Annotated in this window: 159 protein-coding genes and 1 rRNA gene; 136 read left to right on the top strand and 24 right to left on the bottom strand. The window is 42.0% G+C overall.

Translation table 11 applies throughout. From position 1 onward, the window contains the following. The first annotated feature begins 524 nt into the window (after nucleotides 1-524). Complete coding sequence (locus BMW61_RS06610; RefSeq protein ID WP_091820494.1) at nucleotides 525-1874, top strand: NCS2 family permease; 1350 nt, start codon at nucleotides 525-527, stop codon at nucleotides 1872-1874. A 107-nt stretch (nucleotides 1875-1981) separates the two neighbouring features. On the opposite strand, the gene BMW61_RS06605 is transcribed toward BMW61_RS06610, so the two are convergent. Beyond that, nucleotides 1982-2791: a hypothetical protein gene (locus BMW61_RS06605; RefSeq protein WP_091820481.1), complete on the bottom strand. Its 810-nt coding sequence runs from the start codon at nucleotides 2789-2791 to the stop codon at nucleotides 1982-1984. A 253-nt stretch (nucleotides 2792-3044) separates the two neighbouring features. Between BMW61_RS06605 and BMW61_RS06600 the strand changes: the two genes are divergently transcribed. From BMW61_RS06600 to BMW61_RS06550, 11 genes are all read left to right on the top strand, one after another. Further along, a complete protein-coding gene (locus BMW61_RS06600; RefSeq protein ID WP_091820479.1) occupies nucleotides 3045-3599 on the top strand; it encodes a TetR/AcrR family transcriptional regulator in 555 nt (184 codons plus the stop codon). Between the two features lie 21 nt (nucleotides 3600-3620). Beyond that, nucleotides 3621-4904, top strand: coding sequence for a BaiN/RdsA family NAD(P)/FAD-dependent oxidoreductase (locus BMW61_RS06595; protein WP_091820477.1), 1284 nt, complete (start codon nucleotides 3621-3623; stop codon nucleotides 4902-4904). 1 nt (nucleotide 4905) lies between these two features. Beyond that, nucleotides 4906-5568, top strand: coding sequence for a (d)CMP kinase (cmk, locus tag BMW61_RS06590; protein ID WP_091820475.1), 663 nt, complete (start codon nucleotides 4906-4908; stop codon nucleotides 5566-5568). A 13-nt stretch (nucleotides 5569-5581) separates the two neighbouring features. Beyond that, nucleotides 5582-6436 carry a 4-hydroxy-3-methylbut-2-enyl diphosphate reductase gene (ispH, locus tag BMW61_RS06585; protein ID WP_091820473.1) on the top strand — a complete coding sequence of 285 codons (855 nt, stop codon included), beginning with the start codon at nucleotides 5582-5584 and terminating at the stop codon, nucleotides 6434-6436. Then, nucleotides 6417-7550, top strand: coding sequence for a 30S ribosomal protein S1 (gene rpsA, locus BMW61_RS06580; RefSeq protein WP_022761606.1), 1134 nt, complete (start codon nucleotides 6417-6419; stop codon nucleotides 7548-7550). Before ispH ends, rpsA begins: the two co-directional genes overlap by 20 nt. Before the next feature lie 299 nt (nucleotides 7551-7849). Further along, the gene (locus BMW61_RS06575) at nucleotides 7850-8950 is read left to right on the top strand and encodes a hypothetical protein (RefSeq protein WP_091820472.1); all 1101 of its coding nucleotides are present in this window, start codon (nucleotides 7850-7852) and stop codon (nucleotides 8948-8950) included. Between the two features lie 144 nt (nucleotides 8951-9094). Next, a complete protein-coding gene (locus BMW61_RS06570) occupies nucleotides 9095-9586 on the top strand; it encodes a LytTR family DNA-binding domain-containing protein (RefSeq protein WP_091820470.1) in 492 nt (163 codons plus the stop codon). Beyond that, nucleotides 9579-10022, top strand: a complete 444-nt coding sequence (locus BMW61_RS06565; RefSeq protein ID WP_022761409.1) for a DUF3021 domain-containing protein — start codon at nucleotides 9579-9581, stop codon at nucleotides 10020-10022. Before BMW61_RS06570 ends, BMW61_RS06565 begins: the two co-directional genes overlap by 8 nt. A gap of 129 nt (nucleotides 10023-10151) precedes the next feature. Then, on the top strand, nucleotides 10152-10931 hold the full coding sequence (locus tag BMW61_RS06560) for a CheR family methyltransferase (RefSeq protein ID WP_022761410.1): 780 nt from the start codon (nucleotides 10152-10154) through the stop codon (nucleotides 10929-10931). Between the two features lie 14 nt (nucleotides 10932-10945). Then, nucleotides 10946-11917: a phage tail tip lysozyme gene (locus BMW61_RS06555; protein ID WP_091820464.1), complete on the top strand. Its 972-nt coding sequence runs from the start codon at nucleotides 10946-10948 to the stop codon at nucleotides 11915-11917. Nucleotides 11918-11946: 29 nt separating this feature from the next. Continuing rightward, a complete protein-coding gene (locus BMW61_RS06550) occupies nucleotides 11947-12426 on the top strand; it encodes a hypothetical protein (RefSeq protein ID WP_091820461.1) in 480 nt (159 codons plus the stop codon). A 48-nt stretch (nucleotides 12427-12474) separates the two neighbouring features. Here the strand turns inward: BMW61_RS06550 and BMW61_RS06545 are convergent, their stop codons facing one another. Beyond that, on the bottom strand, nucleotides 12475-12735 hold the full coding sequence (locus tag BMW61_RS06545) for a hypothetical protein (protein WP_022761413.1): 261 nt from the start codon (nucleotides 12733-12735) through the stop codon (nucleotides 12475-12477). 302 nt (nucleotides 12736-13037) lie between these two features. Here BMW61_RS06545 and BMW61_RS06540 point away from each other — a divergent pair, with 302 nt between their 5' ends. From BMW61_RS06540 to BMW61_RS06485, 12 genes are all read left to right on the top strand, one after another. Continuing rightward, nucleotides 13038-13496: a CAP domain-containing protein gene (locus tag BMW61_RS06540; RefSeq protein ID WP_049946072.1), complete on the top strand. Its 459-nt coding sequence runs from the start codon at nucleotides 13038-13040 to the stop codon at nucleotides 13494-13496. Between the two features lie 131 nt (nucleotides 13497-13627). Then, nucleotides 13628-15322 carry an extracellular solute-binding protein gene (locus BMW61_RS06535; RefSeq protein ID WP_091820457.1) on the top strand — a complete coding sequence of 565 codons (1695 nt, stop codon included), beginning with the start codon at nucleotides 13628-13630 and terminating at the stop codon, nucleotides 15320-15322. A 165-nt stretch (nucleotides 15323-15487) separates the two neighbouring features. After that, nucleotides 15488-16630 (top strand): glucose-1-phosphate adenylyltransferase, encoded by a 1143-nt coding sequence (locus BMW61_RS06530; RefSeq protein ID WP_022761416.1) that lies wholly within the window; start codon nucleotides 15488-15490, stop codon nucleotides 16628-16630. Further along, nucleotides 16630-17748, top strand: a complete 1119-nt coding sequence (gene glgD, locus BMW61_RS06525) for a glucose-1-phosphate adenylyltransferase subunit GlgD (RefSeq protein ID WP_091820456.1) — start codon at nucleotides 16630-16632, stop codon at nucleotides 17746-17748. Before BMW61_RS06530 ends, glgD begins: the two co-directional genes overlap by 1 nt. A 144-nt stretch (nucleotides 17749-17892) precedes the next feature. Then, nucleotides 17893-19314, top strand: a complete 1422-nt coding sequence (locus tag BMW61_RS06520; RefSeq protein ID WP_091820453.1) for an amidophosphoribosyltransferase — start codon at nucleotides 17893-17895, stop codon at nucleotides 19312-19314. Between the two features lie 215 nt (nucleotides 19315-19529). Beyond that, nucleotides 19530-19808 carry an HU family DNA-binding protein gene (locus BMW61_RS06515; RefSeq protein WP_022761419.1) on the top strand — a complete coding sequence of 93 codons (279 nt, stop codon included), beginning with the start codon at nucleotides 19530-19532 and terminating at the stop codon, nucleotides 19806-19808. Nucleotides 19809-19953: 145 nt separating this feature from the next. Continuing rightward, on the top strand, nucleotides 19954-21522 hold the full coding sequence (locus BMW61_RS06510) for a helicase HerA-like domain-containing protein (RefSeq protein WP_091820451.1): 1569 nt from the start codon (nucleotides 19954-19956) through the stop codon (nucleotides 21520-21522). Between the two features lie 15 nt (nucleotides 21523-21537). Continuing rightward, on the top strand, nucleotides 21538-23466 hold the full coding sequence (locus BMW61_RS06505) for a hypothetical protein (RefSeq protein ID WP_091820450.1): 1929 nt from the start codon (nucleotides 21538-21540) through the stop codon (nucleotides 23464-23466). Nucleotides 23467-23468: 2 nt separating this feature from the next. Beyond that, nucleotides 23469-24530, top strand: coding sequence for a glycosyltransferase family 2 protein (locus BMW61_RS06500; RefSeq protein WP_026497789.1), 1062 nt, complete (start codon nucleotides 23469-23471; stop codon nucleotides 24528-24530). Between the two features lie 30 nt (nucleotides 24531-24560). Beyond that, nucleotides 24561-25100, top strand: coding sequence for a hypothetical protein (locus BMW61_RS06495; protein WP_022761423.1), 540 nt, complete (start codon nucleotides 24561-24563; stop codon nucleotides 25098-25100). Nucleotides 25101-25240: 140 nt separating this feature from the next. After that, nucleotides 25241-26725: a methyl-accepting chemotaxis protein gene (locus BMW61_RS06490; RefSeq protein WP_091820448.1), complete on the top strand. Its 1485-nt coding sequence runs from the start codon at nucleotides 25241-25243 to the stop codon at nucleotides 26723-26725. Between the two features lie 14 nt (nucleotides 26726-26739). Further along, nucleotides 26740-26991, top strand: coding sequence for a hypothetical protein (locus BMW61_RS06485; protein ID WP_022761425.1), 252 nt, complete (start codon nucleotides 26740-26742; stop codon nucleotides 26989-26991). Between the two features lie 30 nt (nucleotides 26992-27021). Here the strand turns inward: BMW61_RS06485 and BMW61_RS06480 are convergent, their stop codons facing one another. Continuing rightward, on the bottom strand, nucleotides 27022-28062 hold the full coding sequence (locus BMW61_RS06480) for a CPBP family intramembrane glutamic endopeptidase (RefSeq protein ID WP_175475116.1): 1041 nt from the start codon (nucleotides 28060-28062) through the stop codon (nucleotides 27022-27024). Between the two features lie 115 nt (nucleotides 28063-28177). On the opposite strand from BMW61_RS06480, the gene BMW61_RS06475 reads away from it, so the two are divergent. Beyond that, complete coding sequence (locus BMW61_RS06475; protein WP_022761427.1) at nucleotides 28178-28906, top strand: SEL1-like repeat protein; 729 nt, start codon at nucleotides 28178-28180, stop codon at nucleotides 28904-28906. A gap of 209 nt (nucleotides 28907-29115) precedes the next feature. On the opposite strand, the gene BMW61_RS06470 is transcribed toward BMW61_RS06475, so the two are convergent. Beyond that, on the bottom strand, nucleotides 29116-30384 hold the full coding sequence (locus BMW61_RS06470; RefSeq protein WP_091820444.1) for a hypothetical protein: 1269 nt from the start codon (nucleotides 30382-30384) through the stop codon (nucleotides 29116-29118). A gap of 134 nt (nucleotides 30385-30518) precedes the next feature. Here BMW61_RS06470 and BMW61_RS06465 point away from each other — a divergent pair, with 134 nt between their 5' ends. The 6 genes from BMW61_RS06465 to BMW61_RS06440 all read left to right on the top strand — a co-directional run bounded on the left by BMW61_RS06465 (nucleotide 30519) and on the right by BMW61_RS06440 (nucleotide 37853). Beyond that, nucleotides 30519-31538, top strand: coding sequence for a TRAP transporter substrate-binding protein (locus tag BMW61_RS06465; protein ID WP_175475115.1), 1020 nt, complete (start codon nucleotides 30519-30521; stop codon nucleotides 31536-31538). Nucleotides 31539-31669: 131 nt separating this feature from the next. After that, nucleotides 31670-33061: a PhoH family protein gene (locus BMW61_RS06460; RefSeq protein WP_022761430.1), complete on the top strand. Its 1392-nt coding sequence runs from the start codon at nucleotides 31670-31672 to the stop codon at nucleotides 33059-33061. Between the two features lie 255 nt (nucleotides 33062-33316). After that, nucleotides 33317-34390, top strand: coding sequence for a hypothetical protein (locus BMW61_RS06455; protein WP_091820441.1), 1074 nt, complete (start codon nucleotides 33317-33319; stop codon nucleotides 34388-34390). Continuing rightward, nucleotides 34381-35247, top strand: coding sequence for a hypothetical protein (locus BMW61_RS06450; protein ID WP_091820439.1), 867 nt, complete (start codon nucleotides 34381-34383; stop codon nucleotides 35245-35247). Before BMW61_RS06455 ends, BMW61_RS06450 begins: the two co-directional genes overlap by 10 nt. A 5-nt stretch (nucleotides 35248-35252) precedes the next feature. After that, nucleotides 35253-36710, top strand: coding sequence for an MBOAT family O-acyltransferase (locus BMW61_RS06445; protein ID WP_091820438.1), 1458 nt, complete (start codon nucleotides 35253-35255; stop codon nucleotides 36708-36710). A gap of 69 nt (nucleotides 36711-36779) precedes the next feature. After that, complete coding sequence (locus BMW61_RS06440; protein WP_091820436.1) at nucleotides 36780-37853, top strand: hypothetical protein; 1074 nt, start codon at nucleotides 36780-36782, stop codon at nucleotides 37851-37853. Here the strand turns inward: BMW61_RS06440 and BMW61_RS06435 are convergent. Further along, nucleotides 37850-38524: a rhomboid family intramembrane serine protease gene (locus BMW61_RS06435; protein ID WP_022761435.1), complete on the bottom strand. Its 675-nt coding sequence runs from the start codon at nucleotides 38522-38524 to the stop codon at nucleotides 37850-37852. The genes BMW61_RS06440 and BMW61_RS06435 overlap by 4 nt on opposite strands. Before the next feature lie 219 nt (nucleotides 38525-38743). Here BMW61_RS06435 and BMW61_RS06430 point away from each other — a divergent pair, with 219 nt between their 5' ends. From BMW61_RS06430 to BMW61_RS06365, 14 genes are all read left to right on the top strand, one after another. Then, nucleotides 38744-39472, top strand: a complete 729-nt coding sequence (locus tag BMW61_RS06430; RefSeq protein WP_175475114.1) for a class B sortase — start codon at nucleotides 38744-38746, stop codon at nucleotides 39470-39472. A 144-nt stretch (nucleotides 39473-39616) separates the two neighbouring features. Next, a complete protein-coding gene (locus BMW61_RS06425; protein ID WP_022761437.1) occupies nucleotides 39617-41152 on the top strand; it encodes a flotillin family protein in 1536 nt (511 codons plus the stop codon). A gap of 335 nt (nucleotides 41153-41487) precedes the next feature. Continuing rightward, nucleotides 41488-43257 carry an ammonium transporter gene (locus BMW61_RS06420; protein WP_091820433.1) on the top strand — a complete coding sequence of 590 codons (1770 nt, stop codon included), beginning with the start codon at nucleotides 41488-41490 and terminating at the stop codon, nucleotides 43255-43257. Between the two features lie 28 nt (nucleotides 43258-43285). Then, a complete protein-coding gene (asnB, locus tag BMW61_RS06415) occupies nucleotides 43286-44869 on the top strand; it encodes an asparagine synthase B (protein ID WP_091820432.1) in 1584 nt (527 codons plus the stop codon). Nucleotides 44870-44888: 19 nt separating this feature from the next. Then, complete coding sequence (locus tag BMW61_RS06410) at nucleotides 44889-46997, top strand: glutamine synthetase III family protein (protein ID WP_091820430.1); 2109 nt, start codon at nucleotides 44889-44891, stop codon at nucleotides 46995-46997. A gap of 219 nt (nucleotides 46998-47216) precedes the next feature. Next, a complete protein-coding gene (gene gltB / locus BMW61_RS06405) occupies nucleotides 47217-51764 on the top strand; it encodes a glutamate synthase large subunit (protein ID WP_091820429.1) in 4548 nt (1515 codons plus the stop codon). A gap of 1 nt (nucleotide 51765) precedes the next feature. Continuing rightward, nucleotides 51766-53253, top strand: coding sequence for a glutamate synthase subunit beta (locus BMW61_RS06400; protein WP_091820427.1), 1488 nt, complete (start codon nucleotides 51766-51768; stop codon nucleotides 53251-53253). 21 nt (nucleotides 53254-53274) lie between these two features. Continuing rightward, entirely contained in the window at nucleotides 53275-54351 is a 1077-nt protein-coding gene (locus BMW61_RS06395) for a tyrosine-type recombinase/integrase (protein ID WP_022761443.1), read from the top strand. A 133-nt stretch (nucleotides 54352-54484) separates the two neighbouring features. Continuing rightward, the gene (locus BMW61_RS06390; protein WP_091820425.1) at nucleotides 54485-57109 is read left to right on the top strand and encodes a transglutaminase domain-containing protein; all 2625 of its coding nucleotides are present in this window, start codon (nucleotides 54485-54487) and stop codon (nucleotides 57107-57109) included. 181 nt (nucleotides 57110-57290) lie between these two features. Continuing rightward, nucleotides 57291-58406, top strand: a complete 1116-nt coding sequence (locus tag BMW61_RS06385) for a hypothetical protein (RefSeq protein WP_091820424.1) — start codon at nucleotides 57291-57293, stop codon at nucleotides 58404-58406. 29 nt (nucleotides 58407-58435) lie between these two features. After that, on the top strand, nucleotides 58436-59521 hold the full coding sequence (locus tag BMW61_RS06380; protein WP_091820422.1) for a hypothetical protein: 1086 nt from the start codon (nucleotides 58436-58438) through the stop codon (nucleotides 59519-59521). 158 nt (nucleotides 59522-59679) lie between these two features. Further along, nucleotides 59680-62037: a response regulator gene (locus BMW61_RS06375; RefSeq protein ID WP_175475113.1), complete on the top strand. Its 2358-nt coding sequence runs from the start codon at nucleotides 59680-59682 to the stop codon at nucleotides 62035-62037. 34 nt (nucleotides 62038-62071) lie between these two features. After that, complete coding sequence (locus BMW61_RS06370) at nucleotides 62072-62743, top strand: response regulator (protein ID WP_139176232.1); 672 nt, start codon at nucleotides 62072-62074, stop codon at nucleotides 62741-62743. Nucleotides 62744-62946: 203 nt separating this feature from the next. Continuing rightward, nucleotides 62947-65181, top strand: a complete 2235-nt coding sequence (locus BMW61_RS06365) for a fibronectin type III domain-containing protein (RefSeq protein WP_091820416.1) — start codon at nucleotides 62947-62949, stop codon at nucleotides 65179-65181. A gap of 24 nt (nucleotides 65182-65205) precedes the next feature. Here the strand turns inward: BMW61_RS06365 and BMW61_RS06360 are convergent, their stop codons facing one another. Beyond that, nucleotides 65206-65601 carry an RrF2 family transcriptional regulator gene (locus tag BMW61_RS06360; protein WP_091820415.1) on the bottom strand — a complete coding sequence of 132 codons (396 nt, stop codon included), beginning with the start codon at nucleotides 65599-65601 and terminating at the stop codon, nucleotides 65206-65208. A 158-nt stretch (nucleotides 65602-65759) separates the two neighbouring features. Between BMW61_RS06360 and BMW61_RS06355 the strand changes: the two genes are divergently transcribed. From BMW61_RS06355 to BMW61_RS06330, 6 genes are all read left to right on the top strand, one after another. Then, nucleotides 65760-67043, top strand: coding sequence for an O-acetylhomoserine aminocarboxypropyltransferase/cysteine synthase family protein (locus tag BMW61_RS06355; protein ID WP_026497759.1), 1284 nt, complete (start codon nucleotides 65760-65762; stop codon nucleotides 67041-67043). Nucleotides 67044-67066: 23 nt separating this feature from the next. Then, on the top strand, nucleotides 67067-67990 hold the full coding sequence (locus BMW61_RS06350) for a transporter substrate-binding domain-containing protein (protein ID WP_091820414.1): 924 nt from the start codon (nucleotides 67067-67069) through the stop codon (nucleotides 67988-67990). A 1-nt stretch (nucleotide 67991) separates the two neighbouring features. Then, nucleotides 67992-68651: an amino acid ABC transporter permease gene (locus tag BMW61_RS06345; RefSeq protein WP_091820412.1), complete on the top strand. Its 660-nt coding sequence runs from the start codon at nucleotides 67992-67994 to the stop codon at nucleotides 68649-68651. Next, on the top strand, nucleotides 68632-69306 hold the full coding sequence (locus BMW61_RS06340) for an amino acid ABC transporter permease (RefSeq protein WP_022761455.1): 675 nt from the start codon (nucleotides 68632-68634) through the stop codon (nucleotides 69304-69306). The genes BMW61_RS06345 and BMW61_RS06340 overlap by 20 nt, the downstream gene beginning before the upstream one ends. 1 nt (nucleotide 69307) lies before the next feature. Next, on the top strand, nucleotides 69308-70051 hold the full coding sequence (locus BMW61_RS06335) for an amino acid ABC transporter ATP-binding protein (RefSeq protein WP_026671259.1): 744 nt from the start codon (nucleotides 69308-69310) through the stop codon (nucleotides 70049-70051). Between the two features lie 116 nt (nucleotides 70052-70167). After that, on the top strand, nucleotides 70168-71169 hold the full coding sequence (locus tag BMW61_RS06330) for an asparaginase (protein ID WP_091820410.1): 1002 nt from the start codon (nucleotides 70168-70170) through the stop codon (nucleotides 71167-71169). 8 nt (nucleotides 71170-71177) lie between these two features. Here BMW61_RS06330 and BMW61_RS06325 read toward each other — a convergent pair whose 3' ends face one another. Then, a complete protein-coding gene (locus BMW61_RS06325; protein ID WP_091820409.1) occupies nucleotides 71178-71576 on the bottom strand; it encodes an RrF2 family transcriptional regulator in 399 nt (132 codons plus the stop codon). Between the two features lie 206 nt (nucleotides 71577-71782). On the opposite strand from BMW61_RS06325, the gene BMW61_RS06320 reads away from it, so the two are divergent. From BMW61_RS06320 to BMW61_RS06165, 32 genes are all read left to right on the top strand, one after another. Continuing rightward, nucleotides 71783-72622, top strand: a complete 840-nt coding sequence (locus BMW61_RS06320) for a PfkB family carbohydrate kinase (RefSeq protein WP_091820407.1) — start codon at nucleotides 71783-71785, stop codon at nucleotides 72620-72622. Beyond that, nucleotides 72619-73140 carry a TIGR04002 family protein gene (locus BMW61_RS06315; protein ID WP_091820406.1) on the top strand — a complete coding sequence of 174 codons (522 nt, stop codon included), beginning with the start codon at nucleotides 72619-72621 and terminating at the stop codon, nucleotides 73138-73140. Before BMW61_RS06320 ends, BMW61_RS06315 begins: the two co-directional genes overlap by 4 nt. Nucleotides 73141-73163: 23 nt before the next feature. Further along, nucleotides 73164-73772 carry a TIGR04100 family radical SAM protein gene (locus BMW61_RS06310; protein ID WP_022761462.1) on the top strand — a complete coding sequence of 203 codons (609 nt, stop codon included), beginning with the start codon at nucleotides 73164-73166 and terminating at the stop codon, nucleotides 73770-73772. Nucleotides 73773-74012: 240 nt separating this feature from the next. Then, nucleotides 74013-75062: a methionine ABC transporter ATP-binding protein gene (locus BMW61_RS06305; protein ID WP_022761464.1), complete on the top strand. Its 1050-nt coding sequence runs from the start codon at nucleotides 74013-74015 to the stop codon at nucleotides 75060-75062. Next, on the top strand, nucleotides 75063-75734 hold the full coding sequence (locus BMW61_RS06300) for a methionine ABC transporter permease (RefSeq protein ID WP_022761465.1): 672 nt from the start codon (nucleotides 75063-75065) through the stop codon (nucleotides 75732-75734). It abuts the gene before it with no gap. 62 nt (nucleotides 75735-75796) lie between these two features. Continuing rightward, on the top strand, nucleotides 75797-76651 hold the full coding sequence (locus tag BMW61_RS06295; protein ID WP_022761466.1) for a MetQ/NlpA family ABC transporter substrate-binding protein: 855 nt from the start codon (nucleotides 75797-75799) through the stop codon (nucleotides 76649-76651). 38 nt (nucleotides 76652-76689) lie between these two features. Continuing rightward, nucleotides 76690-78021, top strand: a complete 1332-nt coding sequence (locus tag BMW61_RS06290; RefSeq protein ID WP_026671260.1) for an amidohydrolase — start codon at nucleotides 76690-76692, stop codon at nucleotides 78019-78021. 148 nt (nucleotides 78022-78169) lie between these two features. Next, nucleotides 78170-79105 (top strand): cysteine synthase A, encoded by a 936-nt coding sequence (gene cysK / locus BMW61_RS06285; protein ID WP_022761468.1) that lies wholly within the window; start codon nucleotides 78170-78172, stop codon nucleotides 79103-79105. A gap of 265 nt (nucleotides 79106-79370) precedes the next feature. Beyond that, nucleotides 79371-80561 carry a MalY/PatB family protein gene (locus tag BMW61_RS06280; protein ID WP_091820404.1) on the top strand — a complete coding sequence of 397 codons (1191 nt, stop codon included), beginning with the start codon at nucleotides 79371-79373 and terminating at the stop codon, nucleotides 80559-80561. An 85-nt stretch (nucleotides 80562-80646) separates the two neighbouring features. Next, the gene (locus BMW61_RS06275; protein ID WP_091820402.1) at nucleotides 80647-80799 is read left to right on the top strand and encodes a YezD family protein; all 153 of its coding nucleotides are present in this window, start codon (nucleotides 80647-80649) and stop codon (nucleotides 80797-80799) included. A 20-nt stretch (nucleotides 80800-80819) separates the two neighbouring features. Next, nucleotides 80820-82013: a trans-sulfuration enzyme family protein gene (locus tag BMW61_RS06270; protein ID WP_091820401.1), complete on the top strand. Its 1194-nt coding sequence runs from the start codon at nucleotides 80820-80822 to the stop codon at nucleotides 82011-82013. Nucleotides 82014-82089: 76 nt separating this feature from the next. Further along, complete coding sequence (gene carB / locus BMW61_RS06265) at nucleotides 82090-85338, top strand: carbamoyl-phosphate synthase large subunit (RefSeq protein ID WP_091820399.1); 3249 nt, start codon at nucleotides 82090-82092, stop codon at nucleotides 85336-85338. A gap of 259 nt (nucleotides 85339-85597) precedes the next feature. After that, nucleotides 85598-86482, top strand: coding sequence for a transporter substrate-binding domain-containing protein (locus tag BMW61_RS06260; protein ID WP_091820398.1), 885 nt, complete (start codon nucleotides 85598-85600; stop codon nucleotides 86480-86482). A 28-nt stretch (nucleotides 86483-86510) separates the two neighbouring features. Further along, complete coding sequence (locus BMW61_RS06255) at nucleotides 86511-87209, top strand: amino acid ABC transporter permease (protein WP_091820396.1); 699 nt, start codon at nucleotides 86511-86513, stop codon at nucleotides 87207-87209. 10 nt (nucleotides 87210-87219) lie between these two features. Further along, nucleotides 87220-87939, top strand: a complete 720-nt coding sequence (locus BMW61_RS06250; RefSeq protein ID WP_091820394.1) for an ABC transporter permease subunit — start codon at nucleotides 87220-87222, stop codon at nucleotides 87937-87939. 10 nt (nucleotides 87940-87949) lie between these two features. After that, nucleotides 87950-89287 (top strand): nitrogenase component 1, encoded by a 1338-nt coding sequence (locus tag BMW61_RS06245; protein ID WP_091820392.1) that lies wholly within the window; start codon nucleotides 87950-87952, stop codon nucleotides 89285-89287. 9 nt (nucleotides 89288-89296) lie between these two features. Continuing rightward, nucleotides 89297-90739: a nitrogenase component 1 gene (locus BMW61_RS06240; RefSeq protein WP_091820390.1), complete on the top strand. Its 1443-nt coding sequence runs from the start codon at nucleotides 89297-89299 to the stop codon at nucleotides 90737-90739. Next, entirely contained in the window at nucleotides 90736-91665 is a 930-nt protein-coding gene (cysK, locus tag BMW61_RS06235) for a cysteine synthase A (RefSeq protein WP_091820389.1), read from the top strand. The genes BMW61_RS06240 and cysK (BMW61_RS06235) overlap by 4 nt, the downstream gene beginning before the upstream one ends. 21 nt (nucleotides 91666-91686) lie before the next feature. Continuing rightward, a complete protein-coding gene (locus BMW61_RS06230) occupies nucleotides 91687-93021 on the top strand; it encodes a nitrogenase component 1 (RefSeq protein ID WP_091820387.1) in 1335 nt (444 codons plus the stop codon). 12 nt (nucleotides 93022-93033) lie between these two features. After that, nucleotides 93034-94551, top strand: a complete 1518-nt coding sequence (locus BMW61_RS06225; RefSeq protein WP_091820386.1) for a nitrogenase component 1 — start codon at nucleotides 93034-93036, stop codon at nucleotides 94549-94551. Between the two features lie 216 nt (nucleotides 94552-94767). Beyond that, complete coding sequence (locus BMW61_RS06220) at nucleotides 94768-95367, top strand: hypothetical protein (protein WP_091820385.1); 600 nt, start codon at nucleotides 94768-94770, stop codon at nucleotides 95365-95367. 33 nt (nucleotides 95368-95400) lie between these two features. Continuing rightward, nucleotides 95401-96309 (top strand): radical SAM protein, encoded by a 909-nt coding sequence (locus BMW61_RS06215; protein WP_091820383.1) that lies wholly within the window; start codon nucleotides 95401-95403, stop codon nucleotides 96307-96309. A gap of 10 nt (nucleotides 96310-96319) precedes the next feature. Further along, entirely contained in the window at nucleotides 96320-96658 is a 339-nt protein-coding gene (locus BMW61_RS06210) for a NifB/NifX family molybdenum-iron cluster-binding protein (RefSeq protein WP_175475112.1), read from the top strand. Nucleotides 96659-96703: 45 nt separating this feature from the next. Next, on the top strand, nucleotides 96704-97546 hold the full coding sequence (gene nifH / locus BMW61_RS06205; protein ID WP_091820379.1) for a nitrogenase iron protein: 843 nt from the start codon (nucleotides 96704-96706) through the stop codon (nucleotides 97544-97546). A 53-nt stretch (nucleotides 97547-97599) separates the two neighbouring features. Continuing rightward, entirely contained in the window at nucleotides 97600-98538 is a 939-nt protein-coding gene (locus tag BMW61_RS06200) for a transporter substrate-binding domain-containing protein (protein WP_091820378.1), read from the top strand. Between the two features lie 24 nt (nucleotides 98539-98562). After that, the gene (locus BMW61_RS06195) at nucleotides 98563-100032 is read left to right on the top strand and encodes a nitrogenase component 1 (RefSeq protein WP_091820376.1); all 1470 of its coding nucleotides are present in this window, start codon (nucleotides 98563-98565) and stop codon (nucleotides 100030-100032) included. Nucleotides 100033-100034: 2 nt separating this feature from the next. Continuing rightward, complete coding sequence (locus BMW61_RS06190) at nucleotides 100035-101387, top strand: nitrogenase component 1 (RefSeq protein WP_091820374.1); 1353 nt, start codon at nucleotides 100035-100037, stop codon at nucleotides 101385-101387. Between the two features lie 4 nt (nucleotides 101388-101391). After that, nucleotides 101392-102087 (top strand): amino acid ABC transporter permease, encoded by a 696-nt coding sequence (locus BMW61_RS06185; protein ID WP_022761480.1) that lies wholly within the window; start codon nucleotides 101392-101394, stop codon nucleotides 102085-102087. Between the two features lie 3 nt (nucleotides 102088-102090). Next, a complete protein-coding gene (locus BMW61_RS06180) occupies nucleotides 102091-102792 on the top strand; it encodes an amino acid ABC transporter permease (protein ID WP_091820373.1) in 702 nt (233 codons plus the stop codon). A gap of 38 nt (nucleotides 102793-102830) precedes the next feature. Next, on the top strand, nucleotides 102831-103583 hold the full coding sequence (locus tag BMW61_RS06175; RefSeq protein ID WP_022761482.1) for an amino acid ABC transporter ATP-binding protein: 753 nt from the start codon (nucleotides 102831-102833) through the stop codon (nucleotides 103581-103583). A gap of 106 nt (nucleotides 103584-103689) precedes the next feature. Then, nucleotides 103690-104076 (top strand): NifB/NifX family molybdenum-iron cluster-binding protein, encoded by a 387-nt coding sequence (locus tag BMW61_RS06170; protein ID WP_175475111.1) that lies wholly within the window; start codon nucleotides 103690-103692, stop codon nucleotides 104074-104076. Between the two features lie 193 nt (nucleotides 104077-104269). Next, on the top strand, nucleotides 104270-104893 hold the full coding sequence (locus BMW61_RS06165; RefSeq protein WP_091820370.1) for a GDSL-type esterase/lipase family protein: 624 nt from the start codon (nucleotides 104270-104272) through the stop codon (nucleotides 104891-104893). A gap of 18 nt (nucleotides 104894-104911) precedes the next feature. Here BMW61_RS06165 and BMW61_RS06160 read toward each other — a convergent pair whose 3' ends face one another. Genes BMW61_RS06160 through BMW61_RS06140 form a run of 5 tightly spaced genes read right to left on the bottom strand, consistent with a single transcriptional unit; the run spans nucleotide 104912 to nucleotide 110042 of the window. After that, nucleotides 104912-105700 carry an ATP-binding cassette domain-containing protein gene (locus BMW61_RS06160; RefSeq protein ID WP_049946067.1) on the bottom strand — a complete coding sequence of 263 codons (789 nt, stop codon included), beginning with the start codon at nucleotides 105698-105700 and terminating at the stop codon, nucleotides 104912-104914. Beyond that, the gene (locus BMW61_RS06155; RefSeq protein ID WP_091820369.1) at nucleotides 105693-106697 is read right to left on the bottom strand and encodes an ABC transporter ATP-binding protein; all 1005 of its coding nucleotides are present in this window, start codon (nucleotides 106695-106697) and stop codon (nucleotides 105693-105695) included. Before BMW61_RS06155 ends, BMW61_RS06160 begins: the two co-directional genes overlap by 8 nt. Then, complete coding sequence (locus tag BMW61_RS06150; RefSeq protein WP_022761487.1) at nucleotides 106690-107517, bottom strand: ABC transporter permease; 828 nt, start codon at nucleotides 107515-107517, stop codon at nucleotides 106690-106692. The genes BMW61_RS06155 and BMW61_RS06150 overlap by 8 nt, the downstream gene beginning before the upstream one ends. Then, the gene (locus tag BMW61_RS06145; protein ID WP_242876650.1) at nucleotides 107514-108431 is read right to left on the bottom strand and encodes an ABC transporter permease; all 918 of its coding nucleotides are present in this window, start codon (nucleotides 108429-108431) and stop codon (nucleotides 107514-107516) included. Before BMW61_RS06145 ends, BMW61_RS06150 begins: the two co-directional genes overlap by 4 nt. Nucleotides 108432-108446: 15 nt before the next feature. Beyond that, nucleotides 108447-110042, bottom strand: coding sequence for an ABC transporter substrate-binding protein (locus tag BMW61_RS06140; protein WP_091820368.1), 1596 nt, complete (start codon nucleotides 110040-110042; stop codon nucleotides 108447-108449). A gap of 198 nt (nucleotides 110043-110240) precedes the next feature. Here BMW61_RS06140 and BMW61_RS06135 point away from each other — a divergent pair, with 198 nt between their 5' ends. From BMW61_RS06135 to BMW61_RS06115, 5 genes are read left to right on the top strand one after another with little or no spacing between them, the layout of a single operon-like run. Continuing rightward, nucleotides 110241-110819 (top strand): hypothetical protein, encoded by a 579-nt coding sequence (locus BMW61_RS06135; RefSeq protein ID WP_091820366.1) that lies wholly within the window; start codon nucleotides 110241-110243, stop codon nucleotides 110817-110819. Nucleotides 110820-110851: 32 nt separating this feature from the next. Beyond that, nucleotides 110852-112201: a hypothetical protein gene (locus tag BMW61_RS06130; RefSeq protein WP_091820364.1), complete on the top strand. Its 1350-nt coding sequence runs from the start codon at nucleotides 110852-110854 to the stop codon at nucleotides 112199-112201. Next, nucleotides 112194-113411, top strand: a complete 1218-nt coding sequence (locus BMW61_RS06125; RefSeq protein WP_091820363.1) for a hypothetical protein — start codon at nucleotides 112194-112196, stop codon at nucleotides 113409-113411. Before BMW61_RS06130 ends, BMW61_RS06125 begins: the two co-directional genes overlap by 8 nt. Before the next feature lie 37 nt (nucleotides 113412-113448). Continuing rightward, nucleotides 113449-113883, top strand: coding sequence for a hypothetical protein (locus tag BMW61_RS06120; protein WP_091820361.1), 435 nt, complete (start codon nucleotides 113449-113451; stop codon nucleotides 113881-113883). 23 nt (nucleotides 113884-113906) lie between these two features. After that, the gene (locus BMW61_RS06115; protein ID WP_091820360.1) at nucleotides 113907-115424 is read left to right on the top strand and encodes a bifunctional metallophosphatase/5'-nucleotidase; all 1518 of its coding nucleotides are present in this window, start codon (nucleotides 113907-113909) and stop codon (nucleotides 115422-115424) included. A gap of 205 nt (nucleotides 115425-115629) precedes the next feature. On the opposite strand, the gene amrS is transcribed toward BMW61_RS06115, so the two are convergent. Together amrS and BMW61_RS06105 are read right to left on the bottom strand one after the other, a co-directional pair. Next, nucleotides 115630-116469 carry an AmmeMemoRadiSam system radical SAM enzyme gene (gene amrS, locus BMW61_RS06110; protein ID WP_091820358.1) on the bottom strand — a complete coding sequence of 280 codons (840 nt, stop codon included), beginning with the start codon at nucleotides 116467-116469 and terminating at the stop codon, nucleotides 115630-115632. Nucleotides 116470-116471: 2 nt separating this feature from the next. Beyond that, nucleotides 116472-117371 (bottom strand): LysR family transcriptional regulator, encoded by a 900-nt coding sequence (locus tag BMW61_RS06105; RefSeq protein WP_022761497.1) that lies wholly within the window; start codon nucleotides 117369-117371, stop codon nucleotides 116472-116474. A 150-nt stretch (nucleotides 117372-117521) separates the two neighbouring features. Between BMW61_RS06105 and BMW61_RS06100 the strand changes: the two genes are divergently transcribed. The 6 genes from BMW61_RS06100 (at nucleotide 117522) to BMW61_RS06075 (ending at nucleotide 125145) form a co-directional block, all read left to right on the top strand. Next, on the top strand, nucleotides 117522-119195 hold the full coding sequence (locus BMW61_RS06100) for an ion channel (RefSeq protein WP_207650177.1): 1674 nt from the start codon (nucleotides 117522-117524) through the stop codon (nucleotides 119193-119195). 136 nt (nucleotides 119196-119331) lie between these two features. Further along, nucleotides 119332-121293 carry a leucine-rich repeat domain-containing protein gene (locus tag BMW61_RS06095; RefSeq protein WP_091820356.1) on the top strand — a complete coding sequence of 654 codons (1962 nt, stop codon included), beginning with the start codon at nucleotides 119332-119334 and terminating at the stop codon, nucleotides 121291-121293. Nucleotides 121294-121495: 202 nt separating this feature from the next. Further along, a complete protein-coding gene (locus BMW61_RS06090; protein ID WP_022761500.1) occupies nucleotides 121496-122053 on the top strand; it encodes a CAP domain-containing protein in 558 nt (185 codons plus the stop codon). A gap of 221 nt (nucleotides 122054-122274) precedes the next feature. Beyond that, a complete protein-coding gene (locus BMW61_RS06085; protein ID WP_330388415.1) occupies nucleotides 122275-123462 on the top strand; it encodes an ABC transporter substrate-binding protein in 1188 nt (395 codons plus the stop codon). A gap of 23 nt (nucleotides 123463-123485) precedes the next feature. Continuing rightward, entirely contained in the window at nucleotides 123486-124370 is an 885-nt protein-coding gene (locus BMW61_RS06080; RefSeq protein ID WP_026497735.1) for an ABC transporter permease, read from the top strand. 1 nt (nucleotide 124371) lies between these two features. Beyond that, nucleotides 124372-125145, top strand: coding sequence for an ABC transporter ATP-binding protein (locus tag BMW61_RS06075; RefSeq protein ID WP_091820355.1), 774 nt, complete (start codon nucleotides 124372-124374; stop codon nucleotides 125143-125145). A gap of 25 nt (nucleotides 125146-125170) precedes the next feature. Here BMW61_RS06075 and BMW61_RS06070 read toward each other — a convergent pair whose 3' ends face one another. From BMW61_RS06070 to BMW61_RS06060, 3 genes are all read right to left on the bottom strand, one after another. Continuing rightward, nucleotides 125171-125608: an aspartate carbamoyltransferase regulatory subunit gene (locus tag BMW61_RS06070; protein ID WP_022761504.1), complete on the bottom strand. Its 438-nt coding sequence runs from the start codon at nucleotides 125606-125608 to the stop codon at nucleotides 125171-125173. Between the two features lie 73 nt (nucleotides 125609-125681). Then, entirely contained in the window at nucleotides 125682-126638 is a 957-nt protein-coding gene (gene pyrB, locus BMW61_RS06065) for an aspartate carbamoyltransferase (RefSeq protein WP_026497733.1), read from the bottom strand. An 86-nt stretch (nucleotides 126639-126724) separates the two neighbouring features. Beyond that, nucleotides 126725-127753 carry a DUF5050 domain-containing protein gene (locus BMW61_RS06060; RefSeq protein WP_091820353.1) on the bottom strand — a complete coding sequence of 343 codons (1029 nt, stop codon included), beginning with the start codon at nucleotides 127751-127753 and terminating at the stop codon, nucleotides 126725-126727. Between the two features lie 146 nt (nucleotides 127754-127899). Here BMW61_RS06060 and BMW61_RS06055 point away from each other — a divergent pair, with 146 nt between their 5' ends. From BMW61_RS06055 to BMW61_RS06030, 6 genes are all read left to right on the top strand, one after another. Beyond that, complete coding sequence (locus BMW61_RS06055; RefSeq protein ID WP_175475110.1) at nucleotides 127900-129519, top strand: DUF815 domain-containing protein; 1620 nt, start codon at nucleotides 127900-127902, stop codon at nucleotides 129517-129519. A gap of 34 nt (nucleotides 129520-129553) precedes the next feature. Then, nucleotides 129554-131098 carry a Ppx/GppA phosphatase family protein gene (locus BMW61_RS06050; protein WP_022761508.1) on the top strand — a complete coding sequence of 515 codons (1545 nt, stop codon included), beginning with the start codon at nucleotides 129554-129556 and terminating at the stop codon, nucleotides 131096-131098. A 60-nt stretch (nucleotides 131099-131158) separates the two neighbouring features. After that, nucleotides 131159-133327: an RNA degradosome polyphosphate kinase gene (locus tag BMW61_RS06045; protein ID WP_026497731.1), complete on the top strand. Its 2169-nt coding sequence runs from the start codon at nucleotides 131159-131161 to the stop codon at nucleotides 133325-133327. 53 nt (nucleotides 133328-133380) lie between these two features. Further along, a complete protein-coding gene (locus BMW61_RS06040) occupies nucleotides 133381-133965 on the top strand; it encodes a Maf family protein (RefSeq protein WP_022761510.1) in 585 nt (194 codons plus the stop codon). Between the two features lie 50 nt (nucleotides 133966-134015). Next, nucleotides 134016-134270, top strand: coding sequence for a hypothetical protein (locus tag BMW61_RS06035; protein ID WP_022761511.1), 255 nt, complete (start codon nucleotides 134016-134018; stop codon nucleotides 134268-134270). A 164-nt stretch (nucleotides 134271-134434) separates the two neighbouring features. Continuing rightward, nucleotides 134435-135751 (top strand): leucine-rich repeat domain-containing protein, encoded by a 1317-nt coding sequence (locus BMW61_RS06030; RefSeq protein WP_091820350.1) that lies wholly within the window; start codon nucleotides 134435-134437, stop codon nucleotides 135749-135751. Between the two features lie 82 nt (nucleotides 135752-135833). Here the strand turns inward: BMW61_RS06030 and BMW61_RS21805 are convergent, their stop codons facing one another. After that, nucleotides 135834-135998 carry a hypothetical protein gene (locus BMW61_RS21805; RefSeq protein WP_022761513.1) on the bottom strand — a complete coding sequence of 55 codons (165 nt, stop codon included), beginning with the start codon at nucleotides 135996-135998 and terminating at the stop codon, nucleotides 135834-135836. A gap of 245 nt (nucleotides 135999-136243) precedes the next feature. On the opposite strand from BMW61_RS21805, the gene BMW61_RS06025 reads away from it, so the two are divergent. The 5 genes from BMW61_RS06025 (at nucleotide 136244) to BMW61_RS06000 (ending at nucleotide 144085) form a co-directional block, all read left to right on the top strand. Continuing rightward, the gene (locus BMW61_RS06025) at nucleotides 136244-138355 is read left to right on the top strand and encodes a helicase-related protein (RefSeq protein ID WP_091820349.1); all 2112 of its coding nucleotides are present in this window, start codon (nucleotides 136244-136246) and stop codon (nucleotides 138353-138355) included. A 2-nt stretch (nucleotides 138356-138357) separates the two neighbouring features. Further along, entirely contained in the window at nucleotides 138358-139296 is a 939-nt protein-coding gene (locus BMW61_RS06020; RefSeq protein ID WP_330388414.1) for a DMT family transporter, read from the top strand. A gap of 588 nt (nucleotides 139297-139884) precedes the next feature. Then, nucleotides 139885-142197, top strand: coding sequence for an Ig-like domain-containing protein (locus BMW61_RS06010; RefSeq protein ID WP_091820345.1), 2313 nt, complete (start codon nucleotides 139885-139887; stop codon nucleotides 142195-142197). Between the two features lie 410 nt (nucleotides 142198-142607). Continuing rightward, a complete protein-coding gene (locus tag BMW61_RS06005; protein WP_091820342.1) occupies nucleotides 142608-143345 on the top strand; it encodes a queuosine precursor transporter in 738 nt (245 codons plus the stop codon). Beyond that, a complete protein-coding gene (locus tag BMW61_RS06000) occupies nucleotides 143342-144085 on the top strand; it encodes a hypothetical protein (protein WP_091820340.1) in 744 nt (247 codons plus the stop codon). The genes BMW61_RS06005 and BMW61_RS06000 overlap by 4 nt, the downstream gene beginning before the upstream one ends. Nucleotides 144086-144090: 5 nt before the next feature. Here BMW61_RS06000 and BMW61_RS05995 read toward each other — a convergent pair whose 3' ends face one another. Beyond that, nucleotides 144091-145422: a hypothetical protein gene (locus BMW61_RS05995; protein WP_091820338.1), complete on the bottom strand. Its 1332-nt coding sequence runs from the start codon at nucleotides 145420-145422 to the stop codon at nucleotides 144091-144093. A gap of 166 nt (nucleotides 145423-145588) precedes the next feature. Between BMW61_RS05995 and BMW61_RS05990 the strand changes: the two genes are divergently transcribed. The 5 genes from BMW61_RS05990 to BMW61_RS05970 all read left to right on the top strand — a co-directional run bounded on the left by BMW61_RS05990 (nucleotide 145589) and on the right by BMW61_RS05970 (nucleotide 151288). Continuing rightward, nucleotides 145589-145990 (top strand): hypothetical protein, encoded by a 402-nt coding sequence (locus BMW61_RS05990; RefSeq protein WP_091820337.1) that lies wholly within the window; start codon nucleotides 145589-145591, stop codon nucleotides 145988-145990. A gap of 88 nt (nucleotides 145991-146078) precedes the next feature. Next, entirely contained in the window at nucleotides 146079-147032 is a 954-nt protein-coding gene (locus BMW61_RS05985; RefSeq protein WP_091820335.1) for a DUF2156 domain-containing protein, read from the top strand. Continuing rightward, nucleotides 147029-147676, top strand: coding sequence for a GNAT family N-acetyltransferase (locus BMW61_RS05980; protein ID WP_091820333.1), 648 nt, complete (start codon nucleotides 147029-147031; stop codon nucleotides 147674-147676). Before BMW61_RS05985 ends, BMW61_RS05980 begins: the two co-directional genes overlap by 4 nt. Nucleotides 147677-147852: 176 nt before the next feature. Further along, nucleotides 147853-148953 carry a GGDEF domain-containing protein gene (locus BMW61_RS05975; RefSeq protein ID WP_091820331.1) on the top strand — a complete coding sequence of 367 codons (1101 nt, stop codon included), beginning with the start codon at nucleotides 147853-147855 and terminating at the stop codon, nucleotides 148951-148953. Further along, the gene (locus BMW61_RS05970; RefSeq protein WP_091820329.1) at nucleotides 148931-151288 is read left to right on the top strand and encodes an EAL domain-containing protein; all 2358 of its coding nucleotides are present in this window, start codon (nucleotides 148931-148933) and stop codon (nucleotides 151286-151288) included. Before BMW61_RS05975 ends, BMW61_RS05970 begins: the two co-directional genes overlap by 23 nt. Nucleotides 151289-151294: 6 nt before the next feature. Here the strand turns inward: BMW61_RS05970 and BMW61_RS05965 are convergent, their stop codons facing one another. Then, nucleotides 151295-152101, bottom strand: coding sequence for a Cof-type HAD-IIB family hydrolase (locus BMW61_RS05965; RefSeq protein WP_091820327.1), 807 nt, complete (start codon nucleotides 152099-152101; stop codon nucleotides 151295-151297). Between the two features lie 162 nt (nucleotides 152102-152263). Between BMW61_RS05965 and BMW61_RS05960 the strand changes: the two genes are divergently transcribed. Together BMW61_RS05960 and BMW61_RS05955 are read left to right on the top strand one after the other, a co-directional pair. Next, nucleotides 152264-153820, top strand: a complete 1557-nt coding sequence (locus BMW61_RS05960) for a GGDEF domain-containing protein (protein ID WP_175475109.1) — start codon at nucleotides 152264-152266, stop codon at nucleotides 153818-153820. A 77-nt stretch (nucleotides 153821-153897) separates the two neighbouring features. Then, a complete protein-coding gene (locus tag BMW61_RS05955; RefSeq protein ID WP_022763109.1) occupies nucleotides 153898-154743 on the top strand; it encodes a PHP domain-containing protein in 846 nt (281 codons plus the stop codon). 57 nt (nucleotides 154744-154800) lie between these two features. Here BMW61_RS05955 and BMW61_RS05950 read toward each other — a convergent pair whose 3' ends face one another. Beyond that, nucleotides 154801-155358: a hypothetical protein gene (locus BMW61_RS05950; RefSeq protein ID WP_091820323.1), complete on the bottom strand. Its 558-nt coding sequence runs from the start codon at nucleotides 155356-155358 to the stop codon at nucleotides 154801-154803. A 174-nt stretch (nucleotides 155359-155532) separates the two neighbouring features. Between BMW61_RS05950 and BMW61_RS05945 the strand changes: the two genes are divergently transcribed. The 6 genes from BMW61_RS05945 (at nucleotide 155533) to BMW61_RS05920 (ending at nucleotide 165546) form a co-directional block, all read left to right on the top strand. After that, complete coding sequence (locus BMW61_RS05945; RefSeq protein ID WP_026499009.1) at nucleotides 155533-157173, top strand: ABC-F family ATP-binding cassette domain-containing protein; 1641 nt, start codon at nucleotides 155533-155535, stop codon at nucleotides 157171-157173. Between the two features lie 141 nt (nucleotides 157174-157314). After that, entirely contained in the window at nucleotides 157315-158184 is an 870-nt protein-coding gene (locus BMW61_RS05940; RefSeq protein ID WP_022763112.1) for a phosphoribosylaminoimidazolesuccinocarboxamide synthase, read from the top strand. Nucleotides 158185-158293: 109 nt separating this feature from the next. Further along, complete coding sequence (locus tag BMW61_RS05935; RefSeq protein WP_091820321.1) at nucleotides 158294-159166, top strand: aldo/keto reductase; 873 nt, start codon at nucleotides 158294-158296, stop codon at nucleotides 159164-159166. A 168-nt stretch (nucleotides 159167-159334) separates the two neighbouring features. Then, nucleotides 159335-160216: a glycerophosphodiester phosphodiesterase family protein gene (locus tag BMW61_RS05930; RefSeq protein WP_022763114.1), complete on the top strand. Its 882-nt coding sequence runs from the start codon at nucleotides 159335-159337 to the stop codon at nucleotides 160214-160216. A 101-nt stretch (nucleotides 160217-160317) separates the two neighbouring features. Then, a complete protein-coding gene (ppdK, locus tag BMW61_RS05925) occupies nucleotides 160318-162954 on the top strand; it encodes a pyruvate, phosphate dikinase (RefSeq protein ID WP_091820320.1) in 2637 nt (878 codons plus the stop codon). 180 nt (nucleotides 162955-163134) lie between these two features. Then, complete coding sequence (locus tag BMW61_RS05920) at nucleotides 163135-165546, top strand: glycoside hydrolase family 3 protein (protein WP_091820318.1); 2412 nt, start codon at nucleotides 163135-163137, stop codon at nucleotides 165544-165546. Between the two features lie 42 nt (nucleotides 165547-165588). On the opposite strand, the gene BMW61_RS05915 is transcribed toward BMW61_RS05920, so the two are convergent. Further along, nucleotides 165589-165888, bottom strand: a complete 300-nt coding sequence (locus BMW61_RS05915; protein WP_091820317.1) for a hypothetical protein — start codon at nucleotides 165886-165888, stop codon at nucleotides 165589-165591. Nucleotides 165889-166018: 130 nt separating this feature from the next. Between BMW61_RS05915 and BMW61_RS05910 the strand changes: the two genes are divergently transcribed. From BMW61_RS05910 to BMW61_RS05875, 8 genes are all read left to right on the top strand, one after another. After that, nucleotides 166019-166915 carry a metallophosphoesterase family protein gene (locus tag BMW61_RS05910; protein WP_175475108.1) on the top strand — a complete coding sequence of 299 codons (897 nt, stop codon included), beginning with the start codon at nucleotides 166019-166021 and terminating at the stop codon, nucleotides 166913-166915. 155 nt (nucleotides 166916-167070) lie between these two features. Continuing rightward, the gene (locus tag BMW61_RS05905) at nucleotides 167071-167355 is read left to right on the top strand and encodes a co-chaperone GroES (protein ID WP_022763119.1); all 285 of its coding nucleotides are present in this window, start codon (nucleotides 167071-167073) and stop codon (nucleotides 167353-167355) included. Between the two features lie 83 nt (nucleotides 167356-167438). Next, on the top strand, nucleotides 167439-169061 hold the full coding sequence (gene groL, locus BMW61_RS05900; protein ID WP_026499004.1) for a chaperonin GroEL: 1623 nt from the start codon (nucleotides 167439-167441) through the stop codon (nucleotides 169059-169061). A 298-nt stretch (nucleotides 169062-169359) separates the two neighbouring features. Then, a complete protein-coding gene (locus BMW61_RS05895; RefSeq protein ID WP_091820314.1) occupies nucleotides 169360-170382 on the top strand; it encodes a response regulator transcription factor in 1023 nt (340 codons plus the stop codon). A gap of 10 nt (nucleotides 170383-170392) precedes the next feature. Next, entirely contained in the window at nucleotides 170393-171178 is a 786-nt protein-coding gene (locus BMW61_RS05890) for a response regulator (RefSeq protein WP_022763122.1), read from the top strand. A gap of 138 nt (nucleotides 171179-171316) precedes the next feature. Then, on the top strand, nucleotides 171317-172534 hold the full coding sequence (locus BMW61_RS05885; RefSeq protein ID WP_091820312.1) for an iron-containing alcohol dehydrogenase: 1218 nt from the start codon (nucleotides 171317-171319) through the stop codon (nucleotides 172532-172534). Nucleotides 172535-172722: 188 nt separating this feature from the next. After that, nucleotides 172723-172971, top strand: a complete 249-nt coding sequence (locus BMW61_RS05880) for a DUF6171 family protein (protein WP_022763124.1) — start codon at nucleotides 172723-172725, stop codon at nucleotides 172969-172971. A gap of 27 nt (nucleotides 172972-172998) precedes the next feature. Next, nucleotides 172999-174519, top strand: coding sequence for an alpha-N-arabinofuranosidase (locus BMW61_RS05875; RefSeq protein ID WP_175475107.1), 1521 nt, complete (start codon nucleotides 172999-173001; stop codon nucleotides 174517-174519). Between the two features lie 6 nt (nucleotides 174520-174525). Here BMW61_RS05875 and BMW61_RS05870 read toward each other — a convergent pair whose 3' ends face one another. Then, nucleotides 174526-175875 carry an MATE family efflux transporter gene (locus BMW61_RS05870; RefSeq protein WP_091820309.1) on the bottom strand — a complete coding sequence of 450 codons (1350 nt, stop codon included), beginning with the start codon at nucleotides 175873-175875 and terminating at the stop codon, nucleotides 174526-174528. A 292-nt stretch (nucleotides 175876-176167) separates the two neighbouring features. Here BMW61_RS05870 and BMW61_RS05865 point away from each other — a divergent pair, with 292 nt between their 5' ends. From BMW61_RS05865 to BMW61_RS05845, 5 genes are all read left to right on the top strand, one after another. Beyond that, entirely contained in the window at nucleotides 176168-177124 is a 957-nt protein-coding gene (locus BMW61_RS05865; RefSeq protein ID WP_026499001.1) for a glycoside hydrolase family 43 protein, read from the top strand. A 24-nt stretch (nucleotides 177125-177148) separates the two neighbouring features. After that, the gene (locus BMW61_RS05860) at nucleotides 177149-178789 is read left to right on the top strand and encodes a glycoside hydrolase family 43 protein (protein WP_091820308.1); all 1641 of its coding nucleotides are present in this window, start codon (nucleotides 177149-177151) and stop codon (nucleotides 178787-178789) included. Nucleotides 178790-179057: 268 nt separating this feature from the next. Beyond that, a complete protein-coding gene (locus BMW61_RS05855; protein WP_091820306.1) occupies nucleotides 179058-180587 on the top strand; it encodes an ABC transporter substrate-binding protein in 1530 nt (509 codons plus the stop codon). Nucleotides 180588-180648: 61 nt separating this feature from the next. After that, on the top strand, nucleotides 180649-181566 hold the full coding sequence (locus BMW61_RS05850; protein ID WP_022763130.1) for a carbohydrate ABC transporter permease: 918 nt from the start codon (nucleotides 180649-180651) through the stop codon (nucleotides 181564-181566). A gap of 13 nt (nucleotides 181567-181579) precedes the next feature. Next, on the top strand, nucleotides 181580-182506 hold the full coding sequence (locus tag BMW61_RS05845) for a carbohydrate ABC transporter permease (protein ID WP_091820305.1): 927 nt from the start codon (nucleotides 181580-181582) through the stop codon (nucleotides 182504-182506). Between the two features lie 127 nt (nucleotides 182507-182633). Here the strand turns inward: BMW61_RS05845 and BMW61_RS05840 are convergent, their stop codons facing one another. Continuing rightward, complete coding sequence (locus tag BMW61_RS05840) at nucleotides 182634-183560, bottom strand: ArsR/SmtB family transcription factor (RefSeq protein ID WP_022763132.1); 927 nt, start codon at nucleotides 183558-183560, stop codon at nucleotides 182634-182636. A gap of 146 nt (nucleotides 183561-183706) precedes the next feature. Between BMW61_RS05840 and BMW61_RS05835 the strand changes: the two genes are divergently transcribed. The 5 genes from BMW61_RS05835 to BMW61_RS05810 form a co-directional block, all read left to right on the top strand. Next, nucleotides 183707-184336: a lactate utilization protein gene (locus tag BMW61_RS05835; protein WP_022763133.1), complete on the top strand. Its 630-nt coding sequence runs from the start codon at nucleotides 183707-183709 to the stop codon at nucleotides 184334-184336. A gap of 29 nt (nucleotides 184337-184365) precedes the next feature. Then, entirely contained in the window at nucleotides 184366-184974 is a 609-nt protein-coding gene (locus BMW61_RS05830; protein ID WP_091820303.1) for an MBL fold metallo-hydrolase, read from the top strand. A gap of 7 nt (nucleotides 184975-184981) precedes the next feature. After that, nucleotides 184982-186265 (top strand): CapA family protein, encoded by a 1284-nt coding sequence (locus BMW61_RS05825; RefSeq protein WP_242876648.1) that lies wholly within the window; start codon nucleotides 184982-184984, stop codon nucleotides 186263-186265. A gap of 34 nt (nucleotides 186266-186299) precedes the next feature. Next, nucleotides 186300-187310 carry a pyruvate kinase gene (gene pyk, locus BMW61_RS05820; protein WP_091820302.1) on the top strand — a complete coding sequence of 337 codons (1011 nt, stop codon included), beginning with the start codon at nucleotides 186300-186302 and terminating at the stop codon, nucleotides 187308-187310. Nucleotides 187311-187656: 346 nt separating this feature from the next. Continuing rightward, nucleotides 187657-187953, top strand: a 16S ribosomal RNA gene (locus BMW61_RS05810); the annotation flags it as partial.

The raw sequence follows: 187953 nt of genomic DNA, 5'->3' as shown, positions 1-187953 counted from the left end.
TTCCCTGGCCCAGGCGTCGACATCATCGACACCATAGGTCTCCCGGATTGATTTCTCAGTCCCTAGTTTTTTGACTATTTCAGAAGAATTCTTCCCTCCGCGACGGACCGAACGGATTATGTAATACGAGATTGCATTCTTGGATTTTACTTTGTTTAACCGCATAGAACACCTCCACAACTTATAGTATTATTGTACCACAATACGGCATTACGGTCTACAAGATGTTGAAATTTTACAAAAAAATAAAGCCAGTACTGGCTTTCAGCGATTTGGGGTGTCAAACTTCCGAGATGAAATTCTTCAAGTCTTAATTGATAAATTTTTATGGAATAGGGAAATCCCGCCATCAATCACAGACATTTGATGGCGGGACTTTTTTGTGCAAAAAGGATGTAAAATTCAATTAATTCCGTGGTTATTTATATTGTTGATGCTACTGAATTATGATATATTTTAAAAGGTTTTTTTATCTTATGTGTTCATGCACAGCGGTCTACCCGCAAAAGGAGGAGAGTAACATGTTGGAGAAAGTTTTTCATCTCAAGGAACACAATACTACGGTGAAAACCGAGATTATTGCCGGTTTAACCACGTTCCTTTCAATGGCGTACATTCTCGCCGTTAACCCCAGTATTCTTGGAACTGTAATGAATCCAAGCGGTGTATTTGTAGCTACAGCTATTGCATCAGCAATTGCTACATTCTGTATGGCATTCATGGCCAATTATCCTATAGCTCTTTCAGCAGGACTTGGACTTAATGCTTACTTTGCTTACACTGTTTGCCTTGGTGAGCTTGCAGCAGAGGGTGAGAATGCATTCAAGATCTGCTTAACAGCTGTATTTGTAGAAGGTATCATTTTCCTTCTTATGTCACTTGTTAAGATTCGTGAGCAGATCATCAACAGTATACCGCAGAACCTTAAGTTCGGTATTTCTGCAGGTATCGGTCTTTTCATCGCATTTATCGGTCTTAGAGGAGCAAACGTTATCGTTCCCAGTGAATCTACTACAGTAGCACTCGGTAGCTTTGCTGATGCAGACGTTGTTCTCTGCCTGATTGGTATTATCATAATTATCGTACTCGAGCACTTCCATGTTACAGGTTCTGTTCTTATCGGAATCATTGCTACATGGGTTCTCGGAATGGTTGCACAGGCTACAGGCTGGTATACAGCAACTAATGTATTCCCTGATTTTTCAGCAGGACTTCAGCTCGGCGGAATTGCAGATACAGCATTCAAGTTTAACTTCGGATGGGCTGCAGCTCATTTTGTTGAGTTTATTGCTATAGTATTCAGTTTCCTTTATGTTGATATCTTTGACACAGTAGGAACAGTAGTAGGTGTTGCAGATAAGGCTAACCTCCTTGATGAGGACGGAAACCTTCCCAAGGTTGGAAGCGTATTCATGTCAGATGCTATCGGTACAACAGTTGGTGCATGCCTTGGTACTTCAACAGTAACAAGCTTTGTTGAGTCAGGTGCCGGTGTTGCTGCAGGCGGACGTACAGGTCTTACAGCTCTTACAACAGGTATCATGTTTGTTGTATCACTTGTACTTAGCCCTATTTTCCTTGCTATCCCTTCATTTGCAACTGCTCCCGCACTTGTATATGTTGGAATGCTTATGGTTGCCAGCACTAAGAATATTAACTTTGACGGTGATATCGCAGATACTCTTGGCGCTTACCTTGCACTTGTTATGATGCCGCTTTCATATTCAATAGCAACCGGTATCATGTTCGCAGTTCTTGCATGGGTTATCGTTAAGCTTCTCATTGGCAAGGCTAAGGACGTATCACCTGTTATGTGGATTGTATTTGTAATGTTTGCAGTTAGAATAGTTGCACTTATTACCAACTTCCAGTAATAGTTTATAAAACAGATAATAAAGAGAGCGCGCACATCCAGTGTCAGTCGATGTACGCGCTCTCTTTCTATGAAAAAGTTCGTGTTATTTAATTCTTATCTGCCGGCTTAGCCTGTCAGCTCAGCTGCATCAACCATGGCCATTCGCTGTTCGGCTTTCATATTATCATTGGCTTCCTCATCAAAAGCCCGCTCAATATTTGCGCTGCTTCGTTCAGTCTTTTCCTCGTTATCTATGGCTCTTACGATACCCTCTTGAAATACCTTTTCCTCCCGTATTTCAGCATTTTTGTTATTGCCGGATTCTTCTCGGGTGGTAATCTCGTGATCATAATCATAACGCGAGATATCGCCTTTTATATACATCTGTCGAAGCTGTGCGTCAGTGTAGGAATCAAAGGAACGAGCATTGGCGTTCTTAGTATTAACAGTAGGCTGATTTGCGTGAACCTTGCTTAACTCAGGAGCCTTATTCTGCTCGTTAAAAGGATTTTCCTTCTTTTCTGCATTAAAGGGATTCTCTTTCTTTATTTCGTTGAAAGGATTCTCTTTCTTTTCTGCAGCTTCAGCTTTTTTGTGTGCCTCTTCAATTTGGGCTTTTGCCTTCTCGGCATCTTCAATAGCGCGTTCAGCAGGAGAAGGGCCTGCGTCCTGTTTGGTTTTGAGCTCCTTGACATCGCCAATCTCTTCGGTCTCTTTCAGTTTATCCTGGGAGATTTTACTTGCCTGTGCAGTATCACCATCCTTGGATACAGCTATAACATCCTTAAGAACCTCTTGGATTCGTTCTTTTCTCGAACTGTCATCTTTATTTTGCTCTTTCAGGGTTTCCGCAGCCTTACTGGTGGTATCCGCTGTCTGAGTGGGGCGTATAGCTTCTGTGCCGGTTCTGACCATTGAAATACTTAAATCTTCCATAGTAACCCTCCAGTCTCCCCAAGCGTGCAGATAACTGCACATAAATACCTATATTGATTATACCACTTTTGCAATATTCTGACAACTTATATTATTGTCTGAAAATAACTTTCTTTTTATCTGAGAAAAAATGAAAGTTTCTTTCAATTTGTTCTAAGACTTTACAGAGTTCCCGATTGACATGAGAATTTCAAAACACTAAAATAATAACACATGATACGATTAACAATATGCTTAAACGGAGGGGAATCCTATGTCAAGAAAAGCCACGATTACGCAGGAAGAAATAGTAAATGCTGCATTTAAAATCACTAAGAAAGAGGGCTTTGATCAGATCACGTCAAGACGTCTTGCCGCAGCTGCAGGATGTTCAACACAGCCTATTTTCAGAATATATGAGAATATGGATGAACTTAAAAAGGATGTCATCGCCAAGGCGGTAGATACCTTCGAGAAGCATTGCAGGGAAACCGGTAATAACCATGATACGCCCTTCATTGATCTTGGACTTAGCTATATCACCTTTGCGCAGAAGTACCCGAATCTTTTTAAGCTTCTGTTTATTACTGCGAATGCGCTTGAGGGACGTAGCATGTATGATATTGTCAACGGTTCTGATGACAATGTTGTAAGAGAGGTTTCAAAGGCTAAGGATCAGGGTGTTCCGGATGCGGAGCAGCTTTTCATGAAGATGTGGGTGTTTATCCACGGCGCAGGCTGCATGGCTGTAACCGGGGATTTTGACCTTGAAGAGGCTGAGTCTGTTTCAATGCTTGAGTCAGCATATGAGGCATTCAGACTTTCCTGATTTTGGAGTAATTGGAGTTTTATGAAGCAGGTTGCTGTAATTGGCTGCGGTGCAGCCGGAATGATGGCGGCTATTTCCGCGGCGAATAGCGGAGCAGCCGTCACTATTTTTGAAAAAAATGAAAAGCCGGGAAAGAAGATTTACATAACCGGTAAGGGCAGATGTAATGTGACAAATGCCTGCGATATATCTGAGTATTTTGATAAAATACCACACGGTTCCAAATTTTTGTACAGCGCACTATACGGCTTTGACAACGAAGCGGTAATGCGCCTTTTTCAGGATAACGGCTGTAAGCTTAAGACGGAGCGCGGCGACAGGGTATTTCCTGTGTCGGATCACTCCTCAGACATAATAAGCACACTCGTTAGAATCCTTAAGAAAAACAAAGTGGATATCAGATATCAGGACGAGGTCAGGTGGATTCAGGTCGGAGAAGATGGCCATGTAAAGGGCGTAGTTTCCGAGGATTCCGGTATAAGTGAATTTGATGCTGTAATAGTGTGTACCGGTGGCTTGTCTTATCCGTCTACCGGATCTACCGGAGATGGCCTTAAATTCGCAAAAGAGTTGGGATTAAAGGTAACGAAGACCACACCGTCACTTGTTCCTTATAACATCAAGGAAGAGTGGTGCGCTGAGCTTCAGGGACTTTCTCTTAAAAATGTTGCGATAAAACTGGAGCAGATTCCTGCGTCCGGTCCCGGAAAGAAAAAGAAGTATGTTTATGACGGATTCGGAGAGATGCTGTTTACGCACTTTGGCGTAAGCGGACCGCTGATCCTTACATCCAGCTGTTATTACGAGGAGGCTGACAAAAAGGGAGAGAAGTATTCTTATGTGATTCATCTCGATCTTAAGCCGGCACTTACTGAAGAACAACTGGATAAAAGAATACAAAGAGAGTTTGAAAATGGTAAGAACAGACAATTTAAAAACTGCCTGAATTCACTTTTTCCTTCAAAGATGATACCTGTTATGATAAGATTGTCGGGCATAGATCCCGAGAAACAGGTCAACTCGATAACAAGAGGAGAGAGACTTTCTTTTGTATCGCTGATCAAGAATCTCAGGATGGAAGTTGAGGGACTTCGCGGTTTCCCCGAAGCCATAATCACGCGTGGCGGCGTTGCCGTGAATGAGATAAATCCCTCGACGATGGAGTCCAAAAAGATAAAGGGGCTCTATTTTGCCGGCGAAGTTATAGACGTAGATGCTCAGACCGGCGGCTTTAATTTGCAGATAGCCTGGTCAACGGGACACCTGGCGGGCGAATCCGCAGCAACAACAGAAAAGGAGAACTAATATGGGAAGCAGTATTGCCATAGACGGACCTGCAGGAGCAGGCAAAAGTACAATTGCAAAGATCGTATCCAAGAAGCTTGGATTCATATACATTGACACAGGCGCTATGTACCGTGCAATGGCCGTTCACATGATAAGAAACGGTGTATCCGGAGATGATAGTGCAGAGATTGAAAAGAACATCGACAGCGCAGATATTTCCATAGGACATGAGAACGGAGAGCAGGTAGTTTATCTTAACGGAGAAAACGTTAACTCGCTCCTCAGGACAGAAGAGGTAAGCGCTATGGCCTCAAAGACCAGCGCAAATGCGAAGGTTAGGGAAAAGCTTGTGGAGCTTCAGAGAAAGCAGGCTAAGACCACAGATGTTGTCATGGACGGAAGAGATATCGGAACTGTTGTCCTTCCCGATTCAGAGCTTAAGATTTATCTTACCGCGGGAACCAGAGTACGCGCCGAGAGACGATACAAGGAGCTTATCGAAAAGGGCGAAAACTGCAACATCGATGAGATCGAGGCAGATATCAAGGAGAGAGACCACAGAGATATGACAAGAGAAAATTCACCGCTTAAAAAGGCAGATGATGCGGTGGAGGTCGACTCTTCCTATATGACAATCGAGGAAGTGGCAGACAGGATTATATCTCTGTATAAGGGACAGTAAAGGACGAAGCATTATGGAAGTTATTCTCGCCGAACATGCCGGCTTCTGCTTTGGTGTAACCAGAGCCGTTGACGTGGTATATGACCAGATAGAAAAGAATAAGGGTAAAAAAATCTACACTTACGGCCCTATCATTCATAATGAAACTGTGGTTTCGGATCTTGAAAAACAGGGCGTTCAGGTAATTGAAGGTGCAGAGGATTTAAAGAAGCTTACGGAGGGAATCGTAATCATCAGATCCCACGGTATCCGCAAGGAAATCTATGAACTTATTAAAAAGCAGGGCCTTGACTATGTCGATGCGACCTGTCCTTTTGTGAAAAGAATTCACAACATAGTCGAGAAAGAGAGTGCAGAGGGCAAAACGATAGTGGTTGTAGGCAGCGCAAAACACCCTGAAGTTGACGGAATTGTGAGCTATGCTACGGGACCTGTTTTTGTGGTGGAATCCCCTGAAGAGGCGGAGGCGTTAAACCTGAAAGAGGGAACGGAAATCTGTATAGTATCACAAACAACATTTAATACAAATAAATTTCAAGAAACCGTTGATAAATTTTCAGATACGCGCTACAATGTTAATGTTGTGAACACTATTTGTAGTGCGACTGAAGAAAGACAGACAGAAGCGGAAGCTATTGCTGCTAAAGTCGATGCTATGATAGTGATAGGCGGAGCGCACAGTTCTAATTCAAGGAAACTGTATGAGATATGCAGTAAGAAGTGTGCCAATACATATTTTATTCAGACACTGGATGACTTGCATTTAGAACTTCCTAAAGCGGTTAAACTAGTGGGTATTACCGCCGGGGCGTCCACCCCAAAGAACATTATCGAGGAGGTTCAGAATCATGTCAGAACAATCTTTTGAACAAATGCTCAATGAGTCGTTCAAAACAATTCATACGGGGGAGGTCGTTGAAGGCACTGTTATATCTGTGAAGCCTGATGAGATTATTCTTAACATTGGCTATAAATCAGATGGTGTACTTACCAAGAGCGAGTATAGTAACGATAACAGTATCGATCTTACTCAGGTTGTTAAGGAAGGTGACACAATGGATGTCAAAGTCCTTAAGACCAATGATGCAGACGGTCAGGTTATCCTTTCATACAAGAGACTTGCCCTCGACAGAGGAAACAAGCGTATCGAAGAGGCTTATAACAACCAGGAGGTACTTACAGCTAAGGTTGTTCAGGTTCTCGATGGCGGTCTTACAGTAGTAGTTGATGAAGTTCGTATCTTCATCCCTGCAAGTCTTGTATCAGATACTTACGAGAAGGATCTTTCCAAGTACGAAGGACAGGAGATCCAGTTCGTAGTTACAGAGTACAATCCTAAGCGTAGAAGATATATCGGTAACCGCAAGATGCTCATCACAGCTGAGAAGGCTGAGCAGGCTAAGAAGCTGTTTGAGACAATCGGTGTTGGCGATATCGTTGAAGGTGTTGTTAAGAACGTTACAGATTTCGGTGCATTCATCGATCTCGGCGGCGCAGACGGACTTCTTCATATCTCTGAGATGTCTTGGGGACGTGTTGAGAATCCTAAGAAGACCTTCAAGGTTGGCGATACAGTTAAGGTTCAGATCAAGGGTATCGACGGCAGCAAGATCGCTCTTTCCAGAAAGTTTGATGATGAGAATCCCTGGAAGGATGCTGATTCCAAGTATGCAGTTGGTAACGAGGTAACCGGTAAGGTTGCAAGAATGACTGACTTTGGTGCATTCATCGAGCTTGAGCCCGGCATCGACGCACTTCTTCATGTATCTCAGATCGCAAGAGAGCACATTGAGAAGCCTTCAGATGTACTTAGCATCGGTCAGGAAGTTACAGCTAGAATAGTTGATTTCAACGAAGCAGATCGCAAGATCAGCCTTAGCATCAAGGCTCTTACAGCTCCCGAGAAGGACGAAGCTGAGGAGAGCGGTGATGTTGTATCAGTAGATATTGAGAAGGCTATCGCTGAGCAGGATGCTGAATAATCAGAATTGATTTTGAGGCATTATAGAAGTCCTATATGAAATTGAGCAAAATGGTGTATGTCATAGACATACACCATTTTTTGTGTTCATAGTAGATAATTGATTTGCTATTCCTTGAACGTCAATATTAACTAGTAATAAACCAGCCGGAAAATTTACATAAACCAATGACCGTTTAGACACGGGAAACGACCGCTTAGACAAAACCTATTGAACATATATAACCCTAAGCTATCATTTAGTTATTCTGATACTACTTGTAAATCGATTATGAGGAAAGACAGGAAAGGAAGCGGCCTATGAAAAGAAGATTTTTTAGAATGATATCGACGGTCATGACAATTGCAATGACCGTGTCTATGGCTTTTGTAACTATGGATGGTATACATGTGCATGCGGCTGCAACAGTATGCGGTTATGCTCATTCATATAAGGATCATGTTATATCCCAGACTGGGACTACTCATACCGTCTGTACAGAGTGTACTGAGTGCGGAAAAATTTTCGATGGAACAGCTGTAAATGCATATGGAGAACAACCGGATACGACACGGACTGAACACCATTCTGATTATCCTAATGCAACCATCACCATAACAAGCAGTTCATACCATACATACAGTGGTACATGTGATGTATGCGGGGCATACAGCATTGGTGAGGATCATAAATTTGATGACAAGGGCATATGTACGGTTTGTAAATATGACAAGAATAATCCAAACGGTAATGAGTCATCTTCAGGATCAGGTGGAGCAGAAGGTGCCGGGGGTAATTCCGGAGCTGGCGGCGGTAATTCCGGAGCTGCCGGCGGTAATTCAGGTTCAGGAGGACAAAATGATGATGGAGGAGCCGGTGGCGGCGATGGCGCTACATCACAGAATGGGCGCAAGATTGCAAGTATACCGCAGGTGAATAATCCTGTATATAATGGCAAAACACAGACAGGTGTTGCTTCCGGAACCGGATATACAATTACCGGTAATAAAGGAACAAATGCCGGTAGTTATAAAGCTACAGCGAAACTTAAGAACGGTTATACATGGCCGGATGGAAGCAAAAAGAATAAATCCTTTAAATGGAAGATTAAAAAGGCTCCGAATCCGATTGCTATAAAGACACACAAGAATTATAAAGTTAAATATTCAAAGATTAAAAAATCAAGTCTCGTAGTTCCGTATGGCAAGTTGTTCAGGGCATCCAAGGCTATAGGTAAAAAGAGATATTTCATAGTAAAGGGAAGTAATGTAGCAAGTATAAATAAGAGTACAGGAGCAGTTACAATCAAGAAGGGTGTAAAGAAAGGAACTTATGATATCACGGTTAAGGTTACCGCGCAGGGAGATAAGAACCATGAAAAGGGAGTTGTCAAAGGGACATTTAGAATAACAGTGAAATAAGGGGGCTCTTTCATGTACGTATTTTAGTTTTGAACCATAGTGAAATATAGTATAATTGTGAGAGAAATACATGTTTTTCCTGGCAATATGTTTTCATTATGAAGACTAAAATATAACGTATAAATCGGAAAGTGCTTACTCTATATGGATGATAGAATTAACATTCGATTCGAGTATGACCCTGAGCATGATAAGCCGCAGGTGATAATCAGAGCCAGTGAAAAGAATGAACTGGTAGAAAACATTATAAAGAGTATCGAGCAGTATGCACTCGGGAATATTATGTCCAAAATAGTAGTTCAGGACAGGGATAAGGAGATACTAATTGAGATTAACGATATTATTCGTATATATACCGAGAGCAGAAAGCTGAAGGTGCGTACCATGGCGGGTGTTTATGAAGTAAGGGGAGCACTGCGCGACTTGGAAGACAGGCTTGATAAAAGATTTTTTGCACGAATAAGCCGCGCAGAAATAGTTAATATTAAAAGGATTTCAGGGTTTGATCTGAGTATTACCGGTACTATTCATGTATCCTTTGAAGATGGAAGCGAAACCTGGGTTGCGAGACGCTTTGTTAAGGACTTGCAGAAGAGGCTTAGCTTTATGCGAAGAGGTGGTGAGTATCATGAATAGATTGATAAAAAAAGGAATTGTTTTAGCAACAATAGGATTTTGGATAGGACTGGCTATTGGTGTTTTCATAAGCTTTTTGGCTAATGGTAATGCGGATGGCCCTATGGTGTTTACCGGCGAAATCTTTTTGAAACTTTTGGCAGGAGGAATATACGGCGCTATACCCATGGGGGGAAGCGTTATGTATGAAATAGAGGAGTGGAGCATTTTTAGAGCAACTGCGACCCATTTTGTTATAACTTTTTCGGGATTCATTATACTTGCTGCTGTGCAGGGGTGGCTAAGACTTGATAATCCTGTATTTTGGATAATTTCAGTGGCTTTTCAGGTATGTTATTTTCTCATATGGCTGTTTAATTATCTGGCATATAGGAAGTATATCAGAGAGATGAATGATGATATTAGAGCGATACGCTCAAATAAGCAGATAAACTGAATTAGTTATATTTACATAATTATGTTTATATATATTTAATTTTACATTCATCTATGATGTGGGCTACAATGAAAATAGTGATAATCGCTTATTTTTCTTACGTATCAACTTATAAGGGGGTTATAAGATATGGCAGTTGATTATGAGTGGTTTAAAGGCGAAGTTTATAAGCTCACAAAGATTGATCTTAATGCATACAAAGAAAAGCAGATGAAGCGCAGAATTGATACGCTCATCGGTAAGACGGAATGTAAGGGTTATGATCAGTATATGGATCTTATCAAAAAGGACCAGACTGCAAGAGAAACCTTTATTACTTATCTTACAATCAATGTTTCCGAGTTTTTCAGAAACATCGATCAGTGGAATTTGATGGATAAGCAGATGGTGCCGGAGCTCATGAACAGGTTTGGTAAGAACCTGAAGATTTGGAGTGCTGCCTGCTCTACAGGTGATGAGCCATATACGATTGTCATGCTCATGTCCAATCATGTGCCGCTCAATCAGATAAATGTCATGGCATGGGATATTGATACCGTAGCACTTGCGAAGGCAAGAGCGGGTGTCTATGATGCCAAGGAAGTATCGGGCGTTCCGGCTGACCTTAAGAAGAAATATCTTACGCAGGAAGGCGATAAGTGGCGCGTTTGCGATGATGTCAAAAAGCGTGTAAACTTTAAGCAGGCAGATCTTTTGAGAGAGCCTTATCCGAAGGATTATCACCTTATTGTATGTCGAAATGTACTTATCTATTTCACAGAGGAAGCTAAGGACGAGATTTTCAGAAAGTACTATGCTTCTCTTGCTCCCGGTGGAGTGCTGTTCATAGGTAGTACAGAGCAGATTATAAATTATAAGGAGATTGGCTTTATCAGAAAGAGCTCATTCTATTACGAAAAGCCGATGTAAAAAGGGGAACATATATGAAAAAAGTTTGGGGAAAAATAATACTGGGGACAATATGTATATTAGGATGCAGTCTGTTTGCGCCGAGTATTGGCGCAAAGGCTGCATCTTTGCATGGAAGTAGCAATGAGGAAAAGATTTTCTTTTTCCTGAGAGAAGAAATGAATTTCAACAATGCTGCCGGTGCCGGTGTTCTTGCAAATATTGAGAAGGAATCCTCGTTTAGGACAAATGCATTATCTGATGGTGGTACAAGCTATGGTATTTGCCAATGGCACGCAGAGAGAATGTCAAGACTTAGAGCCTGGTGTGATGACCACGGGTATGATTGGGAGGATCTGGAAGGGCAGCTCTATTACCTTGAATATGAGCTGGACACGTATTATCCATACACATGCTCGGTTCTTCGTGGGGTGAAAAATTCAAAATCAGGGGCTTATAGAGCGGGACATGATTGGTGCTACTATTTTGAAGTACCTGCGGACAAGGAGGAACGGGCCAGGGAAAGAGGCGAGCTTGCGCGTGATTATTACTGGCCAAAGTATAAAAATGTAAAGACCAAGCTTCAGAAGGGTAAAACCTATGAAACTGATATAGGCATTTTTAAGGCAACGGGAGATTTTGAGGTCACATTCTTAGAGATGACTGATGAAGAAGTGACTTCTCTTGAAATACCGGGAAAAGTCAAGATAGGTAATATTACCGCCAAAATAACGGCGATCTCTCCAAGGGCTTTTGAGGATAATGAAAACCTTGAAAGCGTAACAATAGGAGGGAATGTAACCAAAATAGGAAAGTGTGCCTTTGCAGGCTGCTCGCATCTTAATGAAATTACAATCAAGTCAAAGAAAATAAAAACCTTCGGAAAGGCCTGCTTTAGAGACATAAGTGAAACTGCTGTATTTTATGTCAAGAAGGCTGTTAAAAAGAAATATGCCAAAAAGCTGAAAAAAGTGTCACCTGAAGGCATTGAGATTCAAAAATATTAAGTATACTTTTCTTGTGAGGTAGGACTTATATGGAGCATAACAAGATATATCTGGTCTATTCACTTTTCATATTCCTTGTAGGAATGGGATTTTTTACTGCAGGAGAGTTTAACAGACCGCCTAAGCCGGAACTCAAGGATCCCAATTTGCTGGGGCATGAGGATGAAGAAAATGGAGAACAGGAAGGTCCCGGGACTGCTGAAATATCCGGAGAAGATATTCAGATGCCTGTTCCTGAGCCTGAAGAACCAACCATAGAAGATATCGCGCTTGAGACGGACGAGGAGGACGCAGCTGAGGAAGAGGCTGAATCCGAAGAACAGGCAGAGGGTGAAGAGGAAGAAGCCGGACCTCCGCTTTATGACGGTCACGAGGAGGAACGAATAGAACTAATAAAGGAAAACTACATCGCACAGGAAAAATATGACAGTTCCAGATGGACAACCTACGTAGGGTTCATGTTCTGGGCATTATCAATTGTTTGTGCAATCCTATATTTCAGAAGCTAAAAACAAAAGAAAAAGGCTATATCCGTAAGTTGCGGATATAGCCTTTTATTATGCTCTGGTTGGTTTCCAGGTTATCTCGTAAAAACTTTCCATTATTTTTCTGAGCTCATTCATCATGGAAAGACATGCACTATTCTCATCGGTATATCTCATAAGACCGATCTTTTTCTTATGATCCAGAAAATACACTTCCCAAAATTCTTTATTCTTGGTCAGACACACTCTGCCGTCACGCTCTTTACCAATCTTGTACAGTTTGGATGGAACGAGGTGTTCTTTGAAAAAACTCTTTAACTCTTTTGCTGTCATACCTTCCTCCAATATGCAATCCACAATGAGATAATAAAAATAACTATCTCATGTAGTATTTAAAACTACATATACATTACCACAAAGGAAGCAGACTATCAAGTATTATTAAAATCAAGTGAAATTTTTTCTAAAAATTGTCAATTATCCGACTATTTATTGTATATAATCATGGAAATGATATAATTCGGCAAAAATTTACAGGAATTTTATAATTTTTTGAAATTTTTGTACGATAATATATTTATAAAAATATGGTCGCCCACATGGAGATTATTATTTTGTTGAGGGGGAAATTGAATATGAGTATAACAAGGATCAGGCTACTTAAGCTTCATTTTATTTTGTGTATCACAGTTATGATTTTTGTATCGGGCGGTATCACCGCGAGGGCAAAGACGGTAAATACCGGTGAGGTGGTTGCCTACATGAATGCGCTCAGAGGTGAATTAGGGCTTCCTGCTTTTGCTGTATCGGATTCGCTTAACCAGTCCGCAGCTATCAGAGCAAGCGAACTGCCGGCGAGATTCGATCACACGAGACCTGACGGAAGCGCATGGTATACAGTTGGTTCCGGCATCTATGGCGAAAATCTTGCACGCGCGGACAATGATGAGAAAAAAGGAACGCTGAATATAATGGCGGCCTGGTATCGCAGCCCGTCTCACAGGGCAAATCTTTTGAGCAAGTCCACGCAGATAGGAATTGCCTGCTACGAGGATGCAAACGGAGTGGCCTATATCGCCTGCGAATTTAATTGAATACTATGGGAAACAGCTATTCTTCCTTTACGAAAGGATGGCTGTTTTTTTATATAAATATAATAATTCCCATCGCTGTTTTATGACATAATTAAATTGTATATGTAGTTTACGTAACCAGGAGAGTTTTTATGAGTAGACGGGCACTTTCCGCAATTATTAGCTTAATACTTGTGCTCGGTACGGCAGGGTGTAATGAAGCGGTTCCTCCGAATGAGCCTGCCGAGCCTACTGCTTCAGAGCAGGAGGGCGGTTTTGTTGTGTCCGAAGAAATGCAGAACGGGACTGCCGGCATTTCACTTACAGAGAGTGAAGAAGAGGGCGGTTTTGATACTTCAGGTATTGATACCTCGGAGCATGTTGTCATAACTTATCTTACGACAGGAGATAAGCCGGTTGGAGAAGCGGCTGAAAGACTCAGGGAGACCATAGCTGAGCTTAATGAGACACTTAATGAAAAGGTCAATGCAGAGCTTAATATTGATTTTGTGGAATGGGATAACTACCTCGAAAACTATAATAAGAAGCTGGCATTGCTTGATGGAAGCGTGGACCTTGTGGGAGCTTCTACTGACTGGCTTGACGGATGGATCAATGCAAAAAAAGGTGTCTTTTTACCCCTGTCGGAAAATTTGCTGAAAAAATATGCCCCCCTTACCTATGAGTCGGTTACACCTGAACATTGGGATATGTGCAAGTACAATGACGACATTTACTTTATGCCCGAGGATAATTATACACAGTGGACAAACCATGGATTTATCTATCGCATGGATTTTGCCAAGGAACTGGGGCTGGAAGATGGCATTACAAACTGGGAAGAGTTAACCAGGTATCTGGAGAATGTCAGGAGTATTCATCCTGAACTTAAGGAAGTATGGGATGCTGATGGTACCCAGTATCTTAATATGGCAGAGGGATGGATAGTTTCTCATAGCGATTATGTACCTATTCAGGGGCTGTGTTCATCCAATCTGTGGGGCGGGACATTGGAAGATCCTTATACACTATATGTTCCTGCGATGCAGGATACGGATATGCTTATTGAATATGCAAGGCTCATGAAAGAGTGGGATGCCAGGGGAGTGTGGCCTTCGGATGTTATGACGAACAGCAGCGCTGATAATCGTGAGGAATACAGAAAAGGACAGGTTGCGCTGGAACAGCATCACACACAGACTTATGTAAATCTTTGCTCAAAGACCGGTGAAAATATCCTATATCAGGACAATCCGGATGCAAGCTCAGGATTCTTTTACTTTGGGCAGGAAAACGGGAACCTTGTGGCTCCTATAATCACCCACGGGGCTATGGCAGTTTCAGCTGCTTCCGAAAATCCTGAGCGAGCACTTATGGTATATGATCTTTTGCGAAACGATCCTGTCTGCTATAGACTGATATGCTATGGAATAGAGGGAGTTTCTTATTCGATAAACGAGCAGGGGCTTCGCGATCAGCCTGAAAGCTATAATCCGGAAGCTGACAATATATATGACATAACCAACTTCTGGTGGGGCAGAAACGACAATAATGAGATTCGCGACGCAAAGACCAACTGGGATACGGTAGATGAGCTTTACACAGCCTATGAGAAAAAGAAGATTGACTATCCCTATGGGCAGTTTGTTCCGGATGAAATCGAGATAGAAGGCAAGATAGAAAAGTGTAATGAAATTTACAATAGTTATATGAAACAGATTTCTTACGGAAAGTATGATGGTACAGCTGAAGATATCGTGACAAAAATGCAGGATGAGCTTGCACTTGAGGGGATTGATGATGTTACGGCTGTTTTACAGGAACAGATAGACGCATTATATAAGTGATCATTTTATGCAAACATGATTGATATGAAAACCGGAGGTTAAATTCTCCGGTTTTTCTATGTCAAAAATTGCCGAAAAGCATGATTTTTCGTTGAAAATATTGTGCATAACGCTTAGAATATAAGTTATAAAGTTTTTATAAATATAGAGAGGGGAATAAACAATATGGCTCAGACTAATATGCTGGCTATGATCCTTGCAGGTGGCAGGGGAAGCCGACTCCACGAGCTCACAAACAAGGTTGCAAAACCTGCTGTAGCATACGGAGGAAAATACCGCATTATTGATTTTCCGCTTAGTAACTGTGCGAACAGTGGAATTGATATTGTCGGAGTCCTTACTCAGTACGAATCGGTACTTCTCAACAGTTATGTTGCAGCCGGCGGACGTTGGGGACTGGATACAAAGGACAGCGGAGTATTCGTTCTGACTCCGAGAGAAAAGGCAGATTCCGGACTCGATGTTTATCGCGGAACCGCTGATGCAATTTCACAGAATATTGATTTCATCGATGCATACGATCCGGAGTATCTTCTTGTTCTTTCCGGAGATCACATCTACAAAATGAATTATGATAAGATGCTCAGATTCCACAAAGAGCATAAGGCAGATGCGACCATCGCTGTTCGCGGCGTTCCGAAGAAGGAAGCAAGCCGTTTTGGTATCATGAACACTGATGGCAACGGACGCATTATAGAGTTCGAGGAAAAGCCCGCTAAGCCTAAGAGCAATCTGGCTTCCATGGGTATCTATATTTTCAACTGGAAGACCATGCGCAAGATGCTTATCGAGGATATGAAGAATCCTGATTCCAGCCATGACTTTGGTAAGGACTTTATCCCTGTAATGCTCAATGAAGGCAAGGGACTTTATGCTTATGAGTTCTCCGGTTACTGGAAGGATGTCGGAACAATCGATTCTCTTTGGGAAGCTAATATGGATCTTCTTGACAGTGAGAACGAGCTTAATCTTGATGATACATCCTGGAAGATTTATTCAGAGGATGTCGGAATGACACCTGCATATATCGCAGAAACGGCCAAGATTGACAGAGCTTATATCAATCAGGGTTCTGCTATCGGAGGAGAGGTTAAGAACTCAGTTATTTTTGCCGGAGCAAAGATCGGACCCGGAGCAAAGGTTATAGACTCTGTTCTTATGCCTAATGCTTCAGTCCTGGAAGGTGCTACGGTTACCAGATGCCTTGTGGCAGAGGGGGTACGCATTGGCAAGAATGCTGTTGTCGGAAGCAAAAAGAGCGAGGAAATCCTCCTTGTTGCAAAAAGTGTAAAGGGGGATGATAAATAATGGCAAATAAGGCATTTGGCGTGATCAATTCCGCCGCTAATTATATTCGCGTTGAGGGACTTCATGATTACAGACCTATAGGAGCTTTTTCATTCCTTGGAAGATTTCGTGTAATCGATTTTCCTATTTCCAACATGAGTAACAGTGGATTCGACAGAATTCAGGTATGCCTCAACAGCAGACCCAGATCAATAGTTGAGCACATCGGCTCCGGACGTCACTACAACATCAACTCCAAACGTGGTGCAATCCAGATGTTCTTTACGCAGAACAACGGCGCAAGCTCAATTTACAACACTGATATCAATGCCTATATTGAGAATATGGAGCAGATCGAGCGTATGCCTCAGGACTACGTTGTTGTTGCTCCAAGCTATATGATCTACAAGCAGGATTATCAGGCACTCCTTGATGAGCACGTAGCATCAGGGACAGATATTACACTTCTCTATCACAAAGTAGATCAGGCTAAGGAATATTACAGAGCTTGCAATACAGTGACTCTTAATAAGCAGAAGGGTATCGAGTCAATCGAGCGCAACATGGGTACGGCTAAGGAAAGAAATATCAGCATGGATACCTATGTTATGAAGAAGGGGATTTTCATTGATCTCATTAAGAAGTCAAGAAAAGAATCCTCTGCATATTCTCTGGCTGATATGATCGCCCTTTCATGCAAGGATCTCGATATAAGAGGATTCCAGCACAGAGGTTTCTTCGCAGCGATAACAAGTCTCGATGATTATTACAGAGCAAACATGGAGCTTCTTGATTATGGTACTGCAATGGAATTCTTCAGACCTGAGTGGCCTATTTATACAAAAACTACAGATGCATGTCCTACTCAGTATTTCCACGGCGCGAAGGTTACAAATTCTATGATATGTAATGCATCGCTCATCGAAGGAACTGTTGAGAACTCCATAATCGGACGTAATGTTCACATCGGTAAGAATGCGGTAGTAAGAAATTCAATTGTTCTTGCTTACAATAACATCGCTGATGGCGTGCATATCGAGAATGCTGTAATAGATAAGTGGGCTGATATAAGAAACGTGAAGAGAGTAGTTTCTGATTCGGTTACACCCGCCTATGTAAAGAGAAACGATATCTTGTGATTTATCCCAAGCCTTCCCCTTGGGGGGGAAGGTGTCGCGAAGCGACGGATGAGGGGATAATATAAAAATTTAGCCACACATGGAACTTCCTTTATGATATTATTGAACACGTAGTGTTTAAATAATCATTATCGGGAGGTTTCCATGGGTGGTTTTTTTGGCGTAGCATCGCGTGAAAGCGCAGTTTTTGATCTGTTCTACGGAACTGATTATCATTCTCACCTCGGCACTCGCCGGGCAGGTCTCGCTGTATATGACAGGAAGAAGGGCTTCGATCGTTCCATACATAATATCGAGAGATCGTATTTCAGACCTAAATTTGAAGAGGATATGTTAAAAATGGAGGGACATCTCGGAATCGGCTGTATTTCCGATTTTGAGCCGCAGCCTCTCATTGTTCGTTCTCACCATGGCACATATGCCATAACTACGGTCGGTAAGATCAACAACATTGAAGAGATTACCAATAAGCTATTTGCAGACAACAGATCGCATTTCCTTGAGATGAGCGGTGGCGATATCAACCCCACAGAGCTTGTTGCTTCCATTATTAACCAGAAGGTCACGATTGTTGAGGGTATTAGATATGCGCAGGAGATAATTAAGGGATCGCTCACAATGCTCCTTATGACTCCGGAGGGCATTTATGCAGCCAGAGACAGATTTGGAAGAACACCGGTTGAAATCGGCCATAAGGATGAGGGCTATTGTGTCTGCTTTGAGAGCTTTTCATATCTGAATCTGGGTTATGATCCCTACAGGGAACTCGGTCCTGGAGAGATTGCGTTTATTACACCCGAAAGTGTTGAGATAGTTGCTCCGGCCTTTGATGAAATGCGTATCTGTACCTTCCTGTGGATCTATTACGGATTTCCTGCTTCGGCCTATGAGGGACTAAGTGTTGAGAATATCAGATACGGCTGCGGAAAAAAGCTTGCTCAGCGTGATATGCAAAGAGGGCTGCATCCCGACCTTGTTGCAGGTGTACCTGACTCCGGAGTTGCTCATGCCATCGGATATTCGAATGCTTCTGGAATCCCGTATTCAAGACCGTTTGTAAAATACACACCCACCTGGCCGAGATCATTTATGCCCACAATTCAGTCAAGACGTGACCTCATCGCCAAGATGAAACTAATTCCCGTTAATCAGTTGATAAACAATAAGAGTCTTCTTCTTATAGATGACTCGATAGTAAGGGGTACTCAGCTTCGTGAGACAACTGAGTTCCTTTACAAGAGCGGTGCAAAAGAAGTTCATATAAGACCTGCATGTCCTCCGCTTATTTACGGCTGCAAGTACCTGAATTTCTCCCGTTCGAATTCGGAGATGGAGCTTATCACAAGACGCGTCATTGAGAAGCTTGAAGGATATCCGAAGCCGGGTGAAGAGACTGTACGTAAGTATACCGATCCGGATTCTCCCCAATATGAGGCTATGCTTGAGGAGATAAGGAAAGAGCTTAATTTCACATCCCTTCACTACCACAGACTGGATGACATGGTGGAGGCTATACCGATCGAACCCTGCAAGCTGTGTACCTATTGTTGGAGCGGTAAAGAGTAATCCCACCTTCTGAAAACCCTTGAATCACCTTATTTTGCAAGTTTCAATATCTGTTTTTCACAAGAATAATCAGACTTTTTTGACAGATATCACTAAAAACGGCTTAAATACGGAAAAATCCGACTTTTTTTGTCAAAAAAGGCTTGTTTTTAGGCTTTTTGGGTGCTAGTATAGTCAATGTAGTTAAATTTTCTTATATTTGGAGGAAAACGATTATGAACAAGACAGAATTAGTAGAAGCAATTGCAAAGGAGACAGGTCTTTCTAAGAAGGATTCTGAGAAGGCTGTAAAGGCTTTCGTTGACGTTGTTTCAAAGCAGCTTAAGAAGAAGGATAAGGTTCAGCTTGTTGGCTTTGGTACTTTCGAGACCACAAAGAGAGCAGCTAGAACAGGTAAGAACCCTCAGACTGGCGAGAGCATCAAGATTCCCGCTTCTGTAGCTCCTAAGTTCAAGGCTGGTAAGGCTCTTAAGGATCTTGTTAATAAGAAATAATTTAAACTTCAGAAACAGCCGGTAGTCGTAAGACTACCGGTTTTTTCAATTAATCAAAAATTGTTTATGTTTGTTGTTTTGCTGAAGATTTGTAGTTAAAATAGTAAGTAGATTGAATTTAAGCATAACGTTGGAGGGTATGGAAATGTTTAAAGACAGTAAGGTGTGGGTAGCAAAAGCAGACAATGGGGATGATTTATGCCTTTTGCCGAAGATGGCAAACAGACACGGACTGATTGCAGGCGCAACCGGTTCAGGTAAAACGGTTACACTTAAGGTTCTTGCGGAATCCTTCTCCGATATGGGTGTTCCGGTATTTCTGGCCGATGTTAAGGGCGATCTTGCAGGAATGATCCGCGAAGGCTCAGGGATGGAAGAGAGAATAGAGAGATTTTCTCCTGCAGGAACAGGCTACGAATACAAAAAGTATCCTGTTACTTTCTGGGATCTTTTCGGAGAGAAGGGAATTCAGCTTCGCACCACTGTTTCTGAGATGGGACCTATTCTTTTGTCCAGAATTCTTGGACTCAACGATCTTCAGAGCGATATCCTCACAATTGCATTCAAAATAGCGGATGATAACGGGTGGTTCCTGTTTGATACCAAAGATCTTAAGGCTCTTTTAAATGAGCTCTCAGAGAACAATAAGGAATATGCCGCCAAGTACGGTAAGATGAGTCCCGTATCCATAAGCGCGATTTTAAGAAGCGTTGTTGCATTGGAGACACAGGGAGCCGAGACTTTCTTCGGAGAGCCTGCGCTTAATCTCACAGACTGGTTTACAACAGATACAAACGGAAAGGGAATGATCAATATTCTTGATTCCGAGAGCCTTATAAATAATGGCGTTTTATATTCAACCTTCCTTCTCTGGATGCTCTCAGAGCTTTTTGAGACGCTTCCCGAGGTGGGAGATATGGAGAAGCCCAAGATGGTATTCTTCTTTGATGAAGCGCACCTTCTTTTCAAGGACACCTCCAAGGCCCTTCTTGATAAGATAGAGCAGGTCGTAAAACTTATTCGCTCCAAGGGAGTCGGTGTTTATTTCATCACTCAGAATCCGAGAGATATTCCGGACGGAGTTCTTGCACAGCTCGGCAATAAAATACAGCATGCGCTTCATGCCTATACTCCCGCAGATCAGAAGGCTGTTAAGGCCGCTGCGGATTCCTTCAGGGAGAATCCTGAGTTTAAGACCTATGATGCCATCATGGAGCTTGGAACGGGAGAGGCTGTTGTGTCCTTCCTTGATGAGAACGGTACACCGGGAATAGTCAGACGTGCGTTTATTCTTCCTCCTATGAGTAAAATCGGAGGAATTGACGACTCTGAGAGAGACAGCGCAATAAAGGGAAGCCTTCTCTACAGTAAATATGCAAATGCAGTAGATTCCGATTCTGCGTATGAGATGCTTCAGAGAAAGGGAGTAATGCTTGCAGAGGAAGCTGCTAAGGCTAAAGCCGAGGCAGAGGCTGCTAAAGCAAAGGAGAAAGAAGAGGCAGCCAAGGCAAAAGAAGAGGAGCGTGAAAAGCAGAAGGCAGAAGCTGCAAAGAAGCGCGCTGCAAAATCCGTTGCTTCAACCGTGAGCGGCACAGTGGGACGTGAAGTAGGTAAAGCTGCCGGCAAGGGCTTCGGAAAGTTCGGAAAGACACTTGGAGGCAACATCGGAGCAAGCCTCGGCCGAGGAATTATCGGTACTTTGTTTAAACTATAATCTGGAGACATACACATGTGGCTGCTAATTCCAACAGCATTTTTTCTGACGGCATCTGTTCTTGCCGTTAAATTCAAAGAGAGCATATGCGATACCATAGCCATGACAGGTGCAATGCAGATACTTGCATTGTACCTTCTGGCTGTTATCGGGGAAATGAGGGCTATTTATGTAATAGCTCTTTTGATAATAGCCTTTTTTGTGCTGATTATTTATGCGGAGCACTGTATAAAGGAGGCATCGCTTGCATCCAAGGTTGTGAACATTAACAGCAAGAAAAGGGTATTTCGAAGATGTTTAAAGGTATTCTTTAAACCCTCTGTAATTACCTTTATCCTTGTTTTGACAGCTGTTACCTATCTTACAAAGGACCAGATTTTCACCTGGTGGGATGATATCAATTTCTGGTCATCTGATGCTAAACAGTTATTTTATCTGAACAGGTTTCCCGGAAAATACGGCAATGTTTCACCGGAATTCGGAGATTATCCACCGGTAACGTCGCTATTTAAATGGGTCTTCCTGCAGATAAGTCCGGGCAGATATATTGAAGGACTCCAGTTTGCCGGCTATTTTGCGTTAAACGCAGTTTTTCTTATGCCTCTTGTAAAAGCAGTGAGGGACAAGCTTTCAGCGCCGGCAACTCTGCTTGCATTTATGGTCCCGGGAATTGTAAACGGAATTATCTTTTACGGAACTCCGGCTGATATCACTATGGGCATCATATATGGAGCTCTTCTGTATGCCATCTGGGACAAAAGAGACCATGCAAGTCTTTTCTATTACGGAAGGATTGCGCTATATGCAGCGGTGCTGTTCCTTACGAAATCTGTCGGTATCGAGTGGGCACTCTTTGCACTTTTGTTCTATTTTATGCTTGGATACAAAGAGAGAGGAATAATCTTCGCGTCACTTTTTTCGGCATCCTTTTACGGAAGCTGGCTTCTGTTCTGCCTGATAAACAGGAGAGTGGCCAAGGCTACGGGACTTGGAATAAAAATGGCAACAGGTTCCTATTCTGTCCCCGCTAATGCACTTGATAAAGCCAGATACTTTTTCCTCGGGCTTTGGACCATGCCGATGCATGCTGATCACAATATAACCTTTGACCTTCCGATAGGCGCGGTGATAATCCTTATCTTTGCTGCTTTTATTGTTATGGTAAAAGAGGGAATAATAGCAAGGGAGCAGGCAAAACCGATAGGAATTTTCCTTTTGATATCAGCGATTATTTCACATGCAATTATTTTCATTGCGCATATTTCGCTGTTCCAGGCTGAGGATCAGTATCTTGATGCCTTTGCTATGACAAATTCGATAGCAAGATATGGTGCACCTTTTACTATAGGCGGTATATATCTGCTTGCGGGAATGGCTTTTACGAAGGCGAGAAGATATGAGAAGCTTTCGGAAAAATCCGATGATCCGGATAACAATAAAAAAGCGCTTCTGATTTACATCGCGTTCGCAGCTTTTGTGCTTCTGACAACAGATTATAAGGGTATGTATAAGTATCTTGCGGGATATAGAACAGAACTTGCCGAGAATAAGACGTACAATGGCGATATGATAGACGATGGCGGAGAGATGTTTATCGAAGCAGTTTACGGACACAGAGACCTCTGGGGACACAGAGTGCTTAATCTTAGGAGTGGTGAATCCAATCACTGGGTACATGATACCTATATAAGCAAGGAAGCATCGCCTGTTCCGGCAGTATATGATACACTTACAGAGACTGATACAGCAGCGACTATATGTGAAAAAATATCAAGCAGTCATGCTGAGTATCTCTTTGCGGAAGCACCCTCTGTTGGGGAAGAGACTATGGCAGAAACTTTTAACACCATCACGGAAGGTGAGGAATATTTTAAATTCTGGAAGATATACAGGATAGAAAAATCAGGAAACGATATTAAACTATACCCTGTTTATTTATATTAAATATGGAAAATAAGACAATACCGATTATAATCCCGGCCTATGAGCCGGATGAAAAGTTAATAAAGCTTCTTTCCGACCTGAAAGCATCGGAGCTTAAACCTGTTGTAATAGTGGATGACGGCTCGGATAAGGATACCTATGGACAACTCTTTGAGACGGCCAAGTCTGAATATGGGGCAGTTGTCCTTCGACATGCAGTCAATATGGGTAAGGGAAGAGCACTGAAGGATGCCTTCAATTACTGCTTGAATGAGTATCCCGATATGATAGGAGTCATAACCGCTGATTCCGACGGACAGCATACAACGACAGATATCACAAGGGTCAAGAGAGAGCTTTTGGAAAACAGCGATGCTCTGATTTTAGGGTGCCGAAATTTTGATGAGGGCGGAATTCCCGCGAGATCTGTGTTTGGAAATAAAACCACCAGCAAGGTGATGGGTGTCCTGACCGGAGTAAAGGTGACTGATACACAGACCGGTCTGCGTGCGATTCCTGCGGGATTTATGCGCTACCTTTTGAATGAAAAGGGTGAGCGTTTTGAGTTTGAGACAAATATGCTCTTAGCCACCGGTTATCTGGGGATTCCGATAAGGCAGGTGGATATACAGACAATTTATATTGAGGAAAATAAATCCAGCCATTTCAGACCAATAAAGGATTCGCTTATTATTTATGCGGTGTTCTTTAAGTTTATTATTTCCTCGCTTTCGTCGAGTGTAATAGATATGCTTATGTTTGCTCTGTTTTGCAGACTTTTCAGGAATGTCGAGGATCTTTTTATAGGATATATTCTGCTTTCTACGATACTGGCAAGAGTGATATCCGCCACCTACAATTTTATGGTTAATTACAAGGTGGTATTTAAGGGGAGAGGAAACAAATTCCTTGCTGCAGCCAAATATCTGCTGCTTGCCGTTATTATAATGCTGCTTAGCGGCTACGGAGTTACCTTTATTCACGGCTTCTTTGAATCGGCTCCGGAAGTATATGTGAAAATCCCGGTGGACACCGTATTGTTTTTGCTTAGCTTTGTTATACAGCGCGAATTTGTATATAAATAAATGACTTAGGTTTTGTTGGAGATTAGAGTAATGGATAATCGTCTAAATAGAAAACCACGCAGAAAAAAATCAAAGAGCTACTACATGGGGATAATGGTTCTTTTTATCATCTGCGTGATGTATATGATAATGTATCCCCAGTTTGGTCCATCGAATGAGGGGAATAATGCCGGAAGTAGCAGCTCTGAGCTATCAAGCTACGAGCCTGCGGAAAATTCAGCGCAGCTCCTTACAGACGATGCAAAAAGCGATGCCAAAAGCGCAGCAGAGGCTGCTATATCAGCAATTGAAGAGCGTGATGGGAAAACCTACAACTTCCGCTATCCTGACCGCTTATCCGGCCATTTCGAAAAGCATGGGGCGGAAATGGGCTTTTCTTCAGAGGAAGAATATCTTGAAGGAGCCAATGCTCTTATAAACAATCCGGAGGCTCTTCACAAGACTGAAGCCGAGGACGGTGATGATATTTATTATCTTGAATCAACCAATGAAATCGCCTTTGTTTCCACAGACGGATACATCAGAACCTATTTTATTTGCTCAGGCAAAGCTTATTATGACAGGCAATAGGTTCGATTTATAAAGTAATTATAAAGAGAGAATATCCTTATTTAGTAAAAATTTAGAACTGAATTTCGTCTATTCTGATAAAATATTAAGTGTGAGAGTATTTGTAACAATTGTTTGCATTTATATATCAGGAGGACAATATGGATAAGAACCAATTCTCCCGTGCCAATCAGCGAGCGTTTACGGTATGCCTAATTATTGTGGCTACTTGTGCACTCGCTTTTTTGTTTGAGGGTGTTACGGCAGGCTTTTCCGGCGGAAGAATCCTTGAAATAGCTTCCGTTGTGATAAGTATTGCGGTAATGTGCGTAGCGATGGCGAAGTTCAGGGAAGGCCGTATCGGTTCTTCGATGATCATGCTTGGTGCAACGGTTACTTTCGTTGTTGTAATGGCTGTCGAAGGTCAGCTCTACTATGTTATTTTCGGACTTCCTATTCTTGTAAGCGGAATTCTTTATATGAACAAGCGCATTATAATAGGCGGAAGTTCGGTAATTCTGCTTATGTATGTCATCACAGCCCTAAGAGTCCTTTCGAAGGGGGAAAGAAGCGGTACAGAAATAGCACTTACCGGAATTGCTACAATACTTACGATTCTGGCATCATATTATACGATGAGCCTCTTGAACGCCTTTAATGAGGAGCATTTTGATACTATTCAGGAAAATGTAAAGGTTCAGGAAGCAGCAAGTCATGATATGGGAAAAATCGCGAGACGTATTTCCAGGCATTTCGACAGCGCTCAGGGTACTATAGCGGAACTCGAGTCGATTATTGAAAATACAAGCTCCGGAATGAAGGATATAGCAAGCTCTACAGAGAGTACCGCAAATGCCGTAACGGATGAAGCCCAGAAGGTGGCAGAGATAAGAGAGCAGACACAGGTTGCGGATTCTCAGAGACAGCAGATGATAGAAGCTTCGCATAGTACCAAGGAGACGGTTGCTGAAGTGGCTCAGACCATCGAAGTTTTGAGAGACAAGGCAAGAGGCGTCCGCTCTGCCAGCCAGATTACTGCCGAATCTACTAAGGCTGTTCTCAACAAGGTAGAAGAGGTTCAGAAAATTCTTGGTTCGATCATGGCTATTTCAAAACAGACGAACCTCCTTGCACTTAATGCTTCAATTGAGGCTGCCAGAGCGGGAGAAGCCGGAAAAGGCTTTGCGGTTGTTGCAGATGATATCAGACAGCTTTCTGAGCAGACTAATAATGCATCCAATGAGATTACAAAAATTATCGGTGAACTTACAGAAGATGCAAATAAGGCCATGGAGAGTATAGATAATACGGTTGAGTCCGTGGAATTGCAGAATCAGGTAATCCGTGATACCGCTTCCTCATTTGAGACGATCAATCATAATTTCGAGGATCTGATTGATAAGATCAGTGATATCGGAACCAGTATGGAGATGATTGATAATTCCACAAATGAGATAAATGATAATATTTCTAATCTGTCCGCCACAAGTGAAGAAGTTGCTGCACTTTCCAATGACGGACTAAAGAATGCTCAGGAGGCGGTTTTGAAGTTCGAAAGCTTCAGAGAATCCCTGGATGGTATTTACAAGCAGGCACAACGTCTTAAGGAAATTAACTTTGATGCGGATGACTCTGATGACGATTGATTAAGGAGGTTAATATGAGAGTATTATTTGCTGCAGGACGTGTTCGTGAAGTTACAGATGTCGAAGTAGTCGGCATGGATGTCGGCGATGGCCAGATTATTGGAACACAGGTGAATTTTATTATGGCAAACGGAAACAAGGTTGAGTATATCTACAGTCAGGGTGTACCGATTGAGGAATCCGGTCAGAAAGCCGTAGAATTTGTTCAGGAATTATATAAAAACGGCTATGCAGACTTCTCACAGGAAGTTGTAGAAATGCTCTAAAATCTTGTTTTTTTCATAAAGAGAAACAGATCAGATCGCAAAATTTAACAGTATAGTTATGATAATGCACGCGATGATGAGGCTTATCATTCCTGCATTTAAAACGGAGTCCTTACAGAATTTGTCCTGAATCGGAGTATTTGGGGAATTCTGTAGGAGACTTCCTTTTTTTACGTAAAAAATCAGCATGATAAGGCCTATTATAGCGACGATGTACTGAATCACGGAATAAATAATGGAACCCGTATTGGAGGGTGAAAGATTGGGATCAATCAGCATCGGCACAAAGGCTCCGAAGAAATTGAAGGTACAGTGCATGATGATGGTATAGATCAGTTTCCTTGTGTAAATATATACATAACCAAAAACAATTCCCAGCGCAAAAGCATAGAAGAACTGGAAAACATTGGTGTGTATAAGTCCGAAAATAAACGCGGATATAATGATGGCATTCCATTCACCATAGCGCCTGCAGTAACCGATCACTGCGTATCTGAACATGATTTCTTCAAAAATCGGAGCAAGTACAACGCTGAGAAGAAAGACCATAGGAAGAGACATATTTGTGAGAGTGGATGACAGAACATCAGTCATGTCCTGTCCGGTAATGCTGCCCATTATTACTGCAAGTATCTGCCCTATAAGGGAGCCGATTATTCCAAGCGGAAACATGTACATGATGAATCTGAAAAATTCTCCCGGGGTAAGCTTCCTTCCCTGAGCCTTTTCCTCAGGAGTCATAAACTGCATACCCTTAAGCGGAAGAAGATCCCTGGTAGCCGGAGCATTTAAGATGATTATTGAAATCGGAACAGCAATAAGATATCCCGAGCACATGGTGATTAAGGTTGTGAGAGTGGTGTTAGTCCGGAATTGTTCTATAAGCTGCATATAAAGCTCCATGTTCAGACCGTCACCTGTTTGCGGGGAAGCGCTCAGATACGAGAAGTAATTAACGAAGATATATATAAACATTGCTGCAGCTACAACAACTACGCTGAGTATATTGGAGAAAACCACATAAAAGAGAATTGAAAAACCAAGGTGCGAGAATTTCTTTTTTACAGACATAAATAAACTCCTTTTGATATGAAAAGTAAGTATGTATTTATCATATCCGTTTACGAAATTATACGAAATAAAATCAAGGGTGTAAAGAAACCCCTTCTGTGATATTATAACATCTATGAAAGAACGGGACGAATCAAGAGTCGGCATCAGAAGAACCAAGCGTGCTGAATACCGACGGGAGCTTAAAAAGTTCATAAGTGAAGGAAAAGGCCACTACAGATGCAGATTTGCTGAGGCTGCCTATGAGCTTGGCGATATGTACCGAAAGGGAATCGGAGGTACGGCGGACATATCACAGGCCTATTATTACTATTTGCAGGCAGAGTACGCGGTTATCTTAAGGCTCCAGGTCAGAAGAAACAGTGAGGATGAAGCGTTTATAGCCAAAATCAGACTAGCGCTCACAAGCCTTCGAAGAAAGCTTGGCTACGGCAGTGAGAGACTCTACTGCAGTACACATCCCTTTGTGCTTTATCAGGCTCTTGAAGGCGGCTATGAGATTATGATTTCCTTCAGACGAATGAAGAGCGGCAGGATTAAGATTATAGGAGCCAGAATACCCAAGGCAGGCGCGGACGAATGTAAGAGGTCCAGGATGCTTGTCACTTATGACAGATTCCACTATTGCGAGCTCAAGGATTTCGTTATTACCTATGCACAGAATGTTCAGGGCTTGTGGTATGAGAATTCCGAGGATTGTATCAGGGTTGATGCGATTACACTGGTAATGGATGAGATAAAGGGAAACCGCTGTGAATTTTATTATCATGGGAAACTGGTTGCTTATATTTGGGCAGAGGATTACGTGGTAAGTTCGGGTAGACCTAGGTATATCAGGTTCTGAGAGGAAACTGGTTTATTAAAAAATTATAAAAAACGCCTTAAAATCACTTTTTTTGGGTTGTATTATTGCGAAAGTGTGATAAAATCTAATTATATTGATGGGTGAGATATTTTAGTGCAGGCAGGACCTGCTAAATAAATCGTTCTGCGGTTTATGTATTTATGAGGGAGAAAGAGCCGATGGTTTTTACCACCGGCTCTTTTGTGCAATTATGATTCGTTTTCAGCTGCTTCCATGACGCTCTCAATCTTATTGTGCAGCCAGACAATATCCTGATCAAAGGCTTTCAGCAAAGCTGATGAATATTTGGATTTTCTTATAGCATCGGTTTTTCTCACATCGGATAGAAGAGACTTAAGCTCATCAATATTCTCAAGAGTTTCTGTCATTTCTTCCTTCAGAGAAGCAGACCCGCGAATGCAGCCGTCCAGAACACTTCCTATACGGCTCCCCTTATATAGTATCTCACGGGCGGAGGTCATTATATCAGATCTGAAAACCTCCAACGCTTTCAGGTAATCAGCCTGAATAGCATCCTGTTTATCAAGTGTCTCCCTGAAATCCTGATTGAGTCTGGAAAGACTTTGAATCAATATATTCGTGTAGTTGGTGCTCTGCCTGTAATACTCGTTGCTGGCAGAGGAGTACATATCCGCGTACCGGGAAGCATCTCTGTGAGCGGATTCTATGGTGTTTACGGAAGACCTTACGGTCCTAAAGCCGTTTTCCAGTGCACCGAGCTCTGCATCAAGGGCAGCAGAGATATCATGAATCTTCCTGGACAGATCTCCGACCTCAGCGGCAACCTTCGTGGAAAAGGCCCTGCTTTCCTCGTTCATATGAGTGGCATCTATAGTTGTATTAAGCGCCAGAAGATCAGCCTCCGATGCCAGGGCTTCGAGCATTTCTTTTTTCTTTGAAAGGCTTTGTACCTGCTTGTGGTACTGATCGAGGGATGAGAGTGTGTACTCAACGGATTTTTTTAATATGTGTGAAAAGGATGAGTAGCTGCGTATCTGCGCAACAAGCTCGGAATCTGGCATATATTCGGCAGAGAGCTTTGGCAGGTTTATCTGCGGAATCTCTATCTCATCGCTGAGCTCCGAATTGTCGGGGAGCTCAGGTAGATTATCGGTTGTCTCCTTTATGGATGAAAGAGCCTCGCGTACCTTTTCTATGGTTTCGTTTAAAGTGGCAACATCGTCTATATGCCCCTTGGTATCATCCACGATGTCGGAGAGCATTTCCTCGAGTTCATCAAAGCTCTCATCCTGATCCGATGAAAAGGATGAAAGGTCACTTTCTATTTGGTCTCTTCTTCCTCTTAAAGCTGTGGGAATGTCACGAATAGGGGAAATGAGGTCTGAGAGCTTTTTCCGCTTGACCACTTCCTGCCTGCTGATGGTAGGAGCAAACTCTTCGAGCGGCACATAATTATTATCAAGTTCATCATCATATTTTCTGCCAAAAAGCGCCAAAGTTCTATGCTCCTCCCCACGGAAATAATAACTTATAAACTCATTATATCATAATATTTTTAGAATAAATTAATTGCATTTAAGGTATGGTTTACCTAAGATTAATGATAGTGGAAAATATGGAGAAACCATATATGACAAGGCTTTTGACATTATATAAAAAGGTAATTATACCGGCTTTTATAATTATTCTATGTACGTTCGCACTTGCAGGCTGCAAAGGCTCTTCTGCAGGGGCGGACGGCGTCAGCACGATTAAAATTTGTGTAGCTATGCCCCGGGATGACTTCAGATGCGACTATGTCAGGCAGTTTGCATTTGATGTTGAGACCGGCACGCAGGGGCGCGTTAAATGCGATGTTCACTACCAGGATGAATACGGGGACCAGCTGCTTATCTATGATGATATGAAAAAAGGAAAGGTCGATGTTTCGATCATAGCTGCACCCTATTTTACTGATATAGTTCCTGAGGAAGGAATAACCGGACTTCCTTATCTTTTCACAGATCATGAGACTGCATGGGAATTTTCCGAATGTGACATCAATAGAGAGGTGGATGACAAGCTTGAAAAGAGAGGCTTTAAAGTGCTGAGTCATTACTGCGGATCCTTCAGAAATCTGTCCAATTCCGTTCGACCGATCAATACTCCCGAGGATATGAAGGGACTAATAATAGGAACCGTTAAGAGCAAGACTCTGATGGATATGTTTTCAGTGCTTGGAGCAACCTCCTACAGTTATGTGAGCTCTGAACTATATGACAATCTGAACAGAAGGACTTTTGACGGAGCCGACTGGTCAGCAACTACCTTCTATACAAACGAATACTATAAGATTCAGAATTATGTTGCAGTTACCAATCATGCGTATAATTTATGGAACATGGTTATGAGGACAAGCGTGTACAACAGTCTGAGCGAAGAGGACAGAGCTGTCATTGATGCTGCAGCCAAGGTATCCGCGGAGGGAGAGCACGAGGCGGTTCATCAGAATGAAGAGGATATTTTTAAGAAGCTTGAGGAGCTTGGACTTGAGGTTACATATCCGGATCTCAAGCCGTTTATAGAGGCGACCGAGAAAATTCGCGAGAATTACTCAGGTGATTTCAAGGATGTTTACGCCAAGACCAGACAGTGGCTGGATAACAGGTAATCACTAATTATAGTATTTTTTAGTATGAACAAACCCAAAATATGGTATAATTCTTACATAGACGTAAGGGTTATACCATTTTTTGTGATATAGCATCACACGTCTAAACTAAACAGGATGGGGGGAAGTGCATGAAAAAAATCTATGTACTCGATACTAATGTCCTCATTCAGGCGCCACATGCTCTGCGGTGCTTCGATGACAACGATGTTGTCCTGCCGCTGGTGGTACTTGAAGAATTGGATACGCACAAACGCGACGAGGGTGAGCGCGGTGCCAATGTCCGAGAAGTAATCAGGTTACTTGAAGAACTGAGAAAGGAAGGAGATCTTACAAAGGGAGTAGAACTGCAAGACGGAGCGATCCTTAGGGTAGAGAAAAACTATAAGGATGTAGAGCTTCCCAAGGATATGGTGGAGTACAAATCCGACAACCGTATTCTCAGAGTTTGCAAAGGGCTTTCGGATACACATAAGGAGCAGGTAATCCTTGTAACAAAGGATATTCTGATGCGAATAAAGGCACAGCTCCTCGGGATCCAGGCTCAGGACTTTACAACTGAACAGGTAGTATCAGGTGACGATCAGTATGCCGGAAGAATAAGGGTATACGCACCGGAAGAGAATTTTAAAGAGTTTAGAAGAAAGGGAGTACCGGTTGATGTAGTTTATATCTGCGATGAAAACGGAGATAAGATCAAGCCGGAACTCTATGAGAATGAATTTGTAGTACTTCAGAGCGACCAGTCCACCAATAAGACACAGATGGGCAGAGTCGACCACGGAGTTATCAGAAAGCTTGAATTTGAAAAGGCGCAGCCCTACGGCGTAACGCCCAGGAACGCAGGTCAGTACTTCCTTCAGGAGGCGCTGATGCAGCCCGCGGACAAGGCACCGCTGGTTATAGTTAAGGGTATGGCGGGTACAGCCAAGACCTTCTATTCATTGGCAGTAGGTCTTGAGAAGATGATAAACAGACCTACGGGAGAGTACAGGAGAATCCTTGTCTGCAGACCTAATTCCCAGTTTGATGATGACATCGGATTTTTGCCCGGCGATGAGCAGGAAAAGATAGGACCTCTTATGAGACCTATAATCGATAACCTGGAACAGCTCATCGATTCGAGCGAGGAAGAGCGCTATAACGATGAGAAAGAACTTCAGGATAAGACGGATGAGATCTTTGAGAGAGGAATCGTCCAGACGGAAGCCCTTAATTTCATCCGAGGCCGTTCAATCCTTAAGACCTACCTCATAATTGACGAAGCACAGAATATGACGCCGGCTCAGGCGAAGGGCATCATCACCAGAGCAGGTAAGGACACCAAGATAATTCTATTGGGAGATCCCAATCAGATAGACAGACCTTTCCTTGATGAGAGGACAAACGGTCTATCCTATGCTTCCGAGCACATGAAGGGCTCCGAACTCTGCTGGCAGATTACACTGTCTACAGAGGAATGCGAGAGATCCAGACTCGCTATGGACGCCATCGGAAGAATGCGAGATAAAGTGATATTATAAGTGTCAGCGAATACATAATGCCTTCCCCCCACTGGGGGAAGGTGTCAGCGAATACATAATGCCTTCCCCCACTGGGGAAGGTGTCAGCGAATACATAATGCCTTCCCCCACTGGGGGAAGGTGTCAGCGAAGCTGACGGATGAGGGGAAGCTCCGGTATGCCGGAGCTTCTTTTTGTTGTAAAAAAGCCTTCCCGGCTATAAAATCAATATAAGCGCGTTTAATCCATTACAAATCTGATAATGAGGACTTTCCCATGAAATCTTTAATGGCTGCATTTTTGACCATAACCTGCCTTCTAAGTACAGTAAACTTTGGAGGTGGCATAGTGACAGACAGACCAAACGGTGGCATACGGCAGGGACTTGCCATGTACTGCCAGCCGAGGGACAGCATAGATGTGGTTATGCTGGGATCAAGCCATGTAAATTACGGAATAAATACCTATAAGATGTGGGAGGAATACGGAATCAGTGCCTATGACTATTCTTCTGCAGAGCAGGCGATTTGGATTTCCTACTATTATCTTAGAGAGATCTGTAAATATCAAAAGCCCAAGGTTGTAGTACTGGACTTCTTTGCGCCCTGCGCCTTTCTGGACAGCTACGCCGATAAGTACTATTATCTGAACGATGCGCTCTGCGGCATCAGATATTCCCTCAATAAAGTTGAAATGGTCGAGACCGCGGTTGATGGCGATGAGAACATGAAAAAGAAATATCTTTCTTCATATTACGGGGCGGATTCCGAAGGAGATCTTGCCACACTGAAGGAAGGATGGAGTAAGGACTACAGTTCTTTTAAGGGATATACGCCTTCTTTTAAAATGGCAGCAGTTAATACACCAAGTCCCAACACCACTGATATTAAGGCACCTTCAGAAAAATCTCAGAAATACCTGCGAAAGATAATTGATTATACATATAAAAACGGAATAGAACTGTACATTACGATAGTTCCCTATAACCTGAATGTAGGGCAGCAGGAGGGCGTAACCCAGGAGGAGGACCTGAGGTACAACTGGCTGGAGAATTACCTGGAGGAGATAAAGAACGAGGGTATAGACAATGTTTATTTTGACTATACTTTTAAACATATAGGTGATCTGGGAATAGACTACGAGGGCGGTACACATTTTGCAGATGGCAGTTCGCACCTGAATTATTACGGTGCCACACAGTTTGCAAAATACCTTGCGCAGGATTTAAGAAGCAGATACGGCGAAGAAAAACTTCCGGATCACAGAGGTGATGAATATTACAGTTCATGGGACGCAGGCGTGGAAGAGCTTAAGGCAGAGGTTGCCGGTGAGGGCTGGGAATGGCGATAAAGAAGAATAAAAAACTAAGACGCATAATTTTTATAGCCATCACGGTGCTGGTAATAGTAATACTTGCCACTGTACTTATTCTGCTGTTCAGACCGGGAAAGAGTGATAGTACCGGCATGACTTCCTATGACGATCTGAAAGAGACAATCACAGAGGAATCTGCCGGAGACAATATAGAGGCGACTGAGGAAGAAACTGTAGAACAAGCTGTTGTAGATCCGGGCGAAGTCCTTGCAAGTGCGGCATACAAGGAAGGAATTATTAGCAGGGCGACTCAGTTTAGGGATGAGTGTGCTTCTTTGTACACGGATATATCCGGAGACCTTGCCAGATTTTCTCTTATTGATATTGATAAGGATGGAATTCCGGAACTTATAATGCACGATGTTTCCGGAAAGAGAGCTTTCTACTGCAGCTATGTAGGTGAAGCTGTCTCCGAGCCCTTTGAGATTTATGTCGATGAAACTGACGATGATTCTTCATATATGCCGGGCACTTACGCAGCTCTTTTTCTTGAGAAGAATCTCTTTATAAAATATGTTATTTTAAATAACGGCGGCAGAATAGAGTCGTATCTTTACAGGGTTAATGAACAGACCAAAGCTCCGGAACTGATAAATAATGTTGCGGTGGAAAACGGAGCTTCATTTATGGCAGGAGACGGAAGCAGTGTTTCTGAGGAGGATTACAGGGCTGTCTTTTCGAGTGCGCTTGGGGATGATTACGGTCATTATTTTCTTGACGAGCTTATGATAGCTGACGGTGAGTATGATTTTAAATCCCAGTATTCCTGGGGATCATCGCCGGCTCTTTCACATATGACTCTTGACGAATTATCAGCTAAGATTGGGGGATAATTTACTTGCTTTTTCAGCTTACGACTATTGGCTTTATAATCATATCGGTTTTACTTTTTCATATCACACCGGGGAGATTTCGTAAGTGGGTGCTTCTTGCTGCGAGTGTATTTTTTATATACTGGCAGGGAAAAGCATTCGGGCTTACGGTGCTCCTTTTTATTACGGTGATCTCATACCTTTTCGGGGGATTGATTTCATATTTTCAAAAAAGAGATGAGGTGAAACTTGCGCATATATCTACTGCTATAGGCATAGCTATTCCTGCTCTTATTCTCTTTGGCTGGAAATATCTTTATATCGCAGCTTCATTAGTCGGAGTATCTGTTCCGGAAAAAGTGGCAGAGCTCGGACTTCCGATAGGTTTATCTTTTTATACATTTCAGGCAATCAGCTATGTTGCCGACGTTTCAATGGGAAAAACTACATTACAGAAGAATCCGTTTATCTATGCGCTTTACATGATGTGGTTTCCTAAGTGGATGAGCGGCCCGATTGAGAGAGAAGGGGCATTCCTTGAGGAGATTAAGAAGACGGAGAGCGTAAAGCTTTTTGACTTTGACAGGACAATTCGCGCGCTGTCATATCTTATTTGGGGACTTTTCATGAAGATGGTTATTGCCGACAGGATAGGAATCCCGGTTGATGCCGCCTTTGAAAAACCATCGGAGTATGGCTTTCTGACTCTTATGCTGGTTTCACTTTTATATACGATGCAGATATACTGCGACTTCGCAGGCTATACCAACATCATGATAGGAATCTCCGCGCTGTACGGGATAGAGCTCATACAGAATTTCAGGACGCCTTATCTTACGGAGAATATAGTGGAATTCTGGCGAGGCTGGCATATTTCGCTAAGTAATTTCCTAAAGGATTACATCTATATTCCGCTTGGAGGAAATCGCAGGGGCAGTGCCAGAAAAGCCTTTAACACCTTGGTGGTTTTCTTTGTGTGCGGTATGTGGCACGGAGCAGGACTTACTTTCATAATCTGGGGAATTTTCCACGGAGTTATGAATGTACTTTCAAGCTTTTTGAGAAAGAGCAAAGCGGCATTTCTTGTAAAAGGAATGCTCGGACGAATTATAAGCTTTATTCTGGTATCCTTTGCCTGGATCTTTTTCAGAGCTCCGGATATGAGCGTTGCAGCTTCGTATATCAAAGGGATGATTCCTTTTGTGGGTACAGCAGGAATTAGAACTGGGCTTTCCTTTGAGGACGGACCAATGCTGGGACTCGTGCAGACAGAATGGTGGATTGCAGGATTATCCCTGGTTATCCTTACAGTTATGGATATCATTTCGTACAGGAAAGACACCATCCCGCCCGAAACCATGTCCGCAAGATGGGGAGACATTACCAGAGGTGCGGTGTTTGTTTTCCTCGCACTTGTAATATTGATATTCGGAAAATACGGAGCCGGAGAAGAAATCAGAAGCTTCGTCTACGCACAATTTTAAAAGCCTTCCCCTAGGGGGGAAGGTGGCACGAAGTGCCGGATGAGGGGAATAACCTAATAGGATAAAAACATGAAAAGAATAATAGTTACTTCAATTAGTTTAATAGTATTTTTCTGCCTTCTTTCAGTCGCCAACAATGTCCTCTGCGTTAAGACCGAGGCCGGTGTTACGCAGTCGAGGGCACTATACGATCAGCCTAAAAACACAATAGATGTGGTTATGCTTGGTTCAAGTCATGTCCACTGCGGAATTAATACCGCAAAGCTTTTTACAGATTACGGCATAGCCGGTTATGACCTTTCTTCCGCGGAGCAGCCTTTGCATGTTTCCTACCATTATCTGAAGGAACTGTGTAAATATCAAAAGCCTAAGGTTGTTGTTCTCGACTTTTTCACGGCGGCAGCTTTTCAGGAGGATTACAAATACCACTATTATTTCCTTGGTGACAGCCTGTATGGCATGCGCTTTTCACTAAACAAACTGCAGCTGATGACTGCCTGCTTTGATAATAAAGAAGAACTGTGGAATAAATATTTCCCGTCATTTTTCGGCTATCATGACAGATATAACGATCTTGAGGAAAAGGATTTAGAGGCTGCTTTCGGCAAAGATTACAGCTATTATAAGGGCTTTGTTCCTCATTTTCATAACGAGTCTATGCCCGATCCTGTGATTGATACCGATGAGTGCAAGGCACCGCTTGAAAAGTCGGTGAGATATCTGGATAAGATAATAGAATATACAAAAGAAAATGATATAAAGCTTTATATAACAATGGTGCCCTACGAGCTGAATGTGGAGCAGCAGGAGGGCCTTAAGCAGGAGGAAACCCAGCGCTACAACTGGCTTGAAAATTATGTGAGAGAGCTTAATGCAGCCGGGGACGATCACGTCTGCTTCGATTATGTATTTAAACATCTGAGTGACATCGGTCTTGATTATACCGGAGGCTCCGACATATCGGATGGCAGCTCTCACCTCAACTACAACGGAGCAAATAAGTATTCCGATTACCTTGGAAATACTCTGATTAACAACTACGGAAGAGACCTCCTGCCCGATCACAGAGGTGATGTCGCCTACGATTCCTATCTAAGACACGCCGAAGCAATAGATCAGCTTGTCGCTGAAAATCAAGATTAAAGTAATCCTTCCATTTCTTTGCTGTTGTGGAAGACGATTATATTTACGATTCCAAAAATGACACCAATAATGCAACCGCCAAGGTGTGCTACGGTATTGGCATCCTTCTGGAAGAAGCATTCATAGACAATCAGTAAACCAAACAGCAGAATATTTATCAGCATGTTTTCTTCCTTAACAAGCTGATCTCTGTTTACGATTAGCCATACCACCATAAAACCTGATAAACCCATGGTGCATCCGCTCGCGCCAAGGGAACCAAAGAAATCGTCAAAAGTAATATTGTAGGCCAGTGTGAGAACATTACCTGCTATACCGGCTAAAAAATACATAATGAAATAAAGACCGTGTCCCATATAGTTTTCAAGTAATGCGCCGATTGCAACCAGGCACAGCATATTTCCGAAGATGTGATCAACGTCTGCGTGCATAAAGGTTGCCGTAATCAGTCTATACCATTCTATTTTATCAGTGTAAAAAAATGCGGCGGGATCCAATATCAGATCATCATAGAAATTCGGTGCGATGCTGTTAGATGCAAGATAAACAAGAACGTTTATAATTACAAGAGCTATCGTTACATAAGCTGTCCTATAAATCTGACCTCTTGTCTTTTTGAAAACCGGACGATAAATATTGTTATCGGACGGGGCTTCTTTGATTTTATTCATAATCCATATTCCTCTAAAGCTTTCTAAAGATTCCCCTCAAAGGCTAATTATACAGCATGTCGGCTGTCAAAGAAATCTCTTTTCTAATACCCTTTGTTCGTATAAAATATTGATATTATGGAAAATACAAACACAGAGAAAAAAACAAATTCATTTTGGAGCATTTTAAGAATAGTGCTCATTCTAATTCTTCTTGGGGTCATAATATATGAGGGAGTCATGATATATTTTGATCAAAAGGAGTATTCTGTCGCGATTTCGGAGTACGACAACATCGCCGATCAATATGTCATTGTAAAAGATGATAATTCCGAACTATTCGAAAAAATCGATGAGGATTCAGAGGACGAATATCCGAGGCTGGATATCAATTTTGAGGCATTAAAGGGCATCAATTCCGATTTCATTGGATGGCTCTATTTCCCAGCCATTTCCACAATTAACTATCCGGTGGTAAAGGAACAGTCAATCGATCAGTATCTTCATAAGACCTTTGAAGGAACACCCAATAAGGCAGGCTGCATATTTATGGATGTTGATTCTGATGCTGATTTTTGCGGCCTCAGTGACTTCTTATTTGGTCATAACATGAGAAACGGTTCGATGTTCGGTTCTCTTAAAACTATTTATAAAAACAAGGACAAGGATATCCTTGCGGAAAATCCGTATGTTTATATTTATACGGAGGATAAGATATATAAGTACAAAGTATTCTCATACTATGCTACAACCGTGGGCTCTTACAGCTACACGGAAGTTAAGAACGAGAGTGAATACGAAGATTTTGTAAATTATGTTAAAAACTGTTCCATGAAGGAAATTCCCAGAGAAGTCGATTTTTCGGAGCATCCTTCACTTCTTACATTGTCGACCTGTTCCGGCCAGTCGGGCAGTGGAAACAGGTTCGTTGTTCACTCTGTAAAGGTCGCTTCCTTTGACAGGCAGTAGCGACGTAATATCGTTAGCGATTATTTTTTCCAAAACAGAAAAATACGATATTTAAAGGCTCCAAAACCGATATGTATTCACGACTTTACGTAGATTACAATTAAATCACTCAAACAAAAGTGTTTCAGAGAAAGGAAGGTCGTTATGACTACATCATTAACAATGGCAATTGTAATTGCCGCAATCATTATCATTTCTATTATCATTATTGCAGCCGGATATGTTAAGGCACCTCCGGACAGAGCATACATTATATCCGGTATGAGAAAGGTTCCTCGTATCCTCATTGGACGCGCAGGTATCAAGATCCCCTTCTTTGAGAGGGTCGACAGATTGTATCTTGGGCAGATGACTGTTGACATCAAAACAGAGCAGTCCGTTCCTACCAATGACTTCATCAACGTTAATGTTGACGCTGTTGCAAAGGTAAGAATCGGTACTACTCCAGAAGCAATTCAGCTTGCTGCCAAGAACTTCCTCAACAAGAATCCCGAGCAGATCACACTTGATCTTCAGGATTCCCTTCAGGGTAACATGCGTGAGATCATCGGTACACTTGCTCTTAAGGCAATCAATACCGACAGAGACAGTTTCTCAGATCAGGTTATGGAGAAGGCTTCAAAGGACATGAGTAAACTCGGTATCGAGATTTTGTCCTGCAACATTCAGAACGTAACCGATGAAAACGGTCTCATCAATGACCTTGGTATGGATAACACCTCCAAGATCAAGAAGGACGCAGCTGTAGCTAAGGCTCAGGCTGAGAAGGAAGTTGCAGTTGAAAAAGCAAAAGCTGACAAGGAAGCCAATGATGCAAGAATTGCAGCTGATCTTGAGATTGCACAGAAGCAGCGTGACCTTGCTATGAAGCAGGCAGAACTTAAACTGGAGACCGATGCTGCAATGGCTAAAGCCGATGCCGCATACGAGATTCAGAGACAGGAACAGGAAAAGACAATTCAGACCAACACCGTTAATGCTCAGATTGCAAAGGCAGAGCGCGAGGCTGAACTTAAGCAGAAGGAAGTTGCTGTAAAGCAGCAGGAACTTGCAGCTGAGATTGAGAAAAAGGCTGATGCTGAAAAGTACCAGGCTGAGAAGGCCGCTGAGGCAGAGCTTGTAAAACGTCAGAAGAAAGCCGATGCTGATAAGTATGAGCAGGAGCGTGAGGCTGATGCTAAGAGAGCACAGGCTGAGGCACAGAAATTCGCAGCAGAGCAGGAAGCAGCAGGTATCAAAGCTAAGTACGATGCCGAGGCTGCAGGTATTGAAGCCAAGGGTCGTGCCGAGGCGGAAGCTATCAAGGCTAAAGGTCTTGCGGAAGCTGAAGCAATGGAGAAAAAGGCAGAAGCGTACAAGAAGTACAACGGAGCTGCTATGGCTGAGATGATGATCAAGATCATGCCTCAGATGGCTGCCGAGATTGCAAAACCTCTTTCACAGATCGACAAGATCAATATATACGGAACAGGCGATGGAACAAACGGTGCAAGCCAGATTTCAGGCAACATGCCTATCGTTATGAAGCAGGTATTTGATACCATGTCAGAAGCTACCGGTGTTGATTTCACTGAGATCATGAGAGCCGGAACCTATGATGCTAAGGTAAACAAGAACATCAACCTCACCGGCAACGGTGTGAATGTGAGTGTTGAAGCAGAGGATACAGTTACTGAATAAGTAAAAAATGATCAAGATTTTTAATTTGAAAAAAGTTAAAAAAGTATCTTGACACATCTGTTTCATAAGCGTAAAATCACAAACTATAAAAGACAAGGGCGTCTTAGAGTTAACACTCTAAGGCGCTTTTTCTTATCTTTTTGAATACACTCCGGAGAATGTGTACTCACAATTGTATACATGTATTCATAAGTAATCACCGGGCATTGTTTTGACCGGAAGTTCTACAAATGATTTATTAGGCGGTGCAATGGGGCATCAGACTGTATGAGCAGTCTCCCTGCGCACCGCCAATTTTATTATCCCGACTAATTTAGGAATCGGAGGAGCAGGTTATGAGTGAAGAAATTTTAAGTGCAATTGATTCGAGTGTTTTCGGAGTTTGGTTTTTGATCGGAGCAGCTCTTGTATTCTGGATGCAGGCAGGCTTTGCAATGTGTGAGGCAGGTTTTACAAGAGCAAAGAATACAGGAAACATCATTATGAAAAACCTGATGGATTTCTGTATCGGTACTGTAGTATTTATTCTCATCGGTTTTGGATTACTCCTTGGTGAGGACATGATGGGAATCATCGGAAGACCGGGATTTGATATTTTTACAAATTATGCAAATTTCGACTGGTCCAATTTCGTATTTAACTTAGTGTTCTGTGCAACAACAGCAACGATCGTTTCAGGATCCATGGCTGAGAGAACAAAGTTCATTTCCTACTGTGTATACTCAGCAGTTATCTCAGCAATCATTTATCCTATTGAAGCTCACTGGACATGGGGCGGCGGTTTCCTTGCACAGATTGGATTCCACGATTTTGCAGGATCCACATGTATCCACATGGTTGGTGGTATCTCAGCCCTGATCGGTGCAGCATTCCTCGGACCTCGCATTGGAAAGTTCGAGAGAAATGCAAGAGGAGAAGTTGTTAAGGTAAACGCTTTTCCCGGACATAATCTTACAGCAGCCGCTCTTGGTGTTTTCATTCTCTGGCTTGGCTGGTATGGATTTAACGGAGCAGCATGTACTACAGTAGAACAGCTTGGAAGCGTATTTGTAACAACAACAATAGCACCTGCACTTGCAACAGTAACATGCATGATTTTCACATGGCTGAAGTATGGTAAGCCCGATGTTTCAATGTGTCTCAATGCTTCACTTGCAGGACTTGTAGCAATCACAGCTCCCTGCGATGTAACAGATGCTTTTGGTGCAATCGTAATCGGTATAGTAGCAGGACTTCTTGTTTGCTTCGGCGTATGGTTCCTTGATTACAAGCTTCACGTTGATGATCCGGTTGGTGCCGTAGCAGTTCACTGCTTAAACGGTATCTGGGGAACACTTGCAGTTGGACTTTTTGCAACAAACGCAGCACCCGGTTACAGCATTGCTGATGCAGCAGGAAATGAGATGACAGGTCTCTTCTATGGCGGCGGCTTCAAGCTTCTTGGTATTCAGTTTGTAGGATTTGCAGCAGTTGCAGCATGGACAGCAGTAACAATCACAATCACATTCGTAGCTATTAAAGCAATCCTTGGCCTCAGAGTTAGTGAGGAAGAGGAAATCACAGGTCTTGATGCAACTGAGCACGGTCTTGCATCTGCATATTCAGGATTCGCACTTATGGATATTTCAAACACACTGAACATGAGTGTCAATGAGAATACAGACCTTGGTGTTGATGAATATGACAAGGCTACAGAGTTCCAGAAGAATGCATCAGTTCCTGTTGTAACAGGTCCTGTTAAATCAGATTCTGCTATTCATAAGGTAGTAATTGTTACAAAGCTTTCAAGATACGACAAGCTTCGTAAGGCAATGAACGAACTTGGTGTAACCGGAATGACAGTTACTCAGGTTATGGGATGCGGAGTACAGAAGGGTTCAGGCCAGAAGTACCGCGGAGTTGAGATGGATGTGACACTTCTTCCCAAGATTAAGCTGGAAGTTGTTGTCAGCAAGATTCCTGTAGAGGATGTTATTGAGGCAGCTAAGAGAACTCTTTATACAGGAAAAATCGGTGATGGTAAGATCTTCGTTTACAGCATCGATAACGTAGTTAAGATTCGCACCGGCGAGGAAGGCGTACTTGCACTTGCAGATGCTGAATAAATATATGTAACCAGGAGGAACAACAGATATGTGCGCAATACTCACATATACAAGGGAAGAAGTCAGTAAGGATTTCTTTGAGGAAATGCTGCAAAGGACAGCATCCAGAGGGCCTGATAAATTCAGGACATTAAAGGTAAAGGGCGGATGGCTCGGTTTTAATCGCCTGGCGATCATGGGACTGAATTGCAAAGGAATGCAGCCCTTTGAACTTAACGGAAATGCTGTTATTTGCAACGGAGAGCTTTACGGATTCAAAGCCCTTAAGTCATATCTGAAATCAATGGGTTATACCTTTCAGAGTGACAGCGATTGTGAGATCATTCTTCCGCTTTATGAGAAGCTTGGAACCAAAATGTTTTCACTTCTCGACGCAGAGTTTGCGATGGTCATCTACGATGATGAAAAGAGAAAGTTCATCGCAGCGAGGGATCCGATAGGAATCAGACCTCTTTACTACGGATATGATGAGGATGGGTACATACTGTTTGCCTCTGAACCTAAGAACCTCACAGGTGTTTGTAAAAAAATATTACCTTTCCCGCCCGGACATTATTACGAGGACGGCAAGTTCATTTCTTACAGAGACATGACCGAGGTTAAGGAAATTAGAACCGACAACCTAGAGACAATTACTAAAAACATTCATGACAAGCTTTTAAACGGAATAAAGAAGAGACTGGATGCAGACGCTCCTGTTGGATTCCTTCTTTCAGGAGGTCTGGATTCATCTCTGGTTTGCGGAGTGGCCGCAAGTCTTCAGGACAAACCGATAGAGACCTTTGCAATCGGAATGGATATAGATGCTATCGACCTTAAGTATGCAAGAGAGGTTGCAGATTACATCCACAGCAATCACCACGAAGTGATCATCAGTAAACAGGATGTTCTGGATGCACTCGAGCCTGTTGTAAAGGCTCTTGGAACCTACGACATCACAACAATCAGAGCATCAATAGGAATGTATCTTCTTTGCAAATGGATCCATGAAAACACCGATATTAAGGTTGTTCTGACCGGAGAAATATCGGATGAACTTTTCGGATATAAGTACACAGACTTTGCACCAAGTGCCGAAGCCTTCCAGGAGGAAGCAAAAAAGAGAGTACGCGAACTTCATATGTACGATGTACTTCGAGCTGACAGATGCATAAGTGTTAACTCACTGGAAGCAAGAGTTCCTTTCGGAGATCTCGACTTCGTGGATTATGTAATGAGCATTGACCCCGAAAAGAAACTCAATACTTACGGAATGGGTAAGTACTTACTGCGAAAGGCTTTTGAGCCTGACAAGTTTATTCCTCATTCAATCCTTATGAGAGAGAAAGCTGCATTCTCAGATGCGGTCGGACATTCACTTCGAGATGACCTCATGGAATATGCAGAAACTCATTATACGGATGAGGAATTTGAAGAAAAAAGGAAAGCGTATACTCATGCGACTCCTTTTACCAAGGAATCGCTTTTATATAGAGAATTGTTTGAAAAGTATTATTCCGGACAATCAGATATGGTTATAGATTTCTGGATGCCCAACAAAAACTGGAAGGGCTGTGACGTAAACGATCCTTCCGCCCGCGTGTTATCAAACTATGGTGCATCAGGAAAGTAAATAAAAGGAGGAAACGGTAATGATAGAAGCAAGTAAACTTACAGAAGAATTCGGATGTCTTGTTTTTAACGATAAGATCATGAGGGAGCGTCTTCCCAAAGACATTTACAAGGCAGTACATAAGACAATAGAGATGGGTTCACATCTCGAACTTGATGTTGCTAATACAGTAGCAGCAGTCATGAAGGAGTGGGCTATTGAGAACGGTGCAACACATTTCACACATTGGTTCCAGCCTATGACAGGCCTTACAGCCGAAAAGCATGACAGCTTTATTTCACCCACTGATAATGGCGGAGTTCTCATGGAGTTTTCCGGAAAAGAACTTGTTAAGGGTGAACCTGACGCATCAAGTTTTCCTTCAGGTGGTCTTCGTGCAACCTTTGAAGCACGTGGCTATACAGCGTGGGATCCTTCATCTCCCGCCTTCATAAAAGATGGTTCTCTTTACATCCCGACAGCATTCTGCTCTTACGGCGGAGAAGCTCTTGACAAGAAGACACCCCTTCTTAGGTCAATGGAAGCTCTGTCCAAGGAAGCTGTTAAACTGCTCCACCTCCTGGGGTATGAGGATGTAAAGCGCGTAAACACCACAATCGGCTCTGAGCAGGAGTACTTCTTAATTGATAAAGACTTCTACAAAAAGAGAAAGGACCTTCTTTTCACCGGCCGTACACTGATCGGTGCACCGGCAACAAAAGGTCAGGAGATGGAGGATCACTACTTTGGAGTTATCAAGCCCAAGGTATCCGCATACATGCATGACCTTGATGAAGAGCTTTGGAAGCTTGGTATTCCCGCAAAGACAAAGCACAACGAGGTAGCTCCTTCTCAGCATGAGATGGCTCCTGTATTTGAGACAGCTAATATTGCTGTTGATCACAACCAGCTTACAATGGAGGTTATGAAAAAAGTTGCCGATAAGCATAACTATGCATGCCTCTTACATGAGAAGCCGTTTGAAGGAATCAACGGTTCAGGTAAGCACAACAACTGGTCAGTTTGCACTGACACCGGAATGAACCTTCTTGATCCCGGAAAGAATCCCGGAGAGAACATTCCTTTCCTTCTGTTCCTGATGGCTGTTATTTCAGCTGTTGATGAATATGCACCGATCCTTCGACTTTCCGTTGCATCTGCAGGAAACGACCACAGACTTGGCGGCAACGAGGCACCTCCGGCAATTATCTCAATTTTCGTAGGTGATGAGCTTGCACAGGTTCTCAGTGCAGTTGAAGAAGGCAAAGCATATGAGAGCCAGGGTAAGGTTCAGATGGCAATGGGAGCAAAGGTTCTTCCTCATTTCACAAAGGATAACACAGACAGAAACAGAACCTCACCTTTCGCATTCACAGGAAACAAGTTTGAGTTCCGTATGCCCGGTTCCTCAGTTTCAGTAGCAAATGCTAACATCGTTCTTAACACAGCAGTTGCTGAAGAAGTAGCTAAGCTCTATGAGAAGCTTTCAGCTTACAGTGGAGACGAACTTAAGGAGAAGATAAGAGAAGTCCTTAAGGAAACACTTGCAGCTCACAAGAGAATTCTCTTTAACGGAAACGGCTACACAGACGAGTGGGTTGAGGAAGCAGCAAAGAGAGGTCTTGCAAACCTTAAGTCACTTCCCGATGCAATGCCTTACTGGATCAGTGATGAGTCAGTTGAACTTTTCACAAAGCATGGCATCTTCACTAAGGAAGAGATCCATTCAAGATATGACATTCTCCTTGAGAACTACTCAAAGTCAGTTCACATCGAAGCACTTACAATGCAGGAGATGGTAAGAAAGGATCTGACAGAAGGTATTGTTTCTTATCAGAAGGATCTCGGAAAAGAAATCGCTCAGAAGAAGAGCCTTCTCGGAGACGGAAGCGCAGTTCTTGAGACAGGAGTCCTCAAGACAATCGATGAGGCATCCACAGGAATGTGCAAGGCACTTGCAACACTTGAGGCTGATACAAAGAAGGCTGAAGAGAAAGAAGATCTCCTTGAGCAGGCAGCTTACTATCAGCAGACAATTCTTTCAGATATGGATGAACTTCGTAAGTATGCTGATGAAGCTGAAGCCCTTATCCCTGATAAGTATCTCAGCTATCCGACTTACGGACAGATGCTTTTCTCACTTAGATAAAAAGTACTAACTTAACAAGGCTCCTTGAATAAACTTTATTCTTGTGAGCCTTGTAATAAAAATACTACTTGAAAATGCTATTAGATTTTTATCAATAACCTAGTGGTGAGTGTATAGCATATATGAATTTTAATCGATGATGCGTAAGCAACGAGATTAAAATTCATATATGCTATGCGCGCGCCACGGACTATTAACAAAAAAATGGTAGGAAGAGAAATGGACAATTGGATGAATGAGCGTGATGCCTGCGGTATCGGCGCGGTTATAAATATAGACGGTAAGGCCGACAATAAAGTTCTTGACGATGCGCTGAGTATTGTTGAGAAACTTGAGCATAGAGCCGGAAAAGATGCCACAGGAAAGGTCGGCGACGGTGTTGGTATTCTGGTTCAGATTTCACACAAATTCTTTGGTAAGCAGGCGCAAAAACTCGGAATTACACTGAAGGATGCCGGAGACTACGGAATCGGAATGTTTTTCTTTCCCCAGGATTCAATGAAAAGAATGTTCGCAAAGAGAATGCTCGAAGTAATTGCGGAGAAGGAAAATCTCAAGGTTCTCGGATGGAGAGATGTGGAAATTCACCCTGAGATTCTTGGTGAAGTTGCAAGAAACTGCATGCCTTATATCTGCCAGTGCTTCATAGAAAGACCTGATGATGCAGAGAGAGGAATTGAATTCGACAGAAGACTCTATCAACTTCGAAGAGAGTATGAGAAATCCTCCGAGGATACCTACATATGCTCATTTTCATCAAGGACAATAGTATATAAAGGAATGTTCCTTGTGGGACAGCTCCGCAATTTCTATGAGGATCTTTTATCACCTGATTATCATACGGCAGTTGCCCTTGTGCACAGCCGCTTTTCAACAAATACGACTCCTTCCTGGCAGAGAGCGCATCCGTACAGAATGATCGCGCACAACGGTGAGATCAATACTATCCGCGGTAACAGCGACAGAATGCTTGCCCGTGAAGAGACTATGCATTCAGATGTTTTCGGAGACGACCTTGGAAAAGTTTATCCTGTAATAGCTTCTTCAGGTTCGGATTCAGCCATGCTTGATAACACACTTGAGTTCTTATATATGAACGGCATGGATCTTCCGCTTGCAATGATGCTTACTATTCCTGAGCCCTGGAAGCACAATGATTTCATGGAACAGGACAGAAAGGATTTCTATCATTACTATGCGACAATGATGGAGCCCTGGGACGGACCTGCGGCTGTCCTTTTCACAGACGGAGAGGTATTTGGCGCAACTCTTGACAGAAACGGACTCAGACCTTCCAGATACTACGTCACCAAGGACGGTAGACTTATACTGGCTTCCGAGGTTGGTGTTCTTGACATACCCGAAGAAAAAATCCTGAAGAAATCACGTCTTTCTCCGGGACACATGCTTCTTGTTGATACAAAGCAGGGACGAATCATTTCAGATGAAGAATGCAAGCAGAAGTATTCGACCGCAAAGCCTTACGGTGAGTGGCTCGACAGACATCTTCTGCATTTAAATAAATTAACGATTCCCAATAAGAAGATTCCGAGAAGCACGCAGGAGATGCGCGATAAGCTTTACAAAGTATTCGGATATTCCTATGAGGATGTAAAGAGCCAGATCATGCCTATGGCTACAAACGGAATTGAGCCCACTGTTTCCATGGGGACAGATATCCCGCTGGCAATGCTTTCACAGCATCATCAGCCCCTGTTCTGCTACTTTAAGCAGCTTTTTGCACAGGTTACAAACCCTCCGATCGATTCGCTTCGTGAGAAGGTAGTAACGGATACAACTGTGTACATCGGATCAGACGGTAATCTTCTTGAGGAAAAGAGCGACAACTGCCGGGTACTTGAGGTTAACAACCCGATTCTCACAGGTGTTGATCTTATGAAAATCGAGGCTCTTGATCAGCCCGGTTTCCATGTAAGAAAGATTTCACTTCTTTATTATAAAAACACACCGGTGGAAAGAGCGCTTGAGCAGCTCTGTATCTCAGTTGACAGAGCAGTTGCAGATGGGATCAACATCATCATTCTCTCAGACAGAGGTGTTGATGAAAACCACATGCCTATCCCTTCACTTCTTGCAGTGTCTGCAGTTGAGCAGCATCTCGTAAGAACAAAGAGACGTACGGCAGTATCACTTATTTTAGAGAGTGGTGAACCCAGAGACGTTCACCAGATAGCTACGCTTCTTGGTTTTGGTGCAAGAGCTATTAATCCTTATCTTGCTCAGGAATGTATTGCAGAGCTTATCGATATAGGAATTCTCGATAAGGATTATCACACTGCAATCGAAGACTACAACAAGGCACTCCTTGGCGGCGTTGTAAAGATTGCTGCGAAGATGGGTATTTCTACACTTCAGTCCTATCAGTCAGCTAAGATATTTGAAGCAATCGGACTTTCAAGTGAGTTTGTAGATAAGTACTTTACAGGAACAGTCAGCCGCGTCGGTGGTATCGGAATCAAGGAGATTGGAGAGGATGTTGAGCTTCGTCACAACAAAGCCTTCGATCCGCTTGGACTTTCGACAGATACAACACTTGACTCGATCGGCTTCCACACTCTCAGAAGTGGAGAGGACAAGGAAGATCATATGTATAGTCCGAAGACTATCGTTACTCTCCAGAGAGCAGTAAGAGAAGGTGATTACGACAGATTCAAGGAATACACCAAGATGGTCGACGATGAAAACAGACCTCACACATTAAGAGCACTTCTTTCCTTTGTTCCCACCGGCAAACCGGTTCCGCTTGATGAGGTAGAGAGTGAGGAAGAAATCGTAAAGCGCTTCCAGACAGGAGCTATGTCCTATGGTTCACTTTCCAAGGAAGCACATGAGACTCTTGCTATTGCTATGAACAGACTCGGCGGAAAGTCCAATACCGGTGAAGGCGGTGAGGATGTTGCAAGATTCGGAACAGAGAGAAACAGTGCGGTTAAACAGGTTGCTTCAGGTCGTTTCGGTGTAAGCAGCAGATATCTTCAGAGTGCAAAGGAAATCCAGATCAAGATGGCGCAGGGAGCAAAGCCCGGTGAAGGCGGACATCTTCCGGGTAAAAAGGTATATCCCTGGGTTGCTTCAACAAGATTCTCAACTCCGGGTGTTGCGCTGATATCGCCTCCGCCGCACCATGATATTTACTCCATCGAGGATCTTGCACAGCTTATCTATGACCTTAAAAATGCAAATGACAAGGCAAGGATTTCAGTAAAGCTTGTATCCGAGGCAGGCGTCGGAACTATCGCATCAGGTGTTGCAAAGGCCGGCGCACAGGTAATCCTGGTATCAGGTTATGACGGAGGAACAGGTGCTGCTCCTTCTTCATCAGTACACCATGCAGGTCTTCCCTGGGAGCTTGGTGTAAGCGAAGCTCATCAGTCACTTTTGGATAACGGCCTTAGAAGCAGAGTAGTTCTTGAGACAGACGGAAAGCTTATGACAGGAAGAGACGTTGCCATAGCTGCACTTCTTGGAGCAGAGGAGTTCGGTTTTGCAACAGCTCCCCTTGTATGTATGGGCTGTATGATGATGAGAGTCTGCAACAAGGATACATGTCCTGTAGGAATTGCTACTCAGAACGAGGAACTCAGAAAGAGATTCAAGGGTAAGCCCGAGCATGTAATGAACTTCATGCTTTTTGTTGCAAGACAGCTTCGTGAGATCATGAGCGAGCTTGGCTTTAAAAAGCTTGAGGATATGATAGGAAGAACCGACTGCCTTAAGATGAGAAGCGTACCTAAGGCAAGATGTAAGGATGCTGCTGACCTTAAGAGAATTCTGGATGCTTCCTATGTTGGAAGAGATAAAAATCATTTCGAGCCTGCTGATATATATGATTTCGGACTTGAGAAAACTCTTGATTCAAAAGTACTTATTCCGGAGTATGAAAAAGGAAAAGCCGCTCTTAAAAAGAATCTGCAGAGTGCTCAGACTGACAGCGATAAGAAGAGTAAAAATGCAGAGCTTAACATCAAGGTGGATATTTCAAGTACCGACAGAAGTTTTGGAACACTCCTTGGAAGCAGAGTTACTGCAGACTTTAATAACACCCTTCCGGATGATTCCATAAAGGTTGAAGCTCATGGAGGCGGCGGACAGTCCTTTGGAGCATTCCTTCCAAACGGTGTCACTCTGAAACTTTACGGTGATGCCAATGATGGTTTCGGAAAGGGACTTTCCGGAGGAAAGGTAATTGTAAGACCTTCTGAGAAAGCGACCTACAAAGCTCATGAAAACATTATCATCGGTAATGTTGCTTTATACGGAGCTACTGCAGGAAAAGCTTATGTATGCGGAGTTGCCGGAGAGAGATTCTGTGTCAGAAATTCCGGTGCCATAGCAGTTTCTGAGGGCTGTGGTGATCACGGTCTTGAGTACATGACAGGCGGAAGAGCGGTCATTCTCGGAATGACAGGCAAAAACTTCGCAGCCGGCATGAGCGGCGGAATCGCTTATGTACTTGATAAGGAACACACATTATATCTCCGAATGAATAAGGATATGTCTTCACTTTACGAAGTCACTGAAAAGTATGACATCGCAGAACTTCACTCAATCCTTGAGGATTACGTAAAGGAGACCGATTCGGAGTACGGACGTGAGATTCTTGATAATTTCGATGACTACATCGCAGATTTCAAGAAGATTGTTCCGAATGATTATCAGAAGATGCTTACTGCAATCGGTAAATACGAGGAGCAGGGCATCGATCATGAGCATGCAGTGCTGGAAGCTTTTAAGGAGTTGACCTAAGATGGGAAAAGATACAGGATTTCTTGAATATAACAGAACAAATAACAGGGACGTTCCGCCCGAAGAAAGAATAAAGAATTTTGAGGAGTTCCACACTCCTCTTGATTCTGAAAAAAGAAGACAGCAGGCTGCAAGATGCATGAACTGCGGAGTTCCGTTTTGCCAGTCAGCAATGAACTTAAGCGGCATGGTAGTGGGCTGCCCTTTGAACAATCTCATTCCGGAGTGGAACGATGAAGTATATAAAGCTCATGATGAGCATGCATTTGCAAGACTTCATAAGACCAGCAATTTTCCGGAATTCACGGGCCGTGTATGTCCGGCACTTTGCGAAAAGGCCTGCATGTGCGGACAAAACGGCGATGCTGTAACGGTCCATGACAATGAGTTGTTTCTGGTTGAGACAGCTTATGCTAAGGGTTACATCAAACCGTTTATCCCGAGCATAAGAAGCGGTAAAAAAGTGGCTGTAATCGGAAGCGGTCCCTCCGGACTGGCCGTAGCAGACGAGCTTAATCACAGAGGACACGAGGTTGAAGTCTTCGAGAGAGAGGATGAGATCGGCGGACTTTTGATGTACGGTATCCCCAACATGAAGCTTGATAAGAGCGTAATTAAGCGTAGAAGAAAGCTCATGGAAAAAGAGGGTGTTGTGTTCCATACAGGAACCGACGTAGGAAAGGATGTTAAATCCGCTGAGCTTCTTCCGGGATTTGACGCAGTTGTTTTTTGCTGCGGTGCTAAAAAGGCAAGACCCCTTGCGGTAGCCGATCCCGAGAAGGTAAAAGGTGTTTATAATGCAGTTGATTTCCTTACATCAACAACCAAAGCGCTTGTAAAAGGTGGCGGCAAGACAGTTGCTTCACTTCAGGCACAGGGTGGATATATCGATGCAAAGGATAAAAATGTAGTTATTGTAGGCGGCGGAGATACAGGTAATGACTGTATCGGCACAGTTATAAGACACGGCGCAAAGAGCGTTACAGCTCTTGAGATGATGCCAAAGCCTCCGGTTGAACGAACTGCAAATAATCCCTGGCCGGAGTGGCCAAAGACCTTAAAGACAGATTATGGTCACGAGGAAGCCATCCATGTTTTCGGAAGTGATCCGAGAGTTTTTGAGACAACGGTGAAGGGAATAACAACAGATAAAAAGGGTAACTTAAAGCAGATCGAAACGGTTAAGGTTACCTTTAAGGACGGCAAGCTCACTGAGGTTCCCGGTTCGGAAAAAAACTTGAAATGTGATATACTTTTAATAGCCGCAGGCTTCATAGGCTGTGAAGATTATACCGCTGACGAGTTTTCACTTAAGCGCAGCCAGAGAGGCACAGTATTAACTGCTGAGGACGGCTATCACATTCAGGGAACAAAGCTTTTTGCTGCAGGGGATATGCACAGAGGACAGTCTCTTGTTGTATGGGCTATCGCAGAAGGAAGAGCCTGTGCCAAGGAAGTTGACGAGTACCTGATGGGATATACGAATTAAAATCTTGTTGGGGAAGTTGTCATGGGTGAGAATTCAGCATATTACAATGAGTTACAGAGTAGACGCAGGGATAACATCAACAGTGTCAAAGCGCTGCTGCCGCAGTATGCGCATGGATTTGTTGATGAATGTCTTTTGAAATATCAGATAAATACTGCGTACAGCTATGCCCATGACATCTACTTTTTCTTCGGATACATAAAGGAGAACAATCCTCTATGCAGGAATCTTGAGATAAAGGATATCCCTCTTATGGTGCTTGAGCACATGAAGGCACCGGATATAAATGAATTCCAGACCTATGTCGCGCAGGGACATAAGGTCACAAAGTCAGGCATCAAGCAGGCGAGGGAGAGAGCCATCGCGAGAAAAATGGCCTCTGTAAGGAATTTCTTCAAGTACCTGATTAAGTTCGATTATCTGGAGAATGATCCTACTCTTAAAGCTGTGACGAGGTCCAGGGAAAAGCAAAGAAGATCAATCAACCGTCTCGACAGCGACCAGGTAAAGATGCTGATGGACACGGTTACCAATGTGAAGTCAGGTTCGCACCATTCACAGGTTATGAGCGAGCTTACGTCGAAAAGAGATCTTGCGATTATTACACTTTTGCTCAATACCGGAATTCGTGTATCGGAGTGCGCGGGACTTGATCTTAAGGATGTCGATTTTAAAACCAATACAATCAAGATTGTGAGAAAGGGCGGCTTCGAGGACGAGCTCTACATCAGTGAGATAGTTCGTAACACTCTTCGCGACTATATAAATAACGAGAGAGAATCTCTGATGGCTGAGGATGAGGAAGAGGAAGCTCTTTTCATATCGCTTAAGCACAACAGGCTATCAGTCAGAAGTATTCAGCACATGGTAGGAAAGTATGGTCAGAATACCGGACTTGAGAAGAAGCTCACACCGCATAAACTAAGGCGTACTTACGGAACCGCGTTATACAATAAGACCAGTGACATCTATATGGTTGCCGATGTTTTGGGCCATAAGGATGTAAACACCACGGTAAAGCATTACGCAGCAGTGGAAGAGGAGCACAAGAGACGTGCTGCCGGAATTGATATTTACGATATGAATGATGATGAATGACTATGAGGGTTGTCACATATGTGGCAACCCTTTTTTTAGCACAATTGCTTAATGAAGTATTTTAAAAAATTGTGCAACATTTTTTAATGCTGAACTGTATAATAGGTAAAGTCGATTTTATTTAGGAGGGACTATGAAAAAACAAGCATTATCAGTTTTATCGATTTTACTGGGCATATGTCTGGTAACCGGATGTGGGGGATCAAGTGGGATTAATGAATTAACAAAAAAAGTCGGGGGATTTAAATCTTCTGAGAGTACTATCGGAGAGTCCGACATACTACCTACCGATGATCAGAACGGTGACAAGGATGTGTCTTCAAATGATGATCAGAAAGGCACCAAAGACGTACTTTCAAACAATAAAAAGAGCGGTACCATAGACGTACTTTCTAACATCAAAAATAAGTATGCATCTGCTACGGTAGACAGCGCACATGAATTCGGCGAGCCTATGTATAATCTTCCCAAAGATTATGTATTTGAGTTTGACTGTAATGAAGAAGCAATGAAGTGGGATTATAACATGGCTTTCAGTGTATATACAACACTTGATTTCGAAAATTCTGACAAGTATACCCACGACTGCAGCGTATGCTCACTTGAAAACGGTAAAATATTAGTAGAACCGTCTGTTGTAGATAATTTCTATGACATACCCGAGAGCACTATTACCGCAGAAACAGATACTTTTGCTGCATGGGAAACAGAGTGTGATGGTACATGGGGAAGCCTTAATAAGCTGTATTTAGTACAGAAATACGATCTTCAAACAGGTGAGGAACTTGCTAAACCGATTATCACACCTTTTAGTATTCGCCATGACATTGAATCAACAACGGTAAAGCAGAAAATAGATGACAATAACAATTATTATCTTGAATGGACTCCTGTAAGAGGAGCTTCCTCATATCTGGTTTTTAAGCTGACTGATTTAGGCTATTATCTGGTTTATAAGACAACAGATACAAAAGCGTCTGCAGATAGTTTTTGGGGACAGCTTGATTCCGATAGGTGGAGTGAGTTAGTAAATAAGGATTTAGAAGAAAGTGGTTATGATACTACCACTTCTGAAAAACTTTACATGAATAGTGATCTGCATGATGACAAGCACTGCAAGTTTGCTGTAGTAGCCGTAAGAGATGGAAAGACATCAGGTATCAGTAATATAGTTGATTCTGATGAACTCGCTGATTTATTACCATATACGAAAGAAGGAAATCTTGAGGTTACAATAAGGCAGGTAAGCGATCTGCCAGTTTACATTAATGTGACAACAGTAAACGATAAGACTATGCAGATGATTATCGACTATCATGGATGTGTTTGCAAACATGGGGACGATGATTCAACAACATATTATCTGTTTCCTAAGATTTATCATACGGATTTATCTCCGTTTTTGATTACTGTACATGGTATGCCCTATGGTGAATTTACAAAATATGCGCAGCAGGTAGCTGACAGACAGGATAAAATTACTGCTACAATGCCTACAGGCAGAGTAGAGACAAATGTAGATGTTTCTAACGTTCCTACCATGGAAGATCCGGAGGTATCAGAAAATCCGGAGACATCAGTAGAACCTGCAATACCCGAAGAGCCTACGAGTCAGGAAGAACCAGAGGCTCAGGAAGAGCCCACAACTCAGGAAGAACCTGAGGTTCAGGAGCAGCCTACCACTCAGGAAGAACCTACCACCCAGGTTAATCCCGGTTCAGCTAATGAACTGATGACAGAAGTGGCTGACATAGTTAACACCAATTTGACATTATTGCAGGAGCAGAGCGGTGTTTCTCTGGATGATGTTATATTCGCTGAGTCACCTCTCGAAGAATGGATGGCGTACTGCCTGATGGCCAGAAGTGAATATATTCCGGTTCCTTACAGCGAGTTCCCCGAAGGAGCCGATGTAGAAGGCACGACTAACAAACTGTTATCTATGTACAGACAGAATCCTACAAGTGGTGTAATCAATGGTATTAAGTATTCATATGATTATGAGACATATATTGTAGAGTATGTTGACGATACAAATGACAGACTGGGCAAGTCGGTAGAGGAGTTTAAAAAGGCTAAGGAAGTAGCTGACTACGTAACAGCAGGCTTATCAACAGATTATGATAAGGTAGTTGCATTGAACGATTATTTCTGTACCAATGCATCCTATGATGAAAGCTCTATGTCTACTGAAGTAGATATGAATTCACTCACACAATCATTTATTGATGCTCATACACCTTACGGTATTTTGTGCAATAATTACGGTGTATGTGAAAGCTATTCAGAAGCTATGGCTCTTGCAGGAAGACTTGCCGGTCTTGACGTAATTATTGAAACCGGAGATCTGTACGGTGCCGGCGGACATGAGTGGAACAGAGTAAATATTGATGGAAACTGGTGTATTCTTGATATAACCAACAATGATAACGAGATGGTACCTAACGGTCTTTGTAACATAACGGACAGTATGGCAACTCAGCTCCTGATATCAGATAAAACATCGTATTTGTTCGATGCTTCAGCTAATACTGATTCTTATGAATACTATCACATGAACGGTGAGTATGTTGAATCTACTACCGATCTTGCAGATAAGCTTAGAGAGCAGTTAGACAGTGATGGTGTTGCGCATGTTCGCTGCAGCGAAAACATGACGCAGGATGATGTTACTGCAGTAGCTCAGCAGCTGTATAGTGAGGGCTATGACATCTCTGAAGGATATTTCGTATACAATATAGCTATACTTTCAAAGTAAAACACTTTTGTAGAGTTTGGAAAGTGAAGTAAAATAAAAAGTCGTCCTTTCAAAAATGAAGGGATGACTTTTTATGTAAAAATTACAAAAATATTACAAATATTTAAAATGTTCGTTGCAATTTCCGGCTATTGCTGTATAATTCTATTTTTGTGGGGGACTATATAATTGGAGGAGTGTTATGAAAAGAGTATTCAATGATCTCGGAAGATTTATTCTTCTGTCTGCATTCGCGCTGACATTATCTGCAGCAGTTTTAATAAGTTATCCCATGAGGGATGTTAAGGCATACGTAGAGGAAACCAAAAATTCTGACGGAACTTACACATATACAGATAGCGATACCAATGAGTCTGTTACATCAAAATGGAAAGACGGCTACGCAGAAAAATATATCGGAAAAGAAGAGGCAGCCTGTGTGATAGAGACCAAGTCCTATTACAACTTGATAGATCTTTATACTACATTGGATGTTGCAAGGTTTGGAAATTTCAGGACAAACAGTGACAAGCTCAAAGTAAAAGTGATGTACAGGCATGAAAGCAATTACGGCCTTGATAATGCTGATACCAGCTCCTGCTGGATAATCACTCCTGATGGGAAAAAACTTTACAAGGATATTTACGGAAACAGGAAAGAATTCAATGCTTCCACAGAACAGGAGATATTAAAGACAAATAAATTTGAGGCAAAAGGAAGCTATAAGATAAGGCTTTATACCAAAAAAGCCGGTAAATATGTATTTTCATATGATGCCCTGGATCACAATGGGAACGTCATTACAACAAAGACAGTAAAGGTTGTGGCCAAAGAGGATACAGATCCCATCAAAGAAGCAACCTTTGCAGGTAAGCGATTTTATGTAAGCAATGTCGGAAAGCAGAAGGGACTTAAGACTGATCTGTATAACATCAAGGGAGGCTATAACACTAAGAAATCCGGCAAGCTAAAGATTATCATGAACAAAGGCTACAAAATCAAAAAGATTGAGATGGGCTATCAACATGTAGAACGCTCCAAGGCAAGTACGGACGATAAATGGACAAACAGTTTTGCTGATGTTACTTGGAAGACAATTAAAAACGGCAGGAAGATAAAGCTTAATTCAGAGAATGTGTATTCATATTTCGATAAATATGAGAAGAAGTCAAATGAAAAAGCTCCCGGAGGTTATGACATCTACTCCGATGAAAATCATGGACAGATATCAACCACATATATTCGTGTTACCTATTATGATACAAAAAGCAAGAGAACAGAGCGGACACAGCTTTCTATCAACAGGAACATCAAATGATTCATGGAAGGTGAGATACGAGGATGAAAATGACAGGAATAATGAAAAAAGCAGTGCTGCTTTTTGCTGCAATAACTATTACACTTACAGGTTCGCTTAATGCAAAGGCTTACACGACAGTATCATGGAGCGATCAATACAAAGCAAATGTTTTTATAAACAGTGATACCAATGATTCATGTGTTAACAAGAATTCCGGAGATCATGCAGCTAATGCTTATGTATGTGAGCAGATAAAAACAAAGACGATAACAACAGAATATTACGGTACAAAAAATGAAATAACACTCTATACAACCTACGACGTTGCGAGATTCGGGAATTTTAGAACAAATAAAAAAGTCTTAAAGCATAAGGTTACCGAGAAGGTGGAGGATAATTATTCAGAGTCCAACAGCTACGTTACCGGAACGGATGGGAAAAAATATTGCAAGGATATTTTTGGAAATAAGCAGGAATACTCCGAGGCTACTATAGCAAAGGCAGAGAAAACCAATAAGTTTCACGCTTATGGGGAATACGCTATCAGGTTTTATACAAAAAAAGCAGGTACATACAAGTTTTACTATGATGCATTGGATCAGGACGGAAATGTTATAACCACTAAGACTATCAAAGTAGTTGCAATGGAAGACGGTGACCCGATAAAGGAAGCAACCTTTGCGGGAAAAAGATTCTATGTCAGCGCCAATACACAATATAAAGGAAAAGAAACCAATCTGTATTCGACTAAGGACAGAGCATATACAACAAAAAGCTCCGGTAAGCTCAAGTTTAAAATGAATAAAGGCTTTAAAATTCAAAAGATTGAAGTCGGATATACTACCGTAGGATACAGGGATAACAGTACAGATGATAGCTGGGCAATTCAGAATAAAGGAACTGTGTGGACTGAGGTAAAAAACGGTATGAAGATTACACTGTCCTCAACAGATGAGGGGAAACCATGGTATGAGAAAGCAAAGAGACATGATGCCCCCGGACAAAGCAGAATTTATAGCACAGAAAGATATGAGCAGCGTGCAAGGACGTTTATCCGGATTACATATTTGGACAAGCGAAATGGGACGACAGGAAGTTCAACATTCACAATTTACAGACTTATAAATAAATAGAGAGTTTGAAAAAATATCTCTGTAAATTTAATATAAGGTTATTTAGAGGGTCTTCTATGATAAAATTATATAAATTATCATAGAAGACTTTTTGTAATGTCGAACAAAAAAGTGAAGTTTACAAACCGAAACCGATGACAGCGGGGAAGAAAGCAGCCATGAAAGAATTTCTGACAAAGCTTATCAACTTCTACAAAAAAGAAACGGAACTTGATGTAATATTCTTTAAGCTCCTTGGAACATCGGGAGCCATCATAAGCCTGATAGGAGCTGTGCAGTCTCTATTTACGCTTAGTGATCTGTCGGGATTTTTTATAAACATGGGCGCTGCAGTAGGAAGCATAGCCCTTATCTTTTTTGTGGACAGGACAGGGCATTATCTTGCCGGTTATCTCATAACGTCCTTTGGGATATTCATGGGACTGTTTGGCATACTCTTTTTTGAGATGGGAGGACTCTATGGCTCGATGCCATATTTCTTCTCCTTTGGAATCCTTTTTACTCTCCTCATGTACAGAAGGCCGTCTCTTCGCTATGTAATGGTGGTTGTTCACGTGATCTACTATGCAGGGCTATGCCACATCGCATACTTTCATCCGGAAACCGTTACCCCGTTTGATACGGATATGTCAAGGTACGTGGACCAGCTCACAGGTATCTTCGTATCCAGTGTGGGCATAGGAATCATCTTCCATATGTACCTTAACGAATACAGGAAGCAGCAGCGTCTTGCCCAGGAATCCAGCAATGCCAAGAGCGTGCTGCTTGCCAATATCAGCCACGAGATAAGGACCCCTATCAACATGCTCCTTGGCATGAATGAGATGATCCAGAGGGAAGCTGAGAACGCCCGGATACTTGAGTACTCGCAGAACGTCGACTCCGCAGGCAAACAACTCCTTTTTATGATCAACCAGTTTTTGGACCTTTCAAGGATAGACATGGGCAGGGAGGAAGTGTTTGAAGAGAACTTCGACCTCAAGGGGCTCATAGACACACTCTCTATTTACTATAAAAAAGAAGCTGACAATAAGCGCCTTGACTTTGTGGTTGATACGGATAAATATCTTCCAAGATACTTTGTTGGAGATGTAAAAAAACTTAACCAGATCCTCATGAACCTTCTTTCCAATGCCATCAAGTACACGAAAGAGGGTATCATAGTATTCAGCATCCATAAAAAGGAAGAAAAGGACGGAATATATACACTGCGCTTTGAGGTATCTGATACAGGAATGGGTATAAAGAAGGAAGAGCAGGATAAGATTTTTGAGAGCTTTGAAAGATTAGATATAGTCCGTAATCGTGGCATCGAAGGTACAGGCCTTGGTCTTGCCATCTCCGGTAACCTTGCAAGGCTCCTTGGAACGCAGATAAAGGTTAAGAGCAGGTACGGAGAGGGAAGCCTTTTCTGGTTTGATATAGGCCTTAAAAGGGGCGCAGACATAGAAATTGACAGCTCCTTAAATGAGAGCTTCATTGCTCCTGACGCAACGATCCTGGCAGTGGATGACAATAACATGAACCTGACGGTCCTTAAGTCTCTTCTTAAAAGAACTCTCATCAGGGTGGATACTGCTCAGTCAGCTCAGGAGTGCTATGAGTTCTGCAGGGAGCGGGACTATGATCTCATCTTTATGGACTACATGATGCCTGATATTAACGGGATAGAAGCCATGGAGGAGCTTCGAACCATGGACGGTGGTAGGATGAAGGATACACCCATCATCGTCCTTACAGCGGATGCAACTCCCGAGAGCAAGAAGATCTTTATGGAAAAGGGATTTGACGACTACCTGCTAAAGCCCGTGGATGTAGGCCTTCTTGAGAATACTCTTATCAGGAACCTGCCGGGAGGGCTTGTTACAAAGGTAGAAAAAGAAAAGCCCATAGAGATTCCACAGGAAACTCTTTTAAAGATTAAAAAGATACTTTCAGGGTATGACATCTCACTGGATATGGCAATGAAGCACCTTAGCGGCGATATCCTGCAGTTTGTCAGGATTGCAGAGTTTTTTGTTAAGAGTGCTGATAAGAACATGAATGAGCTTAAGAGCCTTCTTGATAAAAAAGATTACAAAAAGGCAGCGCTCATAATCCATTCCATTAAGGGTAATTCCGGAAATGTAGGCGCAGAGGATCTTTATTATAACGCCAGGAGATTAGAGAAGAGAGCAAAAGAAAGCGATGGCACATACGTTGACGCAGCATCTCCTTTGTTCTTCATGGAGTGGGAGAGGGCAAAGGACGGGCTCTTAGCTGTACTGTCCGAATTTGACAGAATAAGGCATGATGATGCAGCTGCGGAACCGGAGGAGGAACCCCTTGATAAAGATGCCATCATAGATGAGCTTATAAATGCCATTAGTAACGGCAATCAGGCCCCTGCTCTCAAATACGCAGATAACCTTGCTGCAATCCTTTGCGGGGATGATACAGTTGATAAGATTAAGAACTGTATCATGAATATCGACTTTGACAGTGCAATGGAACTTGCCATGAAACTAAAGAAGTAACAAAAAGGCACTTATATATTACGTGATAACTGCTATGATTGATTACAAAGATATAAGCAGGATGATCACCTGCACATATGAGGGGAAAATGGAAATGATGGAGAACTACAAGATTCTCTGCGTAGATGATGATATAAATATGCTGAATACTCTGGAAGATATACTTATAAATGCCGGCTACAGCGTAAGCCTTTCAAAGTCCGGAAGACAGGCCATTGAATTTGTCAGAAAAGGCATCGGCTTTTCCCTGATCCTCCTTGATGTGGATATGCCCGGGATGGACGGATATGAGACACTTAAGGAGATAAAGGACCTTCATATGGCAAAAGACATTCCGGTCATCTTCCTTACTGCCAAGGACGAGCCTGATTTTGAAATAAAGGGTTTTGAGTACGGCGCTGCAGACTATATCACCAAACCCTTTGTAAAGAGCGTATTTCTTGCAAGAGTAAGGAACAGGATCACAGCTCCTTCAAGGCAGAAAGCCATCGAGGCTGAAAATCTCGGGAAACTTAGGAATATGCTCTCTGACCTGGAGCTGAAGGTGGCAGAATACATAGCAGAAGGTCTATCAAACCAGGAGATTGCAGATAAGACCAGCTACTCCTATGGCTATGTAAGGCGAGTCGTATCCTCGATCCTTGATAAAACCGGGATGGAAAAGAGGACAGACATACGGCATTTTTTGAAATCGGGGGAGTACTAGGCCTGATATTTCATATGCTTTTTGGAAGGAAAGTCCATATGGGCTTTCTTTTTGCGTAATAATAAAAAAATTATAAATATGAAAAGAGGTAACAAAAAGGCACTTATTTTTTGAAATTAATTGCTTATGATAATTTGTGGAAAAAGATATTGGAGCGCCGGGCATATGTATGCCTGTGTACTTATGAGAGGTGGGATAAAAAAATGAAAAAGAGGTTTTTGACCGGGCTATTGACTGTAGTGATGAGCACTGCACTGGTGGTGATGCAGCCGGTAAGTGTTTATGCAGCGCCTTCGCCTATAAGTAAAGAAATATTTGTTGATCCCGTGACTTACTATAGGGTTGATACCAATCAGTTCTCAAAGAGCCAGGTGGATTTTTACCGGGATATGCTTACTACGCACAGGAATCAATGGCCTAGTCCCAAACAGAAATGGAACAAGATTGCCGGGGCAATATTAAGGCAGAAAAACAATCTGAAGGACGGGGATTCTGGTCGTCTTAATTCTGCTATAAGCGCTATGAGTGGAACCGGTCATATTTTGGATGATGATGGATCCTCTAATACTGACCACTGTAGTACGATACCTTTTCAGGAGGCAGGATCTCTTCAGCAAATGGAGAAGGACCTCCTTAGTGGTCTGAACTATTCCGGATCGGTCATCGACATGTGCGGCTTGTTTAAGGATGGTGAAAGCTTAAACAGCGGTCCTGTATTCTACCAAGGAGGTATGTCATGGGAAAATGATGGTAAAGCATATATGGTTGTCGCGGTTCTTTTCAGCGACTTCAAGGTAACGCCTATCCTTCCGGATGCTGACCCTGCCAAGGGTAATTTTGTTGAGACTACGGTTAGTGATGTAACAAGTGAAGGTGGGGAATTAAACTCACAGCTGATAAACAGAGCGGCAGACAGGACTCTTGATGCCTCACAGGTAATAGGCAAAGACTCATCTATAAATATAAGGACCGAGGTGTCAGGAAGTAAGGAGTATTCGGTTAGTGAAACTCTCACTGTAGGTGCCGAATATGGATTTACAGCTGCGTTTAAGGGATCCGTAGAAGTGAGTGTCAGCGCATCTCAGGTTTTCCATGATGCATGGGTGCTAGGTAAAGATACGAGTGACACCTATCACACTGAGAATACAATTTCTGCCGGGCTTCCGCCATTTACAGGTGGAATGCTTAAGCAGGTTTATGGAACCCAGCAGGTGGAGACGACATATAACTGCCCGGTTGCTCTTACTTACAGGGTACGAGTACTTCAGTATCGTGCCGGGTATGAGAAAAATGCGAAGAAGTTACTTGATGCGCAGTCGTATGAGAGAGCGGATTTTGGCAAGGATAACGGTGGAGATGCGCGAAAAGACCTTTACAACCGGGCTGTTATAAATAAAAATAACAATGTTGACCCGGATGGAATCCATTGGAATAATATGCCTGAATCTATCCTTACAGCAAATAGAATATATGAAAGAGCAGCGACTGAGGTACCTATGGCCTCAACGCCGGCGACATTCATCGCGACGCTTAAGACTACAAGCGGTGAGCTTAAGGGCATAGCTCCACTTTACCCGCTTAAATATGTGCGGCTGGAGAATAAGGCACTTAATGAACTGGAAATGAAAACCGGTGATACCTACAGGGTTGATCTGATCGAGCTTGAAGGACTTGCAGAGAATGAAGAACGGTTGAAGGGACCTTACTACGGTTTTGATAAATCATTCGGTAAGTGGATACTTACAGATAAAAACCATAAAGAGTTGACTGATGGCTCTGTGGCAACCCTTACAAAGAACGAAAGAACCGGAGCGGTAACCTTAAAGGCAGTTTCCGAAGGAATGGTCTATCTGGAATATCTCATAGATGAGAACAGATACAGTACTTTTACAGACGGGAGCAGGTATGCAACAAACAAGAGCTTGAAGGAATTCCCATCGATTGAAGTAAAGATTACAAGCGCTCCTGTAACAGCCGAAAAGGATGCCGACCAAAATGAAGCTGGCAATAATGGTCAGGAACAGAGCGCAAGTACACCTGATCAGAATCAGCAGACTACGCCTTCTCCGGCAGTTGACCAGGTACAGAGTGAAAATACAACACCACCGGTAGTACTGGAAAAAACAGATACCGTTGATAAAAAGCTGAAAAAGACATCCCTTTCAAAGCTGAAAGCCGGAAAGAAATCCATCACGATTACCTGGAAAAAGAACGATGAAAAAGGCATAAAAGGCTATGAAATTCAGTACAGTACAGATGGGAAATTTAAGAAGGATACCAAGACAGTAACTATCAATAAAAATAAGACTACTTCGAAAACAATCAAAAAGCTTGAGCCTAAGAAAAAATACTATGTAAGAATCCGATCATTTAAGAAGTCCGATGGTGAAAAGATATACTCAAGATGGAGTAGTAAAAAGAGCATTAAGGTTAAATAAATAGCAAAAAAACTAAGCGGCCTGTCACAGCAGGTCGCTTAGTTTTTTTGCATAAAAGAAATTCTTCTCCATCTTATAAAAGTCAGACCACATGGAAAGGGTTTTACACTTTTCTTTTCTGGGGCATTCCTCGGCATTGTCCTCTAAACAGACAACAGGAGAGAAGGTTCCCTCCATAAGTTCAATGATTTCTCCTATAGAATAATCATCGGGGGCTCTTAGTAGCTTGTAGCCACCATGTTTTCCGCTGGCGCCTTTAATTAGACCACCCTTTACCATTTCTTTTGCAATTATTTCAAGATACTTCTTGGAAATATCCTGTCTTTCGGCTATGTCTTTAAGAGGGATATAATCTGAACTGTTCTGCTGTGCCAGATCTATCATGACTCTAAGAGCATAGCGGCCTTTAGTTGAAAACATAAATCTCCTCCTTATAGCAGGCGAAAACAAAACCTTATCGTAAAACATATTGACACAGTAGGTAAATAGATTGTATCATCAATTTCAACAAAAGCAAACAAAAAAGCGAAAACAAAAAGCAAACCAAAATAAAAATGAAAATCAGGAGGAGAAACGGTATGAGCAATTACAAATTCGAAACACTTCAGTTACATGTAGGTCAGGAGCAGCCGGATCCGGCAACAGATTCAAGAGCGGTTCCGATTTATCAGACCACATCTTATGTCTTCAGAAATTCACAGCACGCAGCTGACAGATTCGGTCTTGCTGATGCAGGTAATATCTACGGAAGACTTACAAATTCCACTCAGGATGTTTTCGAAAAGAGAATAGCAGCACTTGAAGGCGGAAGCGCAGCACTTGCAGTTGCATCCGGTGCAGCAGCTATAACTTATACAATCGAGGCACTTGCAGCAAACGGCGGACACATCGTTGCACAGAAGACCATCTACGGCGGAAGCTATAATCTTCTGGCACACACACTTCCTCAGTACGGTATAACAACTACTTTCGTAGATGCTCATAATCTTAGCGAGGTTGAGGGAGCTATTCAGGATAACACAAGAGCGATCTACTTAGAGACACTTGGTAATCCCAATAGTGATATCCCGGACATCGATGCAATCGCAGAAATCGCTCATAAGCACGGACTTCCGCTGGTAATCGACAACACCTTCGGAACACCTTATCTCATCAGACCCATCGAGCACGGCGCTGACATTGTTGTTCATTCAGCAACAAAGTTCATCGGCGGACACGGAACAACACTTGGTGGAATCATTGTTGAGTCAGGAAAATTTGATTGGAAGAAGAGCGGCAACTATCCTCAGATCGCGGCACCCAATCCCAGCTATCACGGAGTATCATTCTATGATGCTGTAGGACCTGCTGCATTCGTTACTTATATAAGAGCAATCCTTCTTAGAGATACAGGAGCAACAATTTCACCCTTCAATGCATTCCTTCTTCTTCAGGGAACAGAGACACTTTCCCTTCGTCTTGACAGACATGCAGAGAATACAAAGAAGGTAGTTGAGTTCCTGGCGGGGCACCCTCAGGTTGAGAAGGTTAACCATCCTTCACTTGCAGACCATCCGGATCATGCACTTTATGAGAAGTACTTCCCTAATGGCGGAGCTTCAATCTTCACATTTGAAATCAAGGGCGGAAAAGAGGCTGCATGGAAATTCATTGATAATCTTGAGATCTTTTCACTTCTTGCAAATGTTGCAGATGTAAAGAGCCTTGTTATTCATCCTGCAAGCACAACACATTCTCAGCTTACAGATGAGGAACTTGCCGACCAGGGAATCACACAGAGCACCATCAGACTTTCAATCGGTACAGAGCACATAGATGATATTATCGCGGACCTTGAGAAGGGCTTTGCCGCAGCAAAATAAATTACATAAAGGGAGAAAAAATTATGAAAAAGAACTATCTGACAAAAATCGGAACACTACTCACAGCCACAGCACTTTTAGGAGCAACTCTTGCAGGCTGCGGTGCATCTAAAACAGAAACAGCAGACCTGAATTCCACAGGAGCAGACATTGAGGAAGGTACAGAGAAGTCTGATGCCGCCGAAGCTGATACTGTATACAGAACCCTTGATGAGATCAAGGAGAGCGGAACCATCAACATCGGTGTATTTTCAGATAAGAGTCCTTTCGGATACGTTGATGAAAACGGAGAGTATGCAGGATACGATGTATATTTTGCAGAGAAGATCGGTGAAGATCTCGGTGTAAAAATCAATTATGTTTCAACTGAAGCTGCAAACAGAATAGAGTATCTTCAGACCGGTAAGGTTGATATCATTCTTGCTAACTTCACTGTAACTGAGGAGAGAGCACAGGAGGTTGACTTTGCACTTCCTTATATGAATGTTGCTCTTGGTGTTGTATCACCTTCAGACAGCGTTGTTGAGAGCCTTGATGCGGTAGGTGCTGATGACCAGATCATTGTAATTTCAGGTACAACAGCTGAGACCTATCTTGAGAAGAACTATCCTGACATTAAGCTTCAGAAGTATGATGCATACGCAGAGGCTAAGACAGCCTTTGAAAACGGCAACGGTGTTGCATGGGCTAACGATAACACAGAGGTCATTGCATTTTCTCTTGAGAACGAGGGCTACACTGTAGGCATTCCTTCACTTGGTGATGCAGACACAATTGCACCTGCTGTAACAAAGGGCAATGATACACTTCTTACATGGCTCAACGAGGAAATCGAGACCATAGGAGAGGACAACTTCTTCCATAAGGATTATGAGGAAACACTTCTTGATACTTATGGTGCAGATTATGAAAACACTCTTGTAGTAGAGGGTGGTAAGGTTCAGTAATATGGATTTGAATGTGCTTAAATCATATATACCTCTATATAACGAAGCACTTCTCCTGACTGTTAAAATAGGTTTGCTTGGCATCCTGACAGCCTTTGTAATAGGGCTGTCGGGAGCAGCCGCAATCTATTTCAGGATTCCCGTCATAAGGAAAATTTTATCAATCTACATAGAACTATTCAGAAACACTCCGCTACTGGTTCAGCTTTTCTTTATTTATTTTGCACTTCCGAAGCTGGGAATCAGGATATCAGCGGAGCTTTGTGGCGTTATGGGACTTGGACTAATTGGCGGAGCTTATATGATAGAGACAATGCGAAGCGGTCTTGAGTCTATAGCAAAGGTTCAGAGTGAGAGTGCACTTTCCCTAGGGCTGACAGAGGGGCAGGTTTTCCTGAACATAATTCTTCCGCAGGCTTTTTCGGTGAGTATGCCGGGAATAATGGCAAATGTGATTTTCCTCCTGAAGGAGACATCAGTTTTTTCGACCATAAGCCTTATGGATTTAATGTTCACTGCAAAGGATCTGATAGGAATGTATGCAAAGACAATTGAATGTCTGTTTTTGCTTGTTATCTATTATCTGGTGATGCTTCTTCCCGTATCAATCCTTGGATCAATCATAGAGAGGAGAGTGCGCTTTGCAGAGTTTGGGGATTGATGTGCTTTTTAAAGGCACCAATATGATTAGGCTCTTAAAAGGACTCTGGGTATCGGTAGAGATAAGTCTGATATCGGTTGCGATAAGTATTGTACTCGGCCTTATCGCAGGTGTGCTTATGACCTCTAAGAGCAAATTGATACGTTTTATTTTCAGGGTATATCTTGAGATAGTCAGAATAATGCCGCAGATGGTTTTGCTGTTCATTGTATATTTTGGAACTACCAGAGTGTTTGGAATGAATATCTCCGCAGAGCTTTCAGCCATAATAGTTTTTGTATTCTGGGGAACCGCGGAGATGGGAGATCTGGTAAGAGGATCCATTCAAAGTATCCCGAAAATCCAATATGATTCCGCGTATGCTTTGGGAATGGATAAATTCCAGGTGCATTTTCTGATTATATTTCCGCAGACTATTAGAAGGCTTCTGCCACTTTCAATAAATCTGGTTACGAGAATGGTTAAGACAACATCCCTCGTAATGATGATTGGAATTGTTGAAGTGTTAAAGGTTGCCCAGCAGATTATTGAGGCAAATAGAAAAGCATCGCCGAATGCAGCATTCGGAGTGTTTGCGGTTGTATTCTTCTTATATTTTATTGTCTGCTGGCCAATAAGCAGATTAGCGGTAAAACTTGAGAAAAGGTGGGCGTAAGATGAGCGAGCTCGTTAAAGTAAAAAATTTACATAAGGAATTCGGAGGAAACGTAGTCCTAAAGGATATCAATCTTTCCGTAAAAAAGGGAGAGGTAGTTGTTATAATAGGTCCCTCCGGTTGTGGAAAAAGTACTTTTCTTCGCTGCCTTAACGGACTTGAAGAAATCCAGGGAGGAGTCGTGACGGTTGACGGACTTCCTGTGGAGCCGAACAAAAAAGACATAGTGAACATCAGACAGAAGATAGGTATGGTGTTCCAGTCCTACGATCTTTTCCCACACAAGACAGTACTTGAAAATACGATTCTTGCACCTATAAAGGTACAGAAGAGAATTAAGGATGATGTTATAAGAGAGGCACTGGAACTCCTTGATAAGGTCGGGCTTGCAGATAAAAAGGATTATTATCCGAGGCAGCTCTCAGGCGGACAAAAGCAGAGAGTCGCAATTGTAAGAGCACTACTTATGCATCCGGATGTCCTGCTGTTTGATGAGGTGACTGCAGCTCTTGATCCCGAGATGGTTCATGAGGTACTCCAGACAATGCTCGAGCTTGCCAAATCAGGCTCTACCATGATAATTGTCACTCACGAGATGGCCTTTGCAAAAGCGGTGGCTGATAGAATTGTTTTCTTTGACCGGGGAGAGATCGTAGAAGAGACAGGAGATGTAAAACAGTTCTTTGAGGAACCGGAGACAGAGAGGGCAAAGAAATTCCTAAAGACATTTAAATATGAGGAATAATGGTTAGGAAGGAGACAGGAATATGTCTCCTTTTTTCTTGTATAACTCACAATAAGATAATTATGGTACGATATATATGTCTCCATGAATTTTTATTCAAAGAAGAGGTGATCTGAGTGAGCAGAAAAATACTTATTATCAACACAGGCGGAACGCTTTCGGCGGTGATGAAAGGTAATGGTCTCATTCCGGGACTGTCCATTTATGATATGCAAAAAGAACTCCGTATGGTGTCCGGAGATACGGATATCGAGATAGAGGATTTTTGCTCACTGGACAGTGCCAATATTTTTCCTGAGGACTGGGGACTGCTTGCAGAGCGAATAAGTGAATGTAGAAATCAGTATGACGGGATAGTGGTTATACATGGCACCGATACGCTGGCTTATACATCATCAATGCTTTCATTTATGCTTAGAAATATCGGAATCCCGGTTGTTATAACCGGCTCACAGTTATCCATTACAAATCCTGTTGCGGATGCAATGGAGAACTGCAGATGTGCCATACATATGGCGGCAAGTCAGATACCGGGAGTGTTTGTTGCTTTTAATCGTAAGGTCATGCTCGGTTGCAGGGCGTCCAAGGTGCGCTCACTTAGCTTTGATGCCTTTGAGAGTATTAACTATCCCAACATTGCGACTATAAGTTCCCTTGGTATGAAAATTGATACGACAGCTGTTCCCGAAAGGACAGGAATATTTAAGCTTGCAAATTCTTATTCCGACAAGGTCTGTATGATAAAAATGTTTCCGGGGATACATACCGGATTTGTTGAAGCGATAGCGGATCAGGGCTATAAAGGACTTTACATAGAGGCATACGGAATCGGTGGTATGCCGTTTTTGAAGCATGATTTTATCGGAACTCTTGATAAAATCATAAGAGGTGGAATGACTGTCGTTGTCGGAACACAGTGCAGATATGAAGGGACTAAGATGGATGTCTATGAAACCGGCAAGAGAGCCCTCGAAATAGGAGCCCTTGAGGCATGTGACATGACCGGTGAAGCAGCACTTACAAAGCTCATGTGGATCCTTGGAATGACAGAGGACCTGTCAGAGATACGGGACTACTATTCAATAAATGTGGCAGGAGAGATAACTCCCCACAAATAATGTGGAGATTATCTTATTAGGTCAGTCAGCTTTTTGCTATAGAAAAAGTCATGACTGATTTTGGCATATTCTTCCCACATGGGAAGAGTTTTGCAGTCACTTTTACGCGGACAATTCTCGGCATCGGGAAGGAGACAGGCTACAGGTGATATAGGCCCTTCCATGGTTTCAAGTATTTCTCCGACAGTATATTCTTCAGGTAATTTGGTCAGTCTGTACCCGCCATGCTTGCCGCTGGCTCCGGAGAGCAGCTTTGAACTGACCAGTTCCTTCGCAATGATTTCCAAATACTTTTTTGATACTCCGATTCTTTCAGCAATATCTTTAAGCGGAATAGGATCCTCTGATTTCTGCTGTGCAAGATCTATCATAATTCTAAGAGCATATCTTCCCTTTGTTGAAAACACAATAAAAACCTCCAATAATCGTATTACCTATTATTTTAAAGGGTAAATCAACAATTAACAATGTGCATTTCGCACAGAATCACTTGCGGATTCATTTTTTGATAATCTGGTCATATAAAAAGTATTTAAATTGACTATATTTATATAATCAGAAATGGTGTATATTGGCACATAAATAATTCAAAAAACGGAGACTTGTAGAAAACATGAAGGTTGCAGCTATTAATGATTTATCCGGCTTTGGCAAATGCTCGCTTATTGCAGATATATCAGTGCTGTCTGCGATGGGTATTGAAGTTAATCCTGTGCCTACAGCACTGTTTACTGCTCAAACCGGTTTCCCGTCATTTTACATGCATGATACAAAGGATATGGTCAGATATTGTACTACCGAGTGGAAAAAGCTTGAGGCAGAGTTTGACGGCATACTGACAGGTTACATCCCCTACGAAAGAGAAGCGGATTATGCTCTGGAATTTGTGAATACTTTCAATAAAAAGGACACGGTACTTCTTGTAGATCCTGTAATGGGAGACGGAGGAGAGTGCTATTCAAACTATTCGGACGGATTGCTTTCCAGGATTAAAAAGATGGCTGAGATAGCAGACATCATCACTCCTAATCTTACGGAGCTCTGCATTCTTGCAGGCGTCAAGGCGGATCAGGTTGTCAGGGACACAGCTAAGGGCAATCACCTTAAGAAGATAGAGAATATTGCAAATAAAGTTAGATCCGGTGACAGGCAGAGCGTAGTGGTTACCGGGATTTTTACGGACAATGATAAGCTTTGTAACTTAGTTGTTCATGAAGGTGGAACTGAGGTTATAGAGTGCAAATATAATGGACGAAGTTATTCCGGTACGGGAGATCTTTTTGCAGCATCGCTTCTGGGAAATGTTCTTAAAGGAAAAGACATAGCGAGTGCAGTTTCGGATACTACAGAATTTATTGGAAAAGCAATATTGGCTACCACCGAAGAGGACGGAAATTATGGGGCTGATTTTGAAAAAATATTGACAGGTTGTTTAGGAGGAGTCACATTATGAAAAGAGAAAACGTAAACTCAAAGACAAGGCTCATGGCCTTTACCGGTGTTATGGCCGCGCTTACCACAATTTTTACGGCATACATTTTTCATATACCGGTTGGTGTAAACGGCGGTTATGTTCATTTTGGCGATACGGTTATTTATCTTGCGGCAGCTATGTTACCTGCGCCCTATGCAATGGCCGTAGGTGCACTTGGAGGAGGACTGGCGGATCTTCTTACCGCTCCCATGTGGACTATTGCGACAGTGATTATAAAGATGCTTATCGTCATTCCTTTTACAAGTCGCAGTACATCCTTGTTAAATAAGCGCAATATTGCAGCTCCGATTATTTCGTTCTTTATTTCCGCAACCGGCTATTATATAGCAGAGATGCTTCTATTCGGTGCAAAGGTGGCTCTTATACCTGCCTTTACGGGAAGCTTTGTTCAGTCAGGCGGTAGTGCACTGTTTTTCTATATAGCAGCTGCAGCGTTTGACGGGGTTGGAGTAAAGAAGACTATTTTTGAATTTTAAATACGACAAGAGGAGTGAAAAAAGTGGCGGACATTTTATATACTTACAAGAACAGCGTGTATGCAAACATTACAAATAAATGTAATTGCAGATGCACCTTTTGCATACGTTTCCAGAAGGATGGGATAGGAAGCTCAGATACCTTATGGCATCAGCAGAATCCCACAAAGGAGGAGGTTCTCGACGCAATAAGGAATTTTGATTTTACAGGTTTTGATGAACTGGTATTTTGCGGGTACGGAGAACCAACCTGCGCACTGGATATCCTTCTTGCAGCGGCCAAGACAGCCAGGGAAGAGAAGGGACTGAAAACACGTCTTAATACAAACGGACTTGGAAACGAAGAAAACGGAAGGAATATAATTCCTGAGCTTTCCGAGGTTATCGACAGCGTATCTATAAGTCTTAATGCACCGGACAGTGCAAAGTATCAGGAAGTTACAAGACCGCAGTTTGATGACGGCTTTGAAAAGATGATAGATTTTGCAACAAAATGCAGGGACGAAATAAAGGATGTCAAATGGTCTATTGTCGATGTTCTTCCTGAGGAAGATATAGAGAAATGTAAGGAACTGTCTGAGAAGACCGGAGTTCAGCTACGAATTAGACATTTCAGCAAAAATTCACAGTAAAATATATAGTCAGATAAGTGATAAAGAGATTTCTTCATCAGTTATTCTTAGGGCAAAAGCCTGAAGAATACTGGGCGGAGAAGTCTCTTTTTTGTTTTGTGCGCATGGGTAAAAGAAAAACTTATATTCACCTATAAGATTAGTATGCTTTACGCTTCGATGGTCTGGCTGCATAATCTCCTTAACAACAAACGAACAGAAAAACAACAGAAGATAAGCAGTATCGGGAAGGAGGAGATTATGATCAAATTTGAAAACGTTGGAAAAGTATTTACTCAAAAGAAAAATAAAGTAAATGCCCTTCAGGATATAAATCTTGAAATAGAGACCGGCGATATATTCGGACTCATTGGATTTTCGGGAGCAGGAAAAAGTACACTTCTAAGAACAATAAATGCTCTTGAAAAACCAACATCCGGAAAAATAACAGTAGACGGCGATGACATCTATAGTTTAAGTCCTAAGGAACTAAGAGCAAAAAGAAAAACTATAGGGATGATTTTTCAACAGTTCAATATTCTTGAGACCAAAACAGTTTGGGAAAACATCGCACTTCCATTAAAACTCAATCACACACCGAAAAAGGAAATCGAAGAGAGAGTTGATCAGATGCTTAAGTTCGTAGAACTGGAAGATAAGAGGGATGAATATCCCGGAAAACTTTCCGGAGGACAAAAGCAGAGAATAGGAATTGCAAGAGCACTTGCAACAAGGCCAAGCATTCTTCTAAGCGATGAAGCCACAAGTGCACTTGATCCCAAAACAACAGATTCGATCCTGGCTCTTCTAAAGAAGATAAACAGAGAACTGGGTGTCACAATCGTAATTGTTACTCATGAAATGAATGTTATTTCCAGCATATGCAATCATGTGGCGGTTATGGAAGCGGGAAGAATTGTTGAACAGGGGAATGTAATAGATATTTTCAGTGAACCCAAGGCAGATATTACAAAGAACTTTGTAAAGACAGTGATCCAGGATGAGGTTCCGGAAAAGCTTCTTCAAAGTATTTATGAGGATACAAGAAATTATAAGCTCCTGAGACTTAAGTTCCAAAGCTCAGACAGTACAGAGTCAGTACTCGCACAGGTAAATAAAAAATTTGATATCGAAACCAATATTCTATTTGCAAATATTAGCGAGATACAGGAACAGATATTAGGAATACATATAGTTCAGATTATCGGTTCGGACATTGAAATCAAAAAAGCCGAGCAATATTTCACCCTACATGGTGTAGGTTACAAAGAACTTGAAGAATACAAAGAAGAACTGAAGGAGGTGGTATAAATGGCACAAATAGAAAACTTTCTCGGAATACCGATGGAGAAAATATTCACTTCAATTGAAGAAACTCTCTATATGGTAAGCATATCACTCATAATCGGAGCCGTTTTAGCCTTCATCATCGGAATAGCACTTGTATTTACAAAGAAGGGCGGGTTGTATGAAAACAAGGTGATATACACAGTCATAAACGTGATCATCAATGTAATTCGAAGTACACCTTTCGTGGTACTCCTGATTGCAGTGATGCCGCTCACAAAAGCGATAATCGGAACAAGAATCGGACCAACTGCAGCAATAGTACCGCTTACGATTTATATTGTTCCGTTCCTGGCAAGGCTGATAGAAAATTCGCTTCTTGATACGGGAAAAGGAATTTACGAAGCGGCAAAATCGATGGGAGCTACACCGTTTCAGTTAATTTTTTACTTCATACTTCCTGAGGCAAAAGGTTCCCTCATTCTCAGTATTACAACAGGAATCGTCGGACTGATAGGATCCAGTGCTATGGCAGGATATATCGGAGGAGGCGGAATAGGAAGTCTCGTACTTAATTATGGATACAACAGATTCAATTTTGAGCTGATGTACACCCTCGTAGTATTTTTGATAATCGTAACCCAGTTTATACAGAGCCTTGGAAGCAATCTTTCAGTCAAGGCAAGAACAAATTAACAGTTGAAGCTAAGCATAAAAAAGTGTGCTTGCAATATAAATGAAAAACGGAGGAGAAAAACATGAAAAAATTAACAGTGGTAAAGAAGATTACAGCAACAGCAGTTTTAGCAGGATTACTTGCAGGTTCACTTACAGGATGCGGAACAAATGCGAAAGCAAGCGCAGCGCAGTCGGATAAAAAAGAAATTACCTATGCAAAGGGTGTAGGCCCTTATACAGAGCTTTTTGAAGAGGCGATAATTCCTATTCTGGAGAAGAAGGGGTATACCTTCAAAGTATCAGAACTTGATCTTAATCAGGCAGACGCAGCAATCACCGCAGGTGACGTAGACGTATCAGTAGAACAGCACTCGGCATTTTTAAAAGCATACAATGAACAGTCAGGAGGAAATCTCGTAGCATTGTCAAAGATTCCAACGGTACCGGCATCTGTTTTCTCAGAAAAACATGCATCGGTCGATGAAATCGGCGAGGGTCAGGTAATCGCAATTCCGCAGGATGCGGGAAACCAGGCAAGAGCATTCGTAATGCTTCAGGATCTCGGTTGGATAACACTTAAAGAAGGAACTGATTTTGCAACAGCTTCCGCAGAGGATGTTGAGGAGAACAAGTACAATCTTGAGTTCTATGAACTTCAGACAACCTACATCGCAACAAGCCTTTCGGATTTTGACTTCGGTGTTATTACAGGAAGTATTGTTTACAACGCAGGAATTGATCCTTCCACAGCACTTTTCAATGAGAATCTTTCAGAGGATTTCTGGCTCCAGGTTGTAGTAAATGCTGATAATGCAGATGCACAGTGGGCAAAAGATATTGTGGATGCATATCAGTCAGAAGAGTTCCTTACATGGATTGGTGAGAACAACGGACCTAAGTACAATGAGCTTTGGTCAATCCCTTCCTACAACTAAGATGGCGAAAATTTCAGACAGAATGGAGACCGGATAATATGGATGCTATAGAGAAAAAAATAATAGACATAATCGATTCGCACAGAGATGAAATAATCGAATTTGCAAGAGATATTTATGATCATGCGGAGCTTGGATACAAGGAGTTCAGGACAGCAGAAAAGTTTGCGGATTTTACAAAAAAACTTGGACTGGAGGTTACTGAGGGGCATGCAGTAACAGGTGTGAAGGCATATCTTAATCAGGACAAAAAGGACAATGTAAGCCTTGCTCTTATCGGAGAACTTGATGCTCTTAGAATTACAAATCATCCTCATTTTAACAAGGAGAGTCAGGGAGCACATTGCTGCGGACATCATGCTCAGCTTACAGGAATCCTGGGAGCGGCAATTGCTCTTTCCGACAAAGAGATAGCACAGTCGCTCGACGGACAGGTTGTATTCTTTGCGGTACCTGCAGAGGAATACGGCGAGGTAGAGTTCAAGAACAAGTTGAAGGATGAAGGAAAGATCAAATACGGCGGAGGAAAATGTGAACTTATTCGGATTGGTGCATTTGACGATGTCGATCTTTCGATAGCTCATCACAGCTCAAACGGAGATAAGATCAGCTTTAGCAGCAGAACCAATAATGGCTTTGTAAGTAAGGTAATAAAGGTTCATGGAAAAGCTTCTCATGCTGCCGCTGCTCCAGAGCTTGGAGTGAATGCTCTTAATGCTGCTTCACTAGGACTTGCAGCACTTGGTTATCACAGAGAGACCTTCAAGGATACAGATCATGTAAGGATACATCCGATTATGACAAAGGGTGGAGATCTCGTAAATGTAATCCCCGATGAGGTTGTTATAGAGACTCTTGTCAGAGCAGGAAACAACGAAGCCATAATTGATGCATCAAACAAAACTGACAGAGCGTTTTTTGCAGGCGGAGCGGCGCTTGGAGCAACTGTTGAGATTGAGACGATGCCGGGATACCTGCCGACGCTGCCGGTGGTTCCGGAGGAAGATCTTGTTGAGGCAGCAAAAATAGCAGCCGGCGATAAGTATAACGTGGAAGTGGCAGATGATAAAGGAGAGTTCAGCGGTGGCTCCACGGACGTTGGAGATCTTCAGCATATCCAACCGGTTTATACATTTAATACAGGTGGTATAGAAGGAAAATTCCATGGCGCTGACTTTGAAGTAGTGGACGAAGAACTGGCGTATATCGAGACAGCAAAAGTGTTTGCTCTGGGGGCATATAGGTTCCTTAGAGACAATGCCAAAACCGCGAAGAAGATAGTTGATGAATATGAGCCTAAGCTAACCAAAGAGAAATACGTAGAGCTCTTGGATTCCTTTATAAAAACAGAGATTAAGGAGTATAACTGATAGTTATCATGGCAATAAGTAAAGTTTATTTCTGCCGATAATTATTACTTCATTTTACAAAGATGAGTGCCGTGTTATTATCCTTATATCAACAAACGACACATAAAAACGAAAGAAAAAAATATATTAAAAACGGAGGAGAAATATCATGGCATACATTAACCAGAGCGCACTTGATCTTATTGGGGGAACACCAATCTTACAGCTTAACGGCTATAGCAAAAAGGCAGGAGTTACAGATGCAACACTTCTTGCAAAACTTGAATATCTCAATCCTGCAGGATCCGTAAAGGACAGAGTAGCACTTAGTATGATAGAGGATGCTGAAAAGAGCGGAAAGCTTAAACCCGGCGCAACAATCATCGAGCCTACATCAGGTAACACAGGAATCGGTCTTGCAGCAGTTGCAGCTGCAAAGGGCTACAGAGCAATACTTACACTTCCTGATACCATGAGTGTTGAGAGAAGAAATCTTCTTAAGGCATACGGCGCAGAGATCGTTCTTACAGAGGGCGCCAAGGGAATGAAGGGAGCAATTGCCAAGGCAGAAGAACTTGAGAAAGAAATTGACGGAGCAATTATCCTCGGGCAGTTCGTAAATCCCGCTAACCCTGCTATCCATAAGGCTACTACAGGTCCTGAGATCTGGAAGCAGACAGACGGCAAGGTTGATATCTTTGTTGCAGGTGTAGGTACAGGCGGAACCATCACAGGTGTTGGTGAATACCTCAAGGAACAGAATCCTGATGTTAAGGTTGTTGCAGTTGAGCCCGCTACAAGCCCTGTTCTTACTAAGGGCGAAGCAGGACCTCACAAGATTCAGGGAATCGGAGCAGGCTTCGTTCCGGAAACCCTTAACACAAAGGTTTACGATGAAGTTCTTGCTATCGAGAATGAAGATGCTTTCGCAGAGGGTAAAAGATTTGCGGTTTCAGAGGGAATTCTTGTAGGTATCTCATCAGGTGCAGCACTTAAGGCAGCAACAATTCTTGCAGCAAGACCTGAGAACAAGGGTAAGAACATAGTAGTTCTTCTTCCCGATTCAGGTGACAGGTACCTTTCAACACCGCTTTTTGCAGATTGATAAAAACAGAGTAGAGACAATTTATACATATCCAGCCAATATGTAGATAAGAATAGTACGTGTGAAAATCATTTGTTCACAGTACGCAAATTATGATATTCCGGTTCCAAATCTCCTTCCGGAAAAAAGAATTGCTCCGAAGCTCATCCGCTTCCGGAGCACTTTCTATATTCAATATATGTATATTAAACATAAAAGTTTATTATTCAAAAGCCTTCCCCCTTTTAGGGGGGAAGGTGGCACGAAGTGCCGGATGAGGGTAAATATGACAACATACAACTTTGACGAAATTATCGATCGAAAAAACACTTCCTCTCTCAAATACGATTTCGGTCCCGAAAGAAAAAAGAGAGACGATCTGCTTCCACTATGGGTTGCAGACATGGATTTTAAGCTTCCGGATGAAGTGATTGAGGACATAGAAGAAAGAGTAAGGCATGGTATTTTTGGCTATACAGATCCCAAAGATGATTACAAAACTGCAATAAGAACCTGGTATCTTAAGAGGCATGGTTTTGAAATAAAGGACAACTGGAATGTTATAACTCCCGGAGTCGTATATGCCATTGCAACAGCAATCAGAGCACTTACGGATAAAGGCGATGCCATCCTGATACAGCAGCCTGTCTATTATCCCTTTGCTGAGACGGTTAAACAAAACGGCAGAAAATTGGTAAACAACCAGCTTGTTTATAAGAATGGACACTACGAAATTGATTTTGATGATTTTGAAAAGAAGATAATTTCAGAGAATGTTAAGCTGTTTCTTCTTTGCAGTCCGCATAATCCGGTGGGCAGAGTATGGACAAAAGACGAACTTACGAGAATTGCTGATATTTGTAAAAAACATGATGTATATGTTTTTGCTGATGAAATTCATTCTGATTTTGTTTACAAGGGATATAAGCATACGCCTTATATTTCACTCGGAGAAGAGTATACCGGAAAGCTTATTGTGGGCACCTCTCCAAGTAAGACCTTCAACATTGCAGGTCTTCAGATTGCCAATATTATTATCCCGAATGAGGAAACAAGAAGAGCATTTATATTTGAGAACGAGGCAGCAGGCTATAGTCAGTGCAATGCGGTTGGACTGACAGCAACCATTTCAGTATATACCAAGGGCGAGAAATGGCTTGATGAGTTAATTGAATATCTCGAGGGGAATGTTTCTTATGTCAGGGACTTTTTGAAAGAAAAGCTTCCTCAAATACATCTTATAGAACCTGAGGGGACGTATCTCATATGGCTCGATTTCAGCGAATTTACTGATAATCATAAGGAACTTGAAAAACTGATAGTTGATGAAGCACATCTGTGGCTTGATCCCGGAATCATTTTCGGAAGAGAGACAGCGCTATTTGAGAGAATAAATGTTGCCTGTCCCAGGAAGATACTTGGGCAGGCAATGACTCAGCTATATGAAGGGGTAAGAAATCATGATAGCAGTCTATAAGCTTTATGAAATTGTGCAGGATATTATGGCAATGTAATATCTTCTTAAATAAAAATATCTTGGATGGACAGGTGAGGAGAAAAATATGGCAAAGGCGGATGTGGAAAAAGATTTGTTGGAAGACGTATGGAAAAGTATAAGAAATCAGGTTGAAAACCTGAAGTACGGAACTGTAACTATAACTGTACATGATGGCAAGATCACACAGATAGAAACCAGTTCAAAAGAAAGATTCTGATTTTGAAGGGAGTGATTAGTATGGATTGCAGTGGTTGCAACAAGTGTACAGATGTAAATTGCAGCATAGAGACAAAGTGTCAGCAACTGGACAGAAATCTTCTGGATAAGTGGGGAGCTATCAGCTATCCAATATATCAGACAGCTACTTTTGCACACCCGGGACTTGGAGATACAACGGGCTATGATTATACCAGAATGCAGAATCCGACAAGAAAGCAATTGGAATCTATAGTTGCTTACCTTGAAAACGGAAAGGATGCCATTGCATTTGCCAGCGGAATGGCAGCAATTGCTACTGTAATGGAGCTTTTTAGCCCCGGGGATCACTTCATTATAGATGAAGATCTTTATGGTGGGAGCATCAGACTTTTTAATGAGATAAGCAAAAAGAACGGTCTTGAGTATACAGCGGTTAGCCTTAGCAGTGAGGATATAACACCTTATATAAAGGAAAACACGAAGGCCGTTTATCTTGAGACACCCACAAATCCTATGATGAATGTAACTGATATAGAAGAACTCTCTAAAATAACTAAAGAAAAGGGACTATTACTTATAGTGGATAACACTTTTTTGTCACCTTATTTTCAGAATCCTCTTAACCTCGGAGCTGATATTGTTCTTCATTCCGGAACGAAGTTCCTTGGAGGACATCATGACACTATAGGAGGGTTCGTGGTTGTTAAGGATGAAGAGTTGGATGAGAGATTAAGATTTATCTACAAGACAACAGGTGCAGGACTTTCACCCTTTGATAGCTGGCTCATTCTTCGTGGAATCAGAACTCTTGCGGTAAGACTCGACAGAGCACAGGAAAATGCGCTGGCACTTGCAAAATATCTAAAGACTAACAAGCACGTGACAAAGGTAATCTATCCGGGACTCACTGAGCACCCGGGGTATGAGATTATGAAAAAGCAGGCCAGAGGTTTTGGTGCTATGTTGACATTTGAGGTGGACTCTGCTGAGTTTGCGCATTCGATTTTAAATAATGTTCAGCTTATTTATTTTGCTGAGAGTCTTGGAGGTACAGAGACGCTTATTACCTATCCGATTACTCAGACACATGCAGATGTACCAAGGGATCTTCTTGAAAAGAATGGAATCAATGACAGGGTATTAAGGCTTTCTGTAGGAATTGAAGGCATTGCAGATCTAATCTGTGAGTTTAATCGAGTGTTTGCGATTGCAGAAAAAGAGAACCCAAAATAATTAAATTTACTACTTGTTTTATTCTTCCATGGATAATAAAATTTTTAGAGAAAAATTTTAGGAATGGGAGAGTAACATGGCACAGAGAACAGATATTCACAAGGTACTAATAATCGGCTCCGGCCCTATCGTTATCGGACAGGCTTGCGAATTTGACTATTCGGGAACTCAGGCCTGCAAGGCACTTAGGAGTCTTGGCTATGAAATCGTCCTGGTTAATTCCAATCCGGCTACGATCATGACTGATCCGGAGATGGCTGACAGGACTTATATTGAACCCTTAAATGTTGAGCGCGTTGCCGCTGTAATTGAAAAAGAAAGACCGGATGCCCTTTTGCCCAATTTGGGAGGACAATCTGGTCTTAATTTGTGTTCGGAGCTTTATAAGGCAGGTGTTCTTGATAAGTACAATGTCAAGGTTATTGGCGTTCAGGTCGATGCCATTGAGCGCGGCGAGGACAGAACAGAGTTCAAGAAAACCATGGATATGCTTGGAATCGAGATGGCAAGGTCAAAGGCCTGCTACAGCATAGAAGAGGCGCTGGCTGAAGCTGACGAGCTGGGATATCCTGTTGTTCTAAGGCCCGCTTACACCATGGGCGGAGCAGGCGGCGGCCTTGTTTACAATAAGGAAGAACTTCAGACAGTCTGTGCCAGAGGTCTTGCTGCATCCATCATCCATCAGGTTCTTGTTGAGGAGTCAATCCTTGGATGGGAAGAGCTTGAGCTTGAGGTTGTAAGAGATAAGGACAACAACATGATCACCGTATGCTTTATTGAAAACGTTGATCCTGTCGGTGTCCATACGGGAGATTCCTTCTGTACTGCGCCTATGCTCACTATAGATGAAAAGCTTCAGGAGGAGCTGCAGCGCCAGGCCTATAAGATTGTAGAGCACATCGGAGTTATCGGTGGTACGAACGTACAGTTCGCTCACGATCCGAAGACCGGAAGAATTGTTGTAATTGAGATCAACCCCAGAACTTCAAGATCTTCTGCACTTGCAAGTAAGGCGACCGGTTTCCCGATTGCCCTTGTATCAGCAAAGCTTGCAACCGGTTTAACACTTGCTGAGCTCCCTGATTCCAAGTTCGGAACTCTCGATAAGTATGTGCCGAACGGTGATTACGTTGTTGTTAAGTTCGCGCGCTGGGCATTCGAGAAATTCCGCGGCGTAGAGGATAAGCTCGGAACACAGATGAGAGCTGTGGGCGAAGTAATGTCCATCGGTAAGAATTTCAAGGAGGCTTTCCAGAAGGCAATAAGATCTCTTGAAAAGGGCAGATACGGCCTTGGAAATGTGAAAAAGTATGAGGATATGGATAAGGAAGAGCTCCTGCATCTTCTTAAGGACGCTTCTTCCGAGAGATATTTCCTTATATACGAAGCCTTCAAAAAGGGCGTAACTGTCGATGAGATTTTTGATATAACCAAGGTTAAGCACTATTTCCTTAACGAGATAAAAGAGCTTGTGGATGAAGAGAATGCTATCGTATCTGAGTTTGCAGGAAAAGTGCCTACGAAGGAAGTACTCATAAAGGCCAAGGAGGACGGATTTGCAGACCGCTACCTCTCAGGACTTCTTGGAGTTTCAGAGGATGATATCAGAAAAACAAGAGAGGAGATAGGTCTTCTTGAGAGTTGGGACGGCGTTCACGTTTATGGTACCGATGGCGCAGCTTACTACTACTCAACCTACAAGACTGATGCGCAGCTCGAGAATTCCAAGGATATGTCTTCTACCAATAAGAAGATTATGATCCTCGGCGGCGGTCCCAACAGAATCGGACAGGGTATCGAGTTCGACTACTGCTGCGTACATGCTGCTCTCGCCCTGAAGAAACTGGGCTTTGAGACAATCATCGTAAACTGCAACCCTGAGACAGTATCAACAGACTATGACACTTCGGACACACTTTACTTTGAGCCCCTTACTCTTGAGGATGTCCTTCAGATTTATAAAAAGGAAAAGCCGGTTGGAGTTATAGCACAGTTCGGTGGTCAGACACCTCTTAACCTCGCAGCCAAGCTCAAGGAAGAGGGCGTAAATATCCTTGGCACAACACCAGAAGTAATAGACCTTGCTGAGGACAGAGACCAGTTCCGCATGATGATGGAAAAGCTGGAAATACCCATGGCAGAGTCCGGAATGGCTTCTAATGTTGAAGAGGCAAAGGAGATTGCTGCTAGAATCGGCTATCCCGTAATGGTTCGTCCTTCCTTCGTACTTGGCGGAAGAGGAATGGAAATTGTTCGCGACGAGGAGAGCATGGAAGGCTACATGAGGGCAGCAGTTGGTGTAACACCCGACAGACCTATCCTTATAGACAGATTCCTTCACAACGCGCTGGAGTGCGAGGCTGATGCCATAAGCGATGGCGAGAAGGCCTTCGTCCCTGCGGTTATGGAGCACATCGAGCTTGCGGGCATTCACTCAGGTGATTCCGCATGTATCGTTCCTTCCAAGCACATCTCTGAGAAGCACCTTAAGACAATTGAGGAATATACAAGGAAAATTGCGGTAGAGATGAATGTCGTTGGCCTTATGAACATGCAGTATGCTATTGAGGATGACACTGTTTATGTACTTGAAGCCAATCCCCGCGCATCCCGCACAGTGCCGCTTGTATCCAAGGTTTGCGGAATAAAAATGGTTCCTGTGGCAACTGATATTATTACGGCCGAGCTCACAGGAAGACCTTCACCTGTGCAGGCACTCATTGATGCAAAGAAAAATACAGAACCCGAATACTACGGAGTAAAAGAGGCTGTATTCCCCTTCAACATGTTCCCGGAGGTTGACCCTGTACTTGGACCTGAGATGCGCTCTACAGGTGAGGTACTCGGACTTGCCAAAACTCCCGGCGAAGCTTTCTTCAAGGCAGAGGAAGCAGCAAATGCAGCACTTCCCCTTGAAGGCGCAGTTCTCATATCTCTTAACGAGGAAGATAAGCCTGCAGCCGCTGAGCTTGCCAAGGCATTTTCCGAGGAGGGCTTTAAGATCTACGCAACCGGCAAGACCTTTGAGAACATCGTGGAGTCAGGCACGGAAGCTACTAAGATCCTCAAGAACTATGAGGGCGGAAGACCTAATGTTGAGGACCTTATCAAAAACGGCGATGTGCAGCTTGTGATCAACACCCCTATCGGAAAGGGTGCAAAATATGATGATGCATATCTTCGCCGCGCAGCCATAAAGGCACGCCTTCCCTACATCACAACTGTGGCAGCAGCAAAGGCAGCAGCTCAGGGTATTAAGGAAGTTAAGAAGGGCGGATGTGGTAACATCAAATCACTTCAGGAGTACCATAATACGGACAAATAAAAAGATTAAAAGACAGGGTAAAAGATTTTATTATAACCAGCCATAAGTAAAACTTGATTTTCCGCAGTCGGATGCTGTGCTAGAATGCATCTAACCTTAAAGATAACCGACTGGACAACCGGAGGTTTACAAAACACTTCATTTCATTCGTGAAGTGCGTTGTAAACCTCTTTTTTTGTACCATGGTCATTTCCATGAATCAAAGAAAGAGGTTTATGCACAAAAAACTTAACAGAAACAAAAAGGAGGATAGGAGTTTATGAAAAAAAAGATGATTAGCAGACTGATGGCAACAGCGGTTATGGCAGCAGTAACATTGGGGACTTTGGCTGGTTGCGGAAGTGCTCAGGCAAAGGATAAAGGGAAAAGAACGGTTGTATTCCAGACCGCGGATTCTTATGCACCAACTGCATATTTGGATGATGAAGGAAATCCCGCCGGCTATGAGGTTGAGGTGATAAAGGCTGTAGCAGAATTGCTTCCTCAATACGATTTCGTCATTGAAGCGGTTCCAAATGACAGTCTGGACAACAATTTACTTAGCGGAAAGGCTGATGTATTGGGATTCAAGATGACAAAGGATGTATCGGAAACCGAAAACTTCACTGCAGGTAAAGAACAATATGACACAATCGTTGAGAGAATCTTTATCCTGGCTGAGAATGAGGATCTTTATCACGATATTTCAGATTTCGCAGGAAAAACTGTTTACGCTTTCCCAAGTGAAAAGGCAAAGAAGAGCCATATACTTAATATTTACAACGAAGAGCACCCGGACAATCAGGTAAATATCGAATATATTTCAGACCCGGCAACCTGTGTGAATGACCTGGTAACAGGAAAAACAGATGGATTCACAAGATCACAGCCCTCAGTAATTTCCTACAGTGAGAGATTTGGTGTAAAACTGACAACAGCAAAAATAGGTGCGACACATATCGATGGCATTTTTTATAAATACCGTAAGGATGAGGATCCGCAGCTTATAGCAGATATCGATGGAGCTCTTAAGACACTGAAGGAAAACGGAACCATAAATGAAATTCATGAGCGTTTATTCTATGGCACCGATTGGGATTTTGAAGGTGACATAACAGAATGGGTGGCAGAGCATCCGGAGTACTTAAAAGAGAGTGAATACTAATTTATTTCTGGCAGCATAGGTAGGAAAAATGGGAAAACTTTTTGATCCACAACTAATAATTGAATATTTGCCGCAAATTATGAAAGGATTGCCAACAACCCTGTTGATATTTGTTACTGTGATTTTCCTGTCATTTGTGTTTGGAATAATCGGAGCAGCAGTGAAGGTGACCAAGCTTCCCGTTTTGTATCAGTTAAACAGAGTAATAGGTGGATATGTTCTCAATGTCCCTACTGTAGTGCAGTTGTTCCTTATTTATTACGTGTTGCCGGTGGCTATTTATAACATTACCGGAATTAATGCAACCAGATGGGACGCGGTTATTTTTGCCATAGCTACATTTGCATTGGAAAAATCAGTTTCTATGTCAGAAGGGATTGCATCTGCGCTGCTGAGCATAAACAGAGGACAATATGAAGCGGCTTATTCAATCGGACTGACACGAATTCAAACTGTCAGGAACATCATTTTTCCGCAGGCCTTCCGCGTTATGCTTCCGGTTTTTGAAATGATTTCCTGCACCCTGTTTAAGGAAACAACCATGGCATATATGCTTGGAATTTCAGATGTGATGAGCAGGGCAAAATTCATGGGATCAAGGATAGATCATAAGCTGGAAGCGTATATCGGAGCTGCTCTCATTTTTTTACTTATAAATCTTTCATTGATCATATTTTTTAAGTGTTTGGAAAATAAATTTTCGTTTGGAATACGCACCGTAAATTGAAGGAGTGGCCATGGCATTTCACTTTAACTTTAGGACTTTTATCGAGATATTTTTATATGCTGTTCAATACCTTCCGGTGACGCTGATACTTGCTTATGTTCCTTCGATAATTGATTTTGTGTTTGGGACATGGCTTGCATTTGGTGAATACTGCGGACACAAGGGATGCAAGTTTTTGAGAAACTTCATGACGCTGTTTTCAAAATGTATGCCAATGCTCTTATTACTATTTCTGGGATATTTTATTACATACAATTTTTTGGCATGGCTCAGGCAAAATTATAATTTTCCAATCGGCCCAAAGGATATGGACCCTATATGGGTTGCAATATTTGTACTCAGCATGGATGGGATAGGTTACTTTGCACAAACTATGAAGGGGGCGTTGAACTCAATTGGCAAAGATCAATTGGAAGCAGGATATAGTATCGGACTTACCACAAAGCAGACATTTTTAAGAATAGTGTTGCCACAGATCATTATAGAGGCATTTCCCAATCTGAAAATAAATGTCAGAACACGAATTATGTTGTCTGCACTGGTATTCACCATAGCAATTATAGATGTGATGAATGCGGCAACATCCTATGCAGAAAATACAGCATCGTTCATAGAAGCGTATTTGGTCTGCGCAGTAATTTACTGGGGAATATGCACAGGAACATCTAAGCTTTTGAGTTTAATTGAAAAACGAATTGCAATAAAGACAGGAGTATTATCAAGAATTTAAAGGAGCAAACATGGAACAGAGTTTGGAAAAGCAATGTGTAGGCTGTGCTATCAGTTCATATTATACAGTGCTGTCTATTGAAAAATTTTTACCGATTATGCATGCAGGATCAGGCTGCATAAGAAATGGCGGCCCTTTGATGGGAGCGCAGAATGGAAGCCAGCAGGGGGTGGGTTTTTCTGAAGGTCTGATGCCCTCAAGTAATCTGGTGGATGTTGACATTGTTTTTGGCGGAGAAAAGAAGCTGAAAAAGGTCATAGATAAGTCCCTGGAATATTACGATGCGGATGCTTATGTTGTGCTTGCAGGATGCGTTGCAGCTATCATAGGTGATGATCTTGAGGAGATTGAACGAAGCTATGAGGACGCAGAAAAGCCTGTGCTTGTGACGGAGGTTGCCGGTTTTAAAGGAAATAACATTTTTGGTCATGAGCAGGTTGTAAAAAAGATTATTGATTCTCTTTGCGTAAAGTCAGACAAAATCAATCCCAAGCAGGTGAATGTATGGGGGATTATTCCATACTACGATCCTTTTTGGGCGGGAACCTACGACGCTATAGAAAAAATGCTTACTGAGCTTGGTTTTGAGCCAAACATCATATACGGAAAGGGAAGAGGAATCAAAAACATAAGGAAAATACCGGAGGCAGCGTTTAATCTGGTTCTTTCACCCTGGTGGGAGCTTAACATCGCAAAGCATCTTAAAACAAAATTCGGTACGCCAATTTTCCATTACCCGGTTCTTCCTATCGGTCCTACTGAAACGACAAAGTTTTTACGTGCATTAAAAGAGTATGCGAATCTCGATGAATCACTGATAGAGGACTATATAAAGAAAAATGAGGACAAGTACTATTACTACATTGAAAAGGGGATAAGTCTTCTCTGTGATGCAAAGGTGCTTCCGAAGCGATTTTTAACTATTGCGAACAGCACGTATGCATTAAGCAGTGCAAAATATCTCATAAATGATCTGGGGCTTATTCCGGAGAAACAGTACTTAAGTGATGATGTGCCTGCAAAGTATCAGCAGCTCATAATTGATGAATATCAGAATTTTGATGGCGGAATAACGGCAGAAGTAGAGTTCCAGGCTGATGTGGGTAAGGCACTGGATGATGTAAGAAAATTGCGCGAAGAACATGAAAGGGTAAATCCTCCTGTTTTGTTTGGAAGCTTATGGAATGATGTTGAGGCCAGAAGATGGAAGACAGATTCAATTCATATTTCTGCACCTGTTGGAAATGTGGTCATTTTGAATAAGACATATTTTGGATATAGTGGAGGTCTTACATTTTTCGAGGACTACTATAGCGTTATTGCGAAAAGATTTGGTGATGAACTGTAAGGAGGATGTATGAATTTAAATATATTGGAAGCGGCAAACAGAGAGACGAGATTGGGCTCGACAGTTGTCTATGAGGGAACGGTACCAAATCTTTTGAGAGGGGGATGCCAGGGATGCAGCGGAAGGAAAAGGTGTTTTAGTACGGCAGCTTCCTGTTCGCACTATACTGCCACACATGAGCTGGCAGTTGTAAAAAACTGTGTGGTTGTAGATCACGGTCCTGTGGGGTGTTCTGCAGGAATAATCAGATGGTCGCTTAATTACAGATCAGCGACTAGACCCAATAATGAGCCCTTTGATGATTTGAGGGTTATTTCCACAAATCTTAAGGAATCAGATACAGTATTCGGCGCAATTAACAAATTATATGACACTGTTCGTAAAGCTTATAAGAGACATAAGCCGGACATTATTTTTATCACTTCAACTTGCATGTCAAGCACCATTGGAGAGGATTTTGAAAGTGCTGTGGAAGTACTTAAGGATGAGATACCGGTACCTATTGTTTTCGTTGGATGTGCAGGAGCAAAATCAAAACTTTGGGCTACAGGATTCGATTCAGAGCAGCATGCTCTTTTCAATGCACTTGTTAAGCCGCCCAAGGAAAAGAGAAATACCGTTAATTTCATCGACTTTTTGCATCCCGGAGCCCCATACATAAGATTTTTGCTGGATAAACTGGGGTTGGAGCCGCTATATGTAAACGCCTTTGCAACGGTTGAGGATTTTGCTCATCTTTCAGAATCTGTCTGCACAACAAGCATATGTTATAATCTGGCCTCTTACATGGGAACTGCATTGGAAGAGGTGTACGGAGTTCCGCTTATAAAGGATGAATATGGTGCAGGAATTCAGGGGTTTGATAACTGGTACAGAGCCATAGCAAGGACTGTTGGCAAAGAGGATATAGCGGAGGCCTATATAAAAGAGCAGAAGGAAAAGTATCTGCCCAAACTGGAAAAGTACAAAAAAATTCTTAAGGGTAAAAAGGCAATCGTGGGAATGGGATCAGGATTTGCTTTTGAGACCATAAGAGTACTTAAGGAGCTTGGTATGGAGGTACTTCATGCTTATGCTTACCACTTTGATCCCAAGATAGATAATGGGCAGACAGATTATCTGGACAAGGTAATTGATGACTCAAAGGATACGGCAGTGACAATTGCTGATGCTCAGCACTTTGAGACAATACGCGTAATAAAGGAGTTTGACCCCGATATCGTGGTTATAAGAGTGCATGGTGCCCAGCAGTTTGCAATGCGTTTGGGATACCCCACAGTAACAGCCATGACATTGTTTGGATATGAGGCTGTTTTATCTCTGGCAGAGCGAATGGTTGATGAGATTGGAAATAATAATTTTGCAAGCAAGTTGTCAAAACACACAAGCATGCAGCTTAAGCCCGGTTTTAATTCCGCTTTGAAAGAAGGCTTTATAGAGGAGAAAAAATGAGCATCGTAAACAGTCTTACAGAACTAATAGGAAATACTCCAATGCTTTCTCCGGATAAGTTTCTTACGGGAAAGGAAGCTAAGGGAAAGGTGTTCCTGAAACTTGAATACTTTAATCCGGGTGGAAGCGTTAAGGATCGCATAGCTCTCGGAATGATAGAGGACGCAGAGAAGAAGGGATTACTAAAAAAGGGATCAGTTATTATCGAACCCACCAGTGGTAACACAGGAATAGGCATATCGCTGGTCGCTGCCTGTAAAGGCTATAAATCCATAATCGTAATGCCTGAAACCATGTCTGTGGAGAGACGCATGCTGATAAGTGCTCATGGTGCACAGATAGTGCTTACACCCGGGGCGCAGGGAATGAAGGGAGCCATTGCAAAAGCTGAAGCGTTAAACAGTATTATTCCCGACAGTCTGATACTTCAGCAGTTCAATAATCCGGCTAATCCTGCTACTCACAGGGAAACGACGGCAAAGGAAATATGGAGAGATCTTGCGGGGGAGGTAGATTATTTTATTGCCGGAGCAGGAACAGGAGGAACAATCAGCGGAGTCGGACAGACTCTGAAGGAACTGAATCCTGATATAAAAATTATAGCTGTTGAACCCTTTGATTCGCCGGTACTTTCAGGAGGAAATCCCGGACCTCACAAAATTCAGGGCATAGGCGCAGGCTTTGTACCACCGGTTTTTGACGACAAAATCGTCGATGAGATATTTAAGGTACGAAATCAGGAAGCAATTGATACTTCAAGGGAACTTGGAAGAACAGAGGGACTTTTGGTAGGAATATCCTCTGGAGCAGCTGCTTTTGCAGCCCTGAATGTTGCCAGAAGACTTGAGAGCGCAAATAAGAACATAGTAGCGCTGCTGCCTGATACCGGAGAACGATATTTATCAACCGAGTTATACAGGTATTGATAAGGAAAGGTGATTGCGACAATGTCATATATAGAAAGACCAAGATCAACCTGTGCTCTTGGAGGTGCACTGGCAACTATCGGGGATCTGCCGGGAGTGGTAGCGATTTCCCATACCCCCTCCGGATGTGCAGGCAACTTAAGTGGAGCCACAGCTTTTGGCTCAGGCAATTCAGGTTCAGGCTATTGCACAGGCGGAAGCGTACCGGTGAGCAACGTAGGTGAGAGCCAGGTAATTTTTGGAGGGGACAAACGCCTAAAGGAAGAAATAGAAAATGCTTTGGATATCATTGATGCAGAGCTGTTTGTGGTTACGACAGGCTGCATGACTGAAATTATTGCAGATGATATTCAGGGAGTTGTGAAAGAATTTCAGGAGAAAAAGCTTCCTGTGACTTATGTCAATACTCCCAGTTTTGAGGCTGACGCCTATAAAGGCTATGATATCGTGATGAATGAGGTGCTCAATCGCGTAATACCGGTAAGCAGCAGGAAGGATAAAAAGCTGGTCAATATTCTGGGGATTGTTCCTCAGTTTGATCCCTTCTACAGAGGTGACCTTGAGGAAATAAAGAGGCTGCTTGAAAAAATCGGACTAAAGGTCAACACATTTTTTACTGCAGATCAGACCTATGCCAATGTAAAATCTGCTTCCAAGGCAGCTTTGAACATAGTTTTTTCCGAAATCAGAGGAATCTCAGTTGCGAAAAAATTCCAGGAGAAGCATGGAACACCATTTATTATAGAGAATCTTCCAATTGGTTCAGAGGCTACTGACCGGTTTTTGAAGAACATCGGGAAGGCACTAAATATAGATCAGAAGCTGATAAATACCGTTATTCGTGAGGAAAATAGCAGATATTACACATTTTTACAGAGAACAACAGACTACCATGGAGACGGAGAGCTGAAATACTATGTGGATATCGCTGCGAATGGCAATCAGGCTATACCCTTTGCGGAATTTATCGAAAGGGAGCTGGGATGGATTTTGGAGAATGTGGTTATTACTGATATTCTCAGCAAAAAGGAAACTGACTTACTAAAAAAACAGTACTCGGCACAAGGACTAAAGGGAAAATTGTTATTTGAAACAAATACCAATGATATTGAGAAGCAGTTTGTCAGATCCACATTGCAGTCGAACGGCAGCTATTTTCAGGATACTCGTACACCGGTTTATCTTCTGGGCAGTACGCTTGATAAAAATTTTGGGCAAAAGGTTGCAGACGGAAGCCTTTTTATCAGCTATCCCGTATTTAACAGGGTTATCGTAAACAAGGGGTATGCAGGATATAACGGTGGGCTGAATCTGTTTGCAGATATTTATGAGAGCCTTGTACCCGGAAGATTGTAGGAGGATTGATAAATGAGTTACTACCAGCAGGAAGAGCAGCCGGTCAGAAATCAGCGTGTTCCAATGAGCGACAGCTTTACAGGCTGCGGAACAGAGTTATTTGACTGTGCTAAAAGCGGATGTATTTTTAAAAGCCAGAGAGGTTTCTGGCAGGCGAATTCATGCCAGATGGCGCTGTCTCTTATGATGGCATCAACTGTTGAAAATGCAGCGATTATCATGCATGCGCCACTTGGCTGTGGAGCACAGCTTACTCAGCTTTTAAACAGTACAACTTCAGGAAAAAACAGTCGCGGACTTTCACCTGCCCCCTTTGTGTGGCTTACCACAAACATGCAGAAAAACGATATCATAGGCGGCGGTGAGAGAAGCTTAAGAGAAACCATACGTTACACGGATAAGGAATTCAGACCGGATATTATTTTCGTGGTTGCAGCCTGCGCACCGGCAATCATAGGTGATGATATAGGTGCAATAATTGAAGAAGAAAAGAACAACATTTCCGCAGATCTGACCGCCATATACTGTCCGGGATTTAAGGCAAAAAATGTCGCGTCTGCCTATGATGCTTTTTATCATTCACTGATTCGCCATATCAGATTTGAGCCGGAGCCATATGTGGATTACAACCCGGATATTTTAAATGACCCCTTCGATGAGTCAGCAAAAATAAACTATGAATATAGGAAGAAGAATACGGTAAATCTTTTTAATGCCACTTCCATAGGAGCAGCGGACGAGGTGGAAATAACAAGACTTCTTAATGCTTTAAATATAAATGTTCGCATTTATGCAGAGTATTCCAACCGGGATAAATTCAGAATGGTATCGGAAGCAGCACTTAATGTGAGCATGTGCAATGTACATGATGACTATATTCTGAAATATCTGGAAGAAAAATATGGGATACCCTATGTTATCCAGGGAATGCCACTTGGGAGGAAGGCTACCAGAGAATGGCTAAAGAAAATTGCATCATTTTTCGGAAGGGAAGAGGAAGCAGAAAAGCTCTGTGATTACGAGGAACAAAGACTGGACAGGGAGCTTGAGAGCATACTTCCAAAGCTGAAGGATAAGAAGGTTATGATCGGCGGCGGTGTTGTTCGTGTGGCGGAGGAGGCAAGACTTCTTAGCAGCCTTGGAATGAAGGTTTTGTCAATAAGACCTCATCATTATGAAAATATCGCGGAGCCTGTTTTTATAAGCCTTAATGAGGAAGTTCCGATGGTACCTGTAGCGGTAAGTAATCAGCTATTTGAGCTTATCAATCAGGTAAAAAAATACAAACCGGATATAGTTGTAGAACATCCCGGAAAACCGGGCTGGCTGTCAAGGGCAGGTGTACCTTCGGTATGTTTGTACAGTCCAAAGAGATCATTTTTCGGGTATCTTGGAGAGTTTACATTCGCAAGAAGAATAGCACTGCAACTTGAAAATAATAACTATGAAAAAAGAATTTCTAAATATGTGAAGCTACCATATAAAAAATCCTGGTATGAAAAAGACCCTTACAGTTATGTAAAGGTATGATATGAGAAAAGCTGTAATCCCTGAACAATTCAAGGGATACAGCTTTTTTTATTTAACGTATTAAAGCAATAAAGAATAAAACCTTGGCAGCATAAAAGAATTCTTTATAACCAGCCATAAGTAATACTTGTTTTTCCTCAGTTTCATGCTGTGATAGAATTCACCTAACTTAAAAAGACGCACAGTACAAGGGTTTCCAAAGAGGCCAGGAGAAAAATGACGATCACGGCAGAGTTTTTTAAAGGATATGAAAACACAAACGATCCGGAAATGGATTTTAGAAGAAGAGAAAGAGAAAAGGTCAACTTCTATAAATCAGGAAAGATCAGAGCGGTGTATCTGAATGAGCAGACAGATATTGAAACTGATTACGGAAGGATACCTGCAGAGTTCATAACCTTTTACGAAGACGGAAGCATAAAGAGGATTTTTCCAAGGTACGGAAAAATCGGAGCCTTCTGGTCAGAGAAAAACGAAGCCGAGATTACTGAGTATTTGGACCTGAAGGTGGGAAAAACAATCTACAGATCAAGACCACAGTGCCTGTACTTTTACCCTGATGGAAAGCTGAAAAGCATAACCATCTACAACAGCGACACACTGATAATAAGAACAAAGTACGGAGACATCAAAACAAACATAGGAGTTTCCTTTTACAGATCAGGAAAGATCAGAAGCATCGAACCCGCATTTAAGACGGAGATTGAATATAAAGGGAAAAAGATAAGACCCTTCAATTTTTTCGCAGACGGCATGCATGCTGACAACAATTCACTGGTCTTTGATGAGGAAGGATACATCTTAAGTTATATCTAGCAACCGGAGTTTTAGCAGACAGGAGTAACACAAATGAACAATAGCACAAATGCATTACTCGAACTTAACGATCCGCTCGAGCACATCTCAAACCAGCATCCCTGCTTCGGCAAGGGACCAAATCTTAATAAAGGGAGAATTCATCTTCCGGTAAGCCCTTCCTGCAATATCCAGTGCGCTTTCTGCAACAGGACAAGAAATAAAGAGGAGAGAAGGCCGGGAGTTACATCAGAGATTCTTACGCCGGTTGAGGCAACGGAAATACTTGATAAAGCTTTGGAGCTTTGCCCGGAGATTACGGTGGCAGGCATTGCGGGACCTGGCGATACACTTGCATCTGATTATGCGATAGAGACCTTTAAGCTCATTAAGGAAAAACATCCGGAACTTATCAACTGCCTTAGCACAAACGGACTACTACTTGAAAAGAGGGCAGAGGAACTTATAGAAGCAGGAGTAAAAACGGTAACGGTAACAGTTAACGCAGTTGACCCTGAGGTTTTAAAGCACATATGCCTCTGGATCGTAAAGGACGGAATTACCTATACCGGAGTAGAGGGAGCAAGAATTCTCATAGATGCTCAGCTTCGCGGAATCAAAAAGATAAAAGAGCTGGGAGCAATGGTTAAGGTGAACACAGTTCTTTGCCCCGGAATAAATGATGATCACATTGAAGAGGTTGCGAAAACCGTATCAGAGCTGGGTGCGGATTATATGAATATAATTCCGCTCATTCCCACACATAAGCTTGCACATTTAAAGGAGCCTGATTGCATGATGCTCCATGAAGCCAGAACCAAGGCAGAAAAGTATATAAGAGTGTTTAAGCACTGCCAGAGGTGCAGAGCGGATGCGGCAGGAATTCCCGGAAAGGTAGAGATAGCCGATCAGCTTTACGATCTTAAGAAGCTGAATGCCAGGAATACATTTTCACATGGATAAGGAGATGGGTATGAAATACAGAATTGCGCTTGCAACCTACAGCGGAGAAAATATCGATCTTCATTTCGGAAGATGCACAACATTCCAGGTGGCTGAGGTTACAGACAATGAATCCTGGGAATATGTGGATGAAATAGATACAGGGCTTGCCTGCGATGGCGGGTGCGGCCACGAAAACATTGAAAAGGTGGCAGACAAATTAAGCTCATGTAAATATGCACTTTCATCAAGGATAGGACCGGGTGCTGCAAGAATTCTTTTAAACAAAGGAATAAAGGCACTTGAGGTAGAAATTGAGATCGATCAGGCAATAGAAAAACTGATGATTTATGACAAAGCTCATAGCTAAAAGCTTAAAAATACAATTAACAAGAATGGAGGAGAGTTTGAAAAAATGGCAGAGTTAAGACAGATTGCAATTTATGGAAAGGGTGGAATCGGAAAGTCCACAACAACACAGAACCTTACAGCAGGACTGGTTGAAAAGGGACAGAAGGTCATGGTAGTTGGCTGTGACCCTAAGGCAGATTCCACAAGACTTTTACTTGGCGGACTTGCACAGAGAACAGTTCTCGACACTCTTAGAGAAGAGGGTGATGATGTAGATCTTAACAGCATCTTAAAAGAAGGCTTTGGCGGCACAAGATGTGTTGAGTCAGGCGGCCCCGAGCCCGGTGTTGGATGTGCAGGACGCGGAATTATCACATCAATAGGTCTTCTTGAGCAGCTTGGCGCTTACACAGAGGATCTGGATTATGTATTTTATGATGTACTCGGCGATGTAGTTTGTGGTGGTTTCGCAATGCCTATCCGTGAAGGAAAAGCGCAGGAAATCTACATTGTAGCAAGTGGTGAGATGATGGCTCTTTATGCTGCCAACAACATCTCCAAGGGTATCGCAAGATACGCTAAAACAGGCGGTGTAAGACTTGGCGGTATCATCTGTAACAGCAGAAATGTAGACAGAGAGCTGGACCTTCTTCGAGCATTTTCTAAGGAGCTTGGAACAAAGCTTATCTACTTCGTACCTCGTGACAACGTGGTTCAGCACGCAGAGATCAATAAGAAGACTGTAATTGAATATAAACCCGAATCAAATCAGGCACAGGAATACAGAAACCTTGCTGAGGCAGTCATGAACAATAAGGACCTTGTTATTCCTACTCCCATGACACAGGAGAAGCTTGAGGAGATCCTTTCAGAGTTTGGACTTATGGCAGATGATTATCAGATTTAATTTTTGGTTACAACAATTTTTCACATACATATTAAACATTCAGGAGGAAGATTATGAAAAAGAGAAAAGTACTTGCGATTTTATTGACAGCGGTTTTGTCACTGCAGTTAGTGGCATGTGGCAGCAGTGGAAGTGATACAGCTAAGGCCAGCGACAGTGCAAAGGCAGAGGATGCAAATACAGAAGAGGCAGGCTCATCTGAAGGCGGTTCTTCAAACCACATTGTAATCGGCTGCAATATTTCAGTATCAGGTGTTAACGATTATCTTGATGAAGATGATAACCTCACAGGCGCTACAGTTGAGCTTATGAGAGCAATCGATGACAAGCTCGAGGATTATGAGTTTGAGTATGTACCCACATCCTTCGATGATGTATTTGTGGGAATCGAGGCTGGAACCTACCAGGGCGGCGAAGCTAACTGCTTCTTAACAAAAGAGAGAATTGAAAAGTATGCGATTCCAAGTGAAAACATTGGTGCAAGCTACATAGGTCTCCTTGTAAAGAAGGAACTGGGCGATCTTACAAGCTTTGAGGATGTTGCCAACAGACAGAAGAGCGAAGGACTTACCTTCTATTCAATGCAGGCAGGTAACGGACTTACATATCCTGTAGAGGTTTACAACGAGGAGCATCCTGACAATCAGATCGAGTTTGAGTACACATCAGAGAATACCAACAGCGAAGTAAATAACTGGATCATCAATGGCAGATATGATGTAGGTCTTGCACTTTATTCAAACTGGCTTACTAACTATGTTGCTGAGGATGGAGCTTATCACGATGCAGTCGATGATCTTGTTTGGATCCCGATTCAGATAGTTGGTGTTTACAACCTTTTCAACAAGGACAAGGTTGACCAGAAGTTCCTTGATGCTTATGACGCAGCACTTAAGGAGCTCAAAGAGGAAGGCAAGGCACAGGAAATCAGCAAACAGTTCTATGGATATGATCCATTTGAAGAGGATATCAAGGACTTAACAGACAAATAAAAAGGGGTTAGAGGTTAATAACTTATGGCTATCAATTTATCAACCGGAGCACCGGTTATACGTGAGCGCAGACTGAATGCGATACTCAGCTATAACGGAACTGCTTCAGATTTAAATGAAAAATCAAAAAATGCAGAATTAAAATGCTCCGGCAGACGCTATGGTCAGTGTAGTGACTGTCAGGAGGGATGTGCACAGTCAATGGCTTCCTTCGTAAAGGGCGGAGCAGTTGTGGCACATGCACCAATTGGCTGCTTTGCGGCAGGCGACAGTGTCAGAGATAATGCAGGACGCGCCGTTACTGCAGCAAGGAAAAGGGGCGAGTTTTCAAATACCGCTATCTGCACCAATATTCAGGAAAAGGATACCGTATACGGCGGAATGGAAAAACTGAGGAAGGCACTAAGAGAAGCCTACAAGAGACAGAATCCGTCAGTAATTTTCATAACGACCTCCTGTGCATCAGGAATCATCGGTGATGATGTGGAGTCAGTTGCTGAAGAGATGGAAGATGAGCTTGGTGTTCCGATAGTTCCCATCGCCTGCGAGGGCTTTAAGTCAAAGGTCTGGTCCACAGGGTTTGACGCAACCTTCCATGGTATTTTGAAGAAAATTGTGAGAGAGCCCAAAGAGCGCAAGAAGGATGTTGTAAATATCTTTAACTTTGAAGGAACAGATACTTTTACACCTCTCCTTGCAAAGCTGGGACTTAAGACCAACTATGTTGTGCCTCTTGCAACCTATGAGGAACTGGCTAGTCTCTCAGAAGCTACCTGCTCAGCGCAGATCTGTGAGACTCTTGCAACCTATATCGCTCATGGTCTTGAGGAAAAATTCGGGGTGCCTGAGGTAAAAGCACCTGCTCCCTACGGCATTAACTGGACAGATGAATGGCTTCACGAAATTGCGAGACTCACAGATAAGACAGATGTTGTTGAGGATGTGATTGCAACAGAGCATGCAAGAATTGCAGAGGAGCTGGAAGAACTTAAGAAGAAATTTGAAGGAAAAACGGTTTACATTCTTGCAGGCGATGCCTACACCTACAATCTCTCAAATCTTGTAAAGGATTTAGGACTTAAGATCGCAGGTGTTACAGCACTTCACCACGATCAGAAGGCAGATTCCGGAGAAATAAACATCTTAGAGAAACTCGTTGAATCAGCCGGAGACATCCAGAACTTTAACGTATGTAACAAGCAGCCCTACGAGGTGGTGAAAATCTTAAAGAAGGTTAAACCCGATTATCTTATCGTTAGACATCAGGGACTTACAGTACTCGGTTATAAATTGGGAATACCTACAATATTTGAAGGAGATGCAAACTATTCAATCGGATATGACGGAGTTATACGTCTGGGTAACAGATTATGGGAAGCTAATCTGACCAGAAAGTTCAATGAAAACGTTGCCGCACATTCGGAATTTCCTTACACAGACTGGTGGATGAATGAAGTTGATGATCCCTTCTATTTTGAAAAAGGAGGAAAGTAGTCATGAGTTCAATCATAGAAAAGCCAAGATTCTCCTGCGCTCTTGCAGCGCAGCAGACAGTACTGTCAATTCCCGGAGCAGCACCGATAATACATGCAGGACCGGGTTGCGCATCCAAAGCATCAGGTTTTGCGGGAGTTCAGGCAGGACAGCAGGGTGAAGGCTATGCCGGAAGAACCCATGTATCCTGTACAAATGCAGGCGAAAAGGAAGTTGTATTCGGCGGCGAAAAAAATCTTGAAGAACTTGTTGAAGGTGCACTTAAGGTAGTAAAGGCAGACCTTTTCGTAATTCTTTCAGGATGTACCGCGGGAATCATTGGTGATGACAGTGCAGGTGTTGCCGGAAGATTTTTAAGAAACGGCGATCCGGTTGTGGGGGTAGATACCGCCGGCTTTAGAGGGAATAATTACTTCGGACACGAGGTGGTGGTTAAGGCAATCGTTGATCAGTTCGTTGGAAAAGTTGAGCCTTCTGTAGAAAAGGGACTTGTTAATGTCTTTGCTTCGGTACCTTTTCAAGATGCTTACTGGAGAGGCGACCTTGAATATTTAAAGAACATCCTGGAGAAGCTTGGACTTAAGGTGAACGTGTTATTCGGACCTGCATCGGGTGGGGTAGACGAATGGAAGACTATTCCGAACGCGCAGTTTAACCTGCTTGTTGGTCCCTGGGTAGGTCTTTCGATTGTAAAGCATCTTGAGAAAAAGTATGGCACGCCATTTTTACATTATCAGACACTTCCTGTGGGAGCTCAGGAAACAAGTAAGTTCCTAAGAGCAGTTGGAAAGTTCGCAGGTCTTTCGGAAGACGCTGTGGAGCAGGTTGTTAATAAAGAAGAGAAGAGATTCTACGACTACTTTATTTCCTTTACGGACTTCGTTGCAGAGCAGAGAAATATCCTTCCCTATCAGCTTTACGTAGTAGGAGACAGCTTATATTCATCAGGAGTTACATCTTATCTGACTAACGAACTGGGATTTTTGCCGCAGGGAATCTATATCATTGACGACCCGTCCCAGGAGCGCGAAGAGAAGATTAAGGCAGCATTTGATGAGAGTACTGAGAATGTAAGTGAAATCATTAAGTTCGAGGCCGATGGAGGACTTATCACCAGAGACATTGAAGAGAAGATAGGAAGCAGCAAAAAAGCTATTATTTTCGGAAGCTACTGGGAGAACAATATTGCCAAGAAAACAAATAATTATTTTGTTAACCTTAGTCTCCCGATTGCAACAGAGATAATCACATCATCAAGCTATGTCGGCTACGATGGAGGATTAAGGCTTATCGAAAAGATTTACAGCCTTGCCTTTAACAGAGGAAACTTATCATCAAGAACACACGTGGAGTAAATCTATGCGATTTAAATTAAGCACATTTTTTGAATATTTTGTAAAGCTTTTGCCTTATCTTAAAGTGACCTTTACTTATGCAGGGCTTTCGCTGCTTTTCGGAATATTCTTCGGATTTCTGTTTGCTTTTTTCAAGCTGGGAAAGAGCCGCATATTAAGGGGCATAGCCAATGTATATACGGCGGTTTTCCGCTCGATACCACCGGTTGTACTTTTATTCCTGGTATATTACGGGATACCAATGGTGGCTGAGGCGGTGACGGGCAATAACATGGGAAGAAAAGATCCGATTCTTTTCGTTATCATAACAGTGACACTGCTTGCTACCGCATCCCTTACGGAAATCATGAGAAGTGCATACAAATCGGTTGATAAGGGACAGTATGAGGCCGGAGTAAGCATAGGACTTACAGATATTCAGACCTTTTGCAGGATAATCTTTCCGCAGGCACTTCTGTATGCGCTTCCGAGCCTTGGAAATCTGGTGATCTATCTCATTAAGGAAGGTAGCCTTGGCTTTACGATCGGTCTGGTAGATATTTTCGGAAAAGCAAACACGCTGAATCAGAATACCTACAGTAATCACATTCTGGAGATATACATAGCATTGGCTGCCATGTACTGGGTGGTTGCAATTGCATCCGAAAAGCTTCTTAAATTTGCGGAGCAAAGAGTAAAACGAGAACTGGGGAGAACATAATACATGTCACTTAATACCGAATTTATTTACAATACTTTTTTTCTGGTGCTAAAGGGCGTTCCTGTTACATTTAAAATAGTCGGAGTCGTACTTCTGATATCACTCCTCTTTGGATTTTTGTTTGCTGTCATCAGAACTAACAGCAACGGAATCATATCGAAAATTCTGGGAGTATATGTTTCCTTTGCAAGAGGCACGCCGGTTATGGTGCAGATTTACCTGATCTATACAGCTCTGCCGACGGTGCTGGCACCGTATTTTAAGGAAAAAGGAATTGGTTTTGATGTCTACTCAATCAAGGGGATGACCTATGCATATTTCATTTTTTCCTTCGGAATGATTCCCGTTATGAGTGAGATGTTTCGCGGAGCGCTTGGGGCAATTGATAAGGGACAGCTCGAAGCAGCAAAGGCTATAGGCCTTAGCGTGCTTCAGGGCTACAGAAGAATCATTCTTCCACAGGCAATTGTTAATTCTCTTCCTGTTCTGTGCACCAATATCACCGGACTTGTAAAACTTAGTTCTCTGGCATTCGCGGTTTCGGTTTTTGAAATTATGGGAATTGCGAAAACGGAAGGAGCGAAGTTTACCTGCTATGTTGAGGCTTATCTGATCATTGCTGTTTTATATGTTGCTATCAATCTGGGAATCGAGGTGATCTTTAAGGTTATCGAGAAGAGAATCAGGCTATACCATCCGCTGTAGAACCCGGATCAATAATAAACTTTTAAGAGGTGGAATAAATGCTTAAACTTGAGAATGTACACAAAGCCTTTGGGAAAAATCAAATTCTGAAGGGCGTCGATATTGAAGTAAATAAAGGGGATGTCATAGTAATTCTTGGTCCCAGCGGTTCGGGAAAAACCACCTTGCTGCGAAGTATAAATTTCCTGGAGAAGGCGGACAAGGGAAAGCTTACGCTTGATAACAAGACTATGGATATGCATCACTCATCCAGAAAAGATATATCCTACGTGAGAAAAAATACAGCTTTCGTTTTCCAGAACTATTGTCTTTTTAATAATAAGACGGTTTTGCAGAATGTAACGGAAGGTCTTATAGTTGCCAGAAAGGTTCCGAAGAAGGAGGCTGTGGACATTGCCATAAGTGCACTTAAGAAGGTCGGACTTGAGGATAAGCTTGATCTTTATCCGGCACAGCTCTCAGGAGGAATGCAGCAGCGTGTAGGTATAGCTAGGGCCGTTGCAGTTAATCCCAAGGTTATTCTGTTTGATGAGCCGACTTCAGCCCTTGATCCCGAGCTCGTGGGAGAGGTGCTCTCTATAATTAAAAAGCTCGCAAAGGAAGGAACTACCATGATAGTAGTGACACATGAGATGAGCTTTGCAGAGGACGTGGCAAACAAAGTCATTTTCATGTCCGACGGAGTAGTTGTTGAACAGGGTTCACCCAAGGATATCTTCTACAAGCCCAAGGAGGAGAGAACCAAGCAGTTCCTGAAACGAATCCTCCCTGAGTCCGACTATGTGATATAAAAATATGATAAAGATTATGAATAATAGATGAAGGTGGCTGATAATATAATTCTGCCTTCTCCCTCTGGGAGAAGGTGCCCCGAAGGGGCGGATGAGGGGACTAATCATGGCATACAAAATTGCAGTTGCATCGTCCGACGGCATTTATTCCGATCTGGAATTCGGGATGGCAGATCAGTTCTACATATATGACGTTGATGATAATGCAAGAATAAAGTTTAGTGAAATCAGAGAGTGGAAACCTAAGGAGGATGATACACTAAATGAACTTAGGAATCCCACAGTATATAGCGAATTTTGCGGGAATCAGGGGAACAGATGCGGCAAAGGTTCTGAAGAAAAGGTGAAGCTATTGGAGGATTGCCGATGCATCATATGCACCCATATCGGTCCTAAGATGAGTAAACAATTTACTGTTCGGGGAATTTCTATTTTCGATATAGAGGGTGAATTAGAACCGATAATAAAACGTATAGCTGAATATTATAAGTGATGAAAACTGTAGCAGATTGTAACGACACGATCGCTGCAGTTTTTCTTTTGCAGGGTAGATTGTGGTATAGGATATTTTTATATCCAACTAAAAGTTTTGGATATTTTACATCAAGACCCGGGACAATCATAATAAATTTATGAAATGTAATTAGTCAGTACTCGGCATTTTTTAAAATTATGAGGTGTGAATTATGGCAAACATTCTTGCTTTTGGGGATTCAAATACATGGGGACTTATACCGGGAACAAAGGAGAGATATCCCTGGGGGAAAAGATGGACAAGTATTGTTCAGGACAAACTTGATGACGGAAGAATTATAGAGGATGGCCTTTGCGGAAGGACAACCGTTTTTGACGATCAGCTTCGCCCTTTCAGAAAAGGTGCGGAGATACTTCCTCTCAGTATAGAGAGTAATTATCCGCTGGATGCTGCAATCATCATGCTGGGCACAAATGATTGCAAAACAATTTTTCATGCAAATTCACATATTATAGGAAAGGGACTTGAACTTTGCCTTGATGAGCTTGAAAAATATATAGCACCTGAGAAAATACTGGTGGTCTCTCCGATAAAGCTCGGTGAGGAGGTTTACCTTCCCGGGAAGGATCCTGAATTTGATAAGGCCTCCGTTGCTGTCAGCAAAAATCTTAGACAGGAGTATGAGAAAATTGCAAAAAGGCGCGGCAATCAATTCCTTGCAGCTTCCGATTTTGCAACGCCCAGCTCTGTAGATGACGAGCACATGGATGAGAAGGGGCATGAAAAATTATCCGCAGCTATTATTGAAAAACTCGAAGAAATGCAGATAGCTTAACAAAATTACTATGGCTGGTTATTCTGCATATTCTATTGTAGGTATGGCTGCAAGCAGGAATCTGGTGTACTCATGCGCAGGGCTCTTATAAATGCTCTGCGCATCTGCGATTTCACAGATTTTTCCATCCTTCATCACACATACCCTGTCGGATATGAAGTTGACAACAGACAGATCATGACTGATAAAAAGACAGGAAAGCCCCAGCTCTCTTTTGAGTCTTTTTAATAGATTCAGAATCTGAGCCTGCACGGAAACGTCGAGGGCGGACACTGATTCATCGCATATAAGGAGATCGGGGCTAATAGCTATAGCACGTGCAATACCAATACGCTGTTTCTGACCTCCGGAGAATTCGTGAGGGTATTTGTTTGCGGCACTTTCTTTTAGCTCCACCATGTCAAGGAGTTCCAGAACGCGTTCATCAATTTCCTTATTATCTTTACATACATTCCAGATTCTTAGAGGCTCTGCTATGATGTCTCTTACCTTCATACGGGGATCCAGAGAAGAAGCCGGATCCTGAAAAACCATCTGAATTCTCTTGCGGTAAGGCCTGAATGCATTTTCTGAAAGATCACTTACATTTACCCCATCAAAAATAATCTCGCCTGAATCTGGTCTTATAAGGCGCATGAATAGCCTTGCAAGCGTGCTTTTTCCGCAGCCGGATTCCCCGACCAGTGAAAGGGTTTCTCCCTTAAACATGTCAAGATTAAGATCATTAACAACTATGCGCCTCTTTTTTCCGTCTATAGGAAAGCTTTTGGTAAGGCTTTTGGCAGATAAAATAACCTGTTCATTCATTACTTATTAACTCCCCCTTAATTGCAGTATGACAGCTGACAAAATGTCCTTCCGAAATCTTTGTTTCACTTGGACGTTCAAAAAAGCATTTGCGCTCGTCATCGCTGCACCTTAGGCAAAAATCACATCCGACGGTTTCCTTACCAAATTCAGGGATGTTTCCGGGAATCGTTGTAAGATAATCGGGATTGGAATTTATTCTTGGAATAGAAGAGAGCAGTCCTCTTGTGTATGGATGCATCGGATTTTTAAAAAGCTGAGTTACCTGTGCTCTTTCGAGGATTCTTCCCATATACATTACGTACACTTTATCGCATAACGAGGACACCACACCCATATTGTGTGTGATAACAAGAGCACTCATATTACGTGCGGTGCACATTTCTTTTATGAGCTTCAGAATCTGAGCCTGTATTGTGACATCAAGGGCAGTAGTCGGTTCATCTGCTATAAGAAGATTTGGCTCGCAAATCATAGCCATGGCTATCATGACTCTTTGCCGTAGGCCGCCTGAAAGCTGGTGAGGGTAAGCGGAATATCTGCTTTCAGGATCAGGAATTCCAACCTCTTCAAGTATTTTGACAACTTTGCCCCTGGCATCGGCACGGCTTTTTACCAGCTTATGGATTAGCAGAGCTTCCGCAACCTGATCGCCGATTCGCATCAGGGGATTAAGTGATGTCATGGGTTCCTGGAAAACCATTCCCATCTTTGGACCGCACATCTTCCGCAGCTCTTTTTCATTTAACTTTGTAAGCTCGGTCTCAGTGCCATTGGAATCCTTCCAGAGAATACTTCCTGTTACATGAGCGCTATGCGGGAGAATACCCATAATTGACTTTGCTGTCATGCTTTTTCCGCAGCCGGATTCACCGACAAGCCCTACTATCTGACCTCTTGGAATATCTATATCTATTCCTTTTACAATAGGAATTTCTTTTTTATCTTTTCTTACGGAAACAGTAAGGTTTCGCATTTTTAATAAAATATCATCCATAACTGTTCCTCCTCGGATCAAGAATATCCCTTAGCGCATCCCCGAGAAAATTAAATGAAAGCACAAGCAGCATGACCATGCCCGAAGGAGCAAGTGAAAGCCAGGGCATCAGGAAAAGATACTGTCGTGAATAACCTGTCATGAGTCCCAGAGATACTAAAGGCGGCTGAATTCCGATTCCCAAAAAGCTCAGTGTACTTTCTGCAAGAATCGAGGAGGGGATATTCAGAGTAAAAAGAACAATAAGTGTTGGGATTAGATTCGGGATTATGTGACCGAATATTATGCGAAGTCGTCCTGCTCCGATTCCTACAGATGCTTCTATATATTCGTTTTCATAGATTTCCAGTGCAGCTGTTCTTACAACTCTTGTTATGCCGCCCCATTCGATGAGGACCAGCGCGATTACGACAGAGGAGAGGGAACCGCCAAAAGTATACAGGACAACCATTGAAAGAAGCATACCCGGAATTGAGAGCATAATATCTGCCGAACGCATGATGATAAAATCAGTGGCTCCTTTAAACGAAGCTGCGCATACTCCGGCTATGGTTCCAATAAGAACAGCCAGAGAGGTGGGGATGAGTGCTATGAAAAGAGAAATTCGTGTCCCATAGAATATCCTTGTAAAAACATCGCGGCCCAGCTCATCGGTCCCAAAGAGATGGCCATTCCCCGGTGGCATGAGTCTTCCCGCCAGATCCTGAGCTGTCTCATTGTAGTGAGAAAGGAGAGGTGCCAGCGTGGACAGAATCACCACAATCAGTATTATTGCGCCTGATACCAGCACAGTTTTGTTGTGAATAAGTGATTTTTTCATCCTAACCTCAATTTCGGATTAAGTATCGTACCTATGATATCAGCCAGAATACCTCCAACTGCGATAAGAAAAGCTGTGAACAGAACTGTGCCCTGTAATAGGGGCATATCTCTTGTCTGCAGAGCGGTAAGAGCAAGTTTTCCAAGACCGGATATGCTAAACACACTCTCGGTGATAACAGCACCTGATAACATCTCAGCGAGCTGTAGCGCCATCATTGTTATTACCGGAAGAATTGCATTTTTCAGAGCATGGAATACAACAGCTTTTTTGTATACAAGTCCTTTGGCTCTTGCGGTGTCGATGTAGGTCGCACCCAGCTGCTCCATAAGACTGGAACGCGTCAGTCTGGCAACGCTTCCCGCACTGTTCCAGCCAAGTGCAATAGCAGGCAGGATCAGGGAGACGAAGCTTCCGTCATATACAAGAGGAAGAAGCGATAAACGGAAATAGAACATATATTGTAAAAAAAGAGCCACCATGAATACAGGAACAGATATACCGAGGAGAGCGGTTCCGCGGAACAGGTAATCAAGGAACTTCTCGTTATACATAGCGGAGATAACGCCTGAGACAATTCCTATTGTCCATGCAAAGGCGATGGCCAAAAGCGTCAATCTGACAGTATAGGGAAAAGCCTGCAGGATAAGCGATAGCACAGGCTGCTGCATAGTATAGCTTCGCCCTAAATCACCTCTGAAGACTCCTAAAAGATAGGTTAGGAACTGTTCAGGGAGACTTTTATCAAGCCCCATGTTCTGTGTTAGCCTGTCAATATTGGCCTGGCTGACATGTTCATTTAATAAAACGGACACGGGATCGCCGGGTATGATTCTTAGCATAATGAATATCAGTGCGATTACACCAATAAGGACGATAACCACACCAAGTATTCTTCTGGGAAGTTCCTTCAAAACATAGTCTCCTTATTATTTCATAGTAACTTTATCAAAATAGATATCGTTCCATCCTGCCCAGTGGGGACTGAAACTCTCAATACGGTCACTTACTACAAAAAGATGTTTAAGAGAAAACAGCGGCACAAAGGCGGCATCATCCTGAGAGAGTTTTTTCTCAAGGGCTTCGTATTCCTTTAATCTTTCGTTCTCGTCAACGATGGTTTTTGCAGCAGCAACTCTCTCAATTACGGATTCATCACTGTAATTATTGGAGCGAAGCTTTGTATTGTCCTTACTTCCGAAGAAGGTATAGATGATATTGTCAGGATCATTGAAATCAAGAAGCCAAAGTGCAAAGTATGCTGACATTTCGCCGCTGTTTCTAAGATCAAGGTAGCTTGCATGGTCCATGGTATTTATATTGGCACGAATACCTATGCTGTTCAGGTTCTCAGCTATAGCCTGGATAGTATTCTTTACCGAGTCGTTCGCTGTGGAGTCCAGATATAAATCCATATCAAAACCGTCGGCATAGCCTGTATCCGCAAGAAGCTTTTTAGCAGTCTCGGGATCATACTTAAGCCAGCCCTGATTATTGTCACTGTGACCAATACAGCCTGTTGTAAAAATACCATCCTCAAGCTTTCCATCTCCGTCGTATATGGTATTAAGAATAGATTCACGGTCAATGGCCTGGCAGATGGCTTTTCTTACCTGAACATTTCCTAAGGGTTCGATATTCTCGTTTAACATAAGGAAATTTTGTCCGATTCTGTCAGTTGAGACGATTTTATCCTTGTATGTATCTGTCTTATATGTTGATTTTACAATAGCGGAGTCAAGGTACATGCAATCAAGTACATCAAGATCCCCCTTCTGGAAAGCCAGGTTCATGACCTGAGGTTCCATTATCTTCATTTCAACACGCTTGGCTGAGGGCTCAGGTCCCCAGTATTTCGGATTGTATTCAAAGACCAAGCCGCTGCCTCGATTCCATTCTTTTATAATGTAGGGACCTGATCCTATAGTCTTTTCGGGAACCACACCAAAGTCCTCGCCTGCTTCGGCGACAAGCTTTTCGGAATATATAACTGTGGATGGTGTTGATAAAAGTGCGGTGAAACCAGCAAAAGGAGAGATCAGTTTGATAGAGAAATTTTTCTCATCTTCTATAGTGATGCCCCTAAGAGAATGTTCCTTGCCATCAAGTAAATCCTGGGCGCCATCAATTATTATTGCGCAGTCTGTCTGGGCGCTGTCAGGAAGTGTGAGTATACGTTCAAAGGTAAACTTTACATCATGAGATGTCATCGGAGTACCATCTGAAAAGACAATGTCATCTTTTAATGTGAAATGGTAGGTCAGACCATCTTCCGAAATATCATACTTGTCTACAAGACTGTTCACTATTTCAGTGGAACCGTCATCATTCTTTTTCATGGCAAAAAGTGTGTCAAAGACGTTCATGGGCACAATGTAGTCATTGGTTGTCTTATGAGCGTCCATTGTTACGATTTCAGCATTTAGTGCAAGGTGCAGAGTCTTACCATCACTTCCTGATTTTCCGCAGCCGGATAGAACAAGAATCGCTATAAATAAAAATATCCACATATACTTTTTCTTCATTAAAAAGCCTCCTAAGGGTTATTGATATACTGATAATATTTTATCATCTTCGTGTGAGGCACTTATAAATAGAAAATAATCATATTATTAATTCACTATAAATTTGGGGAGTAAAATTGGTGTTTTTATTACAATTTCATTTTGAAAAGATATATGACAAAATAGTAATGGTATGGTTGGAATTGATAAGGAGAGAACATGAAAAATCCCGGTATTGTTTTGTCCCTTATAGTTGTAACAACTGTGTTATCAATGAACGGATGCTCATTCGCAAGAAAATCTGATACTACCCAGGCTTTTAAATTTGAAAACATGTATTTAATGAAAGTCCCGATGAAGGAGAATTCAGGTGTAGAGGTGATTTCCGGCGGTGATTTTGAAAGCTCTATTACCTTTGATAAAAAGGGGTATGAGCCTTATATCGGAAACTGGCGCATGGATGATTTTATCATTGAAGATGGCTATGAGCCCGCTCACAGTCGCAATATGTGGGTTGGAATTACTGACGAGCAGGAGCTTAGCTTTATAGATAATGAGGAGTACAGCGGTTTTCCGTTTATTCTTTCAACATCAAAGATAGGCGATGAGTGCCTGATTGTCGGATACAATGAAGTTCTTGGGCTTACCTGTACAGGAAGACTCTCTGAGTATGACGGCGAACAAAAGCTTATTCTTGAGGTTCAGGAGAAAATGGAAAGCATAGATGATCCCGGACCTTCCTCATGGAAAGGCTCTTTTCACAGTGTGTCTGATGAAGAATGGGCTACTGAATGGTGACTTAGTTTAACACAATATGGGGGTGGATAGTCATGAAGAAGCGTTATCTTTGTTTGTCATGTTTATTGATGTTATGCGTATTGACAGGATGCAGTAGGACTCCAAATATATCCGGGACAGTTGAAAAAAGAAGTGTAACGGGTTCTGAGGACAAGGCTGAAAAAAGCAGCGTTGCTGGTTCTGACAAAGTGCTTAAAAAAGATAGCATGATTGTCGGTGAGGATATTTCAGAAGATGAGATTAACAAGTTCTATTATACGATAGAGAACATCAATTACGATGCATATTATCTGAGGTATCTCTTCTATGTTGAGGACGGGAAGCACATGTTTTTCTTTGAGGAGAGGGAGCGAAAGGATGATTATGGTCCAACTACTGAAGAGGATACGATAGCAGAGGCGGAATTTGAACTTTCTGACGATGAATGGTCGGATTTTGTCGAGACAATTAAGGGCGGACTGGTTAAAGCCAGAGACGATAATCCTGAGGACGGTGGCAGTGGTCCGTGGACCTATCTGTACTGGTCCGAAGATGAGGATAAGTATCAGGAGTATGCCTTCAAATCCCAAGGCGCCCGAAAAGAGTTTGAAACACTATGCGAAGTACTTGCTGAAAAAGGCAGCCCTGAAAAAAAGAAAGAAAAAGAGATTAAAGATTTTAACGCCGCAGCGCATGACGCATTCGAAGAGTTTGCGCAGAGTCAGTTCACGCAGATAAGCAGTATGAAGGAGAGCTTCATTACAGTGCGTGATGACGAGGGTATTTATTATACGGAATATCCACCTCAGCTGTTTGGTTTAGTAAATCACTGTTTTGCAGATATAGACGGTGATGGACAAGATGAGATGATTATTTGCCAGCTCTCGGGTGATGATATTTACGAGAACCTGTGGGTTTCCACATACGAGTATAACGATGAAAACGGAGAGGTTGAAGATACGGCCTTTTATGAATATGGGGAAAACATCCTGGAGTCCGATGATGGTAATACGTTCGTGTTTATGTATGAATATAACGAAAAGCCTGTCATAGCCATTACTACCATGGAATCATATTATACGAGAGCGGATGGGGTGAATCTGGTTTTCAAGGCTCTTACGTATGATGGCGATGGCTTTGAAGAGCTTGGTTCTGACGAATACGCCGGCTCCGATATGGAAGATCCCGGATTTGCGGATACTTTGAAAGAATGCGGAGTGGACATCGAATGGATCGATTTTATCGTGGATGATTTTAAAAAGGTTCAGGAAAAATTATTATCTGTCTGTGACGGTAAACTGATCACAGAGATTATTACTAAGACTGATGACATGGAATACGATGAGGAAGGCTATATTCCGGAAACGATATATCGCCATGTGGAGGTCTGCGGATATGAATAAGAAGTTTGTTATCATTGCAATGGCAGTATTGGCTTTGGTTTCTTTCGCGGCATGTAGGGGTAGTGGCGGACAGATAATGGATAGTAGTCAGGATAATAAATTCGAAGGAACCTGGTATTCGCAGGATGATAGTAATGCGGTTCTTACTATAAAAAACGACGGCATGACATTTAAGGAGGCAGATATTGATAGTTCTGCTTCATTTGAGCCGGAGGCAAAAGAAAACTATGTTTCGCTTTCTGTCACGAGTGAACTGTTTTATCTCTACGAGATAAATTATTATCCGGGTGAAGATAGGATTGAAGCATATACCCAGCCGGAACTTGATGGTGATGGCGGCTATAAGCGCATTGAATTCAGAAGAACCGCATATGGGCCCGGGGATAAGGCAATGCTTGAATATCTGTATGGCGCATGGGAAATCATGGATGATGGGGAACTGATACAGGAACCGGGAATCCGCAGGGATATTCTGTATTTTCCGCTTCCGCAATATAAGACGGTGCGTTTTGTCCGGGCAAACGGTGATAAGAAGACCTTCAACGTCGAGCTTACGGATGTCTTTGATGATACTGTAAAAACAGGTACCTACGACAGGCTAACCTTGTCTGCAAAATTTTCATCCGGAGAATACACATGGGATGAAGTAAGACCGGGACAATCATTCCAGATTCTGATCGCCAATAATCTCGGGATGGATTATCTGATGCTGAGGGAATTGGGAGATGAAAGAACAGGATTTGCAACAGACGGACTTCAATATGAGAGGAGTATGAGCGGCATATGGTTTTTCAAGAGGCCTGATTCGGATACATATGACGGTGAGTATGATACTGAAGGTACTACACCATCTACCGTAGGGAATGAAGAACAGGTACGCCTTAAAGATACTTCTTTTTATGCGATCAAATGGCTGGAGTTTGGTAACAGTTGTACTTTACAGCGCGTTGAAGTTCAGGAGACCAAGGCTGCCCTTGGAAGCAGCTCAGAAGACGCGCTGGGGTATTACCTTCCTGATGATGAGTATGCATATTCTGCTGTGAATTATGAATACAGCGGAATGGAGAATATGGCGCACGGCGGATATTTTGATCCTGCGCTTGTGCAGGTTGTAACAGATGAGAGCGGACAGATCGTTGAGATGTCAAAATATGAATATGCATGGGATGGAATGTACTATGAACATTCGGAGAAAATTTTTCAAAAGTAATTATATTATATTGATTTCTTTTCTGAGTGTTTGTCTTATGGGATGTCCATCTCCCAAAGACGTATCGAACAAGGGGAATACTTTTGATTCACAAATTAATGGAACCGATGGCGGATCATTGGAAAGGCTTGTTTTTGAATTCGGTTCCAGTATGGATATTACCAGGCTTCGTGTAGAGGTGCAACTTCGTGACGGTGAGTACTGGTATTCGACAAATAATAACACATACACGAAGTTAAGCGAGTCACAGAGGCAAAAGTTTTTTAACATGATAGACAAGTATCAGCTTTATTCTTCTAAAGACAATAAAACTGGCGATGTTGAAATCGATGGTTTTAATTACTCACTGGAATATGAGCTTACGGATGGAACCAGGGTGTATGACAGTGGGCAGATTGTCAGTCTTCAGGGCGGCTATTATGTCATGGATGAATTCGACAGCCTTTTCAATATGGGATATCACATCAAGTGAGCGTTTTAATGTAGGGGGATAATATGAAGCATAACGAAAAAAAGCCAAAAAAGAACTTGAAAAAACTAACACTTCTTCACTCGAATGATATGCACGGCGACTTCCTTGCCGAGAAGGCTGACGATAAGCTGGTTGGAGGCGTGTCACTTCTTTCAGGTTATGTCAGTAAGGTCAGACATGAGGAAGAAAATGTTCTCTATGCAATTGCAGGAGATATGTTTAGAGGCTCTATTATTGATTCTGAGTTTCACGGAATTTCGACAATTCAAATTATGAACATGCTCTCTCCGGACATAGTGACAGTGGGCAACCATGAGGTGGACTACGGCGTATCACACCTTCTTTTCCTTGAAAAATGTGCTGAGTTTCCGATTATCAATGCCAATTTCCATATTAAGACGAATAATGCCAGGCTCTTCGAACCCTATAAAATTATAGAGATAGATGGGATGAAGATTCTTTTCATAGGAATCATAACAGAGGTTGCACTCATGCAGTGCAAGACGGACAAACTAATAGGAACTCTTGTGACTTTGCAGGATGCCGCTGATGAAATCGGAAGAATCTGTGATACCTATAATGCGCTTGATATAGACTTTACAGTTCTTCTTACACACATCGGCTTTGAGGAGGACCAAAAGCTTGCAGCAATGCTTGATCCGGCATGGGGAGTTGATGTGATAATAGGTGGTCATTCTCATACCTTCATAGAAGAGCCTGCCGTTGTAAATGGTATTCCGATTGTTCAGGCAGGTACCGGTACGGATCAGATCGGACGTTTTGACATCATGATCGATACGGATAATAACTGCATCGACAGCTATACCTGGAAACCGGTTCCGATTAATGAAAGCACATGTCCCAAGGATCCCGGCATCGAGGAAATAATAAATAATTACAAGACGAGTACGGATGCTAAGTATGGAAGAATCATCACCAAGTTTGTAAGGCAGCTCACACATCCTTCACGTATAGAGGAGACTGAGCTTGGCGATCTTTATTCGGATGCTCTTTGTGAGGCTCTGGGACTTGATATTATGCTCCTAGGTTCAGGTTCCATCCGCACGGAGAAGCTTGGTCCTGTTGTTACAAAAAAAGACCTGGATGAGAATTTCCCTTATGATGATGGTGTATTTGTAACCTATTGGACTGGTGCACAGCTAAAGCATGGTCTTTTGCGCGTGCTTAGAGATGAGGCTCTTGCAGGAGAGCACACGGAGTTTTACCAGCTTTCTGAGGGACTTGAAATAGAGTATGACCAGAAGACACATTCATTCCTGAAGTTCAATTTTAAGGGTGAACCAATAGATGATAATCAGGTTTATTCTGTGGGACTACAGCAGTTCCACTACACGAATGTGAAGGACTCCTTTGATCTTGAAGTTGCCGATCTTGACAATAACAAGCAATCCAGACAGATCTGCACTTCCTGTGCCGGCGTAATTGAGGAAGTTCTGCAAAAAGGCCAGCATCAGGATGCAATTGGTAAGGGTAGACTTATTATTCATCTTGAGGATGGTACTACAACGGGGAAAATTTGATCTTTCTATAAAATCATACAAGATTATAAAATGTGTTCAAGTTCACAGAATTACCACATTTTGGTCACTTTTCCTTACGATTTGTGCTGTAGTATAAACACTGTAAGGAACAGTAAATAAGTTCCACCCCCTCATAAGAACACTTTCTTCATAGAAAAAAAGCCGGGTTCTTCGTGACAAGAACCCGGCTTTCCCCTTTTTTATTTTAACAATTACCCGTATATACATATTTGAGCTGTTGCCCGGCAAGCTCGGCAAGATGATAGACTTTTGAAACCTCTGTAGCAGGCACATCTGTCATATTGAACCTCGGAAAATAACGACTTATATGAAGCGGAATGTCATTGCGGATGCCTGCAATCCAAGAGGACAAGTCCATGATTTCCTCATCGGTATCATTGTATCCCGGGACAATAAGCGTAGTCAGTTCCACATGTAACTCTTTAGCAGCAGCTGTAATGAAGTCCATGACCATCTTTCTGCCACCCTTAAGGACATCCTCATAATAGGAATCGGTAAATCCCTTGAGATCAATATTCATCGCATCTATATAAGGAATAATTTCATCATGGATTTTTTCCGAAACGCAGCCGTTTGATACGAGCACAGTTTTAAGCCCCGCTTCATGAGCCAGTTTTGATGTATCTCTTACATATTCATAGCCTATAAGCGGTTCATTATATGTAAAAGCTATTCCAATATTTCCATCTTCCCTATACGAGGCAGCGATACCGACCAGTTCATCAGGTGCTATATATCTCGTCTGCGGAAGCGACAATATTGGATCAAATCCATAAGATATAGTGTGATTCTGGCAAAACGGACAGCGAAGATTACATCCGTAGCTTCCGACAGAAACCACCATTGATCCGGGATAAAACCTGGACAATGGTTTTTTCTCTATTGGGTCAAGTGCTATGGACGTGATAAGTCCGTAATTTGTGCATACAATCTCTCCGCCGCGGCAGGTCCTTGCCATGCACATTCCGGTCATATCCTCTTTTAAATTGCAGTGATGATGACAAACTTCACATAAAGGCATAATTTTTAATCCAAGTATTCTTCAAGCTTTTCTACAAAAGTTTCTCCCATTTCGCTGAGTTCGACGCCCTTTCTTGTTATATATCCGAAGGTGAGCGTCTCGTCTTCCTTAAGCTTTACAGCTTTTAGGTCCGATTCATTAAGACTGTCTCCGAGCATTGCAGCTCCGACAGCATAGCCGTTAAGGCCGAGCATTAGTTCAATTGAAGTTGCTCGTTCGTTGGTACTGATGATCTTTTTATAATCATAGGTAGCAAGGGCTTCCTCTCTGTAATAGAAGGAAGTATTATCACCCTGGTCGAATACCATGCAGGGATAGTCGGAGAGTTCCTCAAGTGAGAGTTCCTCCTTATCTGCAAGGGGATGATCCTTTCTCAAATACACATATGTATTACGTGTGAAAAGTTCGTGGAATTCAAGCGATGCATCTGTGAAAATCTTTTTGAAGGTATTTTTATTGAAATCCGAAAGAGCGATAACACCTATTTCGCTTTTCATATTCTTGATATCTTCGATTACCTCACTTGTCTGAGTCTCCCTTATGGAAAATTGATATTCATCAAGATCATATTCCTTTACTGTCTCGATAAAAGCATTAACTGCAATAGTGTAATGCTGCATGGAAACTGAGAAAGTGGGTTTATCGGATTTTGAGTTCAAATACTTTTCTTCAACAATCTCGAACTGCTCAACCGCATGTCTTGCATAGGCAATGAAGGAAGCCCCGGCGGATGTGGTAACGACGCCGTTATGAACTCTCTCAAAAATCTGAATTCCAAGCTCCTTTTCAAGATCTCTTACCGCACTTGAAAGACCGGGTTGTGAGACATAGAGTCTGTCCGCCGCCTTTCTCATGGATGATTCTTCATCAATAGCAATAACGTATTTTAGCTGCAATATGGTCATGTGTATCACCTCTTTGGTTTATTTCTACACATTACTATATCACAGTTGATTTGAATCGCAGAAGCAAATTATTGCAATAATACACGCCACAGAGTAAAGTAAAATCAGAAACATTGATTCCGCTTTGATAGTATTTCATAGAGGATTACTATGAATAATAAAAAGTCATTCAAAGACAGAATAAATGATCTAAAGCTTACACATGCAGTAAACAAAGGCTCCGGCGGTTCTGTTTTCAGGCGCATGTTTTTCATGATTCGCCGTTATATCAGAATTCTTCTGGGGTTTATTGCCGCTTACCTGGCACTGCTTTTTTTGCTGGTGGAAATCGAGAGAAGAGATCCCTCCGCCACGATTCATAACATTGGAGAGGCCTTTTGGTACTCCCTCGTTACCCTCACCACTATCGGATATGGTGATTTCTATCCTGTTACTCCCGCAGGCCGCCTGATAGCGTCCATATTCGTTATCTTAGGTATCGGTCTGCTCGGTTTCTTTGTGGGATTCATGATGGAATTTGTCTCCCGCATTAAGCCTATTATCCTTCTATCGATTCATACGGCCAAACCCTGGTATATTTTTACCGATAAATCCCAGTACTCAATGATTTTTGCTGAAAACATAAAATCCGTACGTCCTGACGCAGTTATCATCTATTCAGGTTGTCAGGATGACGGAAAAGGCTCAAAGGCAATTTCCGTTCAATGGTCTGCCGCAGAACTCCTTGAACGTAGAGGTTCTCTTTATGATGCTCATATTATGTGCTTAAAGGATAACGAGATGGAAAATTTCCTGGACGCCATAACGCTGTCCGATACCGGTGCCCCTATCGTGTGTCTGGCCAATTTTACACCGGCCCATCATCCTATGAATATCAGTTTCTTCTCACTAACTGACTGTACGGCAAGATTATTCTGGCAGCAATACCCCGTAAAAAAGAAAAACGAAACCATTCTTCTTATCGGTTTTGGCGCTGCAGGTTCAGTTCTTCTTGATCGTGCGCTTGAATTAAATGTCTTATACGAGGACCAGAGCATACACTATCATGTATTCGGTAATTCAGATGAATACTGCAGAAACCGTAAAAAACTCAATGATATAGTAAGCATTAACGAACAATCCGATGGAAGAGACAGCATCATTTTCCATGACAGCCACTGGAACGCGGACGAAAAGCTCCTGGCAAAAGCTGATCGCATCATTCTTTGCGACGACTCTGAAAAGGATAATATCGCCGTTCTTCAGACTCTTCAGAAATTTTTTGCCTTCAGTGGTGAAATATATATTTATAACAGTAACGTCAGAAGTATTGCTACTCCTTTTGGACAAACCAGAGATATCCTTACCCCCGCCTTTGTACTGCACAATACTCTGACTGATATGGCACTTTGCCGTCATGAAATGATGCGCTTCTATTTAGGCGGCGCTATCCCGTTATGGGAAGATTTAGACAGTCTTATTAAGGACATGAACTATATCACAACCGACCATATAAGTCTTAAGGTGCATATGATTCTTGGAGATGAGGCGCCCTGCCAACCCTTCGATGACATTCCTTCTGCAACGTTGCGGAAGGCTTCTGCGGCAAGAAATAATATGTCCGATGAACAGAAGGCTGTTTTGAACAAGCTTGAACATGAGCGCACCTGTCGTTTCTATTTATTGCATAACTATTCTTATGCAGAAAAAACAAATGATGACACCAGAGAAAACAACCTTCTTAAGCCCTTTGATAAATTAAATGATTTTGAAAAACAGATGGTAGAGATCAGCTGGACCCTCATCGACGAGTTGGCCTCACATAAAGCTGCAAAGGGGCACTGATCTGTCCTACCTGAAAATTAATAATAATAATATATGAAACAAAAAGTTCAAAATAATGGTATAATATGACCTATAGTATATGTATATATACTTTTTTCTTATGAGATTTAAGTTGAGTGCGGGGATTTAGTTTGTTATGAGTAGTTCAAAAACGAATAGTGTGAAAGCACTGGCCATTTCTGTGGCTCTTTTTGTGTTACCATTAATGGTGACGTCGATTTTCAAGGCGGATGTCAAAGCCGCTGCTACATATCCGACCGGGGATATGCATGAACCTCCGGCTATAACGGAGTTGATTCCTGATGACGACCCTTTGGAGAATTCTGCGCCTAAAGAAGACACTCTGGTCGGAAATACACTTATTCTTGGGGATGCTTTGAATGCTGCTCCAATTGAAACCGGTGAGCATTACAGGTATCTGTCGCCTGCAGAGAAAGCTATCTATTCAGCTTTATACAGATCTATTGTTTCTAACAATTTCATTCCTTATTCACAAAGAACAAATACTTATACATGGGATTGCCTTAATACCTATAAGACACTTGTTTATTCAGGCAGTTCAACCTTCCAGAATGCGTATGACCTTAGCACTAAAGAATACGAAAATGTGCTGAACAGGGCACAGGAGGCTCTCTATTTTGATCATCCGGAAAAAGTTGAATTCTATATGTGTCATACGTCTTATTATTGGTCAAAATATGAATCCGGTAATTTTAACAGTTATATCGTGATTACCGCAAATTATGACGAAACAGCTTTTGAAAATATCGATAGCCAGATTACAACTGCACTTAATAAGTGGATCAGTGATCTGAAAAATCCAAGTAACAATTGTGTTAATCAGACTTGGGATGCACTTACTGAATTAAATGTTCATGATTATTATGTAGGAAATCTTCAATATGATCATGCCTGCGCTGCAGACAGGTCGACAGCAGGATATTATAACCTTTCACATACGGCATATGGAGCACTTGTTAACCATCTTGCAGTGTGCGATGGATATTCAGCCGGATATGAACTGATTTTGAAAAGACTTGGGATTGAATCCATGATTATCGCCGGATATGCGGGAGGCGGTCATGCCTGGAACATAGTGAGACTTGACGGATCATGGTACGAGGTGGACACTACCTGGGCTATTTCAACTGAAGGTGAACTCAGACATGACTGGTTCAACAGGACGACGGCAGAGTATGAGAAGGGGGTGGGTGACAGTTCCAAGGCTCATCTAAGGAACAGCTCATCAGCTTTTGTCGGTTTCAGAATGCCCAAGGCTTACGGCACGCATTATACATATGATTACCTGTCACAGACGGATGTGAATTCATTAATACGAGATGAACAATATGTGGCGGTTACCGGTATCTCATTATCTCAGTCAGAGATGGAGATGCAGATAGGACAAAGCATCGTTGCCGATGTACAGATAATACCTGAAAATGCTACAGTGAAGGATTATGTAGTTAAATCAAGTAATTATGATTGCATAGAAGTGGATGAGCATATACTGCGAGCCATTGCCCCGGGTGAAGCGATTATTACGGTTACTTCCGCTGATGGAGGCCATACGGCTCAGTGTAAGATAACAGTTCCATTACCCGAGCCTGAAAAAGTGGATGCACCTGAAGAGGTAGCGGATAAACAGGTTGATACAGTTGCACCCATAGATACGGAAAAAGGAGTATTTGAGATAACTCCTGATAAAAATACTGAAGTGACTTTTAAAGCTGGCAATAATAAAAAAGCTTCGTCTATAACGATTCCTTCCACAGTGACAGATGAAAATGGCTGCATGTATACGGTAACAGAAATAGAAGATGGTGCATGCAAGGGGTATAAAAAGCTGAAAAAGGTTATCATCCCGGAAACGATTAGAACGATCGGAAAGGGGGCATTCAAAAACTGTTCGAATCTTTCAGTGATTAAGATAAAAGGAAATAATCTGTTAAAGGTGGGCAGTGGTGCTTTCAAGGGAATAAAAAAAGGCGCAAAGATAACAATTTATGTATCGACAAAGAAGAAATTTACCAGACTGGTTAAACTGATAAAAAAAGCCGGTGGATCAAAAGCGATTTTCAAGTTCAAAAAACAGTGATCATATTATGCTGGGAAACTTTAGGTTTCAAAAAATTATCCCAATGCCCTAAAATAGCGAGTTTGAAAGAAAATAATAAAAACTTCAATCATAAATGTAATTTTATTTGATTTATCCATTGACAATTGTGATATACATGGTATTATTGTCTTGTAAGTAATTGATAAACATTTTTAGTTTTTGTTTATGGAAGGAATCAGTTATGAAGAAGTTCAGACGCGTAATAGCTACTATGGTTGCAGTTGTTATCTCACTCAACGTTATGGCATGTGGAGCAGAGAAGGTGGCAACAATTGATGACGTAGCAGCTCTCAGAGGGATCAACGAGGACACTGAGAATATTTATATCGACGATGAGGCTATCGCCCTTGCCGGCGAGGCACCTACAAGCGAAGGTGCTTTGGCAGCAGCTCAGGCAGCATTCGGTCTTGTAAATCAGAAGCGTACAGCTGCAGGACTTGGCGCTCTTTCATGGAGTGATGCACTTACTCAGGCAGCACTTGTAAGAGCACAGGAGATCGTTGGTACATTTTCACATAACAGACCTAACGGTGATGCGTGGTACACAGTAAACAGCAGCATCATGTACGGTGAGAATCTTGCAAAGCTTTACAACACAGGCGATTCGGTTGTAGCTGCATGGATGGCATCACCTACTCACGCAGCCAACATTATGGAGTCAGGTTTCAAGTCAGTCGGAATAGCTGTATACCAGGCAGACAACGGAAACTGGTACTGGGCTCAGGAATTTGGATACTAATCCAAAGCCAAGCAGATATGAACAAAATGCAGATATCGAGTTTACTCGGTTATCTGCATTTTTTTATATCTATTTGGCGCGGAGCACCAACGAGGAAATGCTTGCATTTTCGAGTCTGGGCTTTGGATTGCGCTTGTGGGTATTATGTTGTATGATAATAAAGTTACTTGCTGTGTTAGTTTACAGTAGTGAAGTGCCCAAGGCACTGATAGGAGGAGATTATGAAAAAGAAAATGCTGGCAGCTATTTTGGCTGCATCGATGATGGCGATGACCATCACAGGTTGCGGTGACAACCGCAAAACAGCGGATGACGCAGGTGAGGCAGTAAGTACTGAAGCTGCTTCCAGTGAAGAGGCAGCGAGCACTGAAGCTGAGGAAGCTACAGAAGAGGCTACAGAAGAGTCTTCTGATGCAGCTGAAGAAGCAGAGGCTGAGACTTCAGAAGATGCTGCAGAGACTGAGGATGAAGAAGCTACCGAGGAATCTAAGGATGAATATGTAATCGGTATCTCACAGTTCGCTGAGCACGGTTCACTTGACAACTGTCGCGAAGGATTCCTTCAGGGACTTGCAAATGAAGGAATTGTAGAAGGTGAGAATCTTACGGTTCATTTCCAGAACGCTCAGGCTGATACAGGTACTGCAAGCCAGATTTCCGATGCTTTTGTTGCAGACGGTGTTGATCTTATTTGCGGTATTGCCACACCCAGTGCAATGAGTGCATACAACTCCGCACTTGGAACAACTGTACCTGTTATCTATTCAGCTGTTTCAGATCCTGTTGCTGCAGAGCTTGCAAAAGAGGATGGAACACCTGTAGGAAATATAACAGGAACATCTGATGCACTTGCTGTTACAGAGCAGCTCGATATGATCAGAAAGATGCTTCCCGATGCTAAGAAAATCGGTATTCTTTATACAACAAGTGAGACTAACTCCGAGAGTACAATTGCTCAGTACAAGGAGCATGCAGAGGAGTATGGCTTTGAAATCGTAGACAGCGGTATCAATACTCTTGCTGATCTCGATATGGCAGCTGCAGATCTTGTAACAAAGGTTGACTGCATCAATAACCTTACTGATAACACAGTTGTTTCAGGTCTTCAGACAGTACTTAGCTATGCTAAGGAGCAGAAGATTCCTGTATTCGGTTCAGAGGTTGAGCAGGTTAAGGTTGGCTGCGTTGCAGCTATGGGCCTTGATTACGTTAAGCTTGGAATCCAGACAGGAGAGATGGCAGCTAAGGTTCTTAAGGGAGAGAGCGAGGCTTCCGAGATGCCTTTCGAAGTAATTAGTGAGCCCAGCCTTTATGTTAATACCAAGGCAGCTGAAGAGATCGGAATGACTCTTGATGACAGCTTTGTTTCAGGCGCAGCTGAGGTATACGATAACATCGCTGCAAATTAATTTATAAGCGGATAGGAGTAACTATGGCACTTCTGATAAGTGTGCTGGAGCAAGGCTTGTGTTACGCAATCATGGCTCTGGGAATGTATATTACGTATAAAATATTGGATTTTCCTGACATGACAGTAGATGGCGGATTCCCTTTTGGAATCTGCCTTGCTGTTGTTATGATAAGAGCCGGGGTCCGGCCGATATTTACTTTACCGATATGTTTTGCGGCAGGCTGCCTTATAGGAGTCTGCACAGGCATAATCCATGTGGTGTTTAAGGTAAGGGATCTTCTTGCCGGAATTATCATGATGACCGGTTTGTATTCAGTGAATCTTAGAATTGCAGGAAAAGCAAACCTTCCCATGTATGATTACTACACAATTTTTGATAACAAGCTTATGAACTCTTTGTTTGGGATGATTCCCGGGCTTGCGGGTTTTCAGTCGGTGATTATTCTATTTGTCATCACAATAATAGTGAAATTTATCCTCGACTGGTATCTTAAAACAAGGTCAGGACTTATGCTTCAGGCTGTCGGAGATAACGATGTTCTTGTTACATCAATGGGTGTAGACAGGGGAAAGGTCAGAATCATCGGCCTTGCTATTGCCAATGGCCTTGTTGCTCTTTCGGGTTCCATCTATGCTCAGCAGCAGAGATACTTTGATGTATCCATGGGAACCGGTACAGCTGTAATAGGTCTTGCCAGTGTTATCATAGGAACAGCTCTTTTAAAGAAAGTGTCATTTTTCAAAATTACAACGAGTGTTGTTATCGGTGCCATAGTATATAAGGCCTGCGTAGCGATTGCCATTAAATGTGGTCTTCAATCGACAGACTTAAAGCTCATCACAGCTGTATTGTTCCTTGTGATTCTCATTATCACCAGAGACAAGAAGCGGAAAGTGGAGGCCTGATATGCTGGAACTGAAATCAATTTATAAAAATTACAATCCCGGCACTGTCAATGAGATGTGCCTCTTTGATGACTTCAATCTGACAGTTCCGGATGGACAGTTTGTTGCTGTTGTTGGAAGTAACGGCTCAGGCAAGACCTCAATGCTCAATATCATCTGTGGATCGATTCAGGCCGACAGAGGAGAAATTCTTGTTAATGGTGAAAATATCACCAATGAGCGTGACTATCAAAGGCATAGAACAATAGGCAGAGTTTACCAGGATCCATCAAAGGGAACATGTCCGTCCATGAATATTCTGGAGAATATGTCCATCGCTGATAATAAGGGCAAGATTTTCGGACTACAGGCAGGCGTTAATCATAAGCGCAAGGATTACTACAGAGATCTTCTGAAAAGCCTGGGACTTGGCCTGGAGGATAAACTGTATACAAAGGTTGGTTCTCTTTCAGGTGGTCAGCGCCAGGCTGTGGCGCTTCTTATGAGTACGATGACACCGCTTGAGTTTCTTATTTTGGACGAGCACACTGCTGCGCTCGATCCTAAAACGGCGGATATCATTATGGAACTTACGGATAAAATCGTCAGAGAGAAAAAGGTTACAACTATTATGGTTACCCATAACCTTCGATATGCTACGGAGTATGGTGACAGACTTCTGATGATGCATGAAGGATCAATAATTCTTGATAAATCAGGTGAAGACAAGAAAAAGATGAAGCCTGAAGAAATAATGCATTTGTTCAATGAAATCAGTGTTGAATGTGGTAACTGATATTTAAAAAAAGCGCTAAGAGCAATCAGCTCTTAGCGCTTTCTGTATATTTCTCATCACAGTATTTACAGCGATATATTTCTTTTTCTTCATCAGCCAGGTAGAAGATATGCGGAAGCTCCTGTTCGATTGAAGAGATGCATCTGGGATTGTGACATTTTATAACATTCTTTATCTCGTGAGGAAGGAAAAGGGCTCTCTTTTCAACAATCTCACCTTCTTTAATTACATTTACGGTTATGTTATGGTCGATGAAAGCCAGAACCGCAAGGTCCAGAGTATCGATATCGCACTCAACCTTCAGAATATCCTTCTTGCCCATAACATTGCTTCTTGCATTTTTTATGATGGCAACGGTGCAGTCCAGTCTGTCGAGTCCCAGATGATGATAAATCTGCATGCTGCGTCCGGCTTTTATATGATCTAAAACGAAACCTTCTTCGATTTTTCCTACATTAAGCATATTGTATCCTTTCTTTGTTAATTACTTGCCTTCCCCCTAGGGGGAAGGTGGCACGAAGTGCCGGATGAGGGGGTCACCACTCTCGTAACAATCCATGATTCATATGTGCATCGGTCTTATCAAGGAGCGTCAGTATCAAAGCCATTCTCACATACAATCCATATTGAACCTGCTTGAAATATGCAGCTCTCGGATCCTTGTCCACTTCAACTGAAATCTCGTTTACTCTGGGAAGCGGATGGAGGATATGCATATCCTTTTTTGCTAACTCCATTTTTTCCTCATTGAGTATGTAGAAGTCACGCAGGCGAATGTAGTCCTCTTCATTGAAGAAACGCTCTTTCTGCACTCTGGTCATGTATAACAGATCCAGTCTTGGCATTACGTCTTCAAGCTTTATTACTTCTTCATAGGTTATGTTGTTTTCCTTTAACATTTCTGTGATGTAATCCGGAACACGAAGTTCGTTAGGAGAGATGAAAATAAAATGGATATCCTTGTAACGAACAAGTGCATTTATAAGAGAATGGACGGTTCTGCCGAATTTAAGATCGCCGCAGAGACCAATAGTGAAACCTGAAAGAGTTCCGTGTAAGGAACGAATTGTTAGCAGATCTGTAAGAGTTTGGGTAGGGTGGTGATGACCGCCGTCGCCGGCATTAATAACAGGAATAATGGAATTCGCCGCAGCTACCATCGGAGCACCCTCCTTGGGATGACGCATGGCACATATATCGGCAAAACTGGAAATAACACGGATAGTATCGGCGACACTTTCGCCTTTTGAAACGGATGAACTGGAGGCATCGGCAAAACCGATTATCTGACCGCCGAGTCTGAGCATTGCGGTCTCGAAACTGAGTCTTGTTCTGGTACTGGGTTCGTAGAAACAGGTTGCGAGGATATTACCGTCGCATTTGTGCGCATAGGCGCTCATGTTGCGCTCGATATCACCGGCTGTGTCAAATAATTCTTCAAGCTCTTCTACAGTGAAATCAAGCGGTCGCATCATGTGTCTTAGATTGTTCATCATAGATTCTGCACTCCCATATAAAACTGATTAGTTTTTTTCTTTAATCAATTATATATGTTTGTGCCAAGTTGTCTAGACCATTTTTACTTGTTCAGAGGAAGGAATGTGCTGACAACGTCGGAGCCGTCAACAGGAACGTGATACATTACATTCTCAACATCAAATGGCTTGAAATACAGATACTTCGAGGTGAGACTGAGAGCGTGGAAAATACCTTCAGCGATCACGGCATTGTTAGAGCCGTCAAGCTTCATAACTCTTAAAGTCTGATTGCCGGGTTCTGAAGTGGCGTAGAAGATATTGAATTCGTTCATGTTGTAAAAATCCACTCTGGAGTCGGTAAGTACGCTGGTTTCGCCGCTGGAGAGATTTGTGCGGCAGAGCCTGTAATGATGAGCAGCATCGATGTAATAAACAAAACCATTCTGAACAATGGGCTGCCAGATATTACCACTCAGAAGAATGCTGGAAGTATCTTCTGAAAGAGTGTCCATAACGTGAAGATCGTGATCAAGATCAACACCGCTGTAATAGATTTTTCCGTCGATGGCGCATGAGGGGTCAAGCTTTTCAGCTGTAACAAGGCTCTGGTTTCGCTCATCAATTCTTATTTTGTTCAGTCCTGCCTTATTACCGTTGTCAACGTTATAGTAGAGATAACTACCTACAAGCTGAACGGAGGAGATATATTCTCTGTCAAGAACCTCCTGCTTTTCACCGTCAAGCTGGCTTCGATATAAGCCATAGAAAACGGATACATTTCCAAGTCCTTTCAGCTTGCTGTTTGATACATTTTTCTTGGAGTAATCAAGGTAAAAGTAAATGTATTTACCTGCACCTACGATATGACTTGTATTCATGGAAGTAAGCTGCTTAACATCTGTTTCATCCGGATTCATGGAGTAGAGACAGTCATTTCCGAGAGGGTTTGAAAAATAAACCTTTCCGTCCATCTCAAGGAAAAGTCCGCCATTATAAAGATTGCCGGGAGTATTGCCCACGACATTTTCATCATTCATAGGAACACGTTTGGAAATAAAGTAAATTAGCAAGCCTACAGTAATGGCTGTGATAAAGATTGAAAAAAATATAAGAAAGGTTCTGCTTTTCATAAAAGATCACCTCATAAGGGCTAAAACACGATGCAAATTTTATAAACTATATTTTATAAAGTATAACACGATTTTTAGCATGAATACCATTAACTTTCCCTTAAATTATGGTACAATTCTAATAACAAAAGTAGGAGATTTTAGGTATGGATTTAAATGAACTTCGAAGTGATATAGACAAAATTGATTCAGAACTTATTGCTCTGTTTGAAAAGAGAATGACTGTCAGCGAGAAGATAGCTGATTACAAGATACAGGCTAAAAAAAGCATTTTTGATAAGGACAGGGAAAACCTGAAACTTGAGAAAGTAAAGTCACTTGCTACGAGCGACGAGAACAGGGAGCCTACAGGAGAGCTCTTTGAAAAGATCATGGAGATAAGCCGTAAGAGGCAGTATGAGAGGCTCTCAGCTAACGGCGTGACAGATGAAAACGCAAAGACCGATCCCGCATACAGGGAGCTTAATTCAAATAATAATTCATTGATACTATTTAGAAATGCGACAGATCAGCAGACTTATCTTCGCGACAATCTTGTAATTCTTTCGGATAAAAAACTTGCGGATGCTCATTTTCCTAAGGAAGAGCAGGAAGAGCTTATTCATTCCATGATGAGTATTCTGATTGAAGAATCTGCAAGACGCGGCTTTTACGGGAATCTTTGGCATACCTTTTTGGCACTTCTTCTTGTTTCTGATGAAAATGCATACAGCATGGCAGACGAGATGCGAGGAGACATGGGAGGAACGATAAAGGAACTTGCTCTTCATGATCTTTCCTGTTTTAAAAAATGGTTTGATATCGATTTTTCGGATATGACGGAAAGACTTCATGTGCCTGAGTTTAACTCTTTATTCACCTATGAGGTGGGGAATGCTGAGAGTAAAGTGTTCAATACCAGAGTAAGGGACAGAATATGTGAACTTGCAGTTGATCTTGCCGGATGCTCTAATGCAGAGGAGATGCTTAAGGAACTGACATTATTCTACAAACACTACGGAGTCGGTAAATTCGGACTTCATAAAGCATTCAGGGTGAGACATGAAGATTCCGGCGCTGTCATAGAGCCAATCAGAAATATCAGACATGTGGAATTGAAGGATCTTGTAGGCTACGAGATTGCCAAACAAAAGCTGATTGATAACACGGAGGCTTTTGTTTCGGGGAAGAAGGCAAATAACTGTCTTCTTTACGGAGATGCCGGCACCGGAAAGTCATCAAGTATCAAAGCCATTGCCAATGAGTACTACGACAGGGGCCTTAGAATAATCGAAATCTATAAGCATCAATTCAAGGATTTGAATGATGTTATTGCACAGATAAAGGGACGTAATTACAAATTTATTATTTATATGGATGATCTCAGTTTTGAAGAATTCGAGACCGACTATAAGTATCTGAAAGCTGTCATTGAGGGAGGTCTGGAGAAGAAACCGGAGAACGTGCTCATCTATGCAACCTCCAACAGAAGGCACCTGATAAGGGAGAGCTTCAAGGATAAGCCTGCTGTACTTGATGATGACCTTCACAGGAATGATACAGTTCAGGAAAAGCTGTCACTGGCTAATCGCTTTGGTGTGACTATTTATTTCGGGGCACCCGAGATGAAAGAATACGATGAGATTGTCAGGGTACTGGCTGATCGGAACGGAATCGATATGCCTGAGGCTGAGCTTATTGCTGAAGCTCGCAAGTGGGAGATGAATCACGGTGGGCTCTCCGGCAGAACCGCTCAGCAATTCATCGATTATCTATTGGGTAAATGAATCTTATCGGGCAATTGAAAACAGGGGGTAATATATGGCGACAGATGTATTTGCGGCAGTAGACATGGGCTCCTACGCTTTGGACATGAAAATATTTGAAATGTCGCAGAAAAAGGGAGTTAAGGAAATCGATCATGTGAGCCACAAAATCGACCTGGGAACGGAAACCTATGCGACAGGTCAGATTTCTGCTACTCACATGGATGAGCTTATCAGAATCCTTACTGATTACAACAAGATCATGGAAGGCTATGGAGTTACGCGTTATCAGGCCTATGGAACGAGCGCGATGCGTGAGACCAAGGATACAGATACTGTCCTGGAACTCCTTAGACAGCGCACAGGGCTTGAAATAGATATTCTGAGTAATTCCGAGCAGAGATTTCTTGATTATAAATCGGTTGCTCTTAATAACGAACGATTTTTTAAATTTCTTGAAAAACCAACTGCTATTGTTGATGTCGGCGGAGGTAGTATCCAGATATCTCTTTTCGAGAATGATACCCTTGTGACTACTCAGCAGCTGCGGCTTGGTGTTCTTCGTCTATATTCCACTATGCAGCATATTCAGCCCGGTCACAGCAAGTTTCCGATGCTTGTGCAGGAACTCGTTGAATCCCAGCTGAATGTCTTTGCAAAGATGCATCTTAAAGACAGAAAGATAGAGAATGTTATTTTAATTGACGATTACGTATCACCTGTTCTGCAAAGAATAAACCTTGGTATGGAAGAAAAAGGATACGCATCGGCCAAGGAATTTGTGTATTATATGGGAACTTTGGCCAACAAATCTCTTACTGATATTTCCAAAAAGCTGGGCCTTCCACAGGATAATCTGATGCTCATGTATGTATCGGGACTTCTTGTGAGTAACATTGTTGCGATGCTTAAGGCAGAGACTATCTGGGCGCCCGGAGGGACACTCTGCGACGGTATCGCCTTCGAGTATGCCGAGAGGAAAAAATATATCAAGAGCTCCCATGATTTCGAGCAGGATATTGTTGCATGCGCACAGAACATTTCACGAAGATACATGGGAAGTAAGCAGAGAAGTGAGACACTTCAATCAATAGCACTTAGTATTTTTGACAGCATGAAAAAGGTCCACGGACTGGGAAAAAGAGAACGACTGTTATTGCAAATCTGTACAATCCTTCATGACTGCGGAAAATATATAAGCATGGTTAATCTCGGTGACTGCTCCTACAACATAATAATGTCTACGGAGATTATCGGAATATCCCATTTGGAGAGATCGATAGTTGCCAATGTAGTAAGGTTTAATCATGACGATTTTGAATATTATAAGGGTGGAGGATACAGATTCCACGGAATAGACCACGACGCGTATCTTACCATCGCTAAGCTCACCGCTATTTTGAGAATAGCCAATGGCCTTGACAGAACTCATAAACAGAAGTTTAAGAATGTCAGAGTTGCAGTAAAGGACAAGGAACTTGAAATAACGGTTGATACCATGGCTGATATTTCCCTTGAAAAAGGTTTGTTCGGAGCAAGGGGAAGCTTCTTTGAGCAGGTATACGGAATAAAGCCTGTAATACGACAAAAACGCTTTTGATGAATAAGACAGCAGTTACTTTTTACAGATGATTGCCCATATGGGCTTATGAGGGACAATATGGCAGCAAAAAAGAAAAATACAACTACAAATGAAAGCGGTATTCCTAATTTCTATAATGATGAGTACTACATTAACAGAGAGCTTAGCTGGCTTGCGTTCAACAGCAGATGTCTTTCCGAGGCAAAGGATAAAGCTACACCTCTCTTTGAAAAGCTGAAATTCCTTAGTATTACATCCAGCAATCTGGACGAGTTTTTCATGGTCCGTGTGGCTTCCCTTAAGGATATGATAAATGCCGGTTATAAGAAGCCGGATATAGCGGGAATGTCACCAAAGCAGCAGTTGGATGAGGTCACCGATGCTGTTCATGATTTTGTTGTTGAACAGTACAAAATATACAACCGGCTGTTATTGCCGGAGCTTAGTGCAAACGGTGTTGAAATTGTAAAGGATTATAAAAAGCTTGCCCCTGAGGAAGCAGACTATATAGACAGATATTTTGATGATTTCGTATATCCTGTTCTTACTCCGATGGCGGTGGATTCGTCGAGACCTTTCCCGCTTATCAGAAATAAGACATTGAATATCGGTGCGCTTGTCAAAGGTAAGGACAATGATGATGAGATGGAATTCGCCATGGTTCAGGTGCCTTCGGTTCTGCCCAGAATAATGGAAATTCCTGAGATCAGCGGCGTGAGAAAAATAATTCTTCTTGAGCAGATTATAGAGAGAAATATTCATAAGCTTTTCCTTAATTACGATATTGTGTGCTGTCATCCCTTCAGAGTTGGAAGAAATGCAGATCTTTCAATTGATGAGGATGAGGCAGAGGATCTTCTGAAGGAAATTGAGAAACAGCTGAAAAGACGCCAGTGGGGACAGGCGATAAGACTTGAGATTGAGAAGGGCTTTGATAAGAGACTTCTTAAGCTGCTTGTTGACGAGCTTAAGGTTGAGCAGCGAGAGGTCTATACTGTAGACGGACCGCTTGATCTGACCTTCCTCATGAAGATGTATGGCATAGAGGGCTTTGACTATCTTAAAGAGCATGGCTATAATCCACCTGCCCCGGTTATTCAGCTTCCGGCTGACAGGGATATCTTTGAGTGCATAAGAGAGGGTGATATTCTGATGCACCATCCCTACGAGAGCTTTGATCCGGTAGTAAGATTTGTGGAAACTGCCGCTTCTGATCCTGCGGTTCTTGCCATTAAGCAGACTCTTTACAGAGTAAGCGGTAATTCGCCTATTATTGCTGCTCTTGCAAAAGCTGCTGACAACGGCAAACAGGTATCTGTACTGGTTGAGCTTAAAGCCCGTTTTGATGAAGAGAATAATATCGTCTGGGCGAAGATGCTTGAGAAAGCAGGCTGTCACGTTATTTATGGATTAAAGGGACTGAAGACCCATAGTAAGATAACACTTGTTGTTAGAAAAGAAGAAGACGGTATCAGGCGTTATGTTCACCTGGCAACCGGTAACTATAATGACTCAACTGCAAAGCTGTACACTGACGTCGGTATGTTTACCTGCGCTGAAGCCTACGGCGAAGATGCTACCGCTGTATTTAACATGCTTTCCGGTTATTCTGAGCCGGTAGTATGGAACAAACTGACACTGGCACCTTTGTGGCTTAAGGACAGAATTCTTGATCTGATCAAAAGAGAAGCAGATCATGCCAGAAACGGTGAGCCTGCGCATATCGTTGCTAAGATGAATTCAATATGTCATAAGGATGTTATCGCTGCACTCTATGAAGCAAGCAATGCCGGAGTAAAAATCGATCTTATCGTTAGAGGTATATGCTGCCTTAGGACCGGAATTCCCGGAATCAGTGATAATATAAGAGTTCGCTCCATAGTAGGTAACTTCCTTGAACATAGCCGTATATTCTACTTTGAAAATGGCGGAAGTCCTGAGTACTACGCATCAAGTGCTGACTGGATGCCAAGAAACCTAGAGCGCCGTGTGGAGATTATGTTCCCTGTTGAAAATCCCGCACTTCGGGAAAAACTATGGCATATTCTCGACTGCGAGCTTCGGGACAATGTTAAAGCTCATGTCATGAATGAAAAGGGCGAATATATCAAGGTAACAAAGAGAGGCGCGGATTCCCTTAATTCCCAGAAGCTTTTCGGTAATGAGGCAACCGAACTTGGAAAGCCTAAGAACATTACTGAAAGCAGAGTCTTCGAACCGGAATACAGGGACGACCACGGACTATAATATGCCTTCCCCAAAGGGGGAAGGTGTCAGTGCAGCTGACGGATGAGGGTTAAATGAAATATATACTTGCATCAGGGTCCCCCAGAAGAAAAGAACTTCTGGGCTCCCTGGGGATAAATTTTGAAATAATACCCGCAACGGGTGAAGAAATCATAACGAGCGAAGTACCTTCGGAAGTTGTTACATCGCTTTCGAAGCAAAAAGCTAAAGAGATTTTTCATAAAGTTTTAAGAGATAATAAAGACACTGTCGTTGTAATTGGTTCAGATACCGTTGTATCATATAAAGAGAAAATACTTGGTAAGCCAAAGGATAGGAAGGATGCCGGGCAGATGATTTCGGACATCGCCGGAACAACGCATGAGGTGTACACCGGAGTAAGCGTTGTATACGGAGATAATTCCGATGAAAAGGAATTCACTTTTTATGAATGTACAAAAGTAAAAGTGTTCCCAATGTCAGAGGATGAAATAGAAGCCTATCTTGATACGGATGAGCCCTACGACAAGGCCGGAGCTTACGGAATCCAGGGACTTTTTGGAAAGTTCGTGGAAGGCATCGAGGGTGATTATAACAACGTGGTGGGACTTCCGCTCTCAAGGCTTTATCAGGAATTAAAAGCAAGAAACCTTATATAACCACTTTAAGCACGGGTACTTATTATCACCTGTGGGAAAGCGAGCTATGTATGCACGAATATGATGATGCGGTTTTAAATTGTTTTTTGGAAAATCAGGGACAGCTTTTTTCTGAAAATGTGGCTGAGTCTCCGGAGGAAGCAGAGGCCTTTCTTGAAGATTGCATGGCTGTGGTCGTGGATTCACCTGAGGAAGTAGAAGAATACTTTGAAGAAGCAGGCCTTGATCCCGGTGATGGGGATGTCATGGAAGCGTCAGAAGTATTTGACATCGGTGATGGCAGATACCTTATTGTTGAAGGATAATATAATAACCAAAAGTTAATAAATACTTTAGGGAATATGCATTGTTTGTATATTCCCATTTTTTTACAATAAAATAAGTGAAAGTGTTGTGATTTTGGCAGCTAAGTTACGATTAGCGTCTTATGCAGAAGGAATGTTTTTCACAGAAAAGGAGTTGATGGAAGATGAAAGAAGCAACAAGTAACAAAAAAGCTATAAAACGAATAGTAAGTAGTGTTATGGCATTGGCTGTGGCCCTCTGCATGTGCATGGTTGCTATGCCGATGAGGGTATTGGCTGTACCGCCATATTTTCAGATATGGGAGAACGAGGGAGTTACAATCAATACTGGTGGAACTGGAACACTATATGCTTCCGGTGATTTTTCAAATGACATAGCAGACCCGGCTTCACACCTTGTTTGGAATAAAGAGAATAAGTCGGTAACTATTAAAAATGTTTCCTTTACCGATTTTGGTGCAGATACCAGTGGCCTTACAATTATAGTTGAAGGAGAGTGTAATATAGATTTCTTATCTGCTAATGATGGAACTCAAGGAACTCCAGGGCCTGATACAGGAATAACAATTCAAATGACTGCCGGATCCAAATTGACCATTGGTGCTGCATATGGAGCAAATAAAGGTACAGATGCATATAAAAATAACATTAATCAGTATGTAACAATTGTTGGCGGTACTATTGGTGATGATGGTGTGATTAACGCTGGAGATAATCCTGGAGGTAATCCGGGAACGGATCCTGGAACAGATCCTAAGACACCTGATACCGGAACTGTAAAAGTAGGCGATGAAGTCCAGGAACCTGATAAGACACCCAAAGAATCCCCTACCTACAAAGTAGTTTCTACAGATGAAGATAATCGTTCAGTAACCTACGAGAAGCCTGCTGAAAATGCCAGCGGAACAGAGACGGTTAAGGCTACGGTTACACTTGCGGATAAGAAAGAATATAAAGTAACAGGCATTGGTGAAGGTGCATTTGCTAACTTTGGTGGAAAAGATAATATCACCGGAATTGTTATCAGTGACAGCGTAGAAGAAATCGGAGCCGGTGCTTGTAAGGACTGCAAAAATCTTGAGTCAGTCAAGATTGGAAGCGGAGTAAAGAAAATCGGAGCTAATGCTTTTGCAGGCTGCGCAGCGCTTACCACTGCAGATCTTACCGATAACGTTGAAGAAATCGGTGCTTCGGCATTTTCAGATTGCGCCAAGCTTAAATCACTTACAATCGGTAAGAAGGTTAAGAAGATCGGTGCCAAGGCTTATTACAACTGCTCAGGATTAAAGAACATTAAAGTTAAGTCAACTTATCTCACCAAGAAGTCCAAGGTTGGGAAAAAGGCATTTTTCAAAATCAATAAGAAGGCTAAGGTTAAGGTGAAGATGAGCAAGGGTGATGCAAAGAAATTTAAGGTAAAGACAATCAAAGTCTTCAAAAACAAGAGCATTGGATATGTTAAGACATGGAAGGTAAGCTGATTTTCTGAATTGAAGAAATAAATAAAGCCGGTAGGCGTACTTGATAATCAAGCTGCCTGCCGGCTCTTTATTATATTCAGCTTCACCATACAAAGGTTACCGCATTAGCTACATCTTCAGTGATTGTGTTGTCTTTAACCAGCTTCTTAAGCCAGATGTCAAGGTTATCAGCCTTGTGGTTTGTCTGGATAAAGTGGATGCTTTTGCCTTCTACATTTGTTGAAAGAAAGAGTTCATACATATACATTGGTGAGAAACCTCCATTAAATCATTCTCTGTTTTTCTTTCATTCATCTTGGCCATTTGAATGTTCTTTTTCGCTTACAGAAGATATATCGATGGGCACCCCGAAAAACTTTAGCCTGTTTTTTAATGTTTTTTTTATTTTTTTTATAAGCTGTTTTGTGAAAATTATTTTCAAAAACAGCAATAGAAAATCCATATATGGTATCATGCATATAAACTAATATGACATATACATAGGAGTATTGAATGGCTTCTAAGAAGTATCAGAACAGGTTTGCCAGGAAAAAAGCAAAATTTAAAAATGAGATCAGAAATGCAGATGCAGCGTTCCCAAGGCAGGAGTTTGATGCCTATTGGGATAAGCATATAGCTGAAATAGGACGGGACGTTCTTTTATTTTGCAGAAGCGCCCTTCGAACGGAGAGATTCCATGTTGACGGAAAGACGGCATATGGAAAAGTACAAAAGCAGGAGCTCTATAGAGGTAATATTGAAAAGTTCTGTAAACAGCTTTCGGGGAAAATGCATCCTTCGCTTCTTACTGAATTTTTCCCGGGAATTCCGCATGCAATTTACGAGCATTTACTTGAAGCGCAAGATCCAGCCATAGTCACCTTTGTCTCTAAGACAAGAGAAAAAGCAGCTTCAAGGCTCATAATTAAGTATCTGAGAAAGACCAGGAAAATATGGGACTTAGTTACATATCTTCAGGATAATCTGATGGAAGAGGATGTGCTTACAGATCTTGGGAAAAATCCCAGATATAAATATCTGACTAAAAAGCTTATGCAGGCCATACAGGCGCAGAAACTTCTCTATGAAAATATCCAGACTTCAACACCTGATGACCTTACAACGCTCTTTCCGCTTGCAAGGCAGATGAAGAGAAAGTTCATAATCCATATCGGACCGACAAATTCAGGAAAAACTCATCAGGCGATGGAAGAGTTAAAGAAGGCCGGGAGCGGAATTTACCTTGCACCACTCAGATTACTCGCCTACGAGCAGTATGAGAGGATGAATAAAGACGGTGTTCCCTGTTCAATGATTACCGGTGAAGAGCGCATATTGATGCCGGGATCATATCATCAGGCATCAACCATTGAGATGCTTGATATTAAGGAAGAGTGGGATATGGCTGTAATAGATGAAGCCCAGATGGTTGCCGATGAGCAGCGCGGAGGCTCCTGGACAACAGCTATTCTCGGAGTGAGGTCTAAACTTATTCATCTTTGCGCATCTCCTGATGCTGAGGATACTCTGATACAAATGATAGAATCCTGCGGTGATACCTATGAGATAACCTACCATGAGAGAATGACACCGCTTGTTATGGATGAAAATGCTGTGGATTTCAGCTTCCCCGAGGCTGTACAAAATGGTGATGCGCTGATTGTCTTTTCAAGAAGAGATGTACACAGCGTAGCGGCAGAGCTTCAGGATAATGATATTAAATGCAGTATTATATATGGGGCACTTCCTTATGATGTCCGCCACAGGGAAGCGGAGAAATTCGCGAGCGGTGAGACAGGTGTTGTAGTTGCTACGGATGCGATAGGAATGGGCATGAATTTGCCTATAAGGCGCGTTGTTTTTCTCCAGACAGTGAAATATGACGGAAAAGATGAGAGACCGCTCAACTCCTCAGAGGTAAAGCAGATTGCCGGAAGAGCCGGAAGATATGGGATTTATGACACAGGATATGTGACCTCATATTATGACTATGAAATTATAAAGAAGTTGTTGTTTAAAAAGACTGTTCCAATAGACAGGGCTATGGTCAGCATCCCGGAGGAGTTTTTATTAAAAGACGGTAAGGTATCCACAATTCTTGAACTGTGGAATCAGATACCGGCTAACGATTTTTATGATAAGGGAGACATCTCCGAAAAAATAAAAATTGCAAAGGCGCTTGAACAAATCGCCGATGATCGTGAACTGATAAGAAAGTTTATAAGAATTCCGGCAAGCCCCGACAACAAAGATACTTTTCCCGTATATCTTGAATATTACAAGGAACTTTCAGAAGGCAAGATGCCTGACCTTAGGAAAACGATTAAAGCGTACAGGGCTGATAATGTTGACGAAGATGATAAGGAGGCCCTTCAGGTACTTGAGATAAGCAGTGCTATCTACGACTTTTTATATTCTTTCACGAGAATATTCGGAGAAGAGGAAGCGCTCTCGGTAATATTATCCGGAAAAAGAAAGATATCCGAAAAGATTTTCACAATTCTGGATAAGCAGAATCTAAGCCTCAGAACCTGCATATACTGCGGTAAGAAGCTAAAGTGGTCCTTCAAGTTCAACATGTGTCAGGAATGTTATCGAAAAAGACAATTACTTAGAAGACATTAATAATGAGTGCTATGAATAATAAAAAATCCATATGGGCATGGTTCCCCGTAACTTTGTTAACAGCCTTTTTTTGCTGTGTGTTATGGGGGAGCGCTTTGCCGGCAATTAAAATAGCATATGAACTGTTCAGGATAGGCCCTGATGATACTGCATCAAGGCTTATGCTTGCTGGAGCTAGGTTTTTTCTGGCAGGAATTATGACGATAGCATTCGGGTCTATAATCAACCGGAAAGTACTTGTTCCCGGAAAGGGTTCGACAAAGTATATTGTAGTGCTTTCCATGGTCCAGACCGTGGGACAGTATTGCTTCTTTTTTATGTCACTCGCTCATATCACCGGCGTGCGCGGATCGATAATAAATGCGTCGGGCAATTTCTTTGCGATTCTTGTAGCGGTCTATCTGTTTCATTTTGAGAAATTTACACTGAGGAAATTTATTGGGTGTGTGGTAGGGGTTTGCGGAATACTTCTGATCTTTGGCGGAATAAATGCCTTTGGAAGCGAAGCGGTTACACTTCAAGGCGAAGGTGCGATGCTTACAGCAGCGTTTTTCTATGCGCTATCATCGTGTTTCATCAAGATTTATTCAAAGGAAGAAAGCCCGGTTGTTCTTAGCGGATATCAGTTCATGCTTGGCGGAGTAATTCTGTTTACAATCGGATTTTTCATGGGCGGGCACCTCATATTCGGAAGCGCATTATGCGTACTTAATCTCATATATATGGGATTTATTTCCGCCGGCGCTTATACCTTATGGGGAATTCTACTAAAGCATAATCCCGTTAGCAGAGTTTCAATCCTTGGATTCATGAACCCTGTAATGGGTGTTGTTCTGTCTGCGATACTTCTTGGCGAGAAGAATGAGGCGTTCTCTGTTAGGGGAATCGTAGCTCTGGTACTCGTAGCGGCAGGCGTCGTGATAGTTAATAGAAAAGAGTAAGATGAAATAACTACAGCAGAAAAATATGCCCCTGAGTATGATGTGGATAAGATTTTGCCAGAGCTGAATTAAATCAACTATTAAGAATACTTTCTCTATTGCTTAATACATATTTTAGATTATATCCTGTAAAATAAAGGTATGACTTGCATTTGTGATATGAGGGGTATTTGTATTGAGTGAAAAAAAGGTATTGACAGGCAGGATGAATGAACAAATACTGTTAACGGAACGGAACGGAACGGAACGGAACGGAACGGAACGGAACGGAACGGAACGGAACGGAACGGAACGGAACGGAACGGAACACCCGTCAACTGCAGCCAATCAGCCTTCGCTTATAGCTCAGCTTCTTGGGTAGTTTTGAGATGGGCGCTGTTACACAAATCAGAGATTGTGACAGCGCTTCTGGTACAGCACAATTATTGTGCCCTTTTGGGGGCTAAAATAGAATATATTAATGATGGATAACCGTCGAATAAGACAGGGGTTAGAGCCCTGTCTTATTCGACGGCTTTTTGTGTTGTGTAACATGGCTTTGCGGCAGCCATAACAGTCGTGAATAAGAAGTAAAGGAGATAATAGCTTATGAGAATTAAGAAAAGTTTTTTAGGATTCCTGTTCAGCCTGGCGCTGGTGCTTGGGCTGATCCCGGGGATGAGTTTGACGGCGTATGCTGATGATGATTACCCCACCCTCTGGGTCAACAACGTGCAGGTGACAAGCGCTAATGCAGCGAATATCACAGGAGAGGCTACGCCAACAATTAGCTATGACGTGGCTTCCAACACACTTACCCTGAATAATGCGATTATTACAAGTGGGTATCACTTCCAGGATAACTGGGGTAAGGCAGGAATCTATTATCATAAAAATAACAATAATGCCCTCAATATTGTATTAAGTGGAAATAACATTATCTCCGGGGATGACATCGGTTTTGGAATGTGTGGCAGTTATGACTATCATGGTAAATTTAATTTCTCAGGTAATGGTACCCTTACTACACAAGGAACATCATCCGGAATCTATATGCGAGGTGGAGGCGTACAAATCGATAGCGGAACAATCAATGCATTGGGAGATTCTTCTAGCGGAATAAACGCTAAATTTGAAGTTGTCATAAATGGTGGAACTGTGGAAGCGAAGGGAGCTAAACAAGGAATTGATGCTGGTTATGGTGTTAGCATAAAAGGCGGTGATGTTACTGCGATAGCGGAGGACGACAGTAATCCTGATGCTGCTGCAATATCCGGTTATAATGGTAAACATAGTTTTACAGGTGGAAATGTGACAGTGAAAGGTGGAAAGTATGGGATTAAAATGGGCGGTTCTTATGATATAGAAATCGGTTCAAACATTACTTCCGTAACCATAACTGGTACAACAAGGGCAATTTATACTAATCAAAAGGTCATTAATTCTGTCGCAGGCAAGGGTTGGTCCACAGTAGAAGGAACTGGTGATGGAACAGAAATCCCCATAAATACAAGCGGTGGAAGCCTGGGATCCTACAAAAAATTATTGTTCCCTTACAAAAAACCAGCTGCAACCGTAACAACTGCTCCGACAGCCAAGAAATTGACCCACACCGGTGCGGCACAAGAACTGGTGACAGCCGGCGAAGCTTCCGGCGGCACGATGCAGTATGCATTAGGCAAGGACGCAACCACAGCTCCGACAAATGGCTGGAGCACATCCACCCCCAAAGGCACCGATGCCGGAACCTATTATGTATGGTACAAAGTTGTAGGAGATGACTCACATAAAGACTCTGATCTGTCATGCGTAGAAGTCCAAATAAAAGAAAAGAAAGACGATAGTACTATCGAAACAAAAGTAGAGAAAAAGGATGATACTCCTGAAGTAAAGGTAGAAGGCCTTGATTCTGAACTTGCTGAAGGCGTTATGACAGACGAAGAGAAAGCTAAGGTTAATTCCGGTGATAACGTATCACTTACGCTGCAGATGACAAATATTGATTCTTCTGTTCCGGAAGAAGAAAAGAATCTTACTGACAATGCACTGAAAAATGAGAATAAGAATAGTAAAGTCGGCATGTTCTTTGATATTTCTCTATGGATTAAGGTAGGTCAGGGCGAAGCAAGGCAAGTGACTGAAACAGGTAAAAAAGTGATCAAAGTTACTTTACAGGTACCGGATAATCTCAAGGCACCGGCAGGAGTCAAGAGAAACTTTTATGTGATTCATATACATAACAAGGCTGCAAAAGTAATAGCTAAAACTACATCAATGTCCATACCTCTTAGCCTGGATGGTTTTTCAACCTTTGCTCTGGCATATGCTGATGAAGCTGATACAGAAGCAGGTAACATTTTCTTCTCAGGTGTAAAGATAACTCAGAAGGATGGAAAAATCGCTGTTTCATGGGATAAAACTAAAGGTGTTGCAAATTATGAAGTATATGCAACCTACTGTGGAAATAGTTATTCCAAGAAGGCAACAGCTACAACAAAGAAGAACACCATAACATTAAAGAAGATAAACAATAAGAAGATCAACTTTAAGAAGAACTTTAAGCTCTATGTTGTTGCATATGACAGTGATGGAAATCAGGTCGGAAAGACCGTCTCAGCTCACTTCGCTGGAAAAGACAACAAGAAATATAAGAACATCAAAACGCTTAAGCTCTCAACAAAGACCATAACTGTAGCAGTAGGAAAGACATCCAAGATCAAGGCATCAACAACCCTTGAAAAAGGCAAGAAGAAGGAACTCTCCGATAGCCATGCTGCAAAATTCCGCTACAAATCAACCAATAAGAGTATCGCAACGGTTGATAAGAACGGAAAAGTAACAGGCGTAAGCGCCGGCAATTGTGCGGTTTATGTATATTCTAGAAATGGATTGGCAAAGAAGGTGACCGTGACTGTAAAGTAAGATAGCCTACAACTACAAAAAATAACTGAGCTTATGGGGGCTGTGCACCAGGCCGAGCAGATGCCTGTACACAGCTCCCTTTTACTCTTTAACTGATTACGTGTAAGATATGAGTCTGGAAAAGCCGGATTCCAGTGGACATTTTCTATATTTGCCAGCAGGAAGTCATATGTTTCTTTAGATTCTTTTCAGATGACAAATTTTTATTGACATGATATTTCAAACAGTGTAAGATAGCCAAGGTCTTTTCGACACCGACAGTTCGTTTGCACCATCCTGTCGTTAAACAAAACCAGGGCTGATTGGAAATATCTATGTATTCTGATTGCTCTGCGTGCTAATGCGCAGAGTTTTTTTTGATTCGTTGTTTCTGACCTGCTCTGAGCATATATAAAGAGAGGTTACAGATAATGAATTTATTTCTTGGAATTTTTGAGTTAGTCGTTTGTTTTTCCGGCGTTGTAATTATGGACAGGCTTTTTGGCAAGTGGGGGCTTTATACCTGGATGGCTCTTGCTGTAGTATTTGCCAACATACAGGTTTCAAAGCAGGTCGATATTGCAGGTATATCCACTGCGCTCGGCAATGTAATGTTTGCTTCAACCTATTTGGCTACAGATATCCTCAATGAAAAATACAGCGTAAAAGCCAGCAAAAATGCCGTTAAAATTGCGGCCGCTTCACTTATCGCATACATCGTTTTTGCGCAGTTTACCCAGAGTTTTATCCCCAACGCTTATGACGCTGTGGATCCCGGTATGAAGACTATTTTTGCTATGTCAGTAAGAATCACAGCTGCATCCGGTCTTATGTTTGTGCTGTCAAACTGGCTCGATGTAATCTTATATCAGAAGATTAAGGAAAAAACCAACGGAAAACACATGTGGTTTAGAAATAACATCTCCACAATCCTTTGCAACTGTGCTGAGAACTTTGCATTTTCCATTCTTGCATTTATCGGCACATATGATCTCCTTTACTGCCTTGAGATAGCAGTTGCAGGCTCACTGATTGAGATGCTTATTGCTCTCTGCGATACACCTTTCCTGTACCTTGCGAAAATCAGCAAAAAATCAGGAATTCTTATTGAAGAGGAAAATGAAGAAAACAAAGAAGATGCGGAAGATGTCACCGAGGCTGCAGCATGATACATGATCTTGTAAGATATCAGTTTGATAATAAGAGCGCCCTGCCAAGGGAAAATGTGCTTTTGGTATCACTTGGATGTTCATGGGGGAAATGCGCCTTCTGCGATTATCAGGATGATAAATCATCTTCTGTCCTGGCATGCGACGCTGTAAACAAGAAGGTTCTTAAGCAGGTAAGAGGCAAAGATATTGGCTCTTCATGCCTTGACGTTACCTGTTCTGCTTCTTATACCGAGCTTCCTTTTACCACCATGAATTACATAAGGGAAACCTGCGCGGAAAAAGATATAAAAACCGTCATCCTTGAGGGGCATTACATTTACAGGGACAGTAATCCTTTTTTCGTAGACTTTTTTAAAGCTTACGACATCGATGTTCTTTTCAGATGCGGAGTGGAAACCTTTGATGAAAAACTCAGGGAGGACTATTTGCATAAGGGATTACCCGGTGTCACCCCTGAAGGATTATCTGAGCATTATCAGTGGATTAATCTGATGTATGGCATGCAGGGACAGACCATTGATCAGCTAAAGAAGGACATAGAGATTGGTCTTGCGCATTTTAAACGTATAAACCTGAGTATTTTCACTACAGTTCCGGGAGGCCCCTTGCGGGATGTGGCTGCCATAACAGATTTTTACAGTAGTGATTTTTATAAAGAGTTACTTGATAATCCCAGGATTGATATTTTTGATGAATGGGACGAAGGTAACGATCACAATGTAGGGCATGATATTTGATTGCCCTACATCAGTTCTTTCAATTTTTTTAGTATGGATTCCTTATCCATGTAGTCAATTTCACTCATGGCTATACCGGAAGTGTTTTCCGTGGCCTCTAAAAATTTTTGCTTATATTCATCTTCTGAAACGGGTTCATTCATCCAATTCCATTCGCCGTGTTCCATCGGATCCCAGCTATTATAATCGTCATCATCCGGGTATTCTGTCACATCAAAGCCGCCATATTGAGTATAGTTGATTGAGCCGTCCTTCATCTCATAGATTGTGTCGGAAGGGAGGCCCAGAGGAGCCTGGATTGCGCTGTCAAGCAGCTTGCCGGTGCCGGGAAGATAGTAGAGAGTTCCTCTGTAACCTCCGGCTGAAGCGACTCCGTCACCTAAATCATCATTCATAACAACGCCCTGATCATTATAGCAGACTATCATGTAGGGCTGCATTCCGGGATCAGGCCTGTTTTCATTGGTACAGGTCGCGAATAGTTCCAGTGTGCCGTCTTCGTCAAGGTCAATCAGCTGAAAACCATCCCATTTAAGCGGATCAGCCTGATCAACGATGGTGTAGTATTCTTCATAAATATTGTAGTCAGTTTTTGCTTTGGCAGTAGGAGCAGGCATATCAAAAACTGCTTTTTCCATTACATCAGGGTCAACAAATTTGTAAGTATCCATGTAGGCTTCGTATTCCTGCATGGTTATGGGCTTACCATTGTAGGTGAAGTCACTGTTTTCGTTATAGACGTCTTCCTCAGCATCGAAGTACTCAGCATAGATGCTCATCTGTTCGACAATCCTGCCCTCAGCATCATATCTGGCCAGATCCTGGTACTGCCTTCCCATATGAGAAAAGTCGCTGTGGCTGATATATGTATGTCCGTTACCTTCATAAACAGAGCAAAAAGCCGAAGTTCCGTCTCCACAGGTAAGAAGATAAACAGATCCGTCCTTTACATCAAAAATATCAAAGCCGTAGGAAGGTTCATTGATAAGAAGTTCTTTTTCTCCATCCTCATCAACATCGTAATAATATGCCTGCAGCTCGCCATATAGATCTATCATTTCCTGATATTTTTCCAGGAAATAGCTACCCTCTACGCGAAGCGTGTTATTCAGGTAGCTCTGATACAGAACGCGGTTGTCGTCCTCTTCTGTAGTATTTTCTGTGCTGGATTCATTTGTGTTGTCGGTAGAAACTTCAACTTTTTCTGATGTTGATTCGGACTCACCGGTATTATTTTTAGCTGCGGGAGTATCACATCCGCTTGTTGCAAATGCAATCGCAAGAGCTGAAAACATCGCAGCTATAACATTTATTTTTACATACTGTTTTTTGAACATTTTATACCTCCACAGTAAGAGTGATTTTTAACATGTGTTCCTATACAAAATAATGCATATTACCGACTAATTGCAACATTTTTCGGATGCCGACTGTATTATTAGTAGAACATCATGAAACACACATCATGGAGTGTATGTATAAAAAGGTAAAAGGGGACATGTGATGAAAAAGAAATATCCGTTACTTAGAATAATCCCGGTATTTTTATATTTATCCACAATAGGACTGGATCATGTTTTACATTGGAAGACATTTGATTTAAGAACGATACCGACAGTGCTTATGATAGGTCTTATTGGAGGAATGTTTGGCGTTGCTTACGGCACTGCCGCATTTGTGGCATTTTTGTTTGCAAACGGAACAAACAGGCAGTTAGACATCATAATGATGCTGATGGTCATAGTCTGCTGTGTTATCAGCTTTGCGACCGGATACGCAGGAATGATGATTTTGGGCATCGAGGGAGCAGCCGGGCTCGAGGGATGGATGCTGAATACATTTTTCGGGATTTGTTATGTGGTAGCATCAGTAGCAATCACGATCAGGAACTTTATGAGATACTAATAAATTGACATTTTCCGAATAATAATATATATTGATTGTATACAATCAAGTAGCGCAAGCGGCAATATTGTTATATGGAGAAAAAGTCATGGATAAAAAGCTTACATTCCACAAACCGTCATTTGAAGAGGCTGCAAAGCTTTCGGAGATTTATGCACTAAGAGGAAATAAGACCTGTGACAGCACAGTTCTTGATACCTATATTTGGAAGAATTTATATAACACAGAGGTATATATAGAGGACAAGGCTGCAATTATTCTTATGAAAGATGAAGCGGGATATTTTGCGGCAATGCCCTATTGTAGAGAAGAGGAGCTTCCCAAATATTTTGAGCTTTTGAAAAAATATTTTAATGATGAGCTTGGCTGTCCGCTCAGGATAGACCTGGCAGATGAAGATGCGCTTGATGTGCTGGGATTATTGAATAATCCAAATTATATGGTAGAAGAGGAAAGTGACCTTAAGGATTATCTCTATGATGCTGAAGAACTTAGAACTCTTCCGGGTAAGAAATATCAGAAGAAGAGAAATCTTATAAACAAATTCATGAAGGAGTATGAGGGCAGATGGGAGTATAAGACCATGTGCTGTGTCGATGAGTATTTTCTTGAAATTTTTATGGAAAAATGGGTGGAGACCAGATTATCCGAAGGTGTAGAGAGCAGAGATACGCTTCTTGTTGAAAAGGATGGAGTTATTGATATTTTGCGTAACTGTGATAAGGTGACCTTTAGAGTAGGCGGTATTTTTATCGATGAAGTTTTGGAAGCCTTTACAATCGGCTCTTATAACAGCAGGGAGAAGATGGCAGTTATTAGCATCGAAAAAGGCAATTCCAATATCCCCGGTATATATCAGGTTATAAATCAGCAGTTTTTACTTAATTCATATGAGGATGCTAAAATTGTCAACAGAGAGGATGACATGGGCATCGAAGGACTAAGACGGGCTAAGGAGAGTTATAATCCAATTGGTTATGCCAGGAAATACAGAGTCTGTGAGAAGGCAGCGTGCAATCATTTATACGAGAAAATAGCATGATAACAGAGTATTTGGATAAAAACAAAACAAGAAGTCTGTATGAAGAGGCTTTTGATGATCCTAAAGCCTTTGTTGATTATTATTATTTGGATAAGTGCCTGGACAATCGTATGATAGTCAGCCTGGAGGATGGTGAGGTAATATCAATGCTTCATCTGAATCCATATTATATAAATTTGTGCGGAAAGGTTGTTAAGAGTTACTATGTGGTGGCTGTGGCAACCAAAGAGGGCAGACGCCATGAGGGGCAGATGTCCGCAGTTTTTCGGGAAGCTTTTGAACTTATGAAAGAAGAACGCGTTCCGTTTATTTATCTCATGCCCGTGGATGAATCAATATACTCCTGGATGGGATTTGAAAAGATATGCGACTTTATCACAGAAAGAATCCGGGATTTTGTAGAGATCAGGAAACGCTATGATGTTTTTTGTATGAGAGATGAAGATTATATAAGGAGAATGAACAAGGAAGAAGCATTAAGAGCGGAGGATAGCGGAGAAGTTTTACCGGATAGCCCAATCATAATGGCCAAAATCACGGATCTTGATTCATTTTGCGAAGCGGCTGGTTACTCTTTTGACAGTGACGAAGACGCGTTGAAATGGCTTAAGAGCAAAAGAATATATATAAGTGAAGAAGTATGAGAAACCTGAGTGCATTTATATGTCTCAGGTTTTTTATTATTGAAAACTATCTTAAAAAAATCTAAACTGCGCCAATTGTGAATAAGATAAGTTTATAATAAAAATGTATGATTATATTATTGGGAAGTTATGCGATAAGACACTGATAATGAGCACATATAGCAGGAGACTTCATTATGTGGATCGAGTTTTCCGACATAATAGGTATTGCAATAGTTATTTATGTTGCTGTGCTTGTTCGAAATAATAAGCATCTGAGAAAAGATGCCAGATTCGGCATCCTTTTTTCCGGTGCGATGCTTGCCGGTCTCTACTGCCTTGATATGTTGTGGTATGTGCTTCAATATACACTTCCGAACAATGAGTCAACCGATTATATTCTAAATTTAGTTACTTGCATTATTTCCCTGCTGATACCGGTGGGACTTAGTACCTTTTTTATAATATATATACAAAGAGGCAGGAGACTCAGACATTTCGTGGGTCTTATCCTTATGCTGATTCTTGCGATATCGGACATAGCCAATATCTTCACTCCGATTGTTTTTTATCATAAAGATTCCTACATGGTTTTCAGACCCTTTGGACTGGTGATGCATATACTATGTTTTGGGGCTTTTATGATACTCCTTGCAGATATGGTTATTGCCACGGCTTTTGATTATGAAAACATCTTTCTTGCAGGATTTGTCGGTCTTACAATGCTCTTGGGCTTCCTTGCGTCATGGATTAACTATGATCTTAAAACTTTGTGGGTAGGACTTGGGATAGCGTATCTGCTTATGTATCTGGCGGTATCTGAGCTTTACAACAAAAAGGATGTTATAACGAATCTTCCAAACAGAAATGCCTACGAGAAAACTATGGCATATATTAAAGACAAATATAATGCTATTTTGATGGTCGATATGAACGATCTTAAAAAATATAATGACACCAAGGGTCATAAAACCGGAGACCGTTATATCTACGCAACGGCAAGGACTCTGGCAGATGCTTTTGAAGGTCATGGAAGGCTATACAGGGTTGGCGGAGATGAATTCTGCCTTGTATCCAAAGATTCAGAGGAGGTGCTTGATGCAATTGCAGCATCTGTTTTGGAGAAAGGCAGTTGTGATGAGAAATACGGTGATTTTCCGATAAGCTTTGCTTATGGTATAGCTAAGCGGCATGAAGGCGATACACATGAGCAGGTATATGATAAGGCAGACAGAATGATGTACGCAAATAAGGATATGACTAAGGAGAAGGCGCATGGTTCTTTATCTGACAAGTAGTTTTATCCCATATAAAGTGCAGGGGGCTCGAGAAAAAGCAGAACCCTTGGATAACTACGGCTTTTTTGATGAACTTAAAACTGAATGGCCTAAAGACGCAAAACTCCTCTATGTGCCTTGCAATCCGGAGAAGGTTAAAGAAAACGGGAAAAAAAGGCAGATCATTCTGGATATATTTGCTTCTGCAAATATATCTGTCAGTGAATGTAAAACTCTAACGGAAGAGGATTCGGCTAATGACATGGTGGCATGGTCAGATGTGATATTCCTCGCAAGCGGTCATGCTCCGTCGCAGCTTGCATTTATGAAGCGTATAGGATTAAAGGAAGCACTTTCTGGATATGATGGCGTTATTATCGGACAGGGTGCAGGTGCGATGAATGCTGCATTCTATGTGTATCATACGCCGGAACTTGAAGGTGAAGCGGTAGATCCCAACTATGTCAGGTTTTCGGATGGCCTGGATCTGACTAACATTCAGATAATTCCTCACAGAGATTATATAAGAGAGCGAAGTGTGGATGGTCTGAATTTAATAGATGATATTGTTATTCCTGACAGCTTTGGCTGTAAATTTTATCTGATATCTGACGGTAGTTATTTTAAAGTAAAAAACGGAGAGACCTCGTTTTTCGGAAAAGGTGAAGTAATTGAAGACGGAGTTATTTATCCCATTAAACCGGGAAAAATTATTCCGTTTATGAGTTATGTTGAACAGCCTGTGATAAGAAGCCTTATTTCCGAAGGCTATGACATGATCTTTGCTGTAGAAAAGAATGAAGAAAGATGTGAGGTCTATCATTTGGATGTGAGCCTCTGGGGAATTTTCACAGAGAGCAGATTCGATTATAAAGAAATATGCAAAAGACTTTCGCAGACACTTGTAAAGGAGGAGCAGGAGATATTTCTCGAACAGGTCAGAATATCCTCAATACAGGAAGAATTGGCAAAGCGAGGCGAGTTTGTAAGAACTGTTCATGTGGATTATGAGGATGGTCGCCGCGCTAAGAACATCAGAGCAAAGGAAGTTCCGGGGTATCCGGACTGGCTGATGATGATTTATATTGACATAACATCTGTTCTTGATTATGACTGGATGACAGATGAATATGCAAGGACAGGCTTTTTGGACAGAGCAAAGCTCTTCCTGTCCGAATTGCACCGAGATGACCACTATTCACTCGTGTTTGCTAATGTAAAAGGGCTGAAAGCCGTAAATGAATTGTTTGGCAATCAAAAGGGAGATCTTGTAATATTCCAGACGAGGGATGCCCTCAGAAAGTATCTTCATCCTGTTCTTATGGGGAGACTGGAGGGGGATAACTTTGCCCTTATAACTGCGGATGAGAACCTTGTTGAAAAAAATATAAAATCGATGTGCCGGCAGGTTTTCAGGACTGAATCCATAAAATACAGCTACGAAATATACTGCGGAATTTTCCGTATAACAAATCCGAGAGTTGGTATATCCGCTATTTTGGACGGGGCGAAGCTCGCTGAAAAGAGTATTCGAAACAACAAGCGAAATCAGCTGTTTGCGTACTATGATGATTCGATGAAGGAGAATTATGTAAAGCAGAGATTCCTGTTGTCGGATTTTGAACGCGCGCTGGCAGATAATGAGTTTATGCCGTATTATCAGCCAATAGTCAATGCGAAGACAGGAGAGATAGTCAGTGCGGAGATGCTTATAAGATGGCAGCACAGAGATCTTGGTATGGTATCTCCCGGAGATTTTATTCCTATTATTGAATCGGAGGGAAAGACAGCTATTCTTGATAAATTCATGCTTGAAAGCGGGATTGATTTTATTGAAAGGTGTTATGCTGCCGGAAAAATGGCGGTACCCTGTGCGATTAACCTCTCCAGAGTGGATTTTTATGATTCATTATTTATGGAAAATATATTCGAATCAATAAAAGGCAAGAAGATAGAGCCTGCTATGGTCAGATTTGAGGTAACCGAGTCTGCCTATGCGGATCTTGAGACAAAGGCTCTTGAATATCTTGGCAAACTAAAAAAGCATGGAATTCAGATCCTTCTTGATGATTACGGAAGCGGTATGAGTTCATTATCAATGCTTGAAACCTTTGATTTTGATATTATAAAACTCGACATAGGCTTTATTAGGAAAATCGGTATCAACAAGAAATCCGAATCCATAATTATTTCTACGATAAAGCTCGCACATTCCATAGGTGCCAAGGTTACGGCTGAAGGAGTGGAGAATGAGAAACAGCTTAAGTTCCTTCAGGATGCGGACTGTGACTATATTCAGGGATTCTATTTTTACAAGCCTTTGCCCGAAGCTGAATTCGAGAAATTGCTTAAATAGAGAGTTTTAAATATTCGCCAGAAGAATTTTTGCAAGGCCGTCGTTATTATTATCGGTTTCGGTGATAATATCGGCGGCTTTTCTTACATCATCTGTTCCGTTGATCATTCCGATTCCAAGACCTGCGGCTTCGATCATTGAGATATCGTTTTCTTCGTCACCTGCCGCCAAAGTGTTTTCATGAGGAATGCCCAGGTAATCTGCAAGCCTTGTAACTGCGCTTCCTTTTCCCGCCTCTGAATTAAATATTTCGAGATAGTAGGGATTGGAGTACAGAAGAGTAAGCTTATCTCCGGCAAGTTCTTCGACAGCAGCTTTGAAACGATCTATTTTTTCTCTGTCATGAAGCTCTATTCCTATTATTTTGCAGGGGATATCGGTGAGAGCAGAGTTTATGTCTTCTGAAACTATATATGGGGTATGTATCACTCTTCTATAGTATTTAAGCTCTTCATCCTCGGCCGGAGTAACTATATTTTCATCTGTATAGGTGTGGCAGTGAACACCGTATTCTTTTGATAAAGCAAAGATGTCGGGAATCATATCAAAAGGAATACCGGTTCTGTATACATCTTTCTTATTGTCGCAGTCATAGATCTGTGAACCGTTATAGGCAATAAGGAAACTTCCGGGGAAAAACAGATTATTTTCTCTCTGTACAGACATTGCACTCTCTAAAGCACGACCTGTATTAATGGCAAAATGATTACCGGCATTTGTAAATTGTATAAGGGCCTCCATGGTAACGGGAGACACCTTTTTTTCTTTGGTCAAAAGCGTACCATCCAAATCTGTGAAAAAAATCTTGCTCATATAAAACTCCGTTCAAAAACAAAATGACAATACTTTTTGCATTATAAACTTTTATATCACATCTGTAAAAGTTTATTTTTTTATAAGATTACGTTTATTTTGATACTAGTTTTGGCGCATATAATGAAAGTAGGGGACTTTAGCCATAGGGAGCATTCGCTTATGAAGAAAAGATTCGGGCTTCTGGCGAGATTTACTATTATTTTTCTGTTATTCATGATAATTATGATAGTAATCAGCGCGGTAGCTACCTATATGATCCAGGAAGACAACTACACATTGCAGCAGGAGAGGCGAATCAAGGAAGTTACTAATTGTCTTGAAGCTTTAATTGAAGCTGACGGAGATGAATTCAGGCTTATGCAGGAATATTTCCTTGAGAACCATGAGAGCATAGTCATCCCATATGATTACGACGGCAATTATATTCCTGCCAGAAACGAATGGGAGAGAATATTTTCCGAGCAATACGGCGGAGAAGTTTTTGAGAAAACCATAGCGTTTTCTGATATGACTGATGAAGCTAAAATAGCTTTTACTACATATAAATATGAGCAATGGCTGAATATTTTTGAAGAATTCAATGAGGAGTTTGGTACTGAATACGTTTATTATCTTGTACCGACTGATACGCCTCCGCTTATGTACTATGTCTTCGACGGACTCAGAACAGAAAAGGTAGTAGACGGAAAGAGCATCATGGAGTTCGATTTTGATGTGGAGGTTCCTGAAGACAGTTATCCCAAGCTATGGGAGACATATCAGACTGGAAAAAGTCCCAGCGGCTATGATTCCTATGATAATCAGTTCGGCAAGACTTATGGATACTATACTCCACTATATGTAAGCGGGGAGATGATAGGCATAGTATGTGCGGATATCACCGTGGAAGCGGTCAACAAAGGAATTCTGAATAACACTATTAAAGAAGTGGTAATAGTGGCTGTTATTTTATTGCTGTGTATGTATAGCATGCTGTGGTTTATAAACCACCAATACATTTTTAAGCTTCGTAAGATGGAAAAGTTCATGGACGAATATGCAGATAATAAAGAGGTTTCCATGGCTGATAAATTCGATAACATCAGTTTGGGAAACCATGAGATTACAAATCTCGCAAGAAGAACAGCTGCTATGATTCGTGAACTTAACGATTATATGCTGAACCTGATGAAGACCTCAAAGGAGCTTCATAGCACCAAGGAACATGCAGCAGAGATGGCGGAACTTGCCCAAAAGGATGCCCTTACGGGAATCCGTAACAAGACAGCCTATGACAAAGAGATAATAAAGCTGGACAGGGAGCTTAGGCGTAATCCTGATGTTGAGTTTGCTATTGCCATGATTGATCTTAATTTCCTGAAACGCATAAATGACAATTATGGTCATGAGCAGGGGAACATAGCAATTAAGAGACTTTGCGATATCGTATGTAAAATCTTCTGCCATTCGCCTGTATTTCGTTTGGGCGGAGATGAATTTGCCGTGGTATTATGGGGAAGTGATTTTAATAACAAAGATGCACTTCTTAATGAGTTTGCAAATAAATTAAAAGAGATGGAAAAAGATGATACTCTTAAGCCCTGGGAAAAAATATCAGCCGCTATTGGACTTGCAGTATATTCACCGGGAATTGATGAGAATGTAAGTGATGTATTTAAAAGAGCTGACAGTATGATGTATGAAAATAAGAAAGAGATGCGGGCAACGAGAGACTGATAGTATGTTAAAATAGTAACTGCAAAAAACGAAGATTATTGCTACTGGTTATATAATTTGATTATACGGAGACAGGTATGAAAAAAGTTGACTTACACACTCATTCTACGGCTTCGGATGGGACCTACAGCCCCTCCGAGCTTATCAGGTATGCCCATGAAATTGGGCTTTCTGCAATAGCTCTTACCGATCATGATACTATTTCCGGCCTTTCGGAGGCGATAGAAGAGGGAGATAAGTATCCTGATCTTGAAGTAATTCCCGGTATCGAATATTCAACTGTAAGAAATGGCAAGGATGTTCATGTGGTCGGCCTTTATATCAATTATAAGGATGATGATTTCAAAAGATCACTTCAAAGCTTTATTGATTCCAGGGAAGAACGCAACAGGAAAATGTGTAAAAAGCTGACAGACGCCGGAATGCCGATAACCTATGAGGAACTGGTGGAGAATAATCCCGGAGCTGTAATTACGAGGGCTCATTTCGGAAGACTCCTTCTTGCAAAGGGGTATACAACAAGCATTAAGGAGGCGTTCGACAGATTCATCGGAGATCATTGCCCATGCTATGTACCCAGGGAAAAAATAACACCTGAAATGGCAATAGAGCAGATTATTTCAGGTGGCGGAATTCCGATTCTTGCCCATCCTGTACTATACGGACTTGGAAGAGATGCGATGGATGAGCTTGTTCATTCCATGAAGGATGCGGGGCTTGTGGGTATCGAAGCTATATATGGAACATATACTGCACAGGATGAGCGGGACATGAAAAGTATTGCGGCTAAGTACAACCTTCTGATAAGTGGCGGCTCGGATTTTCATGGCGGAAATAAACCGCATATAGATCTTGGCTGCGGTACCGGCAGGATGGTTGTTCCGTATGAGGTGGTGGAAAAAATTAAAGAGTATAGGAAATAAAAAACAGCATCGTCAGTATGGCGATGCTGTTCTTTCTATATATTCTGTTTCTGAAAATTATTTAATTTTGATTCTTGCAGAAGCGGACTTAGTCTTTTTACTGGTGACTAAGGACAACTGAAGATAAAGAGTCTGTCCTGCTTCAAGAGTGACTTTTCCGGTTCTCTTGGCAAGATAATTTTTATACTTTCTGGAGCCTACACTCAGCCAATTGTGCTCTTTTCCTTTTGTGTCAAAATAAGCAAAATCAAGAACGTCTGAATCTGAATTTACAGGACGGGTCTGTCCGAAAAGTGATCCAAGGCAGCTTTTTGCACCCTTTGCTTTTATATTGCTGACTGTAATGGTGTATGTTCTTGATTCCGGTGCTACGAATTTTACATAGCCCTCACAGAAAACACCTTCGGTTTTTTTGACAACAACATTGTGAGTGCCCTTTGATATTTCTGTTGAGATTGGCTCTAACTCAGAAGCGCGTGTAGCGAATTTGTGTGCTACAGGTTTAACAGTCTTAACCTTAGCTTCTACTGTTAACGGCATAGCGAGTACAAATACCATTGCCATTACGAGTGATAATACTCTTTTCATTACCCCAATTTTGTTTCTTGTTTTCATACTTTTTCCTCCATAGAAATAAAATGAATAGTTCCCCTCACATACGATAATAATTTAACGACTTTCAAGGTATTTTGTCAATAAATAGACATTGCATTTTTGAGGGGTATCAAATATAATACCAAGTTGGTTACTTAATTATAGAAGAAACACGATCGGAGGTAGTTTTTCAATATGATCAGTGCAAACAATGTCACACTAAGAGTCGGTAAAAAGGCTCTGTTTGAGGATGTAAACATAAAATTCACCGAGGGCAACTGTTATGGAATAATTGGTGCCAACGGTGCGGGAAAATCTACTTTCCTTAAGATATTATCAGGTAAGCTTGAGACCACCAACGGAGATATTGCTATTACTCCCGGCCAGCGTCTTTCTTTCCTGGAGCAGGATCACTTCAAATATGATGAATTCACTGTGCTTGATACAGTTATCATGGGTAACGCCCGTCTCTATGAGATCATGAAGGAGAAGGACGCTATTTACGCAAAGGAAGATTTCTCTGATGAAGATGGTATCCGTGCAAGTGAGCTTGAAGCTGAATTTGCTGAAATGAACGGATGGGAAGCTGAGTCAGATGCAGAGAGCCTTCTTAACGGCCTTGGAATCGAGACTGAGTTCCACTACAAGCTCATGAAGGAACTTGATGGTAATCAGAAGGTCAAGGTACTTCTTGCGAGAGCGCTTTTCGGTAATCCCGACATTCTGCTTCTCGACGAGCCTACCAACCACTTGGATATGGATGCTATAGCATGGCTCGAGGAGTTCCTTATCAATTTTGAGAACACTGTTATTGTTGTATCCCATGACCGTTACTTCCTTAATAAGGTATGTACTCATATCGCTGATATTGATTATGGTAAGATTCAGCTCTATGCAGGTAACTATGATTTCTGGTATGAGTCTTCACAGCTGATGATTCGTCAGATGAAGGAAGCCAATAAGAAGAAGGAAGAGCAGATCAAGGAACTTAAAGAGTTCATTGCAAGATTCTCAGCTAACGCAAGTAAGTCTAAGCAGGCTACTTCACGTAAGAAGGCTCTCGAGAAGATCGAGCTTGATACTATTAAGCCCTCTTCAAGAAAATATCCTTATATTGATTTCAGACCTGAGAGAGAGATCGGAAACGAAGTACTTACAGTTGACGGAATCAGCAAGACTGTTAACGGCGAGAAGGTTCTTGATAATATTTCATTCGTTGTTCAGCATGATGACAAGATCGCATTTGTCGGTGGAAATGAGCTTGCAAAGACAACTCTTTTCCAGATTATTTCCGGCGAGATTGAGCCCGACGAGGGCACATATAAATGGGGTGTAACTACTTCACAGGCTTACTTCCCCAAGGATAATTCAAGCGAGTTTGACAATGACTATACAATCACCGAGTGGCTTACAGGCTATTCCGAGATTAAGGACGTAACCTATGTCCGCGGATTCCTTGGCCGTATGCTCTTTGCCGGTGAGGATGGTGTTAAGAAGGTTAAGGTTCTCTCCGGAGGTGAGAGAGTTCGCTGCATGCTCAGTAAGATGATGATAAGCGGTGCAAACTGCCTCATCTTTGATGAGCCTACTAACCATCTTGATATGGAATCAATCACAGCGCTTAACCAGGGTATGATCAAGTTCCCCGGTGTTGAGCTTTTTGCCTGCCGTGACCACCAGGTAGTTCAGACAACAGCAAACAGAATAATGGAAATCCTGCCTGATGGCTCACTTATCGATAAGCGCTCTACTTACGATGAGTATCTCGAAAGTGATGCGATGGCAAGAAAACGTACAGTTTACAGCACTAACGAAGACGAAGATAATGATGACTGATCATTATGTATGCATATGAAGTTGTTTTTGGGAAAAAGAGCCTACGGAGCAACTGAATATAAAGCCTTCCCCTCTGGGGAAGGTGCCTGCGTAGCAGGCGGATGAGGTTAACAACGTTAAAGCCAAAGGGAGGAAAGAAGTATGCAGGAATATAGTCCGGTAAAAGAAGGTAAGGTTCGTGAGATTTATGATGTGGGTGATGCACTCATTATGGTAGCTACCGACAGAATCTCAGCATTTGATGTAATCCTTAAGAACAAGGTTGAGAAGAAGGGCACTGTTCTTACCCAGATGTCAAAGTTCTGGTTTGATTACACTAAGGATATTGTAAGTAACCACATGATCAGCACAGATACCGCTGATATGCCCGAGTTTTTCAGAAAGCCTGAGTTTACCGGCAACAGTATGCTCTGCAAAAAGCTTACAATGCTTCCTATCGAGTGCATTGTACGCGGATATATTACGGGTAGCGGCTGGAACAGCTATAAGGAAAACGGAACCGTATGTGGAATAAAACTTCCCGAGGGACTGAAGGAATGTGACAAGCTCCCTGAACCTATCTATACTCCTTCCACCAAGGCTGAGATCGGTGATCACGATGAGAATATCGACTTTGAGCGTTCTGTTGAAGTGCTTGAAAGAGATTTCCCCGGACATGGTCAGGAATACGCAGAAAAGCTCCGCGATTATACTATCGCTCTTTACAAAAAATGCGCTGATTATGCTCGAACAAAAGGCATCATCATCGCAGATACCAAGTTTGAGTTTGGCCTTAACGAAAACGGTGAGGTAGTTCTTGGTGATGAGATGCTTACTCCCGATAGCAGCCGTTTCTGGCCTGTAGAAGGTTATGAACCCGGAAAATCACAGCCCTCATTCGATAAGCAGTTTGTAAGAGACTGGCTCAAGGCTAACCCTGAAAGCGACTACAACCTTCCTCAGGACGTAATCGATAAGACTATCGCTAAGTATGAAGAAGCCTATGAACTTTTGACCGGAAAGAAACTGTAATATAAAATAATACATGATATTAAACAGCATTGTCGAATAAATGATAATGCTGTTTTTTATGCTATTATTTAGTAGACATTTTAATTGATTATGAGCAGGAGGGAGCAGAATGTCATTATCGACACAATTTAAATTAAATAACGGAACTTCAATTCCATGCCTGGGATTTGGTACTTACAAAATTAAAGATCCGAATGAAGCTTATCAGTCTGTGAAAACAGCTCTGGAACTTGGGTATATTCATATTGATACAGCAGCTTTTTATGAAAATGAGAAGTATGTAGGCAATGCAGTTAAGGACTATATTCAGGCTTCGGGATGCAAGAGAGAGGATCTATTTGTGACGAGTAAAGTCTGGAAGACGGAAGCCGGTTACGATAAGACACTTCGTGCATTTGAGAAAACAATGGATGAGATAGGTCTTGATTATCTTGATCTTTATCTTGTTCACTGGCCTTCTTCATATGCCTTTGACGACGATTGGGAAAATACAAACAGATCAACCTGGAAAGCCATGATGGAGATATATAAGAGTGGCAGAGTAAAAGCTATCGGAGTGTCCAATTTCCTAACTCATCATCTGAACGCACTTATGGATTCGGAGATCATACCTGCAGTTGATCAGATTGAGATTAATCCGGGATTTATGCAGGCGGACACAGTGAAATTCTGTCAGGACAACGGTATTCTTGTGGAAGCCTGGAGTCCGCTCGGCCGTGGCAGATCACTGGAACATCCTGTTTTGGTGGAATTGGCGGGGAAGTATGGTAAGAGTACGGCTCAGATAATCCTAAGATGGGATTTGCAACATGATATTTTGCCGCTTCCAAAGTCGGTGCATGAGGACAGAATTAAGTCTAATTCTGAAATATTTGATTTTGAACTTTCTAACGAAGATATGGCAAAAATAGATGCCTTGGAGCCATATGGAAACTCCGGACATTCACCGGATGAAAAAACTATTCAAAAAGGCCGGAATTAAGTGTGAATTAGTTGTAAAATAAGCTTTTTATAGTGATTATTATCAAAAATGTCAAGATTTTTGTAAAAAAAGTCTTGACATTCGTTTTTTTTGTACTTGTCAAATTTTAAGTTAGATATTAAAATATCCTAGGCGTTTTAAATAAGGGTTTGAAGGAAGTTATGTAATATGTTGAAAACTCTTCTGATTATAATAGTAGTTTTGGTAGTTCTTTACCTTTTGGCGATCATGCCAAGGATGATTGGAAGACCGTCAGCAGAGAAACTTCTCAAACAGAACTTGTACGCACACAGAGGATTGCACGACAATAATACAGAAGCACCTGAGAATTCAATGGCTGCTTTTAAAAAGGCTGTCGATGCGGGGTATGGAATAGAGCTTGACGTTCAGCTCACTAGGGATGGGGTTCCCGTAGTTTTCCATGATTTTACATTGGCCAGAGTAGCCAGATATGAAGAGGGACATGTACCTGAGGATGCCGTAAGGAATGAGGACGGTAGCCTTGGGGTAGCAGGTAAGGTGATAGATTACACCTATGAAGAACTGCAGCAGTTTCATTTGCTTGAATCTGATGAGAAGATTCCGAAGTTTGAAGACTTTCTTAAACTTGTGGATGGCAAGATTCCGCTTATCATTGAGCTCAAGATAGAACTGTTTGATGTTTCGGTATGTGCGGTAGTGGATAAGATTCTTCGCGGCTATACCGGAGTGTATTGCATAGAGTCGTTTAATCCGCTTGGATTATACTGGTTTAAGCGTCATCACAAAGATATTTTCAGAGGACAGCTTTCAGAGGAATTTTTCAGAGAACCTGAGAAATTATGGCATACACCTTTGTATTATGCACTCGCATTCCTCATATTTAATTTTCTTACAAGACCTGATTTTGTGGCATATAATCACAAATATCAACGTAACTTATCAAGGAAGCTTTGCCGCGGACTATATAAGAATACAGCGGCAGCCTGGACGATAAAGAGCCAGGAAGAACTGGATAGGAACCGAGACTTCTTTGATATCTTTATTTTTGAGGGATTCATTCCTTCATGATCAATTGGTAATTACTATGTTCGACATAGTTAATTATAAAAATGTAACATAAATGGAAAGGGTTTTACCGAATCGAATAATCGGTAAGAAAGGTAGTGAACATGGCAAACAAGTGGGTTTATATGTTTAGCGAAGGTGACATGACAATGCGTAACCTTCTCGGTGGTAAGGGTGCTAACCTTGCTGAGATGACAAGCATTGGTCTTCCGGTACCACAGGGTTTCACAATCACAACTGAGGCCTGCACACAGTACTACGAGGACGGACGTAAGATTAACGACGAGATCATGGCTCAGGCTATGGAAGGCGTTAAGAAGATGGAAGAGATCAACGGCAAGAAGTTTGGTGATCTTAACAATCCTCTTCTTGTATCTGTTCGTTCAGGTGCTCGTGCATCTATGCCTGGTATGATGGATACAATTCTTAACCTTGGTCTTAATGACGAGGTTGTTGCTGCAATGATCAAGGGCAATCCTGATCCTGCATTCGAGCGTTTCGTATATGATTCATATCGTCGTTTCATCCAGATGTTCTCAGACGTTGTTATGGAAGTAGGTAAGAAGTACTTCGAGCAGCTCATCGACAAGATGAAGGAGCAGAAGGGTGTTAAGTTTGACGTAGATCTTACAGCAGCTGATCTTAAGGAGCTTGCTGAGCAGTTCAAGGCTGAGTACAAGAACCAGCTCGGTTCTGATTTCCCTTCAGATCCTGTAGAGCAGCTTAAGCTCGCTATCGAGGCTGTATTCCGTTCATGGGATAACCCTCGTGCAAACGTTTACCGTCGTGACAACGATATCCCTTATTCTTGGGGAACAGCTGTTAACGTAATGCCTATGGTATTCGGTAACCTTAATAATGAGTCTGGTACAGGTGTTGCATTCACACGTGACCCTGCAACAGGTGAGAATAAGCTTATGGGTGAGTTCCTTATCAACGCTCAGGGTGAGGACGTAGTTGCCGGTGTTCGTACACCTATGCCGATCGCTCAGATGGAGAAGGAATTCCCTGAAGCATACGCTGAGTTCATCAAGGTTTGTGATACACTTGAGAACCACTATCACGACATGCAGGATATGGAGTTCACTGTTGAGAACAAGAAACTCTATATGCTTCAGTGCCGTAACGGTAAGAGAACAGCTCCTGCTGCTCTTAAGATCGCTTGTGACCTTGTTGATGAGGGACACAAGACTCCTGAAGAAGCTGTAGCAATGATCGATCCTCGTAACCTTGATACACTTCTTCATCCTCAGTTTGACGCTGCTGCTCTTAAGGCTGCTACTCCTATGGGTAAGGGTCTTGGTGCTTCACCCGGAGCTGCTTGCGGTAAGGTTGTATTCACAGCTGATGATGCTGTAGCATGGGCTGAGAGAGGTGAGAAGGTTATCCTTGTTCGTCTTGAGACATCACCTGAAGATATCACAGGTATGAAGGCTGCTCAGGGTATCCTTACAGTTCGTGGTGGTATGACATCACACGCTGCCGTTGTTGCTCGTGGTATGGGTGAGTGCTGCGTTTCCGGATGTGGCGACATCAACATGGACGAGGAGAACAAGAAGTTCACACTTGCTGGTAAAGAGTTCCACGAGGGAGACTTCATCTCTATCGACGGTACAACAGGTAACATCTATGATGGCGTTATCAAGACTGTAGACGCTCAGATCGCTGGTGAGTTCGGCCGTATCATGGATTGGGCTGATCAGTTCAGAAAGCTTAAGGTTCGTACAAACGCTGATACACCCGCTGATGCTAAGAAGGCTCGTGAGCTTGGTGCTGAGGGTATCGGCCTTTGCCGTACAGAGCACATGTTCTTCGAGGAAGACAGAATTGCTGCATTCCGTGAGATGATCTGCTCTGACACAGCTGAGGAGAGAGAAGCTGCTCTTGAGAAGATTCTTCCTTATCAGCAGAAAGACTTCAAGGCTCTTTATGAGGCACTTGAGGGCTGCCCTGTAACAATCAGATTCCTTGATCCTCCGCTTCATGAGTTCGTTCCTACAACAGAGGAAGACATTAAGAAGCTTGCAGATGCTCAGGGTAAGAGCGTAGAGGAGATCAAGGCTATCATCGCTTCTCTTCACGAGTTCAACCCTATGATGGGTCACAGAGGATGCCGTCTTGCAGTTACATATCCTGAAATTGCTAAGATGCAGACTAAGGCTGTTATCCGTGCTGCTCTTGAGGTTCAGAAGGAGCATGCTGATTGGAACGTTAAGCCTGAGATCATGATTCCTCTTGTATGTGAAGTTAAAGAGCTTAAGTTCGTTAAGAAGGTAGTTGTAGAGACAGCTGATGCTGAGATCGCAGCTGCAGGCGCTAAGCTTGAGTATGAGGTTGGTACAATGATCGAGATCCCGAGAGCTGCTCTTACAGCTGACGAGATCGCTGCAGAGGCTGATTTCTTCTGCTTCGGTACAAACGACCTTACACAGATGACATTTGGATTCTCTCGTGATGACGCTGGTAAGTTCCTTAACGCTTACTATGATGAGAAGATCTTCGAGAACGATCCTTTCGCTAAGCTTGATCAGACAGGTGTTGGTAAGCTTATGGATATGTCACTTAAGCTTGGTAAGCCCGTTAATCCTAAGCTTCACGTTGGTATCTGCGGAGAGCACGGTGGAGATCCTTCATCAGTTGAGTTCTGCCACAAGATTGGCCTTGACTATGTTTCATGCTCACCTTTCCGTGTACCTGTTGCAAGACTTGCAGCAGCTCAGGCAGCTATCGCAAACAAGTAATTTTTGCCTAAGGCTTAAAACTTGTTCGGTGTGAATGAGTAAAATATAAGAGATTCCCCTTTTGTTTAATGCAAGAGGGGAATCTTTTTTTTAGGTGTAAATGTGTATTTAAACATACATGAAATACAGCTATAATAATTGCATATATACTTTTTATGAAAAGCTTATGGAGGTTATGCAATGGGAAAATGGTCCAGAATAATGTATCATCCAAATCTTCCTTTAGGAGAGGATGGAAATAAGGTTACTGCTTCTGCTGAGCATATAGAGATTTCTAAGAATGCTGCAAAAGAAGGTATGGTTCTTTTAAAAAATGAAAAGAGCATCCTGCCTCTTGCAAGAGGACAAAAGGTCGCTCTTTTTGGAAAAGCAACGATAGATTATGTAAAGGGAGGCGGCGGATCAGGTGATGTTACCGTTCCCTACGTTACAAACCTCGCTGAGGGATTTAAGAAACTTGGAGCAAGGGTTTCTCTTTTTGAAGATTCTATTGATTTCTATGAGGATTATGTAAAAGGATTATATAAGGAAGGCAAGATGCCGGGACTTATAGCAGAGCCCGCGCTTCCTGAGGATATTCTGACTAAGGCAAAAGCGTTTACTGATACTGCAATTATTTCAATCAGCAGATATTCGGGTGAAGGTTGGGACAGAAAGAGTGATAAGGTAATCGATCGCACTTTTAAGGGAGTGGATCAGCCCCTTATAGATATGACCAATGGCATTTTTGAAAGAGGTGACTTTTATCTTTCAAAGGCTGAAGAGGAGTTAATCAATTCTGTAAGTAAGGCTTTCGAGAAAACTGTTATAGTATTGAATATCGGCGGCATGTTTGATGTTTCATGGATTAAAGACAGCAAGGACATAGACGCTGCTCTTATCGCATGGCAGGGCGGCATGGAAGGCGGCCTTGCTACAGCTGAGCTTTTATGTGGACTTGGGAATCCCAGTGGTAAACTGGCGGATACCTTTGCGAGGAACCTCTCTGATTATCCGGGAACAGAACATTTCCATGATTCTGATGATTATGTTGAATACGAAGAGGATATCTATGTAGGCTATAGATATTTTGAGACAATCAAGGATGCATCCGATAAGGTAATATATCCCTTCGGATATGGTCTTTCATACACAGACTTTAGCGTAAGCCGCGTCAAAATAAGAGAAGACGACGGCATAATCACTGTGAAGGCAAATGTGACAAACAATGGTCAATATGCAGGAAAAGAAGTGGTTCAGATCTATGTTTCGTCGCCGCAGGGCAAGCTCGGAAAACCTGAGAAAACACTTGTAGGTTTTAAAAAGACTGCTTTACTTGAGCCCGGACAGACACAGAGGGTAGTAGTTGAATTTCCTGTTGATGTTTTTGCATCCTATGATGACCTTGGAAAGATTCAGAAGTCTGCTTACGTCCTTGAAAAGGGAAGATATAAATTTTTTGTAGGGACAGATGTAAGAAATGCAAGATCTGCTGAGCAGGAATATGTCCTTGATGATAATAAGATTGTGTGCCAGCTCACCCAGAAGATGGCTCCTGTTGCTTTAAAGAAGAGACTTCTTGCGGACGGTACATATGAAATGTTAGAGCAGGGAGATGCTTCTAAATATAATGAGAATGAGCTTACACCTCTTTCCGAAGATGAATTGGAAGGTATGTCACCTGCAATTCGACCTGAAAAGTCTGTGAATCGTTATAAGCCTGCAGACAAGCCTCAGCTTATTGATGTTTTCACAGGGAAAATTTCTATTGATAAATTCATAGAAGGATTATCGGATGAAGATCTGGCATGGCTTGTAGGAGGACAGCCAAATACTGGTGTGGCCAATACCTTTGGATACGGAAATAATAATGAATTTGGTATTCCTAATGTTATGACAGCTGATGGACCTGCCGGCCTAAGAATTCAGCCTCATGTTGGTGTTAAGACAACAGCTTTCCCATGTGCAACACTGCTTGCATGTACCTGGGATCCGGAAGTGGCAACTATGGTTGGAATTGCCGGAGGAGAAGAGGTTAAGGAGAATAACATCGGAGTATGGCTGACACCTGCAATGAATATTCACAGATCGCCTCTTTGTGGCAGAAACTTTGAGTATTATTCAGAAGATCCACTCCTAACCGGAAAGATGGCTGCCGGAATGGTACGTGGAATTCAGAGTAACCATATTGCTGCAACAATAAAGCATTTTGCTCTGAATAATAAAGAGACCAATAGAAAGGACAGTGATTCAAGAGCATCTGAGAGGGCAATCCGTGAGATTTACTTAAAGGGTTTTGAAATTGTGGTAAAAGAGGCTCATCCCTGGAGTATAATGACATCCTACAATATCATAAATGGAAGACGAGCTTCGGAAAACGAGGATATGATAAACGGAATTCTTCGCGGAGAATGGGGCTTTGATGGCATGGTTACTACCGACTGGTGGACCCATGGCGAGAATTATAAAGAATGTAAGGCCGGAAATGATATGAAGATGGGATGCGGATATCCCGACAGAATAATAGCTGCTCTTGAAAAAGGCGCCATCACACGAGATGAACTAAACAAGGCAGCTAAGAATATCCTTACATTAATACTGAGAATTGATTAAATAAAAATGCCTTCCCCCTATTGGGGGAAGGTGAACAATTCCTCACGTCTCCTTCACAACAACTTTTCCGCCGTTTTTAACACTGTCCTGCTCAAGAAGTTCAACGGCAGATGCAGCAATTTCATAATACATTGCGGCATTGTCGCCTATATCAGCCATCTTTTTCATGTTGGTTTCACAGAATTTCTTTGCCTCGGCAATATCACTTTGCGAAAAGACTTTACTCCCGCAATAAAGTGTACCGGTTGAGGGGTCAAAGTGAGAATCTTTCTTCTTTGCTTCTCCACTCATGCCCATGACACCTGCCAGAGAACGGATTAAATCTTCACGATTGTCTGCCATAATTAACCTCCATTCGAAGATGCGATTATTGAACCAACTTATGAATATATTTTCGCACAGAGGTTATTTTTTGACTATTAACTACTTATTATAAAAATATAAAAAACTTGAGAATAGATTGGAGAAACTATTGGATATTGCAGTATTCGGTGATATTCATGGAAATCACTCAGCCCTTCAGGCCTGTATAGATTATTGCATGGGGAAGGGGATAACTAATTACATTTTACTTGGAGATTATATTTCGGATTGCCCGGGCGTAAGAAAGACAATGGATCTCATATATGTGCTCAGACAGTATTTCACGTGCTATACTGTTCGCGGAAATCGCGAGGAAAGCATGCTGAATTACAGAAAATCCGGTGAGAACGGTTGGATGAAAGGCTCAGGAAGCGGCGCTCTTCTTTATACATATGAGCAATTGACAGAGAAGGATTTTAATCTGTTTGAGGAACTTCCGATTTACGGAATATGGAATCCGAAAGGTTCGGCAGGCTTTGAATATTGTCACGGATCACCGTCAAATGCGTCGGAACTTCTATTCGGGGATAAGAGAAACACCAAGCGCACACTTAATAAAATAAAAACAAACATGCTCCTGCATGCACATACTCATGTACAGGAGTGCTTTTTATACAGAGAAAAAAGAGCGGTGAATCCCGGAGCTATGGGACTTCCCAGAAATAAGAACTGCTATGCTGAGTTCGCCATTATCCACAGCGGTAAGACCGGTTGGGAGGAAGAAATGGTACAGGTAAAATATGACAGGCATGAAATCCTTAAGGAATTTCAGTCAAGCGGTCTTATGGAATATGCACCTGCATGGGCGGCAATAACTATGCATACAATCAGAACCGGTGTGGATCTAAGCGAATCCATTCTTCTACAGGCGATGAAGCTTTGTGAGGAGGACAGGGGAATGGTAAGATGGCCGGCAATACCTGAGCAGTACTGGGCAGAGGCTCTTAAGGAAAACTATGTGGATTTGTCGGGCAAGGATATCCCGCGCCCAAAGCATAATAATTAAAACACTATTTCTTTGCATTTCTGCAAATATTCACATGTGGGTATTGCATTTTTTATCGTGTGTGGTAATATATTTCTTGGTGATTAGCACTCGTATCATATGAGTGCTAACAATAAAAAGTCAATAATATGTTGAAGATATAAGGAGGCAAAAAAATGAAGTTAGAACCACTTGCAGACAGAGTCGTACTTAAGGCGCTTGAAGCTGAGGAGACAACTAAGTCAGGAATCGTACTTCCCGGTGCAGAGAAGGAGAAGCCGCAGCAGGCAGAGGTTATCGCTGTAGGCCCCGGCGGAGTCGTTGATGGTAAGGAAGTGAAGATGCAGGTAAAGAAGGGTGACAACGTTATCTATTCCAAGTATGCAGGAACAGAGGTTAAGCTCGACGACGTTACCTACATCATTGTTAAGCAGAACGATATACTCGCTATCATTAAGTAATTATCTCATCTATGCCTTCTCCTTGGGGAGAAGGTGCCCGAAGGGCGGATGAGGGGAAAAACAATATACGGAGGCATATAAAAATGGCAAAGACAATTAAGTACGGTGCTGACGCCCGCACAGCTATGGTAGAAGGCGTTAATAAGCTTGCAGATACAGTAAGAGTAACAATCGGACCTAAGGGAAGAAATGTAGTTCTTGATAAGAGCTATGGTGCACCCACAATCACAAACGACGGTGTTACAATCGCAAAAGAGATCGAGCTTGAGGATGCTTATGAGAACATGGGCGCTCAGCTTGTTAAGGAAGTTGCTACAAAGACTAACGATGTAGCAGGTGACGGTACAACAACAGCTACAGTACTTGCACAGGCTATGATCAATGAAGGTGTTAAGAACCTTGCAGCAGGAGCTAACCCTATTGTTCTTAGAAAGGGCATGAAGAAGGCTACAGATGCAGCAGTAGCTTCTATCAGCAAGATGGCTACAAAGGTTAAGGGCAAGGATCAGATCATGAGAGTTGCCGCTGTTTCATCAGGTGATGATGAAGTTGGTCAGATGATCGCTGACGCTATGGAGAAGGTTTCCAATGATGGCGTTATCACAATTGAGGAATCCAAGACAATGCTCACAGAGCTTGATCTTGTAGAAGGTATGCAGTTTGATCGTGGTTATATCTCAGCTTACATGGCTACAGATATGGACAAGATGGAAGCTAACCTTGATGATCCTTTCATACTCATCACAGATAAGAAGATTTCCAATATCCAGGATATTCTTCCTCTTCTTGAGCAGATTGTTAAGACAGGTTCTAAGCTTCTTATCATCGCTGAGGACGTTGACGGTGAGGCTCTTACAACTCTTATCGTTAACAAGCTCCGCGGAACCTTCAATGTAGTTGCTGTTAAGGCTCCCGGCTATGGTGACAGAAGAAAGGCTATGCTTGAGGATATCGCTATTCTTACAGGTGGTAAGGTTATCAGCTCTGACCTTGGTCTTGAGCTTAAGGATACTACAATGGATGATCTTGGTCGTGCTAAGAGCATCAAGGTTGAGAAGGAGAAGACAACAATCGTTGATGGCCTTGGCAATAAGGGCGACATTCAGGCAAGAGTTGCTCAGATCAAGAAGCAGATTGATGACACAACTTCTGATTTTGATAGGGAGAAACTTCAGGAGAGACTTGCTAAGCTCGCCGGCGGTGTTGCAGTTATCAGAGTAGGTGCTGCTACAGAGACAGAGATGAAGGAAGCTAAGTATCGTATGGAGGATGCTCTCAATGCTACAAGAGCAGCTGTTGAGGAAGGTATCATCTTTGGTGGTGGTAGTGCATACATTCATGCTTGCAAGGATGTTGAGAAGGTAGCAGCTTCACTTGAGGGTGATGAGAAGACAGGTGCTAAGGTAGTTCTTAAGGCACTCGAAGCTCCTCTTTACCATATTGCAAACAATGCCGGTCTTGACGGATCTGTAATTGTTAACAAGGTTAAGGAGTCCAAGAAGGGAATTGGATTTAACGCATACTCAGAGGAGTACGTTGATATGATCAAGGATGGTATCATTGACCCTGCAAAGGTTACAAGAAGTGCCCTTCAGAATGCTACATCTGTTGCATCAAGCTTCCTTACAACTGAGGCAGCTGTTGCTACAATCAAGGAGCCCGTACCTCCGATGCCTGCAGGCGGTGCAGGAATGGGAATGATGTAATCCATAAGGATGAATCAACCATAATGATAAATTAGATATAGATCGCATTATCTAAAAAAATAGGAAGACAGTCTATCGATTTATTCGAAATAGATTGTCTTCCTTTTTGATTTACAGCAAATTCATTATATTGGTACATATTTAATATGCAGTTAATAGTTTTTTTGTTCATATAAAGCTAAAATATTTATAATGTAGGGATTCTATGTACACAGTGGGGACATCCGCGGAAAAATGATTTTCCTGTAAGCTCAGTTAGACGATGGTGTCTTGGTGAGAGCAAACTTGGAGGTTCGAAGTGAAGAAGATACTGATAGTTGATGATGAACTTATGATGCTGAAGATAGCGGATCGTGCACTTAAGAATGATTATGAGACTATCCTGGTTGATTCCGGAGAAGCTGCTGTTGAACTGTTCGTAAGAAGCCTTCCGGATATGGTTATCTCGGATATTAAGATGCCTTCTATGTCAGGCTATGAATTGCAGAGACTGATAAAGTCCAAGGCAGGAGTGAATGTTCCATTTATTTTTCTTACTTCCGATGACAGTAAAGAGAGCGAGAATAAAGGACTTGAAATGGGCGCGGCCGATTATATTAAAAAACCGGTCAGGGCCGATGAACTTCTTTCAAGAGTAAACAGAGTTTTTGACAATGCAGCCGGTAAAACAGTCTCAGATAATGATAATGCAGATATTTCAAAAACAGATCCAAAGGACAATGAATTTATAGACCGGGAACTTGAAAAACTTCCCGAATGGATAATTGAAGAACCGCTGATCGATGCCCGGGAGGGGATAAAAAACTGTGCTTCTGCCGAGGCATATCTTTCATCAATCGATATTTTTATAAGACATATTTCGAATAATATTGAAATACTTGAAAAGTGTTTTGCAGAAGGTGACATAGAGAATTATACGATTAAAGCCCACGGGCTTAAAAGTACATCCAGAATAATAGGATGTATGACTTTATCAGCTAAGGCCTTAGAGATGGAAAACGCAGCGAATGAAAATAACATTGAGTTTATAAAGAATAATCATATCGCTTTTATTGAAGAATGCAGAAGGCATGAGAAAGCACTTTTGGATCGGACAAAAGAGGAGGAGAAGGAAGAAATATCTGATGAGGAGGTCCAGGATGCACTTATGGCAATAAGAGAGTTTGCTATAGAAGAAGACTTTGATATAGTTCAGTCAATAGTGGATTCTCTTATGAAACGTGCTTTAAAGCCTGAAGACTATAAGAAAATATCTTCGATAAAAATCTATCTGAATAGTCTTGAGTGGGATGAAATTCGTAATATTACCAATGCCATCTGAGGGGGTTCAAATGGGTAAGGAAAAAATGGGTAAGGAAAACGTGGTTATTTTAAGCTCGCAGGAAACATTTTCGGTGCACGGAATGGAAATGAAGCTTGCTGAAATAGGATGTGTTAGCAAATACATACCGATTGATATGAAAAAGCTACAAAGCAATACTGAGAGCTGCGAGCTCATAGTTTATTATATGGATGAGACTGTTTCTGATAGTGCTTCATTCCTGGTATATTTAAAAGACCTTTGCATGGAGAAGGAAAAAAGTCTTATTTTGATTGGTAAGCATGAAGAGTACAATGAAGCTATTAAAACCATACCGGGAAGGTGCATCACAGCTTGGTTTGAACGTCCCTTGGATATGAAGGCGTTCCTGGATACAGTGTCGGATGTATTTAGTCAGAGAATGTTGCAGCAGACACGAAAAGTCGTGCTTATAGTGGATGATGATGTGGCCTATATGCAGATGATTCGTGACTGGCTTAAGGATTCCTATCAAGTGGTTATGGCTAATACAGGTATAAAGGCAATCCGTTGGCTTACGGTTAACAAAGCAGATCTTGTGTTGCTTGATTATCAGATGCCCATAACTACAGGGCCGCAAATTTTTGAAATGCTTAAAAGTGATACGGAAACAGATGAACTTCCGGTAATGTTCCTGACAGGGCAAAAGAGCCGAGAGAGTGTCATGACAGCTATGAGGCTGAAACCGGTGGATTATATTCTTAAGAGCATCGGAAGAGATGCCCTCCGAGATAAACTTGATCAGTACTTTGCTATTCAGAAAGCAATTGCACGCTAGTGCCGGATGAGGGCATGAAATAAAAAAACAACTTTCATATAAAAGTCAAGATTTGATTTATTTAAATTACCTCCTTATAATTATTTTGTGGGTTATGTTATTTATTTAACAAAATAATTATTTTAAGGAGGTATTTGTATGTCACGTTTTACACTGCCCAGAGATATCTATCATGGGAAAGGCGCACTTGAAGCGTTGAAGACTTTTGAGGGCAAAAGAGCCATCATTTGTACAGGTGGCGGTTCTATGAAAAGGGGCGGATTTCTTCAGAAGGTAGAAGAGTACCTGAAGGAAGCCGGAATGGAGACAGAGCTTTTTGAGGGTATCGAACCTGATCCGTCAGTTGAGACGGTTATGAAGGGTGCTGAAGCAATGCAGAAGTTCCAGCCTGACTGGATCGTTGCTATCGGTGGTGGTTCACCTATAGATGCTGCAAAGGCTATGTGGATTAAGTATGAGTATCCGGATACCACTTTTGAAGATATGTGTAAGGTTTTTGGCCTTCCTAAGCTTCGCACAAAGGCTAAATTCTGTGCTATTTCATCAACATCCGGCACAGCTACCGAGGTTACTGCATTTTCCATCATCACTGATTATCAGAAGGGCATTAAGTTCCCGATCGCTGATTTTGAGATTACTCCCGATGTAGCTATCGTTGATCCCGAACTTGCTCATACAATGCCTAAAAAGCTTGTTGCTCACACCGGTATGGATGCTATGACACATGCTGTTGAGGCTTATGTTTCCACAGCAAATTGTGATTACACAGATCCGCTTGCAATTCACGCTATAGAGATGATCCAGAAGAATCTTGTTAAGTCCTATAATGAAGACATGGATGCAAGAGATGCTATGCACAATGCTCAGTGCCTTGCAGGTATGGCATTCTCCAATGCGCTTCTTGGAATCGTTCACTCAATGGCTCACAAGACAGGTGCTGCTTTTGCAGACCTCGGAGCTCACATCATCCACGGCGCAGCTAATGCTATGTACCTTCCCAAGGTTGTTGCATTCAATGCCAAGGATCCGACTGCTAAAAAGCGTTATGGCGTTATCGCTGATTACATGCACCTCGGCGGCAAGGATGACGATGAGAAGGTTGAACTCCTCATTGATTATCTTCGCAAGATGAATGATTCTCTTAACATCCCTCACAGCATAAACCATTATGGTCCCGACGGACTTCCGGCTGAACAGGGATTTGTTCCGGAGAATGTATTCCTTGAGAGACTCCATGACATTGCTGCTAACGCAATTCTTGATGCCTGCACAGGTTCCAACCCTCGTCAGCCCAGTCAGGAAGAGATGGAGAAACTTCTTAAGTGTTGCTACTATGACACAGAAGTAGATTTCTAATCTTTATCAAAAACGCTTCATGAGTGATATGTACCCTCTTTACCGGACAAAACGGTAAGGAGGGTATTTTTTGCTCTTTGAGAAAAGCATAATTCCTACCCTGAAAGTGCTAATAAGTGTTTGCAAAACAAATGCATTATGATAAAATGTAAAATAATTTATATGCGTCTAAAATAAATGGGGAAAATATGGAAAACACCAGAGCTTGTAAGCATTGTCTTCTACGGGATATTGAAGGCGAAGAGAAGAAAATGATAAAAAAATATCGCGATGCCATAACTCCTGATAGCAGGGTTACGGATACAGTATATGAGAACAGGTTAGGTATATGTACACAGTGCGACAAGCTATCAATAGGGACCTGTCTTGTTTGCGGATGTTATGTGGAGTTAAGAGCACTGGGCATTGGTACACATTGCCCTAAGAAAAAATGGTAAATCCATTATTTAGAGGAGGAAGAGAAATTGGCTAAACTTTTAATCAACAACGAGAGTAAAAAATCAAAGATTGCACCTGAAATCTACGGACATTTTTCAGAACATCTCGGAAGGTGTATCTATGAAGGCCTTTATGTCGGGGATAATTCTGACATTCCTAATGTGAATGGTATGAGAAGTGATGTGGTTAAGGCACTTAAGGAAATGAAGATACCGGTACTTCGCTGGCCCGGCGGATGCTTTGCGGATGAGTATCATTGGATGGATGGCATTGGCCCCAAAGAAAAGAGAAAGAAGATGATCAACACACATTGGGGCGGTGTAGTTGAGGACAACAGTTTTGGAACACATGAATTCTTTGAGCTTACAAAGCAGCTTGGCTGTAAGACTTATGTTAATGCCAATATGGGATCAGGTACAGTAAGAGAGATGAGTGAATGGGTTGAATATATGACCTTTAACGGCGTATCACCTATGGCTGATCTCAGAAAAGAGAATGGTCATGAGGAGCCCTGGACGGTAGACTATCTTGGAGTTGGTAATGAAAACTGGGGATGTGGGGGCAACATGAGACCTACATACTATGCCGATGAATATAGAAGATATCAGACATATGTAAGAAACTACAACGGTTCTAAGCCAATTTCAAAGATTTGCTGTGGACCTAATGTTGATGATTATAACTGGACAAAAAATGTACTTGAAACCTGCTTTGATCATACACCCCCGCAGTTCCATGGCTTTATGGATGGACTTTCATTACATTACTATACTCTTCCTGAAACAGAGGATGACTGGAATGTAAAGGGATCAGCTACAAAGTTCACAGAGGAAGTATTCTATCAGACACTTAAGAGAAGTCTCTTCATGGATGAACTTATCAGAAAGCATGGAGCGATCATGGATCAGTATGATCCGGATAAGAAGATCGGTCTTATGGTTGATGAGTGGGGAATATGGACTGATGTTGAACCAGGCACTAATCCCGGATTCCTTTATCAGCAGAATACTATGCGTGATGCACTTGTAGCAGGAATGAACCTGAATATATTCAACAAGCATTCAGATAGGGTAAGGATGGCATGCATTGCACAGATGGTTAATGTTCTTCAGTCAGTTATTCTTACTGAAAATGAGAAGATGATAAAAACTCCTACCTATCACGTATTTAAGATGTTCAGATATCATCAGGGAGCGAACCTTCTTGATAGTGAACTTATCAACAATAGTAAGGTTGGTTCAGGCAAGAATGAACTTCCCAAGCTGTTTGAATCAGTTTCCGAGGATGAAAACGGAGTAGTGACAGTGACACTGACCAACAATTCCCTTGAAGCAGCTGAGGATGTTGAAATTGCTTTCACAAGTGATTCCGATTCATATAAAGTTGCAGAGGCTTCAGTGGTAACAGGTAAAATGGCAGATCACAACACCTTTGAGAACCCCGATGTTGTAACAGAAGATAAGTTTACTGATTACAACGAAAAAGAGAACGGAGTAACAGTAAAGATTCCTGCCTGCTCAGTTCTCATGTTCCGTTTGAAAAAATAAACTATATCAGATCTTATTTAATCTTGTTCTTAATTGCTTCATTACAAGCATATACAGAATGTAAGAAAATACACCTGTCGTAAACCATGAGAGTGCATCACCTGCAACAGCGATAGCATAGCTGTGAACTCTCATGGAGACAAAAGCGGTAAGCAGCCTTGATACAAGCTCCATAATACCGAGCATCAGGGCTGTTTTTCCGTATCCGCAGGCTTGCATTGCATTTCTGTAAATGAAGATCATGGCAAGCGGGATATAGAAAAGAGCTGCCTCTGTAATATAAATCTTGCTATAAGGAAGATAGTCAGCCAGGTTTACGCCCTTGTCGAAAAACATACTTACAATGTAGGGCATCATAACTACGCTGAGGATACCGGTTATTACAGAATAAATTACAGAGATCTTCATGGCATCCTTCGTTCCCTGATGTACTCTGTCAAGATCACCATAACCGAAGTTCTGACCGACGAAAGCAGCAGTAGTCTGTCCTATGGAAGGCATTCCGGCAGTCATAAGATTTACTACTTTTCCTGCAGCTGTAAAACCGCCTATCGCAACTGACTGATAGATGTTGATTGATGCCTGCATGACCATTGTTCCGGAAGCTGTGATTCCAAACTGAAGAGCCATAGGGATACCGATGTTTAGCTGTTTCATGGCAAAGCCCTTATCCAGCTTCCAACTTCCTTTTACAGGTCTTAAAATATCCACCTTTTTATAAATGTAAATAATACACAGAATGGCTGACGCACCCTGTGATATATCTGTAGCAAGGGCAGCACCGAAGGTTCCCAGTCCAAATACAATGATGAATAAAAGGTCCAGAACGATATTAAGTGCAGCTGAAAAAATCAGGAAATACAGTGGCGTCTTACTGTTTCCGATTGCCCTTAGAGAAGCAGCAAAAAGATTATATCCGATAAGAGCAAAGCTTCCGGCGCATATGGTAATGATATAGGCATAGGCATAATTGTAGATGTCATCCGGAGTATTCATTATATGAAGAAGGCTTGGCATGCTGATTATGGCAATTACCGTCACCACTAAAGTGCTGATAACACCAAGAATGATCGCGTTTACAAAAGCCTGCCTTGTACCTTCCTTACTTCCCGCTCCAAACTGGTGGCTTATGAGAACTGTGTAACCTGTTGTCATACCATTGGCAAGTCCCATTATCATAAACATTATAGTTCCTGTGGACCCAACGGCCGCAAGAGCCTCGGGACCTACAAAACGTCCGACGATTACGGTATCTACCATGTTGTAGAACTGCTGGAAAATAAATCCTAAAAGTATCGGTATTACAAACTTTAAAAGTATCGGAAGGGGCTTCCCTTCAGTCATTTTTCCATTCATTTCTTATCTCCTCAAAATATGTCTAGTAATAAATAATTAAGTTTTGCAAAATTTATACAGTCAGATGATTTTATTCCAATGCAAATTTGTTTTCAAGTACATTTTTATAAAATAGTTGAAATGTTTAGATAATAATAATATAATTTAGAATAATATAAAATAGTTCAGCAAATAATGAAAGTGATAATAGTGATTAACTTTATAAATTAACTTATGAATTTTAAAAATGTGATTAACTTATTAGCTGAACATTTTGAAACAAAAATTATTTATGTTTTGTGGGAAAGGTATTATGAGCAAGGAAAAAGAGCTTAAATATAATGAGCCATGGATTTTGCAGAGAGCTGATCCATATGTTGTTAAGGCAGATGACGGCTTTTACTATTTTACGGCGTCTGTACCTGAATATGACAAAATAGTGCTTAGAAGATCAGAGACACTTGCTGGCATTGCTGATGCAGAGGAACACACAATCTGGAAAAAGCATGACAGTGGAATAATGAGTAAGCACATCTGGGCACCCGAACTTCATAAGGTTATGGGCAGATGGTACATATACTTTGCGGGCGGTGAGACCCAGGATATCTGGAAGATAAGACCTTACGTGCTTGAATGTCAGAGCGATGATCCCATTGCCGGTCCCTGGGTGGAAAAAGGTAAGATGAAGTGCGCAGAGGATGATGAATTCTCCTTCAGAGCCTTTTCGCTTGATGCTACTGTTTTTGAGCATAGAGGCAAGTGGTATTACATATGGGCTGAGAAGGTTGGCGTCGGCAAACAGATTTCAAACCTGTATATCGCAGAAATGAAGAGCCCTTATGAGCTTAAGACAGTTCAGGTTCTTCTTACAACTCCCGATTATGACTGGGAGAGAGTTGGCTTTTGGGTCAACGAAGGCCCCGGCATTTTAAAGAGAAACGGGAAAATATTCATGACCTATTCAGCCAGTGAGACCGGTGTTGCATATTGCGTCGGCATGTTAACAGCCGATGAAGACGCAGATCTTCTTGATCCTAAGTCATGGACTAAGGAGAGATATCCTGTGCTTAAGAGTGATGCAGAAGCTGTGGTTTATGGCCCCGGTCATAATTCATTTACTGTAAATGATGATGGCGAGGATGTAATGGTATATCATGCACGAACTGAAACTGAGATAGAGGGAGATCCTCTGTATAATCCTAATCGCCATACTATGTTAATGAAAATCAGATATGACGAAAAGGGATATCCCATCTTTTCATGCAGATGAGGATATAAATAAGAGGAGCACAAAATGCATTCAACTAAATATATAAACTATGCGGCAATTGCTCTTGCGACAGCAGCTTTCGCGGTTTCTGCAAGTTGCTCCAAAGGAACTGGAGAATCGGACAAGGTGGAAACGGTAGAATCGGCAGATAACAGCAATTCATCAGATAGCAGCAATCCTGAAGCCAAGGTGGAGAATGATGGTATGACAGATAAAGCTGAAACCAGCATAAAGACAGGAGTTTATAAAAATGCCGTTTGTTGCCATGACCCTCAGGTAATCCTGGCGGATGGTACTTACTACATGACAGGAAGCCATCAGGTTCTTGCAAAATCGGATGACCTTAAGTCGTGGAGCTACATAGGCAACGGTAACAATGTTTTTGATAATCTCTTTTCAGGAGATCTCGATGCATTTAAATATGTCGGGAAAAATGAGGAAGGTGGCTATTCCGTATGGGCAGCCAACACCTTCTACAATGAAACAATGGGAAAGTATGTGATGTATTTCTGCACTACTTCTTCCTATATTAAGTCAAATCTCTGCATGGCAGTATCGGATGAACCCGGAGGGAAATATACATATACAGACACAATCCTGTATTCCGGTTTTACTAGCTCCCATGCTGCTGAGACAGATATTTATGACGTCCTTGGAGAAGACGCTGATCTTTCAGAATATTTAAAGCTTGGAGGATATGATAATAACAAATGGCCCAACTGTATAGACCCTGCAGTTTTCACAGATGAAGATGACCGCATGTGGATGGTATACGGCTCCTGGTCAGGTGGAATCTTCCTTTTGGAGCTTGATCCTGAAACGGGGAGGCCTATTCATCCTATTGAAGAAGCAGCAAAGGGCGGAGAGGATGCGCCTGATCCTTACTATGGCTACAAACTTGTAGGTGGTGGACACCACGCTATTGAAGGTCCTTATATTACATATTCCAAGGAAACCGGATACTATTACCTTTTCGTATCCTATGGAGGACTTACTTCAAATGGTGGATATCAGATAAGGCAGTTTAGAAGCGAAAATTCCACAGGACCATACGTTGATGCAGCCGGTAACAGGCTGGGAGATGAAGAAAACTACATGAGCTATGGCCTTAAAATGATGGGGAATTACAGTCTTCCCAGTTTGTCGGTGACATACATGGCTCCCGGTGGACAGTCTGTTTTTCAGGATGAAAATGGCGAATACTACATAGTTTATCACCAGCGCTTTGATGATGGACAGGAATTCCATGAACCCAGAGTACATAAGCTTTTCATGACAAAGGACGGCTGGTTTACGGCAGCGCCCTTTGAGTACACAGGCGATGAAGGAATGTCTTCAATAAGTGAAAAAACGGATGTAACCCCTGACATGTTAAATGGTACATTTTATCTGTTGAATCATGGTCTTGATGTTAATGAGTTTGTAAATAAGCCCGTAAAATGCACCTTTGAAAATGGCAGTATTACACCTGATGAAGGCGGCGAAATGACCGGTGGAACTTATGCTATAAATAGTGGCGAGCCTTACGTGACTATTACAATTGACGGAGTGGAGTATGAAGGCTGCGCTTTTACCATGACAGATGAAGCCGGAAACAGCACTTTATGTATCTCTGCAAAGGGTAATGATAACAAGACAATATGGGCTGTTAAGTATCTGCAATAGGCATTGGTAAATTATAAGAAGGCTATACTATAGTGTTGTGGCCATGGATTATGGCAGTGAACACATAATAGCAATATTGTAAAGAGAATTCAGCAATTATTGATAAGTTTGTTTGAATATACAAAAACTATTTTACAAATTTGTTAAAAACAACAAAAATGTAAAATGTTTTACAAAAATCTAAAATAATTGTTGACGTTCTAAATTTGTTTGTTTAAGATTACTATATAAGTTAATCACTAACTGAGGATTTTTAGGAGGATTTAACATGAGAAGGAAGTTTTTAGGTATTGCAATGGCAAGTGTAATGGGGCTTAGTGCTCTGACAGGCTGTGCTACAACAACAGTTGAGGAAGCTGGAGAGGCTGAGAGCACAGAAGCTAAGACAGAGGAAGGTAGTGGAGCAGAAACTGCAGACGCAGGAGATGCAACAGAAACTGCTGATGCAGCAGAGGCTGAGAGTACAGACGGTTCTTCAACTGACTCACTTACAGGTAACGGAGATAAGACACTCCATGTATTTCTTTACATGCAGGAGCATGAGAAGAAGATTTACGAAGAGCTTGTAAAGCAGTTCGTAGATGAGCACAAGGACGAGATCAAGGAAGTTGTTTTTGAAGTAACAACTCAGGATGAATACAATCAGAAGATGATTGCTAACATGACAGCTAATGATATGCCTGATGTATTCTATGTAGGACCTTCAGCAGTTCGTTCTTATGTAGATAATGGATATGTTCTTCCTCTTGACGATTATGTTGATGCTGACATAATCGGAAGCGTATGGGGAACAACACAGGAGATTTACCGTTATGATGGTAAGAATGTTGGAAGCGGTTCACTTTACGCACTTCCCAAGGATCTTTCCTGCTTCGCATTTGCTTACAACCAGGATCTTTTCGATGCAGCAGGTCTTGAGTATCCTGATCCGGAAAAGCCTTATACATACGATGAATTCATAGAAGTTTGTGAGAAGCTCACAATTGATAAGGATGGTGATGGAGAGATTGACCAGTGGGGTGTAGCTAACGCTGATCAGTTTGGTATGACTCCTTTCCTTTATTCAAACGGAGTTAAGTTCCTTAACGATGACATGACTAAGGTTAACGTTGCAAACAATGAGCCTCTTAAGGAAGCGCTTACATTCTATACAGACCTTACAAAGAACGGTCTTACACCTTCAGTTGAGCAGGATACAGCTCTTGGTGGATACCAGAGATGGCTTGATGGACAGGTTGCATTCTATGCATGTGGAACATGGGACGTTGCAGCATTCATGGATGACGCTACATTCCCTTACAAGTGGAACCTTTGCGGATGGCCTGTAGGACCTTCAGGTGACGGAAGATCACACACATGGATGGGATCAGTTGGTTACTGTGTATCTGCAACATCTGAGAATCCTGATCTTGCAGCACAGCTCGCAGCTAAGCTTTCAACAGACGAAGAAGGTCAGAAGGCTGTATCAGGTATCACAACTGGTGAGTCTATCCAGCTTCCTAATATCACAGAGCTTGCTTATGGTGAGTTCAAGGATGCTGTAAACAGCGGCAAAGTTCCTTATGCTTCAAATGTAGATGTAATCTTCGGATATTTTGATGGTAATGATCACTATGCAGCAGCACTTCAGGAAACAGATTACACATACAATGCTGAGTGGTTCACTCCTTTCTGGTCAGGTGTATTCAATATCAAGAATGGCGATATCAGTGTAGAGGATTATTTACAGCAGGTTGAGCCTGAAATGCAGGAAGCTCTTGACGAAGCAATCGAGCTTCAGAATTCTGCGACAAACTAATGGGTTATCATTCTAGCCCCTTCACAAATGAAGGGGCTGGATTTTTAAGGAGTATTTTTTTATGGCATCAAAAAAAGTAAAAGTTCAGATGTCTGCGATGGCAAAGAGAGAAGAACGCTGGGCGTGGCTCTTTATTGCGGCTCCGTTCGTGGGGTTCATGCTTTTTATGGCATATCCAATTGTGTTTGCCCTGATTGCCAGTACAAGCAAATGGACAGGCATTAACTCACTATGGGGTAATATTGTAGGCCTTAGAAATTACATCAAAATCTTAAATGACGCAAAATTCTGGAAAGCTATGGGAACCACTATCATTTATATGATTGGGATCCCGATTGGGATGATTCTTGGAATTCTTGTAGCTATGGGATTGAACAGAAAGATTCCCGGAAAGAGATTTCTCACTACAATGTACTATGTACCGGTTGTTTCTTCACTGGTTGCTGTGTCAATTCTCTGGGCTTGGGTTTTCAACTATGACTATGGTCTTTTAAACGGAATCTATAAGGCACTCACCGGTCTTCATGGTCCTAACTGGCTCGGAGATGAGCTGATGGTAAAAATATCCCTCATCATCTTCATGGTATGGAAGGGACTTGGAGGCACAATTATCCTGTATCTTGCAGGACTTCAGAACATTCCGAGAGATTATTATGAAGCAGCAATGATCGATGGCGCTAACAGCTGGCAGAAGTTTAAGAGCATCACACTGCCGCTGCTTTCACCTGTTACATTCTACGTACTTATTACTTCACTTATTGGAGGATTCCAGGTATTTGTAGAAGTGCAGGTTATGACACCTTCAGGTGGACCGAACTACAGTGCAGCAACAGTAGTGTTCTACCTGTATGAAAAGGCGTTTACCAACGGTCAGCTCGGCTACGGTAGTGCAGTAGCAGTAATTCTTGCGATTATCATATTCATTATCACTGCCATCAATTTTTGGGGACAGGATAAATGGGTAAAAACTATAGATTAAGGAGGTGTGACAGATGGAACTTGCACTGAAAGCAAAATCAAATGCGAATTCAGACTCATCAAGAAGATCAAAAGCAAACGCAAAAGATTACCAGAGTGATCGCGTCACATCTTCGAAAGAGAAGGTCATGAACGTGGTGATCTTCATAGTTCTTTTTCTGTTTGCAATTACAATGGTGTTTCCGCTTATTTATATGGTAGCAACATCATTTATGACAAAAAATCAAATATTATCAGGATCATTGACACTATTTCCGAATCCTATTCTTATAGGAAAATATAGTCAGGTTCTCAGCAAAGGACAGTTTATCTCGGGAATTATCAATACTGTTACGGTTGAGATCCCGGTTTTGTTAATCGGTGGATTTACATCATCGCTTGCGGCATTTGCATTTGCAAAGATGAACTTTCGCGGGAAAAATGCACTATTCCTTGCGCTTCTTGCAACAATAATGATTCCTTTTGCGGTTGTTATGATTCCGCAGTATGTATTGTTTACAAAGCTTGGATGGACTAATTCACTGGCTCCGCTTATCATCCCTGGATGCTTTGGCAATGTCAGTATGATATTCTTCCTAAGACAGAATTTGTACAGCATACCGACAGAGCTTATGGATGCAGCAAAAATCGATGGCTGTAACTACTTTGAGATATACTACAAAATATTCCTGCCTCTTATGAAGGGTGCTCTTGGAACACAGCTTATGCTTTGGTTTATGGGAATATGGAATGATTATCTTGCACCTACGATTTTCCTTAGAAGTGAGAAACACTGGACATTGCAGGTGGTTATCAGATCCTTTAATTCGTACTATGCAATCCAGAGTGATTATGCGCTTATTATGGCGGCTTCGGTAATAGCAATGCTTCCTACACTGGTATTATTCTTCTTATTCCAGAGAGTTATCATTGAATCTATTGCTATAAGTGGTATTAAATAAAATTTTGATTAATAAAAAGCTTCCCCAATTAAAGCCTTCCCCTTGGGGGAAGGTGGCACATCGATTAAAGCCTTCCCCTTTGGGGGGAAGGTGGCACGAAGTGCCGGATGAGGGGAAGCTCTTTTTTTTATGCCTCAGTAGAAATAGGACTGTAAGCAATCTTTACATTTATATCCTGACTGTAGTTTCCGAAAGTCTTACCAAATATTGTCAGACCGCCCACATGCTCAGTGTCTTCGGGAACAGCCATTTTAAACTTGATTGAACTTTTGCTTGTCAGATTGAAGTGATCAATGTTGATGTCTGAAATCTGTAAGCCATCAATAAAAGTACCACGATGATTTATCACCAGCATTTTAAGTAATCCATACTGATTCCAATTGGGGAACCACCAGTCCGGAGTAAAGATACCCTTCACATCACCGAAATCTCCGGGTGAAATCCATTTTCCAAGAAACTCATTATTGAGATAAAAATGAATGTCTGAAGGCCACACATTATTAACGCCGGGAGCTTCACTTGAAAGCTCTGCAGAGATACATATCTCATCTATTTTCTGATTGAAAGGAATAAAGTTTGGAACTACATATTCCACATGTCCCTTTGTGAACCAGAGAATATCTGCATTGTAGCGATCGGGATGAGAGAAGTATCTGGTGTCATCCACCTCACCGATAATATTGGTTGAGGATGCAAGACCGCAGGTAGGAAAAACTTCGTAATCAGCGAATTGTCCAACCTTGATGTCTGCAGTATATATATTTTCGTTCTTTTCTTCGTCCTGAATATCTATAAGAATTTTGTCTACATGAACAGAGCAGATTTTCTGATTACCATGTCCGTTTGTCTCGTTGCTGACAGTAATCATACCGCATTCTTCAAGCTTTCTTATATGGCTTGTGAGCGCACCATTGGTAATATTAAGCCTGCTTGCGAGCTCATTCATGTTCATTCCGTTTTCTTCCAATAGAATTTTGATGATTTCGATTCTGACATCAGATCCCAGAGCCTTGAAGAGGTCGAGCCCTTCTGATAAAGATTTAATATGAAGCATGACTACTCCTTTAAATAAAAGTAAAATATTTAACAAAAATATAATATCACAGAAAGCAGCTAGCTTTCAATAAAATAAAAATCGATGTTTGGCTTTGTTTTCATAATGGAAACAGTTAAAATTAAAAGAAAACAGGAGGAGATCACATGAACGAGAATATTACAAAGAGAAACGAACTGCTGGCTCAGAAGGTAATAAAAGGTCTTGAATCAAGAAATATGAGCGGTTACTACGCAGCTACAAGAGAAGAAGCTGTAAAGAAGGCTCTTGAAATCATTGAGGAAGGCAGCACGGTTACCATGGGCGGAGCGATGTCGGCTCACGAGATAGGACTTGTAGATGCTGTGAAAAACGGAAACTACAACTTTATCGACAGAGATGCTGCTACGGATAAAAGAGCTGCAATGCTTGCGGCTTATGATGCGGATGTATTTCTTTCAAGCGCAAATGCAATGACAGAAGATGGCATAATAGTGAACATTGATGGAAATTCTAACAGAGTATCCGCTATAGCCCAGGGGCCTAAAAAGGTTCTCTTTATAGTAGGAATGAATAAAATCTGTGACGATCTTGACGGCGCTATGAAGAGAGCACGAAATGTGGCAGCTCCGATTAATGCTCAGCGTTTTGGACTCTCCACACCATGTGCAAAAACCGGTGCATGCATGGATTGTAAATCTCCGGATACAATTTGCTGTCAGTTTTTGATTACTAGATTTTCAAGACATGAAGGCAGAATACATGTAATTCTTGTAAACGATATTCTGGGATTTTAATTTGCCGGATTTGAATAGAGGCTCATAACATGACACGAATAGATGAAAAAATTAAATTCCTGGAATCATCTGAAAAACCGCTGTCTGCAGATATATATTTTATAGAAGGAAACGAATATACATATATTATAGATGCAGGCAGCAATGATGCAGCATTTGAGTATATAAACAGCATCGATAAAAAGAAAATTATCATCACTCATTTTCATCAGGATCACTGCGAAAACATGAATCGAATCAATATTTCCGACGATAATCTTTATGTTGGAAAACACACCCGGAAAACTATAGGAAAAGGAACGATAGTTGAAACAGAAATAAAAATAAACGACGGAATTAACATAAGAATTCTACCTATAAAAAACAGTCATGCAAAAGATTCTCTCTGCGTGGTTGTTAATGATGAGTATCTTTTTCTGGGTGATTCCTTTTACAGCAGCACAAAGGGATACAACGTATCGCTATTGCATGATGAAATAGCACTTCTTGAGAGTATAACTTTCAGCAAGGCAGTCCTTAGTCATGATAACACGATTCACGACCGAGACTATGTACTTGGAAATCTCAAAGAAATTTTTGCTCTAAGGCAAAAGAGTCAACCATTTATCAGCAATGAACTACTAAGGAAATATGAGTAATAATATTATGAAAAGACCTTTGACTAAGATGCTTGTCATCTTACTATTTGTTTGTGGTTGCAGTAAAGAACATACGGTGACTCAAAAGCAGCCTGAATCTGTGAATCAGGAAAATCTGGAAAATACAGAAAAACCATCAGAGAATAGTGACGGGCAAACCAGACAATCTGAGCAGGAAGAAGTAGAGATAGAAACAGTAGAGGCAGAAGAGACAGATCAACCGGACAAACCGGATCAATCCGATCAATCAGAGGCTCAACCTGCGGAAAATACCCTGACACTTTGCATGGTTGGAGATATTTTGCTGCACACACCTATAGAGGAGAGATCACGCGACGATAACGGAACTTACGATTTTGCACCCATATTTTCAGAGATGAAGGATGATATCTCATCTTATGATATTGCGGTTGTTAACGAGGAAGTTATCATAGGCGGTGAAGAACTGGGCATAAGCGGATATCCTGCTTTCAACGCTCCTTATGCTATAGGAGATGCCCTTGTAAACTCCGGCTTTGATGTCATATGCCATGCAACAAATCATGTACTTGATAAAGGAAAAAGCGGTCTTTTAAATACCTGCAACTTTTGGAACGAAAACTATCCGGACATAACAGTCATAGGTATAAACGAGGCAGCGGAAGATAAAGAACGTGTAGATATTATAGAAAGAAACGGAATCAAAATCGCGCTTCTTAATTATACATACGGAACAAATGGCATCTCGCAGCCTGCTGACATGCCGTATGCAGTTGACCTTCTGGAGGAAGATAAAGTCATAAAAGATCTGGAATATGCGGAGCAAAATGCCGATTTTACTGTTGTATTTCCGCATTGGGGTACGGAGTATCGTCTTACCCCGGACTCGTCACAGCAAAAATGGACAGGAATATTTGAGGAGCATGGAGCAGATCTTGTCATTGGAACGCATCCGCATGTTATAGAGCCTATTGAGTTTATTGACGACAAAATGCTTGTCTACTATTCTTTAGGCAATTTTGTAAACTGGACTTCCGGAACAGGTGAAGGGACCACCAACAGAATGGTTGGCGGAATGGCAGGTGTTACCATAACAAAGGACAGTGATGGTGTTACTTCCATATCTGATTATGGAGTAAAGGCCCTTGTCTGTCATGTGTCAGATGAAAAAGGCGGAATCAGGGTTTTTCCGCTGCGAGATTATCCCGAGGAGCTTGCAGCAGTAAATGCAATAATTGCACAGGACAGTTCCTTTTCAAAAGAAAAGTGCATAGAGCTGTGCAATGAGGTATGGGGAGATAAATGGGACTGATAGTATAGTCGGATTGGAGAATGAGATTAAATTTATGGTGGATATTTTTGGAACACTAGGACCAAGCTGTAATGATGAAGCAACGCTAAAAGCTATGTTTATGGCAGGCATGACAGGGGTAAGAATTAATTTGTCACACGTTATGCTAAGAGATAATGAGGAACTGCTTAATTTTGTAAAAAGGGCTGCCGAATCTGTATGTATAGATCCCAAAATCCTTATCGATCTGCAAGGGCCTGAGCTTAGAATCGGCAATCTTCAAAAAGAAATAAATTTATGTTCCGGAGATGAAATACCGGTTAGGTGTGAAGGCTATCATGGAGTAATCTCTGATGTTATCCCTCTCGATAAAAGAATATTTGAAGAGATGGAAGAAGGAGATGAGATACTTCTTGATGACGGGAAGATACTTGCCGGAGTAGAACATAGGAGCAACAATGAGGCAATACTCAAAATAATCAGAGGCGGAATACTTAATAGTAGGAAAAGTATTCTGATTAAAGGAAAAACAATTCTGATGCCAACACTTACATCTGATGATATTAGCAATATCAGTGACGCAGTTAAGCTCGGGGTGACCGGTGTCATGCAGCCTTTTGTCAGGAACAGGCAGGATCTTCAAATACTTAGAAAAACATTGGATGATGCAGGTGGAGATAAAATAGAGATATACGCCAAAATCGAAAACATGGATGGCGTTGGAATGCTTCCGGATATAATGGATGAATGCGATGAGATAGTAATTGCCAGAGGCGACCTTGGAAATGCGATGCCTCTTTGGGAGCTGCCGTATGTACAGAAGCGTATATCAAAAGAATGCCGAACCAGATCAAAACGTTTTATGGTAGTTACCCAGATGCTGGCATCGATGGAACACAGTCCCATTCCAACCAGGGCAGAAGTAAGCGACATTTATAATGCTGTTGCGGATGGAGCATCCTCTGTAATGGTTACGGGAGAGACTGCGATCGGTGAATATCCGGTGGAAGTAATTGAATTTTTATCAAAAACAGCATTGCAATATGAAAAATCCAAGAAAATATAGAGATGTTATTACGTGAAAACTCAGTATATATCAGGGGATATGGGAAACGCAAAAATTTTTTTTGATTTTTTGAAAAAAAATTCAAATTTATTGTTGACACTATATAACCTTAGTGATATATTAAATATCGCTGCGGCGCACGGCAGTAAACAAAAAGCCCGCGAGCCCAGTATTTATCAGCACTTTGACAATAAAATAGTAATGCAACCCTGAAAATTCCAAAAAAAGAATATTCAGAGAACAAAACAACCTAACTTAGGTAAAAACGGACAGAACAAAGCCAAGCAATGTTCTGGCCAGAGAGAACTTGATTGCTGAGACCCGTAAGGGTTTAGGTAATAGATTTAAACGTGAGAGTTCGATCCTGGCTCAGGATGAACGCTGGCGGCGTGCCTAACACATGCAAGTCGAACGGAGATTTGACGCTGCAGAGACTTCGGTCAAAGCTTGTTAAATCTTAGTGGCGGACGGGTGAGTAACGCGTGGGCAACCTGCCTCGTACTGGGGGATAACAGTTGGAAACGACTGTTAATACCGCATAAGCGCACGGTATCGCATGATACAGTGTGAAAAACTCCGGTGGTACGAGATGGGCCCGCGTCAGATTAGCCAGTTGGCGGGGTAACGGCCCACCAAAGCGACG

Origin of the sequence: Butyrivibrio sp. ob235, from assembly GCF_900109475.1 — a bacterium.
In the GTDB taxonomy this organism is placed as follows: Bacteria; Bacillota; Clostridia; order Lachnospirales; family Lachnospiraceae; genus Butyrivibrio.
The sequence above is the reverse complement of the archived record's forward strand: the minus strand, read 5'-3'. Positions and strand labels throughout refer to the sequence as shown.

Coding starts and splice junctions, on each gene's coding strand:
- BMW61_RS06605 (WP_091820481.1), bottom strand. CDS start 2,791: ATGGAAGATTTAAGTATTTCAATGGTCAGAACCGGCACAGAAGCTATA.
- BMW61_RS06600 (WP_091820479.1), top strand. CDS start 3,045: ATGTCAAGAAAAGCCACGATTACGCAGGAAGAAATAGTAAATGCTGCA.
- BMW61_RS06595 (WP_091820477.1), top strand. CDS start 3,621: ATGAAGCAGGTTGCTGTAATTGGCTGCGGTGCAGCCGGAATGATGGCG.
- cmk (WP_091820475.1), top strand. CDS start 4,906: ATGGGAAGCAGTATTGCCATAGACGGACCTGCAGGAGCAGGCAAAAGT.
- ispH (WP_091820473.1), top strand. CDS start 5,582: ATGGAAGTTATTCTCGCCGAACATGCCGGCTTCTGCTTTGGTGTAACC.
- rpsA (WP_022761606.1), top strand. CDS start 6,417: ATGTCAGAACAATCTTTTGAACAAATGCTCAATGAGTCGTTCAAAACA.
- BMW61_RS06575 (WP_091820472.1), top strand. CDS start 7,850: ATGAAAAGAAGATTTTTTAGAATGATATCGACGGTCATGACAATTGCA.
- BMW61_RS06570 (WP_091820470.1), top strand. CDS start 9,095: ATGGATGATAGAATTAACATTCGATTCGAGTATGACCCTGAGCATGAT.
- BMW61_RS06565 (WP_022761409.1), top strand. CDS start 9,579: ATGAATAGATTGATAAAAAAAGGAATTGTTTTAGCAACAATAGGATTT.
- BMW61_RS06560 (WP_022761410.1), top strand. CDS start 10,152: ATGGCAGTTGATTATGAGTGGTTTAAAGGCGAAGTTTATAAGCTCACA.
- BMW61_RS06555 (WP_091820464.1), top strand. CDS start 10,946: ATGAAAAAAGTTTGGGGAAAAATAATACTGGGGACAATATGTATATTA.
- BMW61_RS06550 (WP_091820461.1), top strand. CDS start 11,947: ATGGAGCATAACAAGATATATCTGGTCTATTCACTTTTCATATTCCTT.
- BMW61_RS06545 (WP_022761413.1), bottom strand. CDS start 12,735: ATGACAGCAAAAGAGTTAAAGAGTTTTTTCAAAGAACACCTCGTTCCA.
- BMW61_RS06540 (WP_049946072.1), top strand. CDS start 13,038: ATGAGTATAACAAGGATCAGGCTACTTAAGCTTCATTTTATTTTGTGT.
- BMW61_RS06535 (WP_091820457.1), top strand. CDS start 13,628: ATGAGTAGACGGGCACTTTCCGCAATTATTAGCTTAATACTTGTGCTC.
- BMW61_RS06530 (WP_022761416.1), top strand. CDS start 15,488: ATGGCTCAGACTAATATGCTGGCTATGATCCTTGCAGGTGGCAGGGGA.
- glgD (WP_091820456.1), top strand. CDS start 16,630: ATGGCAAATAAGGCATTTGGCGTGATCAATTCCGCCGCTAATTATATT.
- BMW61_RS06520 (WP_091820453.1), top strand. CDS start 17,893: ATGGGTGGTTTTTTTGGCGTAGCATCGCGTGAAAGCGCAGTTTTTGAT.
- BMW61_RS06515 (WP_022761419.1), top strand. CDS start 19,530: ATGAACAAGACAGAATTAGTAGAAGCAATTGCAAAGGAGACAGGTCTT.
- BMW61_RS06510 (WP_091820451.1), top strand. CDS start 19,954: ATGTTTAAAGACAGTAAGGTGTGGGTAGCAAAAGCAGACAATGGGGAT.
- BMW61_RS06505 (WP_091820450.1), top strand. CDS start 21,538: ATGTGGCTGCTAATTCCAACAGCATTTTTTCTGACGGCATCTGTTCTT.
- BMW61_RS06500 (WP_026497789.1), top strand. CDS start 23,469: ATGGAAAATAAGACAATACCGATTATAATCCCGGCCTATGAGCCGGAT.
- BMW61_RS06495 (WP_022761423.1), top strand. CDS start 24,561: ATGGATAATCGTCTAAATAGAAAACCACGCAGAAAAAAATCAAAGAGC.
- BMW61_RS06490 (WP_091820448.1), top strand. CDS start 25,241: ATGGATAAGAACCAATTCTCCCGTGCCAATCAGCGAGCGTTTACGGTA.
- BMW61_RS06485 (WP_022761425.1), top strand. CDS start 26,740: ATGAGAGTATTATTTGCTGCAGGACGTGTTCGTGAAGTTACAGATGTC.
- BMW61_RS06480 (WP_175475116.1), bottom strand. CDS start 28,062: ATGTCTGTAAAAAAGAAATTCTCGCACCTTGGTTTTTCAATTCTCTTT.
- BMW61_RS06475 (WP_022761427.1), top strand. CDS start 28,178: ATGAAAGAACGGGACGAATCAAGAGTCGGCATCAGAAGAACCAAGCGT.
- BMW61_RS06465 (WP_175475115.1), top strand. CDS start 30,519: ATGACAAGGCTTTTGACATTATATAAAAAGGTAATTATACCGGCTTTT.
- BMW61_RS06460 (WP_022761430.1), top strand. CDS start 31,670: ATGAAAAAAATCTATGTACTCGATACTAATGTCCTCATTCAGGCGCCA.
- BMW61_RS06455 (WP_091820441.1), top strand. CDS start 33,317: ATGAAATCTTTAATGGCTGCATTTTTGACCATAACCTGCCTTCTAAGT.
- BMW61_RS06450 (WP_091820439.1), top strand. CDS start 34,381: ATGGCGATAAAGAAGAATAAAAAACTAAGACGCATAATTTTTATAGCC.
- BMW61_RS06440 (WP_091820436.1), top strand. CDS start 36,780: ATGAAAAGAATAATAGTTACTTCAATTAGTTTAATAGTATTTTTCTGC.
- BMW61_RS06435 (WP_022761435.1), bottom strand. CDS start 38,524: ATGAATAAAATCAAAGAAGCCCCGTCCGATAACAATATTTATCGTCCG.
- BMW61_RS06430 (WP_175475114.1), top strand. CDS start 38,744: ATGATATATTTTGATCAAAAGGAGTATTCTGTCGCGATTTCGGAGTAC.
- BMW61_RS06425 (WP_022761437.1), top strand. CDS start 39,617: ATGACTACATCATTAACAATGGCAATTGTAATTGCCGCAATCATTATC.
- BMW61_RS06420 (WP_091820433.1), top strand. CDS start 41,488: ATGAGTGAAGAAATTTTAAGTGCAATTGATTCGAGTGTTTTCGGAGTT.
- asnB (WP_091820432.1), top strand. CDS start 43,286: ATGTGCGCAATACTCACATATACAAGGGAAGAAGTCAGTAAGGATTTC.
- BMW61_RS06410 (WP_091820430.1), top strand. CDS start 44,889: ATGATAGAAGCAAGTAAACTTACAGAAGAATTCGGATGTCTTGTTTTT.
- gltB (WP_091820429.1), top strand. CDS start 47,217: ATGGACAATTGGATGAATGAGCGTGATGCCTGCGGTATCGGCGCGGTT.
- BMW61_RS06400 (WP_091820427.1), top strand. CDS start 51,766: ATGGGAAAAGATACAGGATTTCTTGAATATAACAGAACAAATAACAGG.
- BMW61_RS06395 (WP_022761443.1), top strand. CDS start 53,275: ATGGGTGAGAATTCAGCATATTACAATGAGTTACAGAGTAGACGCAGG.
- BMW61_RS06390 (WP_091820425.1), top strand. CDS start 54,485: ATGAAAAAACAAGCATTATCAGTTTTATCGATTTTACTGGGCATATGT.
- BMW61_RS06385 (WP_091820424.1), top strand. CDS start 57,291: ATGAAAAGAGTATTCAATGATCTCGGAAGATTTATTCTTCTGTCTGCA.
- BMW61_RS06380 (WP_091820422.1), top strand. CDS start 58,436: ATGACAGGAATAATGAAAAAAGCAGTGCTGCTTTTTGCTGCAATAACT.
- BMW61_RS06375 (WP_175475113.1), top strand. CDS start 59,680: ATGAAAGAATTTCTGACAAAGCTTATCAACTTCTACAAAAAAGAAACG.
- BMW61_RS06370 (WP_139176232.1), top strand. CDS start 62,072: ATGATTGATTACAAAGATATAAGCAGGATGATCACCTGCACATATGAG.
- BMW61_RS06365 (WP_091820416.1), top strand. CDS start 62,947: ATGAAAAAGAGGTTTTTGACCGGGCTATTGACTGTAGTGATGAGCACT.
- BMW61_RS06360 (WP_091820415.1), bottom strand. CDS start 65,601: ATGTTTTCAACTAAAGGCCGCTATGCTCTTAGAGTCATGATAGATCTG.
- BMW61_RS06355 (WP_026497759.1), top strand. CDS start 65,760: ATGAGCAATTACAAATTCGAAACACTTCAGTTACATGTAGGTCAGGAG.
- BMW61_RS06350 (WP_091820414.1), top strand. CDS start 67,067: ATGAAAAAGAACTATCTGACAAAAATCGGAACACTACTCACAGCCACA.
- BMW61_RS06345 (WP_091820412.1), top strand. CDS start 67,992: ATGGATTTGAATGTGCTTAAATCATATATACCTCTATATAACGAAGCA.
- BMW61_RS06335 (WP_026671259.1), top strand. CDS start 69,308: ATGAGCGAGCTCGTTAAAGTAAAAAATTTACATAAGGAATTCGGAGGA.
- BMW61_RS06320 (WP_091820407.1), top strand. CDS start 71,783: ATGAAGGTTGCAGCTATTAATGATTTATCCGGCTTTGGCAAATGCTCG.
- BMW61_RS06315 (WP_091820406.1), top strand. CDS start 72,619: ATGAAAAGAGAAAACGTAAACTCAAAGACAAGGCTCATGGCCTTTACC.
- BMW61_RS06305 (WP_022761464.1), top strand. CDS start 74,013: ATGATCAAATTTGAAAACGTTGGAAAAGTATTTACTCAAAAGAAAAAT.
- BMW61_RS06300 (WP_022761465.1), top strand. CDS start 75,063: ATGGCACAAATAGAAAACTTTCTCGGAATACCGATGGAGAAAATATTC.
- BMW61_RS06295 (WP_022761466.1), top strand. CDS start 75,797: ATGAAAAAATTAACAGTGGTAAAGAAGATTACAGCAACAGCAGTTTTA.
- BMW61_RS06290 (WP_026671260.1), top strand. CDS start 76,690: ATGGATGCTATAGAGAAAAAAATAATAGACATAATCGATTCGCACAGA.
- cysK (WP_022761468.1), top strand. CDS start 78,170: ATGGCATACATTAACCAGAGCGCACTTGATCTTATTGGGGGAACACCA.
- BMW61_RS06280 (WP_091820404.1), top strand. CDS start 79,371: ATGACAACATACAACTTTGACGAAATTATCGATCGAAAAAACACTTCC.
- BMW61_RS06275 (WP_091820402.1), top strand. CDS start 80,647: ATGGCAAAGGCGGATGTGGAAAAAGATTTGTTGGAAGACGTATGGAAA.
- BMW61_RS06270 (WP_091820401.1), top strand. CDS start 80,820: ATGGATTGCAGTGGTTGCAACAAGTGTACAGATGTAAATTGCAGCATA.
- carB (WP_091820399.1), top strand. CDS start 82,090: ATGGCACAGAGAACAGATATTCACAAGGTACTAATAATCGGCTCCGGC.
- BMW61_RS06260 (WP_091820398.1), top strand. CDS start 85,598: ATGAAAAAAAAGATGATTAGCAGACTGATGGCAACAGCGGTTATGGCA.
- BMW61_RS06255 (WP_091820396.1), top strand. CDS start 86,511: ATGGGAAAACTTTTTGATCCACAACTAATAATTGAATATTTGCCGCAA.
- BMW61_RS06250 (WP_091820394.1), top strand. CDS start 87,220: ATGGCATTTCACTTTAACTTTAGGACTTTTATCGAGATATTTTTATAT.
- BMW61_RS06245 (WP_091820392.1), top strand. CDS start 87,950: ATGGAACAGAGTTTGGAAAAGCAATGTGTAGGCTGTGCTATCAGTTCA.
- BMW61_RS06240 (WP_091820390.1), top strand. CDS start 89,297: ATGAATTTAAATATATTGGAAGCGGCAAACAGAGAGACGAGATTGGGC.
- cysK (WP_091820389.1), top strand. CDS start 90,736: ATGAGCATCGTAAACAGTCTTACAGAACTAATAGGAAATACTCCAATG.
- BMW61_RS06230 (WP_091820387.1), top strand. CDS start 91,687: ATGTCATATATAGAAAGACCAAGATCAACCTGTGCTCTTGGAGGTGCA.
- BMW61_RS06225 (WP_091820386.1), top strand. CDS start 93,034: ATGAGTTACTACCAGCAGGAAGAGCAGCCGGTCAGAAATCAGCGTGTT.
- BMW61_RS06220 (WP_091820385.1), top strand. CDS start 94,768: ATGACGATCACGGCAGAGTTTTTTAAAGGATATGAAAACACAAACGAT.
- BMW61_RS06215 (WP_091820383.1), top strand. CDS start 95,401: ATGAACAATAGCACAAATGCATTACTCGAACTTAACGATCCGCTCGAG.
- BMW61_RS06210 (WP_175475112.1), top strand. CDS start 96,320: ATGAAATACAGAATTGCGCTTGCAACCTACAGCGGAGAAAATATCGAT.
- nifH (WP_091820379.1), top strand. CDS start 96,704: ATGGCAGAGTTAAGACAGATTGCAATTTATGGAAAGGGTGGAATCGGA.
- BMW61_RS06200 (WP_091820378.1), top strand. CDS start 97,600: ATGAAAAAGAGAAAAGTACTTGCGATTTTATTGACAGCGGTTTTGTCA.
- BMW61_RS06195 (WP_091820376.1), top strand. CDS start 98,563: ATGGCTATCAATTTATCAACCGGAGCACCGGTTATACGTGAGCGCAGA.
- BMW61_RS06190 (WP_091820374.1), top strand. CDS start 100,035: ATGAGTTCAATCATAGAAAAGCCAAGATTCTCCTGCGCTCTTGCAGCG.
- BMW61_RS06185 (WP_022761480.1), top strand. CDS start 101,392: ATGCGATTTAAATTAAGCACATTTTTTGAATATTTTGTAAAGCTTTTG.
- BMW61_RS06180 (WP_091820373.1), top strand. CDS start 102,091: ATGTCACTTAATACCGAATTTATTTACAATACTTTTTTTCTGGTGCTA.
- BMW61_RS06175 (WP_022761482.1), top strand. CDS start 102,831: ATGCTTAAACTTGAGAATGTACACAAAGCCTTTGGGAAAAATCAAATT.
- BMW61_RS06170 (WP_175475111.1), top strand. CDS start 103,690: ATGGCATACAAAATTGCAGTTGCATCGTCCGACGGCATTTATTCCGAT.
- BMW61_RS06165 (WP_091820370.1), top strand. CDS start 104,270: ATGGCAAACATTCTTGCTTTTGGGGATTCAAATACATGGGGACTTATA.
- BMW61_RS06160 (WP_049946067.1), bottom strand. CDS start 105,700: ATGAATGAACAGGTTATTTTATCTGCCAAAAGCCTTACCAAAAGCTTT.
- BMW61_RS06155 (WP_091820369.1), bottom strand. CDS start 106,697: ATGGATGATATTTTATTAAAAATGCGAAACCTTACTGTTTCCGTAAGA.
- BMW61_RS06150 (WP_022761487.1), bottom strand. CDS start 107,517: ATGAAAAAATCACTTATTCACAACAAAACTGTGCTGGTATCAGGCGCA.
- BMW61_RS06140 (WP_091820368.1), bottom strand. CDS start 110,042: ATGAAGAAAAAGTATATGTGGATATTTTTATTTATAGCGATTCTTGTT.
- BMW61_RS06135 (WP_091820366.1), top strand. CDS start 110,241: ATGAAAAATCCCGGTATTGTTTTGTCCCTTATAGTTGTAACAACTGTG.
- BMW61_RS06130 (WP_091820364.1), top strand. CDS start 110,852: ATGAAGAAGCGTTATCTTTGTTTGTCATGTTTATTGATGTTATGCGTA.
- BMW61_RS06125 (WP_091820363.1), top strand. CDS start 112,194: ATGAATAAGAAGTTTGTTATCATTGCAATGGCAGTATTGGCTTTGGTT.
- BMW61_RS06120 (WP_091820361.1), top strand. CDS start 113,449: ATGGGATGTCCATCTCCCAAAGACGTATCGAACAAGGGGAATACTTTT.
- BMW61_RS06115 (WP_091820360.1), top strand. CDS start 113,907: ATGAAGCATAACGAAAAAAAGCCAAAAAAGAACTTGAAAAAACTAACA.
- BMW61_RS06105 (WP_022761497.1), bottom strand. CDS start 117,371: ATGACCATATTGCAGCTAAAATACGTTATTGCTATTGATGAAGAATCA.
- BMW61_RS06100 (WP_207650177.1), top strand. CDS start 117,522: ATGAATAATAAAAAGTCATTCAAAGACAGAATAAATGATCTAAAGCTT.
- BMW61_RS06095 (WP_091820356.1), top strand. CDS start 119,332: ATGAGTAGTTCAAAAACGAATAGTGTGAAAGCACTGGCCATTTCTGTG.
- BMW61_RS06090 (WP_022761500.1), top strand. CDS start 121,496: ATGAAGAAGTTCAGACGCGTAATAGCTACTATGGTTGCAGTTGTTATC.
- BMW61_RS06085 (WP_330388415.1), top strand. CDS start 122,275: ATGAAAAAGAAAATGCTGGCAGCTATTTTGGCTGCATCGATGATGGCG.
- BMW61_RS06080 (WP_026497735.1), top strand. CDS start 123,486: ATGGCACTTCTGATAAGTGTGCTGGAGCAAGGCTTGTGTTACGCAATC.
- BMW61_RS06075 (WP_091820355.1), top strand. CDS start 124,372: ATGCTGGAACTGAAATCAATTTATAAAAATTACAATCCCGGCACTGTC.
- BMW61_RS06070 (WP_022761504.1), bottom strand. CDS start 125,608: ATGCTTAATGTAGGAAAAATCGAAGAAGGTTTCGTTTTAGATCATATA.
- pyrB (WP_026497733.1), bottom strand. CDS start 126,638: ATGAACAATCTAAGACACATGATGCGACCGCTTGATTTCACTGTAGAA.
- BMW61_RS06060 (WP_091820353.1), bottom strand. CDS start 127,753: ATGAAAAGCAGAACCTTTCTTATATTTTTTTCAATCTTTATCACAGCC.
- BMW61_RS06055 (WP_175475110.1), top strand. CDS start 127,900: ATGGATTTAAATGAACTTCGAAGTGATATAGACAAAATTGATTCAGAA.
- BMW61_RS06050 (WP_022761508.1), top strand. CDS start 129,554: ATGGCGACAGATGTATTTGCGGCAGTAGACATGGGCTCCTACGCTTTG.
- BMW61_RS06045 (WP_026497731.1), top strand. CDS start 131,159: ATGGCAGCAAAAAAGAAAAATACAACTACAAATGAAAGCGGTATTCCT.
- BMW61_RS06040 (WP_022761510.1), top strand. CDS start 133,381: ATGAAATATATACTTGCATCAGGGTCCCCCAGAAGAAAAGAACTTCTG.
- BMW61_RS06035 (WP_022761511.1), top strand. CDS start 134,016: ATGCACGAATATGATGATGCGGTTTTAAATTGTTTTTTGGAAAATCAG.
- BMW61_RS06030 (WP_091820350.1), top strand. CDS start 134,435: ATGAAAGAAGCAACAAGTAACAAAAAAGCTATAAAACGAATAGTAAGT.
- BMW61_RS21805 (WP_022761513.1), bottom strand. CDS start 135,998: ATGTATATGTATGAACTCTTTCTTTCAACAAATGTAGAAGGCAAAAGC.
- BMW61_RS06025 (WP_091820349.1), top strand. CDS start 136,244: ATGGCTTCTAAGAAGTATCAGAACAGGTTTGCCAGGAAAAAAGCAAAA.
- BMW61_RS06020 (WP_330388414.1), top strand. CDS start 138,358: ATGAGTGCTATGAATAATAAAAAATCCATATGGGCATGGTTCCCCGTA.
- BMW61_RS06010 (WP_091820345.1), top strand. CDS start 139,885: ATGAGAATTAAGAAAAGTTTTTTAGGATTCCTGTTCAGCCTGGCGCTG.
- BMW61_RS06005 (WP_091820342.1), top strand. CDS start 142,608: ATGAATTTATTTCTTGGAATTTTTGAGTTAGTCGTTTGTTTTTCCGGC.
- BMW61_RS06000 (WP_091820340.1), top strand. CDS start 143,342: ATGATACATGATCTTGTAAGATATCAGTTTGATAATAAGAGCGCCCTG.
- BMW61_RS05995 (WP_091820338.1), bottom strand. CDS start 145,422: ATGTTCAAAAAACAGTATGTAAAAATAAATGTTATAGCTGCGATGTTT.
- BMW61_RS05990 (WP_091820337.1), top strand. CDS start 145,589: ATGAAAAAGAAATATCCGTTACTTAGAATAATCCCGGTATTTTTATAT.
- BMW61_RS05985 (WP_091820335.1), top strand. CDS start 146,079: ATGGATAAAAAGCTTACATTCCACAAACCGTCATTTGAAGAGGCTGCA.
- BMW61_RS05980 (WP_091820333.1), top strand. CDS start 147,029: ATGATAACAGAGTATTTGGATAAAAACAAAACAAGAAGTCTGTATGAA.
- BMW61_RS05975 (WP_091820331.1), top strand. CDS start 147,853: ATGTGGATCGAGTTTTCCGACATAATAGGTATTGCAATAGTTATTTAT.
- BMW61_RS05970 (WP_091820329.1), top strand. CDS start 148,931: ATGGTTCTTTATCTGACAAGTAGTTTTATCCCATATAAAGTGCAGGGG.
- BMW61_RS05965 (WP_091820327.1), bottom strand. CDS start 152,101: ATGAGCAAGATTTTTTTCACAGATTTGGATGGTACGCTTTTGACCAAA.
- BMW61_RS05960 (WP_175475109.1), top strand. CDS start 152,264: ATGAAGAAAAGATTCGGGCTTCTGGCGAGATTTACTATTATTTTTCTG.
- BMW61_RS05955 (WP_022763109.1), top strand. CDS start 153,898: ATGAAAAAAGTTGACTTACACACTCATTCTACGGCTTCGGATGGGACC.
- BMW61_RS05950 (WP_091820323.1), bottom strand. CDS start 155,358: ATGAAAACAAGAAACAAAATTGGGGTAATGAAAAGAGTATTATCACTC.
- BMW61_RS05945 (WP_026499009.1), top strand. CDS start 155,533: ATGATCAGTGCAAACAATGTCACACTAAGAGTCGGTAAAAAGGCTCTG.
- BMW61_RS05940 (WP_022763112.1), top strand. CDS start 157,315: ATGCAGGAATATAGTCCGGTAAAAGAAGGTAAGGTTCGTGAGATTTAT.
- BMW61_RS05935 (WP_091820321.1), top strand. CDS start 158,294: ATGTCATTATCGACACAATTTAAATTAAATAACGGAACTTCAATTCCA.
- BMW61_RS05930 (WP_022763114.1), top strand. CDS start 159,335: ATGTTGAAAACTCTTCTGATTATAATAGTAGTTTTGGTAGTTCTTTAC.
- ppdK (WP_091820320.1), top strand. CDS start 160,318: ATGGCAAACAAGTGGGTTTATATGTTTAGCGAAGGTGACATGACAATG.
- BMW61_RS05920 (WP_091820318.1), top strand. CDS start 163,135: ATGGGAAAATGGTCCAGAATAATGTATCATCCAAATCTTCCTTTAGGA.
- BMW61_RS05915 (WP_091820317.1), bottom strand. CDS start 165,888: ATGGCAGACAATCGTGAAGATTTAATCCGTTCTCTGGCAGGTGTCATG.
- BMW61_RS05905 (WP_022763119.1), top strand. CDS start 167,071: ATGAAGTTAGAACCACTTGCAGACAGAGTCGTACTTAAGGCGCTTGAA.
- groL (WP_026499004.1), top strand. CDS start 167,439: ATGGCAAAGACAATTAAGTACGGTGCTGACGCCCGCACAGCTATGGTA.
- BMW61_RS05890 (WP_022763122.1), top strand. CDS start 170,393: ATGGGTAAGGAAAAAATGGGTAAGGAAAACGTGGTTATTTTAAGCTCG.
- BMW61_RS05885 (WP_091820312.1), top strand. CDS start 171,317: ATGTCACGTTTTACACTGCCCAGAGATATCTATCATGGGAAAGGCGCA.
- BMW61_RS05880 (WP_022763124.1), top strand. CDS start 172,723: ATGGAAAACACCAGAGCTTGTAAGCATTGTCTTCTACGGGATATTGAA.
- BMW61_RS05870 (WP_091820309.1), bottom strand. CDS start 175,875: ATGAATGGAAAAATGACTGAAGGGAAGCCCCTTCCGATACTTTTAAAG.
- BMW61_RS05865 (WP_026499001.1), top strand. CDS start 176,168: ATGAGCAAGGAAAAAGAGCTTAAATATAATGAGCCATGGATTTTGCAG.
- BMW61_RS05860 (WP_091820308.1), top strand. CDS start 177,149: ATGCATTCAACTAAATATATAAACTATGCGGCAATTGCTCTTGCGACA.
- BMW61_RS05855 (WP_091820306.1), top strand. CDS start 179,058: ATGAGAAGGAAGTTTTTAGGTATTGCAATGGCAAGTGTAATGGGGCTT.
- BMW61_RS05850 (WP_022763130.1), top strand. CDS start 180,649: ATGGCATCAAAAAAAGTAAAAGTTCAGATGTCTGCGATGGCAAAGAGA.
- BMW61_RS05845 (WP_091820305.1), top strand. CDS start 181,580: ATGGAACTTGCACTGAAAGCAAAATCAAATGCGAATTCAGACTCATCA.
- BMW61_RS05840 (WP_022763132.1), bottom strand. CDS start 183,560: ATGCTTCATATTAAATCTTTATCAGAAGGGCTCGACCTCTTCAAGGCT.
- BMW61_RS05835 (WP_022763133.1), top strand. CDS start 183,707: ATGAACGAGAATATTACAAAGAGAAACGAACTGCTGGCTCAGAAGGTA.
- BMW61_RS05830 (WP_091820303.1), top strand. CDS start 184,366: ATGACACGAATAGATGAAAAAATTAAATTCCTGGAATCATCTGAAAAA.
- BMW61_RS05825 (WP_242876648.1), top strand. CDS start 184,982: ATGAAAAGACCTTTGACTAAGATGCTTGTCATCTTACTATTTGTTTGT.
- pyk (WP_091820302.1), top strand. CDS start 186,300: ATGGTGGATATTTTTGGAACACTAGGACCAAGCTGTAATGATGAAGCA.